Source organism: Micromonospora sp. NPDC093244 (genome assembly GCF_040683695.1).
In the GTDB taxonomy this organism is placed as follows: Bacteria; Actinomycetota; Actinomycetes; order Mycobacteriales; family Micromonosporaceae; genus Micromonospora.
On record NZ_JBFBEO010000001.1, the window covers coordinates 111083 to 318144 of the forward strand.

The following is a 207062-nucleotide window of genomic DNA, read 5'->3' on the forward strand; positions in this document are numbered from 1 at the left end:
GGCCTCATCGACCTGGACGAGGCGCTGCACCGGGTCAACGGCGCGCAGCTGGCGCAGCTGATGTTCCCCCGTTTCCAGCTCGACCACGAGTTCGAGGCTGTCGCGAAGGGCATCGGCGCGTCGCCCGGCGCGGCGTCGGGCAAGGTCGTCTTCACCTCCGCGCGGGCCGTCGAGCTGGCCGCCGAGGGTGAGTCGGTGATCCTGGTCCGCCGCGAGACCAACCCGGACGACCTGAACGGCATGATCGCCGCGAAGGGCATCCTGACGTCGCGGGGCGGTAAGACCAGCCACGCGGCAGTGGTGGCCCGGGGGATGGGCAAGACCTGCGTCTCCGGTGCCGACGAGATCGACGTGAACGTGCCGGCGAAGCGCTTCACCGTGGCCGGGCAGACCGTGAACGAGGGCGACGTCGTGTCCATCGACGGCACCACGGGCAAGGTCTACCTCGGCGAGGTGCCTGTCATGCCGTCGGAGGTCGTGCAGTACTTCGAGGGCAGCCTCGACCCGGAGCACATCGACAACGCGCTGGTCCGGGCCGTACACCGGATCATGACGCACGCCGACGGCAAGCGGCGGCTCGCGGTCCGCACGAACGCCGACACCGGCGCGGACGCGGCCCGGGCGCGGCGCTTCGGCGCCGAGGGCATCGGGTTGTGTCGCACCGAGCACATGTTCCTCGGCGACAGGCGGGAGCTGGTCGAGCGGCTGATCCTGGCCCGCGCCGAGGGTGAGCGGGAGGCGGCGCTGGCGGCGCTGCTGCCGTTGCAGCGGGCCGACTTCGAGGAGATCTTCCGCGAGATGGACGGGCTGCCGGTCACCGTCCGGCTGATCGACCCGCCGCTGCACGAGTTCCTGCCGCCGTTGGAGCAGCTCGCGGTGAACGTGGCTGTCGCTCAGGAGCGGGGCGAGGACGTCGCGAAGGAGGAGGCCCTGCTCGCCGCCGTCCGGCGGATGCACGAGGAGAACCCGATGCTCGGGTTGCGGGGCGTACGCCTCGGCCTGGTCATCCCCGGCCTGTTCGCGATGCAGGTGCGGGCCATCGCCGAGGCGGCCGTCAGCTGCGCCCGAGGCGGTGGGGTGGCCAAGCCGGAGATCATGGTGCCGCTGGTCGGGGCGGTGCAGGAGCTGGAGACGGTCCGCACCGAGGCCGAGAAGATCATCGCGGAGGTGGTCGGGGACAGCGGCGTCGAGGTGCTGATCGGCACCATGATCGAGGTGCCGCGCGCGGCACTGACCGCCGGCCAGATCGCCGAGGCCGCCGAGTTCTTCTCCTTCGGCACCAACGACCTGACCCAGATGGGCTGGGGTTTCTCCCGCGACGACGTCGAGGGCGCGTTCTTCTGGCGCTACCTGGAGCTGGGCATCTTCGGTATCTCGCCGTTCGAGTCGATCGACCGGGACGGCGTCGGCCGGCTGGTGCGGATCGCCGCCGAGGAGGGCCGGGCCGCCCGGCCCGGGCTGAAGCTCGGTGTGTGCGGCGAGCACGGTGGCGACCCCGACTCGGTGCACTTCTTCCACGAGGTCGGCCTGGACTACGTGTCCTGCTCGCCGTTCCGGGTGCCGGTGGCGCGGCTGGAGGCGGGCCGGGCGGTCGTGGAGACCGGCGGGTCGGACAGCCGCTGACGTGGGCCGGCGGCGGACCGGGGCCTCCCGGCCGCCGCCGGGCCCCGACGTTCAGACAGGCGGGCGACGCCAGGTGGGCCGGGACGAGCGGCACAGCCGCCTGGTCACTTTCCGCGCCGGGAACGCTACTGGCGGCCACTGCCACCTCGCGAGCCGGTAACCCTCGGCAATCGGTCGACAACTGCCGGCCAATCGGCGTTTGTGGACCCGACGTCGATGCGTCGTGGGCAGGTCGGGCGGCCGTGGCGGGCGTAATCTTGGCTCCTCGCACACGGCCGATTGCGTACGCCGTCGAGGGGGAAGGGTGACTGCATGACAAGCGTCTGGGAGAGCCTGACCATCGATGCCCGTGATCCGGCCCGACTGGCCCGCTGGTGGGCCGAGGCGCTCGGCTATCAGGTAGTCACCGAGAAGCCCGACGAGGTGGAGATCCGCCAGTCCGCCGACCGCCTGCCCGGCCTGGTCTTCGTGCCGGTGGCCGACGGCAAGGAGCGCAAGAACCGGCTGCACCTCGACCTCCGTCCGGCCGACCAGGAGGCCGAGGTCGAGCGGCTTGTCGACATGGGTGCCCGGCACGTCGACATCGGCCAGGGTGACGTCGAGTGGACGGTGCTGGCCGACCCGGAGGGCAACGAGTTCTGCGTCCTGCGTTCTGCGTGAGCGGCGCTCCGGAGGCTCGCCTGGTCGAGGAGCCGCCCAAGGACACCGGGCATCGCCGGTCGCCGTACGAGCGTGACCGGGCCCGGGTGCTGCACTCGGCGGCGTTTCGCCGGCTGGCCACCAAGACCCAGGTGCACACGGCCGGCACCGACGACTTCCTGCGTACGCGACTGACGCACTCGCTGGAGGTGGCGCAGATCGCCCGGGAGATGGGTGCCCGGCTGGGCTGTGACCCGGACGTGGTGGACGTCGCAGGCCTCGCCCACGATCTCGGTCATCCGCCGTTCGGGCACAACGGCGAGGCCGCGTTGGATCTGCTGGCCACGCCGTGCGGCGGTTTCGAGGGCAACGCGCAGACGCTGCGGGTGCTGACCCGCCTGGAGGCGAAGGTGCTCGCCCCGGACGGCTCGTCCGCCGGGCTGAACCTGACCCGGGCGTCGCTGGACGCGATCGGCAAGTACCCGTGGCCGCGCCGTGCCGGGCAACGCAAGTTCGGGGTGTACGCCGACGACACGGTGGTCTTCGACTGGATCCGGGAGGGTGCCCCCGGGGACCGCCGCTGCCTGGAGGCCCAGGTGATGGACTGGGCGGACGACGTCGCGTACTCGGTGCACGACGTGGAGGACGGCGTGCACGGCGGGTACGTCACGCTGCGGCCGCTGCTCGACGACGCCGACGAGCGGGCCGCGCTCTGCGCGGACGTGGCCGCCACGTACTCGGGGGAGTCGGCCGACGACCTGGCCGGCGTGCTTGTGGAGTTGCTCGCCGATCCGCTGCTCGCCCCGCTCGCCGGGTACGACGGCAGCCATCGCGCCCAGGTCGCCCTCAAGGCCACGACCAGCGGGCTGACGGGCCGGTTCGTGTCCGCGGCGGTCGCCGCCACCGAGGAGCGCTTCGGTCCGGGACCGCATCGTCGGTACGCCGCCGATCTGGTGGTGCCGCGCCTGGTCCGGGCGCACTGCGCCCTGCTCAAGGGCATCGCCCTGCGCTATGTGATGCGCCGTTCGGGCTTTCGGGGTCGTTACGAGCGGCAGCGCACCATGTTGGCGGAGGTCGTGTCCGCGCTGGTCCGGCGGGCGCCGGACGGACTGGATCCGATCTTCGCGCCGCTGTGGCGGGCCGCGCCCGACGACGCGGCGCGGCTGCGGGTGGTGATCGACCAGGTCGCGTCGCTCACCGATCCGGCGGCGGTGACGTGGCACACGCGTCTGGTCGGCGACGGCCCACCAACTACTTAGGATAACCTAACAACATGACGGTCACCTCGGTCCAGGTGCTGCGCACCGAGCGACCCACCCCGCATGTGATCCGGCTCGTCCTCGGTGGGGACGAGCTTGCCGACCTGCCGGTGGGGGAGTTCACCGACCACTACATCAAGCTGGTCTTCCCGCAGCCGGGTGTGGTGTATCCGCAGCCGATGGACATGGCGGTGATCCGTCGGGAGCTGCCCCGGGAGCAGTGGCCCCGGCTGCGCGCGTACACCGTGCGGCGGTGGGATCCGCTGGCCGAGGAGTTGACGGTGGACGTGGTGCACCACGGCGACGAGGGGCTCGCCGGCCCGTGGGCCGCCGCGCTGCGCCCCGGCGACCCGGTGTACTTCGTGGGCCCCGGCGGGGCGTACGCGCCGAGCCCGGACGCGGACTGGCATCTGCTGGTGGGTGACGAGAGCGCGTTGCCGGCGATCGCCGCCGCCCTGGAGCGGCTGCCGCTGGGCGCCCCGGCGCACGTGTTCGTGGAGGTCGCCGAGCCGGCCGAGGAGCAGAAGCTGCTCAGCCCCGGCGCGGTCCAGCTGACCTGGCTCCACCGTGGGACGGCTCCGGTGGGCGCCGCGCTGGTGGCGGCGGTCCGGGAGCTGGAGTTCCCGCCCGGTCAGGTGCACGCCTTCGTGCACGGCGAGGCGACGTTCGTCCGTGAGCTGCGCCGGCTGCTGCGCGCAGAGCGGGGTGTGCCCGCCGACCGGCTCTCCATCTCGGGTTACTGGCGGCGCGGGATGGACGACGAGGGGTGGCGCTCCACCAAGGCCGACTGGAACCGGCAGGTGGCGGCCGAGGAGGCGACTGCCGCCTGAGCGCCCGTCAGCCGTCGGTCTCCTGACTGGCCGCGGTGAGTCGGCGGGTGAGCAGCACGGCGTACACGACGATCACCAGCGCGAGCAGGAACAGCAGGAGTCTCGGTTCGCCTACCGTCGCCGCGACCAGACTGGCCGCGACGATGCCGTAGCCGGTGATCGCCAGCCGACCGGCGGTCGGCCGGCTCCACAGCCAGTACAGCACCAGACCGCAGAGCATCCAGACCAGTACCGAGGCGGCCAGCACGAGCCGCAGTTCCAGCGGCAGCCGTGTCGCGTCGTCGTCGACCAGCCGGACCACCTGCCCGAGTGCCCAGCCGAGCAGCAGCAGCGCACCGTCCAACGGGAGGTGCAGATAGCTGTACGCCTGCCCGCCGCGCAGCCAGGTCTGCAACAGGCGGGTGGTGACGAACGTGGTGTAGACCCACCAGACGGCCGCCGGCACCAGGAACGCCACCCCGGCGGTCGCGATCATGTACGGCCGGGGGTGGTCCGGCACCGCGAAGAGCAGGCTGGCCAGCGCGCTGCCCAGGACGATGATGGTGAACTGCCCGATGCGTTCCGGCAGGTGCCTGTCGTCCACCGGCCACCTGTCGAGCCAGCGCCACCCGACCCAGGGGGTGGCCAGCTCGATGACCATCGCGACGATCCACAGCACCGGGCGTGCCGTGGCGGGGGCGGCCAGCGAGGCCAGCCAGATCAGCCAGCCCGCGCCGAAGCCGGTCAGGTACACCGAGGTCACCGTACGGGCCATCGGGCTGGTGGGTCGGGCCCGCAGGTACAACAGGAGCAGCACGCCCCGCACGATCAGGTATCCGACGGGTAGGAGGACGCTCTCGGGCACCTCGTCGACGCCAAGCGTCATGGCGCCCGCGCCGATCAGCGCGACGAGCACCAGGATGCGGTGCGGCGCGTCGTCCGGGTCGAACCGGGTGTCGTAGTAGACCTGCCCCACCCACGCCCACTGGATCACCACGAACAGGCCGAGCACGGCCAGCACCTCCGTCGGCGCCGGGGTCGGGTCGTTGCCCAGCCGGGCGACCACCGCCGCCAGCGCGTACACGAAGATGAGGTCGAGGAAGAGTTCCAGCCAGGTGGCGTGCCGGTGCCCGTCCTCGTCCGACCGGGGTTCGGCGTCGCGCAGTCCGAGCCGGCCGGCCAGCCGGCCCGGCCAGTGGACGCCGCCGGTGCGTACCCTGCGCATCTGGTCATGCTCCCCGCGCGGGCCCGACCCACGGGCGGAAACCGGCGAGCCGCGGCGGTGGCCGCCACACCGGCGTCCCCCGGCGGGCACGTCGTCGGTCCGGCAGGGCAGGATGTACGGCGAGGGGGTGGCGCATGGCTGGGCGGATCCGGGACGAGGACATCGCACTGGTCCGGGAACGCACCTCGATCGGGGATGTGATCTCCGAGACGGTCACCCTGAAGTCGGCTGGTGGCGGCAACCTCAAGGGCCTGTGCCCGTTCCACGACGAGAAGAGCCCGTCGTTCAACGTCTCCCCGGCCCGCAACGTCTGGTACTGCTTCGGCTGCGGGGCCGGTGGCGACGCCATCAAGTTCCTGATGGACGCGGAGCACCTCAGCTTCGTCGAGTCCGTCGAGCGGCTGGCCGGCCGCGCCGGCATCCAGTTGCGTTACGTGGAGGACGACCGCAGCACCCCGCGCCCGCGCCCGCAGCAGGGCCAGCGTCAGCGCCTCGTCGCCGCGCACGCCGCCGCCGTGGAGTTCTACCAGGCGCAGCTCAGCACCGCGGGTGCCCGGCCGGCCCGCGAGTTCCTGGCCCAGCGGGGTTTCGACAGGGCCGCCGCCCAGCGCTACGGCTGCGGTTTCGCACCGGAGGGCTGGGATCCGCTCACCAAGCACCTGCGCCAGCAGGGCTTCACCCACCAGGAACTGGTGACGGCCGGGTTGTCCCGGGAGTCGCGCTCCGGCACGCTCATCGACCGGTTCCGTCGTCGGCTGCTCTGGCCGATCCGGGACCTCACCGGGGACGTGATCGGCTTCGGGGCGCGCAAGCTCTTCGACGACGACGACGGTCCGAAGTACCTGAACACCCCCGAGACGCCGATCTACAAGAAGTCGCACGTGCTCTACGGCATCGACCAGGCCAAGCGGGAGATCGCCAAGCAGGGGCGGGCGGTGATCGTCGAGGGGTACACCGACGTGATGGCGTGCCACCTGGCCGGGGTGACCACGGCGGTGGCGACCTGCGGCACCGCGTTCGGCGCGGACCACATAGGCGTGCTGCGCCGGCTCCTGCTGGACACCGACTCGGTGGCCGGCGAGATCATCTTCACCTTCGACGGGGACGCCGCCGGGCAGAAGGCCGCGCTGCGCGCCTTCTCCGACGACCAGCGCTTCGTGGGTCGGACGTTCATCGCGGTCAGCCCCGACAACATGGACCCGTGCGAGCTGCGGCTCGCCAAGGGTGACCTGGCGGTGCGGGACCTGGTGGCCAGGCGCGAGCCGCTCGTCGACTTCGCGCTGCGGCACGAGCTGAGCCGCTTCGACCTGGACACGGTCGACGGCCGGGTGGAGGCGATGCGCCGGGCCGCGCCGCTCGTCGCGCAACTGAAGGACCGGGAGAAGCGCCCGGAGTACGTCCGCAAGCTCGCCATGGACCTCGGCATGGAGATCGAGCCGGTGCAGCGGGCGGTGCTCGCCGCCGCCAACACCCCACCGTCCGGCGGCCGGGACGCCGCACCCGCCGCCCGCCCCGCCCCGGCGCGTCCCGAGCCGGCGGTGGACAGCCCACAGTCGATGGTCGAGCGGGAGGCGCTGAAGCTGGCCCTGCAACAGCCGGTGCTGGCCGGGCCGATGTTCGACACGGTCGAGGCGACGGAGTACCGCCATCCGGTGCACGTGGCGGTTCGTACGGCAATCGCGGCGGCCGGCGGGGCCGTGTCGGCGACCGGCGGCGCGGTCTGGATCGAGAAGGTCCGCGACTCCTGCGACGACCTGGCCGCGGCGGCCCTCGTCGGTGAGCTGGCGGTGGAGCCGCTGCGGATCGACGGCGAGGCGGATCCGCGATACGTGTCGATCACGATGGCGCGTGTGCAGTTCGGGTCGGTGACCGCCCGGATCCAGGAGCTCAAGTCCCGGATCCAACGGATCAACCCGGTCAACAACAAGGACGAGTACTTCGCCGCGTTCGGCGAGCTGCTGTCACTGGAGCAGCACGCCCGGGCGCTGCGCGAGCAGGCCGCGGGAGGGTTGTGACATGGGACTGTTCAGCCGCAAGCCGAAACTGCCCCCGGCCGACCGGCCGCCGCTGGCCGCCGACGAGCGGGTGCTCGCGTGGGCCGCGGTGGGCAACGGCGAGGGCGACGGGGTGGTCGTGGCCAGCAACCTCGGGCTGTGGCTGCCCGGCCGGGGCCACCGCCTCGGCTGGCACGACATCCTCAAGGCGGTGTGGTCCGGTCGGGAGTTGACTGTCACGCCCGCCGAGCCGGTCGCCGAGCGCGACGGCTACGCGCTGGTGACCGACGGTCCCGCCGAGACGTACCTGCTGCTCGACCCGGGTGAACTGCCGCACCAGGTGCGGGCCCGGGTGACCCGCTCGGTCGCGTACACCGAACACCAGCGGCTGCCCGGCGGCGCGGCGCGGGTCGCGGCCCGGCGGGTGGCCGGGGTCGACGGCCTGACGTGGACCGTCCGGCTCGACCCCGGCACCCCTGTGGACGACGACACCCTGCTCGCCGAGACCGACCGCCTTGTCGGCGTGGCCCGCGCGGCGACCGCGCCTGTCGACTGACCGGCCGTCAGTTCGCGCCCAGATCCCTCAACGCCTTGTCGGCACCCCGGTGCAGCGGCACCGGGAGGGTCCTGCGGGCCCTTTCCAGCGAGATCCCCTTGGCGGCCGGGTTGGCCTGGGCCAGGACGTCGCGCTTCTCGAACAGCGTCCGGGTGATCGCGCAGGCGACGTTGGCGTCCAGGTCCCTGCGGACCAGCAGCACGTTCGGCACGACGATGGTGGGGGTGTCGGTCGCCGTCCGGTACACGTCCCGCCCGATCGTGCCGGACTGGTAGCCGGGGCTCAGCGCGGCCATCTTCGGCAGCAGGGATGCGAGGTCGACGAACGTCACGGTGTCACCGGCGGTGGTGAACAGGTCGGTCAGGCCGCCGGTGGGCAGGCCCCCGGACCAGAAGAACCCGTCGACACTGCCGTCCTTGATGCCCTCGACCGTCTTGGTCAGGTCGAGCCGCTGCGCCCGTACGTCCTTGGCGGGGTTGAGACCGGCGGCCTCCAGCAGCCGGTTGGCGATCACCTCGGTGCCGGACTTCGGGGAGCCGGTGGAGATCCGCTTGCCGCGCATCCCGGCGACCGAGGTGATCCCGGAATCCTTGCGGACCACCACCTGCGTGTAGTTGTCGTAGATGCGCGCCAGCGCCTCGACCGGCTGTGGCGCGGTGAAGTTGTCCTTGCCCTCGACCGCGTTGACAGCCGTGTCGAACAGCGAGAACGCCACATCGTACTGGCCGCCGACGAGCTGTTCGACGTTCTGCACGGAGGCCCCGGTCTCGGCGGCCGTGCCGGTGAGCTTGCCGCCGGTCGCCCCGGACAACTGCCCGGCCAGGGCGTTGCCGATCGGGTAGTAGACGCCTGTCGCGTTGCCGGTGGCGATGCCGACCCGGGTCGGCTGGCCCACCTCGCAGGTGACCTCGCTTGACGCGTCGTCCTTGGCCGCGCCGCCCTGCTGGCCTCCACAGCCGGCGACGCCGGTCGTGGCGAGGGCGAGCACGCTCAGGCCGGCAGCGAGCCGTACGTCGATTCGTCTCACAGTTTCTCCTCCACGGGACTTGCTGGTGATCCGGCTGGCGGCCGGCGGGCGGAAGCGCGTCGGGCGACGACACCCGCCGCCGCGACGGCGGCCAGCGCGACGCCTACCGTGACGGGGACGGGTTCGAGCCAGAGCAGGGTGACGCCGGCGAGGACGCCGAGCACGCGCTCCGGTGGGCCGGCGGGACCGACACCGGGCAGCCAACCGCCGGCGGCGACGGCGAGCACGGCGACGCTGAGGGCGGTCACCACGGCGGCGACGGCGATCCGTTGGACGCCGCCGATGCCGAGCAGTCCCAGTCCGGCCGGGGTGATGACGAAGGCGATCGGGGTGAGGTACGCCGGCAGCGCGTACCGCAGGGTCTGCCACATGGTCGGCACCAGCCGGCCGCCGGTGACGGCGGCGGCGGCCACCGAGGCGAGCGCGGTCGGTGGGGACACCTCGGACAGCACCGCGAAGTAGAAGACGAACATCGCCACGGCGGGAGCGGTCACCCCGAGGTCGAGAAGGGCCGGGCCGACGATCACCCAGCCGATCACGAACGAGGCGGTGACCGGCACGGCCAGGCCCAGCAGGCTGAGGGCGACGGCCGCGAGCAACGCGGTGAGCACCAGCACCAGGGTCGGGTCCGAGGTGGCGGCCTTCGCCCCGCCGACCAGCAGCGCCGCCGCCTGCGGCCCGAGGCCGGTCTTCGTGGTGGTGGCCGTGATGATGCCGGCGGCGGCGCAGACGGCGGTGACCGCGAGCACCCCGCGTACGCCTGTGACGAGCGCGGTCACCAGCCGGGCCGGGGTGAGCCGGTGGGTACGGTCCAGGAAGGACAGCGCGGCGGCCAGGAGTGTGGCGAAGACGACAGCCCTCGTCGCGGACATGCCCACGGCGAGGAACACGACGATGGCGATCAGCGAGGCGAAGTGGTAGCCGAACCGGGCCACCATGCGCCACGGCGACCGGACGTCGATCATCACGGGCCGTACGCCCGAGCGGCGTGCGTCGATCTCCACGGAGAGCAGGATCCCGAGGTAGTAGAGAACCGTCGGCACGGTGGCCCAGCCCAGCACCTGGAGGTAGGAGACGTTCAGGTACTCGGCGATGATGAACGCCGCCGCGCCCAGGGTGGGCGGCGAGAGGATCGCGCCGACCCCGGCGGCGGCGAGCATGCCTCCGGCGCGCTCCGGGGGGTAGCCGGCGCGGCGCAGCAGCGGCCAGGTGACCGCGCCGATGCTCACGGTCGTCGCCGCGCCTGAGCCGGAGACGGTGCCGAGCAGGAAGCCGGAGGCGACAGCCGTGCGACCGGCGGCGGTACGCGAGCGGCGGAACGCGGCGGCCGACAGCTCGACGAAGAACCGACCGGCCCCGGACAGCTCCAGCACCGCGCCGTAGATGGTGAAAAGCACGATGTACGAGGCGGCCACGTCCAGCGGGGTGCCGTAGAAGCCGCTGTCGGAGTTGTAGAACGCGTCGACAAGTTGACTGAAGTCGAGCCCGGCGTGGGCGACCGGCCAGGACTGCGGCAGCAGGCCACCGTAGTAGCCGTACCCGAGGAACAGCAGGCAGACCGCCGGCAGGATCCAGCCGGTGGTGCGCCGGCACGCTTCGAGCAGCAGGAGCAGCAGGACGGTGCCGAACACCAGATCCGTCGGCGCCAGCAGGCCCTGCCGGTCGAGGAAGGCGTTGTAGCCCCCGCCGCCGTCGCCCAGGGAGATCGGCAGGACGGGGTAGAGGCAGGCGGCCACCGCGAGGGCGACCAGGACCCAGTCCGGCACGGTGGGTCGCGTCGACGCCGGCAGCGCGTCGGAGCGGTCCCCATCGGACCGTCGGGCGCGCAGGCGGGCGGGCAGCCGCAGGTCGGCCGGGTAGGCGAGGAAGACAAGCGGGAGTACGCCGGCCAGGAAGATGATCAGGTAATACTTGCTGCCCTGCGACAGCGGGCGGAACACCTGCCAGAGGGCGAGGGCCCCGACGGCCAGCGTCGCCGCCGTGAGGAGCAGCCCCGCCGGGCCGGACAGCACGCGGCCCGGCTTCTCGTCCTCGAACTGGGCGGCCAGGTCCTGCGTCGCCCGCTCGGCAGCCGAGCGGTGGTCGTCGTCGCGGCGTTCGCTCGGGTCGGCCCCGAGCGGCTCGGGTGTCGCGCGGGGTCGGGGTGGTGCGCCGTCGGCGCCCGCGTCGGGGTCGCCGCTGGGAGAGTTGGCTGGTCGGGCAGGTGAAGACGGGCCATCGGGCGAGCTGATGGGCGGCACAGAGGGACGATACACGTCGATCGGTCGACCGGTGGGGCAGTGATCGGTGTTTCGGCGCCGCGCCTCGCGGCCCGGCGTCGTACCCGCGTATTCGCGTAAAGGGGTGTCGGACCCGGCGGTTAGGGTCGGGCGGTGACTTCGGGGCGACCACTGATTCAGGCGCGGGGGCTGGTGAAGCGGTTCGGCGACTTCACGGCCGTGGACGGCATCGACGTCGAGGTGCACGCCGGTGAGGCCTTCGGTTTCCTCGGGCCCAACGGCGCCGGCAAGTCCTCCACCATGCGGATGGTCGGCTGCATCTCCCCGCCGAGCGGTGGTGAGCTGCGCATCCTGGGCATGGATCCGGTGGCTGACGGGCCGGCGATCCGCGCCCGGCTCGGCGTGTGCCCACAGTTGGACAATCTCGACCCGGAGCTGACCGTCCGGGAAAACCTGACGGTGTACGCCCGCTACTTCGGCATCTCGCGCCGCGCGGCCCGGGAGCGCGCCGACGAGCTGCTCGACTTCGTCCAGCTCAGCGAACGCGCCGACAGCAGGGTCGAGCCGCTCTCCGGCGGAATGAAGCGCCGCCTGACAATCGCCCGGGCGCTGGTCAACGATCCGGAGATCGTGCTGCTCGACGAGCCGACCACAGGCCTGGATCCGCAGGCGAGGCACCTGGTGTGGGAACGGCTGTTCCGGCTCAAGCAGCAGGGCGTCACGCTTGTGCTCACCACGCACTACATGGACGAGGCCGAGCAGCTCTGCGACCGGCTGGTGGTGATGGACGGCGGGCGGATCGCGGCCGAGGGCTCACCCCGGGCGTTGATCGAGCGGCACTCCACCCGCGAGGTGGTCGAGCTGCGCTTCGCCGCCGAGTCGCAGGAGCCGTTCGCCGGCAAGCTCGCCGGGCTGGGGGAGCGGGTGGAGGTGCTGCCCGACCGGGTGCTGCTCTACGTGCCCGACGGCGACGCGGCGGTCGCCGAGGTCTCCGCGTTGGGGCTCAACCCCGCTAACGTGCTGGTGCGGCGCAGCGGCCTGGAGGACGTCTTCCTGCACCTGACCGGCCGCACCCTCGTCGACTGACCGGTTCACCGGGCTCTGTCTTCCGGGCGGCGTCGCCGTTCGTGACTCGAAGGATCCGGCCGGCCCGGTGCTGGTCGTTGATCCACTCCAGATCGCCGATGTGGGCGTGTCCAGGCGGTGGGATGCCGGCACATCGCCGATGTGGCGTTTGCACGGTGCGCGCCCCCGCCGAAACCCGGGCGACGCGTCGACAGGGTCGTCGTAGGGTGGCCGGCGGCCTGTCGTACCCCGGGGGTAGGAAGGTCGGGGACGGGGGTGGTCATGGTGGGTGCGGCGATCCGGGCACGTGTTCCCTGGGTGCCGGCGTACGCGGTGTTCGAGCACTACCTGGTCGGTCTGCGGCGCACCTGGCGGGCGGGGGTGTTCTCCTCGTTCCTGCTGCCGGTGTTGACGGTGCTCGGTTTCGGGCTCGGCGTCGGCGCGTACATCGACCAGGGCGTCGGCGGGGTGCGATATCTGGACTGGCTGGTCCCTGGGCTGATCGCCTCGACCGCGCTCCAGGTGACCGTGGGCGACTCGACCTGGCCGGTGTTCAGCAACTTCCGGTGGGTCAAGACCTACTTCGCGCAGAGCGCGTCGCCGCTGCGGGTCGGTGACATCCTGGCCGGGCACCTGGCCTTCGTGTTGTTCCGGGTGCTCACCACGATCGCGGCGTTCCTGCTTGTCACCGCCCTGTTCGGGGCGTTGCCCTCGCCGTGGGCGGTGGCCACCCTCCCGGTGGTGGCGCTGCTCGGGTTGGCCGTGGCCGCGCCCGCCTTCGCGTACGCGGCGGCGGTGTCCAGCGACAGTTGGCTGGCGATGCTGTTCCGGTTCGCGGTCATCCCGATGACGCTGTTCGCCGGTGTGTTCTTCCCGGTCGAGTCGCTGCCCGAGGCGTTGCGCTGGCTGGCGTACGCGACGCCGCTGTGGCACGCCGTCGACCTGTGCCGTGCTGCCACGCTCGGCGTCGCACCGCAGTGGTCGATCGTCGGGCACCTGCTCTACCTGTCCGCCTGGGCGGTCGCCGGGTGGCTGCTGGCGCTGCGTGCGTTCCGTCGCCGGCTCGTCGTCTAGGGAGGGTTCGTGCTCACGTTGGTCCTGCCCCGGCTGGTCGACGTCTCCGCCGCGTCCCGGCGGTCGGTGTCGGTGGTCGAACGAAACGTCGCGGCGCTGAAGTCGGTCTACTGGCTGCTGCTGCTCTCCGGCTTCGTGGAGCCGCTGCTCTACCTGCTCTCCATCGGGGTGGGTGTCGGGGCGCTGGTCGGTGACCTGCCGCTGCCCGACGGCCGCCTCGTGTCGTACCCGGAGTTCGTGGCTCCGGCGATGCTCGCCTCGTCGGCGATGACCGGGGCGCTCGCGGAGACCACGTTCAACTTCTTCGGCAAGATGAAGTACATGAAGCTGTACGACGGGGTGATCGCCACCCCGGTACGGCCGTTCGAGATCGCGCTCGGCGAGTTGGGGTGGGCGATGCTGCGGGGCAGCGCCTACTCGGCGGCGTTCCTGGCGGTGATGGTCGCGTTCGACCTGACCACCGTGACCCGGGCGTTGACGGCCCTGCCGGCGGCGGTGCTCGTCGGGTTCGCGTTCGGCGCGCTCGGCATGGCGGTGGCCACCCTGATGCGCAGCTGGCAGGATTTCGACCTGCTGGGGTCGGCCCAGTTCACCCTGTTCCTCTTCTCCGGCACGTTCGTGCCGGCACAGGCGTACCCGACGCTTCTGCACTGGCTGGTCGAGGTCACCCCGCTGTACCGGGCGGTGCACCTGATCCGTGGCGTCACCCTCGGTGTCGGAGGGTGGGCGTGGCTGCTCGACGTTCTCTACCTGGTGGCGATGATGGCGGTCGGCCTGCTTGTCGCGTCCCGGAGGATGGGCAGGTTGCTCTACCCGTAGGGGTTACGCGCCGCCGCTGGTGGGGCATGTCGGAGGTGACACACCACCACCGATGACGAGGAGGGGCGATGGCCTCGGACGAGTCTTCCGCCCACCGGGAGCGTGACCGCGCCGACGCGAGCGCGCCGGTCGGGCCCGACGCGGGTCCGGACAGCCCGACCGACCTGCCCGGCAGCGGGTGGAGGGCGGCGCTGCGCCGCACCGTCACCGAGTTCCAGGACGACAGCCTGACCGACTGGGCGGCGGCGCTCACCTACTACGGCGTGCTGTCGATCTTCCCTGGCGTGCTGGTGCTGATCTCCATCCTGGGTCTGCTGGGCGAGAGCGCCACGAACGGCGTCCGGGACACCGTCAACCAGGCGGTGCCCAACGACAGCATCCAGAAGATCATCAACGACGCGATCGGCACGGCACAGGACAACGGCGGCCTGGCCAGCATCGCGGCGATCATCGGTGTGGTGGCCGCGTTCTGGTCCGCCTCCGGCTACATCGGCGCGTTCATGCGTGCCTCGAACACCATCTACGACGTGCCGGAGGGCCGGCCGATCTGGAAGACGCTGCCGATCCGGCTGGGCGTGACCGCGGTGATCGGGGTGCTGTTGCTGGTCAGCGCGGTGATCGTGGTCTTCACCGGCCGTCTCGCCGAGGCCGTGGGGGATGTGGTCGGCCTCGGCTCGACGGCAGTCACGGTGTGGGACATCGCGAAGTGGCCGGTGCTGCTGATCCTGGTCAGCCTGATGTTCGCCATCCTCTACTGGGCCTCGCCGAACGCCCGGCACGGCGGGTTCCGCTGGGTCAGCCCGGGCGGTGTGCTGGCCGTGGTGATCTGGCTGGTGATCTCCGCTCTGTTCGCCTTCTACGTGAGCAACTTCGGCTCGTACAACAAGACGTACGGGGCGCTGGCCGGCGTGATCATCTTCTTGATCTGGCTCTGGTTGAGCAACATCGCGATTCTGCTGGGCGCCGAGTTCGACGCGGAGCTGGAGCGCAGCCGGGCCATCTCGGCCGGCCACTCGGTCGACGACGAGCCGTACGTCGAGCTGCGCGACGACCGCAAGCTCCGCAAGAAGCGCAACGCCGCAGGCAGTCACTGACAGGCACGGAGCGCCCCCGCCACCGGAGAACCGCTGGCGGGGGCGTTTTCGTGTCCGTCGATGGAACTGCACGCGAGCGGGCGCGGGCGCCCCGTGATCCTTTCCTAGATCGACTAGTAGCTTTTGTTCTTTCGGACAAAAGTTGGGAACAGAACGGTTGAAGCTCTGGACAGGCGGTGCGGAACGCTCCTACTGTGTCGGACACAACACATCTGCATGACGTCGATGTGAACGAGTTCGATGATGAGGTGAGTCCCGGTGCGGACCGTCGACCCCCTGCACGTCCGCCTGTTGCGGCTGCTCCGCGACGAAGGGGCCGTGTCCCGGGCCGAACTGGGCGACCGACTCCAGATGCCGCGGCCCCGGCTGCTGGCCGAGCTGGACCGCCTCGTCGCGCTGGGGTACGTCGCCGAGGCCGGCCTCGCCGCCAGCCGGGGCGGACGCCGCTCCACACTCGTCGAACTGAACCCGAACCTGCGCTTCGCCGCCGTAGACCTGGGCGCCAGCTCGATGGACGTCGAGGTGGTGAACGGCCGCCTCGAACCGGTAGCGCACTACGCCGAGCCCGCCGACATCCGCAACGGCCCGAAGGTCACCCTGCAACGGGTGAACGAGTTGCTGCACAAGGCCCGGGTCGACGGAGCGTACGAGCGGTTGGACGCGGTGGGCATCGGCGTACCCGGGCCGGTCAGCTTCCGCGACGGCGTCCCGGTCTCGCCGCCGATCATGCCGGGCTGGGACCGGTTCCCGGTGCGCGAACTGCTCAGCCGGGAGCACGGCTGCCCGGCGGTGGTCGACAACGACGTCAACATCATGGCGATCGGTGAACGCCACGGCGGCGTCGCCCACTCGGTGGACGACTTCCTCTTCGTGAAGATCGGCACCGGCATCGGCTGCGGCATCTACCTCACCGGCGAGGTCTACCGGGGCACCGACGGCTGCGCCGGGGACATCGGCCACATCCAGGTCGACTCGCACGGCCCGATGTGCTCCTGCGGCAACATCGGCTGCCTGGAGGCGCTGTTCAGCGGCGCGGCGCTGGCCAAGGACGCCACCGCCGCCGCGCGCAGCGGCGCGTCGCCGGCGCTGGCCGAGCGGCTGACCCAGCGTGGCGCGGTCACCGCCCTGGACGTCGCCGAGGGCGCCGTCGAGGGCGACGTGACATGCATCCAGCTCATCCGCGACGGCGGACGACGGGTCGGCGGTGTCCTCGCCGGCCTGGTCAGCTTCACCAACCCGTCGATGATCGTGATCGGCGGAGGGCTGGCCCAGCTCGGGCACATCCTGCTCGCCGAGATCCGCAGCGTGGTCTACCGCCGGTCGCTGCCACTTGCCACAGGCAACCTGCCAGTCGTGCTGTCCGAGTTGGGCGGTCGGGCAGGGGTCGCCGGCGCGGCAGTGCTCGCCAGTGACGTCGCCTTCGGGGAGGCCTCCTGATGCTGCCACCGACACACAGACATTCCTGAGCGAGGAGGAGACAGTGGCCCTGCCCGAGGAGACCGCCGCCACCGAGTCGGCCGAGGCCGGCGTCGAGGCGCCGCTTGTCGAAGCTCCCCCCGACACCGTCGCGGGCGAGGTGGTCCTGCGCCTCACCGACCTGGTCAAGACCTTCCCCGGCGTACGCGCCCTGGACGGTGTGCAGCTCGAGGTGCGCGCCGGCGAGGTGCACTGCCTGCTGGGTCAGAACGGCGCCGGCAAGTCCACCCTGATCAAGGTGCTGTCCGGCGTGCACCAGCCGGATTCCGGGCAGGTGGAGTGGCGCGGCGAGCCGGTCACCTTCACCAACCCGCAGGCCGCCATGAAGGCCGGTATCGCCACCATCTACCAGGAGCTCGACCTGGTCGAGGACCTCTCGGTGGCGGAGAACGCCTTCCTCGGTCACGAGCACCGCAGGTTCGGGTTCGTCAGGCGGGGTCGGATGGCCCGACAGACGCGGCAGATCCTGGCCCGTCTCGGCCACGGCGAGATCCCGCCCGGACGGATGGTCCGGTCGCTGCCGGCCGCCGGCAAGCAGATCGTCAGCATGGCCCGGGCGCTGTCGCACGAGGCCCGACTGATCATCATGGACGAGCCGAGCGCGGTGCTGGCGCACGACGAGGTGGGCAACCTGTTCCGGATCATCCGGGAGCTGACCGCGCAGGGCATCGCCGTCATCTACATCTCCCACCGGCTGGAGGAGATCCGCGAGATCGGCGACCGGGTCACCGTACTCAAGGACGGCCGGACCACCGCGGCGAACCTGCCGGCGCGCGACACCCCGACCCGCGACCTGGTCAGCCGGATGACCGGCCGGACCATCGAGTACGTCTTCCCGGACCGCCCCACCGACGACGGTGCCGGTGCCGATCTGCTCGAGGTGCGGGGGTTGACCCGCGCCGGCGAGTTCGCCGACGTGTCGCTCAACGTGCGCGCCGGGGAGATCGTCGGCATCGCCGGCCTGGTCGGCTCCGGCCGGTCCGAGCTGCTGGAGACCATCTACGGTGCCCGCCTCCCGGAGGCCGGCTCGGTGCGGATGGAGGGGCGGGTGCTGCGTCCCGGCGTCGGCGCCGCGGTGCGGGCCGGCATGGGAATGGCCCCTGAGGAACGCAAGAGTCAGGCGTTGCTGCTCGGCGAGCCGATCTACCGCAACGTCACGCTTGCCACCTTCGGCCGATACGCGCGGCTCGGCTTCACCGACGCCGCCAAGGAACGCGCCGAGGCGGACCGGATCGCCGAGAGCCTGGAGCTGCGGCCCCGGGACGTCGACCGGCCGGTGCGCACCCTCTCCGGCGGCAACCAGCAGAAGGTGGTGGTCGGGCGGTGGCTGCTCGGCGGCACCAAGTTGCTGCTGCTCGACGAGCCCACCCGGGGTGTGGACGTGGGAGCCCGGGCTGAGCTGTACCAGGTCATCCGCTCGCTTGCCGCCCAGGGCGTCGGGGTGCTGCTGGTCTCCAGCGAGGTCCCCGAGGTGCTGGGCCTGGCCGACCGGGTGCTGGTGATGCGGGAAGGACGGGTCGTCCGCGAGGCCGCGGCCGGCGAACTCGACGAGAACACCGTGCTCGACCTCGTGATGGCGGGGTCCCTGATGGAAGGCGCACCGGCATGAGCGACGCGACTCCCACTCCCACCGCGACACCGGAGCGCCCGCAGCTTCCGGCGCAGTCGCCGCCTGTGGACCCGGCGGAGACGGCGGTGGCCAGTGACAAGGCGGCGGGCACGGGCCGGCTCTCCTGGTGGCGGGGGGACGGCGGCGACGGCGCCAAGCGCAACCTCGGTCTGATCGGTGTGCTGGCCGCGCTCATCGTGGTCGGCGCGGTCACCAAACCGGACCTCTACGGCGACCCGACCTGGGTGTGGAACAACGTCCTGGCCATCCTGCAACTCGCCTCCGTCGTCGGCGTGGTCACGGTCGGCATGACCTTCGTGATCATCGGCGGTGGCATCGACCTGTCGGTCGGGGCGATCGTCGCGCTGGCCGGCGTCTGGTGCACCACGGTGGCCACGCAGAGCTACGGCGCCGGCGGCATGATCTTCACGGCGCTCGTCGTCGGCATCTGCGTCGGCCTGGTCAACGGCGTGCTCATCTCGTACGGCCGGTTGGTGCCGTTCATCGCGACGCTCGCGATGCTGGTGGCCGCCCGCGGCCTCGCGGCGTCGATCTCCAACAAGCAGACCCAGGTGTCCAGCAGCACCTTCATCAACGACATCGCCGCCCGCAAGGTGATCGGGATTCCGATCCTCGTCTACATCCTCGGCGCGGTGGTGCTGGCCGGCTGGGTCCTGCTCAACCGCACGACGTTCGGCCGGCGGACCATCGCCGTCGGCGGCAACCCGGAGGCCGCGCGGCTGGCCGGCATCAACGTCCGCCGGCACACCATGCTGCTGTACGCGCTCTCGGGTCTCTGCTGCGGCATCGCCGCCATCATGCTCACCTCGCAGGCCACCTCGGCGCAGGCGGCGATGGCCAACCTCTACGAGTTGGACGCGATCGCCGCCGCGATCATCGGCGGGACGCTGCTCAGCGGTGGTCGGGGCACGATCGTCGGCTCGCTGCTCGGCGTCATCATCTTCGCCACGATCACGAACCTCTTCGCCATCAACGGCCTCTCCATCGAGGCGCAGAACATGGTCAAGGGCGGCATCATCGTCGCCGCCGTCCTGGTCCAGCAGTTCCAGTTCAAGTCAGTCACTCGGCTCCTCGCGCGGAACAGGGTCACCACCGCAACCTGACGCACCGCACCGTTCTCCCTGGCGACGTCGAGATCTTCGACAGTGGCCGGGCTCCGCACACCCTCACCCTCAGAAAACCCGCTCCCAGGAGGTCTTTCATGACCCAGCACAGTCGCGACGTGTCGCGCCGCCGGTTGCTCTTCGGTGGAGCCGCAGTCGGCGCCGCCACCCTGCTGACCGCCTGCACCAGCAACGAGACCCCGGCCGCCAGCACCCAGACCAAGGCCGCCGGAAACAGCGAAGGCAACAACGCCCCGGGCAAGAAGGTCGTCATCGGCTTCTCCGCCCCGGCCGCCGACCACGGCTGGATGGGTGCGATCCACGCCAACGCCAAGGCCCAGGCCGCCGCGTACTCCGACGTGGAGTTCAAGGAGGTCGACGGCGGGTCGAACTCCGAGGCCCAGCGCTCCACGCTCGGCACGCTCATCGCCCAGAAGCCGGACATCATCGTCGTGCTCCCGCACGACGGCAAGGAGGTCAACGCCGTTGCCCTCCAGGCCATGCAGGCGGGCATCCCGATCGTGAACCTCGACCGGGCCTTCCCCGACGCGCTTGCCTCGCGGCTGGTCATCAAGGGCGACAACTACGGCATGGGCGTCTCGGCCGGGCACTTCATCGGCAAGCAGCTCAAGGACAAGGGCGTCGCCAACCCGGTGATCGGTGAGATCGCCGGCCTGGAGATCCCGCTGACCGTCGAGCGCAGCGCCGGCTTCGCGGCGGCCCTGGCGACGTACGGGTTCAAGGTGGGCAACAGGCGCTCGGCGGAGTTCACCTCCGACAGCGGCCAGCGCGAGGCGGCCCAGCTGCTCCAGGCGCTGCCGAAGATCGACGCGATCTGGAACCACGACGACGACCAGGGCATCGGCGTGCTCGCCGCCATCAAGCAGGCCAACCGGTCGGAGTTCTTCATGGTCGGCGGCGCGGGCTCCAAGCTCGCGATCGACGCGATCAAGGCCGACAACACGGTGCTCAAGGCGACCGTCACCTACAACCCGTCGATGGCCTCCTCGGCGGTCTCGCTCGCGCGGCTCATCGCGCAGGGCCGGGGCCTGGGCGACCTGACGGAGCTGCAGGTGCCCAAGGAAGTGACCCTGGCCTCCGAGACGATCACCAAGGAGAACGCGAGCAGCTACGACAAGCTCGGGTTCTGACATACCGGGGGGAGACCCACCTTGTCCACGACAGACAGAGAACTGCGGATCGGCATGGTCGGTTACGCGTTCATGGGCGCCGCGCACTCACAGGCGTGGCGCACCGTGAACCGCGTGTTCGACCTGCCGGCGCGGGCCCGAATGGCGCTGATCTGCGGCCGGGACACCGGAAAGGTGGCTGACGCCGCCGACCGGCTCGGCTGGGACGCGTACACGACGGACTGGCGTGACCTGATCAACCGGGACGACATCGACGTGGTCGACGTCTGCACCCCGGGCGACAGTCACGCCGAGATCGCGCTCGCCGCGTTGGCCGCCGGTAAGCACGTCCTGTGCGAGAAGCCGTTGGCCAACTCGGTGGCCGAGGCACGGGCGATGACCGCCGCGGCGGAGACAGCCCGGGCCGCCGGGGTGCGGTCGATGTGCGGGTTCAACTACCGCCGGGTCCCCGCGGTCACGATGATGCGCCAGCTGGTCGCCGACGGACGACTCGGGGTGATTCGACACGTCCGTGCGACGTACCTGCAGGACTGGATCGTGGATCCGCAGTTCCCGCTGGTCTGGCGGTTGCAGAAGGACAGGGCGGGCTCCGGCGCGCTCGGCGACATCGGTGCGCACATCATCGACCTGACCCAGTTCGTCACCGGCCAGCGGATCACCGGGGTCAGCGCCGTCACCGAGACGTTCGTCAAGGAGCGGCCGCTGCCGGCCGAGTCGAGCGGTCTGGCGGCCACTGTGGACGGCGGCTCGGCACCCACCGGGCCGGTGACCGTCGACGACGCCGCGGTCTTCGTGGCCCGGCTGGACGGCGGCGCGCTTGCCACGTACGAGGCGAGCCGTTTCGCGACGGGCCGCAAGAACGCCCTGCGTGTCGAGATCAACGGCTCGCTCGGCAGTGTCGTCTTCGACCTGGAACGCCTCAACGAGCTGGAGTTCTACGACGCCACCCGGCCGGGTGCCGAGCAGGGCTTCAGCCGGATCCTGGTGACCGAGGGTGAACACCCGTACATGTCGGCCTGGTGGCCGCCGGGTCACATCATCGGCTACGAGCACTCCTTCACGCACGAGATGCGTGACTTCATCGAGGCGGTCGCCACAGGTGTCGACCCCGCCCCGTCCTTCGCCGACGCGTTGCAGGTCCAGCTCGTGCTGGACGCGGTGACCCGTTCGGCGGAGATCGGCTCCTCGTGGACCGAGGTGGAGCCGACACTGGCCACGGTGGCCGTCTGACCATCGATCATCCGCGATGGCGGTGTTTTCCGCCGTCATCGCCCGACCGGCTTTCCGGAGCCGACCGGCGAGGGACCGGCCGCGGTTTGCGCCCCGCGGTCGGGACGAGGTCGGTGACGGAGGGCGTGCAGCCGGGCCGTACGGCCCGGTGGCGCACGAGCAGGACGGTCGTCCGGTGCGGCCGGACCGGGATTCCCCGGCCGCATCGGAGGACCGCCACCATTCCCGGCGGGCCGGAGAATCCGACGGTTCCGCCGGCCTGAGACGTCCGGCCCGGGCATGCCAACGCCCTGGCCGGCCGGATGCGGGGGAGGCAGGGTCGAGACGCCGACCGACCCTGCCTGCCAGCCCCGTCTGTCCGTACCCGCACCGGGAACCGGTCCGGCGTCGTCGCCGCCGACGCCGACGTCGGAACCGGGTGCCGTCCTGGTGCGGGCCGGGCGGGCGGGGCCCATCCACCAAGGGCGTATCTTTCCCAACAATATTCTGATATTCCTATATTTAGTTGTACCGACGGTTCCTCTGGATGAGGAGGGTGCACCATGCGAACGGGTGTCTGGTTGGTGGGAGCGCGCGGTTCGGTCGCGACCACCAGCATCGTCGGAGGGCTCGCGCTGCGAGCCGGCCTGGCCGGGCCGACCGGCTGCGTCACGGAACTGCCCGAGCTGCGGGGTCCCGCCCTGCCGTCCTTCGCCGACCTGGTCTTCGGCGGACACGACCTGGCTACCACCCCGCTGTGCAAGCGCGCGGAGGCGCTTGCCGACGCCGGTGTCGTCCCCGGCAGGCTGGTCGCCGCGCTCCCCGACGAGCTGGCCGCCGTCGAGCAGGAGCTGCGCCCCGCGCCGACCGGTGCCACCCAGGCCGACCGGGCCGCTGCCGCCGTCGACGACCTCACCAGCTTCCGGGAACGGCACGCACTGGACCAAGTGGTGGTGGTCAACGTCTCCGCCACCGAACCGGCCCCCCGACCGCACCCGGGGCACGCCGACCCGGACGCGCTGCGCGCCGCGCTCACCGGCCCGGACGAGGTGCTGCCGCCCAGTTCCCTGTACGCGTACGCGGCGCTGCTGGCCGGCTCCCCGTACGTCGACTTCACCCCGTCCACCGGGCTGCGGCTGCCGGCGCTCGCCGCGCTTGCCGAGGAGCTGCGACTGCCGTACGCCGGGCACGACGGCAAGACCGGGGAGACCCTGGTCAAGTCGGTGCTCGCGCCGATGTTCGCGATGCGCAACCTGGCGGTGCGCTCCTGGTCCGGGATGAACCTGCTGGGCGGCGGCGACGGCGCCACCCTCGCCGATCCGGCCGCCAACGCGGCAAAGGTGCAGAGCAAGCAGCGGGTGCTCGGCGAGACGCTGGGCTACGTCCCGCAGGGCGGCACCCGGATCGAGTACGTCGAGGAGCTGGGTGACTTCAAGACCGCCTGGGATCTGATCACGTTCGCCGGCTTCCTCGGCACCGGCATGCGGATGGAGTTCACCTGGCACGGCTGCGACTCCGCGCTGGCGGCACCGCTGGTGCTGGACCTGGCCCGGCTCACCGCCGCCGCGCACGCCGCCGGACGCGTCGGGCCGCTGCCCGAACTGGGCTTCTTCTTCAAGGACCCACTCGGTGCCCCCACCCACTCGCTGGCCGAGCAGTGGACGCGGCTGACCGACTTCACCCGCCAGTTGCACGTCGGCCGGGACGGTGGCCATGACCACGCTGTCTGACGTCGCCGAGCTGGTCCGGGCACCTGCCGCGCTGTCGGTCCCCGGTGACGTGGTCGCCGGCGCGGCGGCGGCCGGCGCGCTGGGCCCGCGTACTCCCGCCCTGGCCGGCGCGTCGGTCCTGCTCTACTGGGCCGGCATGGCCGCCAACGACTGGGCGGACCGCCGCCTGGACGCCGTGGAGCGGCCCGAGCGGCCGATCCCCAGCGGCCGGGTCACCCCTACCGTCGCTGTCGGTCTCGCCGCCGGTCTCACCGCCGCCGGCGTGGGCCTGGCCGCCGCCGTGGGCGGTCGCCGCGCCGCCGCCCTCGCCGTGCCCCTGGCCGCCACCATCTGGGGGTACGACCTGCTGGCCAAGAACACCGCCGCCGGGCCGGCGGTGATGGCCGCCTGCCGGGGGCTGGACGTGCTGCTCGGCGCGTCCGGCGGCCGGCTGACCCGGGCGTTGCCGGCGGCGGCGACGGTCGCCGCGCACACCTGGACGGTCACCGCGCTGTCCCGGCAGGAGGTCACCGGCGCCGACAGGGTCCTGCCGATGCGCACACTCGCCGGCACCGCCCTGGTAGCGGCAAGCGCCGCCGTCGCCGCGCCGGGCACCCGCCGCGCCCCGACCGGGCAGACCGATCGGGCCGGGGTGTCCGGCCGGGCCGATCCGACCCCGCATGCCGAAACGACCGACCGGGCCGGGGCCGTCGACGAGACCCCTGTCCACGGAGCCCGCTCCCGGTCGGCCGGGATCGCGGCCGTGCTGCCCGCCGTGCTGGCCGGTTGGTACGCGGCCCGGTACGGCGCGGCGCAGGCCGAGGTGGTCCGTGACCCGTCGGCCGGGCGGGTCCGTGCCGCCGTCGGCGCGGGGATCACCTGTCTACCCGCCCTCCAGGGGGCGCTCACCGCACGCGGCGGAGCCGGCCTGCTCGGCGTCGCCGTCGCGGCGGCGGCGCCGTTGGGTCGGCGGCTGGCCCGGAAGATGTCCCCGACATGAGCGCCGCCGCGCCCCGACCCGCGCCGCCGTCCGCCGACGCGACGACCCTGCGCCTGGGGTACGGCACCAACGGCTTCGCCAACCACCGGCTCGACGACGCGCTCGCCGTCATCGCCGACCTCGGGTACGACGGGGTGGCGCTCACCCTGGACCACGACCACCTCGACCCGTTCGCGCCCGGCCTCACCCGCCGGGTCACCGCGGTCGGCCGACGACTGAACGAGCTGGGCCTCTCCGTGGTGATCGAGACCGGGGCCCGGTACCTGCTCGACCCGTGGCACAAGCACGCCCCGACGCTGCTGCACGACGACCCGACGCGGCGGATCGAGTTCCTGCGGCGGGCCGTCCGGGTCAGCGCCGACCTCGGCGCGGAGGCGGTCTCGTTCTGGGCCGGCGTACGCCCCGAGGCGGTGTCGCCGCAGTGCGCCTGGGACCGTCTGGTCGCCGGGTGCGCCACAGTCGTCGACGCCGCCGACTCCGCAGGCGTCACCCTCGGCTTCGAACCGGAGCCCGGAATGCTCGTCGAGGACATCGCCGACTGGCGTCGACTGCACACCGCCCTCGGGGCGCCGGCCCGCCTCGGCATCACCCTCGACATCGGACACTGCCGTTGCCTGGAGCCGTGGCCGGTGCCGCAGTGCGTCGCCGAGGTGGCCGACCACCTGGTCAACGTGCAGATCGACGACATGCGCCGGGGTGTGCACGAGCATCTGGAGTTCGGCGTCGGCGAGATCGACTTCCCGCCGGTGCTGGCGGCCCTGGCACAGGCCGGCTACCGGGGCCTGGTCGCGGTGGAGCTGCCCCGCGACTCACACGCCGCACCTGCCGTGGCGGCCCGGTCGATCGAGTTCCTGCGCGCCGCCGCCGCAGCAGCCGCGACACCCACTGCCGCGACATCCGCCGAGGCGACACCCGCTGACGAGGCCTCGGTGCACATATAGGTGCAGAGCAAAGGGGTGGCGGGGCACACCTGGGAGCAGCACGAGGGAGGAGACGGCATGACACCGGATTCACTGCGGGCCGCACTGCGGGGCGTACCCGATCCCGACTGGCTGGACACGGCGGTGCGCCGGGTCGCGACCGAACCCACCGAGATCATCCGGCTCTTCCCCGCCGTGGGCCGGCGCTGCGGACGCGCCGCGCTGCCCGACGCCCCCGGCTGGACCGCCGACGACGCGGCCCGGGTACTGCTGCTCACCGCGCTCCCCGGCGACCACGCCGGGTACGCCGACACCCTCTACCGGCACGGCGACGCGGCCGAGCGGCGGGCCGTGCTGCGCGCCCTGCCGCTGCTGCCGATCGGCGCCGCAGGGGTGCCGCTGCTGCACGACGCGATCCGGACCAACGACACCCGGCTGGTCGCCGCCGCCCTCGGCCCGTACGCCAGGCACCTCGACGCGGCGGCGTGGCGGCAGGCGGTGCTCAAGTGCGTGTTCAGTGGCGTCCCCCTCGCCGCGGTGGCCGACCTGGACGCCCGCGCCGACGGCGAGCTGGCCACCATGCTGGCCGCGCTGGCCGCCGAACGGCACGCCGCCGGCCGGGAACTGCCCGCCGACGCCACCGACCTGCTCGACCGGCTCACCGCCGCACTGCCCCGGGAGGCGTGACATGCGCATCTTCGACCCCCACATCCACATGACCTCACGCACCACCGACGACTACGAACGGATGGCCGCCGCCGGCGTCCGCGCCGTGGTGGAACCGTCGTTCTGGCTGGGTCAGCCGCGTACCAGCGCCGCCTCGTTCACCGACTACTTCGACTCGCTGATCGGCTGGGAGCCGTTCCGGGCCGGGCAGTTCGGGGTGCGGCACTTCGCCACTGTGGCGCTGAACCCCAAGGAGGCCAACGACAGCCGCTGCCGCCCGGTCCTGGACCTGCTGCCCCGCTACCTGGACAAGGACGCGGTGGTGGCGGTCGGCGAGATCGGGTACGACTCGATGACCCCGGAGGAGGACGAGGCGTTCGCCGCCCAGCTCGCGCTGGCCGTGGCGCACGACCTGCCTGCGCTCGTGCACACCCCGCACCGGGACAAGGCCCGGGGCGTCGAGCGCACCCTCGCCGTGGTCGCCGAGTCCGGCATCGAACCGGGACGGGTGGTCGTCGACCACCTCAACGAGGTGACGGTCAAGCTGGTCCGAGACACCGGCTGCTGGCTGGGCTTCTCCATCTACCCGGACACCAAGATGACCCCGTCGCGGATGGTCGAGCTGCTGCGCGAGTACGGCACCGAACGGATGCTCGTCAACTCGGCCGCCGACTGGGGGCGCTCCGACCCGCTGCTGACCCGGGCCACCGGCGAGGCGATGTCACAGGCCGGGTTCAGCGACGACGACATCGACAGGGTGCTGTGGCGCAACCCGGTGGAGTTCTACGGGCAGTCCGGCCGACTCGACCTCAGCGACCTGGAGGACCCGGCGGCCGTGGACCCGCAGACCGGCAACTCGATCCTGCGCGGCGGCAGCTGATGCGGCTACGACATGCCGGCGGCGGCACCGTCCACCTCGGCTACTGCACGAACGTGCACCCCGCCGAGGACCTCGCCGGCATCATCGGTCAACTGGACACCTACGCCCTTCCCGTCCGCGAGGCGCTCGGCAGCGACAGGCTCGGGCTCGGCCTGTGGTTGGCCGCCCCGGTCGCCGCCGAGCTGGCCGCGGACCCGGCGCTGCGCCGCCGGCTGCGCACCGAACTCGACGCGCGAGGCCTCGAGGTGGTCACCCTCAACGGCTTCCCGTACGCGGCCTTCCAGGCCCCGGTGGTCAAGAAGGACGTCTACCACCCCGACTGGACCACCGAGCAGCGGTTGACGTACACGCTGGACCTGGCCCGGGTGCTCGCCGACCTGCTGCCCGACGACGCGGTCCGGGGCTCGATCTCCACCCTGCCGCTGGCCTGGCGGCAGCCCTGGGACACCGACCGGGCCGACGCCTCCCGTCGCCGGCTGGACCAGCTCGCCGCCGGCCTGGCAGCGGTGCAGCGGGACACCGGCCGCGAGGTGCGGGTCGGCTTCGAACCGGAGCCCGGCTGCGTGGTGGAGAGCACCGGTCAGGCCGCCGCCCTGCTGTCCGGCATGGACACCGAGCGGTTGGGCATCTGTCTCGACCTGGCCCACCTGGCGTGCGCCTGGGAAGACCCCGTGGCGGCACTGGACCGGCTCCGGGCGGCCGGGCTGCCGGTGGTGAAGGTGCAGGTCTCCGCCGCCGTCGAGGCCGCCGACCCGGTCGGCGGGGCCGAGGCGCTGCACCGCTGGGTGGAGCCGCGCTTCATGCACCAGACCCGGGGTGCCGGGTGCGCCGGCGGCAGCGACCCCGCCGACGAGGCGTACGCCGCCGACGACCTGGACGAGGCACTGGACCGGGCGCTGCCCGGCCCGTGGCGGGTGCACTACCACGTGCCCCTGCACGCCCCGCCGGAGGAACCGCTCGGCTCGACCCTGCCTGTTCTGCGCGCCGCCCTGAGAGCGCTCTACACCGGTCCGACCGCGGGGTGCGACCACCTCGACGTCGAGACGTACACCTGGGGGGTGTTGCCGGCCGCGCGGAGGCCGGGCACCGACGCGGAGCTGGCCGGCGGCATCGCCGCCGAGCTGGCCTTCGCCCGTGACGAACTGGTCGGCCTCGGGCTGACCCCGGAGAGCACAGTGAACACGGGAGTGACGCGATGAGCCGACGACTGGTGGTCCTCGACGTGGTGGGGCTGACCCCGCGACTGCTGGCGCACATGCCCCGGCTGCGCGGTGTCGCCGACGGCGGCTTCCGGGCCGAGCTGGGCACCGTGCTGCCCGCCGTGACCTGCTCGGTGCAGTCCACCTTCCTCACCGGCGAACCGCCGAGCGGGCACGGCATCGTCGGCAACGGCTGGTACTTCCGGGAACTGGGCGAGGTGCTGCTGTGGCGGCAGCACAACGCGCTCGTCGGCGGGGAGAAGCTCTGGCAGGCGGCCCGCAGGGCCGAGCCCGGCTACACCGTCGCCAACGTCTGCTGGTGGTACGCCATGGGCGCCGACGTCGACTGGACGGTCACCCCGCGCCCGGTGTACTACGCCGACGGGCGCAAGGAGCCGGACTGCTACACCGACCCGCCGGAGCTGCACGCCGCGCTCACCGGCCGGCTGGGCACCTTCCCACTGTTCACGTACTGGGGGCCGACGGCCAGCCTGGCATCGTCGAAGTGGATCTGCCAGGCCGCCGAGCAGATCCTGGCAGATGTGTCGCCCGACCTCACCCTCGTCTACGTCCCGCACCTGGACTACGACCTGCAACGCTTCGGTCCCTCGTCGGCGCAGGCCGCCGCCGCGGCGGCCGAGCTGGACACCGTGCTCGGGCCACTGCTGGACGCCGCACGCGCCCGCGACGCCACAGTGGTGGTGCTGTCCGAGTACGGCATCACCGACGTGTCCCGACCGGTGGACGTCAACCGGCTGCTGCGCTCCGAAGGACTGCTGCGGGTGCACACGCAGGCCGGCATGGAGTACCTCGACCCGTGGACGTCGAAGGCGTTCGCGGTCGCCGACCACCAGATCGCGCACGTCTACGTCAAGGATCCGGCCGACGTGCCGGCGGTGGCGAAGCTCTGCGCCGGCCTGCCCGGGGTGGCCGAGGTCCTCGACGCCGAGGGCAAGGCCGCGCACGGGCTGGACCATCCGCGCGCCGGTGAGCTGGTGCTTGTGGCCGAGCCGGACGCCTGGTTCACCTACTACTACTGGCTCGACGACGCCCGCGCGCCGGACTTCGCCCGGCTGGTCGAGATCCACCGCAAGCCCGGGTACGACCCCGCCGAACTGTTCTTCGACCCGGCCAACCCCGGGGCGGCGAAGCTGCGGGCGGCCGCCGCGCTGGCCCGCAAGAAGGTGGGCATGCGGTACCTGATGAGCGCCGTCGGCCTGGACGCCGGCGCCCGCGCGGTACGCGGCTCGCACGGACGGCTGCCGGACGACCCGGCGGACGCCCCGGTGCTGCTCTGCTCCGACGCGGGCGCGGCCCGGGACCGGGTCGCCGCCACCGAGGTCAAGGGGTTGTTACTGGAGTTGGCCGGGTTAGGCGCCGGCGGCGCGGAGGGGTCGGGGGAGCGGACATGACGGTCACCGTCGCGCCCACCGACACCAGCGGGCTGCGCGCGCGCTTCGACGCGGAGCTGGCCGCGTTCCTCGACCGGCAGGGGCCGGACTGGCCGGACGGCGCGCCGCGCGGGGTGTTCACCGCGCTGCAACGGTTCGTGTTGGCCGGCGGGAAGCGGCTGCGTCCGCTCTTCTGCTACTGGGGTTGGCGCGGGGCGGGCGCCGCCGACGGCACCCCGATCGTGGTGGCGGCGGCGGCCCTGGAGCTGTTCCACGCCTTCGCGCTGATCCACGACGACATCCTCGACGGCAGCGACCGCCGTCGGGGTGAGCCGTCGGTGCACAGGCTCTTCGCCGACCTGCACGCCCGTTCGTCGTGGCGCGGCGACCCGGAGGCGTACGGGCGCAACACCGCGCTGCTCTGCGGCGACCTCTGCGCCGCCTGGTCGGACCAGATGTTCCACGAGTGCGGTCTGGGCACCGAGCAGGTGCACCGCGGCTACGGCGTGTTCGCGTTGATGCGTACCGAGGTGATCGCGGGGGAGTACCTGGACCTGGTCTCCGGGGTGGGCGACGGCTCGGTGGCCAGCGCGCTCACGGTGATAAGAATGAAGGCCGCCCGCTACACGGTGACCCGGCCGTTGCAGATCGGCGCGGCGCTGGCCGGTGCGGGACCGGAGCTGATCGAGGCGCTGGGCGAGTTCGGTGACCCGTTGGGCGACGCGTTCCAGCTGCGCGACGACGTGCTTGGCGTCTTCGGTGACCCGGCGGTCACCGGCAAGTCGGTGCTCGACGACCTGCGCGAGGGCAAGCCGACGGTGATGATGGCGCTGGCCCGCAGCGCCGCCGACCGGACGCAGACCGCGCGGCTGCGGGAGCTGTTCGGCAACCCCACGCTGGACTCCGACGGCGCGGCGGAGCTGCGGACGATCATCGAGGGGACCGGCGCGCGGGAGCGCATCGAGCAGATGATCCGGGTCCGTACCGAGGCGGCGCTGACCGCCCTGGAGAGCGCCCAGGTGGCCGACGAGGCCCGCGCCGCGCTTGTCGCGTTGGCCGCGCAGGCGATCGACCGCCGCGCCTGAATCCCGCCGACTTTCGGCGAGATCGACGAAAGTTGTTGCCGGATCACCGGAAGGTATAGACACATCGACACGCCGCAATTTAGTGTCGTGACCAACACGACAATGTTTCGTCGAGGTGAACCGGCGGCGCGGTAACCCATCGACCCCCACCACCGCTACGGCATCCGGCGCGACGGCGCGCGCCCGGCCTGGCATCCGTCAGGAAGGGACAGCACAGATGTCCATGAAGGACGCACCCAGCCACCGGTCCCGACGATGGTTCTCCGCCGGATCGGCCCTGCTGCTCACGATCGCGGGTGGCACCGTCGCACTCGCACTCGGCTCGACACCCGCGCAGGCGCACACCATCACCGCGAGCGACTTCCAGCAGGTCGAGCTGGCCCGCGGCGTCTCCGACATGGGCGAGCCGATGTCGCTCGCCGTACTGCCGGACCGCTCCGTCCTGCACACCGCCCGCAACGGCACCCTGCGCCGCACCGACGCGGCCGGCACCACCTCGGTGATCGGCACCCTGGCCGTCTACAACCACGACGAGGAGGGGTTGCAGGGCGTCGGGGTCGACCCGAACTTCGCCAGCAACAGGCAGATCTTCCTCTACTACGCCCCGCCGCTGTCCACCCCCGCCGGGGACGCGCCCGCCACCGGCACCGACTTCTCGGCCTGGCAGGGCGTGAACCGCCTCTCCCGGTTCACCCTCAACGCCGACTTCACAGTCAACCAGGCCAGCAAGGTCGACGTGCTCGACGTACCCGCCGACCGGGGCCTGTGCTGCCACGTCGGCGGGGACATCGACTTCGACGCCGCCGGCAACCTCTACCTCTCCACCGGCGACGACACCAACCCGTTCGAGTCCGCCGGCTACTCGCCGCTCGACGAGCGGACCAACCGCAACCCGGCGTACGACGCCCAGCGCAGCGCCGGCAACACCAACGACCTGCGGGGCAAGATCCTGCGGATCAAGGTGAACGCCAACGGGACGTACTCAATCCCGTCGGGCAACCTGTTCGCGCCCGGCACGGCCAGGACCCGCCCGGAGATCTACGCGATGGGCTTCCGCAACCCGTTCCGGATCAGCGTGGACAAGGCCACAGGCGTCGTCTACGTCGGTGACTACGGGCCGGACGCCGGCTCCACCAGCTCCACCCGAGGCCCGTCCGGTCAGGTCGAGTTCAACCGGGTCGCCGCGCCGGGCAACTACGGATGGCCGTACTGCACGGGCACCAACACCACCACCGAGACGTACAACGAGTGGGACTTCGCCACCAACACCGGCGGGGCGAAGTACAACTGCGCGGGCGGGCCGACGAACAACTCGTTCCGCAACACCGGCCTGACCACCCTGCCACCGGCCCAGCCGGCCTGGATCCGGTACGCCGGCGACGCCGGCACCCCCACCGAGTTCGGCGGCGGCTCCGAGTCGCCGATGGGCGGCCCGGTCTACCGGTACAACGCCTCGTCGACCTCCACCACGAAGTTCCCGCAGTCCTTCGACGGGCAGTTCTTCGCCACCGAGTTCGGCAGAGGCTGGATCAAGCCCATCCACGTCAACGCCGACGGCTCCAGGGGCACCATCGACACCTTCCCCTGGGTCGGCAAGCAGGTGATGGACTCGGCGTTCGGCCCGGACGGCGCGTACTACGTGCTCGACTACGGCACCGGCTACTTCAACGGCGACGCCAACTCGGCGCTCTACCGCTTCGACTACGTCGGCGGCGGCAACCGGGCGCCGTCCGCGGTGGCCAGCGCCAACCGGACCTCCGGCGCCGCCCCGCTCGCGGTGACCTTCTCCTCGGCCGGCTCGTCCGACCCCGAGGGCGGTGCGCTCACCTACTCGTGGGCGTTCGGCGACGGCACCACCTCGACGGCCGCCAACCCGACGAAGACGTACACCACGAACGGCACCTACACGGCCACGCTGACGGTGCGGGACCCGCAGGGCGCCACCGGCAGCAGCAGCGTACGGATCAGCGTCGGCAACACCGCGCCGACGGTGACCATCAACAACCCGGGCAACGGGCAGTTGTTCAGCTTCGGTGACACGGTGCCGTTCAGCATCACGGTGACCGACCCGGAGGACGGCACGATCGACTGCACGAAGGTCAAGATGACCTACGTGCTGGGGCACGACCAGCACGGGCACCAGATCACCTCGAAGACCGGCTGCTCCGGTTCGATCACCATCCCGGTCGACGGTGAGCACGACGACGCGGCGAACATCTTCGCGATCTTCGACGCCGAGTACACCGACGCCGGTGGGCTGACCACGCACACCCAGCACACGCTGCCGCCGCGGCACCGGCAGGCCGAGTTCTTCGGCACCTCGTCCGGCATCAACGTGTTCAGCAAGACCCCGGCCGAGGGCGGCAAGACCGTCGGCGACATCAACAACGGCGACTGGATCGCGTTCCAGCCGTACCGGTTGGGCAACGTCACGTCGTTCACCGCCCGGGTCTCCTCGGCGGGTGCCGGTGGCACCCTCCAGGTCCGGGCCGGCTCGGCCACCGGCACGGTGCTCGGCTCGGCCACGGTCCCGGTGACCGGCGGCTGGGAGACGTTCACCACTGTCACAGGCGCGATCAGCAGCCCGCCGACCGGTACGACGACGCTCTACCTGACGTTCGCCGGCTCGGGCACCGGGGCGCTCTTCGACCTGGACGCGTTCACCTTCGTCACCGGTACGCCGCCGGCCGGCGGGACGGGCGCGATCAAGGGTCTGGGCGGCAAGTGCCTGGACGTGCGCAACGCCGCCACCGCGGACGGCACCCAGATCCAGATCTACACCTGCAACGGCAGCGCCGCGCAGACCTGGGCGGTCACGCCGAACTCGACTGTCAAGTCGTTGGGCAAGTGCCTGGACGTCTCGGGTGGCGCCACCGCCGACGGCACCAAGATCCAGCTCTGGACCTGCAACGGCACCGGGGCCCAGAACTGGTCCGCCCAGGCCGACGGCACGCTGCGCAACGTGGCGTCCGGCAAGTGTCTCGACGTCTCGGGCAACAACTCGGCCGACAGCACGGTGGTCCACCTGTGGACCTGCACCGCCGCCGCCAACCAGAAGTGGACCCTGCCATGAGAATCCTGCGACCCGTCCTCGGCGCGGCGATGGCCGCCCTCGCCGTTCTCGCCTGCACCACCCCGGCCACCCCGGCCAGTGCCGCCGACGCCCCGTACGACGTGCTTGTCTTCTCCAAGACCGCAGGCTTCCGGCACGACGCGATCCCGGTCGGTATCCAGACCATCCGTGACCTGGGCGCCGCGAACAACTTCACGGTGACCGCCACCGAGGACGCCGCCGCGTTCACCACAGCCAACCTCGCCCAGTACGAGGCTGTGGTCTTCCTCAACACCACCGGCGACGTGCTCAACGCCAGCCAGCAGACCGCCTTCGAGTCGTACATCGGCTCGGGTCGCGGGTACGTGGGTGTGCACGCCGCCGCCGACACCGAGTACGACTGGCCGTTCTACGGCAACCTGGTCGGCGCGTGGTTCGCCTCGCATCCGGCGATCCAGCAGGCCAACATGAAGGTGGAGGACAGGGGTCACGCGGCGACCGCGCACCTGCCGCAGACCTGGACCCGCACCGACGAGTGGTACAACTACCGGACCAACGCCCGGTCCACCGCGCACGTGCTGGCCACCCTGGACGAGTCGTCGTACTCCGGTGGCGGCATGGGCGCGGACCACCCGCTGAGCTGGTGCAAGGGTTACAGCGGCGGCCGGTCCTTCTACACCGGCGCCGGGCACACCCAGGCGTCGTACGCGGAGCCGGCGTTCCGGGCGCACCTGCTCGGCGGCATCAGGTACGCGGCCGGTCGGAGCAAGGCCGACTGCCGGCCGGAGACCGGCTACACGCCGCTGTTCAACGGGTCGACGGCCGGTTGGTCGCAGGCCGGGCCGGGCAGCTTCACCAACTCGGACGCCACCCTCACCTCGGTGGGCGGCATGGGGCTGTTCTGGTACAGCGCCAAGCAATTCACGAACTACTCGTTGAAGCTGGACTGGAAGCTCGCCGGGGACGACAACTCCGGCATCTTCATCGGGTTCCCGCCGTCGAGTGACCCGTGGTCGGCTGTGGACAACGGTTACGAGATCCAGATCGACGCCACCGACGCGGTGGACCGCACCACCGGAGCGGTCTACACGTTCAAGTCCGCCGACATCGCGGCCCGGGACGCGGCTCTCAACGCGCCGGGGGAGTGGAACACGTACGAGCTGCTGGTCGAGGGTGAGCGGCTGCAGATCTTCCTCAACGGAGTGAAGATCAACGACTTCACCAACACCAACCCGGTACGGTCGCTGGCCGGCCACATCGGCATCCAGAACCACGGCACCGGTGACGACGCCTCGTTCCGCAACATCCGGATCAAGGAGCTGGGCACCACCCCGCCGCCCACCGGCACGATCCAGGCCGAGGCGTTCAGCTCGGCCAACGGGGTCTCCGCGTTCACCAAGGAGGGCGCCAACGGCGGGCAGACCATCGGCTACATCGACCCGGGCGACTGGGCCGCGTACAACGGGGTGGACCTGACCGGGGTCACCTCGTTCACCTCCCGTGTCGTCTCCGGCGGCGCGGGCGGCACCATCCAGGTGCGTACCGGCTCGGCGACCGGCCCGGTGCTCGGCTCGGTAGCGGTACCGAACACCGGCAGTTGGAGCACCTTCGCGAACGTCACCACAGCCCTGTCGGGCGTCCCGTCCGGCGCCCAGAACCTGTACCTCACGTTCACCGGTAGCGGCACGGGGCTCTTCGACGTTGACGACTTCACACTGGTCAAGGGGAGCGGGGGCGGCACCCGGGTCGGCCCGATCAAGGGCCTGGCCGGCAAGTGCCTGGACGTGCGCAACGCCGGCACCGCCGACGGCACCCAGATCCAGATCTACACCTGCAACAGCAGCGCGGCGCAGACCTGGACCGTGACGCCGAACTCGACGATCAAGGCGCTCGGCAAGTGCCTGGACGTGTCCGGCAGCGGCACCGCCGACGGCACCAAGATCCAGCTCTGGACCTGCAACGGCAGCGGCGCGCAGAACTGGGCAGCCCAGTCCGACGGCACCCTGCGCAACCCGTCGTCGGGCAAGTGCCTCGACGTCTCCGGCAACAACTCGGCGGACAGCACCATCGTGCACCTCTGGACCTGCCTCAACGCGGCCAACCAGAAGTGGACCCTGCCCTGACCGACTGAGCGCGACCAGGCCCGGCCGAGCGTGCCCCGCTCGGCCGGGCCTGGCCTGGCCTGGCCCCGTCCCCGCCGATCTTGCACTTTCCGCGGGGATCAGTGCCGCAACACCGACCTTTCGGCAACACAAAGTGCAAGATCGGCGGGGTGAGGGCGCAGCCCGGCTCACAGGTCGCTGCCGTACCGTGCACGTCGTGGGGGCTTTCGCGCAGTGGCGCCGGATGGTGCTGGCGCACGGGCACCGGCTGCTGCACCGCGCCGACGAGCCCGACCCGTTGACCGGGCCGCCGCCCAGCCTGAACCGTCTCGACGCGCTGGTGGAGGGCTTCGCCGCCGGCCAGTCGGTGCGCTGGGCACTGGCCGGTGCGCCCCGGCCGCTGCCGGAGGCGGTCGACGTGGCGGCGTACCGGATCATCGAGGAGTCGCTGACCAACGCGCGCCGGCACGCCCCGGGCGCGCCGGTCGCGGTCCGCCTGCGCTACGACCCCCAGGGCATCACCATCGAGGTACGCGACGACGGCGCCGACGCCGCCGCGCCGGCCGGGGAGCCCCGGGGTGCCGACCGAGGGCTGATGGCCGTACGCAGACGCGCCGAACGCATCGGCGGCACCTTCTCCGCCGGCCCGCGACCCGACGGCGGTTTCACCGTCCAGGCGGTCCTGCCGGCGCCCGAAGAAGCGGCCGAGTGACGATCCGGGGCTTCCCCGATGGGGTGCGGCGCAAATAGGGTGGGACCGGCGACCGTGACGGTGGCCGGTGACCCGGTGGGAGGCGCAACCCGCCGGGCCCAGGTGTGTTCCGCACCCACCGGTGACCGCCCCGACGCCGCGCACCGGTCCGACCGGTCACCCTCGCCCTGGTCCGCACATGGAATCCCCATCACAACAGGGGAGAAGGACAATGGCGCGACCCATCACGCTCTTCACCGGCCAGTGGGCCGACCTTCCGTTCGAGGAGGTCTGCCGGCTCGCCTCCGAGTGGGGCTACGACGGTCTGGAGATCGCCTGCTGGGGCGACCACTTCGAGGTCGACAAGGCGCTCGCCGACGACTCGTACGTCGATCGCAAGCGGGAGACACTCGCGAAGCACAACCTTCAGGTCTTCACGATCTCCAACCACCTGGTCGGTCAGGCGGTCTGTGACCACCCGATCGACGAGCGGCACCAGGACATCCTGCCCGCCCGGATCTGGGGCGACGGGGAGCCCGAGGGGGTCCGTCAGCGGGCCGCCGAGGAGATCAAGGACACCGCGCGGGCGGCGGCGAAGCTCGGCGTGAAGACCGTCGTCGGTTTCACCGGCTCGTCGATCTGGCACACCCTGGCGATGTTCCCGCCGGTGCCGCCGTCGATGATCGAGCGCGGCTACCAGGACTTCGCCGATCGGTGGAACCCGATCCTCGACGTGTTCGACGAGGTGGGGGTGCGGTTCGCGCACGAGGTGCACCCCAGCGAGATCGCGTACGACTACTGGACGACGAAGCGGGCACTGGAGGCCATCGGCAACCGGCCCGCGTTCGGGTTGAACTGGGACCCGTCGCACTTCGTCTGGCAGGAACTGGACCCGGTGAACTTCATCTTCGACTTCGCCGACCGGATCTACCACGTGGACTGCAAGGACGCGAAGGTGCGTACCGGGGACGGCCGCCGTGGCCGGCTCGCCTCGCACCTGCCCTGGGCGGACCTGCGCCGCGGGTGGGACTTCGTCTCCACCGGGCACGGCGACGTGCCCTGGGAGGACTGCTTCCGCGCGTTGAACGCGATCGGCTACACCGGCCCCATCTCGATCGAGTGGGAGGACGCCGGAATGGACCGCCTGCTCGGCGCTCCGGAGGCGTTGCAGTTCGTCAGGAGGCTCGCCTTCGACGCCCCGAGCGCCGCCTTCGACGCGGCGTTCAGCAGCAAGGACTGACCGCACCCGGACATACCACGGGCCGGTCGCCCTCTCGGCGACCGGCCCGTCGACGTGCGATGGGTCTACGTGCGGTGGATCAGAGCGTGCTGGCGTTGGTGCCCGAGCCGGACGGCTTGGTGCGGGGGTTGGTGGCCGACGGCGACCCGGAGGTCGTGCCGACCTGGCTGCTGCCCGTCTTGGCGCCCACGGTGGCGGGCGTGCCGGCGAACGCGTCGTCGGCGGCGGTCAGTTCCTGCTTGCCGGTGCCGCCGTTGCCGGTGCCCAGCTTCTCGCCCAGCTTGCTCTGGCCGAGCTTGTCCTTACCCTCGCTGTAGAGCTTGTTGGCTTGGGCCTGCGCGACCCCGGTCGCCTCCTGGACGGTCGGGTGGTCGAGCACCTTGCGGCCCCGGACCACGAGCTCCTCGTACTTTTCCCGGCCGGCACGGGCGCCCAGGACGAATCCCGCAGCCAGCCCGCCAAGAAACATGATCTTTCCGCGCATGGCGGCTCCTTCCGTACCTGACGCGCCGTCGCCCCGGCGGGTTGCCCCGTCCGAAGGCGACCAATTCGCGCCTGCGTCCTCTGTCCGCAGCTAACTACCCATCCTGCTCTGCGCTCAAGCATGTGTGTGCCGGGATGGCAATTTATCCGGATTGTCTAGCTGCGGACCGGGAGGGAACCCACTGGACCACCACCCGGGTATGTCCTGTACTCTTGTCCCGTCGCACGGCGCCGGTGAGATCCGGTTCCGGGCGGTGCACGATCCCCTGTAGCTCAATTGGCAGAGCAGCCGGCTGTTAACCGGCAGGTTATTGGTTCGAGTCCAATCGGGGGAGCAGAGTTTCACCCCACGCCCGTCGGCCCCGGCCGACGGGCGTTTTCGTGCGCATGGCCCGGTTTCGCCCTCCCGCACAGCACTCGCCCGGCAGGATGGTCGATGTCGACTTAGACTCCCGCTGCGTCGATTGATGCGTCGATTCTAGGGGTGGGTGCGGATGGCCGGACGAGGCGGCAGGGCCACGCTGATCGCGGTGGCGGTCGTGCTGGCCTGGCTGGTGATCGGCGGGGTGGCCGGCCCGTACTCGGGGCGCCTCAGCGAGGTCGCCACCAACGACAACGCCGCGTTCCTGCCCACCGACGCCGAGGCGACCCGCGCCCAGGACCTCGCCGGCGGGTTCGTCGACCGCGAGACCGTTCCGGCGCTTGTCGTCTACGAACGGACCTCAGGCATCACCGACGCGGACAGGCAGCGGGTGGGCGCCGACCTCGCCCGGTTCGCCCAGGTGCCCGGCGTGGTCACCCCGCTGCCCCCACCCATCCCCAGTGCGGACGGCCAGGCCCTCCAGGTGGTCGTCCCGGTGGACGACGCCGAGGGTGAGGAGATCGGCACTGTCGTCGAGCAGCTGCGCGACATCACCGGCGCCGGCCAGAACGGCCTCACCGTGGACGTCGCCGGACCGGCCGGCCTACTCGCCGACCTGATCGAGGTGTTCGCCGCCATCGACGGGCCACTGCTGCTCGTCACCCTCGTCGTAGTGCTGATCATCCTGCTGATCGTCTACCGCAGCCCGGTGCTCTGGATCTTTCCGCTGCTCGCCGCCGGCATGTCGTACGCGCTGGCCTCGGTCTTCGTCTACCTGCTCGCCGACGCCGACGTGATCAAGCTCAACGGGCAGGCCCAGGGCATCCTCACCGTGCTGGTCTTCGGCGCCGGCACCGACTACGCGCTGCTGCTCATCGCCCGCTACCGGGAGGAACTGCACCGACACGACCGACCGTGGGACGCCATGCGCACCGCCTGGAAGGGCGCCGCACCCGCCATCATCGCGTCCGGCGGCACCGTCATCGTCAGCCTGCTCTGCCTGCTGCTGTCCAGCCTCAACTCCAACCGGGCGCTCGGCCCGGTCGCGGCCATCGGCATCGCCGCCACCCTGCTGGTGATGCTCACCTTCCTGCCCGCGCTGCTGGTGCTCGGCGGGCGGTGGGCGTTCTGGCCCCGCCGGCCCCGAGAGGACCAGGCCGACCCGCGCGCCGAACACGGCATCTGGAGCCGCATCGCCGGCTTCGTGGCCCGGCACGCCCGGCCGATCTGGCTGAGCACAGCAGTCGTGCTGGCCCTGCTCACGCTCGGCCTCACCCAGCTCGGCGCCACCACCCTCGGCCAGTCCGACCTGTTCACCCAGCGCACCGACTCGGTCGACGGGCAGGAGGTGATCGCCCGGCACTACCCGGCCGGCACCGGCAGCCCGGCCACCATCTTCACCACCGAACAGACCGCCCGGCAGGTCGCCCAGGTGGCGCAGGGCGTACCCGGTGTCGCCGACGTCCGCCCGCTCACCACCGGTCCGCAGACCGGCCCGCCGGACCCGAACGCCGCACCGAAGGTCGTCGGCGGGCGGGTGCAACTGGAGGCGACCCTGGCCGACCCGCCGGACAGCGACGGCGCCGAACGGGCCATCCGCGAGCTGCGGGTCGCCGTCCACCGGGTGCCCGACGCGGACGCCGTTGTCGGCGGCTTCACCGCGATCAACGTGGACACCTCCGACGCCGCGACACGCGACCAGAACGTCATCATCCCGATCGTGCTGGTGGTCATCGCCGTCATCCTGGCCCTGCTGCTGCGCGCCCTGCTCGCTCCGCTGCTGCTGATCGCCACGGTGCTGCTCAGCTTCGCCGCCACCCTCGGCCTGTGCGCGCTGCTGTTCCGGCACGTCTTCGACTTCCCCGGCGTCGACTCGTCGTTCCCGCTGTTCGCGTTCGTGTTCCTGGTGGCGCTCGGCATCGACTACAACATCTTCCTGATGAGCCGGGTCCGCGAGGAGTCCGTCAAGCGCGGCACCCGCGCCGGTGTGCTCGCCGGCCTCGCCGTCACCGGCGGGGTGATCACGTCCGCCGGCATCGTGCTCGCCGCGACCTTCTCCGCCCTCGCCGTACTGCCCCTGGTGGTACTCGTCGAACTTGGTACCGCCGTCGCCGTCGGGGTACTCATCGACACGATCATCGTCCGGTCGCTGCTGGTGCCGGCACTCGCGTACGACATCGGGCCGAAGGTCTGGTGGCCGGGCCGGTTGTCCCGGGCGAACGGTGAGCGGGAGGCGCGCGATGCTGGCTGAGACCGACGTGGTCATCGTCGGCGGCGGCCTGGCCGGCCTCGCCGCCGCCCGGCGGCTGCACCGCGCCGGCGTGCCCTGGCGGCTGCTGGAGGCCGACGGCCGACTCGGCGGCCGGGTCGCCACCGACGTCGTCGACGGCTACCTGATCGACAGGGGTTTCCAGGTGCTCAACACCGCCTACCCCCGGCTCGGCACGCTGCTCGACACCGCCCGGCTCAACCTCGGCTACTTCACCTCCGGGGTGCTCGTCCGCAAGGGCGAGGACCTGCTGCGGCTGGTCAACCCGCTGCGCGAGCCCACCGGCGGCCCGGGCACCGCCCTCGCCGGCGTCGGGTCCCTGCGCGACCGGCTGCGCTTCGCGGCGCTCGCCGCGGGCTGCGCCACACTGCCCGCCTCCCGACTGCTCACCGCCCCGGAGACCAGCGCCGAGGCGGCGCTGCGCCGCGCCGGCCTCTCCGACGCGATCATCGAGGAGCTGCTGCGCCCGTTCCTGTCAGGTGTGTTCATCGACCGGGAACTGGCCACCTCCAGCCACGTCCTCGCGATGGTGCTGCGGTCCTTCGCCCGCGGCCGCATCGGCGTGCCCGCCGAGGGGATGGCCGCGCTGCCCCGGGCCGTCGCCGACCCGTTGCCGGCCGACCTGCTCGACCTGAACATCCCGGTCGCCGAGGTCGCGCCCGGCCGGGTCCGCACCCAGGCCGGCGACATCCGCTGCCGGGCCGTCGTGGTCGCCGTCGACCCGCCCGCCGCGGCCGCGCTGCTGCCGGCCCTGGCGACGGTACGGATGCACAGCTACACCACCTACTACCACAGCGCGCCCGAACCACCCGTTGCCGAACCGATCCTGCTCGTCGACGGCGACCGGCGGGAGATCGTCGCGAACACTGTGGTGGTCAGCAACGCCGCCAGCACGTACGCCCCCGCCGGACGGCACCTCGTCGCGACCTCGGTGGTCGGCCCGACGGCCCCACCCGAGCCGACCATCCGGGCCGAGTTGACCCGCCTGTACGGTCGATCCACCGCCGACTGGACACACCTCACCACAGTCGCCGTGCCGCAGGCGCTGCCCGCCGCACCACCACCGCAGGGGCGGCTGCGCAAGCCCGTGTCGTTGGGGGAGGGCCTGTTCGTGGCCGGTGACCACCGCGACAGCCCATCTATCCAGGGCGCCCTCGCCAGCGGCTGGCGCGCCGCCGGCGCGGTGCTTGAAGAGCTGCGCGCCGGCTGACCGCCGTACCCGAGCACGCTGTTATATTCCTGTAGCCCTTCGTGCTGGTGCAGGCGTGGGCGCCGGCCGGCGCGGTGCTGGCTGCTGACCGCCGAGCGGGATAAGATCCGGCGCGGTGTTTCGGGGCGGTAGCTCAGCCGGTTAGAGCAGGGGACTCATAATCCCTCGGTCGCGGGTTCGAGTCCCGCCCGCCCCACCAACCGTTTTACCTGGTCAGGCATGCTGCCGACGATCCGGGCGCACCGCGTCGAGGTCCGGACCGACGCCCTCGGTCCGCACCGAGTCCGCAGCAGCACGACCCGCCGCCCGGTCGAGGCGGTCCGCCACCTGGTCCAGGTCGTCCTCGAACAGGTCCGCGTACACGTCCAGCGTCATCGCCGCCGAGGCGTGCCCGAGCATCCGCTGCACCGCCTTGACGTTGGCGTCCTCAGCCACCGCGAGACTGGCCGCCGTGTGCCGCAGCTCGTGCGGGGTCAGGCCGACGAGACCGATCGACCCGCAGCCCTGTCTCCGACGCCGAATACCCGGCCGATCGGACCGAACTCCGGTTCGCCACCCACTCAAGCCCTGGCCCAAGCGAAGGGTCAACGGCGGCAAGCCGCCAGAGCGGCAAGGAGAAAAACCGTGACCACCCCACTGACCACCCAGGACGAGCGCTTTCTCGCCAGGGCCATCGAGATCTCACGGCGAGCGTTGGAAGACGAGGGAAAGACACCGTTCGGTGCCATCGTCGTCATCGGCGGAGAGATCGTCGAGTTGAGTGCGCCAGGCCATCCCACGGCATACTACTGAGCCGTGGGTTTCGAAGAGGACTGGCGGGACTTGACAGCGGGCACCGACCCGACTCTTGACATTGGTGTCGCGGTCGGAGGGGTCGACGGCGATGTTTGGACCGGCGGCCGCGACCTGTTGTTCCCGGCCTGTTCGATCAGTAAGCATGTCGCTGCGTTCGGCGCTCTGCGGCTGGTTGCCGACACGACGATCGACCTCGATACCGATGTCAACACCTACCTCTCATCCTGGCAGCTCCCTGGTACGGGCACAGTGACCGTGCGTCAGGTCCTGGCGCACACTGCCGGACTGACCGAGAACTGGTTCCCGGGGTATGCCGTAGGTGAGCCAGTACCGTCGCTGCTGCAAATCCTGACGGGTGCACCACCGGCCAACACGCCCGCGGTCCGGCGTGAGCTGCTGCCAGGCTCCGAGTTCCGCTATTCAGGAAGCCACTACGCCTTACTTCAACAGCTCTTGACCGATGTGACGGCGACCCCGTTTGACGAGCTCATGGCGGCGCTGGTGCTGGAACCAGTGGGTATGGCAGACAGCAGCTTCGATCAACACTTCCCGCATGAACACCAGGAACGTGCGGCTCGCGGCCATGCCAACGGCGCCGCTGTACCCGGCGGTTGGCACACGCAACCGGAGATGGCCGGGGCCGGACTGTGGAGCACCCCGCTCGACCTGGTCCGGCTCGAGCTGGAAATCACCCGAGCCCACGCCGGCGACTCCGCGCTGCTCCCACGGGATTTAGCCACACAGATGCTGGAGCCTCAGTCGCCAGGCGGATTCGGTCTGGGCACGGAGGTCCGCGACGGTCGCTTCGGCCATACCGGGCAGAACACCGGCTACAGCTGTTTCGCGTTCGCCTGGCCAGCGTCAGGCACCGCGGTCGCCGCCATGACGAACGCCGAGGACTGCCGCGATACGTTGTTCGCCCTCATCGAAATTGCGCAACGCCATTTCGGCTGATCACCTTGCCGCGCGCTCCTCAACAATTGAGACTATGGGTGCCGCCGCCTGCAGTAACACCTCTGCCGATGCCGTCCCAGCCGAAGCCTGATCGTGGATCTGGGATGGGCCGCCGACAGGCCGTAAGTTGGTCGTGTGCCAGAGGAGTTGCAACCGCTCACCGGCCCGGATCGGGTGCTGCGGGGAGAGGCACTGGACAGACTCGTGGACCTCGCGGCCGGCGGCGACGAGCGCGCTGTGCAGGCGCTGCGCGCCGTCGTTGCTGGGTATCGGCAGTTCGACCCGGAGATCTATACCCGCGGGCTCAACAGGCTGTGGCTGTTCGGCGACGCGACGCTTGAGGAACCGCTGCTCGTCGCTTTGGCCGATGAGCAGTACGGCTGTCAGGCGTGGACGGCCAGAGCCTGCGGACAGCTCGGGATCAGAGCAGCCGAGCCGCTGCTGATCGACCTGCTGGAGCATCCGGACGGGCTGACACGGGAGAGCGCATGCCAGGCGTTGGGGAACCTGTCGAGTTCCGCCGCGATCCAGCCGCTGACGCGCCGCCTCGACGACCCGGCGGAGTTCGTCAGGGCCGCCGCGAGTGAGGCGTTGGCCGACATCGGCAGCGACGATGCGCTCACCTCCCTGTGGGCCGCATTCGAGTCCCGGCGATTCTCGCGGGCGGGCTATCTCGCGTCCGCCCTGGCCAGGTTCGGTCCAGCTGTCTTCGAACGACTGGTACAGGCGACCAGCCATCGCGACCCCGAGATGCGGTTCTGGGCTGCCAGGGCTCTTGGCGCGAGCGGTGACGAGCGGGCTGCTGAGGTCCTGACCCGCCTGGCCTCGGACGATCACAGCACCACCGGATCCGGTGCCCGTGTCAGCACCGCGGCGAAGACCGCGCTGAAGACCTTGCGCCGGATCCACGAGCGCGAGCCGCGATAGCCTCACCCGCCCAGACGTGGCGTGACCCGCGAGAGAGCCAGGTCGACCGGCTCACCACGGCGGATGCCGTCCTCATCAGGGCGGCCCGCAGGCGGCCGCACGCGGGCCCGATCGTCAGTGGCAGTCTTCAGATCTCGCCAGGAGAGTGCCTGAGCCACCCCCGGTAACTCGGAGGACGATCTGCTGGGCTGCTTCGGCGGGCGTGAGGTGCGTGGTGTCGACGACCTCGGCCTCGGCATGCAGCCACGTGCGGGCCGCCTCGGCGTAGGGCTCAAGGTATTTGAGGCGGAACGGGGAGGGGACGGGGTGTTCCCCCTCGATACGCCTGCGCAGGGTGTCCTGGTCAGCGTGGAGGACGAAGTGCCTTACCGATATGGCGTGTCGGGCGAGACCCTCGTTGATTTCGCGCCAGTACTGCTCCACCAGGACGGTCATGGGCATCACCAGAGTGCCGCCGGTGTAGTCGAGCACGCGGCGGGCGGTCTCGACGACGAGTTGCCGCCACGGCGGCCAGTGCTGGAAGTTGTCCGTCTCGGGCAGCCCTGGCGTGATGTCCATGAGCGTCTCGCCGACCTTTTCGGCGTCGAATACCCGTGAATCCGGGATCAGCTGTTGCACGAGCGCGCTCGTCGTCGTCTTGCCCGCGCCATGGGTGCCGTTGAGCCATACGATCACGGGGCACATTAACGCGGCTGAGCAATGGCCGGGATCCTGACGGGACGATCACCGTCGGGATTGTTGGCCGTCGACGGCGGGGCGATCGCTGCCGCGCAGCAGAGCTGCGTGCGTGCGGACTTCCGGGGTACGGACCGACCTTCCTCGCCCACCTGTCCCAGTGACTTGTTCGAATAAGTCCCGGATACTCGGTGGCATGATCGACAACGACCCCGGTGTGCCCGGGCTGTCTCGCGTGCCTCATCCCGCCGACAGTTCGACGCTTCCGCTGTACATGGTCTTCTTCTTCCTGCTCGGCCTGGTTGGCTTCGCGATATATGGAATGGCAGACGGTGGAACGGCGCTGGTGCTCGCGATAATCGTCTCCGGGGTCTTCTTCATGTGCTTCCTGATCCTGTTCACGATCTACTGGCTCGGCTACCTCCTGAAGGGGCACGCGATCTGGCAGGCTCGCCAGCAGGCCCGGTCCGAGGGGCCGTCCACGGACGGGTACCCGGAGTGAGACGACCACCCGCGCGACGAGGCAGGTGGGCGGGTCAGGAAGTGTCTTGCGGAGAAACTCCTCGGCCGGGACTGGCGCCTGCTCGGCCCGGACCGGGCACAGTGGAGGGCGAACGGATGGAGACCCATGTCGATCAAGTTCCGCCCCTACCGGGTACGCGTACCGGAAGCCGAGGTGGCCGACCTGCGTGACCGGCTGGCGCGTACGAGGTGGCCGGAGGCGGCGCCCGCCCCCGGGTGGGCACACGGCATACCCCTGCCCGTGATGCGGGACCTGTGCGGGTTCTGGGCCGAGGGGTACGACTGGCGAGCGGCCGAGGCGCGGCTCAACGCGGTCCCGCAGTACCTCGTCGGCGTGGACGGAGTGGACATCCACGTGCTCCACGCCAGATCACCACATCCGGGCGCGATGGCGCTGATCCTCACCCACGGCTGGCCGGGATCGGTACTGGAACTGGTCGACCTGGTCGCCCCACTCACCGACCCGGTGCGCCACGGCGGCACCGCCGGGGACGCCTTCGACGTGGTGATCCCGTCGCTGCCCGGGTACGGCTTCAGCGGCAAGCCCACCCAGCCGGGCTGGGGGATCGGCCGGATCGCCGCCGCCTGGGCACAGATCATGGCCGCACTCGGGTACACCCGTTACGGCGCCGCGGGCAGTGACTGGGGCACCAGCATCTCCAGCATGTTGGCGGCCCGGGACGGCGAGCACGTGGTTGGCATCCACCTCGTCCCGCCCCTCGCCGGGCCGGACCCGTCCGCCGACGGGGACCTCACCGACGCCGAGCGCGAGGCGTTGGAGCGGTTGCGCCATCGCGGGCGGACCAGTTCGGCGTACTCCGAGGTGCACCGCACCGCCCCGCAGACCGCCGGGTACGCCCTCACGGACTCGCCGGTCGGGCTGTGCGCGTGGATGGCCGAGAAGCTGCTCACCTGGGCCGACCCCACGCCCGCCCGACCCGGTGGCCTCACCCGGGACCAGGTCCTCGATCAGGTGACGCTGTACTGGCTGACCGGCACTGCGGCATCCTCGGCGCGCCTCTACGCCGAGAGCATCGAGCAGGTGGCGGCGTGGATCAGCGGCGAGGACACCGCTCAGATCCGCGTACCCGTCGGGGCGTCGATCTTCCCGGCCGAGCTGCCTCGGCCGTCCCGGCGGTGGGCGGCCCGTCGCTACCCGGACATCCGGTACTGGAAGGAGCACGATCGTGGGGGGCATTTCCCGGCGCTCGAAGTGCCGGAGCTGTTGATCGCGGACCTGCGTGCCTTCTTCCGACTGCTGCGATGAGGCTCATACGTCGGCGAGCTGTGTCGGGTCGAGCCGGGCGAGGCGGGCCGCGTCCTGGCCGGGCGGCAGCCCGAACAGTCGGCGGTACTCGCGGCTGAACTGCGACGCGCTCTCGTAGCCGACCGCGAATCCGACGGCCGCCACGTCACCGGGCTCCACGAGCAGCCGAGCCCGAGCCTCCTGGAGCCGGATCAGCTTCTGGAACTGGATAGGCGTCATCGTGGTGATCGCCCGGAAGTGGCGGTGCAGGGACGTCACGCTCATCCCGGCGACGCGCGCCACGTCCTCGACCCGGAACAGGTCGGCGTGATGGTCGCGGATCCAGCGGATCGCCCGCTCGATCTGTACGACGTTGCCGTCGCCCAGCCCGATCTGCCGGACCGTGCCACCCTGCTCGCTGGTCAGCAACCGCCAGACCACTTCGCGCTCCAGGCCGGCCCACAGCACGCGCTGGTCCTCGGGACGGTCGAGCAGTCGCAACAGCCGTACCACCGCGTCGAGCAGGTCGTCGCCGGCGGTGCTGACCGCGATGCCCGCCGCCGGTTCGCCCCGCGCCGGCGGTGCGTCCAGCAGCAGTTCCGCGATCAGCGGCGGGCGCAGCGTGAGGCCCAGCACCAGGTACGGCTCGTCGGGAGTGGCCCGGGTGACGTGGGCGATCACCGGCAGTTCCACCGACGCGACGACGTACTGCCCGGCCGCGTACGCGAAGACGTTCCGGCCCAGGACCGCGCGCTTCGCGCCCTGCGCGACCATGGCGAAGGTCGGCGCGGTCTGAGCCGGCACCGGCTCGGTGGGGGAGTCGCTGCGGTGCAGGGCGAGCCCGGTCGGCGCCGGCCGGCCGGCGTGGCGCCGCAGCAGGTCGCAGATCTCGGGCAACGCGCTCATGGTGCCCATCCTGCCGAGTTTGGCAGGATCAGGCAACGCGCTGGCAGCATCGATCTACCCGCACCAGAGCCTGCGGGTGTGCACTGGACGCATGCCACTTGACAATTTCGTCACTCTGGGCCGCTCCGGCCTGCGCGTCAGCCCGTACACCCTCGGTGCCATGACCTTCGGGGAGGATCATGGGTGGGGCGCCTCGGTCGCCGAGTCGGAGGCGATGATCACCGAGTATCTGGAACGCGGCGGCAATTCCATCGACACCGCCAACATCTACACCAACGGCCACTCCGAGAAGATCATCGGCGATTACCTGGCCGCCCGGCCCGGCCTGCGCGACCGGATCGTCCTCGGCTCCAAGTTCTTCGGCAACCTGTTCCTCGGCGATCCCAACGGCGGTGGCGCCGGACGCAAGGCCGTGGTGGCCCAGGTGGAGGAGTCGTTGCGCCGGCTGCGCACCGACTACCTGGACATCTACTGGCTGCACAACTGGGACCGGGGCGTACCTGTCGAGGAGACGCTGCGTGCCCTCGACGACCTCGTCACGGCCGGCAGGATCCGGTACGTGGGCCTGTCGGATCTGCCCGCGTGGAAGGCGGCCGAGGCGCAGATCGTCGCCCACTTCCGGGGGTGGACGCCGGCGATCGGGTTGCAGCTCGAGTACTCGCTGCTCGAACGGACCGTCGAGGGGGAGTTGATCCCGATGGCGGCCGAGCACGGCCTCGGAGTGCTCCCCTGGAGCCCGCTCAAGAGCGGCTGGCTCTCCGGCAAGTTCGTCCGTGGCAACGACGCCGTGGACACGAAGCGTGGCGCGCTGGTGGGCGGTCCCGCCGAGCGGGACTGGCAGGTCATCGACGTGCTGCACGAGGTGGCGAACGAGGCGGGGGTGACCCCTGCGGCGGCGGCGCTGGCCTGGGTCGGCGCTCGACCCGGCGTGACCTCGGTGCTGATCGGCGCGCGGCGCCTCGACCAGCTCAGGGCCAACCTGGACGCGGTGGACGTGCGGTTGTCGCCGGGGCAGACGGAACGACTCGACGAGGTGTCGACGCCCGCGTTGAACTTCCCCGCCGACAACAACCGGTTCCTCGCGCCGAGGCTCGCCTTCGCGGGAGCCACAGTGGATGGTCAGCGGAGCGGCGCGTCGCCCTGGCTCACTCCCGACGCGGTCAGGTACTGATCACCGGCCGGCCGGGGTAGCGCAGGCTGTACCGGAGGAGGGCAGCAGGGGGGATCGTCCAGGAATCGGACTTCTTGCACCATTGATGGTGTCAAGCGTTACCGATACCGAGGAGTCATCATGGTCAGGACACCTAACGATCCCTCCCGCCGCCGCACCGTGCGGATGGCCGCCGCCGCGGTGGCTGCCGTCACCGTCGGCGCCGCCCTGACCGGCCCCTCGGCGTTCGCCGACACCGGCAGGCGAGACGGTCCGCGCGACGTCGTGCAGCGACAACTGGACGGTCTGGTCAGCGAGAGCGGCTTCCCCGGCGTACTCGCCTCGGTGCGGGGGGCCGACGGGCGGGTCCGGGACTACACGGCAGGGGTCGGTGACCTCCAGAAGCGCCGCCCGGTTCCCCGCGACGGCCAGGTCCGCATCGGCAGCAACACGAAGACCTTCACCGCCGTGGTCGTCCTGCAACTGGTAGGCGAGGGCCGCATCGACCTGGACGCCACAGTCGAGCACTACCTGCCCGGGGTCGTGCGCGGCAACGGCAACGACGGCGGCAGGATCACCGTACGACAGCTGCTGCAACAGACGAGCGGCCTTCCGGACTACGACGACGTGCTGTTCACCAGGCCGCAGGACCTGGTCGACAAGAGTCACTCGTACTACGAGCCGCGCCGGCTGGTGGACGCGGCGCTCACCGGCGCACCGCACTTCGCGCCGGGGGAGAAGTGGGAGTACAGCAACACCAACTACGTCCTCGCCGGGCTCATCGTCGAGCAGGTCACCGAACGCCCGATCGGCGAGGAGATCACCAACCGCATCATCAGGCCGCTCGGTCTGCGCGACACCTACTGGCCGGGCGTCGGTGAACAGCGGCTTCGCGGCACCCACCCGCACGGGTACGTCGCGGTGGCGCCCGGCGCGCCGTGGGTGGACGTCACCGAGATGGACCCGTCTCTGGGCTGGGCCGCCGGTCAACTCGTGTCGACCCCGGACGAGCTGCGGACCTTCTTCGACGCGCTGGTGGGCGGCCGGCTGCTCAAGCCCGCGCAGCAGGCGGCCCTGACGACGACAGTGCCGGCGCCCGGGTTCGAACCGACCGGGGAGTACGCGTACGGGCTGGGTGTCGCGCGCTACGAGCTGCCCTGCGGCGGCTTCGCCTGGGGCCACGGCGGTGACATCCAGGGCTTCGAGACCCGGAACCTGGCCACCAGTGACGGCCGGAGCGCCGTCGTCGCGGTGACCGGCCTGCCGACCGGCGAGGAGATGCTCGGCGCGGTGAACCGGAGCGTCGAGACGGCGCTGTGCGCCACCGACCGCTGAGGCGACTGCCCGGTGGCGGGTGCGCCACCGGGCAGTCGGGCCGACCGGATCAGGAGTACAGGGTGTCGCTGGGGGATCGGCCGTGCGCCTCCCGGTAAGCGGCCGCGAAGCGGCTCGGGCGCAGGTACCCCCAGCGGTGCGCGATCGCGGCCACGGTGTCACCCCGGGCCGGATCGGCGGCGAGTAGGTCCTGGTGTGCGCCGTCGAGTCGCGCCCGCCACAGGTACGCCCGGGGTGTGGTGCCCAGATGCCGGCGGAACGCCGTCCGCAGGGCGCGAGGGGTGACGCGGACCGCCTCGGCGATCTGCATGGGGGTGATCGCTTCCCGGCAGTGCGTCTCGATGAACGACACGGCCCGGCGTACCGGCCCGACGGGCAACTGGCCCACCCGTAGCCGGTGCGTCATCGTCATCGCGGAGTGCGGGAACGCGGCCAGCGCGGCCGACGCGGCCAGGTCGGCGGCGGCGTGGATCACCAGCGGGCTTCGCAGCGGCTCCGCCGGGCCGGTGAGCAGGCGATGCAGATGTGTCGCCGTGTCGTGCCAGAACTGGCCCATCTCGTCCGAGACGGGTGTCATCGCCTCGAACCGGAAGAGGTGCGGTGCGATGCCTGTCTTGTCGACGGCCGCCTCGGTCACGGTGCGCGCGTCCAGGCTGATGTTGTAGAGCTCGGATCGGTCACAGATGTTGGTGAGTGGCCGGCCGGTCCGTTGCAGGAGTACGTCTCCGGGGCCGGCCTGTGCCTCCTCCCGGCCGTCCCGCACCACCGTCCGGCCGTTCACGACCGCGACGAGCAGCAGGTCTCTGAGTGGTTCGAGCTGCAACTCGTAGTCCATGCCGCACCACACGCGACTGGTCAGAACCGGGCCGGCGTCGATAAGTTCCTCCCGGAACGAGAACGGCGTGGCGACGCCCTGCGGTCGTAGCGTGAGGCCCGCGCACCGCTGACGTATCACGTCGTGCGCCTGCGACACCTCGTCTGTGGAAAATTTGTGCTGAATGATCGAGGCTGCGGTATCGGGGTTCTGCTGCACGGTGTCTCCCTCCTGCCCAGACAAGACAGCACCACCAGTGACATCCATCCGGCCACGTGAGCCGGGCGGAAGAGACGTGACGGCGCTGCTTCCTCTCAACGAAGCCGGGGGTCAGCCGACGTGGTTCCTGCGTACCAGGCATTGTCGATATGTGGACCGGTTGTCGCCCGGGTGGGAGTGACGCGGCCGTGGTGACCTGGTCAGGCCTGCGACGGACCGCCCTCGGGGCGGGCGTCGAGGCGTTCGATCATATCGATGTCCTGAAGTTCGGCGAGGAACCTCCGGACGTCGGCGAGGGCGCGAGCGGGCTCCACCGTCCCGCTGTCGGTGAGCACCTTGACCAGGTCCGTCTCGGTGGCTCCGGCCATGAGGTGCGGCCACAGCATGGCGGCGGAACGGTCCAGCGCCAGGTAGACGGACTTGCGGATGTCGAGCAGCACTGTCTGGTCACCGGCCGCACGCCAGGTGACGCGCTCACCTCGGACGCGATACACGGTCGATGGCTCGGAGCTCACTTCGGCACCTCCATGGTGGGGACTTTCGCTGCCGCTCGGCGATCCCGCCCCCGCCCTCTCGGACCTCCGCACGTCTGCCTCCCCGAACGTGGCCGACGGGCAACTGGACCCGCCGAACCAACGGACACGGGACCGGCCGATCGGGTCGCAGCGTCGCGGACCCCGACCGGCCGGCCGTGTGGGCCGTGCCAGGGTGAGTGGCTCGGACAGGCAGAGGTTAGGACCGAGAGGCGGAGCCCGCCCGGCGTGCCATTGTGTCGGGAACCCGACTGCTCCGGCCCGGTGGCAGGTAACCCGGACGACGCAGTCACCGATCCGTCGGCGGGCGGATGGCTCCGAGGTAGCGAGAGAGGCGAGGGCATCGACTGTGATTGTTACGCGGAAATGTCGTGTGTCCGACCCTGCCTTCGCAAAACGGCCAGGCCCGTACGGAAAGTGGATCGGGTCGTCGATCGGCGTGTCGCGTCGACTCGGACTGTCGCAACCCTCAGCACCACGTTCAATCAGGTCGGGGCCGCGACGGTCCACCGGAGGTGACGGCTGATGCCGGCGATGGCAGACCAGGGCGGGCCCGAGGCTGTGACGCGTGAGGTGGTGGAGACCTCTGATCCGGAGAAGGGGCACCATCTGATCGCCCTCAGGTTCCGGGAACACCGGGCCCGGATCTACGGGCCGCGGGCCAGCTTCCGATACCGGCGGGTCACCCTGCGGGTCGACGACCTGGACATCAGCGAGACCCGCTACACGATGCGCAACCGTACCGAGTCCTCGCCCTACCCGGACTTCGCCACGGTGACCCTGACGCACGGCAGGTACGCCGTCCGCACCAGGAACGAGGAACTGCACCTCGGACCGGGCATGACCGGCCGCTACCCGGAGGTGGGGGCGTCACACATGGTGGACGACATCACGTCCGTCGTGGTCCGGCTGCCGATGACGAGGATCGCGGCCGGGGCCGCCGCCCGGACGGGTCTGCCCGCCACCAACTTCCGGTTCACCGCGCTGGCGCCCCTCTCCTTGGAGATGGACCTGCTGTGGCAGTCGGTGACCGCCTTCGCCAGGCAGCAACTCGGTGTCACCGCCGTTCTCGCCAGCCCGCTGGCCCGCTCCGGTCTGGTGGACCTCGTGGCGAACACTGCCGTCGCGGTCTTCCCCAACACGACAATGACCATCCACTACCTTCCCGGCCAGTCGGATGTCGGCCACGGCGTCGTGCGGCGGGCCGCCGAGTTCATCGAGGCGCACGCCGCCGAGCCGTTGACCGTGGGTCAGATCGCCACCGCCTGCGAGATCAGCCAACGCGCTTTGCAGGCCGCGTTCCGGCGGCACCAGGGTCAGTCCCCCATGGCGTTCCTGCGCTCGGTCCGCCTGCGCCAGGCGCACCGGGACCTGCGACATCCCGAACCGGGGCAGACGGTAGCGCAGACAGCCCGACGCTGGGGTTGGACCCACCTCGGCCGGTTCGCGCAGGCGTACCGCGAGGCGTACGGGTGCCACCCCAACGAGACCCTGCGGGCCGCCGGAGCGCCGAGGTCGGCGGAACGGGACGCGTGAGCAGTCCCCGCTCCGTTGTGGATCGAGCGCGCGACTGACCGCGTCCGTCTTGATCACGCTCGACGGGCGTGGCCGCGTATTCCCTCCAGGGCGAGGGCCAGGAGTTGTTCCGCCTTGGCCGCGCCCGCCGGTTGCGCCGCGAGTGAGATGCCGTTGGCGAGCATCATCAGGTCCGCCATCGTGATGTCGGGGCGTACCGAGCCCTCGTCGACGGCTCGACGCAGCAGCGGTTCACCTGCCGCGACGAGCGTCGAACCGCAGGCGTCGGTCTCCTCGGTGGGCTCGTTCAGGAGGGAATCGGCGAGGCCGCGGGTTGTCGTGGCGTACGCGGTGACCTCGTGCAGCCAGGTGGTCAGCGCGTCGAGGGCGTCCGGCGCGGTGAGCAGGTCTCCGGCGCGGGCCGCCAGGTTGCCGACGCAGGTGCGGAAGACGGCCTGGAGCAGCGACCAGCGGGTGGGGAAGTGCCGGTGCAGGGTCGCCGAGCCCACTCCGGCGGACCGGGCGATCTCCTCCAGCGAGGCGTACGCGCCGTCGCGGGCGATCGCCTCGGAGGCCGCTTCGACGATGAGGTCGTAGTTGCGCCGTGCGTCCGCTCTCATGGCCCGCCTTGCCAAAGTGGGGTGGTCCCCCATATCGTAGCCGACGAGAAGTGGGGGGCCACCCCACTTTGTTCTGGGGAGGCATCATGGCTGTTCTCGTCATCGGCGCGACAGGCAAGCAGGGCGGGGCCACGGCCCGCGCGCTGCTGGACCGAGGTGTCGCGGTCCGTGCCCTGGTCCGGGACCCGGGCAGCGACGGCGCCAAGGCTCTGCGGCAGCGGGGCGCCGAACTTGTCACGGGCGACCTGGACGACGCGGAGTCGCTGCTCGCCGCGGCGGACGGGATGGACGGCCTCTTCTCCATCCCGTACCCCGACGTGACGAACATGCCTGGCGACGCCGAGGTGACCCGCGGCCGCAACGTCGTCGAGGCGGCGCGCCGGGCCGGCGTGTCGCACGTGGTGCACAGCAGCGTCTCCGGCGCCGGCGACTTCCACCGCAACCAGCCCGGATGGGCCGAGGGTCGGTGGGACAGGCACTACTGGGAGAGCAAGGCGGCGATCGACGAGATGGTGCGCACCGGTGGCTTCGCGCACTGGACCATCCTCAAGCCCTCGACCTTCATGGAGAACCTCGTCGGCTGGTCCTACCTCTTCGGCGACTGGTCCAGCGGCACGATCATCACCGGCTTCGCGGCGGACACGCGGCTTCCGTGGATCGCCGTCGACGACATCGGCGAGGCCGCGGCGACCGCGTTCACCAGCCCGGGCAAGCTCGACGGCCTGGACGTCGAACTCGCCGGCGACCTGCTCACCATGACCGAGGTCGCCGCCATCCTCGGTGAGGTCACCGGCCGGGCGGTCACCGCGCCCGTGCTCACCCCGCAGCAGGCCGTCGAGCACGGCCTGCTGCCCGCCATGGTCAACGCGGTCGAGCAGATCAACGAGAACGGCAGTCCCGCCCGACCGGAGATGACCCGTGCCCTCGGCCTGCCCACCACCGACTTCCGTACGTGGGCGCGCCGGACGTTCTCCTGACACCTCACGACATCGTCGGGACGGTCTCCGTCCGGGTCGCGACGATGCGGCGGCGGCGCACCGGGTACAGCACCGGGTGGGCGATGCCCCAGGCCGCACCCTTGCAGACGACCTCCTTGTAACGGGCCGCCAGCCTGCCTGCGAGGAAGGACGGCTTGGCCCTGTCGTCGGCTGTCACGTACTGGATGATGCCGTCGCGGCGGCCGAGGCTGATGCACTGGTTGAAGTAGCGCAACGGCGCCTTGGCGTACCTGCGCTGCCCGGTCAGGCGTGCGGCGATGGCGTCGGCGGCCTGCCAGGCCATCGGGACGCCCGAGGCGCAGGACATCCGCAGCGGCCTGCCACCCGGCCCCTGGGCGAGTCCGGCGTCGCCGACGGCGTACACGTCGGGGTGGGAGACCGAGCGCATGGTGTCGTCCACGACGATCTGTCCGGTGTCCGCGACGGTAAGGGTCGTGGCGGCGGCGATCGGGTGGACGGCGAAGCCCGTCGTCCACACCGTCACGTCGGCCGGGATCACCAGGCCGTCGGCGGTGACCGCGCCGGTCCCGTCCACCCGGGCGACGTCGGTGTGCTCGTGGACGGTGATGCCGAGCCGGTCACAGACACCACGCAGGTGCGCCTGCGCCCTGCCGGTGAGCCAGTCACCGAGGCCGCCACGGGCGGCGAGCGCGACGTCGAGGTCGGGCCGGGCCTCGGCGATCTCGGTGACCGCCTCCAGGCCGGTGAGGCCGCCGCCGACGACGAGCACGGTCCCGCCGGCGCCGAGGTGGGCGAGGCGGTCGCGCAGCCGCAGCGCCGACGCCCGGCCCGAGATGTCGTACGCGTGCTCGGCGACGCCCGCCACGCCGTGGTCGGCGGCGGCGCTGCCGAGGGCGTAGACCAGCGTGTCGTACGCCACCTCGTCGGCGCCCTTGTCGTCGACGAGCGCGACGGTCCGGCGGTCGACGTCGACGGCGGTGACCCGGGCCAGGCGGACCCGTACGCCGGTGCCCGCGTACACCCTGCTCAGCTCGTGGGTCTTGAGGTCCTGCCCGGTGGCGAGCTGGTGCATGCGGACCCGCTCGACGAAGTCGGGGTCGGCGTTGACGACGGTGATCTCGGTGTCGTCCGGGTGCAGCCGCCGGGCGAGGCGACCGGCGGCTGTGGCCCCGGCGTATCCGGCCCCGAGGACGACGATGCGGTGCTTCATGGTGGCACTCCTGTCTCGCTTGGTGGTCGCTTCCTGAACCGGGCGGCGACGCGATTGCTGACAGGAGTCGGCTGAGACCTGGGTCACCAGACCGTGAGGAGGGGTTCCCCGTGTTCGGAGGTGGACCAGTGGCGGGTGACCCGTTCGAGCTTGTCGGGGTTGACCTGGCTGCGGATGTCGGCGACGCCCTCAGGTGTCACCTCCAGGGACATGACGCCGACGACCCGGTCGTCGATCACGACCACCACCGCCGGGCCGCCGTTGGCGACCTGGACGTAGAGGGCCGGCCGGCCTCCCACCAGGTCGCGCTTGACGTCGCTGGGCCTGAACAGGCCACGCAGGAACTTCGCCACCGCCAGCGCACCCACGATCGGAGCGGTCCGGGCCGGGATCTTGCCCCCGCCGTCGCCGACGCTCGTCACGTCGTCGGTAAGCAACTCGACAAGGCGCCGGGTCTCGCCGCTGGTGGCGGCGGCGAGGAACTCAGCGACGATCCTGCGGGTGGCCGCCTCGTCGACCTCGACGCGGGAACGACCCGCGGCGACGTGCTGCTTCGCGCGGCGGTAGATCTGCTGGCAGTTCGACTCGGTGACGCCGAGGATGTGGGCGATTTCGGTGTGCGGGTAGCCGAAGGCCTCGCGCAGCACGTACACCGCGCGCTCGTTGGGCGTCAGCCGCTCCATCAGGGTGAGCACGGCCATCGACACCGACTCGCGCTGCTCGACGGTGTCGACCGGGCCGAGCATCCGGTCCCCGGCGAGAACCGGCTCGGGCAGCCAGGTGCCCACATAGGTCTCCCGCCTGGCGCGTGCCGAGGTGAGCTGGTTGAGGCACACGTTGGTGAGCACCTTCGTCAGCCACGCCTCGGGCGTCTCCACGTACTCCCGGTCGGCGGCCTGCCAGCGCAGGAACGTGTCCTGGACCGCGTCCTCGGCGTCGCTCGCCGAGCCCAGCAGGCGGTAGGCGATCGCCTCCAGACGGGCCCTGGAACGCTCGAACAGCTCGACCTCGTCCGTACGCAGCGGCATGGCCTGATAGTTAACCACCCGCGCACGCCCTGCCGAACGCCATCGCGATGTCACGGCTGACCCGGATGACCGGTCGCCGCCGCCAGCCGTGGCGATCTGGATCGCCCGGCGGCGGGCGTTCGGCGCGGTGAAAGATGTGCAATCGCGGAAACATGAGTGGGCTATCGTTAATGCCGCCCGGTTCGTCCCGTACCGACGGGGGTGTCGGGTCGGGGATCGGTCGGGGGTGTTGACCGCGAGGAGTGCCTCTTGGCAGCGACGACGACGATGGCGGACCCTGGCGGGACGGGGTCGCATTGAGTGACGGCAGGTTGCGGGTCCAGGGAATCGGGCCGCTCCGCGCCTACGTCGACGGCGAAGAAATCGAGATCGGCCCGCCCAAGCAGCGTGCCGCGTTCGCCGTGCTCGCCCTCTGCGCGGGCACCACCGTCTCCCGTGGGGAACTCATCGAGCGGGTCTGGGGTGAGGCGGCTCCCGCCACCGCGGCCGGGAGTCTGCACACCTATGTCTCAGGGCTCCGCCGCGCACTCGGGCCGGCGAAGGACGCCCTGGTCAGTGACCGTGCCGGTTACTGCCTGCGCCTCGACCGAACGATGTTCGACGCCATCCGGGCCAAGGATCTGGCCGATCGGGCGCGGGCGGCCCGCAGCACCCCGAACGCTCCCGCCGCGTACGAGCGCGCCCTGGAGACGTGGACCGTGGGCACACTCTGCACCGGGGTGCCGGGCCCCTTCGTGGCGCTGGCCCGCGACCGGTTCGCCGAGCTGCGGCTGCAACTTCTCATCGAGTACGCCGAGATCACCGGTCCTCGTGGGCTCCCGGATGTGATCAGCCGCCTGCTGCTGGAGGTTCCGGCCCATCCATTCGACGAGCGGCTCCGCACTGTCCTCATGAGAGCGCTCCACGGCAGCGGACGGACCGCCGACGCCCTGGCCCAGTACGAGAATCTGCGTAGCGGGCTCGCCGCCGAGCTGGGCATCAGTCCGTCACTTGCCATCCAGGAGGTCTACGCCGAGATCCTGGCCGACGAGCGCCGCAGAGCCGGGGAACCGCCGCCCGGGACACCGCCGCCCGGGGAACCCGTCCGGCCCGCCCAGCTGCCGTCCGACAACGACGCCTTCGTGGGACGGACCGCCGAGCTGCTCACCGTGATGCAGTGCGCCGGCGGGGTGACCGAACCACGGAGACGGATCGTCGGGATCGTGGGCGTCGGCGGCATCGGCAAGACCGCGCTCGCGGTACGCGCCGGGCATCTGCTGCGCGACCAGTACCCGGACGGGCAGATCTACCTCAACCTGCGCGGGTTCGACCCGTCGCACGCCGCCCTCACGCCCGACGCCGCCCTGCACCAGTTGCTCACCTCGGTCGGCGCCCGCCACATCCCGAGCGGACGGGAGGACCGCATCGTGCTGTGGCGCAGCCTCGTCGCCGACAAACGCATGCTGCTGGTCCTCGACAACGCCAAGTCGGACGACCAGATCGAGGACCTGCTGCCCGGCGGCAGCACCTGCTTCGTCATCGTGACGAGCCGCAACCGCCTCTCCAGACTGGTCGTCCGCCATGCCGCGCGCCGCATCCAACTCGGAGCGCTCAACGACCAGGAGTCACTGAGCCTGCTCACCACCGCGATCGGGGAGGACCGGGTACGGGCCGAGCCGGAATCCGCCCACCGGCTCATGGCGCTGTGCGACAGGTCACCGTTCGCCCTGCAGATCGCGGCCGAGCGGGTGGTGTCGACCAGGGGCACCCGCATCGGCGACCTCGTCGGCCAACTGGAGGACGTCCGGCAACGGCTGGACGGGCTGCAACTGGACGACGACCCACTCTGCTCCGTACGCGGCGTGCTGTCCTGGTCGTTCGCCGCGCTCAGCGACGACGCGGCCTGGGCCTTCCGGCTCCTCGGTGTCTTCCCCGGTGCGAGCGTGACCCGGTACATCGCCTCGGCGCTGTTCGGCGTCCCGGTCGAGCGGGCCGAGATCCTGCTCGGCAAGCTCAGCGCGCTCTGCCTCCTGGAGCAGGAGAACGACAGGTTCACGTTGCATGACCTCACCCGGGTGTACGCCGCCGAGTTGTCCGGTGACCTCGAGCCGGGCGAGCGGCGCGAAGCCCTGTCGCGGGTCCTGTCCTGGTACCGCGTGACGCTGTCGGGGTGGAGTGGCAACGGGATGTTCCTGCGCGGCACGCCGGTCGAGCCGCCGCACAGCGACGTCCCGCCTGTCGTGTTCCACGGGCAGCAGGACTGCCTGCGGTGGTGCGAGGCGGAGCGGCCGAACATCGTGGCGCTCGTGCGCGCGGCTCAGCGTGAGGGGCAGCACGGGGCGGCCTGGCACCTGGCCTGCCTGGTGTTCGACTACTTCTACGTGGCCGGCCAGCCGTTGGAGTGGCTGGAACTGCTGCGCGTGGCGATGCGTTCCGCCGAGGCGGCCGGCAACCACGTCGCCCGCGCGATCCTGTTCAACCATCGCGGCGTCGCGTACTCCCGGCTCGGGCAGAACGAGATCGCGGTACGGCAGCTCAACCGCGGCCTGGAACTGCTCGACCACCCGGACGACTGGCGGTACCGGATCAGCCTGCTCGGCAACCTGGCGTCGACGATGCGCGAGGCGAAGGAGTACGAGGCGGCCCGTGGCCCGGCCCGCGAGGCGTTGGTGCTCGCGCGTCGGGAGGGGATCGACTACTACCTGGCGGCCACGCACGACGTCCTCTGTGAACTGAACGCGGAGACGGGCCGGTGGGAGGAGGCGATGCGCGACGGGCTGCCCGGTCTGGAGTACGCCCGCCGGTCACGAAGCCGGATCCTCGAGGCCAACCTGCTCATCAACATCGGACTGGCTCAGCACGGTCTCGGACGGCAGGGGGCGGCCGAGGAGTCGTTCGGCGAGGCACTGCGGATCAGCAGGGACGTGGGGGACCTCTACCACGAGGGCCTCGCGCTGTTCGGGCTCGCCCGGGCGAGCGCACGCGGCGGCGTCGCGGAGCACGGGGCAGGGGCAGAGGTCGTCGCTGACCTCGCCCGCCGGGCCCTCGCCCCGCTCGAGCAGTTGCACGCCGAGGAGGCGGTCGAGGTGCGGGCCTTCCTGGCGGCTCTGGAGGTCTAGCTGGCCACCCGCTCGCGCTGCCAGATCAGCACGGCCTCGATGCGGGTGCGGGCGCCAAGTTTGGTGAAGATGCGGTTCACGTGGTTCTTCACGGTCTTTTCCCGGATCCGCAGCAGCGCGGCGATGTCGGCGTTGCGCATCCCCCTGCTGATCGAGTCCATCACCTCGGCCTCGCGCCGTGACAGTGACGGGTGCCCGTGCGTGCACGACGTACCGCTGGCCGGCGCGCGGTCGCCACCGACCGTGGGGGACGGGCGGCGGACGCGCGGGACCAGCCCCAACCGGTAGCGGGCGGTGGCCGGCTCCCGTTGCCTGGTGTGCGGCCCGGCCAGCTCGTTCAGGGCGCCGGCGAGCGCACCCGTCGCCGGTGTGGCGTCGCCCCTGGGGGTGACGACGACGTCTACCGAGGGCAGGCCGTCGATGTGCGCGTTTAGGCCCTTGCTGGCGAATTCGTGGCGGATGTGGGCAAGGATCTCCGGGCTGGAGATCGCAACCCGCACCCGGGCACCGGCCGCCCCCGGCTGCGCGGGAACCGTGATCATGGCAACCAGTCTGCTGCCGCCGGCTTCACGACGCCTTCACGTTCGCTTCACACGGCCCGCTACGGGCGCAGGCGCACCTGCTCCGCCAGGATGCCGGTGTCGATGGTGCCGTCCATCCCGACCGTGAATCGCCAGGTCGCGCCATCCAGACCGACGGCCACCACGGACCAGCGTCGCACCGGCTCGGCCAGCAGCCGGTCGACCTGGTAGACGTCGCGGCCCGCTGGCGGGTCGGCGAACACCAGGACGCCGCCCTGCGGGTCGTTCAACGCCTGTCCGGCCTCGACCAGCCGCGACACGTCCAGCCCGGTGAAGTCGTGGTCGGGCTCGAATCCGACCCTGATCACCCGCGAACCGGTCGACCACGGGCTGGTGGTGAGCCGCCGGGACCACGACCGGACCAGGCCTCGGGCCAGCCCGAGGTCGCCGCCCACGCTGATGATCCCGTCCGCCTCTGCGAGGTTGAGCAGCAGCCGCCCGCCGTCGGTCACACCGAGCGAGACGAGCAGCGGGAACGGGTCCGCGAGCCGGTCGTTCACCGGTGCCGCGGTCGCCAGCCACCCGAGGGACGCCCGCCAGGTGCGGCCGTGGTCCTCGGTGGTCCAGCCGGGTGGCGGCGCCTCGTCGGGGGTGGTCAGGTGCAACACCACGGCCTCCGGGCCCAGGACCACGGCGCCGACGGCCGGAACGGGGCGCTGCCCGTCGGCGCATCCGGTGGCGAGGGCGCGTACCGCCCGGTCGATGGTCCAGGCGCCGGACCGCTCGTGGGCCCCCGCTTCGGGCGAGCGGAGGTCACCGGGGGAACGTCCCAGCCAGCTCATCGTCCACTCCTTCACTCGGGCCCTGGCATCGTCGGTGGCGCGGTGACGGCTGTCAACGAAAACCCTGGGCCCACGGGCCCAGGGGGCGAACTCCGGTCTGGACCGCGAACGGGCGGCCTTCCTACGTTGATGCGCGATGCCAAGCGGGCCGGGCGTGCTGCGTGGGCTCGCACCATTCGAAGGGACGACCCGATGGCGAATCTCAACATCACCTACACGGAGATGTCGGACAGCGCGACCCGCATGCGCAACAACAAGAACGAGATCGACTCACGGCTGACCGAGTGCAAGTCGATCGTGGACAACCTGACCGCCTCCGGCTTCGTGACCGACCAGGCGTCCACCAAGTTCGACGAGGTGCACACCGAGTTCGTGAGCGCGGCGAACGAGCTGATGCAGAACCTCGACCTGCTCTCCGAGTGGCTGGACAAGGCCGTCGAGGCACTGCGCGACATGGACACCCAGCTCGCCGGTTCGCTGAACAAGTAACAGGGATACGCCGTGCGCATGCTGATCACCCTGGCGTCCCCGCAGGCGTGGTCGGCCGACGTGGTCGTGGACGCCGACCCCGCCACCCCGGTGCGGGACATCGTCAAGAACCTGCTGGACAGTCTCGACCCGTCCTCCATCGCGCACGGTCAACTCCCGGGATCCGGCCGGATCTATCTCGACCACGGGCCACTCGACCTCGACCTTCCGTTGTCCGCCAGCGGCGTGCACGACGGTTCGGTGCTGTGGGTCGGTGGGCCCGGGCCGGCCCCGTACGTCCCGACCGGTGGTCTGGTCACCATCCGGGCGGTGACAGGTGCCGGCGCCGGCCGGGTCTGGGCCCTCGGGCCGGGTGAGCACCGGATCGGCTCGGTCGAGGGCTGCCCGGTGCGCCTGGACGGGGTCCCCCCGGTGGCCGCCGTCGTCCGGGTCACCTTCGACGCCGAGGTGTACGTCCGCGGCGCCGAAGGTGACCTGCTGCTGGATCGGGAGGAACTGCCGGGCGCCGAGGTGCGGTGGCGGGAGACCGCACAGCTGACCGTGGGTGCCACCACACTGGAGGCACATCCGGTCCTCTGCCCGGACGCGGTCGTCGAGCCGTCCCCGGAGAGCGAGTACCTCGACTACAACCGCCCACCGCGGCTGCTCCCGCCGGTCCGGCCGGACAAGTTCAAGATCCCGGCCGAGGTCAAGGCACCGATCCCCAACGCTCTGCCGTGGCTGGCCGCCGCGCTGCCCGCCGCGTTCGGCGCCGTCATGGCCACCGTGCTGCGGAACCCGATCTACCTGATGTTCGCGGCGATGTCGCCGATCATGGTGATGGCCAACTGGTGGACCGGACGCCGCCAGGGCCGGACCAGCCACCGGAGGCAGGTGGCCGAGCACGCGGCGCGTGTCGCCGCCATCGAGGAGGACATCGCCGAGGCGCTCATCCTGGAGCGCCACGATCGCCGCGTTGCCGCACCCGACCCGGCCGAACTGCTGATCGTCGCTACCGGCCCGCGGGCCCGGCTGTGGGAGCGGCGCCGTACCGATCCGGACCATCTGGTGGTCCGGGTCGGCATCGCCGACCTGCCCAGCAAGATCACCGTGGAGGAGTCCGGCCAGGACCGGCAGACCGACAGGCAGTTGTACGACGTACCGGTCTCGTTCTCCGTCGTGCAGGCGGGCGTGGTGGGCGTCGCCGGCCGGGGCGAGTGGCCGCGCCGGCTGGCGCGGTGGATGGTCGGCCAGTTGGCCGTCGCGCAGAGCCCTCGCGACCTTCAGCTCTACGTGCTCACCGACCCGGGCGGCGGCACGTTGTGGGAGTGGGCGGCCTGGCTGCCGCACACCCGTCCCCTGCTGGGGCAGCAGACCCTGACCCTGCTCGGCACGGACACCGAGACAATCGCCCGCCGGATCGCCGAGCTGATCGAGCTGATCGAGGCCCGCCGGCAGGCCCGCCTCGACGTCGGGTCGGGCGCGATGTTCGCCGACCCTGATGTGGTGGTCGTGCTGGACGGCGCCCGGCGGCTGCGCGCCCTGCCCGGCGTCGTCTCCATCCTGCTCGGCGGCCCGGCCGTGGGCGTCTACTTCATCTGCGTCGACAACGACGAGCGCACCCTGCCGGAGGAGTGCACCACAGTGGTGGCCGGCGGTGACGGCCTGCCCACGACGCTGCGCCGGCAACGAGCCGCGCAGGTCGATGGCATCCGGGTCGACGAGGTGATCGACGACTGGTTCCCGGCCACCGCGCGGCGGCTGGCGCCGATCCGCGACGTCAGCGACAGCCACGGCGACGCGGCGCTACCGTCCTCCGCGCGTCTGCTCGAGATCATGGGGATGGAGGACCCGTCGGTCGCCGCGATCGCCGCCCGGTGGAACGCCTCGCCGCGCAGCACCCGGGCGACCGTCGGCTACAGCCTCGACGGGCCGTTCGCGCTCGACCTGGTCCAGCACGGTCCGCACGCGCTGGTCGCGGGCACCACCGGTTCCGGCAAGTCGGAGTTCCTGCAGACGGTGGTGGCCTCGCTCGCCGTGGCGAACCGGCCGGACGCGATGAACTTCGTACTCGTCGACTACAAGGGCGGGGCCGCGTTCAAGGACTGCGTCGACCTTCCACACACCGTGGGCATGGTCACCGACCTCGACACCCATCTGGTCGAGCGCGCCCTCACCTCGCTCGGGGCGGAGTTGACCCACCGGGAGCACCTGCTCGCCGCGGTCGGCGCCAAGGACCTTGAGGACTACGTCGACTACGCGACCAGGCGGCCCGTGCCGGAGCCGATCCCGCGACTGCTGATCGTCATCGACGAGTTCGCCTCGATGGCGCGTGAGCTGCCGGACTTCGTCACCGGCCTGGTCAACATCGCCCAGCGTGGCCGGTCGCTCGGCATCCACCTGATCCTCGCCACCCAGCGCCCCAACGGCGTGGTCTCCGCCGAGATCCGGGCCAACACCAATCTGCGGGTCGCGTTGCGGGTCACCGATGCGGGGGAGAGCGCCGACGTGATCGACGCCCGGGAGGCGGCGAGCATCTCCGCGGCGCACCCCGGCCGCGCGTACGCCCGGCTCGGCCACAGCTCGCTCATCCCGTTCCAGACGGGCCGGATCGGTGGCCGTCGCCCACGGCAGAACGCGACGGAGGCCGTGGCCGCGCCGTTCCTGCACCAGGTGGGCTGGTTCGACCTGGGACGACCCGCGCCGCAGCGGCCACGTGCCGCCGCCGAGGTCGACGAGGCCACCGACCTGTCGGTGCTGGTGTCGACGATCCGGCAGACCAACGACATGCTGGGCGTGCCGGCGCAGCGCCGTCCCTGGCTGCCGGCACTGCCGACGGTCTCCGTGGTGGACCTGCCCGACGAGCCGCCGCGCGACGAGCGCGGTGAGCCGTCGTTCGCCTGGGCCGTGCAGGACCTGCCGCGCAGTCAGCAGCAGGCGCCGATGACGATCGACCTGTCGACCTTCGGTCATCTGCACATCGTCGGGGCTCCCCGGTCGGGGCGGTCGCAGGCACTGCGGACCATCGCCAGTGCCGCGGCCAGCGCCGCGAGCGTCGGTGACCTGCACCTGTACGGGTTGGACTGCGGTAACGGGGCCCTTCTGCCGATCACCCGGTTCCCGCACTGCGGAGCGGTCGCGCAGCGTACGGATGTGGAACGGGCCGACCGCCTGCTGCGCCGCCTGCACGAGGAGGTGCAGCGCCGGCAGAGGATCCTCGGTCAGGGCGGCTTCGCCGACCTGACCGAGCAACGGGCGGCCGCCCCGGTCGCCGAGCGCCTGCCGCACATCCTGCTGTTGCTCGACCGCTGGGAGGGGTTCATGGGAACCCTCAGCGAGCACGACAGCGGTGCGCTGACCGACCTCGTGTACATCCTGATGCGCGAAGGCGCGAGCGTCGGCGTGCACCTGATCGTGACAGGCGACCACAGTCTGCTGAGCGGCCGGATGGCCGGGCTGTGCGAGGAGAAGGTGGTGCTGCGGCTCTCCGACCGCAGTGACGCCACACTTGCCGGGCTGAATCCGCGCAAGATGCCGGAGAACCTGCCGGCAGGCCGCGGCTATCGGGCGCACACCGCGATCGAGGTGCAGGTCTGCCTGCTGGCGAACGACCCGAGTGGTCCGGCGCAGGTTGCCACGATGCACAGGCTGGCGACCCGGCTGACCGAGCGCGAGGCGTACGTGCCCCGCGAGCGGCGTCCGGCGACGATCGCCGTCATGCCCACCCAGCTCACCTTCGAGCAGGCCTGGGAGTCCGTCGGCACCGCGAGGCAGGGCTGGGCGTTGGTCGGTGTCGGCGGCGACGAGTTGGCGCCGGTCGGCACGAACCTGCTCGACGAGGCACCGACGTTCCTGATCGCCGGGCCGTCCCGGTCCGGTCGCAGCACCGCGCTCCGGGTGATGGCCGAGTCGCTGCTGCGCTCGGGCGTTCAACTCGTCATCGGCGCCCCCATGCGGACGCCGCTGCTCGATCTCGTCGGCCGTCCCGGAGTTCGCGGCGTCGTGACCGGGGAGAGCCCTGCCGAGGAGGAGTTCTCCGCGCTGCTCGACAGCGGTGACGACGCGGTCGCGCTTCTCGTGGACGACGCCGAGGCGTGGCGTGACGTCCCGTGCCGGGACTACCTGCGCCAACTGGTCCGCACCGCTTCCGGCAGGCGCCGGGCCGTCGTGATCGCCGGCGAGATCTCCTCGGTGGCGATGGGCTTCTCCGGCTGGCAGGTGGAGGTCAAGAAGAACCGGCGGGGCGCGCTGCTCTCCCCGCCCACCCTGGGTGCAGGTGACCTGGTGGGTGTCCGGCTGACCCGGGCCGCACTGGCCGACAAGGTGGTGCCCGGGGTCGCCCGGGTGCACCTGGGCGACGGGACACTCCAGACCGTCCAGATTCCTCTCCTGGAGCCGGCGGCCGGGGCCGGCGTGTGAACACGACGACTGTGGAAGCGGTGGTGTGATGGCCGACATCGTGGTGAAGGGACTGGCCGATCTGGCTCGGGACCTCAGCGAGCTGATCAGCCAGTTCGAGGGCGCGCTGGACTTCCAGGACGAGCAGAAGGGCCGGTGGGGGCAGCACAACGCGAACCTGTCGATGGGTGACTTCGCCGACAACTGGACCGGCAGCCGCGACAAGATGGTCGAGGCGATGAAGAAGTTCCGTGAGCGGATCGAGGGCGCCGACCAGGCGTGGACCGACGCGGATCTGCAGATGCTGAAGAGCCTCGAGGAGGGCGGCAAGTGAGCGACGGCCGCCTCGAGACTCTTCGCAGGGCTGATCCGGCCGAGATCGAGGCCGCGCAGAAGCGTTACCAGCTCATCTCCGACACGATCGACGACACGGTCAGCAAGCTGCAGAAGATCGTCGACGCCGGGGAGGAGGCCCTGCGGGGCAAGTGGGTCGACGAGGTCAAGGACGACGCCAAGTCCCTCACGGAGAGTCTCACCAAGGCCGGGGTGCGCTACCGCGACGTCGCCACCGAGATCAAGAAGTACGAGCCGGACCTCGATCGCGCGATCACCGAGGTGAACGCGGCCGAGCGGGACGAGGGTGACGCGACCGCCTCGTTGAGCCGGGCGAACGCGATGCCCGACCCGCAGAAGGGTGCCGACGGCACTGTCCCGCCGGAGGAGCAGCAGAAGGGCGAGGACAAGCGGCGCGCGCAGGACGACGCGAACGCGCAGATCAGCGCCGCGAAGAACCGGCTGACCGGCGCCCTCGACGCGCTGGGGGTGGCCGGCAAGCGACTGGGTGACGCGGTGAACTGCAAGAACTACGACGACGGTCTCACCGACAAGATCAACTGGCGGGTCATGAACATCTTCAAGATGATCAGCAAGATCTTCGGGATCATCGCCATGGTCCTGACGGCGCTGGCCATCCTGATCCCGGGGGTGGGAGCCTTCGCGCTCGCCGGCGTGGTCGCCGGGGCGGTCACACTGATAGCCGACAGCGTGCTGCTGGGCGGCGGCGACGGCAGTGTGCTGTCCGTCGTGCTCGGCGCCCTCGGGCTCGGGTTCGCCGGGCTGGGAGCCGCCGTCGGCGCCTTCGGCAAGCAGATCGAATCGGTGAGCAAGTTCATCAAGTCGATGTCGAACATCAGGATCAATGCGAACTGGAGGCCCGGCGGTCAGATCATCGAACTGTTCGACTTCGCCAAGCCCCTCGCCATCGCCACCGGCAAGCCCGGATTCTTCAACTTCGTCGGCAGCACCATCAACAAGGTGTTCGGCAACGGGTTCGCCGGCATGATGAAGACGTGGTGGAACGCCTTCATGGGGATCAACCCCATCAAGGATCTGAGCTTCTTGAAAAGCCTGCCCTTCTTCGGCGGCGCCTTCAGCAAGTACGGCACCGGTCTGCAGTCGATATTCGCGACCTGGGGCGGCATCAACCAGGCGTTCGCCCTGGCCGCCGGTCTGTTCGTCGCGGGACTCCAGGCGACCGAGCACCACTTGGTCGAGGGTGCCTGATGACATCGGCGGCCATGCCCATCGAAGTCTCCTGGGCCTGGGGCTTCGTGCCCTCCGACGAGGCGGACCGGGGCCCCTGGACCGAATTCATGGCCGGACTGCTCGACGGATGGGTGAGCGAGCAGGTGGAGGCAGCCCGTGCGGCCTGGCCCGCCGATGCCGCCGAGGAGTTCCCGTTCAGCCCCGGAGCGGTGGGCTCGGCGGTGGCCCGAGACCTGCTGGAGCGCGCTGACGGCCTGCCCGCCAACTGCCGCCTCATCTGGGGCGCCGGCTTCGTCGACGACCGGGTGCGCTGGCTTCCGCTGCTCGTCCTGGCCGAGTTCCGGGAGGCGGGACCCGGCGACCCCGCATATCTGATGTCCATGGTCGGCGCCGAGGGCCTGCCCGACGACGTACGGCCACCGAACGTCGAGTACGTGTCCACGGATCACGGCGATGGCATCCGGGTGCTGGCGCTTGCCCGCAACGAGGCCGAGGGGCTGCACGGTCGGGTCAACGCCGCCCTGCGTCTCGAAGGGTCGGACCGGGAGATCGACGTACTGCTCACGACCCGGGTCAGCGACCTTGAGCAGGTGGCGGTGATCGGCGCCGGCGTGGAAGCGGTGATGCACCTGATCGCCACCCAGTTCGGTGCACAGCCCCAGGACGCCGTGGCACCGTTGCGGTTCGTGCCGGCCGGCGGCCTCGCGTGATCGACTTCGAGCTCATCGTCCCGGACGGCTGGGCGCACATCCCCACCACGCCCGAGTTCAGCCGCGTCCGGGACCGCGTCATCAACGAGATCGTCAAGCAGGCACTGCCCGACACGCTGCCCCGGGACAAGGCCGGGCCGTGGCGGCGGATGCTGCGCAAGGATCTCACCGAGGCCACCGACGAGGCCCAGCGGCAGGGTGCCCGGGCGGTGGTGCTGCCCGTGCGGGAGATGCGCGGCATGCGGCTGCCCGGCACGCTTCTGCTGTCGGTCATCGACGACGGCGAGGACCAGCAGGATCCGGCGCCTGTGCTGAACTCGATTCTCGCCGACGCCGGCCCCGACGGGACGGCCCTGGAGATCGACGGTTGCCCGGCCGTCAGGATCCGCCAGATCATCGACAGTGAGGCACTCAACCGCAAGGCCCCATCGGTCCGGGTCAGCTACTTCGTGGCGGCCCCCGACGCGCCCGGCGTCTGGGGCATGCTGACCTTCACCGTGCTGACCGACGGTGACGTCGAGGCCGAAGCGGTGCAGGCAATCGTCCTGCTGTTCGACATGGTCGTCGGCACCCTGCGCTGGAACGACGAGGTCGCCGTCCCCACCGAGGACGAGCTGCTCGCCGCCCTGCCGGCCGACTGACACCCCGATCCCCACGGAGAGAGAGCGTTACTGATGTTCCGGATGCCGAAGCTGAGCCGTCCGGTGTTCCTGGGTTCGGCCCTGGCGCTGATCGTCCTGCTCGGGGTTGGCGCCTTCGTGGCACGACAGGCGGCCAACGCCGCCGAGCCGCTTGAGGGCAACCGGGTCACCGCGTCGGACGTGCGGATCCTCGTACGCGCGGCGTCCTCCTGCCCGGCGCTCACCCCGGCCCGGCTGGCCGGGCAGATCATGGTCGCCTCGAACTTCCGCGACGAGCCGGTGGACGACATGCGGGCCGGGGGTGCGACAGGAGTCGCCGCGCTGACCCCCGAGCAGTGGCGGAAGTACGCGCCGTGGCCCGGTGCCGAACCGTCCGACCGCGAGGCCGCCATCACCGCCCTCGCGCACGCCATGTGCCAGTTGGTCGGCCAGGCCCGGGCCCTGAAGATCGACCAGGACCCGTGGCGGGTCGCGCTGGCCGCGCACCGGCTCGGCATGGACCAGGTGGTCGCGGCAGGTGACATCCCCGCCGGCGCTCGTGACTATGTGGACACCGTCGACAGGTACGCCAGCTGGTATGCCCTGCAGCCCGCCTTCGGCGGCGGCCCGGCGTCACCGGCCCCGACGGCCGGAACGACGGCCGCCGGTGGCTCGGTGGTCCCGGTGCCCGAGGCGTACGTGAAGGCTGTCGCCGCCGCCGGAAGGGTCTGCCCCGAGATGCCGCCCGCGCTGATCGCGGCGCAGATCTCGGCGACGTCCGGCTTCGACCCGAACAAGCTGGGCCCCGCCGGTGAACAGGGCATCGCGCAGTTCCTCCCGGGGGTCTGGACGACCACCGTGAGGTCGGCCGCGAAACGGACCCCGTGGGATCCGTCGGTGGCGATCCCCGCGCTCGGCCAGACGATGTGCAGGCTCGTCGAGCAGTCCGGCGGCCAGTACCCGGCGGCCCTGGCCGCCTTCACCGGCGGCCGCGAGCGAGCCACCGCGTTCGCCGAGGTCGTGACCAAGGCGCAGGCGGAGTACGCAAAGGACACGCGCCTGCAGTCGCCGAGGACTCCCGCCAGTTCCACGCCGTCGCCGTCGGCCACCACGAAGCCGAAGAGTCCGACGGGCACGAAGGCCCCCGCGCGGGACAACCAACCTCCGGTCAAGGCGGCCGACGGCGTCGGGGCGGGAGGCAGCTTCGGGCCGTACTTCATCGTCAACCTCCGCCGCAAGACCTGCGTTGACCTGCCCAACTTCGGGGCGGGCACGCGCGACGGCCCGGTGGGCCAGTTCACGTGCGCGAAGACCGGCGACGACAACCAGGAGTGGACGTTCGAGCTGCGGGGCACCGACCGGGACGGTTACCAGCTCTACTGGGTCCGTAACAAGGACGACGGCTTCTGCCTCGACCCGCCGGGCATCGGGAAGGTCGAGTCGAACACCCCGGTCCACGAGACCGCCTGCTACGACAACGACAACCAGTACTTCCGGCTGGAGCCGAAGGTCACCTCCGGCGGTTGGCAGTACTACTGGCTGCGCAACACGGCCTCCAAGCTGTGCCTCGACGTCCCCAGCGAGGGCAACGCCGACCCCACGGCCCCGCTGACGCTCTTCGCCTGCAGCTCGAACAACGACCACGAGTGGGCGCTCGTCGAGAAGTCCGAGTGGTGAGGTGTCCACGATGATGCTCCGTCGAGCCGTGTTGACGGCCCTGCTGTCGACCGCGCTGACCGGCCTGACCACTGTCGGAGCCGCTGCGGCCCCGCCGCCGGGCACCGCCGCGAACCAGTCCTACTACACGGTTGCCGCCTCCCACCAGGGTGCGCCGGAGAACCTCTGGGAGATCTCTGCCCGCTTCCTGGGCGACCCGGGCCGGGCCGGCGAGATCCTCGCCCTCAACGCGGGCCGTGTCCAGCCGGACGGCCGCCGGGTCGTGGACCCGAGCCGCCTGAGCGCCGGCTGGCACCTGATCCTGCCGTGGGACGCGGTGGGTGCCGAGTTGCAGTACGGCGTACCCCCGGCGGGCGGCAGTGCCGCCCCGGCCTGCGGCCGTGAGGCAGCCGTCCCGGCCGCGGCCGGGTGGGGGCAGGCGTTGCTGACGCCGAGTCGGGCGTGGCCCGAGGCGGACGGCTCGGGAGTCACTGTCGCGGTGATCGCCTCCGGTGTGGACGGTACTGCCCCCGAGCTGGCCAACCGGGTATCAACAGGCGCTGACATCGCCACCGGCACCGGTCGCGGTGACACCGGCTGCGCGGGCATCGGCACCGCCCTGGCGGGAATCGTCGCCGGCGACGACGGCGCCGAGGGCAAGACCTTCGGGGTGGCGCCGAAGGCGCGGATCGTGCCTGTCAAAGCGGGGGTCTCGGCACGTACCGTGGCCACCGCCATCGACGTCGCCGCCGCGTCCGGCGCCCAGGTGGTCCTGATCGGTGCCGGCGTCGACGCCGCCGACCCGGCGATCCGCGCCGCGGTCAGCGAGGCGATCGGGCGGGACGTGGTGGTGGTGGTGCCGGCGGCGAGCCCGCCGGCCGGGACCACAGCAATGGACGGCCTGCTCCGGGTCGGCGGCGTCGGAGCCGACGGGCAACCGGTCGAGGCCTATCCCGGCGACTCGGTGGACCTGCTGGCCCCCGGCATCGACGTGGCGACCATCGGTCGCTCCGGCAGCGGAGCCGAGTACGCCGCGGCGTTCGTGGCCGGCACCGTCGCCCTCGTTCGCTCGGCCCACCCCAAGCTGCACGCCCCCGACGTGGCCAGGCAGGTGCGGGACACGACCGCCGAGGGCCTGGTCAGCCCGGTCGCCGCGGTCACGACGCCGCTCCCCGACGGCGTGGGGGTGCAGGCCGCGACCACCACACCCACCAGCGGTATGGAGACGCTGAGCCGGGTGTTGTCCCTGGTCGGGGCCGCCCTCGCCGTCCTGTTGATCCTGGCGTACCTGCTGCCGCGTCCGGTCCGCGCGCTGGCCGGAGCCGTGGCGCGGGGCAGGGCACGCCGGCAGACCCTGGCGGCCCGCGCCCGGATGACCGTCGACGGCGACGACCCGTTCTGGGAGCCTCCGTCCGCCGGTCAGGCCAGCCATGACGGGGTGAACGGGCGGTAGCTCCGGCCGGGTGCCGGGGCCTGCCGGTCTCGGCACCCGGCCGGAGACGCACGGGACCGGCAGGTACTCAGCCCTTGTTGTTCCCGTGGCCCGGCGCTGCCTGCTCCGCCAGCCAGCGCCAGTCGTTCCAGGTGGCGAGCCGGTCCCGGTACAACGTCTCAGCGAGACGGTACGGGTACGGCCCGAGGAACAGGCGCAGCGGCGGCTCCTCGGCGTCGACAAGTTGCAGGATGACTCCGGCGGTCAATGCGGGATCGTCGGGTGTGCGGGCGGTCGCCCCGGCCCGGCGTGCCTGCCGTACGGGCTCGTAGGCCGCGATCGGCTCGGTGTGCACCGCCGAGTCACCGGACCAGTCGGTGCCGTACGGTCCCGGCTCAACGATCGTCACCTTCGGGCCGAGTGGGGCGAGCTCGGCGGACAGCGCCTCGCTGAGCCCCTCCAGTGCCCACTTCGACGCGTTGTACAGCCCGAGGGTGGGGAAGGCGCCGACCCCTCCGATGCTGGAAACCTGGAGGATGTGACCGGCGCCCTGCGCGCGCAGCACCGGCAGGACGGCCTGGGTCACCCAGAGGGCGCCGAAGAAGTTCGTCTCCAACTGCGCGCGGGCCTGCTCCTCGGTTGTCTCCTCGACCATGCCGAACAGTCCGAAGCCCGCGTTGTTGACGACGACGTCCAGGCGGCCGAGCGTCTCCGCCGCCCGGGTCACCGCGTCGAACACGGCCGGGCGGTCGGTCACGTCGAGAGTCAGCGGCAGAACGTGGTCTCCGTACGCCTCGGTCAGATCCTGTAGCGCTCTCCCGTCGCGTGCGGTCGCGGCGACCTTGTCTCCGCGGGCGAGCGCGGCCTCGGCCCAGACGCGGCCGAAGCCGCGGGATGCGCCGGTGATGAACCATGTCTTCATGACTCGACCATGCGTCGGCGGACGCAGGGCTACCAGCACCCTGACGGGGTTAGGCTGGCCGGAATGAAGGGCGAGAACGCGCTCGGCGACTTCCTCAAGGCACGCCGCGGGCGGGTCCGGCCGGACGAGTCCGGGGTGCCCTCGTTCGGGCGTCGACGCGTACCGGGACTGCGCCGTGACGAACTGGCCCGCCTGGCGGGTGTGAGCCAGCACTATCTGACCCGCCTGGAGCAGGGCAAGGACCGCAACCCCTCACCGCAGGTGCTCAACGCCCTGGCGAACGCGTTACGGCTGGATCGTGACGAGAGGGCGCATCTCGCCGCGCTCGCCGCTGCCCCGCCGCCCGGGGTCGAGCACCCGGCGGTCTCCGACACCGTGCGGCAGCTCATCGACTCGTGGAGTCAGACACCCGCGTACGTCCGCGACCGCCGCTTCGACGTGCTGGCGGCCAACAAGCTCGCCATGGCGCTGTCCCCGCTCTACACGCCCGGTCGGAACCTGATCCGCGGTATCTTCCTCGATCCCGAGGCACGGACGCTGTTTCCCGACTGGAAGGAGATCGCCGCGCAGAGCGCCGCCGCACTCCGCGCCGAAGCCGACCCGCGTGATCCCGCGACTGCCGAACTCATCACCTCGCTGTCGACCGACAGCCTCTTCCGCGAGGTCTGGGCGGGGTACGACGTACGGCCGACGCGGGACGAGGTCAAGCGCTTCAACCACGAAATCGTCGGGCCGCTCACGCTGCGACGGGAAACGCTCGCCATCGCCGGCGCCGAGGGACAGGTGATCATCGCGTACCAGGCGGCACCGGAAACCCCCGCCGCGCAGGCCCTGGCCAGACTCCTCTGAGGGGTGGCAGCGGCACAGCCTAGCCCTCGCGACCAATCGGGACGGCCCGCTGACCGGTCGGACCCGCCAGCCGGCGATCCCGGATTCCGTCGTGCCACGGGGACGAGGCGACCACGGCCGTCAGGCAGATCACGACGGCGGTGATGAGCGTCGGGCGGGCGCCGAGGTGGACGGCCGCCGAGCCGAGTGGAATCGCTACGACAAGCGGCCCGAACATCGCGGTGTTGGCCGTCGCGGCGACCCGCCCCAGCAGTGGTGTCGGCGTGTGCGTCTGCACGGCGGTCACTGCCGCGACCAGGGTCCAGGGCAGGCCGACGCCGGCGAGGACCGCCCCGCCGACAGTGACCTGCCACCACGGCAGGCAGCGCGCCAGGCAACCGAGGGCGAACAGCGCCGTACCGGCCACGCCGACGCCGACCGGCCCGCAGCGCCTGATGAGCCGCCCGACTACCAGGCCACCGGCGATGGAACCCGCGCCCTGCGCACTGGCCAGCACCCCGAGGAACGTCGTCGGCAGGCGCAGCTCCGAGACGACTATCGCGTAGATCGCCGCGGTCGAGAAGCCGGACATGGCGATCGACACGGCGGCGAGCGCCACAGGTACCCGGGTCGCCCGCTGCCGGGCCAGGACGGAGATCCCGGCCCGGAGGCCCCGGTCCGAGCGGTTCGGCCGGTCGGGCGGCGTCCGGCGCAGGCGGACCGCCGCGTACAGGAGGGCAACCAGGATCGGCGTCGCGGCGCTGAGCACGACGACTGCGTGACCGCCGCGCCACGCGTAGAGACCCGCGCCGGCAAGCGGAGCGACCAGCTTCATGCCCTCCTGCGCGCTGGACCGCCAGCCGTTGACGTCGCCGAGTTCCGACGGTGACAGCGCGGACGGCAGCAGCGCGGTCTCGCCGGCGTCGATGAGAACGTAGCTGACGCCGTAGGCGCACGACACGGCGAAGATCAGCCAGGTCTGCCCCGGTCCGCGAACCGCGAAGAGTGCCGGCAGGATGGCCGCCAGCGCGAGGTTGACGCCTATGACAAGTGGTCGCCTGGGCACCCGGTCCACCACGGCCCCCAGCCACGGACCGGCGAATACCGGGGCGTACACGCAGAGGCCGGCGAGCGCGGCCAGGCTCGTCGAACCGGTCAGGTCCAGGATCCAGATGCCGGCGACAAGCGACATGGCGCTGCTCCCGAAGCCGGACAGGAGTGAGATCGCCACGAACAACCACGCGTTACGGCGCACGAGCCCTCCAGGTTGAGTCGGGATGACTCACACCCTGGTTCTTGAGTCGGGCGGCGGCAATACCGCTACGGTCCTGTCAACGAGTGGTTGACAGCACGGCGGAGAGCTTCGCCTCCACGGCCTGCACCGGCGGCGGCAGCCACTCGTGCGCCCCGGACAGGTCGGCGACGAGGTGCAGCGCCAACGCGTACAGCGAACCCGGGGCGGCATCCAGGGAGGCGTCCACCGTCCGGCGGACGAGTGCGGCCCGACGGAACCGGCCGTCCCACCGACGGTCCGTGGCGATCCACCGATCGAGGTCGGCCACGGCCGTGCGCAGCGCCACGATCTGCGACGGGAGGCCGAGGTCGAGGCGCTGCCGTCGCGACCTGCGCGCGGCCACCAGGCGTTGGCGGCGCTGCTCGGCGGCCTGCCGGCTGCCCAGCCCCAACGCCGTGGCGACCTGCGCCCACGTGGCGCCCCCGTGCCGGGCCCGGTCGATGAGGTCCAACTCCCGCTCGTCAAGGCCCACGCGGGTGGCCTGAACGTCGGCCAGCTGGGCCAGCTCCGCCATCACGTGTCAACGTTACATTGACACCGGCTCGCGGAATATGCCTCGGCGGGGATTCCGCAGTACTGGGTGGTGGACCGGGATGGCGCGCAGACGGTGACCCTGCACCGACTGGGCGGGAACGGCAGTTACGAGGAGCGGGCGCGCATGCCGTTGGCGTGGCTGCTCCAGACGGCGCCCACCGACCATCTCGACAAGCGTGAGCGCCGTGCGGTCCGCGCCGCCGGTGGGCGGGCGGTCACTGGTCGACGAGCGCCGACACGGCGGCGCGCTGCGGCCACGTCTCGTCGGTCATGCATTCGGCGAGGCAGGCCAGGCTGAACGCCAACGGCCAGGAAGCGGTGTGCCGCTTCTCGGCGGGTAGCAGCGCCAACGGCGTGTCCGCGTCCCATTCGCCGGTGGGCGGCATGTGGACGGCCAGCACTTCGCCCACGTACGGCCGCTCGGTCCATCGGACGCTGCGCCGCAACACCTGCTCGGCAGTGACCTTGAGCAGTGTGACGGTGCAGAACTCGGGAGTGCCGCCGCGGCTCATCCACCGCCCGAAACCAAGGACGACGCTCTCGGCGATCTCGTTCGGTTCGAGGTGGCACTCTTCGCGCAGCTCCCGCAGCGCACCGCCGACGATGACCTCCTGAAGGCTCGGCGCCGTGGACGTCCCCGTCGCGTCCTGCGGTTCCAGCGAGCCCGAGCCGGACGGGGCGAGAAGCCCGGGGCTGCCCACGTTGTCGCGGGTCTGCGCCACCAGTAGCAGGCGACCGTCGATGGTGAACGCGAGTGTGGACACCCCCACGACGTTCGCCAGCCGGCTGTCGGCGAACCGGCGCAGACGGCCACGATGGTCGAGGATCAGGTCCCGGCCGCGCAGCGCCAACGTGTCCCGTCCGGCCTCGTACACGTCGTAGGGCGCGAGGAGATTGCTGCAGAAGAAGTCGAAGTACTGCGCCCGTCGCAGCCTGACCACGGGGTCGTCGGAACCACTCGGCAGGTCGTCGGCGAGGCCCAGGACCGACGCGTTGTGCATGGCGGCGGTGCGGGCGTGCCGGGCCAGGAAGTCGAACGACCAGCGCCGCAGGTCACGGCCGAGCACGTAGCTCGTGGGGGCGACCGCGCAGCGGATTCGCTGCCCCCGCAGACGGGAGTTCACCGCCGGGTGCAGGACCCCGGTGCTGTGGGCATTCGCCAGCACCCGCGTGGGGCCGGGGAGCTGCTCGGCGATGTCCCGGTAGTCGTCGCCGTCGCGGGGATGGAAGCGGAACTGTCGGGCCCGCCGGCGATTCGCGAGGATCTCCAGCGACGACACCACAGCGCCGGCTGTGGCTGCCGCGACGCTGAGCGCCAGTGGTGGGCTCTGCACGGCGGTGGCCACGCTGAGAGCGGCCAGGCCGACGCCGGCGGTGGTCAGGCGATACCGCCACAGGCCCTGCCGCCAGATGCTCATCGTCGTGGTGACTCTTCTCGCCGTCCTGAGCACTCGGCACCTTTTCCGGTCGCGCCTGACGGAGACGACCGCATGGTATCCGCAGCGGAAAGCGCCACAATCCTGCCGAGTTGCCGTCCAAGTCTACGAATGTGTCCGCTGGCGGGCCGTCGCGCCGCGCCAGAGCCCCGCCCTTAATCGGCAAGTCGGCACCACTGTCGCAAACAGGACAAGACGGTAAAGCCCCTGGTAGAGCACTGTTGAGGCCAGGGGGAAGAGGCGGACGGGTGTCGGGCCACATCCCATTCCTCGGGCACGGCGCGGACAGCATCGTCCACCCGGCCCAGCCCATCCCCGCCGCTGCGGGCGCCCGCAGCGATGCCATCCGCCCGCCCGGACAAGGACGTCATCACTCCGGCAGTCAGGCTCCACCGCCTACGCGGTCATGCCCTCGCATCCGCGCCTGCCGGCCTTTCGCCACCGTGGACTCCGCGTGGGCTCGGCGTCGCTCATCCGTACGCCCGACCCACGGCCGACCCAAGCAGAGAGGGTCCGACATGGCCAATCCCACAGTCACCGCAGCCCTGAACGCATCCGTGTACGCACCGGGGGACCAGATGCTGCTGACCGTCACCTACTCCGACGCCGACACCAAACCGTTGACCGTCACCATCGTGGTGACCGACGCGCAGGGCAACAGCAGCGCGCCGATCAAGGTCGCCGCCGTCATCGACCCGCTGACCGTGACAGTCACCGACGACTCGGGGCGTACCTGGACCCGGGTCTCCGACAGCGGCTCGGTGGCCGAGTACCGGGCGGTGGCGTGATGCCGCGCGTCACAGTCCAGGTCCGTGACTCCGCCGGACACACAGCGAACGCCGCCGCCGACTACGCCCTGAGCCAGCCGGTGCTCGGCGGCTACTACCTCTCCGGGGGCGCCGACCCGACCGCCGACATGGCAGGCGGTAACTTCCGTTCGCTCACCCAGTACCGCAGTTTCGCCGACGGGTACGTCTTCCCCGGATACAACCGGCCCTGGCTGATCGACCTCGGAAAGGCCGGGGTGCAGATGAACATGGTGCTGGAGTTGAAGCACTACGGTGCCCCGAACGCCGGGCCGCAGAGCTTCCGGGTGGACGTCACCGACTACACGGTGCCGGCGCCGTCGATGACCATCCAGCAGCGTCCCGGCACCACCTGGCCCAAGGCGTACGGGTACGGCCAGGTGCTCAAAGGCCAGTGTGACGGGTTGCTGCACCGGGCCCTGGCGCAGTACCGGTTCCTCGGCTTCGGGGTGAACATCCAGCTCGCCTCGGAGTTGGACACCGATCACGAGTTCGGCACCACCGAGGACGGCAAGGCGTACACCTGGGCCGAGTCGGACGCACGGGCAGTGCAGGCGATGAACTACATCCTCACCTGGTTCAAGGCACGGACGCTGCCGCCCAGAACCACCTTCTCGGTCGGGGTCGCCGGCTTCGACAGGGCCTGCTTCCAGCGCACCCACCCGGAGTCGCTGATGTCGCGGTTGGACTTCCTGCAGTGGAACGCCTACGCCACGGCGGCCGGGCAGACCGCGTTGTCCCGGTTCCGTCGCACCAAGGACTGGGCGGTGGCGGACCTCGGGCCGGTGGCGCTGTCCCGACCAGCGATCATCGCCGAGTGGGGGGTGCGGTCCGCCGAGATCCCCGACCAGCCGGCCTGGATCGCCACGGTCCCGGCGGCCATCGCCCAGCTCAACGCCGAGCGTGGGCCGCGGATCGTCCGGACCAACTACTTCAACTCCGGGTGGGGCACCCTCTCCCCGAAGGCGGCCGGGTTGGCCGCGCTGCGCACCGCGTACGCCACCCGGCCGTACGTCTGAGTGGTCCCGGCGGCTCCGGTTCGCCTGGGGCCGCCCGGTCAGGCCTCGCCGAGCCGTTCGGCGTACGTGTCGCGCAGCTCGGGCCAGCCGAAGTCCTTGGCTTCGGCGCCACGGATCGGGCCGACCGGGTCGCCGTCGAGCAGCCGGTCGGCCACGTCGAGGCAGAGGTGCCAACCCGCGGCGACCATCGGCAGCATGCCCCGGTCGGTGACCGTGTGCCGCAGGGTGAGCCGGGTGCCGGTGCCCAGCGCGCTCAGCTCCCAGCGCAGCAGGTCGTCGCCCCAGGTGTACTCCAGCAGATGTGGCGGCTCGGCCCGGCGTACCGTCGCCGGGTCCTGCTGGGTCGTCTCGCCGTCGACGAGTGTGAGCACGGCGGCGCCGGGGCTGCCGAGGTCACGGTCGGCGAGGAACGGCGCCCACTGCGCGAGCTGCGCCGGGTCGGTGAGCGCCTGCCACACGGTGGTCGGCGGGTGCCGGAGGTCGCGGACGAAGACAAGTGTGGCGCCGTCGGCGCGCGCGTCGGCGGGTGGGCTCGGGCGGAACGCGTCGCGGTCCATGTCACTGCTCCTGACTGTCGAGGTGCCGTTCGAGGGCGTCCAGGTGCCGGGTCCAGAGCCGGCGGTACGGGTCGAGCCAGCCGTCGACGGCCCGCAGCGGGCCCACGTCGAGGCGGTAGATCCGTTGCCTGGCTGCCGTGCGGCAGGTGACGAAGCCTGCCTCGCGGAGCACCCGTAGGTGCTTGGAGACGGCCGGCTGGCTGACTCCGAGCCCGTCGACCAGCTCGCCGACGCTGCGCTCGGCGTCGCGGAGCTGGTCGAGGATCCGGCGCCGGGTGGGCTCGGCGAGGACTGTGAAGGCGTCGGTGGACACGCACCCAATATGCCTCGTGATTCATATGACCGTCAAGGTATATGAAGCGTTGCCTCCCGTCCGGGAGCGGCACTGCCGGTCGGCTACCTATGCTCGGGATCATGGAACTGCGGATCTTCACCGAACCCCAGCAGGGCGCGAGCTACGACCAGTTGCTCGCCGTGGCCCGCTGCGCGGAGGACGCCGGCTACGGGGCGTTCTTCCGATCCGACCACTACCTGAAGATGGGCGACGTCAGCGGCGACCCCGGCCCGACCGACGCCTGGACCACCCTGGCCGGGCTGGCCCGGGACACCAGCCGGATCCGGCTCGGCACGCTGATGACGGCTGCCACCTTCCGGCTGCCCGGCCCGCTGGCGATCACCGTGGCGCAGGTCGACCAAATGAGCGGCGGCCGGGTGGAGCTGGGCATCGGCACCGGCTGGTACGCCGAGGAGCACACCGCGTACGGCATCCCGTTCCCGGCGCTGGGGGAGCGGTTCGACCGCCTGGAGGAGCAACTCGCCGTCATCACCGGGCTCTGGGACACGCCGGCGGGGGAGCGGTTCCGGTACGACGGCCGGTACTACCCGATCGTCGACTCACCAGCCCTGCCCAAGCCGGTCCAGCAGCCCCGCCCGCCGATCCTGCTGGGCGGGATGGGGCCGAAGCGCACCCCCCGGCTGGCCGCCCGCTACGCCGACGAGTTCAACCTGCCGTTCGCGTCCGTGCCGGACACGGTTGCCCAGTTCGACAGGGTCCGGGCGGCGTGCGCCGAGATCGGGCGTGACCCGGCCCAGATGATCTGGTCCAACGCGCTTGTGCTCTGCTGCGGGCGGGACGACGCCGAGGTGGCCCGCCGGGCCGCCGCCATCGGCCGCGAGCCGGACGAGCTACGCGCCAACGGCGTCGCCGGTACGCCCGCCGAGGTCATCGACACCATCGGCCGGTACGCGGAGGCCGGCAGCCAGCGCATCTACTTCCAGGTGCTGGACCTCTCCGACCTGGCGCACCTCGAACTGGTGGCCAGCGAGGTGATGGCGAAGCTCTGAGCCGAGCCGTCGGTCAGTAGCCCCGGTGGGCGCCGACCGCCCCCGGGTCGCGCAGCACGGTGTCCAGCCGGCCGTCGTGGTCACTGTCCACGTAGGTGATGTCCGGAACACCGTCGCCGTCCACGTCGATCTGGACGATGTCGGCGACACCGTCGCCGTCGAGGTCGGTGACCACCTCCACCGACCCGTCCAGGTGACGGGTCACGATGGACTGCGACCCGGGAGCGCGCGGCGGCGGCCCGGGCGACGGCACAGGCGTCGGGGCCGGCGCGGGCGCAGGTGTGGGTCGCGGCCCGGGCGTGGGCGCCGGATGACCCGGCATGCCGTCGACCGGCGGGGCGCTGGCCTGCTCGACCTCGCTGCCGGTCGGGTCCAGCTCCTCCTCGGAGGGGAAGACGTCGCCCCGTGGGGCCGGATCACGGTAGCTGCTCATGGGCGTAGGGTTCCCCGACGATGGCGAGAACAACCGTGCCCGATCGTCCGGTGTCCGTGGCGCCCGGTCTGTCGGAGGATGCTGGGACCGACGCCACGGTCATGAACGGGGGTCCGAGCGTGGAACTGCGCCGGAGTCGGGGCGCCCGCGTGCTCGCCCTGGTCTGCGTACTCGGTGGGGTGGTCCTGCTGGCCCTGCCTAGCGACGGGGCACTGCTCCGGACGATCGTCGCGATCGGTGCCATCGCACTCGGCGGCGTCGTGCTGGTCAGCGCGCTGCGGCCGTTCCGGTTCGGAATCGGCGCGGACGGGCTCACCATCCGACGGCCGGGCCTGCGACTGTCGCTGCCGTGGGCCGAGGTCGACGCGCTTGTCCTCGACGAGCCGCCCCGGCGTGACGGCCGGCCGGAGCCGCCGCGCCTGCTGCTGGTGCCCGCGCCGGGCGTGACGGTCGGACAGGCGACCGCCCGGCACCCGCTCGACGGCCGGCCCGCCATCGAACTGCTCGTCCTCGACCAGGTCCGCGAACAGCCCGAACAGATCTCCGCCGCGCTCACCCGCCACGCCGGCGACCGTTTCGTGGACCTGCAGGCGTTGCGCCGCGCCGCGTTCGCCGACCCGGAGCTCCCCACCGGCCTTCGGGGCTACCGGATGGACCAGGTGGACCGGTTGATCCGGCGCGGCCAGGACGCCCTGGTGTCCGCCGACGCGTCGGCCTGCCGGGCGGCCCGCACCGAGATCGAACGCGTCCGCGCCGCCGGCCTGCCGATCGCCCAGCGGGGGTACGGCACCTATCCGACCGACGCCGCCCTGGACGCCCTCGCCGCCGCGCTGGCCGACCACCAGTCCACCGACCGGGAGACCGCCACATGACCGTGCAGGGACAGGACGCCACGGCGGCCGACGTGCCGCGCCGCAACTGGGCCGGAAACGTGCGCTACAGCGCCCGGGCGTTCCACAGGCCCACGTCCACCGACGACCTGCGCCGGCTCGTCGCCTTCAGCGACCGGATCCGGGCGGTCGGCACCGGGCACTCCTTCAACCGCCTCGGCGACACCGACGGCGACCTGGTCACCCTCGCCGGTCTGCCGCCGGAGATCGACGTGGACCCGGAGCGCCGACGGGTCACCGTCGCCGCCGCGCTGCGCTACGGCGACGTCGCCCGACACCTGAACACCCAGGGGTACGCGCTGGCGAACCTCGCCTCGCTGCCGCACATCTCGGTGGCCGGCGCGGTGGCCACCGCCACCCACGGCTCCGGGCGGGCAAACGGCAACCTGGCCACCTCCGTCGCCGCCCTGGAACTGGTCACCGCCGACGGCGACCTGCTGCACGTGGACCGCGACACCGACGGGGACACGTTCAACGGCATGGTGGTCGGGCTCGGCGCGCTCGGCCTGGTCACCCGGGTCACCCTGGACCTGGTGCCGGCCTTCGAACTGCGCCAGTACGTACGCCTCGACCTGGCCCGGGAGGCGCTGGACGAGGCGCTCAGCTCGGCGTACAGCGTGAGCGTCTTCACCGACTGGCGTACGCCAGGGCTGCGGGAGGTGTGGCGCAAGCAGGCGGTGGACCAGACGCCACCGGAGGCGGACTGGCTCGGCACCACCGCCGCCGCCGAGCCCCGACACCCGGTGCTCGGGATGCCCGCGGAGAACTGCACACCGCAGCTCGGTGCGCCCGGCCCCTGGCACGAGCGGCTGCCGCACTTCAAGCTCGGCTTCACACCCAGCAGCGGCGACGAACTCCAGTCCGAGTACCACCTGCCCCGCTCGGCGGCCACCGAGGCGATGGCCGCGCTGGACGAGGTGGCGCACCTGATCGCCCCGGTGCTCCAGGTGTGCGAGTTGCGGACGGTCGCGGCGGACGAGTTGTGGCTCAGCCCGAACCACAGGCGGGACAGCTTCGTCGTGCACTTCACCTGGATCGACGACGCCACCCGGGTGCTCCCGGTCCTGGCCGCCGTGGAGGAGCGGTTGGCGCCGTTCGCGCCCCGCCCGCACTGGGGCAAGGTCTTCGTCACCGACCCGGCGGAGCTGGCCGCCCGCTACCCGAGGTACGACGACTTCACCGCCCTGCTGACGCGGATGGACCCGACCGGAACGTTCCGGACCGACCTGCTGGACCGCTACGTACCCCGCTGACCGGCCGGGGTGCGCAGGGTGCCCCGCTGGACGGCGCGGCTGATGTCGCTGGGGGAGACGATGCCGGCCAGGCGGCCGTCGTCGTCCACCACCAGGGCGCGGCCGTCGGCGCACTCACTGAGCCGGGGCAGCAGGTCGTTGAGCTGTTCACCGGGCTGGGCGAGGACCAGTTGGTCGGCCCGGCAGGCCACCTCGGCCAGCGTGGTCGACGCCCGGCGGTCGGCAGGTACGCCCCGCACCCGGTCCAGGGTGACCAGACCGGTCGGCCGGCCCTCCTCGGTCAACGGCAACGCCGAATGCCGGTACGCGAACAGGTAGTGGTCGACGAAGTCGGCGACGGTCATGTCCGCCGAGGCGGTCTGCGGCTGCGGGGTCATCACCTCGCCGACCCGGATCCCGCGCAGCGCGCTGCCGGTGCGGGCCTGCCGCTCCTCCATGCCGGCCGCCCCGATCAGGAACCAGCCGATCAGCGCCAGCCACAGGCCACCGAACCCGACCCCGGACAGGAACTGCCACAGCCCCAGACCGATCAGCAGCACGCCAAGCACCCAGCCGGCCCGGGCCGCGACGACTGACGCCCTGGTCCGGTCGCCGGTGGCCTTCCACACGGCGGCGCGCAGCAGCCGACCGCCGTCCAGCGGCGCGGCCGGCAGCACGTTGAAGACCGCGAGCAGCACGTTGATGCCGGCCAGCCACGCCACCGCCCCGAAGAGCAGCCCACCCTGCCCGGCCAGCGCCAGCAGCAACGCGATGGCACCGAAGAACGCCCCGAGCAGCAGGCTGACCAGCGGTCCCACCCCGGAGATCCGCAGCTCCGCGCCCGGGTCGCGCGGCTCGCCCCGCAGCTCGGCCACCCCACCGAACAACCAGAGCGTGATGCCGTCCACCTCCAGCCCGTTGCGCTTCGCCACCACCGCGTGCGACACCTCGTGGGCCAGCAGGCCGACGAAGAAGACCACCGCCGCGGCCAGGCCCGCGAGGGCGTACGCCACAGGCGAGCGATCGGGGTACGAGCGGGGGAACTGGTTGGCGGCAAGGCCCCACGCGATCAGCGCGAAGATGACAAGCACGCTCCAGTTGACGCCGACCGGCACCCCCGCGACCCGACCGATCCGGAAACTCGCCCTCATCCCGGCCCCATACCCCTACTTAGCCTGCCCATGCCAGTCGACGAGGTGGCGGCTCGGTTGGTGTGATCGGTCGGCCGTGCCGAGCGAACATCTGTACGAGTTCCGTCCGGCCGCGCTCCACCACCCTTAGCAGCGGACTGGGGTTGACGGTGTCCGGCAGCGGCGTGTCGGTCGTCAGGTCTCGAACGGAGATAGGGCGGCACAGCCACCGGTGCAGCGCCCGTCGATCGACGGCAGCCTTCTCCCGGTCGCCCAACATCCAGACATCCATCTTGTACGGGGTGCTATCGGTTCCAAGTGCGGCAAGGAGACCGGAATGGCGTACCAGACAGGGGTAACAGGTCCCGCAGTGGTAGTGCTCGGCACCCGGCCGGTCCCGAGGTGGGCGCCCACAGCTGATGGTGGCATGGGTGAGGGTCGCCGGAGCCAGACCGGCGTTCAGGGCCTGCCGGCAGACCTCGCCCTTGGTGAGGTGCAGATACGGGTTGACGACTGTCACCTGGCCGCCGAGAGCGTCAATCAACGAGTTGAGCAGGTGCAGTGTCCCGGGATGTACAGATTTCGTGGAGCAGGCGGCTACCCGGGCCGGTGTGAGCGGGGGATTGACGGCGAGCTGCCCGTTCTCCGGTACGACCACCTGTGGCACCCCGTGGGCGGCAGCGAGGTAGATGGCGGTGGCGAGGTAGAGCAGCCCGCGGGTACGCGCAGATTTTTCCAGCTTCCTGGTGAGACGGACTTGCTGCGACGCCTTGAGCTGCTCGATGTCGCGACGGGCCGAGCTCTCTATCGCGCTCAGAGTCTGGTCCTGCTGGCTGCCCCACTGAGGTTCGAAATAGGAGACAAGCAGGAGAGGGCCGGCCTCGACCTTGGCACGCTCTGCCGCCCATGCGGTGGAATCGAGGCCTCCGGAGAACAGGGCCACCTCTCCCACATCGGCGTAGGTGGTCCGTCCCTGCTGGGGCCACCGCTGCCCGCCGACCCGGACGTTGATCGTCCATTGATCCGCGCTTAACGTCTCCGCGAGGTGAGACAGCAGCCTCAGCGTCGGTGGGTTCCAGACGGAGGGGTCGACCATCTCCACGGACAGGTCGATCCTTCGGGTCCATCCGTCGACTGCGCGCTCGCGCAGCGACAGCTTGTCGGCCAGGTACACGGCTCGGGCGATCTGCAGCAGGTCCTGGGCCCAGTCCGGGCGGTCCTGGGGTACCTCGGCCAATTTCTGCAACCGCTCGTCGGCGTGCTCCAGCAGCGGCCACCCGATGGTCTCCCGCTTCCTATCGGTGGACACGCCGCCCCGGGCTGCGTAGTGATACGCGAAGCTGGCCCGGCTCACGCCGCCAACTCCAATCCGCTGTCGCCGAGCCCGAGGGCCTGAGTCACCGTGGTCGTCAGCAGGTCCTTGGCGACGTCGGCGAGCCGTGGCGGCTCCGGCCCACGTATGACCGCCTCGGCGCAGGGGTTGGGCAGCACCTTGACGACCTGATCAGCAACGAAGCCGGCCACCACATCGGTCGGATCGAGGAAGGCCAGTGCCGGCACGGCGATCTTGATGTTCTCCGCGATGAGGATGTGTACGAATCCGCCGACCACCTCACCGAAGAACGCCCGATACAACGCGCAGAAAAGCTCGCCGGTGACCGGTCTTGGACGGCCAGGATCGGCGAGCGGTCCTTCCTGCGTCACCAGGTGTTCCGCGACTCGTCGGGCGGCCCGGCGGACGGCAGCGTCCACGATGAGTTGGCCATTGCCGGCGACCTGCCCGACGAACCGCCGGACGAACTCGTCGACGTCATCCTGCGCGGCCAAGTCCCCCACCAGCGGAAGATCCGCTCGCCCGAGGCCATCGAGCAGCTCGATCAGCCGTCCGCCGGCCTGCTCCGCTGCCGCACGGATGCCGAACGCCTCCGGATCTGCGTTCAGGGCGTCTCGCAACGCTCGCTGGTACTGGGCCGCGATCGCCTCGGCGCGCTGTTGGTCATGCTCGAGTAGTTGATCGAGTCGGCTGGTGGCGTCCGGCGTCCAGTTGCCCAGCTGGCCTTTGGCAGCGGTCCAGCTGCCGTTCTTCGGACCTGGTAGACGGGTCGAGGTGCCCATGCCGACCTCCCGAAGGGATGGGAAGGACGTCGAACAAAGTCTATTGATACCCACGGTGTTTGACCAGATGCAGTGCGTACGCGAGCGAGGGTCTCCGCTGATCAAGCGTCGAAACGGTAAAGTGCGCAGCCTGAGCCGGAACATGACGGCCGGGGGCGGAAGGGTCGGCGCATGCGGGAGGATTCACCGCGCTGGGAGCAGATCAACTCCAGCTCGTACATCTGGGAGCAGGACGGTCTGCGCGAGCTGGCCGGCTATCTACCCGACGCCGACCCGTACCACGTCTGGACGAACGTCGAGTTCGTCGGTGCCGATGGCTCGATCAACGAGGTCGACGCCCTGGTGTTGACCCCGAGCGGGCTCTACGTGCTCGAGTTGAAGCACTGGCAGGGCGAGATCCGCGGTGATGGCACCCAGTGGCTTCGCCGAGCGCCGAACTCTCGATTGATCCCCGAGGACAACCCGTACATCCTGGCCAACCGGAAGGCGAAGCGGCTGGCCAGCCTGATCCGCTACTACGCCAAGCAGCACGGGCGGCAGCGTGAGACGCCCTACGTCGGGGCCGCCGTGTTTCTCCACGCGAGAGCGATGCGGGCCGACCTCGACGCGATCGGCAGCCAGCACATCTACGGGCTGGAGGGGCACGACTCCGGTCTGCCAGGTCTGAAGAAGCTGCTGCTCGCCCTGCCGCGGAACCCGGATCATCTGGTGGACGAGGTGCGCGGCCGGGAGATCGTCGAGCTGGTGCGCGGCGCGAAGATCCGCCCGTCGGTGGCGGACCGCAAGGTCGGTCAACTGCTGCTGCACCCGAAGCCGTTCGCCGAGGGTCTCGGCTGGCAGGACTTCCTCGCCGGGCACGCGCTGGACACCTCGCTGGTGCGTCGGGTGCGGTTCTACCTGACCAGCCGGGCCGCCGAGCATGAAATCCCGGCGATCCGCAGGGCGGCGGAGCGGGAGTTCCGCCTGCTGCAGGGCATTCACCATCCCGGGGTAGCGCGGGCGCACGACCTGGTCGAGCACTCGTGGGGCCCGGCGGTCATCTTCGACCACCAGGAGGAGTGGGTACGCCTCGACCAGTGGCTGCTGCGACGCGGCGATGCGTTGACCCTGGCCCAACGATTGCAGCTGGTGCAGGATCTCGCCGAGATCATCGACTACGCGCACTCCCGCAGGCTGGCCCACCGGGCGCTCTCGCCTCGGGCGATCTACGTCGGTAACCCGGACGGGCCGCGCCCGACGCTGGTGGTAACCGACTGGCAGACCGGCGGCCGGTTGGCCGGCACGACCCAGCTCACCCGGCTCGGCCCGTCGAGCGACCCGGCCAGCCTGGAGCTGTTTTTCGACGACGAGGTTCGCCGCTACCAGGCGCCGGAGGCTGAGAACGCCACCCGGTTGCCGGGCCACCAGCTCGACGTGTTCTCCCTCGGCGCGCTGGCGTACCGGATCTTCGCCGGTGCGGTGCCGGCCGCCACGCCGGAGGAACTCGTCAACGCGGTACGCGACAGCGGCCTGCACCTCGATGCTGCGGTCGACGGCATGCCGCACACGCTGGTCACCCTGGTCTACGACGCGACCCGGGGCGATCCGGCGCAACGGCTGCCCAGCGTCTCCCGGTTTCACAATGACCTGGAGAAGGTCTGGGAGGAGCTGACCGCGCCGGAGCCGGAGCCGGTCGCCGACCCGCTCTCCGCCCACCGGGGTGACGTGCTCGACGGCGGCCTGGAGGTGAAGGACCGGCTCGGTTCCGGTGCCACCGCCGTCGCCTTCCTGGTCACTCGCGACGGGGAGTCGCGTGACCTGGTGCTGAAAGTCGCCCGCGACGAGCAGCACGAGGAACGGCTGACGGCGGAGGCGCGTACCCTCGCGCGGTTGAAGCACCCACAGGTGGCCGCGCTGGTCGACGGCCCGGTGCGGGTCGGCGGCCGGACCGCGCTGCTGATGGAGAGCGCCGGATCGCGGACCCTCGCCGAGGAACTGCGCGGCGGCCGGCTGGCGCTGGACCTGCTGGAGCGGTACGGCCGGGACCTGCTCGACATCGTCAACTACCTCGACGGCCAGGGCGTCTGGCACCGTGACCTGAAGCCGGCGAACCTGGCGGCCCGACCGAGGCCGAAGGACAAGCAGCCGCACCTGTGCGTCTTCGACTTTTCGCTCTCCTCGGCTCCCGCCGACCAACTCGGCGCGGGCACCGTCGGCTACCTCGATCCGTTCCTCGGTCCGCCGCGCCGGCTGCGCTACGACGCGGCGGCCGAGCGGTTCGCGGCGGCCGTCGTGCTCTACGAGATGGCGACGGGCGTATTGCCCCGTTGGGGCGACAACGCCAATCCGGCCGTGGTCAGCGACGAGGTGGCCCTCGACCCGGCGGTGTTCGACCCGGCGGTTGCGGACCGGTTGGTGGAGTTCTTCGGCCGGGCGCTGGCGAGGGAGGCGGCGGCCCGGTTCGACACGGTCGACGAGATGACCGACGCCTGGCGGGCCATTTTCCAGCAGGTTCCGCAGCCGGCGGTGACTCCGGTCGGCCCGGTGCCGGCGGCGGTGGGGCTGACTCGCGAGTCGCCGCTGGAGGTCACCGAGCTGACCGCTCGGGCCCGCTCGGCGCTGGAACGGCTTGGCCTGCACACCGTCGGCGAGCTGCTGGACGCGGAACCGTCGGCGCTGACCCGAGCCAAGGGAGTGCCGGACGCCACCCGCAAGGAAATCCTCGCCCAGGCGCGGGCGCTGCGCGCCGTACTGCCCGGCAGCAGCGAGTCGACCGCCGTCGAGGAGCAGCCGCTGGCGCAGGGCGTGGAGGCACTTTGCGCGACCCTGCTTCCCGCCTCGACGTCCCGCAACCACCGGACACTGGCCGTACTGCTCGGGCAGACGCCCACCGACGACGGTGAGTTCCTGTGCTGGCCGGCGCAGAGTGAGGCGGCCCGTGCCGTCGGCCGGAGTCAGCCGCAGATCTCCAAGCTGCTCGCTGCCCAGGCCAAGAACTGGCTGGGCGAGCCGGCGCTGGAGGCGGTGCGCAACGAGATCGTGGCACTGCTCGACGCCCGCGGCGCGGTGATGTCCGCCGAGGAGTTGGCCCAGGCACTGATTGCCGCCCGTGGCTCGTACACTCCCGCGCCGAAGCGGCTGCCACAGGCGATCGGGCTGGTGCGCGCCGCCGTCGAGGCCGAGCTGAGCACCGGCGGGGACGCCCGAGTGGCCATCCACCGGTTCCGCACCTCCGGCACCGTCCTGGTCGGTCGGGAACCGGACGACCCGGCGTCTGACGTCACAGCCGCCGACTTCCTGGGGTACGTGGTGGAGTTGGGCGGCCGGGCCGTCGAGCTGGCCAGCGCCGATCCGTTGCCGACCCGGCAACGTGCCGTCGAGGAACTGCGTCGGCTGCCCGTGCCGGCCGGGATGCCGGCCGTTGCCGACCTGCGGCTGTTGCAGCTCGCAGTGGCCGCCCGCACCGATCGGGTCGACGTCAACGCGCAGGGGCAGCTCTACCCGGTGGGAATGCCAGCGGAGCGGGCGCTGCGCTTGTCGGTGGGCAGCCTGATCGGGCAGCGGCTCAGCGAGGAGCAGATCCGCGACCGGGTGCAGAGCCGCTTCCCCCGCGCCGAGCGGCTACCGAAGCGGCCCGTGCTGAACGACCTGCTCGCAGCCGCCGAGGTACCGCTGACCTGGCACCCGCACGACCGGGCGTACGGGCCGGCGACCACGACGGCGTCGGTGACCGGTACCCGACTGGCCACAACCCACGCGCCCCTGCTCGGGCTCACCGCCGCCGACGAGGTGGGGGACAAGCTCGCCTCGGCCATCGACCGGCGGGCCTTCCTCGCGGTGCTGGCGCCACTGCGCCGGCTCGGCCCGGCCCGGCGGGCGCTGCTGGCCCGGCTGCCGCTGACCGAAGTGGACGTCACGGCGATCCTGCTGGACCGGCTGCGTGCGCTGGGCTTTCCGTGGGAGGCGATCGTGGCGGCCGACAACGGCTCCGCGCTGGACGCGGATTTCCGCAGCCTGGTGGACCTGGTCCGGCACCAGGTGGTGCCGGCGGTCAGCGCGGCGATCGCCGCCGCCGAGGGGCCGGTGCTGCTCACCGAGGCGGCACCACTGGCCCGGTACGGGCAGCTCGGGCTGCTTCAGGAGCTGGCGGACCCGACCCGGCCCCGACCGGCGGCCCGGCTGCTCCTGGTGCCGGCACGGCGACCCGAGCCGGCGGTGCTGGACGGGGTGCAATTGCCGCTGACCTCACCGGCCAGCCAGTCGTTGTGGCTCGCCAACGACTGGATCGAGCCTGCCCCGATCACACCGACGAGGACCGTCAACTCCGCTTAGACCGCTGCCCTGCAGGAACCGCCATGTCCCCCCAGGTAGTTGACCAAAGCCGGCCATGACGGCTGATGTCATCCAGAGTCGACCGAGGGCACTGGTTGGTCCAGTCCCGAGCGGATCAACGACGGCTCCCAACCCTCTTCAGCGAAGTCGAAGGCAGGTCGTCGCGGTGTGCCGAGGTGAGGCGGTCGGACACGGGAAGCCGAGCGATGCCTGCGAGGGGCGGCGGCGTGTAGCAGCGCCATAAGCCGGTCGCCATGCTCGACGACTCGGCGGGCGGTGAGATGGGCGCTGGCCAGGTCATCCAGGTTCAGCATCCGCAGTTCAGGTTCACCGTCCGCAATCCACTTCGTCCACTCGTCCACTGCAGGCTCGGTGGCTGAGGTTGAGCCCTCGGTCGTGAGGCCATCCTCATCGAGAGGCGCCGGTAGTTCGAACACATTGTCCTGCACGAGCAAATCGTCGGCGAGGTTGTTCAGGTCACCGATCGCGTCGACGAGTTGCCAGCCGGTGGTGATCAAGTCGGGGTTGTCGGTGGACAGGCGCGGGACGAGGACCCGGGTGAGCTTGCGATGTAGCATTTCCCAATCGCGGTGAAGGCCGGCAGGCCACATGAGCATCCACAGCAGCGCGACCCGCTCGATCGCCTCGCTAGCACCATCGGGAAGTTGCCAAGCAGGCCGGTCGGCCCATGGGTCTGCATCGGCGCGAGCGGTTTCCTGTCGGTGAAGGTGTTGCCATGCCTCGTGCGCGGCCCGGATTCGGCTGAGCGGTCCGGTGATCTCGTTGATGGCGTACTGGTAAACGAGAAGGTCACGTATCCGAGCCCAGGTGCCGCCCATGGCCTCGGTGAATTCTGCAGCGGCTACCTGCCACTGCCGACGCCGGCGAAGGTTCTGCAAACCCGCCAGAAGTACACCAGCGATGTAGAGCTCCAGCGGTACCAGCATCGCTCCGGCGACGATGTTGGCCGTTACGGGCGCTTGATCGGCGAGTTGTGGCCAGCGTCCGTCCACGAATGGGCCCCCTCCGACGACGAGAGCCAGGGACAGGACCCCGACGAGCGTCCACCACATTTTGATCAGCCGGGACACGACGGTACGATAGCCGACCTCTCAGGATTCAAGCCTTCAGAGCGAACAGCGCTCAGCCCCCAGTCTGCTCCGCAGCTGCGACAGCCCACCGGTGCCAGGTAACCAACCCTCCGGCGAACCGGGGGAACCTCAGAATGACCTCTAGCTCGACCGCTCCGCAGACGGCGAGCAGTCTTTGGTCGGAGAGTGGAGCACAGGGGACACGAGTGGCTTCGGCCAGCGGGCGAGGGCGACTTGTCCAGCAGGTAGTGCTCGTGATCACCCTGCGTCCGGCTTGGCAGCCTCGACGGGACCCGTCAGGTCGGGCAGCCCTCCGCTTTTGAGCCAGTCGGCGAACTGCCGCCGCTTCTCGCGGTCCACGACAGCCTTGAGGGCGGCGTCGACAGTGGCCTTCTTCGTCGTGGTGCCAAGGATCTTGCCGGCCTCGGCGATTAGCTCGTCATCGACATCCAGGATCGTCCGGCTCACGGGTGCCTCCTCTGATGGGCGTTACTTGCCTTTGACATCAATCTGGCACGTTCTGATGTCAGACCGGCTGAGTCGCCATGCTGACAGCCGACATGGATGCGGGTCGCTTGTCGGGATAGTTGCGAAGGTGTTGAGGCTGACCGACGAGGGCGATGATCCGTACGTCTGGCTGGAAGATCTTGATGGCGCGGACGCCGCCGGGTGGGTGCGGGACCGCAACGCGGAGAGCCTGGCCACGCTGACCGGAGGCGAGGCGTTCCCCAGGCTGCGGGCCGAGATCCTGCAGGTGCTCGATGCCGAGGACCGCATTCCCTATCCGGGGTGGCGCGGGGACGGGCACTACTACAACTTTTGGCGAGACGCGGCGCACCCGCGTGGGGTCTGGCGGCGGACGACGCTCGATGAGTACCGCCGGGCTGAGCCGGAGTGGGACGTGCTGCTCGACCTCGACGCGTTGGCGGCGGAGGAGGGCGAGAGCTGGGTCTGGCAGAAGGTGACAGTGCTGCGACCCGGCTACGAGCGCTGCCTGATCAGCCTGTCCCGGGGCGGCGCCGACGCCGTCGTGGTGCGCGAGTTCGACCTGCTCCGGCGGGCTTTCGTCGAGGACGGATTCACGCTGCCGGAGGCTAAGAGCCGCGTCTGCTGGATCGATGCGGACCACATCTACGTCGGCACCGACTTCGGGCCGGGGTCGCTGACATCCTCCGGGTACCCACGTGTCGCGAAACGCTGGCGGCGAGGCACGCCGCTGGCGGCGGCCGACACGGTGCACGAGGGGCGGCCGGAGGACGTCGGGGTGTTCGCCTCGCACGATCCGACCCCCGGCTTCGAGCGCGACTTCGTCGGTCGCAGCCTGGACTTCTATCGCACCGAGAGCTACCTGCTGACCGGGGTGGGCGAGCTGACCCGGGTCGAGGTGCCGGAGGACGCCTGGTGGGACGTACACCGGGAGTGGCTTGTGATCCGGCTGCGCTCGCCGTGGCTGGTCGGTGGGGTGACCCATCCCGCCGGCGTTCTGCTGGCGACCCGATTCGAGGCGTTCCTCGCTGGTCGGCGGGAGCTGACGGCGGTCTTCCGGCCCGACGCTCGGACGGCGCTGAGCGGCTACTTCTGGACCCGGAACCATCTGATCCTGGCCACCCTCGTCGACGTGCGGAGCCGGCTGGAGGTGCTGACGCCCGGCGACACGGGTTGGCGGGGGGAGCCGCTCGCGGGGGTGCCGGAGTTCGACCACAGCCGGATCGTGGAGACCGACCCGGACCACGACGACGCCTACCTGCTCGCCGCCGAAGGGTTCCTGCGACCGGCGACGCTGCGGCTCGGCCAGGTCGGCGGCGCGATCGAGACGCTGAAGCGGGCGCCGGCGTTCTTCGACGCGGACGGCCTGGCGGTCCGCCAGTTCTTCGCCACCTCGGCGGATGGCACCCGGGTGCCGTACTTCGTGGTGGGCGACCCGGATGTGCCCGACGGGCCGACGCTGCTCACCGGCTACGGCGGCTACGAGGTCTCCCTGACCCCGCACTACAGCGGGGTCATCGGGCGGGGCTGGCTGGCCCGGGGTGGCAGCTACGTGGTGGCGAACATCCGCGGCGGCGGGGAGTACGGCCCCGAGTGGCATCGCGCCGCGCTGCGGGAGAATCGGCCTCGGGCGTTCGAGGATTTCGCGGCGGTGGCGGCCGACCTGGTGACGCGTGGGATCACTACGCCGGCACAGCTCGGCATCGAGGGCGGCAGCAATGGTGGGTTGCTGATGGGGGTGATGCTGACCCGCTACCCGGAGCTGTTCGGGGCGGTCGTCGCGCAGGTGCCGGTGTTGGACATGCGGCGCTACCACCGGCTGCTGGCCGGGGCCTCGTGGATGGCCGAGTACGGCGACCCGGACCGGGAGGCCGACTGGGCGTACCTGCGGGAGTACTCGCCGTACCACAACGTCCGCGGCGACCGGCCGTACCCGCCGGTCCTGTTCATCACCTCGACCCGGGACGACCGGGTGCATCCGGGGCACGCCCGCAAGATGGCGGCCCGGCTGCGCGAGCACGGCCACGAGGTGGCGTACTACGAGAACGTCGAAGGTGGGCACGGCGCGGCGGCGAACAACGAGCAGCGGGCCTTCGTGTGGGCGCTGACGCTGGAGTTCCTGTGGCGGAAGCTAAGTTTGTCGCAACCTGGGCCTGCGGTGCCGCCGCGCCAGATTCCCGTACCAGCGAGCCGTTGACCGAAGGAGGCTGACCGGCTATTTGTCCAGGATGGCCATTCGGAGGGCACCTGAGTCGTCACGCGCTGTGGTAAGAATCTAGGAATGCCGCTGCGCAAGATCGTGTTGGAGAACTACCGCTGCTTCCGGGATCGGCAGGAGGTGGAGCTGGCGCCGGTCACGGTGGTCCTCGGCAAAAACAACTCCGGCAAGAGCGTGCTGACCCGCGCGCCGCTGGTGATCGCCACCGGGTTCAACACCACCAGCACCGCCCCGCTCGACCTGGACCGTCTGCAACCGCAGCCGGTGGATGGCTTCGCGGATCTCGTCTTCGAACAGAGTCCACACGGCAAATTCTTCCTTGGATTCGAGGTGGACGGACCAGCTCCCTTCTCGATGCACGCGACGGTTCAACTCGTGGACGAGGAGCGGACGGCCTTCGTCTCTGACCTTCGTGTTGGTCTTGAGGACCAGGAGTTCGTCCTCTCATGGCAGCCGACCATGACCGACGGCTACGAGGGTTTCTCGTACAAGATTCAGGCGTCAGGGCGGTCACCGGTCGTGCGGCCCGTTCCCTTTGCCGGGCTACGGCCGAGTCCGGCGAACGGCATCCCGGAGCTACGCCCCCTGGGGGAACGGCGTGACGGCCTGACTCTCGGCCCCATCCGATTTCTCAGCGCGTATCGCGATCGGCCTGAGCGGCAACATCGGCTTCCGTTGGGAGTGCCTCGCGGTATCGGCGAGCAGGGCCAGGGCACTCTCGGAATACTGGCCCACGACCAGGCGCGCAACGGCGGCGAAATACTCGCGCGGGTGAACAAGCGGCTGGCGGTAATCGTTCCGGGCTGGCGAATAGAGGAAATCGAGGCAGGGCCGTTGTGGTCGACGGTGTTGACCCGTAACGGCAGCCGGGTGCGGGTGAACCTGGCCGACGCGGGCACCGGCCTGTCGCAGGTCCTGCCGATCCTCGTGCAGTGCGCGCTCGACGAGCAGCGCGGCGTGGATGCACCGCAGGCCCTACAGATCATCGAGGAGCCGGAGATGCACCTGCACCCCGGTGCGCACGCCGCGTTGGCTGATCTCTACCTGAACACCGCGCGGGCGACCGGCACCCGCTTCCTCATCGAGACGCACAGCGAGACCCTGCTGCTACGACTGCGTCGGCACATTGCCGAGGGGTGTCCACCCGAGATGGTGGCGGTGTATGTGGTCGAGCAGCACGGCGGCGTGTCGGAGGTGCGACAGGTTGGCATCGACCGTCTGGGCAACCTTGACGATGAGTGGCCCGAGGGTTACTTCTCCCAGGACTACCACGAGGTGCGGGCACTCGCGGCAGCTCAACTGAGGCAGGGTGGCTATGCGTCTTGACATCGAACCCGAGGTCTTCACGTCCGGCGACCGGCTGTCGACGATCCAGCTGCTGGCACTTGCCGTCGAAGGGCGGCACGAGTGGCGGCCGAGCCTGCCGGTCGCCCTCAGCGCTGAACGGTTCGTCAGCGAGGAAGTCCCAGTGCTGTCCGAGTTCGTGCAGAAGACGCTGGTAGAGGCAGCAAGCCCAGCTCCTGCCGCACCGGCCGTTGCCCAGGTCACCGCCGCGAAGCTCAAGGACTTCGTAGCGGACCTGCGCCGACCTGCCACGCTGATAGTGGAAAACCGGATTGCTGACGGCGGTTTCGTCCGTGCGGTCGCGCTGGCCTTCGGGGACCATCGAGTGGTGGAGGCGCTGGCCCCGGAGAGGCAATGGCTGTGCTTCAGCAACGGCGGGGGCAGTGGCGACATTCCCGAGTTGGCGGCCGACGAACGGGCCAGCTTCACGGTGCTGGTGCGGGTGGCGGTGCTCTTCGACAGCGATCGTGAACACGCGGGACACCAGGGACGTAACCAGGACAAGGCTGAGAAGTGTGTGCAGCACGGGGTCAGCGAGGTCCATCTGCTGGCCTGGCGAATGATGGAAAACTACGCGCCGTTCCGGATCTGGGAACACCACTTTGTCTACAAGTCTGACCATGTCGAGGATCTGCGGGCCATCGCGCCCGAGCAACGGGGCTACCTCCACCTCAAGGAGTGGTTCAAGGCACGCCGGTGCCATGTGCCCAAGCGGGTCTTTCCTGCCGAGGTGGCTCTCGCCGAGGAAGACTTCGCGGAGTTGGGGCCGGACGTCGTTAGCGAGCTACGGGAGTTGCTCGCGATGATTAACCGGATTCTGTAGGAGACTAGGTTCCATGCGCACCGATCAGGCCGAGATCCGGCCCGACCCGACCATCGCGCTCGTCGATGATCTCTTGGGTGGCATCGGTCGAGGCGAGATTCGGGTACCCGCGTTCCAACGCCCCTTCGTCTGGCGGCCCAATCAGATGCTGGAACTGTTTGACAGCATCGAGCGTGGCTACCCGATCGGCAGCCTGCTGCTCTGGCAGACCGACGAACGGGTCCCATCACTGGATCGCATCGGCGGGCTGGAGGTGCCTCCACCGCAGGCCGGACGGCAGGTCTCCTACCTACTGGACGGTCACCAGCGGGTGTCCACTCTCTTCGGCGTACTGAACCGTCCCCTGCGGGACGGCCCGGTCGAGGAGGAGCAGGACTGGATCTGGCAGATATACCGGGACCTGCGGCCTGATCCTCTCGGCTCGGACCGCTACCGCCACCACCGATCCGGCAAATACTCCCCGCACCTGCTTCCGCTGGCCGCAGTGATGCGGACCCGGGATTTCCTCCGGCACTTTCACCGGGTAGAGCTGTCAGTCAAGGACAGCAACCAGGCGGACGCACTGACCCGCGAGGCGGAGGCGGTCACACAGCGCATCAAGGGATACAAGCTGACGCTCGTTCGGCTTCAAGGCGCCAGCATCGACCAGGCGGTCAACGTCTATGCCCGGCTCAATCGCACCGGCACCCGGATGGACCCAGACCAGATGGTCTCAGCGCTCACCTACCGGCGAGAACAGCCGTCGCTGGCGAGCCGGATCGACGACATCGTCACCTCGATCGCCGACACCGGCTTCGGGGAGCTTCCGCGGCTCGCGGTGTTCCGCTCACTGCTGGCGATCGCCGGCGAGTCGGACATCATGTCGCCGCGCTGGAGTCTGGTCGCCGACTACGTGCAGAACCGGTTGCACGACGACCTGCCCCACACCGGCCGGGCGGTGCGATTGGCGGCGGAGTTCCTGCGCAACGGCATCGGGATGCCGCACTCCCGGTTCCTGCCGTACTCACATCAGCTCGTCCTGCTGGCGATGTTCTTTCATACCTGCCGGGAGCCGAGCGGCAAGCAGTATGACGGACTGCGTCGCTGGTTCTGGGTGACCTCCTGGTCGGGCGCGTTCGCCGGGGCGACCTCGACCATGCTGCGCCGGGCGCTGGCAGAGATGCGACGATTCGCCAACGGTGATGCAGATCTGCCGCTGGACGTGTCGGATGTGCAGCCGATGCCGGAGTCGTTCAACCTCAACGGCGCGCGGACGAAGGCGTACGTGATCTGGGAGGCGTTGGAGTTTCCCCGGCGCTTCGACATGCTCGGCCAACCCTTCGAGGTGGCGAACGTGCTCTCGACGGCGGACAACCAGATCTTCCGGCACGTGGTGCCGCGGGACCCTCGCCCAGCTAACCGGCTGATCTTCCCCACTACGCCAAACACCAGCGTCCTCATGGCGCTCAAAGGGCTTGACCTGCCCGTGGGGCCGGGTCTCTTTGACGGCAACCCCGAACTACGTCGGCTGGTGGGCCCGTCGAAGACCGAGCAGATCCTGGAGAGCCACGGCATCCCACTCAAGGCGTGGCGGCGGCTCTGCGACGGGGGCAACGGCGGTCAGATTTTCGTCGACGACCGCACCGAGCTGCTGGAGCGGCGGCTCCGCGCCTTCGCCGAGCACCTGGACGTGCGGGTAGGTGGCCAGCTAGCTGGCGCCGCCGATGACGATTCGGAGTAGTGGCAGTCGGGGCGACAGACCTTAGGATCTAGCGGTGATCGAGCTGAAGGCGCTGCAAGCGCAGGTCAAGACCCTGGTGGAGGATCTGCGCCGGCAGGTCGCGGAGGCTCCGGGCCTGCGGGCGGAACTGCGCCAGGAGTACGCCCAGGCGAAGGCCGCCGAGCGGGTGGGCGGCAGCTTCGAGACCTGGCTGGAGGACGTGCTCGACCAGGCGGCGGTGGCCTGGGTGCTGGGTTGCGTGTTCGTCCGGTTCTGCGAGGACAACGAGCTGGTCGACGGGCTGTGGATCGGTGGCGCCGATCCGGCCGCGCCAGCCGAGCGGGCCGTGCAGCACCGGCAGGCGTACCTGATCGCCAACCCTCGGAACAACGACCGGCACTGGCTGCGGGAGGCGTTCGGCTACCTGCGCGGTCTCAAGGCCACCGGCAAGATTTTCGACCAGCACAACCCGGCGTGGCGGTTCGACATCTCCGGCCCGGCCGCGGAGGAGCTGAGCGACTTCTTCCGGCGGGGCGCCGGCCAGGAGTCGCTGCGTCGCGATGACCTGAACACCCGCTTCCTGGGCGACCTCTACCAGGACCTGTCGACGCACGCGAAGAAGACGTACGCGCTGTTGCAGACGCCGGAGTTCGTGGAGGAGTTCATCCTCGACCGCACCTTCGAGCCGGCGGTCAAGGAGTTCGGCCTCGCCGCGACCAGCGTCATCGACCCGACCTGCGGTTCGGGCCACTTCCTGCTCGGCGCGTTCCACCGGCTGGTGTGTAAGTGGCGGGACCGGGAACCGGGGACTGATGTGCGGGTCCTCGCGGAGCGGGCGCTCGGTCAGGTGACCGGTGTCGACATCAATCCATTCGCGGTGGCGATTGCCCGGTTCCGGCTGCTGATCGCCGCGATGAAGGTGTGCGGGCTGACCAAGCTGGAGCGGACGCCGGCCTTCCCGGCCCGCGTGGCGACCGGCGACTCGCTGCTGCCGTGGGACGGGTACCGCTCCCGCGCCCAAGGCGATCTGTTCGCCGAGGCGGAGGGTCGGTCGGTCTTTGCGTACGAGAGCGAGGACGCCGACCTGCTCAAGGACTACCTGGCTGAGAACCAGTACACGGTGGTGGTCGGCAACCCGCCCTACATCACCGTCTCCGACTCGGCTCGAAACCAGCTCTACCGCAGCATCTACCCGACGGTCTGCCACCGGCAGTACGCGCTGACTGTGCCTTTTGCCAAGCGCCTTTTCGATCTGGCCAAGTGGTCCGACGAGCATGGGGAGGGTGCCGGCCACGTCGGCCAGATTACCGGAAACGCCTTCATGAAGCGCGAGTTCGGCAAGAAACTCATCAATGACTACTTCGCGCACGAGGTTGACCTGGAAGAGGTCATCGACACCTCTGGCGCCTACATTCCGGGCCACGGCACGCCGACCGTGATCCTTGTCGGACGGGCGAACAAGCGCCGCCGCTCAACGGTTGTGCGAACCGTCCTTGGCGCAAAGGGCGAACCGTCTGCCCCGGAGAGAGCTGAGGAAGGTCTGGTATGGGGAGCGATCGTCAACCAAGTCGACAACCCCGGCTCCGAGTCCGACTGGGTCAGCGTCATTGACCTGCCTCGTGCCCAACTCGCCGCGCACCCTTGGAGCCTGTCGGGCGGTGGTTCGGTAGACCTGATGAAGAGCCTGACGACAGGCCAAGTGTCTGAGCTAGCTGAATTTATCGATGTCGTGGGTCGCACGACGCATACCGGACTCGATGACGCCTTCTATGCTCCGGACGTCGCGCTCAGGACGAGGGGGCTCGTAGCTGCCGGGGTGCCAGTTGTGCCGGGGGAAAATGTTCGTGACTTCGCGCTCTCAGCGGGAACCTGGACGCTTTTCCCTTATGACCAGGCTGGCCGGCCCCGTGAGTTGACGCAGAGTGAGCAGTCCTTCTATTGGCCCAACCGGACGGCTTTGCGACGTCGGGTCGACTTCGAGCAGACCCCGGAGCAGCGTGGGCTTCGTTGGTTCGATCACAGCATGTTCTTCCCGAAGCGGTATCGGGTGCCGCTGTCGATTGCGTTTCCCTTTGTGGCGACGCATAACCATTTTGTGCTTGACCGGGGCGGGAAGGTATTCAACCGTACTGCTCCAGCAATCAAGTTGCCGGAGGGGGCGACGGAGGACGATCACCTCCGGCTGCTTGGAGTGTTGAACAGCTCAACCGCCTGCTTCTGGCTGAAACAGGTCAGCCAGGCTAAAGGCGGTGATCCACTGGGTGGAGATGGTGCCCGCGTTAGCGCTGAACAGTGGTCTGATAGATACGAGTTCACCGGCACCAAGCTTCAGGAGTTCCCGTTGCCGGGGGCCTATCCGTTAGAGCGGGCGCGGGAGTTGGATGGGCTGGCGCAGCGGCTGTCGAGCTTGACCCCGGCGGCGGTTGCCGCTTCGGGGGTGCCGAGCCGGCAGCGGCTCGCGGAGGCTGAGGCGGAGTACCACTCGGTGCGGGCGCGGATGATCGCGTTGCAGGAGGAGTTGGACTGGGAGGTCTACCGGCTCTACGGGCTGATCGACGAGGATTTGACCTGCGCCAACCCGCCGGAGTTGGCGCTGGGTGAGCGGGCCTTCGAGATCGTGCTGCACACCAGCGGGGCGCAGACCGAGTGGTTCAACCGGCACGGGTCCAAGCCGATCGACCGGCCACAGCCGCACTGGCCGGCGGAGTACCGGTCGCTGGTCGAGCGGCGGATTGCCGCCATCGCCGCCAACCGGCACATCGGGCTGATCGAGCGGCCGGAATGCAAGCGGCGCTGGTCCACCGAAGGCTGGGAGAAGATGCAGTCGGCCGCGTTGCGGGACTGGCTGCTCGACCGGTTGGAGGCGCCGGAGCTGTGGGGCGGGCAGCCGACGCCACTGTCGGTGGCGCAGCTCGCCGACCGCGTCGGCAGCGACCAGGACTTCCGGGCGGTGCTGGACCTTTGGGTCGGGCACGACAACTACGACCTGACGAAGACGCTCGGCCTGCTGATCGCCGACGAGCATGTGCCGTACCTGCCGGCGCAGCGCTACAAGCCGTCCGGGCTGCGCAAGCGGGCGCAGTGGGAGCGGACCTGGGCGTTGCAGCGCCGGGAGGACGCGGGGGAGAAGGTCGAGATCGAGGTGCCACCGAAGTACGCCTCGGCGGATTTCGTCCGGCCGTCGTACTGGCGGGCGCGCGGCAAGCTCGATGTGCCGAAGGAGCGTTTCATCTCGTACCCGCGGGCGGGGCGGGACAGCGACGGCAGCGAACTGCTCGGTTGGGCCGGATGGGACCACTTGAAGCAGGCGCAGGCGCTCGCCACCGTCTACCTTGACCGGAAGACGCAGGAGGCGTGGCCGGCGCACCGGCTGCTGCCGCTGCTCGCTGGGCTGGTCGAGATTGAGCCGTGGCTGCATCAGTGGCACTCGGGTGAGGAGCCTGGCTTCCCCGGGTCGCCCGCCGAGTTCTTCACCGACTTCATCAACGCCGAACTGTCCCAGCTCAGCTCCGACCGCTCGGCGCTGACGTTGCTGCGGGGCGTACCGGAGCTGCCGTGAGCATCAGGAATCCGGCAGATCCGACGGTCGGCAAGTAGGGCGTAGAGGTAGCTGGGCCCGCGGACGACGTTGTTCAGTGCGCCGGGCCCAGCCACCGGCCACAGGCCCAGCGCGGCATTCAGCTGACTGCGGTGGATCCAATGGTGGGTGCGGTCGGTCAGCAGCCGGTCTCCGTCAACCATGTAGTGAAACTTCAGCCCGGTGGCCGTCCGAAACGTCTGACCGGCGTGCTCGGTGATGGCGGCCCAGACTTCATCGATGTCGTACATGGATGGCTCCCGCTCTACCCGCCGAAGGCGGACCAGTCGTTCTCCCACCGTGCGACGTCCTGCGGCTCGATCTTGGTGTGGCGGCTCTCCTTGTTGCGTGGCCTGACGCCCACCCGGGCCATGAACTGCTGGTGGCGCTGCCGCACGTCATGACGCAGTTCGTCGCCAGGTGCGATGAAGAACCGGGGATGTTCCCCCGAGACGTCGACCAGCACGTACGTCCCGACAGTGCTGTCGGTGAACGTGTCGATATCCGCGATCATCCAGGCACCCTTGCCGGCGACCATCACGGCGGCGCGGCAGCCATCGACGTCGACGAAGGTCTGCGCACCGGAGAGGCTCGCACGGTGGCCACGTAGCAGGGCCTGACCGACGACCAGATGACGGCCGGCCTGATGGGTCTGCTGATGAGTTGGCATCTTGTCCTCCCGGGGTCCTTTCAGTTGTTGCTGCCGCGGCGCTTCCAACCTCGGCCAGAGCGCGGATCGCCATCGTCTCGGGTGATTGCGCACTTCCAAACGGTTGGTGGACTCTCCCTTGCTCCCGGCTCAGTCCAGCATCGAGACCGAAAGCATGCAGCCGTCCGCTGACGTGACAACCGTCAGCGCTTCCCGAGGGCGGGTCCGCGAGCGGCCTTGCCTCAACACATATGGGGTTCTACCCGGTCGGCTCTCCAAGTAGAGGGCGCGGCGCTGCTCGAAGTCGCCCTGGGTGTCGCCGGCAACGGAGAGGAAATCTTCCGCTACGCCTGTCCGGACGCTTAGGTAACGACCGCCAAGGTTGATCAGGGAATTCTCGCAGCGGAACGAGGTCCCATCGACATCCACGACATCAACGACGTCGGACTCAACGGAATCCTGGGGGTTAGCAGCTTGACGGTCTGTTTGCAGTAGGGGCCCTGGTGGTTCTGGGGCCAAGCCTGCGAACGTGAAGAGACGGGCTCGGTCAAGATCCGTAACCTCACGTACCACCTCATCGCTATTGACGGGAGTCGCGAGAGCCTCCGCCGAGATCCAGCTCGAATCCTCGTGGTCTCCGAAGCGTGGCCTTTCCCCTGCCTCCTCCATGGCGAACGCTGTCGCGATGTCGCCACGAGTCTCTTCATCGGGCTCGCCGACTTCCAAAGCAAATCCTTTGATCCTGCGGCCAGCCACACACGCGCCAATCACGATGCGACGCATGTTTGCGCCGGTCACGGGTTTCGGTACGAGGACCTGTTGCACGCCACGGGCGAGTTGCAGGATGGTCGTCCGCCGCCCTGAGCTGTTGCCCTTGGCTTCAAGCACCACGACATCGGTCAAGTTTCCGCGGCGCATGTTGTACCAGAAGTAGTCGGGCTTGTGAGATCCCAAACCGCCTACTGCAGGACCGAGGACTGCGTCGTAACTCACTGCGTCTGCGTCAACCACTTGAGCGGGCTCGGTGAGAATCAGTTGTTCCACCAGATCCGTGGCCACGGCGATCCCGAAGTGTTCCGAGAAGAGAGAGCGCTGATGGTTCCGTACCTGACTCGTCAGTGACGAAAGTCGAAGGTCGGGACGCGCCTCCGCGAAGGCCCAGAGATATCGAATGATGGCCCAGCGACTGGCGGTGCGGAGAGCCGTGAGTCCAGGTAGCCCACCAGCACCTGCTTGATGGAGACCCGGTAGGGCGCTCGTCGTCTTGCCAAGACCGAGCAGCAGATCCAGGGGACGGACGCTGCGAGTAGTTACTTCACGCTCTAGTTCCGGCAGCGGACGGATGTCCACCCTGCGTCCGGTCTTCTGCAGGACCGCATTGCTGACGACGTCAGCCAGCTTCCAGGTCGACTCGACCTCGTATGTGCCGGATGTTGACAGAGCCGGCGGCTGGCCGCCCAGAAGGGGTGAGAACGCCATCCACAGATGCTGTCACCGAAGCGGGCCGAGGCACAGATCAGACTAGGTCAGTTCGGAGGACGTTCGTACCGCGTGGGGCCCCACCATCAGTCCGTGCGCCGCTCGGTAAAGCGGGCCGGTGCCGAGGGACCTTGGCTATTGCGGGCTGACTCTGCCTTGCTTGGCGGCGTGCAGAAAGGCGGTCCAGGTCTTCAGGGTGAAGGTCAGCACCGGGCCGCTCGGGTCCTTGCTGTCGCGCAATGCGACCATGTCCGACAGGTTGTCGGCGACCTCGACGCAGTCGCCGGAGCCGTTGCTGCGGGTGCTCTTGCGCCAGGTCACCGCTGCCTGGTTGACCTCTTCCACCCGCGCCGCCCTCTCATAGTTCGTCGATCGCCCCCTGGATCAGGTCGCGCGACTTGCGAGCGCTGGTCGCCGTGGCGACCAGATGCTCGAAGACCCGGCTGTACTCCCTGACCTGTTGGCCTTCGAGGTAGAGGCTACCCGCGCGGGTTTCGACATAGACGACCCCCGGATCGGCCGGCTCGGGAAAGGTCAGCACGCTGAAGGCGCTGCCCATCGACCCGTATTCGCCTGCGCCGAAGGTCAGGATCTGGATGATGCGGCCCGGCCGATCCGCCTCCTCGACCAGCCGTCGCAACTGCGCCTGGAACGCCTCGGCACCGCCGACCGGCCGACGCAGGGCTGCCTCGTCCAGCACCACCCAGAGCTTCGGGGGAGTGTCCGTGTTCTGCCGGCGCATTCGCAACTCGACTCTCCGATCCACCTCGTCGCCGGGGGCGTCCGGGTGCTCGGCACGGATGACCGCGCGGGCGTAGTCGGCTGTCTGAAGCAGCCCGGGGATCAATTGCGGCTGGAAGGCGCGGATCTCCGCCGCCTCGGCCTCCAGTCCGACGTAGACCTCGAACCAGTCCGGCAGCACGTCGTCATACGCCTGCCACCAGCCGCGCTTGCGGGCGTCGCGGGCCACCTGAACAAGTGCGTCGACCTCGTCACCCTCGACGCCGTACAGCTCAAGGAGGCCGCGGGCGACCGGCGGCATGACAGAGACCTGGGCGTTCTCGATCCGGCTGATCGCCGACTTCGAGATGCCCACCTCCTTGGCGGCCTGGTCGGCGGTCATGCCGGTCTGCTCGCGGAGGCGACGAAGCGCGGCAGCCAGGCGTCGACGTCGGACGGTCGGACTTCCAGTCATAGTCGTCAGTTTGGCGTACCCGGACTCGCTTCGCAACGATACACTCCCGAATCGGGAGTTGCATAAAACGTCCGCAGCACTGCACGATGAGTGAGGCCGCAGATCACGTGAGTGACGAAAGGTGCTCACCTTCCTGGCTGCTCGATGTGCCCTGCTGTCGTACTGCTGATTGAAGGCTGCGGTGGCAGGTGCCGGGGTGGGTCCGCCGGTGCGGGGCGGGCCGGTGGGCCTGCCCTTCCACAGCTCAATCTCGACGGTGAGAGGCAGGTCCAGTCATGCGCGTCTTCTTCCGGCGTGCCCGGAGTCGCCAACGGTCGGTCAGCGGTCCGACCTGCTATCGCTCAGCGGCCTACCACCCGCTGCACCCCTGGCAGGTGCGTGAGCGAGGCTTCCGGCCTACCCCGCTCGGGCGGCGTGGGCTCGACCCGCAGGAGGTGCGGGAGTTCCTCGACCGGGTCGCCGGTGACCTGGCCATCGTCTACGACGCGCTCGCGCAGAGCCGCCGGGAGACCGACCGGGTCAAGGACGCGCTGCGCCGCTGGCAGTCCCAGCAGGCCCGTGCCCGCAACGAGCGGGGGTCCGGCCGGTGACCGAGCGTTGGGTCATCCACCTGCCGGTGGTCGTGAACGACCTGGTCTCCGCCCAGCGTCTGGCCCGGGTGGTGGCGCATTGGACGCACGTCCTGCCGCAAACCGAGCCGGGCGGCATGACCGTGTCGGCCGAAGACGACCAGAACGTACGCCACTGGGTCTTTTGCGACCGGCTCATGTCGGCCGGCCGGCGGTGTCTGCTCCGGCCCGACCACGACGGTGAGTGCTCCCGGCGGTTCCGGCGGCGGTGAGCGCGGCCGGACGCATCTCCTGATCGCGGGCCGGCGGGCTGGGACCTGCGGCGATGACACCTTAGGATCGGCGGGTCGCCGGTGACGCCGGCGTCACGGGGAGCTGGTGGGGGGCGAGGAGCGGCGATGACCCTGTTACGGGACTTGATCGAGATTCCGACCTCGGTCGGTGACGGCGACTTCGTCGTCCGCGCCGCCGAGGGCGCCGACCTGCGCCGCTACGTGGTCACCGACCAGCTCCGGGACAACTTCGCCGAGGCGCTGCGCCGCATCGGCCACGCCGTCACCACCGGGCGCTCCCAGGCGATGTTCCTGCACGGCTCGTTCGGCTCCGGCAAGTCGCACTTCATGGCGGTGCTGCGGGAAATCCTCCAGCACAACCCCGCCGCCCGCGAGGTGCGCGGCCTGGCCGAGCCGGTCCTCGCCGCCGACCCCTGGCTGCGCGACCGCAAGCTGCTCACCCTCACCTTCCACATGCTCGACGCGCGCTCCGTCGAGCAGGCCGTCCTGGAGGGCTACCTCAACCAGATCACCGTGCTGCACCCGGAGGCGCCCGTCCCCGCCGTACACCGGTCGGACGCGATGCTCGACGACGCCGCACGGCTACGCGAACGGATGGGCGACGACGCCTTCTTCGCGGCGCTGCGCGACGGTGGCGGCGCACCCGCGGCCGGCGGCGGCCTCTCACTCGCCGCGCTGCGCGCCCAGGCCGACGGCTGGACCCCGCAGAGCTACGCCGCCGCTGCGGCGGCGGTACCCGGCACTGAGCAGCGGGACCGGTTGGTCAGCGCGCTGACCAGCACGTTCTTCACGGGCGCGGTCCGCAGCGGGGAGTACCTCGACCTGGACACCGGCCTCGCAGTGATCACCCGGCACGCCAAGGCTCTCGGGTACGACGCGCTGGTGCTCTTCCTCGACGAGCTGATCCTCTGGCTTTCCACCAAGATCAGCGATCACACCTTCGTCAACACCGAGGGCGCGAAGCTCAACAAGCTCGTCGAGTCTGCCGACGCCACCCGGCCGCTGCCGCTGATCTCGTTCGTCGCCCGGCAGCGCAACCTGGAGGACTTCCTCGGCCCTCAGGTCGGCGGCACCGAGCGTGAAGCCCTCGCGCACGTCATGCGCAGCGTCCAGGGCCGCTTCGGTGAGATCGTCCTCGCCGACACCAACCTGCCCGAGATCACCGAGAAGCGGCTACTCAAGCCGCTCACCGACGAGGGCCGGGCGGTCATCGACAATGCCTTCGCCGCCGTGAAGGGCAACCGGGAGGTCTGGGACGCCCTGCTGCTCGGCGCCCAGTACGGCGACGCCGGCATCGGCTCCGACGCCGCCGCCTTCCGCAAGCTCTACCCGTTCTCGCCCGCGCTGGTCGCCACCCTGGTCGCGCTCTCCCAGGCATTGCAGCGCGAACGCACCGCGCTGAAGGTGATGACCGAGCTGCTCGTCGACCGCCGAGGCACCCTGCGAGTCAACGACCTGATCGGGGTGGCCGCCCTCTTCGACCCCCTGGTGCTGCATGGCGAGCTGCCCGACCGGCCCAAGCTCAAGCAGCTCTTCCAGGCCGCCCGCACCCTCTACACCCAGAAGCTGCGTCCCATCCTGCTCAGCCTCAACGGCATCACCGAGGAGCAGGCTGCTGGCCACCAGCAGTTCCAGCTCGACGACAAGCTGGTCAAGACGGTGCTGCTCGGCGCGCTGGTCCCCGAGGTGCCGGCCCTGCACAACCTCACCGCCGCCAAGCTGCACGCGCTGAACTTCGGCTCGATCACCTCGCCAATCCCCGGCTACGAGCGGCAGATCGTGCTCAACCGGCTCAACCGGGTCGCCGACGGCGCCGGCGAGCTGCACCTCACCAAGACCCCCGACCCGGTGGTGTCGCTCAAGCTGCACACCGTCGACTACGACAAGCTGCTCGACCTGGTTCCCGAGGACGAGGCCACTACCACCGGCGTCCGGCAACAGCTCATCCGGGAGCTGGTCACCGCGGAGATGGGCATCGCCGGCGCCGAGGGGCAGCTCGGTGAGCTGCTGCACTCCCGCGACTGGCGCGGCCGGCGGCACACCGTCCAGGTCAAGTTCGGCAACGTCCGCGACCCCGACACCATGCCGGTCTCCGCGCTGATCGCCACCGGCGAGGCGTGGCGCATCGTCATCGACTATCCGTTCGACCCGCAGGGCTACGAACGCAGCGCCGACCGCGCCCGGATCGAGCGCCTGGAACGGGGCTCCCGGACCGTCTTCTGGCTTCCCTACTTCCTGACGGACGAGCTGATGGGCAAGGTCGGCCAGCTCGCCAGGATCAACTACCTGCTGGGCAACGGCACCGGCGACCGGCTCAACTCGCTGGCCGCCGACTGGCCCCTCGCTGACCGGCAGCAGGGCCGGGTCTACCTCCAGCAGCGCCAGACCCAACTGCGCGGCACGCTGATCAGCGCCATGATGCAGGCGTACGGGTCGGCCACGTCGCGCGGCTCCGACGTGCAGGACGACACCATCGGGGTGTTCCACACCCTCGCCGAGGGCCTGCACGTCGGCGACCCCCGAGGCGGCACCCTCGCCGAGGCGTTCCACAACCTGACCGGGGAACTCCTGGCCTGGTCCTACCCGGGTCGGCCCGCCATGCCCGACGACGAGAAGCCCGTCACCCGCGGCGAGATGACCAAGATCCTGGAGTACGCCCGGCTGGCCGCCGCCGACCCCGCTCGCGGCGTCAGCGTGCCCAACCCGGTCGACCAGCGCATCCTCCGACGCGTCTGCAACAACCTGCGCCTCGGTGAGCTGATCGACGGTCGCTACGTGCTCAACACGAGCACCTGCCGGTGGAGTCAACACTTGCTCCAGGCCGCCGCCAACGAGACCTACACCGACCACTTCCCGGTGCACGTGCTGCGTCGGCTCATCGACGAGCCCGCCGCGTTCGGCTTCGATCGTGAGCTGCAAAACCTGATCATCGTCGTCTTCGGGCTGGAGCAGCAGCTCGCCTGGTACCAACACGGCGGCAAGGTCGACGTGGGCAACCTCGCCCTCGTGCGCGACGAGCTGGAGCTGCGCCACCCACCGATGCCCGACGAGCAGAGCTGGGCGGACGCGGTCCGCCGGGGCGCGGCGATCTTCGGGGGTGTGCTGCCCGTCTGGCGGACGCCGGCCAACCTCGGTGAACTCGCCGGAACGCTGCGCACGGCGGCGAGCACGCGCACGAAAGCCGCGCGCGACCTCGTCGAAGCGCTGGAAGCCCACGCCGACGTGCTGGGCCTGGACACGTCAGCGCCGACCGGCCGACTCGCCACCGCACGCCGCGCGGCCCGACTCGTGACCGAGCTTGCCACCGAGCGCGACGACGTGGTGCTGGTCGAGACGATTGCCCGTGCCGATCTGGGCGACGTCGACGATCAGGCTGTCGGAGAGCTGCTCAGCCAGGCGGGCATCATCCTCACCGCCATGGCCCGAGGCCACCAGTGGTCACTGCTCCAGGCGATCTCGGCCCGGGCCGCCCACGACGAGCAGGCGCAGGCGATCATCGGGCAGCTCCGGGAGGTCGCCCGGCACCAGCAGCACGGGCAGGACCTGGTGGACGCCCTCCAGACGGCAGTCGACGCCTCGGCGGCGCTGCTCGCCACCAACCCGCCGCAGGGCCGCACAGACAACAACCCCGGCGGTACGCCGAACGGCGGGGGGACGCTCCCCACCGTCACGGTCCCGGGGCAGCAGCCCCGCGAGTCCGACCCTGTCGAGGTGCCCGCGAATGGTGGCAGTGGCGGGCCCGGCCGTGCGGCTGAGATCGACGGGACTGGTGGGGCCGGGCCGGTCGCGCTGCCCGGTGGCGCCGGGCCGATCGTGGTCTCCCATCAGCGTCGCGAGGTCGCCGATGCGGCCACCTGGGAGAAGGTCGCTGCCGAGATCGCGGCCGAGGTCACCGCCGGGCGGCGGGTCACGGTCACCTGGGAGATCCGGTGACGGGCTCGGCGGTCGGCTGCCTCGCCCATTCGCAAGCCGGCGCGGCGGGATCCGCGGCCTGTCGTGCAGAGGTGGCATCGTGAGCGTGCCGGTCGGCGTGGCCCCGCCCGACGCGATCCGCCGCAAGGTCGAGGCGTGGCTGGCCGAGGACGACCCGGCGGACGCCATCGCGCTGACCGCCCGCCCCGACGGGCCGGCCGAAACGGTGCTCAGCATCAACGGCTGTCGGGTCCGGGTCGTCGCGTGTCCCACTCCGCTGGCCGCCCGCGCCGCCCTGCACGATCGGGCCGACGGCGAACGGCTGGTGCTGTTGACCGAGCTGACCGACACCGAACTGGGCGATGGGGTCCTCGCTCACCTCAGCAAGCAGACCGTCCGCAAAATCGATCCGTGGGACCTGGTCCGGCAGATGTTCGGCGGGGTGGCCGCCCTCGACCCGACCCTGGTCCGGGTCGGACGCTGGGTCGCCAACGCGCTCACCGACCACGCCCCGGCCGACGGCTGGCCGGCCCCGCCCGGCGCGATCCTCACCCGCGACCACGCGCTGCGCAGCCTCACCTCCGAACTGCTCGACCTGCCACCCGCCGAACTCGACGACAGCGGCCTGGTGCAGTGGAGCACCGACGCACGGCGGCAGTTGCGCTTCACCCAGCTGCCGGAGGCCGTCGCCGACGGCATCACCGCGTACCTGACCGGGACCGCCGGCCATGCCGCCGTCCCGATGATGGCCGCCGTACGCGCCGGACACGGCGTCGACGTCATCCCGCTGGGGCTGCTGGCCGGGCTGCTCTGGCCCACCGGCACCGGTGGCTCCGTCCAGGTGGAGGCAGTCGTCGGTCGTACCCGACTGGAGCCCCGGTTCGGTGGGCTCAGGCTCAGCCCGCAGCAGGCCGATCTGCTGCACCAGGCGGCCGAGGCGTGGGTCTACCGGACGCTCGAGTCGGGCGACAACGGCCGGGACGAGGCGATGCGGATGCTGCGGCGGGCCGAGGCGATCGCCGCCGAGGTCGAGATCACCGCACTGCTCGGCGCCTCGACAGTCCTGCCCAGCGGATTCGTCCAGCGACTGCGGGCCTTCGCCGACGCCGTACGGCTCGCCGTGCCGGCCGGCGGGTCGGCGCTCTCGGCGGCGGTGGCACGGGCACAGTCGGCCCTCGCCACGGTGGAGGAGCACCGGGCCGCCGAGCCGCGCCGGGTCGAGACCGCCCGGATGGCTGTCCGCCTGCTGCGCTGGCAGCACACCACCGACGGCCCGCCACCGGCCACCCTGCTCGACGCGTTGCACCGGCAGGTCCGGCAGGACGGTTGGGTCGACAGGGCCCGGCTCGACGTCTTCGCCGGGGACCCCGACCCACAGGTCGCCGAGGCGTACCGACTGCTGCACCGGGCTGTCGACGCCCGCCGCTCTCGGCACGACCAGCAGTTCGCCGCGCTGCTCGCCGCCGCCACCAGCGCCGAAGCGGAGCCCGGCGCGCTACTGCGCGTCGAAGACGTGCTCGACCGGGTGGTCCAGCCGGTCCTTGACACCGGTCGCCGGGTGCTGCTGCTCGTCATGGACGGCATGGGTGTCGCCGCCGCGACCGAGCTGGCCGAGTCCGTCACCCGCAGCGGCGCCTGGGTGGAACTCACCCCCGACGGTGGCCCACGCACGGGTGTGCTGGCGGCCCTGCCCACCGTCACCGAGGCCAGCCGATGCAGCCTGCTGAGCGGGCGCATCGCCGCCGGCGGTCAGCAGGCCGAACGGAAGGCATTCGAGCAACGGTTCGCCGCCGGGCGGCTGTTGCACAAGTCGGCGTTGCGGGCCGGAGCTGGAGCAGCCCTGGACCCGGACGTGCTCGCTGCCCTCGACGACCCGTCGATCCCCCTGGTCACCGCCGTAATCAACACGATCGACGACGCTCTAGACCGCAGCGACCCGGGTACCACCGTCTGGGGCGACGACACCGTCACCGCCGTCGGCGACCTGCTGGCCTCCGCAGCCGACCGGGTGGTGATCGTCGTTTCCGACCACGGCCACGTCGTGGACCGTGGCCCTGAGTCGGTCACCCTGCCCAGCGCTAGCGGTGAGAACCGGTGGCGACCTCGCACCGACCCGCCCGGCGACACCGAAGTGGCCGTCGCCGGCAGCCGGGTGGTGCTCGGCGGCGGATCCGTCGTCCTGCCCTGGCGGGAAGAGGTGCGGTACGGTCCGCGCAAGGCGGGCTACCACGGCGGCGCTGCGCCGGCGGAAGCCGTCATCCCACTGCTCGTGCTGACCGCTGGTGACGACCTCGCCGTGCCCGGCTGGGCCGGCGCGCCGGTGGCCAGCCCAGACTGGTGGCGGGAACCGTTGACGGAGAGCACGCCCCCGCCGGCCGACCCGGCCCCGGCACCCCGACGTCGCCCGCGCAAATCCGTCGAGCAGCAGACCGACGGTCTCTTCGACCTGGCACCGGCCGTCGCCGCGCCCGCTGCCGCACCGCGGCCTGTCCCCACCCCACCCGACCTGGTGACGGCCCTGCTCTCCAGCGAGCGCTACGCCCAACGGCGTGACCCCCGCCTGCCCCTGGCCGACGAACGAGTCGCCGCGCTGCTGAACACGCTGATCGCCGGCGGTGACCGGGCAACCCTAGACACCCTCGCCGCCCGGTCCGGCGTACCTGCACACAGGATCAACGGCAGCGTCACCGTGTTGCGTCGGCTCCTCCAGGTCGAGGGCTATCCCGTGATCACCGTCGACGCCGACGGTCGCACCGTCCACCTCGACCGGAAACTGCTGATTGAGCAGTTCGGGCTGGAGCAGCGGTGACCGGAGAGATCTCGGCTCGACGGCGCCGGGACATCATCGACGCGCTGCGCCGGGGTGTCGTCCCGAGCAATGGACTCGATGCGCTCGCGGTGGGGCTCGACAGGTTCACTGCCGCGCTCGACGACGACCTCGAACGGGTCGCCGGCGGTGGCAGCGTCTTCAAGGCCGTCCGGGGCGAGTACGGCGCTGGTAAGACCTTCTTCACCCGCTGGCTGGCCGAGCGCGCCAAGCGCTGCGGCTTCGCTGCTGCGGAGGTGCAGATCTCCGAGCTGGAAACACCCCTGCACCGGATGGAGACCGTCTACCGGCGGTTGGTGGAGCACCTCAGCACGGAGCAGTTTGCCCCGAGCGCGTTCCGACCCGTGCTCGACGGTTGGATCTTCGCATTGGAGGAGGACGTGCTCGCCAGCGGCGCGGTCGCCGAGGACGATGCCGAGGCGCTCGATCGAGCCGTCGGCGAGCTGCTGGAACGCCGGTTGGGCGACATCTCGCGGAGCACGCCGGGCTTCGCCGCCGCCCTGCGCGGTTACCGGGCTGCCAGCGCCAGCGGTGACCACCTCAACGCCGACGGACTGGCCGCCTGGCTCGGCGGTCAGCCACACGTCGCGGCATCCGCCCGGCGGGCGGCTGGAGTGAAGGGCGACCTCGACCACTACGGTGCGTTGAGCTTTCTCCAGGGTTTGCTCACTGTTCTGCGTGACAGCGGCCATCAAGGCCTGCTGCTTGTGCTCGACGAGGTCGAGACTCTGCAACGGGTGCGCTCTGACGCCCGGGACAAGGCACTGAACGCTCTCCGGCAGCTCATCGACGAGGTTCACGCGGACCGGTTTCCGGGACTCATGCTCGTAATCACCGGGACGCCCGCGTTCTTCGACGGCCCGCAGGGCGTCCAGCGGCTCGCGCCGCTCGCGCAACGACTCGCCACCGACCTCGGTCCCGACCCGCGTTGGGACAACCCCCGCGCCACCCAACTGCGACTGCCGGGGTTCACCGTCGACGCCTTGGTGGCACTCGGCAGCAGGGTCCGGGACATCTTCGCCAGTGAGCAGGTCGACGCACGGGTGGACGACGACTACCTGGCGACACTGGCCCGGGCCGTCACCGGCGCGCTGGGCGGTCAGGTCGGGGTGGCACCGCGCGTCTACCTCAAGAAGCTCGTCGCGGACGTCTTCGACCGGGTGGACCAGTTCGCCGAATGGGACCCGCGGCGGCACTACGCACTGACCCTGCGGGCCGACGAGCTGACCGACGTGGAACGCAACGCCGCCGCCCGCGCCGACGACATCGAACTGACGATCTGACGTGTTGCCGGACCTCGACCCGGTCGTAGTGCACCACGTGGTCAACACTCTGGGTTGGCGAGACCTGCGCCCATTGCAGCGTGCTGCGATCGCCCCGGTGCAGGGCGGCCTGGATGCCCTCCTGCTCGCCCCGACGGCGGGCGGCAAGACGGAGGCCGCACTGTTTCCGCTGCTGTCCCGGATGGCCACGCACCAGTGGACCGGCACATCGGTGCTCTACCTTGCCCCGCTCAAGGCGCTGCTCAACAACCTGGAGCCCCGGCTGGAGCAGTACGCCGGCTGGCTCGGTCGGCGGGTGGCTCTCTGGCACGGAGATGTCGGCGCGTCCCGGCGGCGTGCGGTGCTCTACGAACGGCCGGATATCCTGCTGACCACCCCCGAGTCACTGGAAGCGATGCTGGTCAGCGCCAACGTCGACCACCGCCAGTTCTTCACCAACCTTCAAGCGGTGATCGTCGACGAGGTGCACGCCTTCGCCGGCGACGATCGGGGTTGGCACCTGCTCGCCGTCTTGGAACGTCTGACCCGGGTGGCTGGTCGGCCGCTGCAGCGCATCGGCCTCTCCGCCACCGTCGGGAACCCCGACCATCTGCTCACGTGGCTCCAGGGCTCCGGCGCGGGTAGCCGCCCGGCCCAGGTCGTCGCACCCGAGGTGGTGCAGGTCGCGGGTGGTGCACCCGCAGGCGAGATCGAGCTGGACTACGTCGGCTCGCTCACCAACGCCGCAGCCGTGATCGCAGCCCTGCATCCGGGCGAAAAACGGCTGGTCTTCTGCGAATCCCGTCAGACGGTCGAGGAGCTCGGACAACTGCTACGGGGACAGGGCGTCACCACCTTCCTGTCGCATGCGTCGCTGTCCGTGGACGAGCGGCGCCGCGCGGAACAGGCGTTTGGTGAGTCACGGGACTGCGTCATCGTTTCGACCAGCACACTCGAACTCGGCATCGACGTGGGCGATCTGGACCGGGTGATCCAGATCGACGCGCCAGCTACCGTAGCGTCCTTCCTGCAGCGGCTCGGGCGCACCGGTCGCCGTCCGGGAAGCAGCCGGAACTGCCTGTTCCTGACGCTCGGTGGCCAGCCGCTCGTGGAGGCGGCCGCGCTGCTCCTGCTCTGGTCACGAGGTTGGGTGGAGCCGGTCACCGCACCGCCGGAACCTCGGCATATCGTCGCCCAACAGGTGCTCGCTCTCTGCCTTCAGGAGCATCGGATCGGTGCGGAGACCTGGATCCAGGCCTGGAACGAGCTGCCGCCCTTTGAGAAGAACGCCCGGCCGATCGTTCGACACCTCGTCGAGCACGGCTATCTGGAGCAGGACGAGGGCATGCTCTTCATCGGTCCCACCGCCGAGGAGCGGTTCGGCCGTCGCCACTTCATGGAGATGACGGCGGTATTCACCGGGCCGCCCGAGTTCACCGTCCTGCTGGGCCGTAGCGAACTGGGGCGGATCGATCCCAGCCTGCTCACCGAGGAGGTCCGGGGCGAACGCCGCCTGCTGTTGAGCGGGCGAAGTTGGCGCGTTACCTACATCGACTGGCGCCGTCGGCGGTGTTTCGTCGAGCCTGCCGACGGCGGCGGACGTGCCCGTTGGACGGGCACCGGGTGGGCGTACCGCGGTCACGAGATCACCCGGGCGACGCGCGAGGTGCTGCTGGGAGCGGACCCTCCGGTCGCCCTCACCCGTCGTGCGCTGACTCGCCTGGCGCGGGAGCGGGAGGAGAAACTGCACCTGGTGCATCCCGGTGGCACTGTCATTGTCCGCGAGAGCGGCGGTGACCTGCGCTGGTGGACCTGGGCAGGTTTCCGGACGAACGCCACATTGACCGCCACGCTGAGCGAAGTCGTCGATCCGGTGGAGCGGTTCGACGGCAACAGCATCCGACTACGGGAAGACGTCACCCCTGCAAGCTGGCGGGCACTCACCGCGGACGCCGCCACCCGACTGTGCCTGCCAGAGGTGAACGACAAGGCCCTGGACGGCCTCAAGTTCGGCGCCGCCCTGCCGGAACGGTTGGCTGCGGCGACGCTGGCTGCGCGCCTAGCCGACCTGGAGGGCGCTGCCGTAGTGCTGGACGAACCCGTACGGTTCGTCATCGTCTCGTAGCGAGTGCACGCTTCCTCAGTGAGTATCGGCGATGGCCGGTTCAGCGGCGGGGGCTCTCGCTGGCGATTGTCGCCTCCCGGGGCAGGGCCGCCGCCCGCAGCGCCCAGTCGAGCGCGTAGTCGGCAATCTCCTCCCAGCCGTCCTGCCCGACCGTGAAGTGCGACCGCCCCGGGAACTCCTCGTACGCGGTGAGGGCCCGCGACTTCTGGTAGAGCCCCGCGTTGGAGCGGACCACCGACGCCGGCACCACGTGGTCGAGTCCGCCGGCCATCAGCAGCAGCGGGGCCCGGTCGTTGCGCCCGACGTCGACCCGGGCTGGTGAGCGCGGGTCGAGGTTGGCGAACGCGCCCTCGAAGTAGACCCGTCCGGCGCCCGGGACGGCGTAGCGCTCCCAGGCCCGGTCGGAGTCCTCCCGGCTCATCGTGTTGCCGAAGGTGTAGGCGAAGTCGTCTGGGGTGAAGGGGACGGCCTTGTTGCGGTTGGCGGGGCTGCGCAGGATCGGGAAGCCGGAGCGCAGTTGGCTCAGCGGCACCTTGAGCACGCCCTTCACCTGCGCGGGGTGCACGCCTACCGCCGCCGCGCCGAGGCCCCGGTCGACGAGGACCTGCGTGATGAGGCCGCCGAACGAGTGCCCCATGATGATCGGCGGGCGGGGCAGCTTCCTGATGATCCGGTCGTAGTGCGCCACGATCGTGGCGATGCTCTGCTCGGCGATCGGGGTGGGATCGTCGCGCAACTGCTCCACGGACCGGTCCATGCCCGGCCAGGCGGGGGCGATCACGTGCATGCCGCGCGCGGTGAACCGCTCGATCCACCCCTCCCAGCTGCGCGGTGTCATCCAGAGTCCGTGGATGAGCACGACCGTGTCGACCCGGCCCTGCGGCGTGGCACCCATCGCGTCCCCCCTGTGTCGCGTGTCCGGCCCGGCGGTTACCCACTGCGGGGCCGGGAAACCCCGGCAAACGCCCCTGACAAATGTCACGGTCGGGACGTGACGGCCGCTCCGGGCACGGGGGTACGCACCGCAGGAGCATCAGTGGCATGACCAGTACGCATCCGGCCGTCGAGCTGGCTGGCCTCACCAAGACCTTCGGTACGGTCACCGCTGTCGACGGGCTGAGCCTGCGGGTGCAGCCTGGCGAGGTGGTGGCGTTCCTCGGCCCGAACGGCGCGGGCAAGACCACCACCATCGACATGCTGCTCGGGCTGGCCCGCCCGGACGCGGGCACCGTCCGCGTCCTCGGCGGTGCGCCTGACGAGGCGGTGGCCCGGGGCCGGGTCGCCGCCGTACTCCAGACCGGCGGGCTGCTCAAGGACCTGACCGTGGGCGAGACGGTCGAGATGACCTCCCACTTCTACAGGCACACCCGTCCGGCGGCGGAGGTGCTGGAGCGGGCCGGCATCGCCGACATCGCCGGGCGGGTGGTCGGGCGCTGCTCGGGCGGTCAGCAGCAGCGGCTGCGGTTCGCGCTGGCCCTGCTGCCGGACCCGGACCTCATGGTGCTCGACGAGCCGACCACCGGCATGGACGTCGAGGGCCGGCGGGACTTCTGGCAGGCCCTGCGCCGGGACGCGCGGGCCGGACGGACGGTCATCTTCGCCACCCACTACCTGGACGAGGCGGACGCGTACGCCGACCGGATCGTGCTGGTCCGGCAGGGACGCGTGGTGGCCGACGGCACCACGGCCGAGATCAAGAACCTGGCCGCCGGCCGTACGGTGCGCGCCACGCTTCCCGGCGCCGACCAGGCCGCGCTCGCGGCGCTGCCGGGCGTGGACGCCGTGGAGGTACGCGGCGACAGCGTGCTGGTGCGCACCGGCGACTCGGACGCGATCGCCAGGCACCTGCTCACCCGCACCGACGCCCGGGACGTGGAGATCACCTCCCGCAACCTCGAGGACGCCTTCCTCGCCCTGACCACCGCCCAGCAGACCGGAGCCTGAGATGACGACAGTGCCGGCCACCCCCACCCGTACCGTCGAGCCGGACCGGCGGCTGCCCGCGCTGGGCGGGTTCGCCCCGGCCGTGCTCGGCATCGAGCTGCGCCGCGTGCTGCGCAACCGCCGCACCCTCGCCTTCACGCTGATCATGCCGGGCGTCTTCTTCCTCATCTTCGGCCTGCCGCAGGGTGGGCAGAACCTGGACAACGGCCGCCCGGTGACCGCGTACGTCATGATCAGCCTGGCCGTGTACGCGGCAATGGTGGCGACGACGAGCGCGGGGGGCGCGGTGGCCACCGAACGCGCCCTGGGCTGGAGCCGGCAGTTGCGGCTCACCCCGCTGCGCCCGAGTGCGTACGTGGCCACGAAGCTGCTCACCGCGATGACCCTCGGCCTGCTCGCGGTCGTCGTGGAGTTCGCGGTGGGTGCGGTGGCCGGGGTCCGTATCCCGGCGTACGTCTGGCTGCTGTCCGGTCTGGCGGCCTGGCTCGGTTCGCTTGTGTTCGCCGCGTTCGGGCTGTTCATCGGTTATCTGGTGCCGGCCGAGAACGTCATGCAGTTCCTCGGACCGATCCTGGCCGTGCTCGCCATGTTCGGCGGGCTCTTCGTCCCGGTCGATGTGCTGCCGCACGTGCTCCAGCAGGTCGCGACGTTCACCCCGGTGTACGGCGTGGGCGTGCTGGCCCGCGCCCCGCTGACCGGTGACGGGGTGAGCATGGCAGGGGTGGCGAACATGGTCTTCTGGGCGCTGGCCTTCGGCATCGGCGCGGCCCGGCTGTTCCGCCGCGACACCGCGCGGGTCTGACGGCCGGCGACCGTTAGCGTGGACCCGATGGACCTCTCGACGGGGCAGTCCCCGCCGGTGAGCCGCCACTGGCGGTTCACCGGCTGGCTGCTCGCCGCCGTGTGGCTGTTCTTCCTCAACGTGCCGCTCTCCACCGCGCTGCACCAGCCGGAGCCGTGGAGGCGGATCCTCGGCGTGTCCGCCCTGGTCGCCTTCGGCGTCGGCTACGTGCTGCTGTTCCAGTGGGCCCGGAGGCTGCGCCAGTCACTGCTGCCGATCCCGGTGGGCCGGGCGCGGGCCGGGCTGGTGCTGCTGCTCGCGGTGGGTCTGGCCAGCATGCCGGGCACCGGTGGGGACTGGCTGGCCACACTGGTCTACGTGGCCGCCGCGGCGGTGTTCCTGCTGCCGGCGTGGGAGGCGCTGGCGGCCGTGGTGGTCTGCGCGGTCACCCCCGCGCTTGCCTCCTGGCTGGTGCCGGGATGGGGGACCGAGACCGGCATCGTCTGGGCGGTGCTGCTCGCCTCGTTCGCCATGTTCGGGGTGTCCCGGCTGGCCCAGCGCAACAGCGAACTCCAGGCCGCCCAGCGGGAGATCGGCCGGCTCGCGGTCGCCGAGGAGCGGGCCCGCGCCGCCCGCGACCTGCACGACATCCTCGGGCATTCGTTGACCGTGGTGGCGATCAAGGCCGAGCTGGCCGGGCGACTGATCGAGGTGGACACCGGCCGTGCCGCCGCCGAGATCGCCGAGGTGGAGAGGCTGGCCCGGGCCGCGTTGGCCGACGTGCGGCAGACCGTCGGGGCGTACCGCGAGGTGACCCTGGCCGCTGAGCTGACCGGCGCCCGTTCCGCGCTTGCCGCGGCGGGCATCGCGGCGGACCTGCCGGCCGACGTGCCGCCGCTGCCGGCGGAGTGGGACCGGTTGTTCGGCTGGGCGGTGCGGGAAGGGGTGACGAACGTGGTCCGGCACAGTGGGGCGCGGTGTTGCACGGTCCGGGTGGACCGCAACGGGGTCGAGGTGAGCGACGACGGACGCGGTCCGTCCACTCCCGACGTCACCGGCCACGGGTTGGTGGGCCTGCGCGAGCGGGCGCGGCGGCTGGACGCAGTGGTGACCGTCGGTCGACGGCCGGCCGGCGGCTTCCTGCTGCGGGTGCACGCGCCGGGGGAGGCCCGGTGAGCGGGCCGATCCGGCTGCTGCTCGCCGACGACCAGGCGCTGGTCCGTGGCGCGCTGGCCGCCCTGTTGTCGCTGGAGCCGGACCTGACGGTGGTGGCCGAGGTCGGTCGGGGCGACGAGGTGGTGACCGAGGCCCTACGGCACACGCCCGACGTGGCGCTGCTGGACGTCGAGATGCCCGGCCTGGACGGGATCGCCGCGACTGCCGCGCTGCGGGCCGCGCTGCCGACCTGCCGGGTGCTTGTGGTGACCACCTTCGGGCGGCCCGGCTACCTGCGCCGGGCCATGGAGGCCGGCGCGAACGGCTTCGTGGTCAAGGACACCCCGGCCCGGCAACTCGCCGACGCGGTCCGCCGGGTGCACGCCGGCCTGCGGGTGGTCGATCCGACGCTTGCCGCGGAGACCCTGGCCACCGGCGCGAGTCCGCTCACCGAGCGGGAGACCGAGGTGCTGCGCGCGGCGCGGGGCGGGGGTACGGTCGCCGACCTGGCGGCGGCGCTGCACCTGTCCGAGGGGACGGTGCGCAACCACCTCTCGGCGGCGATCGGCAAGACAGGTGGCCGCAACCGGGCGGACGCCGTCCGTGTCGCCGAGCGCAACGGCTGGCTGCTCGGCGAGTGAACGACGCCGCTCAGGCGGTCGGCGGCGGCGTGGGCAGTTGGTCGACCACCACCAGGCTGCTGCCGGGACGCACCTCGGCGAGCAGTTCCCGCTGGCCGCTGCGGGTCACCCGGATGCAGCCGTTAGTGCTGTTCTCGCCCAGCTCGTCGTCGTTGTACCAGGTGTGCAGGCCGATGTGCGCGCCGCGCAGCCCGGTCGGCACCGCCTCGGGGTCGTCCGGCACCGAGCCGAGGGCGTAGATGTCCACGCCGCCGTAGACCTGCTCCGGCGGCGGGGTGCGGCCCAGGATGAACGTGCGGCCGAGCGGGGTTTCCTGCCCCTCCTGGCCGAGGCTCGTCTTCCAGGAGCGCACCGCCTTGCCGGCGCGGTACCAGGTGAGCCGGTGCACCTTGCGTTCCACCACGATCTGGTCGCGCAGCGCCACAGTGGCGAACCCGCCCGGCGGCAGCCAGGCCAGGCGCCGGTTGGCCGAGGGCAGCAGGACTGCCGTCCAGCCGGCCCGCTTCTCGGCGACCGGCACGGTCAGCTCGACACCGGCGAGCGTCGGTTCGAGGAAGGCCAGCGGACGTCCGCCGGGCGCGTCGTACGCGGCGACGCGCCGGGTCGGGTGCACGCCCTCGGTCAGCGGCGTGGTGTCCATGGTGGCCCGGTCGGCGGGGAAGCCCTTGGGCGCGGGGTCGTAGTCGACGACCGGCAGCCCGTCCGGGGCGGGCGCGGCCGGCGGGACCGACTCCTCAGGGCTCTGCTCGACGCTGCTCGGCGTCGGGTCGGCGGCCACCACGCGGCTGTCGTCGGGGGCCGTCGAGCGTGGGGTGAGGGCCTTGCCGACCAGCAGCGCGGCGACCAGCAGCGCGGGTACGGCGATGGCGGCGGCGATCCAGCCGGCGCGGCGGCGGTACGGAGTAATCCGGTCAAACGACACGAAACAACTGTATCGGACGCAGGGATGCAAGGAAGGGCCCCTTCTTATACAAAAACCGATAAGAAGGGGCCCTTCCTTGCGCGGGGTTAGACGCGGGCGCCGATGTGGACGGCTATCGCGTCGTGCGCTGGCACGTTGGCGGCGAACCAGCCGCTACCGTCCACGGTGATCACCGGGCCGCTGCACGTGCCGCCGGCGTACGTGCCGTGGATGACGTCGCAGTACCTGCCGGCGGGCAGGCCCGTGTAGTAGGAGCGGCCGTTCACCGCGGAGTCCTCGTCGTTGACGGTGATGAAGCCCTTTCCGGTACGGCTGAACGCGATGTGGTTGTTGCCGTTGTCGTACCAGTTGGCGACGCCGGCGCCCTCGGTGGCGTTGCGGAACCCGACCATGTTGGCGATCACCGGCCAGCGGTGCTCGCACTCCCAGCCGGAGTAGCAGGTGGTGTTGAGGGTCTTGTTGGCGCCGTCCGACGGCGGGCCGGCGTCCCGGTTGCTGAAGGTGTAGCTGGACATGACCGTCGGCGAGCCGTACGGCCAGGCCAGCATGAACGCGTTCGCCAGGGAGTAGATGCCTCGGTCCTTGTAGGTCAGCACCCCACCCGAGTCGCGCTGGGTGTCGTGGTTGTCGACGAACACCGAGGCCTTGCCGGTGGCCAGGTGCCCCCAGCCCTCGCCGAAGTTCTTCAGGTACGCCAACCGCTCGGAGCGGAACACGCGGGCCAGGTCCTTGCCGTAGCGGAACTCGTGCACGTCACCGTTGCCGGTGTACTCGGTCGGCTGGACCGGCTCGCCCGCACCGTAGATGACCTCCTGCACGATGTACGCCGAGCGGGACAGCTTGCCCCTGATCGCGGCGATGTCGGCGGCCGGCATGTGCTTGCTGGCGTCCATCCGGAAGCCGTCCACGCCGAGGGAGAGCAGGTCGTTGAGGTACGAGGCGATCTTCGTACGGACGTAGTCCGACTCGGTCTTCAGGTCCGAGAGGTTGACCAGCTCGCAGTTCTGCACCTCGTACCTGTCGTTGTAGTTGGCGATGTCGTCGCCGCCGTTGCGCCCGCAGTGGTGGAAGTCCTGGGTCTGGTAGATGCCCGGGTAGTCGTAGTGCGAGTAGGACGACCCGGCCCAGCCGGTGCCGCCGTTATCCTGACCGGACATGTGGTTGATCACCGCGTCGACGATCACCTTGACCCCGGCCGCGTGGCAGGTGTTCACCATCGACTGGAACTGGGCGCGGGTGCCCTTGCGGGACTCGATCCGGTAGCTGACCGGCTGGTACGCCAGCCACCACTGGTTGCCCCGCACGTGCTCCTGCGGGGGTGACACCTGGACGTAGCCGTAGCCCTTCGGGCCGAGCGTGCTCTGGCACTCGCTGGCCACCGAGGGCCAGTTCCACTCGAAGAGCTGGACGATGACCTTCTTGGCGCCGGACGGGGCGGCGACGGCCGGGGGTGCCGTCACGGCAGTGGGGACGAGCAGGCTGGCGATCAGGCCGAGGGCGAGGATCGCTGAGCCGCGTCGACGTCGGTGCATCGGGACTCCTGACGGGAGCGGGGGCGGGGGTGGTGGCGCTGCGGGGGAGAGCCTGACGTTGCCGCAATCTTGCAACCCAGACTGAAATTTGCCGAAAGATTACAAGCGTGTTGCAACCACTGTCAACGCATGGACGTTTGTCGCTGTCCGATCCGGACCCGTGCGCGGGGGCGCAACGCACGCCGGCGTCACCTGGTTCGATCGCGGCCCAGAATTTTCACAACCGGGTGATCCGCCGACCCCGCTCGTCCGTACTGGATGGGGGAGCAGGGGTCGGCCGGTGGTACGCCGCCGCGAGACGATCGAGGAGCAGATGGCCCGGGCACAGCAGAACCAGAAGGCGGCTACCGTCCGGACCAGCGAGAGCAGCCGGGGGGTACGCACCCGGTCGCGGGGCGCGACCACCGCGCTCATCGCGTCGGCGCTCGCCGCGCTCTGGGCGGCGACAATGCTGACCGGCGCCGGTCAGACGGCGTACGCGTACGGCTTCTTCTTCACCGAGTTCTTCGCCGGGGTGGTCGCCCTGGTGTCGTTGAGCCTCACCGTGATGCTCGGCCTGCTCGCCACCGACCGGCTGGTGCTGGGCATCTCGCACCGGGTGCTGATGCAGTCGGCGCACCGCGCCACAGGTGTGCTCGGCGTTGCCGGGCTGGGCTTCCACGTCCTCACCAAGATCGGCACGGGGCGGGCGGCGGCGACCGACGCGCTGGTGCCGTTCGTCGGCGGCGGGGGCCTCTACGTCGGGCTCGGCACCGTCGCCGCGCTGCTGATGGTCAGCGTGATCTGGACCGGCATCATCCGGGCCCGCTTCGCGGGCGTCGGTCCGAAGTGGCTGTGGCGCGCGCTGCACTCCACCGCCTACCTGGCCTGGCCCTTTGCCATCGCGCACGGCCTCAACGCCGGTCGGGCCGCCGCGCCCTGGGTGATGCTCAGCTACCTGGGCTGCGTCCTGCTGGTGGTGCTGGCACTGCTGGTGCGGTTCTCGGTCACCATCGGTCGGCGCAGCCGGGAGCAGCACCAGGCAGCGGTGCGCAACGCGGTGATGGTCGGCCGGGCCGAGGAGGCGAAGACCGCCCGATCGCTGCTGGCCGGGTTGGGTCGGCGCCCGAAGGCCACCGACAAGCGTCCCGCCTGGGCGGACACCGCCACCGCCACCTGGACCGCCCCACCGGCGGCCCGGCGGGGCGACCCCGAGCGGTTCACCGTCCCCGTGGTGCCCGAGCCCGGCTCTCTCGCCGAGCCCGCGCGGCCCAGCCGCCGCCGCGACGAGGAACCGGCGCCCGCCCGCCGTCGACGCGACGAGGCGGAGGTGACAGGTCGTCGCTCGACCCGCCGTGGCGCCCAGGACACCGGCACCCGTGGACGCGACGAGGAGGAGTTGGAGCCGGTGACCCGGCGACGCACGTCGCGTACCCGCGACCGGGACGATGAGACGGCCCCGCCCCGGCGGCGACGCGCCGAGGAGCCGGCCGCCGAGCGGACCAGCCGCCGATCCCGCTCCGAGGACGACGACAGCCGCTACTCGGTGCCGCCGCAGCGGACGCTTGACGAGGCCGAGGAACCGTGGGACAGCCCGCGCCGGTGGCAGGCCGCCGAGCCGATCTCGGCCGGCCCCGTCTCCGCCGAGCCGATCTCCGCCGGCCCGATCTCGGCGGCGCCGCACAGCGGCAGCGGTCGGCACAGCGTCGAGGACGACCTGCCGGAGGAGCCGGACTACTGGCGTCCGCCGGCCCGGTACGTGCCGGACGAGGTGCCGCCCGTCGACGACACCCCGACCCTTGTCGACCTGGCGTCCCGCCGCGCCAAGCGGGCCGCTGGCGAGGGCCGGTCCAAGCGTCGCAAGGCCAGCGCCGACGCGGTGGACGGGGCGTACTGGGCCGGGCTGCGGGGTGAGGCGAAGTGATGCGCACCGCCGTGCCACCGGTCGCCTGTGTGGGTGAGCCCCGGCTCACCGCCGGCTTCGCCGAGTTCGGTCGACTCGACCTGGCCGCGCACGAGGAGGTGCACGGACCGATCGGCCCGATCGAGCCGGCGCAGCTGCTCCGGCTCGCCGAGGGCATGCAACTCAAGGGCAAGGGCGGGGCAGGGTTCCCGTTCGCCCGCAAACTCCGCGCGGTGCTGGAGTCCTGCGAGCGGCAGGAGCTCGCCGCCGTCGTGGTGGTCAATGCCACCGAGGGGGAGCCGGCCAGCTGGAAGGACAAGGTGCTGCTGACCCGCGCCCCGCACCTGATCCTGGACGGCGCGGCGCTTGCCGCGTACGCGCTGGACGCCGACGAGATCGTGATCGGCGTGGCCGACGACGGGGTCGGACGGGACTCGCTGATGGACGCCCTCGACGAGCGCCGGATGCCGGTGCAGACAACGATCGTCACCGTGCCGCACCGGTTCATCTCCGGCGAGGGCGGCGCACTCGTCAACGGGATCAACGGGTTGCCGCACATCCCGCCGGGCACCAAGAAGCGCTCCAGCGACTCCGGCGTCAGCGGCCTGCCCACCCTGCTGTCCAACGCCGAGACGTACGCCCAGCTCGCTATCGGCGCCCGACTGGGCCCGTACGAGTACGCGGCGCTCGGCACCGACGACGAGCCGGGCACGGTGCTGCTCACCGTGACCGGGGCGGCCGGTCGACCGGCCGTGGTGGAGTGCACCGCCGGGATGCCGCTGCGCGACGTCCTCGACCTGTGCGAGGTGCCTGACGTGCAGGGCATCCTGATGGGCGGCTACCACGGCAAGTGGATCACCCCGGAGGCGGCGGAGAAGGCCGAGGTGTCTCGCAAGGGTCTGGCGGCGGTCGGCGGCACGCTCGGCGCGGGCATCATCGTCCCGCTCGGGCTCGACACCTGCCCGCTCGGTGAGGCAGCCCAGGTGGTGCGCTACCTGGCCGGCGAGTCCGCCGGGCAGTGCGGACCGTGCAAGATGGGCCTGCCGGACCTGGCCCGCGCCGTGGACCTGGCCGTCGCCGGCAGCCAACCGGCCGACGTGGTCCGCGCCGCCGCCGGCGAGGTGAAGGGCCGGGGCGCGTGCAGCCACCCGGACGGCACCGCCCGGTTCGCGCTCTCCGCCATCGAGGTCTTCGCCGAGGACCTGCGGCTGCACAGCACCGGCGACGGCTGCGGCAGGCGGGTCAAGGGCGTGATGGGGCTGCCCGGCGCACCCGACGCGAACCCGCAGAAGCTCACCCTGGACTGGTCGCGCTGTGACGGGCACGGGCTCTGCGCCCACGTGGTGCCGGACTTCATCCGCCTCGACGCGAACGGATATCCGGCCTTCCCGACCACCCCCGTGCCGACCTGGCTGCGGGAGGGGGCGCTGAAGGCGGTAAAGGTCTGCCCCGAGTTGGCGCTCCGACTCGCCAAGGCCGAGTAGGTAAGCCTCAGGTCCAGCAAGGGTCCCTTCCGGACCGGAGACGGAGAAGCGGATGCGGATCAGCAGGACGTGGACAGCGGCCGGACCGGTACGCCGTGGCGCCACCGCTGGGGCGCTCGTGGTGGCCCTGCTCGGCGTCGCCGCCTGCACCGGCACCGCGCCGGGCGGACCCACCGCCGCCGGATCGGCCTCGACCGTTGCCGCGCCGACCGCGACACCGCCCTCGCCGACCGACTCGCCCACCGGCGGACCGCCGGCCGCTCCGGCGCAGGTCCCGGACGTGCTGCGCTTCACCGGGACCACTCTCACCGGCACCGCGTTCGACGCCGCGCGGCTCGCCGGCAGGCCGGTGGTGCTGTGGTTCTGGGCGCCGTGGTGCGCCACCTGCGCCAGCCAGGCGTGGACGGTTGCCGAGATCGCGCCGAAGTACCGGGACACCGTCCCGATCGTCGGCGTCGCCGGGCTGGGCGAGCAGAAGGCGATGAAGGAGTTCGTCACCGAGTTCGACCTCGCCGGGACGCCGCAGATCGATGACGAGGCAGGTGCGATCTGGCGCCGGTTCAGGGTGACCGAGCAGAGCATCTTCGTGATCATCGACCGGGACGGCACGGTCGTGCACCAGGGCTTCCTGGACGGTGAGGGGCTCACCGCCCGGGTCGCCGCACTGGCCGGGGCGTGACCGCCGCCCTGCTGCTCGCGCTGACCGCCGGCATGCTCGGTGCGGTCAACCCGTGCGGCTTCGCGTTGCTGCCCGCGTACCTCTCGCTGTTGGTCGCCGGGGCGTCGGACACCCGCGGCGCGGTCGGCCGCGCGCTCACCGCGGCGGCCGGGCTCACCCTGGGGTACGTGCTGGTCTTCGGCGCCTTCGGCCTGGCCCTCGCGCCGCTGGCCGGCTGGCTGCGGCCCCGGCTGCCGTGGCTCACGGTGACCCTCGGCGTGCTGCTGCTGGTGGCCGGCTGCTGGCTGCTCGCCGGCAGGCGACTGCCCGCCCCCGGCTGGTCCGCCCGAGCGCCCCGGCTGACCCGGTCCTGGCCGTCGATGGCGCTGTTCGGGGCGGCGTACGCGCTGGCGTCGCTGGGCTGCGCCATCGCGCCGTTCCTGGCCATCGTGGTGACCAGCCTCCAGGCCGGCTCGACCGGGCGGGGGCTGGCTCTGTTCGGGGCGTACGCCCTCGGGATGGGTCTGGTGGTCGCGGTCGCCGCGCTCGGCGTGGCCCTGCTGCGCGACGGGCTGGTGGCCCGGTTACGCGGCGCCGGCGCCCTGGTGCCCCGCCTCAGTGGCCTGGTGCTGCTGCTCGCCGGCGGTTACGTCGCCTGGTACGGCTGGTACGAGGTGCGGCTGGCCGCCGGCCGCCGGGACGCCCTGGCGGACCCGGTGATCCAGGCAGCCGCCCGGCTCCAACGCACCCTGGCCGAAACCCTCGACGCGCTGGGCCCCGCGCTGCTGGCGGCAGCCCTGACGGCCCTCCTTCTCACCGCGCCCCTGCTGAAACGCCCGCACCCCCGACCCACCCCTATTGATCATGAAGCTGTTGCCACGACACGCCGGAGCGACGCGCAATAACTTCATGATCGGCGGGGCGTCGGCCGGGGCCGGCCGGGGTGGGGGTGGGGGTCAGCGGGGGGTCAGGCGGTCTGTTCCTAGACGGTCCTGGAGGACCTTGGGGATCAGGACACTGCCGTCGGCCTGCTGGTACTGCTCCAGGATGGCCGGGAAGAGCCGGCTCGTCGCCAGGGCGGAGCCGTTGAGCGTGTGCACGAAGCGGGTCTGCTTGCCGCCCGGCTCGCGGTAGCGGATGGCCGCCCGGCGGGCCTGGTAGTCGCCGCCCCAGGAGACGGACGACACCTCCTTGTACTTGCCCATGCTCGGCATCCACACCTCGATGTCGAGGGTCTTGCGCATCGACGCGCTGGCGTCGCCGGCCGACAGCAGGCTGCGCTGGTAGTGCAGCCCCAGCTTCTCCACCAGGCTCTCGGCGTGGGTGACCATCTCCTCCAGCGCCGCGTCCGCCTGCTCGGGCAGCGTGAACTGGAAGATCTCCACCTTGTTGAACTGGTGGCCCCGTACGGTGCCGCGCTCGTCCGAGTGCGAGCCGGCGGCCTCCCGGCGGTAGCACGGCGTGTACGCGAAACGCTTCAGCGGCAGCTTCGACGTCTCCAGGATCTCGTCCTGGTAGGCGCCGAGGATCGCCGTCTCCGAGGTGGGCAGCAGGAACTGTCCACGCGGGGCGGACTCACGGTCCAGGTGGTAGACGTCGTCGTAGAACTTCGGGAACTGCCCGGCGGCGAAGCCTGCCGTGTCGAGAAGCAGGTGCGGCGGCAGCAGAAACTCGTAGCCGGCCTTGACGTTCTCGTCGATGAGGAAGTTGAGCAGCGCCCACTCCAGCCGGGCACCCATCCCCGTGTACATCCAGAAGCCGGAGCCACCGAGCTTCACGCCGCGCTCGTGGTCGACCAGACCGAGCATCCGGGACAGCTCCACGTGATCGCGGATCTTGTCGATCACCGGCGGCTCACCGAAGGTCTTGACGACCCGGTTGGCCTCCTTGCCGCCGGGAAGGACATCGTCGGCGGGCAGGTTGGGCAGCTCGCTCATCGCGGTGCGCAGCCGCCCCTGCACCTCGTCCAGCTCGGACTCCAGCTCGGAGAGCTGCCTGCGACCGGCCTCGGGCGCAGCGACGTCCGGCTCGCGGCCGGCGCGTTTCGCCTCCGCGTACGCCCGCGCCTCCGCCTTGCGGCGCTGCCGATCGGCGTCGATCTCCGTGATGAGGGCGCGTCGCTCCTGGTCGAGCCGCTGGATCTCGTCCAGGGCCCGGGTGACCTCGGCGGGATCCAGACGCTTCGCCAGCGCGGTCGCCACCGCCTCGCGATCCTTCCGGATCAACTCCATGTCGAGCATGCTGCTCCGTACGCCTCCGTCCGGGGTCAGGTGGACCACCAGATGCTACCGTCGCGCCCGTTTCGACAGGCGACGGGGAGTGACGGACCCGGTTCTACAGCCGGATCGGCATCAGCACGGAGAAGGTGTCCGCGTCGTCCGGCCGCCGCACGGCAAGCGGGGCGACCGGCCCGTCCAACTCCAGCACCAGCTGGGCGGCGCCCGCCGCGTCCAACGCGTCAAGCAGGTAGCCGCCGTTGACGCCCACGTGTACCGCCTCGGTGCCGGCCTCGTCGGCGGGGAGCAGGCGCAGACCGCCGTGGTCGTCGAGACCGAGCACGGTGACGGCCAGCCGCTCGCCGTCGTACTCGCGGGCCACCGTGGGGGCCGCCGGGTCCGCCAGCGCGGCGCGCAGCGCCGCCACGTCCACCGGGATCCGGTACGCGGCCGGCCGCTCGCCGACGGCCTTGCGCAGCAGTCGACGGTAGTCGGGGAAGTCGTCGTGCAGCGCGGTACCGGTAAGGGTCCGGCCGGCCACCACCACCCGCACGTCGGTGCCGGTCACGGTCAGCCGCACCGGAGCGGTGTCGGCGGCGTCGAGCAGCGCCCGCACCCGGTCGACGAGATTCACAGGTACGAACACCCGCACCTGCGGGCCGTCGACGTGCGCACCGGCCCGGGCCTGCGCGAGCCGGTACCGGTCGGTGGCGACGAGCCGGACGCCGTCGGACTCCACGTCGAGCAGCACACCGGAGAGCATCGGCAGCTCCGGGTCGACGCCGACGGCGAAGCGCACCGCGTCGACCGCGGCGGCCAGCTCGGCGGCGGAGAGCAGCAGCGTGGTGGTGACCGGCCGGGCCGGGTCGACGAGGGCCCGCAGCCGGGTCACCTCACGACGGGCGTCGGCCAACCCGTCGACCAGCCGGCGCAGGTGCGTGTCGAGCAGCAGGTGCACGGCGGCCGGCTCGGCGCGTACCGCCGCGGCGATCTCCGGCACCGGCATGCCGATCCGGCGCAACCCGGCCACCAGCCGGGCCGGCGCGATCTGCTCGTCGGTGTACCAGCGGTAGCCGGTCACCGGGTCGACCAGGGCCGGCTCCAGCACCCCCGCCGCGTCGTAGAAGCGCAGCGCGCTGACGGTCAGGCCGCTGGCCCGGGCCAGCTCACCGATGCTGTGCAGGTCGTTCACGCGGGCATCCTGCCCCCTCGACCCGGTCGAGGGTCAAGCCGGGCGCTCCACCGGGGTGTCCTCCAGCACCCGGAAGGTGAGCCCGGCCCGGACCAGCCGGTCCAGCAACGCGTCGCCCATCGCGGCGACCGGGGTCACCTGCCCGGCGGTCGGTGGCAGCTCGTCGAGGGCCAGGCAGAGCGCCGACTCGGCGAGCATCTTCGCCGTCTCGTCGTAGCCCGGGTCGCCGCCGGCGACCTCGGTGAGCACCCGCCGACCGCCGCCGGTGCCCACGAACCGGACCCGGAACCAGGCCGCCGCACGCTGCTGCGGGGTCGGCCCCTGCCCGGAGGCGAGCCGACCGAGCAGCCAGCGCCGCGTCGGCGGCAGTTTGACCAGGCCGACCAGCGCGCCGAGGCCGACCCCGCCGGCCAGTACGGTCGGCAACCGCTTCACGGCGGCGAAGTGCCGGTAGCGGAAGTCCGGGCCGTACTCCGCGCGGGCCGCCGCCGAGCGGCGCACCACCTGCGGGTCGATGGTGGGCAGCGGCACGGTCCAGATGCCCAGCTCCGCCGAGCGGGCCAGCCGGCCCGGCACCGCCCGGACCCGACGGTCGGCGGGGCGCGGCTCGACCGCCCGGCGGTCGCGGGCCGCGCGGCTGGCCGGGCCGGTACGGGAGAACGCGGTGAGCGCGGAATGGTACGTGCCTGCGGAGAACCGACCCGAGGCCCGGACGTAGCCGTCCACGGTGATCGGCACGTCGGCGGGCAGCTGCTTGACGGTGAACCAGACGCCCAGGTCGTGCGGGATGGAGTCGAACCCGCAGGCGTGCACCAGCCGCGCGCCGGTGCGGGCGGCCTCGGCGTGGTGGCGGACGTACATCAGGTCGACGAACTCCGGCTCGCCAGTGATGTCCAGGTAGTCGGTGCCGGCGGCGGCGCAGGCGGCGACCAGCGGCTCGCCGTGCCTCACGTACGGGCCGACGGTGCTGGCGACCACCCGGGCGTCGCGGGCCACCGCCCGCAGCGAGTCGGCGTCGGTGACGTCGGCGGCCAGCAGCGGCAGGTCGGCCAGCTTCGGGTCGATCGCGGTGAGCCGGTCCCGTACGGCCGCGAGCCGGTCCGGGTTACGCCCCGCGAGCGCCCACCGCAGCCCCGGCGGGGCGTTTTGGGCCAGGTATTCGGCAGTGAGCCCCCCGGTGAACCCGGTCGCCCCAAACAGGACCACGTCGTACGTTCGCTCCCCAGCCATCCTGCGAGTCTGCCATCAGCCGGAGCCGATGGCTCATCGGTCACGGGCTGAAGACCGCGCGGACGCAGCCGTCGGCCCGGTCGCGGAACAGCTCGTAGCCGCGCGGGGCCTCCTCGAGCGGCAGCCGGTGGGTGGCCAGGTGTTCGGTCCGCAACTCGTCGCGGGCCATCCGGTCCAGCAGCATCGGCACGTCCCGCAGGTCGGGCCGCCGGGCCCCGTGCACCGCGAGCCGCTTGTCGGTCACCGCGCCCAGCGGGAACGCGTCGACGAACCCGTCCGTCCCGCCGAGCACCACCACCGTGCCGCCCTTGCGGCAGGCGTACACCGCCTCGCGCAGGGCGTCCGGGCGGTCGCCGAAGCGGTCGACCACCGACCGGGCCGGCGGCTCGCCGACCGCCACCACGCACACGTCCGGGCCACGCCCACCGCTGCGGTCCCGCAACTCGGCCGACACGTCGGTGTGGCGGTAGTTCAGCGGCTCCGCGCCCGCGTGCCGTTCGGCCATCCGCAACCGCTCCTCGTGCCGGTCCACGACCACCACCCGGGCGCAGCCGCGCAGCGTGGCCGCCCGGGCGGCCAGGTGGCCCACCGCGCCGGCGCCCCAGACCGCCACCACGTCACCCGGCCGCACCGCGCCCAGCTCGGCCGCCAGCCAGCCGGCCGGCGCCGCGTCGGCGGCGAACAGCGCCCGGTCGTCGCCGACCGCGTCCGGCACCCGGACGGCTGTCACGTCCGCGTACGGCACCCGCACGTACTCGGCGTGGCCGCCGGCGAAGCCCCCCGCCGCGCGGGGCCGCCCGAAGCAGCCCGCGTCCGACCGTCCCCAACCCTCGTCCACGCTCGCCGGTTCCGTGCTGCAGTTGTCGCAGCAGGCGTGCAGGCCCGCACGGCAGTACCAGCAGCCGCCACAGGCGACGCCCGCTGCCACCACCACCCGGTCGCCCCCGCGGTGCCGGCGTACCTCCGGACCGGCCTCGACCACGTCGCCGAGGAACTCCGCCCCGAGCACGTCACCGCTGCGCAGCAGCGGATCCCTCCCGGCCAGCAACGGCAGGTCGGCGCCGCAGGTGGCGCTTCGACGGACCCGGACGATGATGTCCCGTTCGTTGCGCAGCTCCGGGTCCGGCACCTCACGCACCGCCAGCTGGTCCGCGCCCACCCAGCACAGCGCCCTCACCCGCCGGCCTCCGGTCGGTCCAGCGCGGAGCGGTCCGCGCGCAGCACCTCGCCGGTCTCGACGCCCTGCTTGACCTGGCGCAACGTCCGGCGGACCAGGTGCCGTGGGTCGTCGCCGACCAGGTGCGCGGCGAGCCCGACGGTCGGGGTGGCACCGGTCAGCGGGCGGGCCGCCAGCTCGGTGCCCCGATGGCCCGGTGCCTGGCGCACCCGCACCTCGACGGCGCCGTCCAGGAGGCGCAGCGGCTCAGGCCACCGACCGCCGGGCAGCACCTCGTCCGGCGGCCGGTCCACCGTCACGACCTCCCACCGGGCCGCCGCGACGGGGTCGCCGTCCGCGCCCGACCGGCCACGCCGCAGGGGTACGCGCAGCACGCGCGCCACCCCGGCCAGCGCCGAGCCGCCGAGGGCGGTTCCCACACGCGTCAGCCGTCGCATCGGTCCCACCCGTCCTCCCGGTCCACGTTCTCCGATCGTCGGTCGCGAGCGGGTGAAGCGGGCTCGCCCGGAAGGGGTGAACCCGTCCCGGTCGGGTAACCGCTCGCCGACCGGGGGGTGGGACGCGTCGTGGGGGTGGAGCCGGGTGCCGGAACAGCAGGATCACGCGTCAGTGGGTACGGCACCGGGGCGTTCGGGGGACCTGCCGTTGCTGGCGTCCCGGTTGACGCCCGCCGCGCCACCGGAGGCGGTGGTGGCCCGCCCTCGCCTGCTGCGCCGGCTCGACGAGGGCAGCGCGGGACCTGTCACCCTGGTCGCCGCGCCGGCGGGCTGGGGCAAGACGACACTGCTCGCCTCGTGGGTGCGGCTGACCGGCGGCATCCAGGAGACCGGGCCAGGAGCGGTGGTGCCCGACGCCGGGGCCGCGCCGACGGTGGCCGGGCTTGAGCCGGCGTGGGTGTCGGTGGAGACCGGCGACGACGGCGAACGGCTGTGGGCGTACCTCGCGGCGGCGCTGCGGGCCGCGACCGGGCCGGCCGACGACGGTCCGGTGCCCGACCGGCCGCCCCGCCCCGACCAGCTCGAAGCCCTCGCCGCCGCCCTCGCCAGCGCGGACCGGCCGGTCCTGCTGGTCCTGGACGACCTGCACCGGATCACCGACCCGGCGGCCCTGACCGGCCTGGAGTTCCTGTTGCGGCACGCCGAGCAGCGGCTGCGTCTGGTGGTCGGCGCGCGGGCCGGGCTGCCGTTGGCCCTGCACCGGCTCCGCCTCGCCGGTGAGCTGACCGAGATCGGCCCCGACGAGCTGGCCTTCACCGACGACGAGGTGGCCGACCTGCTCACCGCGCACGGCGCGGCACTGCCGGCGAGCGCGGTGCACCGGCTGCGCGAACGCACCGGCGGGTGGCCGGCCGCGCTGCGGATCGCCGCCCTTGCCGTACGCGGGCAGGCCGACCCGGAACGCTGGGTGGGGCACTTCGGCGGCGACCAGCCGGAGATCGCCGGTTACCTCCAGGAGGAGGTGCTCGGCACGATCGACCCGGCCGACCGGGACCTACTGCGCCGCACCGCCGTGGCCGACACGGTCTGCGCCGACCTGGCCGAGGCGTTGACCGGCCGTACGGACGCCGCCCAGGCCCTTGCCGACCTGGCCGGGGCGGGAGGTGTGCTGCACCGGGAGGACGGCCGCCCACCCTGGTACCGCTGCGAACCGCTGCTGGCCGACCTGCTCCGGGCCGAGCTGGCCCGGCTGCCCGCCGACGAGCTGCGCGAGCTGCACGTACGGGCCGCCGAGTGGTACGCCCACGGCGGCCGCCCGGCCGACGGTCTGCGGCACGCGTTGGTCGCCGGTCGGTGGGACCTGGCCGGCGACCTGTTCGTCGCGCACTGGCCGGAGCTGACCCGCTACGACCGGTCCACGGCGGCCGGTCCACGGCCCTCGTCCCCACCGCCGGACGTGCTGCGCACCCAGCCGGAAGTTGCCCTGGCCTGCGCCGCCGAGCGGGCGTACGCCTGTGACCTCCCGGCGGCCACCGACCACCTGCGCACCGCCGCCGCGTACGCCGGTGGTCTGCCGGTGCCCCGCCGGGACCGGTTCCTGCGGTTGGCCACCGCGCTGGAGCTGACCGTGGCCCGGCTCGCCGACGATCCGGTGGAGGTGCGGGCCGCCGCCGCTCGATTGCTGCGTACCCGTCCACCCGGGGCCGGCCCGACCGGTATGCCGGACGCCGCGCCGACCGGCGGTGGAGGTGACGCGGCCGGGGACGCGGACGTGCGGGCCTTCACCGGCGCCGCGTTGGGGCTGGTGGAGCTGGCCGCCGGCGTCTTGCCCCAGGCGCGGTTCGTCCGGGCCCGGGCGGCGGCCCGCGAGGCCGGTCGGGCCCGCACCGAGCTGGTCGCCGCCAGCCGCTCCGCCCTGCTGCTCGCGGTGCGTGGCGACCTGCGCGCGGCCGAGCGGGCGGCCCGCGACGCGCTGGGCATGCCGCCCTGCCGGGGCTGGTCCTGCCGCCTCGACTGCGGCTACGCGTACCTGGCGTTGGCGGTGGTGGCGCTGCACCGCGACCAGCCCGACGAGGCCGCCGCGAACCTCGCGGTGGCCACCCCGGCGACCGGCGCGGACGGCTCGCAGCCGGAGAGCGGCGAGCCGGTGGCGGCGGCCGTGGCCGCCCTGTGCCGGGCACGGCTGCACGGCGACGCGGGCGACCCGGCCGCCGGCCAGCGGCTGCTCGTGCGGGTCCGGGAGGCACTGGTCGACCTTCCGGACGCCGCCGAACTGGCGGGCCTGCTGCGGGCCGCCGAGGCGGAGCTGCGGGCCGAGCGGGGTGACCTGGACGGTGCCCGCGAGCTGCTTGCCGGCGGCCACGCCGAGCCGGCGCTCGCGGTGGGCCTGTCGCGCCTGGAGCTGCGGTCCGGCGACGCCGGTGCCGCAGGCCGGGCGCTGCCGGACTGGCAGGCGCCGGGGGCGCGGGCGTGGCCCCTGCCGGTACGCCTCGACGCCGGCCTGCTGGACGCGGTCCTCGCCGAGCGGGGCGGAGACGGACGACGCGCCGGTCGGATCCTGGAACAGGTGCTCGACCTGGCCGGCCCGCACGGCTGCCGAAGGGTATTCACCCGTGCCGAAGGGCCGGTCCGGGATCTGCTGGCCGCCCACCTGGACGCGGGCACCGCCCACTTCGCACTCGTCAGCGACCTGGTGCGGGACGCCGGCCAGGCGCCGACCCGACAGCCCACCGAACCGGCGGGAACGCTCGACGAGCCGCTCACCGAGCGGGAACTGACGATCCTGCGGTACCTGCAGAGCATCCTGTCCAACGTGGAGATCGCCAGCGAACTGTCCCTGTCGGTCAACACGGTGAAGACGCACGTACGCAACATCTACCGCAAGCTCGACGCGACCCGCCGGCGTGAAGCGGTCCGGCGGGCGCGCGAGCTGCGGCTCCTCTGAGCCGTAGGGCGGTCAGGTGTTCGCGGCGGCGTCCACCGCGGCCAACAGGTCGGGCAGGTCGTACCCGCCCTCGTGCCGGACCTCGTTGACGAAGAGCGTCGGGGTGCCGTTCACACCGCTGCGGATGCCGCCCGCGAAGTCGCGGCGTACCCGGTCGGCGTGCGCCCGGCTCTGCACCTCCGCGTCCAGCTCGTCAGGCGGCAGCCCCACCTGTTCGACGCCGAGCGACAGGTGCACCGGATCCAACTGGTCCTGGTGCTCGTAGAGCCAGTCGTGCATCTCCCAGAACCTTCCCCGGGCCGCGGCGGCCTCGGCGGTCTCGGCGGCACGTTCGGCGTACGGGTGCACGTTGGCGATCGGGAAGTAGCGGTAGACCAGGCGTACGGTGTCGGCCCGCTGCCGCAGCATCTCGTGCAGGTTCGGGTACGCCGCGCCGCAGAACGGGCACTGGAAGTCGCCGTACTCGACGACTGTCACGGGGGCGTCGACAGGCCCCCGGGCGTGGTCCTCGGTGGTCACCGGATCCCGGAGTCGGGCGGTGACCTGAAGTGGCGTGCTCATCGTGCCATCACCCCCTGCTCGGCGAGCCGGTCCAGTGCGTCGAAGATGCCGTCCGCGCCCGGATTGACGTCCGGCGGGGACAGGTAGCTCCACGTCACAGTCCCGTTCTGGTCCAGCACCACAAGGGCCCGCTGGGCCTCGCCCCACGGGGCGTACGCGCCGTAGCGGCGGGCCACCTCACCCTTGGGCTCGAAGTCGGCCAGGAGCGGGAACTCGATGCCCCGGGCCTGCGCGAACGCCCGGTGCGACCAGATGCTGTCCACCGAGATGCCCAGCACCGCGGCGCGGTACTGGTCGAACACCGGCGCCGCCGCCTGGTAGAGCGCCATCTGGTCACCGCAGACGGGGCTCCAGTCGGCGGGATAGAAGGCGAGCACGACCGGCCGGCCGCGGAACTGCTCCGGCCCCATCTGCTGCCCGTCGGGTGTGGCCGCGAGGGTGAAGCCGGGCGCGGGGTTCCCAGGTTGGATCAGCCCGTTCGGATCACTCATGCCCCCAGCCTGCGTCCGGGGCGGGTGAGGCCGGCTCACCCGCCCCGGGTGGTTCCGCGTACGCGGTCAGTGCAGCACCGGGGCGACGGCGATGTGGTTCTGCACCTCCCGGATGCCCGGCGCCGACCAGACCACCTGCTCCACCTCGGCCCGCTCGGGCATCGAGTGCACCAGCCCGGCGAGCACTGCCGTGTCGCCGTGCACCCGCACGGTGATCCGTTCCGCCTCGGTGGCTCCGGCGCGGGCGAGGGCGTCGACGATCCGGTCGGCGAGGTTCTGGCCGTCCGGTGGTGCGGCCGGGCGCACGGTGATCCCGTTGCTCACCCCGCGTACCCCGGTGAGCCGACCCACCGAACGCTCGGCGGCGCGCCGCTGGTACTCCCACTCGACCTCGCCGTGCAGTGTCACCCAGCCGGCCGAGACGGTCACCTGGAGCTTCTCGACGGGTACGAACGCGTCCCATTCCAGGGCGTGGCCGGCCGCGGCGGCCAGGTCGGGGTCGGCGCGTTCGGAGCTGCCGGGCAGTTGGACTGTCACGTCGTTGGCGACCGCCCGGACCCCGACGACCCGGTGCGTGGCCCGTTCGGCGGCCCACTTCTTCGCGTAGCTGTCCACCCGCCCGGTGAGCGTGACGACGCCCTCGTCGACGGTCACCCCGATCTCGTGCGGCTGCACGCGCGGTTCCCAGGTCAGTTCGTCGAGTACGGCGGACTGGATGTCCTGGTCGGTGCGGCTGATCGTCGCGATGGCCATCTGTCCCTCCTCCGGTACGTCGGTACGGCGGACCGGCCGACGACAGTGGCCGCAGGCCCGCCGGGGTCCGATCGTGCCGGGTAAAGGGGTGAGCCGTCCTCGCCCGGTGCGGGTGACGGAGGTGCCCGGGGCTTGTGGTGGGACGCTTGCGTCGGTCATGAACGTCGATGATGGGAGCGCTTCCAAAGTCGTTGACTATCGGTTACGGTGAAGAAGTTCCTCGACAGCGGGAGTCGTCGCGTCGGGTGGTGGGAGCCAGGGCAGCCCCGCGCCTTCACCGTCGTCGCCCCCGCCGCCGTGCTCGTCCCCCGGGCCCGGCGCCACCACCGGAGTTCGGCCCCGTCCCCCGGCGTCCACTCCGAAGAAACCGCAGCTGCGCAAGCGGTCCCGCCGTGTGCCCAGCACCGGGACCGACCCAGATCACCGGTTCGCCGGGCTGCCTGAGGGGTCCGGCAACCCGGCGGACCGGCCCACCAAGACCGCCCCCGCGTCGCGTTCCCCTCCGCCCGCGACTCGGGAAGGCGCGGCGGAGCGGGGCACGAATGAGCCCCGCTCCGACCGTGGTCGGGCGGGGCTCACGCGTGTCGTCTCAGGCGGATTGGTCCAGGCGCCTCGGCTCGGACGGTCCGGTTCAGACGGCGGGGGAGTTGGGGCGGTCCACGTCGACGAACTCCACGTCCTCGACCGCGCGGTCGTCGCGGCTGCCGGCGGCCCGGGCGGCCGAGCCGACGGCCCAGCCGACAGCCGCTCCGACGAGCGCGGCGCCGATCAGCAGCGTCCAGGGCAGGGCCGGCTGACGCCCGGCGAGCGCGTCGAAGGCCAGCGACGCCCGTCGCCGCGCCTCCTCGGCGGCGGAGCCGACCAGGTCACCGGCGCCGTCGGCGAGGTCGCCGCTGCTGCGGCGGGCCGAACGGGCGGTGTCTCGGACGCTGTCCCCCGCGGAGCTGACGGCGGAGACCAGGTGCTCCCACGCCTGGTCCGCGATCCGCTCCGGCTTGCTGCGGCGGTCCAGCAGGTTGGTTCCGAACATCGTGGTTACCTCCTCGGGTGCCGAATCCGCCGGCCACATCGGACGTCGGCGTCTGTTCAGCGCGTCACGGTTCGCCTCACTGGCAGTGCCCCGCTGCGGCCCGGCGCAAACCCGGCCCGCTGCCCGCCCGGCGCCGGTTCAGCGAACCGTCACCACCGCCGGGCGAGCTGCGAAGTCGTCATCGTCGTCATCGTCGTCGCCACCACCACCGAAACCGCAGGCCAGTACGAGGGCGAGCAGGACGCCGACGCCGGCCAGGCCGGCCAGTCTCTTGATCATTGAAGGTCCTCTCCGTCACCGTGGGTGTCCCGGGCCGATGCTAGGTGGCGTCGGCAACCCACGCCGGCGGCGGCGGGTCGTCGGGCGGTTCGGACCGGGACCGCTACCCTGGTTCGGCGGCGCGCCGGCTCCGACCGGCCGCCGAGTGATCGAATAACAAAAATTTCGGAACTGGGAGCCCTGTTGTGCCCAGATCCGCGAATTGCTCATCCCGAGGGGTGGCGACCGAGGCCGTCGGAGGAATACTCTCGGTCGCGGCCCGCGTACTGATGAGGCGCCCGGGGGACGGGCGGGTGGAGGTGCTCGCGTGAGCCTGTCGATCGTGAAGTCGGTTCTGTCCGGTGGTGTGGTGGAGATCGCCCCGCGAGGTGAGATCGACGTCGACACCGCGTACGAGGTACGCGAGGCGATCGCGGAGGTGTTGGCCAAGGGCCGCCCCCTGCGCATCGAACTGAACATGAGGCTTGTCACCTTCATCGACTCCGTCGGCATCAGCGCCATGGTGGCCGGCTTCCAGACCGCCGAGGTCAGTGGCGTCAAGCTGGTGGTCACCGAGCCGAGCCGGTTCGTGCACCGGCAGCTCTGGGTGACCGGCCTGCTCGGCCTCTTCGGCGCTCCGGAGCCCTACTTCGCAGGCGCCGCCACCCCCGAGGTGCTTCCCGGCGCCTGAGCGTCGCGTCAGCGCTGCTCGTCCAGGTCGGTCAGGTCCACGTCGGTCAGTTCGGTCACCGACCGGATGGCCGTCACCGACGCGTACCCCGCTGCCAGCAACGCCACGTCCGTGCCGGGCTGCGCGGCCTGACCCGGCTCCTCCAGTGCGGTACGCACGAAGCCGTGCCCGGACTCGGCGACCGTCATCTGCACCTGACCGAAACTCGCAAGCGTCCCGCGACGCACTCCGCGCAGACGCTCGTACGGCAGGTCCGGGGCGTTCACGTTGAGCACACTCTCCATCGGCGCGGAGGTCAGTCGGGGGAGCAGGTCGAGGGCGACCCGGGCGGCGGTGCTCCAGTGCCGTTCGGCGTCGCGTACCCGGGCGGCGGCGTCCACCGCGGCGCCACCGCTGGCGGCGGTGGCCTCACCGGCGGACAGGACGTCCAGGGAGACGGCCATCGCCCGGCAGCCGTTCGTGGCGGCGGTGAACGCGGCGCCCACAGTGCCGGAGTGCAGCACCGCGCGACCGGCGTTGGCGCCCCGGTTGATGCCGGACAGCACCACCGACGGCGGCGGGCCGAATGCCCCGTGCAGCGCGATGAGCGTGATGAAACCGGGAGTGCCGCCAACTCCGTACGCCGGCACACCGTCCAGATCGGGCAGGGGATGGTCGTGCACGACCACCCGCCCGTCGCGCTCCGTCGCGCTCATCGCGGCGCTGGTGCCGCTGGCCTCCTCAAGCGGTGCGGCGACCACCACGTCCAGCCCTCGCCGCGTCGCCGCCCAGGCCAGCGCCTGGATGCCCGGAGCGGCGATCCCGTCGTCGTTGGTGACGAGGACCCGCAGTGTCATCGTTCGACCACCCGATCGGCCAACTCGTCCGGGGTGGTGCGCTCCTGCGGGCGGCTGTCGGCAGGTACCAGCCGCACCCGCTCCACCAGACCCGTGATCGAGTCCAGGCGACCGGTGCCCAGGCCGTGCCGTGTCACATTGAGCGCTCCGGCGGCGGCGCCGGTACGGATGGCGGTCCGGATGTCCCCGCCGCCGGCCACCACTGCGGCCACCCCGGCGGTCATCGAGTCGCCCGCTCCGCGCGGGTCGGCGGCCTCCAGCCGGGGCATCTCCACGTCGAACAGCTCCCCGTCGATGAGCGCCAACGCCGGCTGGTCGGCCCGGCTCACCACCACCGTCTCGGCGCCCGCGGCGTGCAGGTCGTACATGGCCCGGGTCAGCTCCGGCATCTCGTCGCTGCGGGCACGGCCGTCACGGATCAGCTCCTCGTGGCTCACCTTGAGGAAGAAGACCCCGCTGTCCAGCACCGCCCCGAGGTGGTCGCCGGAGAGGTCGACGACGACCTGACCACCGTTGGCCCCGAGGTCGGCGGCGAAGCGCCGGTACAGGTCAGGCGGGACGAGCCACGGCTCGTTGGGTCCACTGAGGATGCTCACGGGGGCTCGCAGACCCTCACCCAGGGCCAGGTTGTAGAGCTCGTCGAGCTCGTGGCGGCTCAACGGCTGCCCTGGCACGTCGACGACCTCCTGCCTCGACCCGCCCCGCCGGTCGTGCACGTACCCGCCGCTGCCGGAGTCGCGGACCACCACCTTGAGGTCCACCCCCTCGCTGACCAGCAGCGGTTCCAGCACCTGGCCGATCTCGCCACCGAGAGCGGCGCAGAGCACCACGTCGACCCCCAGCGACAGCACCATCCGGGCCTGCCACACGCCCTGCCCACCGGGGTGCAGGTGCAGTTCGGTGTGGTCGTTGGGCTGGTCCACGGTCACGGTCAGTTGCGGAGTGGGCGCGAAGACCATCACGTGCCCGCTCACCTGTCGCCACCGTTCATGAATCCGCCCTCCGTCACGGTCAGTAATTCCGTACTAACCGATCTTAATGGGACAGTTGGCGGCCGACGTGGCATCGGCCGCTGTCCGACGGGCGTTGCCAGCCCGATCGGTGTACGGCACGATCGGGCGACAAGCGACGGCGGGAGACGGTGTGCTCAGGCGCGATACCTTCAGTTACACCGTCCAGGCCCGGTGCTCAGCCGCTGACGCCGCCGCACTGCTCAGCGACCTGACCCGGCAGGGCGAACTGCACCCACTGATCGTGGACGTCCGACAACTGCCGCCCCGCCCCGGCGCCCTGGCGAGCTACGCCATCAGCGACCGGCTGGTGGCCGGCCCGCTGCGCTTCCGGACCACCTACCAGGCGGACGTGCTCACCAGCGACGACGACGAGATCGTGATGGTGGCCCGCCAGTGGCCCGCTACCACGGTGCACAACCACACCCGCCTACGCCCCGAATCGGACGGCCTGCTCCGGGTGGACGTCGAGATCACCCTCAGCGCTCCCGCCCCGCTGTTCCGGTACGCGTTCCGCCAGGCCCGGGCCGCCCACCTCGCCCTCGCCAGCCGCCTCGGCCCGGCCCTCGAACTCGCCAGCAACCCCCCACCCCCCGCCTGACCCACCTCCACGCCCCCGCCGCGCCCCGCCCCGCCGCGCCTCCGCGCCCTCGCTGGGCTCCGCGCCCCTCCGCCCGCCGCCCTCCGCCTCCACGCCCCGCCCGCCGCGCCGCCGCCCGCGCCCCCGCCGCCCCGCCCGCCGTGCCCCCGCCGCGCCGCCGCCCGCGCCGCCGCCGCGCCGCCGCATCGCGCCCCGCCCCGCCGCGCCGCGCCCGCCCTGCGGCCGTGCCGCCAAGATCCGCGCAGCTTCCCTGATGTTGCTGCCTCCGGCGCGCTGGAGGCAGCAACATCCCTGAACTTGCGCGGATCTTGCTCGGGCGGGCGGGTGCGCTCCCGCAAGATCGCGCTCGATCCAGGATGTAGTGGCGTCCCACGACGCCGAGGCCACTACTTCCTGGATCGAGCGCGATCATGGCCGGCGGCTCCGGCGGCTCCGGCGGCTCCGGCAGGGGCGGCAGGGCCGGCGGGTCTGGCCGGTCCGGCAAGGGCGGCGGGGGTGGCAGGGCGTGCGCGGTCGGCGCGATCACGACCGGTGCGACCGGCGCGGGCGGTTTGGGCTGCGCTGGTGGGGCGGGCTGGGCGGATGGGGCGGCGGCCCCAGGGCTTGTAGGTGGAGAGCACCGTCGCGATGATCATCAGGCTGGTCGAGACGGCGGGGGCGATCACCAGGTCGGCGCGGTCCCGGGCGGGCAGTGCGGCCCCCAGGGCTCCGGCGTGGCGCAGGTTCGGGGTGAGCAGGAACAGGACCAGCCCGACCATCACCGTGGTGAGCACGAGTTTGACGAGCACCCAGCGGTAGCGCAGCAGTCCCCAGGGGGTGAGGAGTGCGCTGGCCACGCCGATCAGCCAGACCAGCACGCTCAGCGGCGCGAACAGCACGGTGCCGAGCAGCGCGGTGACCGGGTAGACCGTGTCCGGGTCGGCGCCGCGCTGGACCGCCACGCCGAGGGTGAGCAGCACCAGGTCGGTGCCGAGCCAGCCGAGGGAGGTGACCAGGTGCAGGGTGAGCAGTGCCTTGCGGGCCGTGGGCGGAAGTCGCATGGGAACGATGCTGCCGCCGGGCCGCCGCCGGGTCGTCCGACCGTCGGCGACATCAGGGGTACGCCCGCTGACGTACCCGTGGCCGGCACCCCCGGTTCGGGGCGCCGGCCACGGGTGGGGTCAGTACACCGACAGGTGCACGTGGTTGGTGTGGTCGCTGGACGGGTCGCCACCCGCCCCGCTGTACGACTTCCACCCGCTGCTGGGCAGCCAGATCTGCCGGTACCAGATCACGTACAGCACGGCGAGCCGGTCGGCGTTGCGGATGAAGTAGGCGGCCAGGTTGTTGCCGTACGTCTTGTCGCCGCCTGTGGCGTCACCGCCGAAGCCGTTCTTCTGCGCGGCGAAGTCGCAGGCCCGACCCTTCGGGTGTTCGCCTGAGCCGCCGGAGCGGTGGCAGGAGACGTAGCGGGTGAAGCCGGCGGCCTTTGCCTGGTTGAGCGCGTGCAGGGTCCGCGGGGTGATGCAGCCGCTGGCCGGGGTGGGGTCGTCGACGCTGCACGACTCCGAGGGCCAGGAGCCGTCGGAGTTGCGCGTCGCGGCCGTGGCGTTCGCGCTGGACGTCCCCCGGTTGGAGCCGCCGTCGGAGGTGGTCTGCGGCTTGGGTGTGGTGGCCACGGTCAGGGCCCGTTCGGCCTGTTCCTTGCGCTTGGCCATCACGGCGACCTGCTTGCGCTGCTCGCGGATCTCGCCGTCCAGGGCGACCCGGGTGCGGGTGGCCTCGTCCTTGGTGGCGATCAGGTCGCGTAGCACCCGGTCCTCGTTGGCGGCGACCGCGTCCAGCGCGGCGGCCCGGTCCATGAAGCCTTCCGGGGTGTTGCTGTTGAGCAGCGCCGACATCGCGCCGAGGCGGCCGGTGCGGTAGGCGACGCCGGCGATCTCGCCGACCTTGCCGCTGCGGGCCTCCAGTTCGGCCTCGGTGGTCTTGAGCTGGGTGGTGAGCTGCTGCTGCCGCTGCACGGAGGTGTCCAGGGCGCGCTTGGCGTCCAGGTAGCCCTTGCTGGCGGCTTCCAGTTGGGCGCGGAGCGCGGGGGTGCCGCCCTCTTCGTCGCTGTCGGGTGCCGCGGCGGCCCGCTGGGTGGTCGGGGGAGCGGCCGCCGCCCCGGCCGGGAGTGCGACGCCGAGGGCGAGCATCGCGACGATCAGGGCCGCCAGGCGGGCGGCGGGTGGTCGTGCTGGTGCCACTACGCATGTCCTTCCGTCAGCCGCCGACCGGGTTAGCTGACGGGTTCGGGACGGAAGATCCCTACCGCTGACGCGGATGCACCCCAGGAACATGGTTCCCCGGTTCGCCCGCTCGGGCGATTAGGCGGCGGCCGCCACCGGCGCCGGGAGGGCGCCGCCTGGTGGAGGCCGGGACCGAGCCTACCGGGGCAGGTGGGGCGCTTGCAGCCGATGTGACGGACGGTGCGTGCGTCATGACCAAAAACTCGGGCAAATGCGAACGTACTTCTCGAAACGCAGTCACCATTCGACCGAGCCGCAGGCGCCGGGCGCGGCGCCGGGCTCGATCTGGAGCGTCGCGTGTTCGATCCGGAAGTCGTCGTGCAGGGCGGTACGCGCCGCGCTGAGCACCGTGCCGACCTCCGCGCCGGGCGCCATGGTCAGGTGCGCGGAGGCCACCTCCATGCCCGAGGTGAGCGTCCAGACGTGCAGGTCGTGGACCTCGACCACGCCGGGCACTGCGGCGAGCCGGTCGTGTACGGCGGTGACCTGGAGGTGTTCCGGGGCAGCCTGCACGAGGATGCGGACGGCGGCCCGGCCGAGTCGCCACGTGCGCGGCAGGATGAACACGCCGATGGCGACCGCGACCAGCGGGTCGGCCCACCACCAGTCGGTGACCGTGATGAGCAGCGCCGCGCCGATCACGCCGACTGAGCCGAGGAGGTCGCCGAGCACCTCCAGGTACGCCCCCTGGAGGTTGATGCTCTCCCGCGCGCCGGCACGCAGCAGCGCGAAGGCGACCACGTTCGCGAGCAGGCCGAGTACGGCGACCGCGAGCATCGGGCCGGCCAGCACCTCGTGCGGGTCGCCGAACCGGCGGATCGCCTCGATCACCACGTAGACCGCCACGCCGGAGAGCAGGACGGCGTTGGCGAGCGCGGCGAGCACCTCGAGGCGGTAGAGGCCGAAGGTGCGCTGCGGGTCGCCTGTCGACCGGCGGGTGGCGGTGATCGCGGCGAGTGCCATGCCGATGCCGAGCACGTCGGTGAACATGTGCCCGGCGTCGGAGAGCAGAGCCAGCGAGCCGGTGCGGAAGGCCGCCACCGCCTCGACCACCATCAGGGCGGCGAGCAGCCCGAACGCTGCCCAGAGCCGTCCCCGGTGCTGGTGTGCGGCATTGGCGACCGACGCGTGGTGGTGGTCATGACCTGCGCCCACGAAACCCACCCTCCGCCGCCAGTCGGACCCGGTCAAATGTATGCGCACATCGCTATGTGTGCAACTATACGGCGGCACCCGCCCCGACGGTGCTCGTCGGGGCCTGATCAGCCGGTCGGGTCGACGGTGGTGAGCCGCTGCGTGGCCCGGGAGAGCGCCACGTAGAGCGTGCGTACCCCGGCACCCGGATCCGCCCGGATCTCGCTCGGGGCGACCAGCACCACCCCGTCGTACTCCATGCCCTTTGCCTCCAGGCTGGTCACCACCTGCAGGCGCGGTGCGCCAAGCGTGCCCAGCCAGCCGGCGACCTCGTCGCGGCGGGGGACCGGCGTGATCACGCCGACCGTGCCGTCCACCTCCGCCAGCAGACCGGCGGCCGCCTCCACGACGGCCGTCTCCAACCCGGCGGCGGGCACGATCAGCTCGACCGGGTCGACCCCCGTGGAACGCACGGCCGTCGGCAGCGACAGGTCCGGGTAGAGCCGGCGGATCTCCGCCGCCGCCACCGCGAAGATCTCCGACGAGTTGCGGTAGTTGGTGGTGAGCGTGAAATCGTGCCGCTTGCGCCGGCCCAGCGCCTGGTCCCGCGCGCGGGTCAGCTCCTCCGGGTCACCGGTCCACGCCGTCTGCGCCGGATCGCCCACCACCGTCCAGGACGCCAACCGGCCGCGCCTACCGATCATGCGCCACTGCATAGGCGAGACGTCCTGCGCCTCGTCGACCACCACGTGCGCGTACTCCCGGTAGTCCGCCGGCCGTTCCCGGGCCGCCGCCCGCGCGGCGCGCTGCCGGTCGCCGAAGGTGCTCAGCTCCCGGACCCCGCCCGCGAGCTGGAACGGGTCGCGCCGCGCCCGCGCCGGCTGCGCCGGCTTGCCGAGCAGTGCGTCCAACTCGTCGAGCAGCGCCACGTCCGCGATGGTCAACCCGGCGGAGTCCAGTTCCCGGTACGCCGCGCCCAGCAACCGGATCTCCGCGCCGGAGAGGATCCCGCCCGCGTAGCGGCGCAGGCGGTCCGGCCGGGCCAGCCAGCCGAGCACGTGCCGGGGGTGCAGTCGCGGCCACCAGCCCTTGAGGAACTCCCGGAACTCCGTGCGCTCGGCGATCTCGTCCTCGAAGGCCCGCTGCTCCGGCAACCGGCCCACGTTCAGCCGGCGGGCCTGTGCCCAGAGCGCGGCGAACACCCCGTCGAAGCCCGCCCGCCGCACCTCGTTGCGCCGGGCGCCCCGGTGCAGCGCGCGGTCCCGGATCGCGTCCAGCTCGGCCCGGTCCAGCCGCAGCAACGCACCCCGGTAGAGCAGCCGCAGCTCGCCGGGCCCGCCCGGCACGGCGTCGCGGACCGCCCGCTCCAACACCCGGCGCATCCGCAGCGAGCCCTTCACCGCCGCCACCTCGGGCGGGTCGGTACGGGTCGCGGTCATGCCCGGGAAGAGGGTGCCCAACGAGTGCAGGGTCGCGGTGTCCTCACCGAGCGACGGCAGCACCGAGGCGATGTACTCGACGAAGACCGACGACGGGCCGACCACCAGGATGCCGCCGCCGGCGTACCGGCTGCGGTCGGAGTACAGCAGGAAGGCGGCCCGGTGCAGGGCGACAGCCGTCTTGCCGGTCCCCGGACCACCGGCGACGATCGTCACACCGGAACCGGGCGAGCGGATCGCCTCGTCCTGCTCCCGCTGGATCGTCGCCACGATGTCGCGCATGCCCCGGCCGGTGGCCCGCGACAGGGTGGCCAGCAGCGCGCCGTCCCCGACCACAGTCATCCCCTCCGGGGCGGCGGACGGGTCCAGCAGGTCGTCCTCGACACGGGTGACCCGTTCACCACGGGACTGGATGGTGCGGCGGCGCACCACGCCCAGCGGCTGGTTCGGGGTGGCCTGGTAGAAGGCGGCGGCGGCCGGCGCCCGCCAGTCGACGACGAGCGTGCTGGCGTCCTCGTCGCGGATGCCGAGCCGCCCGACGTGCAGCGTCTGCCGGTCCCGCAGGTCCAGCCGGCCGAAGACCAGCCCCTCGTGCTCGGCGTCGAGGGTGTGCCGCCGCTGTGCGGCGTGGAAGACCATCGCGTCGCGTTCGACGAGCGCGCCGAACGTGCCCACCCGCGCCATCCGGTAGCCGTCCCGCTCGGCGCGTACCGCCGACCGGCGCAGCTCGGCCAGTCGGGCGTACACCCGGTCGAGGTGCCGTTGCTCGACGGCTATCTCCTGCTCCAGGGCGGTCTGGTCGGTCAACGCACGCTCCTTCGATGTCGCCGGCAGACGGCGCGAACCGCGCGGGCCAACCGCAGAAGGGTACGGCCCCGGGCCGGGCCCGCCGCGCCCGAGGTGCGCGAACGTGCGCTCAGGCGCCCGCGCCGGCGGGAGTCGCGCCGCCCATCGGCGCCCCGGCGAGTACGCGACGCAGAACCCCTGTCAACGCGGAGTTCACCTCGTCCGGGCGTTCCATCATCAGCATGTGCCCGGCGCCGGGGCACACGGTCAGCTCGGTGGCCGGCAGCGCCGCGGCGATCGACTCGGCACACGGGGGAGGGGTCAGCCGGTCGCGGTCGCCGACGAGCGCGGCGGCCGGCAGGTGGGCAAGCGCGGCGAGGGTGTCCAGCCGGTGCTGGGCGCCGATGGAGGCCCGGAAACCGCCTATCGAGCGCAGCGAGGCGCGGGCCACCGCCGAGGTGACCAGCCGGATGTCGGCAGGTTCGCACCTGTCGCCGAAGAGCATCCACCTGATGCTCGGTTGCAGCGCCCGCAGCAGTGCCCGGGGCGCCCGCCAGGACCCGCACCGGGCCAGCACCCCGGCGCCTGTGGTCTCGGCGAGCCGGATCAGCCGGGCGATGCGGGGCGAGAGGCCGTACACCGTGTGCGTGTGCCCCTCGGCGGTGGTCGAGACGAAGACCAGTCCGGCCGTACGGGCGGCGAAGTGCGCGGGGTGGCGGTGCGCGTACTCCATGATCGTCATGCCGCCCAACGAGTGCCCGACCAGGACGACCCGCCCGGTCGGCGCCACCGTGTCGAGCACCGCCGCCAGGTCGTCGCCGAGCTGTTCCAGGGTCGCGGTCGGCAGCGCCATGCAGCTGGACCGCCCGTGCCCCCGCGCGTCGTAGGTGACCACCCGCACGGCCTCGCCGCCGGGTGCCGCCGTGAGCGCCTCGACCTGCCGGTGCCAGGCCCGCCCGTCCAGTGTCCAGCCGTGCAGCAGGACGGCAGTGACCTCGGCGTCTGCCGGCCCCGTCACCTCGACGTGCAGCCGCACGCCGTCGGGTACACCGACCTCGAAACGCTCCGGCATCGCCACCTCCCCAGGGCCGCCCGGCACCATCAGCACCGGGATACCCGGCGGTAACACCGGCTACCCGCCATCAGACCACGTCAATCGCGCCGTGGCGAACATTCCCGACCCCGCCCGCGAACCGCGCACGGCGGGCCAAGCTGAACGGCATGGGGTCGTCGGGGGCGCCGATGGGCGCGACGCCGGAGCCGGGGCGGCTGGCCGGCGGCACGCCCCGCGCCGCGCTGGCCGACCTGCTCAGCGGAAACAGGCGGTTCGTCAGCGGCCAACCGGTCCACGGGCACGACGTGACGGCAGCCGCGGCGACCGCCTCCGGCGATCAGCAGCCGTACGCCGTGGTGCTCGGCTGCATCGACTCGCGGGTTCCGCTGGAGGCGATCTTCGACCAGACCTTCGGCGCGATCTGCGTGATCCGCACCGGCGGGCACGTCCTCGATCGCGCGGTGTGCGGCTCCATCGAGTACGTGGTCGGACAGCTCGGCGTACCTCTGGTGATGGTGCTCGGCCACGAGCGGTGCGGCGCGGTGGGCGCCACGGTGGACGCGTTGCGCGGCGGTGAGCGCCCCGGAGGTTCGCTGGGCCACCTGGTCGACGAGATCGCCCCGGCGGTGCTGGAGGTGGGGTTGGACGACCCGGAGGTGCTCGCGCTGGCGATCCGCCGGCACGTCCGCCGCACGGTGGACGCGCTGCGGGTCGATGATCTGCTGGCCGGGCCGGTAGGCGCGGGGCGGGTGGCCGTGGTCGGTGGCCTCTACGACCTGGCCACCGGCGAGGTGGCCCTGGTCGACCCGGCCTGACCGCTGCCGGCCTGAACCGCTGCCGGTCGCTGGTGCGGACGCGAAACCGCCCGCCGGGACATCCCGGCGGGCGGTTCGGCGGTGCTGTGGTGGGGGAGAGGTCAGCCCTCGAAGACGCCGGCCGCGACCAGGCGCTTCTCGGTGGCCTCCCAGCCGTCGTTCGGGTAGGTGGTGGCCAGGTTGTTGATCTCCGCCCGGATCTTGGCGGCGTGGCCGGCGGCGGCCAGCACCCGGATCTCCTCGACGAAGGCGTCGGAGTCGGTACGCAGGTGCGCGGTCTTGCCGTTGGTCAGGTTCCGCACGTAGGCGTGCTTGCCGCCGTTGAGCGGGATGAGGTACTTGAACTCGCCCAGCACGCTGAGGGCGCCACCCTGGCCAGCCTGGCCGGCCCGGACGGACGCGCGCGCGGTCTTAGAGGTGTTGCTCGCCACGGAGGTACTCCTTGCAAGACGTACGGGAGGACTGGACGTCCGGGGGCTGTGTGCGGACCACACTGACTCGGCCCGCGAGGGTGTAACGCGGCATAAGCCGCCGGTGGAACTGTACATGACCACGACATCAGGCTGGTCGTCGCGGTGTCCTGAGAGGCAACGGAGACCACCCGTCCGGCTATTCCACCCGGCGTTTTTTCCGATTCCCTGGCGCATCATCAGTCACACGAGTCATCATGTGTTGCAGCAACCACTCGGGTGGACGAGGTCGTAGGGGAAGACGCACCTCGCTCTCCGGGAGGTCACCGTGCCAACGCGTGGCGTCGTATACGTCCACTCGACCCCGCTCGCCGTGTGCTCGCACGTCGAGTGGGCGATCGCGCGCGTCCTAGCCGCGCCGGTCAACCTGCAGTGGACGGCTCAGCCCGTCGATCCCGGCGCCCGCCGGGCCGAATGCGGGTGGACCGGTCGTCCGGGGACGGGCGCCGAGCTGGCTGCTGCCCTACGGCAGTGGCCCATGATCCGTTTCGAGGTCACCGAGGAGCCGAGTCCCGGCGCCGACGGTGAACGATTCATGTACGTGCCGGCCCGTGGTCTGTTCCGGGCCACCGTCGGCGCGGCAGGTGACATCCAGCTCGGCGAGGACCGGTTGCGGGCCCTGATGGCGGGCTCCCGTGCCCCGGAGGCGCTGGCGCACGCTCTGGACAAGGCGCTCGGCACCGCGTGGGACACCGACCTGGAGCCCTACCGGTACGCCGGGGACGGCGCACCGGTGACCTTGCTCACCAGGGTCGGCTGACCAGGCCGTCACCCTGGCGCTCACCGGGAGGCCACGACGCCGACCGGTAAGGTCAAGTTGCCCCGATAAGGGGGAACTGGTGGGATGGTCGGCGTGCCGATTCGCCCGCTACGCGCCAGCGTCGCCGTCGCCGCCCTGACCGCCCTGCTCGTCTCCGGCTGCTCGGGTACCCCGAAGGGCCCCGAGCCGACGCCCGGCCCGACCGGCACGCCCGCCGGGCCCAGCGCTCCCGCCACGACGCCGCCCGCCGACCCCGCCGCCCGTGCCGCCGCTCTGGTCGCCACCCTCTCCGACGAGGACCTGGTCGGCCAGGTGCTGATGCCGTACGCGTACGGCGACTCGGCGACGAAGGTCTCAGCCGGCTCGGCGGCCGGCAACCAGGCCCTCGCCGGTGTCGACACCCCCGCCCAGATGATCGCCAAGTACCGGCTGGGTGGGCTGATCCTGGTCGGGTTCAGCGCGGACGACCCGACCAAGGGCAACCAGGAGACCACGAACGTCGACAACCCGAAGCAGGTGCACGAGCTGACCACGGGGCTGCGCGCCGCCGCCGGCCGGCTCGCCACCGGGCCGGCGCCCTTCCTGATCGGCACCGACCAGGAGTTCGGCGTGGTCACCCGCATCAGCGACGGCGTCACCGTGCTGCCCAGCGCCCTCGCGGCAGGCGCGGCAGGCGACCCGAAGCTCACCGAGGCCGCCTGGCGGGCCGCCGGCACCGAACTCGCCGCCATGGGGATCAACGTCGACTTCGCCCCGGTCGCCGACGTGCTTGCCACCCGCAGCACAGTGATCGGCTCCCGGTCGTACGGGGCGGACCCGAAGCGTGCCGCGGCCCAGGTCGGCGGCGCCGTCCGGGGCCTCCAGGCCGGTGGCGTCGCGGCCACCCTCAAGCACTTCCCGGGCCACGGCCACAGCGCCGACGACTCGCACCAGGACCTGCCGGTGCTCACCCAGTCCGCGGCGGCGCTGAAGAGCGGCGCGTGGCCGCCGTTCACCGCAGGCATGGACGCCGGAGCGATGGCCGTCATGTCCGGGCACCTGGACGCGCGGGCCATCGACCCGGGCACCCCGGCGACCTTCTCGCACAAGCTGCTCACCGACGTGCTGCGCGGCCAGCTCGGATTCCAGGGCGTGGTGATCACCGACGGGATGAACATGGCTCCCGCGAAGCGCTGGGCGCCCGGCGAGGCCGCCGTGCGCGCGATGAACGCCGGCAACGACCTCATCCTGATGACCCCCAACGTCGGCCAGGCGTACGACGGGCTGCTCGCCGCGCTGCGCGGCGGGTCGCTGCCCCGGGCCCGGCTCGTCGAGGCGGTCACCCGGGTGCTCACCATGAAGTTCCGGCTCGCGGAGGTGCCGACCGCGCCGATGTCCACGCTCAACGCGCCGGCGCACCGGTCGGCCGCGCAGGCGCTGGCGGCAGGCGCCGTCACCGTGCTGCGCGGCGCCTGCGGTGGCCCGGTACGCGGACCGGTGACAGTCACCTCGTCGGACGGCCGGGACGGCACCCGGGCGGCCCTCACCTCCGCGCTGACCGCGGCAGGCGTGGCGGTCAAGCCCAGCGGCGGCACGGTGGTCCACCTGGTGGGCTACGGCGACGGTGACGGTGACCTGCGCGCCGACGCCGCCGTCACGGTCGCCATGGACACCCCGTACGTCCTGGCTAAGGCGAAGTCGCCGACGCTGCTGGCCACGTACTCCTCCACCCGGGCGTCGATGACCGCACTGGCGGCGGTGCTGGCCGGCAAGGCCCGGCCGGGCGGCCGCTCTCCGGTCGCCGTGCCCGGCCTGCCCGCCACCACCTGCGTCAGCGACTGACCCGGCCCGCCCCGGACGGTCTCACGTCGTGGTCGCGAGGCCCCGCACCGCGAGCCGGTACGCCGGCAGGACGTCGTCCCGTCCGGTCACGAGGCCCTCGTTGACCGTGAAGACCAGGGTCTGCCCCGCTGACCGGACGGCCAGCGCCCAGGCTCGTGAGGTCTCCCCGGTCAACTCGCTGGTGGTCAGCCAGCTGGTCTCGGTGGCGTCGAAGGCGTCGGCCCGGACGTCGCGGAACGGCTCGCCGGTGGCCTGCGGCCGGCTGCCCGCTGGTCCGCCCGGCGGGAGCGCCGGCCTCCTCGCCGCAACCGACCAGCAGGCAGAGGGTGAGGTTGCCCAGCGCGGCGACGCGGGTACGAGTGTCCATGGTGGCGAGTCCCGGTAAGTCGATCTTCAGTGGGCCCATCAAAGCCGCACGGGACGGCGACGTCAATCGGGTACGCGGCCCGCGCCGGAGCCGAAATCGGCTCGCGCCGCCCCCGGTCGGTCTGACAGCCTTCGCGGATGGGCGTGGCAGAGGGATTCGGGTTCGTACACCGGGCGGACGGTGCGGTGGTGATCACCCATCACGGGCGGGTGGCCAGCACGCTGCGCGGCGCCCGGGCGGCGCAGTTCCTCGCCGAGGTCGACGACGACCCGCAGCTGGTGATGGCCCGCTGGACGGGCAACTACCGCCGGGGCAACGAGCGCGTCGCGCGGCAACACCCCCGCAACCGGGCGTGAAAACGCGCGACGGGCCCCCTCCGGCGCGGAGGAGGCCCGTCACGGGGCAGGCTCAGGGACGCGTGAACACGAGAGCCACGTTGTGCCCGCCGAAGCCGAACGCGTTGTTCAGCGCGGCGGGGATCTCCATGTGCCGGGCCTTGTGCGCGGCCACCTCGAGGGTGAGGCCGGGCTCCGGGTCATCCAGGTTGATCGTCGGAGGAACGACGCCGTCCCGGATGGCCAGGATGGTGGCGATCGACTCCAGCGCGCCGGCCGCACCGAGCAGGTGACCGGTCATCGACTTGGTGGCGGCGAGCACCGGGTGATCGCCGAGCGCCTTGTGCAGCGCGCCGATCTCCAGCATGTCACCGACCGGGGTCGAGGTCGCGTGCGCGTTGACGTGCACGATGTCCCGCTTGGCCACGTCCGCGTCCGCGATCGCCTTGGCGATGGCCCGGATGGCGCCCTCACCCTCGGCGTGCGGCTGCACGATGTCGTACGCGTCGGACGTGATGCCGGCGCCGGCCAGACGCGCGTACACCCGGGCGCCCCGGGCGGCGGCGTGGTCGGCCCGCTCCAGCACCACGACGCCCGCGCCCTCGCCGAGGACGAAGCCGTCGCGGCCGGTGTCCCACGGGCGGGAGGCGCGCTCAGGCTCGTCGTTGCGGGTCGACATGGCCCGCATCGAGCTGAACCCGGCGATCGGCAGCGGGTGGATGACCGCCTCGGTGCCGCCGGCCACCACCACGTCGGCGCGGCCGGCGCGGATGATGTCCAGACCCAGTGCGATCGCCTCGGCACCTGTGGCGCAGGCGCTGGCCACCGTGTGCACGCCGGCCTTGGCGCCCAGCTCCAGCCCGACCCACGCGGCCGGACCGTTGGGCATGAGCATCGGGATGGTGTGCGGGGAGACCCGCCGCGGCCCGGACGCCTCCAGGATGTCGTCCTGGGCGAGCAGGGTGGTGGCACCGCCGATACCGGAGCCGACGCTCACCGCGAGGCGCTCCCCGTCGATGCCGGAGTCGGTCAGGCCGGCATCCGCCCAGGCCTGCTGGGCCGCGATGAGCGCGATCGCCTCGGAACGGTCCAGCCGGCGCAGCCGGACCCGGTCCAGCACCTCGGACGGCTCCACGGCCAACTGGGCGGCGATCCGGACCGGCAGTTGCTCGGCCCACTCCTGGGTGAGCGCACTCACCCCGGAGCGGCCGGCGAGCATGGCGTCCCAGGTCGACGCGACGTCCCCGCCAAGCGGGGTCGTCGCGCCGAGCCCGGTGACGACGACGTCAGGACGACTCATGATCAGGACTGCGCCTCGATGTAGCTGACGGCGTCCCCGACGGTCTTCAGGTTCTGCACCTCGTTGTCCGGGATCTTGACGCCGAACTTCTCCTCGGCGGCCACGACGACCTCGACCATGGACAGCGAGTCGACATCGAGGTCGTCGGTGAAGGACTTCCCCTCGGCCACGTCGTCCGGGTTCACCCCGGCAACCTCTTCGAGGATCTCGGCGAGGCCGGTGGTGATCTCGTCACGGGTCATTGCGGTTGGTTCCTTTCATCGGGGGTTGTCCGACGGTCGGCGTCGCCGGCCGCCACTCCTGGGCGCGCGTTACGCGCCCGAGGGGATCTCAGGGACAGCGGACGACCTGACCGGCGTAGGTCAGACCGCCGCCGAAGCCGAACAGCAGCACCGGTGCGCCCGAGGGCACCTCCCGCCGCTCGACCAGCTTGGACAGGGCCAGCGGGACGCTCGCCGCCGAGGTGTTGCCCGACTCGACGATGTCCTTGGCGATGATCGCGTCGGGGATGTTGAGCCGCTTGGCGATGCCGTCGATGATCCGGGAGTTGGCCTGGTGCGGCACGAACGCGGCGAGCTCCGACGGGGCCACCCCGGCGCGCTCGCACGCCTGCAGGGCCAGCGGCGCCAGCGCCGTGGTGGCCCACCGGAACACCGACTGCCCCTCCTGCTGGATGTACGGGCGCCAGCCCTCGATGCGGACCGCGTCGCTCTTCTCCGGCACCGAACCCCAGACCACCGGGCCGATGCCGGCCGGCTCGTCCTCGGCGCTCGCGGTCACCACCGCGGCACCGGCGCCGTCGGCGAAGATGATGCAGGTGGAGCGGTCGGTCCAGTCGGTGAAGTCGGAGAGCTTTTCCGCGCCGATGACTATCGCGTTGCGCGACGCGCCGGCCCGGACGGCGTGGTCGACGATGCCCAGCGCGTACGCGAAGCCCGAGCAGGCGGTGTTGACGTCGAACGCGCCAGGCGCGGTGATGCCCAGCTTCGCGGCGACCCGGCAGGCCACGTTGGGGCTGCGGTCGATCGAGGAGCAGGTGGCGACCACTACCAGGTCGATGTCGGCGGGGCTCAGGCCCGAGTTGGCGAGCGCCTTGCCGGCGGCGGCGGTGGCCATGTCGGCGACCGTCTCGCTGTCGGCGATCCGCCGGCTGACGATGCCGACCCGGTCCCGGATCCACTCGTCGTTGGTGTCGACGAGCTGGGCGATGTCGTCGTTGGTCACCACCCGCGAGGGCTGGTAGTGCCCCATCGAGACGATGCGACTGCCAGTCATGAGAGACCTCCGGTGAGGGCGGGCGATTGGCCGGGCGTGCCGTGTCGGGCGATCAGGTCGCGGGCGGCGGGCAGGTCGTCCGGGGTGTTCAGGGTGACGATCTCCGGGGCTCCGTTGCCCTTCAGCTCGCGCTTGACCAGCCCGGCGAGCGTGCCCGCCGGGGGAAGCTCGATCACCCCGGTCACCCCGGGGTCGGCCAGCGCGCGCATGCACAGGTCCCACCGGACCGGGGCGGTGACCTGGCGGACCAGGCGCCGCACCATCTCCTGGCCGTCCTCGACGGCGGTGCCGTCGAGGTTGGACAGCAGGATCCGTTCCGGGTCGGCGGGCGTGATCCCGGCGGCGACAGCGGCAAGCGCGGTCTCGGCCGGCGCCATGTACGGGGTGTGGAACGCGCCGGCGACCTGGAGCCGGATGACCCGGGCCTTCGCCGGCGGTTCGGCGGCGAGCTTGTCCAGCCCGTCGACCGAGCCGGCGGCGACGATCTGACCGGCCCCGTTGCGGTTGGCGGCGTGCAGTCCGTGCGCCGCGATGGCGGCGAGCACCTCGTCGGGGTCACCGCCGAGCACGGCCGCCATCCCGGTCGGCTCCAGCGCGCACGCCGCGGCCATCTCCCGGCCGCGTACGCCGGCGAGGGTGATCGCGGCGTCGGCGGTCAGCACTCCGGCCAGCGCCGCCGCGCCCAGCTCGCCGACGCTGTGGCCGGCGGTGAGCGTCACGTCGTGCAGCGGCAGGTGCTCGGCGGCGAGCAGCGCGGCGGCGACGAGCAGCGGCTGGGTGCGTGCGGTGTCCTTGATCTCGTCCGCGTCGGCGGTGGTGCCCAGGTGCGTCAGGTCGACCCCGGCCAGCGCGGACCACGAGCGCAGTCGCGCCTTGGTGCCGGTCAGGTCGAGCCAGGGGGTCAGGAAGCCGGGTTTCTGGGAACCCTGGCCGGGACTAAGTACGGCGAGCACGACTATGACTCTCCCGGATAAGCGCTGCCGACGCGGTGCCGGCCTCGACCAAACCACACTAGGACCGTTGGAGGTTTCCTACAAAGATCGTCGGGGGTCATCATCGGTTTGGGCGGTTTTCCGGTTGGTCGGGGTCATTGTCTGAGTCGGGACGGGCGGGGTCACCGGGGCCGGATCCAGGCGGCCGACGGTCAGCGCCACCTGGAGCGCGAACGCGTCCCGGGGCGACAGCGGCGAGAAGCCCGTCACCTCGGCGATCCGGCGCAGCCGGTACCGCACCGTGTTCGGGTGCACGAACAGCGCCCGCGCGGCGCTCTCCAGCGTGCCACCGGCCGCCAGGAACGCGTCAAGGGTGCCCAGCAATTCGCCTCCGGCGCGCACCAGCGTCGCGTACACGTCGTGCCGCAGCCGGCGGCGGGCCTCCGCGTCGCCGGCGAGGGCCCGCTCGGGCAGCAGGTCGGCGGCCGGCACCGGTCGGGGGGCGGTCGGCCATGCCGGAGCCGCCCGGAAACCGGACAGCGCGGCCCGCGCCGACTCCGTCGCCTCGTCCAGGCTCGGTACGGCCGGACCGACAACCACCGGACCGTCCCCGAACGCCTCTAGCAGGTTGGCCGTCGCCGCCAACGGGTCCGGTGCGCCGCCCAGCACGATCACCAGCCGGTCGCCGTGCACCCCGCCGATCACCTCCACGCCGATCCGGCGGGCCTGGCGGTAGACCACGTGCAGCACGGCGGAGACCTCTCCGCCGGGGGAACGACCTACCGCCACGGCGACCGGTGGCGCGTCCGCCCAGCCCAGCGCGGCGGCCCGGCTGGCCAGCACATCCGGCGAGTCGCCCCGCAGCAGCGCGTCGACGAGCAGGGCCTGCAACCGGGCGTCCCACGCGCCGCGCGACTCGGCGGCCCGCGCGTACACCCGGGCGGCGGCGAACGCGATCTCCCGGGAGAAACGCAGCACCGCCTCGCGCAGTTGCTGCTCCTCGCCCTCGGCGGCCAGGTGTGACACCTGCTCCTCGACCACGTCGATGGTCACCTTGATCAACGCCACGGTCTGCTGGAGGGTGATGGACCGGGCCAGGGCCTGCGGGGCGGCGGCGAAGACCTCGTCGGAGACCTCCTGGGTGCTGTCCGCCGTGCCGCCGCCGTCCTGCAGCCACTGCACGAGCGACCGGGCGCCCGCCTGAGCCACGAGCATCACCCAGGACCGCTGGTCGGCCGGCAGGGCGCGGAACCAGGGCAGGGTTTCGTCCATCCTGGCCACGCTCGCGGTGGCGAGGGCCCCCGCCGCGCGCTCGATCCGGCGCAGCGTGGCCGTCAGCTCTCCACCGCCGGACGTACCCACGGCCCTAGCCTGACACGCGCTGACCTGGATCTTCCGGTCGGGCCGGGGTGGGCGCGGTCACGGCGGCGCGAGCAGGCCCACCTCCTGGGCCAGGATCGCGGCCTGCACCCGGCTGCGCAGGTCCAACTTCGCCAGGATCCGGCTCACGTGTGTCTTGGTGGTGCTCTCCGCCATCGTCAGCCGCTCGGCGATCTGCTGGTTGGACAATCCCAGCCCCAGGCAGGCCAGGACGTCCCGTTCCCGTGGGGTGAGCGTGCCGAGCGCGGCGTGGGTGGCCGTCGAGGCGCCAGGCGCGGTCGACGCGAAGGCAGCGATCAACCGGCGGGTCACGGCGGGCGCGATGAATCCGTCCCCGCGCGCCACGGTCCGCACCGCCTCGACCAGTCCGGCGGCGTCGGTGTGCTTGAGCAGGAAACCTGCCGCTCCGGCGCGCAGCGCGCCGAAGACGTACTCGTCCAGGTCGAAGGTGGTGAGCACCAGCACGTCGGCGAGGCCTTCGGCGACGATGGCGCGGGTCGCGGAGATCCCGTCCCGGCGCGGCATCCGGATGTCGAGCACCGCCACGTCCGGGCGCAGCTCCCGGCACAGCACGACCGCCTCGTCGCCGTCGGCGGCCTCGCCGACCACCTCGACGCCGGGAGCGGCGGCCAGGATGAGCGTCAGCCCGGCGCGGACCGCCGGCTGGTCGTCCGCCAGCAGCACTCGCACCGCCGTCTCGACGTCGGCCGGCCCGCTCATTCGCCGGCCCCGGTGGGCAGCGACGCGCGCACCTGCCAGTGGCCGTCCTGTGGCCCGGCGCTGAACCGCCCGGCGAGCAGCGTGGCGCGTTCCCGCATCCCGATCAGCCCGGCTCCGGCGCCGGGCAGTCCCGCCCCGCCTCGGCGCACCGGATTCTCCACAGTCACCACCACCTCCGCAGGCCGGTACGCGATGACCAGCTCCGCGTCGCCGGCGCCGTGCTTGAGCGCGTTGGTCAGCGACTCCTGCACGATCCGGTACGCGGCCAGGTCCACCCCCACCGGCAGCGGGCCCGGCGTGCCGTCGGTACGGACCCGCACCGCCAGGCCGGCGGCCCGGATCCCCTCCACCAGCCGGTCCGTCTCGGCGAGCCGCGCGGTGACCGTCTCGCCCAGCGCGTCGTCCGGTGGCGTGCCGCCGGTTCCCGGATCCCGCAGCACCTCGATCATCTGCCGCATCTCCGCCAGGCCCTGCACGCTGCTCTCCCGGATCACCCGCAAGGCCGACTCGACCTGGCCGCGATCCAACCCGCGCACCGACAACGCGGCGGTCGCGTGGATGGCCACCGCGCTCAGGTGGTTGGCCACCACGTCGTGCAGCTCCCGCGCCATCCGGGCCCGTTCGGCGCTCACCGCCTGCCGGCGGTCCAGCTCGACCAGCCGCGCGGTCTGCTCGGCCCGGGCCCGCTCGGCGGCCGCCTGGTCGCGGTACTGCCGCACGCTGATCCCGGTCAGCACCGGCAGCAGTCCCGCGAGCACCACCGGAACCCCGACAGCCGCACCGCGCCACTGGCCGAACCCGAGCACGCCGGCCGCGACCCCGATGAGGCTCAGCGCCACGGTGATCCGCAGCAGCCACCGCCACAGCCGGGGTGGGCCGTACACGCAGGCGTCGTAGATCACCTGCGTGTAGACCACGACGGTGCCCAGCGAGTTGCCGAGCGCCGTGTCCACCACGAGCGCCGCCGTACCCACAGCCAGGCTGGTGCGTGGTGCGACCCGACGGAGGCCGACTGCTACGCACACCGCCAGCAGGGGCGCCAGGAAGACGGCGGGCGGCACGTCCGGGTGCGGCTTGATCTGCGGTTGCATGCCCAGGCCGTACAGCAGCAGGCCACCGCCGAGTGACGCGCCGGCCAACGCGAGGTCCCGGCCGGGTGTGCCGGAGCCGAGCCACGATGGCAGTCGCATGCTCCGATCCCACCACAGCCGTCGGCCCGCGGGCTCCGACCGGGGGAGGACCTTGCCGGCCCCGGCATGCGCCGAAAGGGGTACCCGCATCCCGCGCCGGCCGCCGCACCCGACCGGCGGGTCCGTCGAAGGGTGGATCCGGATCTCCTCTCCCACGCCGAGGCCGACGCCTTCCTGGTCGGCGACGCTTGTGGTGAGACGGGGGAGGTCGACGTGCTGGTCGCTGTGATCATCGGCTGCGAGATCGCGTTCTGGGTGGTGCTCGCCGCCGGGCTGGTGGCCCGCTATCCGCTGCGGCGGCCCCGGCTCGGGGCGGCGCTGCTGGTCTGCGTACCGCTTGTGGACCTCGCCCTGCTCGCCGCGTCGGCGCTCGACCTGCGCCGAGGCGCGACCGCCGGTGTCAGCCACGGTCTCGCCGCCGCCTACCTCGGTTTCTCGGTGGCCTTCGGGCACTCGATGGTGCGCTGGGCCGACCAGCGCTTCGCCCACCGGTTCGCCGGTGGACCACCGCCGGTCCGGCCGCCCCGCCACGGCTGGGCGCGTACCCGTCACGAGTGGCGGGAGTGGGCCAAGGCGCTGCTCGGCTGGGCCGTCGCGTGTGCCCTGCTCGGCGCCGCGATCCTCTGGGTCAACGACGCGGACCGCACCCGCGAGCTGGTGGGCTGGATCCACAAGCTGACCGTCGCCATCGTCATCTGGCTTGTCGCGTTCCCGGTCTGGGAGACGATCTTCCCGCGCCGCCCGAAGCACTGACCGCGGGGTACGCCGTGCAGGCCCGTCGGCCCCGGCCAGTACGGTGGCAGGGCACGGGGGAGCACCCGCGGGTGAGTGTGAGCGTGAGGAGACCGGGATGGCGCACGGGGAGGCCGAACACGGCTGCGCCCAGGGCGAGCCCTGCCGGCCGGGGCACCATGACCCTCAGTCGGCCGCCAAGCACCGCCGGCCCGTGGGCGGTACGCCGTCGCACCCCGTCGAGCCGCTCGCCGGCCGCCCCGACGACGAGGCCATGCTCCCGCGTCAGCGCTCCGCCGAGCCCGCGCCCCTCGCCGAGTCGGAGTCGGACGTCCCGCCTGGTTGCCTCAGTGAACGTCCCGGGTGGGCCGGGGCCCACCGGCACGGTCCGGTGCGGCCCCGTCAGCGGGCCACCCGCCGGGAGCGCCCGCCGCGCCGCTGGTGCTGACCCGGGGCCGCCCGGCGGCTGGCGTGCTCCGACCCGCCGGGCGGTTCACCTCAGCGGGTGCGCCGGCGGATCAGCAGCGCGATCCCGGCGAGGCCGACCGTGATGGTCAGCATCACCGCGACGTTGAGCAGCAGCAGATGCTGCAACTCGCCGAGTGCCTCGTCGAGGTCCTTGGCCGGATCGAGAGTGTCCTCCGGAAGGACCCGCTCGCCGCCGCCCACACCACCGCTGACGGTGTCGAACTGCCGCTCCAGTGGCACCCCGGCGGCGCGCAGCGTCTCGGACATGCTGAGCCGGCCGAGGAACCAGCCGGCGCTGGTCTTGTGCCCGTCCGGCTGCTTCGCGGGCCGGAAGATCCGGGGACCGCCGGCCGCATCGGGGTAGAGGTCGTACGTCTGCTTCGGGGTGTCCCCGACGAGCACCACTACCGTGTACTTCGGACCGAGGTCGGCCGCCTTCGGCCCGGTCGGAGCGCCGGTGCGGCCGAGGAAGTTGACCTGGTCGATGACCGCGACCACGAGGTCGGGTTGCGTGTCCGCGCGCAGCCGCAGCGGCTCGGGCAGATCCGTGCCGGCGATGTCCACCCCGGCGGGCGCCGGAGCCGGTGCCGCGGCGGCCGGACCGGCGGTGCCGAGCGACAGCAACGCCGCCGCCAACGTGCCCGCCAGCACGGTGGCCCACCGCCTCATCTGTCGGACCATCCCGCCTCCTCGCCCCGTTCGATGGATGGCTTTCGTCGCGACGCCCGGATCGGTCGGCCGGTGACGGCACCGACCGGTTGGCCGGGCACACCCTCACAGACTTGCAGAACGTCGATGACGTGCAGCTTGTGGAACAAGTAATTGGAACTATTTGCGATCTCTGCTCGACTAATGAGGAGCGGTTTGATCAGCGGGCGGATCGTACCCTTACGGAGGGGTTCATGGGGGGCAGGGTTACACGTTTGGGACGGGTCGTGCCAGTGGTCTTCGGCGTGGCGTTCGGTGTGTCGTTGTTGGCCCCGGCCACGCCTGCCGCCGCCCACAACGAGCTGACCGGCAGCGACCCGCGCGACGGCGCTCGGGTGGCGACGGCACCCGCCCGGATCGAGCTGCGGTTCCTGGCCAGGCCGTCGCCGACTACGACGAAGATCACAGTAACCGGCCCGGACAATGTGGTCGCTGGCGGGCAGCCGACGTTCGACGGCAGCCGGGTACGGGTGCCGTTCAAGCCGGCCGCCGCGGGGCTCTACACCGTCGGCTACCAGCTCGCCTCCGCCGACGGGCACCCGGTCCGGGGCGAGGTGCGGTTCACCCTCACCACCGGCACCGCCGCCGACCCGTCCGCGACGCCGTCGGCCGCCGGCCAGCCGAGCCCTGCCGGATCACCCCCGGCGGCGAACCCCTCCGCCGGGCCGGCCTCGGCCGCACCCGCCAGCCCGACGTTATCCACGACCCCGGTAGCCGGGGAGCAGCCCGACTCGGGCGCACGCCCGTGGCTCTGGGCGCTGGGCGGCCTCGTGGTGCTCGCCGCACTGACGGCAGCCCTGATCCTCCGCCGCCGCCAACCCCGCTGAGCCCGCCCCGCCCGCCCCCCGTCGCGCCGGGCCGGGCCGGGTCAGACCAGGCGGAGGCGGGCGGCGCGGATCCGGGTCAGGGTGCGCTCGCGGCCGAGCACCTCCAGCGACTCGAACAGCGGGAGGCCCACGGTACGGCCGGTGACCGCGACCCGGACCGGCGCCTGCGTCTTGCCGAGCTTGAGGCCACGAGCGGTGCCGACCGCCTCCAGCGTCGACTTCAGCGACTCGGCGTCCCAGGACTCCAGCGCCTCGAAGGCAGCGACTGCCTCGTCCAGCAGCTCCGCCGAGCCGTCCTTCATCGTCTTGGTCCAGGCCGCCTCGTCGATCAGCGGCGAGGCCAGGAAGAGGAAGTCGACGTTCGGCACGATCTCGCTGAGCACCGCGATCCGGGTCTGGGCCAGCGGCGCGACGGCGGCGAACGCGTCGGCGTCGTACTCATCGGGCTGCCACGGCGGCGGCGCGATGGTGCCGGTGCCGGTCAGCCACGGCTGGCATGCGTCGATGAACTCGGGCACCGGCAGCGCGCGGATGTACTCGCCGTTGAACGCGCGCAGCTTCTTCTCGTCGAAGAACGCCGGGGAGGGGTTGACGTCCTCCAGCCGAAACTCCTCCTCGATGACCGACCAGGGGACGATCTCCCGGTCGCCGGAGGGCGCCCAGCCGAGCAGCATGAGGTAGTTGCGCATCGCGCCGGAGAGGTAGCCCTCCTCCCGGTACGCCTCCAGGGCCACCTTGTCGCGGCGCTTGGAGAGCTTCTGCCGCTTCTCGTTGACCACCACCGGCACGTGCGCCCAGACCGGCGGCTTGACTCCGAGGGCGTCCCAGAGCAGCTGCTGCTTGGGAGTGTTGGGCAGGTGCTCCTCGGCCCGGATCACGTGCGTGATCCCCATGGTCATGTCGTCGACGACGTTCGCCAGCAGGAAGACCGGCGAGCCGTCGCCCCGGGCGATGACGAAGTCCTCGATGAGCTTGTTCTCGAAGGTGGGCTCGCCGCGGATCAGGTCCACAACGACGGTCAGGCCCTCGTCGGGCGTACGGAAGCGCAGCGCGCGACCCTCGCCCGGGCCGAGGCCGAGATCGCGGTGGTAGCCGTCGTAGCCCTGGTACTGCGAGCCGGTGCGGGCCTGGACGTCCTCGCGGGTGCAGTCGCAGTAGTAGGCGCGGCCGGACTCGTAGAGCCGGGCGGCGGCGGCGCGGTGCTCGCCGGCGTTCTCCGACTGGAAGTGCGGGCCCTCGTAGCTGCCCCGGGAGATGCCGATCCAGTCCAGCGCGGAGAGGATGCCCTCGGTCCACTCGGGCTTGTTGCGCGCCGCGTCGGTGTCCTCGATGCGCAGCACGAACACGCCGCCCTGCTGCTTGGCGTAGATCCAGTTCTGCAGCGCCGAGCGGGCGCCGCCGACGTGGAACATACCGGTCGGGGAGGGGGCGAAGCGCACACGTACTGTCACGTCCCCCAGCCTACGGCGACGGACAACCGAGTAAGGAAGGGCCCCTTCTTATCGTCTGGTGTTGTACAGGGGGCCCTTCCTTACAGCTCAGGGGACCGACCGGATCTTGACGACCAGCGCGCTGCCGAGCAGGGTGACCACGGCGGTGACGGCGTAGAGCGTCGGGTAGCCGCCCAGGTGGACGACGAGCGGCGCGGAGAGCGCGGGGCCGAGCACCTGCGGCGCCGAGTTGGCGATGTTGATCACGCCGAGGTCCTTGGCCCGGTCGGTGGCCCGGGGGAGCACCTGGGTGATCAGCGCGGCGTCGACCGAGAGGTAGACGCCGTAGCCGGCGCCGAGCAGCAGCGCGGCGACGATCGCCATCGGCCAGACCGGCGCGATCGCGAGCAGCAGCGCCGCCACCGCCATGATCAGCCCGGAGGTGATCACATAGACCTTGCGTCGCCCGGAGCGGTCGGAGAGCCGGCCGGCGACCACGGCGGTCAGCATCATGCCGAGCGTGTAGAGCAGGATCAGCACCAGCAGGCCACCCTCGGGGTCGGGGTAACGGACCCCGTCGGTGAGGAAGTACAGCAGGTAGAGGGTGCCCAGGGCGTTGCCGAGCTGGACCAGGAACCGGGTGATCCACGCCCAGGCGAAGTCCGGGTGCCGGCGCGGGCTGATCCACATCGAGGTCAGCAGCACCCGGACGCGCAGCGCCGGCCGGTGCGTACGCGGCAGCGGCTCGTCGGGTGTGAACAGCGCGAACGGCAGTGACAGCAGCAGGATGGCCACCGCGATGGCCAGGTAGCCTGCCGCGTTGCCGGTGACCACAGCGGTGACCAGCACCGCGCCGAGCACCAGCCCGAGCGCCTGCGGGATGCCCACCCAGCCGGAGACCCCGCCACGCTGCGTCACCGGTACCCGGTCCGGGATGGCGGCGGTGAGGCTGGCAAGCATCGCGTTGAAGCACACCTGGGCGGCGACCCAGCCCAGGGCGACCCCGAGGATGGTGTGCTGCTGGGCCAGCAGCACGAGCGCCGCCGCGCCGATCACCGCCCCGCCCGCCGTCCAGACGTGCCGCCTGCCGAACTCCCGGCCGCCGATCCGCAGGCAGGTCCGGTCGGACAGCGCACCCGCCAGGGGGTTGGCGAGCACCGCTGCCAGCGCGCCCAGGCCGGTGACCACGGCCAGCATGTTCTCCTTGTCGCCGGGCGCGATCTGCTCGATCTGCTGTGGCAGCAGCACCTGGATGGGCGTGAAGAACGCCATCCAGACGCCCAGGTTCGCCGCGAAGATCAGGCCGATCCAGCCGCGCCGCACCGGCACCGTCGGCTCGGCGAGGGCCGCCGGCAGCGCCGCCGGCGTCGGGTCGACAGTGGTCACCGCGCCGACCCCGGCCGGCTGGCCGCGATCACGTCCCGCAGCCAGGTGTACGACGACTTGGGCGTACGCCTCTGGGTGGCGTAGTCGACGTGCACCAGACCGAAGCGCTTGGTGAACCCCTCTGCCCACTCCCAGTTGTCCAGCAGCGACCAGACGAAGTACCCGCGCACGTCCACCCCGTCGTCGATGGCGGCGCGGACGGCGCGCAGGTGCCCGTCGAGGTACGCGATCCGCTCCGGGTCCGCCACCCGGCCGTCGGCGTCCGGCACGTCGTCGTACGCGCAGCCGCTCTCGGTGATCTCGATGGGCGGCAGTGCGTCGCCGTACGTGTCCCGGAGCCAGCCGAGCAGCTCGCGCAGCCCGTCGGGGGCCACCGGCCAGTCGAAGGCGGTACGCGGGTAGCCGTCCAGCGGCACCAGGTCGAACGGGAGCGGTGAGCCCTCCTCGGCGGCCCGTACACCTGTGGGGTTGTAGTAGTTGACCCCCAGCACGTCGATCGGCGCGGCGATGGTGTCGAGGTCGCCGGGGTGGACGAGGTCAGGGTCGAAGCCGGGCAGGTCCGGGTAGCCCCGCCCGAGCAGCGGGTCGGTGAAGAGCCGGTTGTGCAGAGCCTCGTACGCGGTCCCGGCGGCGCGGTCGGCGTCGCTGTCGCCGAGCACCCGCACCGGCGAGTAGTTGTTGGCGATCGCCACCGGGCTGGTGGTGCGGGCGCGCAGCGCGGCTACCGCGAGCCCGTGCCCGAGCAGTTGGTGGTGTGCGACGCCGAACGCGTCGAAGAGCAGCATCCGGCCGGGGGCGTGCACGCCCATGCCGTACCCCATGCTCATATGGACGAAGGGTTCGTTCAGGGTGATCCAGAGTCGCACCCGGTCGCCGAGCCGGCCGGCGGCCAGGTCGGCGTACTCGGCGAAACGGGCGGCGGTGTCGCGGTTCAGCCAGCCGCCTGCGTCCTCCAGGGGCTGGGGCAGGTCCCAGTGGTAGAGCGTCGCCACCGGGTCGACGCCGGAGGCCAGCAGTTCGTCGACGAGCCGGTCGTAGAAGTCCAGACCTGCGGCGTTGACCGGGCCGGAGCCGGTGGGTTGCACCCGGGGCCAGGCGATGGAGAACCGGTACGCGGAGACGCCGAGCCCGGCCATCAGCGCGACGTCCTCGGCATACCTGTGGTAGTGGTCGCAGGCGTCGGCGCCGCTGCTGCCGTCGCCGATCCGCCCGGGGGAGTGCGCGAAGGTGTCCCAGATGGACGGTAGGCGTCCGTCGGCCGTGGCGGCGCCCTCGATCTGGTGGGCGGACGTGGAGACGCCCCAGCGGAAGCCGGCGGGGAACTCGGGCATCGGTGCGGTCGACATGCGCCCTCCCGGTCAATGTGAAACGTGCTCGGGACTCTAGGACGCTGTCGATGAATGCGCCATAGGCCGGGCTGCCGCATTCCGCAATGGTTGATCGGCGTGTCTTTTTCCAAACCCGTCCAGGTAAGTCCGATTTAGCGCATAGAGTGCCGATATCGTGGGATGTCCTCACTGGAGGAAAGACGGAAATGATCCTCGTGGAACGCAGTGCGCACGTGGCGGCGCCGATGGAAGTGGTCTGGGACGTCGTCCAGCGGGCCGAGCAGTTGCCGGCCTGGCTGGCGGGAGTCCGCGCGGCCGAAGTGCTCTCCGGAGAGGGCTTCGGGCGGCGGCAGTTGGTCCAGGCGGGGCGCGGTTCGGCGCATGAGGCCGAGGTGATCGCCTATCAGGAGCCGACCCTGATCGGCTGGCGGGAACGGGCGAAGGGGGCCGGTGCCCGTGCGGAGGCGCGCACCGAGATCTACGTCCAGCTCACTCCCGACGAGGAGGAGGGCGGGACCATCGTGCGGCTCATCGTCGTCCGCTGGCCGGCCGGCCCGGTCAAGGCGGCCCTGCTGCGCCTCGGCCTGCGCCGGGTGGGCGCCGACCTGGAAGACTCGCTGGCCCGCCTGACCGACCTGGCCGCCGTCGGCTGACGTCCGCCCCCGGCGGTGCTTGCTGACGCCCTTCCCGGGCGGTGCCGGCCGGGTCGTACCCGAAAAGGGCCCGGCGCGGGTGCGCCGGGCCCTTCCTCTCGTCGTGCGGGGACGTCAGCTGTCGCCGCCGGTCTCCCCGACCGGCGCGGCGTTGACGTCGTCGATCGCGTACTTCTTGGCGGCCTCGGCCGGCACGGTGGCCGGCACCGCGCCGCTGCGGGCGAGCTGCCGCAGCGTGGCCACCACGATCGACTCGGCGTCGACGTGGAAGTGCCGACGCAGCGCGTGCCGGGTGTCCGACATGCCGAACCCGTCGGTGCCGAGCGACGTGTAGTCGCCAGGTATCCAGCGGGAGATCAGGTCCGGTACCGCGCGCATCCAGTCGCTGACCGCGACCTTCGGCCCGTCGGCGTCGGCGAGCTTCTGCGTGATGTACGGAACCTTCGCGTCGGCGCCCGGGTTGAGCAGGTTGTACTCCTCGGCCTGCACCGCGTCGCGGCGCAGCTCGGTCCAGGAGGTCACCGACCACACGTCGGCGGGCACCCCCCAGTCCTGGGCGAGCAGCTGCTGGGCCTTGAGCGCCCACTGCATACCGGTGCCGGAGGCGAGCACGTTCGCCTTCGGGCCGTCGACCTGCGGCGCCGGCGAGTAGCGGTAGATGCCCTTGAGCAGGCCCTCCACGTCCACCCCGTCCGGCTCGGCCGGCTGGAGGATCGGCTCGTTGTAGACCGTCAGGTAGTAGAAGACGTTCTCCTGCGCGTCTCCGTACATCCGGTGCAGGCCGTTCTCCATGATGTGCGCGATCTCGAAGGAGAACGCCGGGTCGTACGCGACCACCGCCGGGTTGGTGGCGGCGATCAGCAGCGAGTGGCCGTCCTCGTGCTGGAGGCCCTCACCGTTGAGCGTCGTACGCCCCGCGGTCGCGCCGAGCAGGAAGCCCCGCGCCATCTGGTCGGCAGCGGCCCACAGCCCGTCGGCGGTCCGCTGGAACCCGAACATCGAGTAGAAGATGTACATCGGGATCATCGGCTCGTCGTGGGTGGCGTACGCCGAGCCCGCGGCGGTGAACGAGGCGACCGAACCGGCCTCGTTGATGCCCTCGTGCAGGATCTGCCCGGTCGTCGACTCCTTGTACGACAGGAACAGCTCCCGGTCGACCGAGGTGTAGCGCTGCCCGTGCGGCGAGTAGATCTTCGCGGTCGGGAAGATCGAGTCGAGGCCGAAGGTACGGGCCTCGTCCGGGATGATCGGCACCCAGCGCTTGCCGAACTCCTTGTCCTTCATGATGTCCTTGAGCAGGCGGACGAAGGCCATGGTGGTGGCCACCTTCTGCTTGCCCGAGCCGCGCTTGACGTCGGCGAACCGCTCCGGACCGGGGATGCTCAGCCGCTTGGTGCTGGTCCGTCGCGACGGCAGGTACCCGCCGAGCTGCTCGCGCCGCTCCTTCAGGTACTGGATCTCCTCGGACTTCTCACCCGGGTTGTAGTACGGCGGCAGGTAGGGGTTGTCCTCCAGCGCCGAGTCCGGGATGTCCAGGTAGAGCCGGTCGCGGAAGGTCTTCAGGTCCTCAAGCGTCAGCTTCTTCATCTGGTGGGTCGCGTTGCGGCCCTCGAAGTGCGAGCCGAGGGTCCAGCCCTTGATCGTCTTCGCAAGGATGACAGTGGGCTGACCGGTGTGCTCGGTGGCCGCCTTGTAGGCCGCGTAGAGCTTGCGGTAGTCGTGCCCACCCCGCTTGAGGTTCCAGATCTCGTCGTCGCTCAGCGGGTCGACCATCTTGCGGGTACGCGGGTCACGGCCGAAGAAGTGCTCCCGGACGTACGCGCCGGACTCCGCCTTGTACGTCTGGTAGTCACCGTCGGTCGTGGTGTTCATGAGGTTGACGAGCGCACCGTCGGTGTCGGCGGCCAGCAGCGGGTCCCACTCGCGGCCCCAGACCACCTTGATGACGTTCCAGCCGGCGCCCCGGAAGAACGCCTCCAGCTCCTGCATGACCTTGCCGTTGCCTCGGACCGGACCGTCCAACCGCTGGAGGTTGCAGTTGATCACGAAGGTGAGGTTGTCCAGTTCCTCGCGGGCGGCCACGCCGATCGCGCCGAGCGTCTCCGGCTCGTCCATCTCGCCGTCGCCGAGGAACGCCCACACGTGCTGCTGCGAGGTGTCCTTGATGCCGCGGTGCTGCAGGTACCTGTTGAACCGGGCCTGGTAGATCGCGTTCAGGCCGCCGAGACCCATCGAGACGGTGGGGAACTCCCAGAAGTCCGGCATGAGCCGCGGGTGCGGGTACGACGGCAGTCCGCCGCCCGGGTGGGACAGCTCCTGGCGGAACCCGTCGAGCTGGTGCTCGCTGAGCCGGCCCTCGAGGAAAGCCCGCGCGTACATGCCGGGGGAGGCGTGGCCCTGGTAGAAAATCTGGTCGCCGCCGCCCGGGTGGTTCTTGCCCCGGAAGAAGTGGTTGAAGCCCACCTCGTACAGCGACGCCGAGCTGGCGAAGGTGGAGATGTGCCCACCCACGCCGATCTCCGGGCGCTGCGCCCGGTGCACCAGCATTGCCGCGTTCCAGCGCACGTACGCCCGGATCCGCCGCTCGACGTGCTCGTCGCCCGGGAACCACGGCTCGCGCTCCGGCGTGATGGTGTTGATGTAATCGGTGGTGGTCAGGGGCGGCACCCCGACCTGGCGTTCGCGGGCCCGCTCCAGCAGGCGCAGCATGACGTAGCGGGCGCGTTTGGCGCCCCGCTCGTCGATGACACCATCAAGCGACTCGACCCATTCGCTTGTCTCGTCAGGGTCGATGTCCGGAAGCTGGCTCGGTAGGCCGTCGCTGATCACCGGGCGCTTGCGTTCCGTAGCCACAGGCGTTCCCTCGGTTGTGTGTGGGATAGGTCTCTAGCGCCATCCTGCCCCCTGGTGGCACCCGTCGTCACGTCTAGGTCCCCCCGACGCGATGAGCGACACAGGTACCCGTCGGTAACTTAGCGCGACGGTCGGCCGCGCCCCGCCCGCCGCCGGCCCCGCCCCGTGCGGGCGATGTCATGGTCCACCAGACCTCCTCCGGCGACCCGGGCGTGCGGGGGTGGCTGGCGGCTCCGGCCACGGTGGCGGTGGCTCGCGGGTCGCGCTGCGGCAGAATGCGACGTATGCGCAGTGACGTGATCACCGTCCAGACCGGGTCCCGGCCGACCGTCCGGGACATCACCGCCGAGGCCCAGGGGTTCGTCTCCGGCCAGGGCGACGGCCTGCTGCACGTCTTCGTGCCGCACGCCACCGCCGGCCTGGCCATCATCGAGACCGGGTCGGGCTCCGACGACGACCTGCTCACCGCCATCGACGCGCTGCTGCCCACCGACAACCGCTGGCGGCACCGGCACGGCTCACCCGGCCACGGCCGCGACCACGTGCTGCCCGCGTTCGTCCCGCCGTACGCCACGCTGCCCGTGCTCGACGGGCGACTGGCACTGGGCACCTGGCAGTCCATCTGCCTTGTCGACACCAACGGCGACAACCCGACCCGCCAGGTCCGCTTCTCGTTCCTCCCCGCCTGACACCCGGCCGCCCGGCCCGGCTCGGCCGAGGCGGCCCGATCCCGCCAAGATCGTGCACGATCCTGGATCTGGTGGTGTCGTGGGCGGCGGGAGGCCACTACTTCCGTGTTCCAGCGCGATCATGGCCGCGGGCGGACGGGCGGCGCAAGCCACCGTCCCGGTCCACGATCCGCGCAACTAACCCGAAACTGCTGCCTCCGGGCGTGCGGAGGCAGCAGTTTCACCGATGTTGCGCGGCGCGGCCGGAGCCGAGCGTCGATCCGGGCGGTCGGCGCGGCGCGGCGCGTACGATGTGGCGGTGGCACCGGAGGGGGGTTCCGCGGCGGGTCGACCGGTGGACCGGGCCGGCCTCGCGGCCGATGTGGTGCGCCGGATGGCACACCTGACCGCCTCCCTGCGTCACCGGCAGGGCACCGCGTTCGCCGAGTTGGGGCTCACCCCGGCCACGGCCCGGGCGCTGCACGAGCTGGACCCGGACCGTCCACTGCCGGCGCGCGACCTCGCCGATCGGCTGGGCTGTGACCGGTCCAACGTGACGGCGCTTGTCGACCGGCTGGAGCAGGCCGGCCTGGTCGAGCGCCGTACCGATCCGGCCGACCGCAGGCAGAAGACGCTGGTGGTGACCGGTGACGGCCGGGGTGTTCGGGGCCGGGTGATCGAGGTGATGTCCGACTCCCGACTCCTGGCCGGGTTGAGTGACCAGGAGCTGTCCACCCTGCGTGACCTGGTGTGGAAGGTGTCCGACGGCGGCTGTCCGGAGCCGTGCGATCCGGCGTGAGTGGAGAGGCGCCGGCCGTGTCCCACTGGGCGAGCATGGCCCGCGTCGGTAATGCTGTCGGACGTGACCACCCCGCAAGATCTCGACGACCGGTTCCGGGAGACGCTGGCGGCGCTGCCCGCCGCGCAGCGCAGGCGTGACCCCGCCGACCCGGTCACCGATGACGCCCCGCTGACCGGCGAGCGCCTGCTGGAGTTGTTCGACGCGCAGGTGACCAGCCGCCAGCTCGACCTCGCCGGTCGTTGGCTGCGTAGTTTCGGGGAGGGTTTCTACACCATCGGCTCGGCCGGGCACGAGGGCAACGCGGCGGTCGCCGCCGCGCTGCGCCCCACCGATCCGGCGTTGCTGCACTACCGCTCCGGGGCGTTCTACTGCGTGCGGGCGGCCCAGGCCGCCGCCGACGCCGCGCCGACCGGCACCCCCCACGCCGAACCGGCCGCCGACCGTGAGCAGGCCGCCGACGGGAAGCAGGCTGCCGACCGACAGCAGGCCACCGACGAGCAGCAGGCCGCCGACGGGCAGCCGACCGCTGACCGTGAGCAGGCCGCCGACCGTGAGCAGGCCGTCGACGGGCAGCAGGCCACCGACCCGGACCCCGCCACCGAGCCTGAGCCGGCCGGGTCCGCGCCGTCCGCCGGCGGGTTCGCGCCGTACGCCGAGGCAGCCCGCGATGTGCTGCGCGGCATGGTCGCGTCCAGTCAGGAGCCGATCGCCGGCGGCCGGCACAAGGTGTTCGGTCGTGCCGACCTGAACGTCGTACCGACCACCTCCACCATCGCCTCGCACCTGCCCCGCGCGGTCGGGATGGGACTGGCCGTGGAGCGACTGCGCCGCCTCGACAGCGCCGGACGGCGCACCGGCACCGAGGCGCGGGTGGGCAGCGGCGCCGGTGCCGCGCACGCCCCGTGGCCGTCGGACGCCATCGTGGTCTGCTCCTTCGGCGACGCCTCGGTCAACCACGCGAGCGCCACCGCCGCGTTCAACACCGCCGGCTGGTACGACCACGCCGGGCTGCGCATTCCGGTGCTCTTCGTCTGCGAGGACAACGGGCTGGGCATCAGCGTCCGTTCCCCGCAGGGCTGGGTGGAGGCGACGCTGCGGGCCAGGCCGGGCATCCGCTACTTCAGCGCAGACGGGGCCGACCCGGTGCAGACGTACGCGGTGGCGACCGAGGCGGCGGCCTGGGTGCGCCGGCATCGGCGGCCGGCCGTGCTGCACCTGCGCACCGTCCGGCTGATGGGGCACGCCGGCGCCGACGCGGAGTCGGCGTACCGCAGCCCGGCCGAACTTGCCGAGGACCTGGCCCGGGATCCGGTGGTCGCCACCGCGCGGCTGCTCGCCGAGGCTGGCGTGGCAAGCGGGGAGGAACTGCTGGGCCGGTACGACGAGACCGGCTGGCAGGTACGCCGGCTGGCCGAGGAGGTGTTGGGCGAGCCGAAGCTGGCGTCCGCGGCCGACGTGGTGGCCGCGCTGGCGCCCCGGCGTCCGGTGCGGGTGGCGCGGGCGGTGGCCGACGCGGCGGCCCGGGCCAGCGGGCCGGGCGCCGCGGCGCGGGAGGAGGCGTTCGGCGGTAAGCCGCCGGAACTGGCCGGCCCGTTGACCCTCGCGCAGAGCATCAACGCGGCGCTCGCCGACGGGATGCTCGACCATCCGCAGATGGCCGTCTTCGGCGAGGACGTGGCCGCCAAGGGCGGCGTGTACGGGGTGACCAAGGGGTTGCGCGACCGGTTCGGCGCGGCCCGGGTCTTCGACACCCTGCTCGACGAGACGTCGGTGCTGGGGCTCGGGTTGGGCGCGGGGCTGGCCGGGATGCTGCCGGTGCCGGAGATCCAGTACCTGGCGTACCTGCACAACGCCGAGGACCAGCTGCGCGGCGAGGCGGCCACCATGCAGTTCTTCTCGCGGGGCGCGTTCCGCAACCCGATGGTGGTGCGGGTGGCCGGGTTGGCGTACCAGGAGGGGTTCGGCGGGCACTTCCACAACGACAACTCGGTGGCCGTACTCCGGGATGTGCCGGGTCTGGTGGTCGCGGTGCCGGCGCGGCCGGACGACGCCGCGCCCATGCTGCGGACCTGCCTGGCGAGCGCGGCGGTGGACGGCAGCGTCTGCGTGTTCCTGGAGCCGATCGCGCTCTACCACACACGTGACCTGTACGCCGACGGTGACGGTGAGTGGTTGGCGGGCTATGCGGAGCCGGGGGCGTGGGTGGCCGGGCACGTGCCGGTCGGCCGCGCGCGGGTCTACCAGGTGGGCTCGGCCGACGACCTGACCATCATCACCTTCGGTAACGGGGTGCGGATGTCGCTGCGGGCGGCGGCCGTCCTCGCCGAGGAGGGGGTGGGCACCCGCGTGGTGGACCTGCGCTGGTTGGCGCCGCTGCCGGTGGCGGACATCATCCGGGAGTCCTCGGCGACGGGCCGGGTGCTGGTGGTGGACGAGACGCGCCGATCCGGTGGGGTGGGCGAGGGGGTCATCGCCGCGCTTGTCGACGCCGGATATGTCGGCGCCGCGCGTCGAGTCGCCGGAGTTGACTCGTTTGTACCATTAGGTCCGGCAGCACGTCAGGTTCTGGTCTCCGCGGAAGCCATTACCGACGGTGCCCGTACGCTGCTGGCACGGTAAATTCCGTTCCACCCGGTGCGCCACTTGCGCGCAGAGGCACAAGTGTGTGGACTTTGCCTGACGGCGTCGGTCCGACGCCGCGAGCAGGGACGAGATGAGGAGGCACGCGACAGTGAGCGCGACCGCTGGTCAGGCCGCCGACGGGGTACGCAGCCTGGCGGACCGGTTCGGAATCGAACCGGGGATGGTCGTCATGGAGATGGGGTACGACGACGACGTCGACCAGGATCTCCGCGACGCCCTGACCGACCGCTGTGGAGAGCTTGTCGACGAGGACACCGACGAGGTGGTCGACGCGGTGCTGGTGTGGTATCGCGACGGCGACGGTGATCTCTTCGAGCTTCTCGTCGACGCCCTCGGCCCGCTGGCCGACAACGGGGTCGTGTGGCTCCTCACGCCGAAGGCGGGGCGTGACGGGCACGTCGAGCCGAGCGAGGTCGCGGAGTCCGCGCCCACCGCCGGCCTTCAGCAGACCTCGACCGTCAACGCCGGCCGGGACTGGAGCGGCGCCCGCCTGGTGCTGCGCCGCGGGGCCAAGGCCAAGAAGTAGCCTCCAGCCGCCCACACGCCCGGCGGTCGGTACCGCCGGGTGTGGCAGGTTGGTGCCGTCCCTGACCCGACCGAGGGAGGTCGCATGCCCATCGAGGTGGGTGCCGAGGCACCGGATTTCGTGTTGAAGGACCAGAACAACCAGCAGGTCCGGCTCTCCGACTTCCGTGGCCGGCGTACGGTGCTGCTGATCTTCTACCCGCTCGCCTTCACCGGCACCTGCCAGGGTGAGCTGTCCGAGGTGCGGGACAACCTCGACCAGTACGTGAACGACGACGTCCAGGTCCTGACCGTCAGCGTCGACTCGGTGTACAGCCACAAGGTCTGGGCCGAGCGGGAGGGCTACCAGTTCCCCCTGCTGGCCGACTTCTGGCCGCACGGAGGCGTCGCCCAGGCGTACGGGGTCTTCAACGACGTCGCCGGCATCGCCAACCGGGGCACCTTCGTCATCGACCGCGGCGGCGTGGTGCGCTTCGCCGAGATGAACGGCCCGGGCGAGGCCCGCGACCAGCAGGCCTGGCGCAAGGCCATCGCCGAGACGGCCATCTGACCGGGGTACGCCGTGCGTCCGGGCCGGCGGCAAGCGGGTAAGCTTGCCAGCCACCGGCCCGCCACACGGGGCGTTCCGGGCGCGTAGCTCAGTGGGAGAGCACCCGCCTTACAAGCGGGGGGTCGCAGGTTCGAAACCTGCCGCGCCCACCATCATCAGCGGGACCGCTAGCCTCGGACCCCATGACGTACGCGGACGAGAACGCTCAATCCGAGCCGCCGATCGCGGGCGACGAGACAGCCACCCTGCTGGGCTCCCTGGACCGTCAGCGGGCCACCCTGGCGTGGAAGACCGGCGGGCTGGACGCCGCCGGCCTGCGGGCGACGCTCGGCCCGTCGTCGATCACCCTCGGCGGGCTGCTCAAGCACCTGGCCTTCGTGGAGGACTTCTCCTTCTCGTACAAGCTGTGCGGGCGTTCACCGGGGCAGCCGTGGGAGTCCGTCGACTGGGACGCGAATCCGGGTTGGGACTGGCGCTCAGCGGCCGAGGACACTCCGGAGCAGGTGTACGCGCTGTGGCGGGACGCGGTGGCCCGCTCCCGGGCGACGGTGGCCGAGGCGCTCGCCGACGCGGGGCCGGAGCAGTTGGCCCGGGGCGACTGGCCCGAGGGTCGGGTGCCGAGCCTGCGGCGGATCCTCGTGGACCTGATCGAGGAGTACGCCCGGCACGTCGGGCACGCCGATCTGATCCGGGAGTCGGTGGACGGGCTCACCGGTGAGGACCCGCCGCGCTGAACAGTGCTACCTGGTGACGAGGTTGCGCAGCGCCGCGATGGCCGCCCGGTCGCTGACCTCGGCGTAGATCTTCTTGTCGGCGCCGACCATGACGACGTACGGGCACTTCTGGTCGTCGCCGGGCATCGTCTTCTCCAGCAGCTTGCGGCCTGTCGCTGCCTCGTACACGCGCAGACGCCAGCTCGTCCGCATCAGCGTCAGGGTCTGCGGTTTCGGGTCGTCGAACTTGCAGGTGCGGATCGTGGAGCCGGCGCTGACCCGATCGAGGCAGGCGACCATCTGCACCGAGCGGGGGTCCTCCGACGCCCACGTCTGTTCGACCTTCTTGGACAGACCCAGGTCGTAGTAGTAGCCGTCGTCCTTGTAGCGCAGCCCAGGGGTGTCCGACAGGAGCAGGACGACCGGGTGTGGCGCCTTGCCGGCCCGTTTGGGCAGCTCAGGGTAGTAGATGTCCTCGTCGCACACCCGGTTCAGGTCCTCGATCTTCTCCGCCGGGTACGCGCTGGCCTGCGGGCCCTGCACGACTGGTTCCTCGGTCGGGGCGGCGCTGGCGGTCGGGGCGGCGCTGGCGGTCGGGCCACCGCCGCCGCCGCTGCGGGGTCGCACCGGCGCGGTGGTCTCCGGACCGGACGCGGTGGTGTCGTCGCCGCGCAGCAGGAAGATGCCGCCGACCAGACCGAGGCATGCCACGAGCAGGAGGACCACTGCGCCTCCGACCACGGCGGCGACGATGGTCGTCTGGTTCGAGCCGGTGGGCGACGGCGGGGCGGCCCAGCCGGGGGTCGCGGGGGCCACGGCGGCCTCGGTCGGCGCGGCCTCGGCGGCCGTCGGAGTCTCCGCGGCGGGCGACGGGTCCGGTGTCGGAGTCGGATCCGCGGCCGGGGTGGGGTCCGGCGACGGACTTTCGGCAGGTTCGGCACCCGTCATGGCGACGTCCTTTGTTGATCAAGGGGAGCCGTGACTGTATCAAGGCCGCGTACGGAACGTGACCCCGTTTCGATAGGCCCCCTGCCCGCGCCGACAGCGTGGACGCGATGATGGGCGCGTGCAGGACACCGTCGCCGTCGCGCTGATCACCGCACTGTCCACATTGGCCGCCGCCGCCCTCACCGGGCTGATCGGCGCGTTCAGCACCCGCCGGCAACTGGCCCACCAGCTCGCCGTTGCCCGGCTGGAAAGCGCCGAGGCGCGGGCGGCGCGTCGGGACGAGCTGCGCCGCGACGCGTACGTCGGGTTCCTGAGCGCCTGTGACCGGGCGTACCGGCAGTTGGACCGGCGATGGCTACAGGCCGGCGCGGACGAGCCGGGATCCGGCTACGACGAGGTGTACTCGGCGACGCGCGGCGTGGACGAGGCGTACAACCTGGTGTTGCTGGAGGGGCCGGCGGACGTCGCGGCGGCGGCCCGGTCGGTGCTGGCCAGCATCACGACCGAGTACGCCGACCAGCGCCGGTTCGGGGACGAGCGGGACGGCTCCGCGACGCCGCTGCGCGACAGGCACCGGGACCTGTGGCTCGCCGCGATCGAGCAACGGACCACTCGCCGGATCTCGTTCGTCGACGCCGTCCGGCCGGTGCTGGGCCGCGACGGGTGACCCCGCCGAGCGGTCGGTTCGCGCCGTGATCCGCTCGGCCTATGCTCGAGGATCAGCGCAGGTGGGGAGGATGATCGTGGACCTGTCCGGTATCGAGGCCGTCCTGTTCGACATGGATGGCACCCTCGTCGACTCCGACGCCGCAGTCGAGCGGGCCTGGGAGCGGTGGGCAGTCGAGTACGGCACCGACCCGAGGGCCGCGCTGGCCATCGCGCACGGCAGTCCCGCCGACCGGACCGTCCGCCGCCTGCTGCCCGGGCTCGACGACGCGGCGGTCGCCGCCGCGTCGGCACGCCAGCTCGCGTTGCAGTACGACGACCTGTCCGACGTGACGGCCACCCCCGGCGCCCACGAGCTGCTGCTGACGCTGGCCCGGCTGGGGATGCCCTGGGCGGTGGTGACGAGCGCCGACGCCCGGCTGGCCAGGGTCCGTCTCGGTGCCGCGGGCATCGAGCCCGCGGTGCTGGTCACTGTCGAGGACGTCAGCGTCGGCAAGCCGGCGCCGGAGGGGTACCTGCGGGCCGCCGCGCTGCTCGACGTGTCGCCGGCGCGTTGCCTGGTCGTCGAGGACGCCGAGGTGGGGCTGGAGGCCGGCCGGGCCGCCGGCGCGATGACGGCCGCGCTGAAAGGGCTCGACGGCGACGTACGCCTGGACGACCTGGGGCAGTTGGCGTACCAGCTGGAGTCGGCGCCGGCCGCGCCCTGAGCCCGCGCGGTAGGCCCCGGCCCGACCGGCCGGCCGGCCGGCGTGACGGTGCGGGACGGCGACTGGAAAGGTTGATCGGGTGACGCTGACGTTGACGCCCATGACCGAGCAGGACCTCGCCCGGTTGCGCGGGCCGCTGGAGCAGGCGTACGCCGAGGACCTGGCGACGCACCGGGGGTTCACCCCGCAGGCCGCCCTGGAGCACTCCGTACGCCAGCTGAGAGAGCTGCTGCCCGCGGGCGCGGCCACCGAGGGGACCCTGCTGCGGGTGGCCCGGGTCGGCGACACCGAGGTCGGCTGGATCTGGGTGACCCTGCCCGGGGCAGCCGGCGCGACCGACACCCGCCGGGCCTGGATCCACAACATCGAGGTGGATCCGGCGCACCAGGGACGCGGCCACGCACGCCGGATGATCCAGCTCATGGAGGACGAACTGGCCCGACTCGGCGTTACCGAGCTGGGGCTGAACGTCTTCGGGACGAACACCGTGGCGATCGGGCTGTACCGCAGCCTGGGCTTCGAGGTCACCGCCCAGCAGATGGCCAAGCGGATCGACCCGGCGGGCTGAGCCCGTCGGTCTCCCCGGAAGGACTGTTCACCTGCCCAGCGGGAAACCCGCGCGGACCGCACCTGGGGAGGAGCGACGGATGACGCATGGCGCCGGACTGACCATCGGTGTGCTCGGCTCGTACGGAGGCCGGAATCTCGGCGACGAGGCGATCCTCACCGGTCTGCTGACCGATCTGCGGATGCAGGAGCCGAATGCCCGGATCATCGTCTTCTCCCGTAACCCGGAGCACACCCGGGCCGCCCACCCGGACGTCGAGGCGGTGCCGTGGGAGGGCGTCAGCCGTACCGACTCCGCACTGGTGCTGGCCCAGCTCGACCTGCTCATCCTGGGCGGCGGCGGGATCCTGTACGACCGGGAGGCCCGCCGCTACCTGCGGGTCGTCCGGGTCGCCCAGGAACGTGGCCTGCCCCTGATCACGTACGCGGTGGGGGTCGGGCCGCTGAGCGACACCGTGGACACCGGCATGGTCCGGGAGACACTCGCCAGCGCCACCCAGGTGACCGTCCGTGACCAGGAGTCCCGGATGGTGCTGGAGGAGGCCGGACTGCTCAACCCGATCACGGTCACCGCCGACCCGGCCTTCCTCCTCCAGCCGGCCGACTTCCCGGCCCACCTGCTGAGCGAGGAGGGTGTGCCGGCCGGCAAGCGGCTGGTCGGCATCAGCGTGCGGGAGCCGGGACGGGCGGCCGAGCGCCTCGACGTGGACGGCTACCACCGGCTGCTGGCCCAGATCGGTGACTTCCTCGTGCACCGGATCGACGCGTACGTGTTGTTCGTGCCCATGGAACGCGACGACATCAGGCACTCCCACGGGGTGCTGTCGCACATGGTCGCCGCCGAACGGGGGCGGATCCTGCACGGCACGTACTCGCCGCAGCAGGTGCTCGGGTTGATGCGCCACTTCGACCTGGCCGTCGGCATGCGCCTGCACTTCCTGATCTTCGCGGCGATGGTGGGCACACCGTTCCTGCCGCTGCCGTACGCGGGCAAGGTCTTCGACCTGGCCCAGCGTCTCGGCGTGCCGGCCCTGCGCGGCGTGGAACGGGAGGTCGAGGGGCCGCTGCTGGCCGAGGTCGACAGGCTGTGGGACGAGCGGGAGCAGCGCGCCGATGCCACCGCCCGGCGGGTCGCGGAGGTCTGCGAGCAGGCCCGCGGCACCTCGGACGTCACCCGTGGCGTGCTGGACAGCCTGCGCAGTCAGACCCTGACCCGGGTCTGATCCGGCCGGTCACATGGCCGGGCCGGTCCACCTGTAGCGCCAATCGCGGGACTCCTCCCGCGCGTTCTCCAGCTCGTAGATCTCGGCGTGGGCCAGGCCACCGGACCCGATGTGGTGGTGGGTCAGCGGCGGGCGGCCATTGGTGTCCAACTCGACGGTGACGGTCTGCCCGTCCGCCGTTCCGCCGACGAGCAGGATCTGCACGGATGAAGCCATGCGCCCATCCTGCCTGTCGTGCGGCCCGCCCGCAGCGGATAGCGGGGCAGCGCGGGCGCGCGGAGCGGCCTAGGGTCGGTGGATGGAGCAGACGATCGATCCGACGCTCGGCCCGGTGCTGGCCCGCACCGGCGACGAACGTGCCGTGCTCGACTCCTTCCTCGACTTCCACCGTGGCGTGGTGCTGCGCAAGGTGCGCGGTCTCTCCGACGCCGACGCCCGCCGCCGGCTGGTGCCCTCGGCGACCACGCTCGCCGGTCTGGTCAAGCACCTGACCATGGTCGAGCGGAACTGGTTCCCCACCCTGCTGGCCCCCGAGGCCGGCGACGTCTACCTGACCGCGACCGAGGACGAGGTGGCGCACTTCACGATCGGCGAAGAGGACACCGTCGCCGCGCTCGTCGAGGCGTACGAGCGGGCCTGCGACAGGTCCCGGGAGGTCGTCGCGCGCTTCGACCTGGACCACGTGGTGCCGCACCCGCAGCTCGGCGAGGTGTCGGTGCGCTGGATCCTGGTGCACATGATCGAGGAGACGGCCCGGCACGCCGGCCACGCCGACATCCTGCGCGAGCTGACCGACGGGTCGACGGGCGCGCTCTGAGTCGGGCCGGCGGTCAACCGGTGGGCAGCAGGCCCGCCGGGTACTCCATCCCGTCGTGGGTGCAGGCTGCGGCGGCCACCCGCGCCGCGTAGCGGGCCGCCTCGGCCAGCGGCCGGTCCCGCAGCCGGCCGGCGACCAGCCCGGCCACGAACGCGTCGCCGGCCCCGTTGCTGTCCACCACCGGTCCCGGCGGCGCGGCCGGCGGCACCGGCACCGACGAGCCGTCGCCCGGGTACAGGTCGGCGCTGTCCGCGCCCCGGGTCACCACCACCGTCCGGGGCGCCAACGTCCCGGCGACAGCCGGGGCCCGCCCGTCCAGCCGTACCCCGCTCACCAGGATCAGGTCGGCGACCTCGGCGAACGGCAGGTGGTAGGGGTTCTCGCCGTCCCAGTCGTGCAGGTCGGTGGTGAGCGTCACGCCCGCCGGCAGCGCGGCCCGCACGGCGGGCAGCAGCGGCACCACCCAGTCCATTATCGAAACGTGGACGTGCTGGGCGTCGCGGACCAGATCGCCCACCTGCGCGGCGGAGAAAGGCGGATCACCCCGCCACGGGCGCGGGTCGTACAGCGAGGTGCGCCGCCCACCCGGGTCCACCAGGTTCACCGACCGGCGGGTGCCGCCCGGGTTCTCGGCCAGCAACGCCGGCACCCCGGCCCGGGTCAGCGCCGCCCGGACCACGTCACCCGCCGGGTCCGTGCCGAGGGTGTCGACAACAAGCACCCGCAGGCCGAGCGCCCGGGCGGCCAGCGCCACCCCGGCGCCGGTGTTGCCGATCCGCAGCTCGATCGGCTCGACGGTGTGCGAATCGGCGGCCGGCAGCGGCAGCGCGGGCACCCGTACCCGCACATCCACACCGAGCCCGCCGATGACCAGCAGATCGACCATGGCATCGACGCTAGCCTCCCGCGCGGTGTCGCGCGGGCCGGTGGGTGCCGGCGCCGGGTCACCGGGGCCGCCTATCCTGGGCGTGGGCGGCGACGAGGGGGAGTACGTGCTGGTCATCCACGGGCTGTGGTTGCCCAGCGACGGTTCGACAGGCGGTCTCGCGCTCTGGGGCGAGGACAGCGCCGCGCCGCCCCCTGCGGCCCGCTCCGGCCGGCCGCCCCGGGAACGCCCGCACCCCTTCGCCGCCGGGCACACCGACCTGGCCGCCGCCCTCGCCGAGGCCGCCGCGCCGGCAGGCCCGGACACCGCGCTCGTCACCCTGCCCACCCGGGCGGGCGTGCCGACCGACTCACCCGACCTGATCCGGACCGCCGTCGCACCCCCGGCCCGCGGCCGGCTCGCCCTGGCCGCGTGGCGGGTCCCCGTCCTGGTGTACGCCCCGGACGACGCGCTGCCGCTGTTACGCGCCCTGGATGAGCTTCCCGTGGTGTGCGGGGCCACCCTGCGCCACCTCGCCGAGCTTGCCGACTTCGCCGCCGACCTGGTGACCCGTGGTCGGGTCCTGCCGGGAGTCGGCACGCCGGCCGCCCCCGATACCGCGCCGCCGCCGGTCGGGGAGGCCGGCCAGGTCACCGCGTGTGCGGTGTGGCGCCCGCTGCTGACCGGCACGGACGCCTCGTGGGCGCGGTCACTGGCGCTCGCCCTGCCGCCGGCGGCCCGAGCGGCCACCGGACCCGACGACACCGAGCCGACCGCCGGGGCGCTCGTCGCGGACGCCCTCGACGCGTTCACCGACGCCGCCGCGCGGGCCGCCCTCGCGACCACCACCCTGGCGCGGGGGCTGCGCCCGGGTGGCCCGGCGCCGGCCTGGCTGGCCGCGCTCGCCGGCCCGCACCGCGACTTCACGGTCGAGCCGACGGCGCTGGACACGCTGCGTGCCGAGCTGGACGCCTGGCAGCGCGACGCCGCGGGCGGCCCGGTGCGGGCGAGCTTCCGGCTGGTCGAGCCGGCGCCCGAGGAGGTCACCGAGCCGATCCTGGCCACCCGACCGGCCGGCGACTCGCCGCCGCCTGTGGACTCCGCCGCCGGCGGGCGGTGGCGGCTGGAGTTCGGGCTGCAGCCGGCCGACGAACCGGGCCTGCACGTCGACGCCGGGCAGGTCTGGCGGGCGCCGCAGACCCTCGGCACCCTGGCCGGCCGCACGAACAGCCCGCAGGAGACGCTGCTCGCCGAGCTGGGCCGGGCCAGCCGGCTCTGGCCCGACCTGGACTCCGCGCTGCGGACCGCCGCCCCCGAGGCGATGGAGCTGGACGTCGACGGCGCGCACCGCTTCCTCAGCGAGGGCGCCCCGGTGCTGCACGCCGCCGGTTTCGGGGTGCTCCTGCCCTCCTGGTGGCAGCGCCGGTCGGCGCGGCTCGGCGCCCGGCTGCGCGCCCGCAGCCGTACCGCGCCCGGCACGGTGGCCAGTGTCGACGCCGGTGTCGGCCTGGACGCCCTCGTCGACTACCGCTGGGAGGTGGCGCTCGGGGACCAGCCGTTGACCGCCGACGAGCTGGCGGCGCTTGCCGAGATGAAGACCCCGCTGGTGCGGTTGCGCGGCCGGTGGGTCGAACTGGACCCGGGTCGCCTCGCGGCGGGCCTGCGTCTGCTCCGCTCGGCGGGCGAGCTGACAGTCGCCGACTTGCTCCGCCTCGGGCTGACCGACGGCGAGGACAGCGGGGCGTTGCCGGTGCTGGAGGTGACCGCCGACGGTGCGCTCGGCGACCTGCTCGCCGGTGCGGTCGAGCGTCGGCTCACCCCGCTGGACCCGCCGCCGGGCTTCGTGGGCACGTTGCGGCCGTACCAGCGGCGCGGGCTGGCCTGGCTGGCCTTCCTGCGCTCGCTCGGGCTGGGCGGTGTCCTCGCCGACGACATGGGACTGGGCAAGACAGTCCAACTGCTGGCGCTGCTCGCCGGTGACCCGCCGGACGCCGGGCCGACGCTGCTTGTCTGTCCGATGTCGCTCGTCGGCAACTGGCAGCGCGAGGCGGCACGGTTCACGCCGACGCTGCGTGTGCACGTACACCATGGGGCGGAGCGGGCGCGGGGGGCGGAGTTCACCGCGGCCGCGCACGGCGCGGACCTGGTCCTCACCACCTACTCGGTGGCCGCCCGCGACGCCGTCGACCTGGCCGGCATCGACTGGCACCGGGTGGTGGTGGACGAGGCGCAGGCCATCAAGAACGCCTCCACCCGGCAGGCCGAGGCGGTCCGTGCGCTGCCCGCGCGGCAGCGGGTGGCGGTGACAGGTACGCCTGTGGAGAACCGGCTCGCCGACCTCTGGTCGATCATGCAGTTCGCCAACCCGGGCCTGCTCGGGCCGGCCGCGACGTTCCGCAAACGGTTCGCCGAGCCGATCGAGCGCAACGGTGACGCCGAGGCCGCCGAGCGGCTGCGCCGGATCACCGGCCCGTTCGTGCTGCGCCGGCTCAAGACCGACTCGTCGATCATCTCCGACCTGCCGGAGAAGCTGGAGATGGAGGTGCTCTGCAACCTCACCGCCGAGCAGGCCGCCCTGTACCGGGTGGTGGTCGACGACATGCTCAACCGGATCGAGACCAGCGACGGCATCGAACGACGTGGGCTGGTGCTGGCCACCATGACCCGGCTCAAGCAGGTCTGCAACCACCCGGCCCAACTGCTGCGCGACGGCTCGGCGCTGGAGGGCCGCTCCGGCAAGCTGGCCCGGCTCACCGAGATCCTGGAGGAGGTCCTCGCGGCGGGGGAGCGGGCGCTGCTGTTCACCCAGTACGCCGAGTTCGGCGCGATGCTGCGCGGTCACCTGTCGGCGCGGTTCGGCCGGGAGGTGCTGTTCCTGCACGGCGGGCTCGGCAAGGCCGAACGGGACGCCCTCGTGCAGCGCTTCCAGTCGGCGGACGGTCCGCCGTTGTTCGTCCTGTCGCTCAAGGCCGGCGGCACCGGGCTCACCCTGACCGCCGCCAACCACGTGGTGCACGTGGACCGGTGGTGGAATCCGGCGGTGGAGGACCAGGCCACCGACCGGGCGTTCCGGATCGGGCAGCGTCGGCGGGTGCAGGTCCGCAAGTTCGTCTGCGCCGGCACGGTGGAGGAGAAGGTGGCCGCGCTGATCGCCGACAAGCGCAGTCTCGCCGAACGGGTGGTCGGCACGGGCGAGCAGTGGATCACCGAGCTGTCCACCGGGCAGCTGCGGGAGCTGTTCGCCCTGGAGGCCGGCGCGGTGGTCGAGTGATGAGCACGGACCGGTTCGCCGACTACGGCCGTCCCCGCCGGGTGGACGGAGGGCTGCGGGCGCGCAGCGCCCGGGGCGCCATCGGCAGGTCCTGGTGGTCGCGGCGCTTCCTGGAGGTGCTGGAGTCGTTCGCGCTCGGCACCCGGCTGACCCGGGGCCGGTCGTACGCGCGGGCCGGTCAGGTGCTGCGCCTCGACGTCGCGCCGGGGCGGGTCAGCGCCGAGGTGCAGGGCTCCCGGCCGCAGCCGTACCAGGTGTCGATCGCGCTGACGCCGTTCCCGGCCGCGCTCTGGTCCCGGATCGAGACGGAGCTGGCCGGGCAGGCGTTCTTCAGCGCGCGGCTGCTCGCCGGGGACCTCCCCGACGAGCTGGAGGAGCTGTTCGTCGCCGCCGGGGCGCCGCTCTTCCCGACCGGCGTGGACGAGCTGACCCAGCGGTGCAACTGCCCCGACTTCGCGGTGCCGTGCAAGCACCTCGCGGCCACGTTCTATCTCCTGGCCGAGGCGTTCGACGCGGACCCGTTCGAGCTGCTGCACTGGCGCGGCCGGTCCCGGGCGGACCTGCTCGACCAGCTGCGCGCCCGTCGCGCCGAGGCCACCGGCACACCGCCACCGCCCGAACCGGACGGTCCGTCCACGCAGGACGACCTGGCGTCCGCTGTGGACGTACCGGCGTCGCCGGCCGGCGCGGCCCGTGCGCTCGCCGGCCTGTCCGCGACCCCGGTGGCCGAGGCGCCGGACCGGTTCTGGTCGCCGCCCGTGCCGCTGCCCGACCGGCCGCCCCGACTGGCGACCGGCCCCGATCTGCTGCTGCGTCAGCTCGGCCCACCGGCGCCGAGCATCGGCGGGCCGGGACTGCTCGAACGGCTGCGCCGCGCCTACCGGGCGTTCGGCCCGGCCGACAGGTGAGCCGTCACGTCCACCGGCGACGGAACCGCCACATGATCGCGGCGTTCGCCACCAGCACCACCGCGCAGATCGCCCCGGCGAGCCGGCCGGCGAACACGGTCATCGCCGGCAGCGACGCCCACAGCACGATCGTCAACAACATCAGGTAACGGCCCCTCCGGGCCCGGACCCGGTGGTCCAGCCGGGCGAAGAATGCCGGGTCGCTCTCCCGGAGCTGACGGGTGATCTGGTCGAACCTGCGCTGATCCTCTTTGCTGAGCATGGCGCTGCCTTCCCCTCACGCGTTCAGCGGTTCGGCGGCATACCCGTTGCGGCGGCGGCTCACGCTCACCCTCTGCTGCTACTTTTGCCTCGCACGAAGGCGTCTCACGTCTGGCTTATCCGAACCTTAAGTTTGCCTGTGGTGGTGAACGGCGCGGAAAGTGCCGGGTACGCCCCCACGGTCCGATCCGTGCCCGGCTGCCGCGCGTACGCCCTGCTGAGAAGGTGCGCGGTCCACCCCGGCCGGCCGTGCGCGGCGACCACGGTGGTGAGGGCTGTCTTAAGTGCCCCCACGAGGGCGTTCGGGCTGCCTTGAAGGCACCTGGGGCCTTGGTTACCTTGCCGTAGCAACCCCCTCAGGCAACAGTCGCCGCACCTGCCGCACCTGTCCGGTCGCAGCTTTCCGGCGCTCATCAGAAATCGGGATTGGTACATGGCCGACCAGAATGTGCCACCACGTCGACCGCGGGACGACCGCGGTTGGGACGGACGCCAGCACCACACCGCGGACGGGTACGCCGAGCACACCTCGTCCGCGCCGTACGGGTACGACTCGCCCCACCCCCACCAGGGCGGATACCCGGCGCAGGGTGACCCGCGCGAGCAGTACGCCGACGGTTACGCGCAGCCCGCTCCCGCCCCGCGTGGGCCGCAGTGGGTCGGCCCGGAGGGCCTCGGCCGCCCGGCCCCCGCCCGTACCGTGGGCGCCGGACTGCCCACCCTGGACGATGACGACGAGCCGGGTCGCAAGGTCGGCCGGCGCAAGGCCATGGTCGCGCTCGGCGGTACCGCCGCCGTCGTGGCCGGTGGCGCGGCGCTCGCCATGACCCCGCAGATCCGCAGCCTCTTCGGCGACGACGCGGCCGGCGACGCGACCGGCAGTACGGTCACCGACGGCACCGCGGCGCGGCCCAGCGGCCAGCAGCCCAGCACGGTGCGCACCTACACCGAGCAGAACGAGAGCTACATGGGCTCGCGCGCCGGTGAGGCGCTGAAGAAGAACGCGCCCACCGGTGGCCGGGCCTTCTCCGGCCCCGCCGCCGCGGCGGCGGAGACCAAGGTGACGGTCAAGACGGTGCTGGCGAAGGACCCGATCCTGCACCTGGCACGGCGGGCCACCTTCGGCGCCACGCCCGCCGTGGTCTCCGACATCAAGAAGCTCGGCATCGACGGTTGGATCCGCTCCCAGATGGAGCCGGACAAGCTCGAGCCGAGCAAGGCCGAGCTGAAGCTCGCCGAGCTGCCCACCCAGAAGCTCGACGTGCAGCAGTTGCGCACCCAGCGGGACCAGCTCAACGACCAGGGCGCCCAGCCGGAGCGGGAGATGGTCGACGCGACCATCGCCCGGCAGATCTGGTCCAAGCGCCAGCTGTTCGAGGTGATGGTCGACTTCTGGAACGACTTCCTGCACGTCGCCGCCGACTTCGACGGCGGTGAGGTGTACCGGAACTCCTTCGACAAGGACGTGGTGCGCAAGCACGCCCTGGGCAGCTACCCGGAGATGCTCGTCGCCGCGAACAGGCACCCGGCGCTGCTGATCTACCTGAACCAGAAGGACTCCCGCAAGGACGCCATCAACGAGAACCTCGCCCGGGAGAACCTGGAGCTGTACTCGGTGGGCGTCGACGGCGGCTACAAGGAGCCGGACGTCCGGCAGGCCGCCATGCTCCAGACCGGCCGTGGCGTCCAGGACGGCAAGTACGTCTTCCGGCCCGAGCAGCACTACGTCGGCAAGGTGAAGATCCTCGGCTTCACCCACGCCAACAACTCGTCGGACCCGAAGAAGGCCGAAGCGGCCATCGACGCGTACATCACCTACATCGCGCTGCACCCGTCGACCGCGAAGTACGTGGCGCAGAGCCTGGCCACCCGGTTCGTCTCGGACACCCCGCCGAAGTCCCTTGTGGACCGGCTCGCCAAGACGTACACCACCAACAACGGCATGATCAAGCCGGTGCTGATGACGCTGTTCAGCTCCTCGGAGTTCTGGGCGGCCGTGGGTCAGAAGGTGCGCCGGCCGATGGAGTACCTGGTCGCCACGTACCGCACCCTGGGCGTGTCGCCGGAGGCGTCGCCGAAGCACAACAACGGCGACAACAAGCGCACCCCGTTCGCCAGGGGCCTGCGGCAGATCCACGACAAGATGCGCGAGCTGGGCCACTACCCGATGGGCCAGCCCACCCCGGACGGCTACCCGGACGTCTACGTCGCGTGGACGTCGGCCGGCACCATGCTCAACGGCTGGAACGAGGCAGGTGAGCTGCTCGCCGGCTACCGCACCGTGTTCACGTACACAGCGCCGGAGAAGCTGATCGCCAAGCCGCCGGCGACGGCCGGTGCGTACGTGGACGCGCTGTCCCTGCGCCTGGTGGGCCAGAAGCTGAGCACCAGGGAGAAGAACCTGATCCTCGGCGTGGCCGGTGTGGCGGCGACCGCCAAGGTCGACGCCACGTTCAACGGGGCCATCACCGCCGTCGCGCGGGCGATCCTCGCTTCCCCCCAGCACCACCTCCGGTGAGGCACCCGATGGAGAAGACTGTGTACAACTCTTTCCCCCTGCACCCCGAATGCCCGGACCTGCGCCGGTTGGCCGACAACCCGACCGAGGCGCTGCTGCGTGCCGAGGCGGACATCGTCGCCGCCGAGAACGCCGCCGAGGCCGACAGGTACCGCACCCTGGAGGACCTGGAGGAGGCCCAGCAGGACGGTCGCGGCGTGACCCGGCGGACCTTCGTCGCCGGTGCCGCCGCCACCGCCACCGCCCTGGCCACCGCCCAGTTCGTCACCACCTCGGCGTCGTTCGCGGCGACCAAGACCGGCACCCTGATCCACGTCTTCCTCTACGGCGGGCTGGACGGGCTGAGCCTGGTGGCTCCGGACAACGACCCGGTGCTCGCCAAGGCCCGCCCCGACCTGCTGCTCGGCAGTGACTCGCTCGCCCTGAGCCGGGGCTTCAAGCTGACCAGTGCCTTCAAGCCGCTGGAGCAGTGGCTCAAGGCCGGCCAGTTGGGCTTCATCCCGGCCGTCTCCGACGAGCGGTTGTCGCGCAGCCACTTCCAGGCCGCGGACGCCTGCAACCTGGGTGGGCTGCCCAACGAGACAGGCGGCCGGGGTTGGCTCGACGGCCTGGTCGACAACCTCGGCAAGGGCACCGCGTTCCGCAGCGTCGGCATCGGCAGCACGCTGCCGCGCTCGCTCGTCGGCAACAACGGCGCGATCTCGCTGAACAACGTCGGCTCGTTGCGGCTCAACGGTGACGACCGGTTCCGGGCCGCCACCGAGAAGGCCATCAAGGGGCTCTTCACCGGGATCAACCACCCCGTCGAGGAGGCAGTGCAGGAGGGCATGGGCGCCCTGGCCACCGCGCAGAAGCTCGCCGCCAAGCCGTACCAGCCCGCCGAGGGCGTCACGTACGAGGGCGTCGGCCGTGCCTTCCAGCAGCTTGCCCAGCTCATCAAGGGCGGCGCCAACGTCCGGGTCGCGACCGTCGGCATGGGCGGCTACGACACCCACGAGAACCAGGGCACCCAGAACGGTGGCCAGCTGCACCGCCGGCTGAACGAGTTGGCCAGCGCGATGGCGGCGTTCTTCACCGACCTCGGCCCGCAGGCCGCCGACGTGACGGTCATGGTGTCCAGCGAGTTCGGCCGGCGGGTCGGCTCCAACGGCGGCGGCACCGACCACGGCCACGGCGGCGTGATCACCGTCCTGTCCGGCAAGAAGCTCGCCGGTTCGTTGCTGGGCACCTGGAACGGCCTGAGCAAGCTCGACTCCGGCGACGTGCCGGAATACAACAACATGTTCAACGTGTACGGCTCCCTGGCACAGGGCCGGTTCGGGCTCACCAACGCGGAGGTGCAGAAGGTGTTCCCCCGCATGAAGTACGCCCCGATGAAGCTGTACGCGTGACGTACCCGCACACCCACGCCGCCGGCCGCCGCACCGGGACCTCGTCCCGGCACGGCGGCCGGTCGGCTGCGCCACTACCCCCGCAGGTCCCGGACCGACGTGGACCCGGCGGCCGGCGGCTGCTGGCCGCTCTGCTCCTGGTCGGCCTGCTCGCCAGCGTGCTGCCGTGGTGGCTGGGCACGCCCGCCGGGTCGCTGCGCAGCAGCGCGGCGACCCTCACCGCGGCGGGCCGGATCACCGGCCTGGTCGCCGGCTACCTGCTGCTCGTGCAGGTGCTCATGATGAGCCGGTTGCCGGTGCTGGAGCGGTGGATCGGCGGCGAGCAGATGGCCCGCTGGCACCGCGACATCGGCGCCACCCTGCTGGTCGCGATGCTGGCGCACATGTCGCTGATCCTCGTCGGCTACGCCGACCTGCGGAACCAGTCGATCCTCGCCGAGGTGGGCCTGCTGCTCGGCGAGTACGAGGACATGCTGTCCGCGTTCGTCGCCGCCGCCATCATGCTGGCTGTCGGGTTCAGCAGCATCCGGGCCATCCGGCGGGCACTGCCCTACGAGGCGTGGCACCTGCTGCACCGCTCCAGCTACCTGATCCTGCTGCTCGGGTACGGGCACCAGTTCACCCACGGCGCGCAGCTCTACCGGCCCGGCCCGGTACGCACCGGCTGGATCGCCCTCTACCTGCTCGTGGTCGCCGCCCTGCTTTGGGGTCGGGTGATCGCGCCGCTGGCGTTCAACATGCGCTACAAGCTGCGGGTCGCCGACGTGGTCGCGGAGAGCCCCGACACCATCTCCATCTACCTGACCGGCGAGCGACTGGGCCGGCTGGCGATGCTCGGCGGCCAGTACTTCCGCTGGCGGTTCCTCACCCGGGGCTGCTGGTGGCAGTCGCACCCGTTCTCCGTCTCGGCCGCCGCGAACGGGCGCTGGCTGCGGCTCACCGTCAAGGTGGTCGGTACGCACACCGCGGACCTGCGTGACCTGGAACCGGGCACCCGGGTCTGGGCGTCCGGTCCGTCCGGCACGTTCACGGCCGCGCACCGGACCAGGGAACGGGCGCTGCTGATCGCCGGCGGTAGCGGCATCACACCGATCCGGGCCATGCTGGAGGAACTGCCGCCGGGCGCCGCCCTCATCTACCGGGCCCGCACCCCTGCCGACGTGCTGCTCAGCCGCGAGCTGGACTGGCTGGCCCAGGAGCGCGACACGTCCCTCTGGTACGTCATCGGCTCCCGCGACGACCCCGGCCCCCGCCAACTGATGAGCCCGGACGGGCTGCGCCAACTGGTGCCCGACGTGGCCCGGCGGGACGTCTACCTGTGCGGGCCGCCCGGGCTGGTGGAGCAGTCGGTGCGCGCCCTGCGCCGCGCCGGCGTGCCCCGCCGGCAGATCCACCTGGCCACCTTCGAGCTGTAGGGAAGGCATCGCATGCGTCGCGCGTTCCTCGCGATCACCGGTCTCGCCGCCAGCACCACCGCGCTTGTGGTGCTCAAGGGCTCACCGGACGCCACCCAGGTCGCCCAGAACCTGCCGACCGCCCAACCGGTCAACCCCTCCGGGGCGGGCACCGACCCGAGCCTCGTCCCGGACGCCCCGGGAGTCGACCCGGCGGCCGCGGCACCGAAGCTGTCGGGAAGCGCCGACCCTTCCACGTCGCCCAAGCCGGGCAAGACCACCGCCCGGCCCTCGGGCACCAGAACCACCGCGAAGGCCCCCTCCGCGCCGAAGACCACCACCAAGGCGCCGCAGCCGACCACCCGCCGGGTCACCGGGCCGCCTGTCGACACCTCCGGACGGTACGGGGCCGTCCAGGTCCAGATCGTCATCTCCGGCACCCGCATCGTGGATGCCGTCGCGCTCTCCCTGCCCAGCGGGGACGAGTCGGACATCCACAGCGCCGACGTCCGGAGCAGCTACGACGGCAGCGGTGGCGAGGTCGTCAAGAAGCAGAGCGCCAACCTCAACACCGTCTCCGGTGCCACCTCGACCAGCAACGCCTACAAGCAGTCCCTGCGGGCCGCTATCGAGCAGGCGTTCTGACATGCCGACCGCGCTGACCCGACCGGGCCTGTGCCGGGTCGAGCAGATCATGGGTACGGCGATCACCCTCGACCTCGCCGACAACCTGCCGCCCGGGCGCCTGCACGAGCTGGCCGACGAGGTCTTCGCCTGGATGCGCGAGGTGGACGCCCGGTTCAGCACGTACCGGGCGGACAGCGAGGTGAGCCGCTTCGACAGGGGTGAGGTGCTGCTCTCCGAGGCGTCGGCGGACCTGCGGTTCGTGCTGGAGGCGTGCGCCGACCTGTGGGGCGACACCGACGGGTTCTTCGACGCGTACGCCACCGGCCGGCTCGACCCGTCCGGCTTCGTGAAGGGCTGGGCGGCGCAGGTCGCCTCCGACCGGCTGCTCGCCGCCGGGGCGGGCAACCACTGCGTGAACGCCGGCGGTGACGTGCGGGTGCGGGGTCTGTCCCCGGCCGGGGAGCCGTGGCGGATCGGCATCCGGCACCCGTGGGACGCGATGGCGGCCTGCCTGGTGCTCACCGGGACCGACCTGGCCGTGGCCACCTCCGGCGTCTACGAGCGGGGACGGCACGTGCTGGATCCGCGCCGGGGCACACCGGCCGGCGGGCTGCGGTCGGTGACAGTGGTCGGCACCGATCTGGGGCTCGCCGACGCGTACGCCACCGCCGCCCTGGCCATGGGGGTCACCGGCATCGGTTGGCTGGACCGCCTCGACGACCACACCCATGCCGTCATCACCGACGACGCCCGGCAGTACCACTCCGCCGGCCTGCCCGTGACCGACTAGCGCAGCGGGCGGTGGGTGCCAGCGGGTCGGGAGCCGGTGGGGCGCGGACGGCCCGGCCGCGAGCCGGACGGACGGGTGCCGGCCCAGCGGTGTCGCGGGTTGCCGCGCCGGGGCGGTTCCGTCCCGCCGGGATGCGACGCTCTGTCGTTGGTGGACATCGTTCCCCCGTTCGTGGCGCTCGTTCGCGCCGTCCCCCTGTCAACGAGGACCGGCGCCCCGGCGACGCTGTCGGCCACCGGATGGATCGGTGGCTCGGCCGGTGTCACATGCCGCGCCGGGGCAGCGGCAGGTGACCGGGGAACAGGTCGGGTGCGAGCGTCACGCCGCTGGCCCGCAACGCCTCGATGAGTGTGTTCTGCACGAGGTACGAGTCGGGGAGCTGCCAGCGGGCCTGCTCCGGGGCGACCGCCCAGCGGACCGTCCCCTCCGGCAGCCGGGTGGGTGGGGCGGGAATCCACGAGCCAGGCCCGTGCCGGACCACGTGGAAGCAGTGCTCCAGCTCCGGGCGCAGCGGGTCGCCGGGGCGGACCAGGAACATCCACCGCCCGGTGGGGGTGACAAGCACCGGACCGCGGACGCCGGTGCCGGCCGGATGGATCTGCACCGCGTCGAGCACGTGCCGGCCGAGGTTGGCGGGCACCTCCAGCACGTCGAAGGCGCGACCGGTGGGCAGCAGTACGCCGTGCGGGCGGTTACGCCACCAGGTCGCCACCCGGGCCGGGTCGGCGCTGGCGGCCAGCTCCCAGTTCTCCAGGGCGGGATGGCAACCCACCGTGGGACAGCCGGCCCGGCCGCAGACGAAGCGGCTGCGGGCCAGACAGGCGCCGGGCGTGACCTCCCACCCGTGTACGGCGTACCGGATGGCGACCCGGCGCAGCCGTACGCGTTCCAACGGCGACAGTTCGGCGACGCGCGGTCCGACGTTCCCCCACATGTGTGCCATCTCCCCTCGTCGGGCCCGGCGAACGCCAGGTCGCAGTTCGAGCACCGTCACTGCCGTAACCCACGATCGTTGAGGTTGACGAACGGCTCATGCAACTTGCACGAAAAGTACGAGGACTGGCTGTACGGCTGACGCACACTCTGTGCGACCAGCGAAAACCTGAAGACGCACGACGGATCGCCGCACCCGCGGACATCGTCCCGGCCCCCTGGGTCGGTGGCGGCAGGGGAGGGATGGGGAGATGGACGAGCTACCCATAGGGCGACGAGTGGCCTACTGGCGGGGTCGGCGCAAGATGTCGCAGCAGGTCTTCGCCGATCGGCTGGGCAAGTCGAAGAGCTGGGTGGACAAGGTCGAGCGGGGCGTCCGCCGGCTGGACAAGTTCTCCGTCCTCTACGAGATCGCCGACATCCTCCAGATGGACGTCCAACTGCTCCTGGGTAAGGATCCGGAGCGCCGGGCCGACGCGCTGAACTGCATCGACCAGGTCGAGGTGCAGGAGATCCGGGCGGCGTTGGAACGGTACGACTCGATGAGTGCGTACTTCGACGCGGCGCCGTACCCGCCGCCGCTCGACGACATGCGCAAGGCCGTCAACCACGCCTGGCTCACCTACCAGTACGGCCGCTACGGGATGCTCACCCGGGCGCTGCCGAAGCTGCTGCGCGACGCCCAGGCGGCCGATGCCGCGTACGGCGGCGAACACGCGGCGGAGGCGGCCCACCTGCTCGGGCAGGTCTACCAGATCGCGTCGTCGGTGCTGCGCAAGCTCGGCGAGTGCGAGCTGGCCTGGCTGGCCGCCGACAGGTCGATGGCCGTTGCCCAGCGGGCCGACGACCCGCTGCTGGCCGGCATCGCCACCACCCGGGTCTGCAACGCGCTCGTCGCGATGGGTCGGGCCCGGCCGGCGCTGGAGCTGAACGTCCAGATCGCCAACCGGCTGGCGCCCACCGGCAGCGCCATGGTGTCCCCGGCCCAGCTCTCCGTCTACGGGATGCTGCTTCTCCAGGGCGCGATGGCGGCCTCGCGCATCGGTGACTCGGCGAGCGTCGACGACCTGATCAACGGTGCCGCGGAGGCTGCCGCCCGGCTCGGCGGCGACCACAACCACTACTGGACCTCGTTCGGTCCGACGAACGTGGAACTGCATCGGGCTGCCGCCGCCGTGGAGCTGGGCGACGGGGGTCGGGCGGTGGAGGTGCACCAGCTGCGCATCCCGGAGCCCGCCTTCAACGCGTTGCTCCCCGAACGCCGCGCGCACCACCTGCTCGACATCGCCCGCGGGTACGCCCAGATCGGCGACGTGGCGAACGCGGGCGAGGCGCTGCTGCGCGGTGACCGGCTCGCCGCGTCGGAGATCCGCTGCCGGCCCATCGCGCACGAGGTGATGTCGGACATCCTTCGTCGCACACGTGGTGCGCCGCCTTCTCCGATTGCGGAGTTGGCTGAGCACATGGGAGTAGGGGTATGAGCGCGGAGCCGGTCTGATGGCCGGTTCACCGCACACCAGCGGGCACCGCGAGGTGCTCTACGTCATCGCCTGCGGTTCACCGCTGGCCAGCAAGGTGGGGCACCTGGTCGACCTGGCCCAGCAGGACGGCTGGGACGTCTGTGTGGTCGTCACACCGGACGGGGCCAAGTTCGTCGACCAGGCCGCCCTGGTCCGGCAGACCGGCCACCCGGTGCGGACGCACTACAAGAATCCCGGAGACCCGGACGTCCTGCCGCCCGCCGACGCCATGATCGTCTGCCCGGCCACGGTCAACACCGTCAACAAGTGGGTGGCCGGGATCGCCGACACACTCGCCCTCGGGTTGCTTGTCGAGGCGCAGGGCAAGGGCATCCCCATCATCGCGGTGCCGTACACCAACGCCGCGATGGCCGCCCATCCGGCGTTCCGGGCCGGCGTGGCCCGGCTGGCCGACTGGGGTGTCACGGTGCTCTTCGGTGACCACGTCGTCGCCCTGCACCCGCCGGGGACGGGCGAGCAGCACCTGCACGCGTTCCCGTGGCAGTTGCCGTTGACCGCGCTGCGCAGCGTCTCCTGCCGCGTCGCCTGACCACCCGACGGCGTGCCCCGCGCGTCGCCCACCCGGCGCGGCCGGGCCGGGCGTCGCCGCCCGGTGGCCCGTACGCCGGTAAGCTGGCCCGCCGTGAGCACAATCGGAACCACCCCCACGGTGGCCGACGTGGTGGCCGAGCTGGAACGGCGCTACCCGCCGGCCTGGGCGGAGGACTGGGACCGCGTGGGCCTGGTGCTCGGCGAGCCGGCCGCCCCGGTGCGCCGGGTGCTCTGCGTGGTCGACGTGGTGCCCGAGACGGTAGCCGAGGCCCTGGCCGCCGGCGCCGACCTGATCGTCGCGCACCACCCGCTGCTGCTGCGCGGGGTCTCCTCGGTGGCGCCGACGACGTTCAAGGGGCGCATCGTCCACCAGTTGATCCGCGCCGGGGTGGCGCTGCACGTGGCGCACACCAACGCCGACGTGGCCTGCCCGGGTGTCTCCGACGCCCTCGCCGCCCGGTTCGGCCTGACCGGGCTCCGCCCGCTGCAACGGCCGGCGCCCGGCTCGCCCGCGGCCGGCGACGACCGGGGCTTCGGCCGGATCGGTGAGCTGCCCCGCCCGATGACCCTCGCCGAGCTGACCCGGCACGCCGCAGCCGTGCTCCCCGTCACGTCCTGGGGAGTTCGCGCCGCGGGGGATCCCGGGCGTATGGTTCGTACCCTCGCCGTCAGCGGCGGGTCGGGGGACAGCTTCCTCGGCGCCGCGACCGCCGCCGGGGTGGACGCGTTCCTCACCGCCGACCTGCGGCACCATCCGGCCGGCGAGCACCTCGCCGCCGATGGTCCCGCCCTGATCGACGCCGCCCACTGGGCGACCGAACGACCGTGGCTGGACGACCTGGCCGCTCTCCTGCGGGAAGCGCTGGACGTCGAGACGCTGGTGTCCGACCTGGACACCGACCCGTGGACCGTGCACGCCGCCGCACCCGTTGTGGACGACAAGGAGCCCGACCGTGAAGGCTGACCCCCAGGTGCAGCGCCGCCTGCTCGACCTCCAGGCGATCGACACCAATCTCGCCCAGCTCGCCCACCGCCGGCGTTCGCTGCCGGAGCGGGCCGAGCTGGAGGCGCTGGCCCGGGAGTTGTCGTCGCTGGAGGACGACCGGGTCCGCGCCCAGGTGGCGGTCGACGACCTGGACCGGGACATCGCCCGGTTGGAGAAGGACGTCGAGCAGGTACGTGCCCGCAAGGAGAAGGACCAGAACCGGCTGGCCGCCGGCACCGGGCCGGCCCGGGAGCTGGAGGCGCTCCAGCACGAGCTGGTCTCGCTGAACCGGCGCCAGGGCGACCTGGAGGACGCCGAGCTGGAGCTGATGGAGCAGCGGGAAACCGCCCAGGGCGTACTGGACGGCGTGGAGCAGCGACTGGCCGACACCCGGGACAAGCGAGCCGCCACCGAGCAGCGCCGCGACGACGCGCTGGCCGAGATCGCCAAGGAGGAGGAGTTCAAGCGGGGCGCCCGTCAGCCGCTCGCCGCCGACCTCCCGGCCGACCTGGTCGCCCTCTACGACAAGATCCGCGAGGACACCGGGCTGGGTGCCGCGCTGCTCACCGCGGGCCGCTGCGGCGGCTGCCGGTTGGAGCTGTCCGGCGCCGACCTGGCCCGGATCCGCAAGGCCGCCCCCGACGACGTGGTCCGCTGCGAGGACTGCCGACGGATCATGGTCCGCACCAACGAGTCGGGTCTGTAGGTCGTGGCGCCGCGCGTGGTCGTGGTGGAGGCCGACGGCGGGTCCCGGGGCAATCCGGGGCCGGCCGGCTACGGCGCGGTGGTGCGCGACCCGGAGACCGGCGAGGTGCTCGCCGAGCGCTCCGAGTCGCTCGGCACCGCGACGAACAACGTGGCCGAGTACCAGGGCCTGATCGCCGGCTTGAGCGCCGCAGCCGAGCTGGGTGCCGCCGAGGTGGACGTCCGGATGGACTCCAAGCTGGTGGTCGAGCAGATGTGCGGCAGGTGGCAGATCAAGCACCCAGGTCTGCGTCCGCTCGCCGCCCAGGCGGCCGGGCTGGTGGGTCGGTTCACGGCGGTGCGGTTCGCGTGGATTCCCCGCGAGCAGAACCGGCACGCCGACGCGCTCGCGAACGCCGCGATGGACGCCGCCGCCGGCCGGCCCACGCGTACCCCGACGACTGGCCAACCTCCGGCGACGCCGGCCACCGGCAGCGACCCGGCGACCGCGCCGGCGTCGTGGGAGCCGCGACCGAGCTTCACGGCAACCCGCCTGATCCTGGTCCGGCACGGCGAGACCGAGTACACCGAGCAGCGGCGGTACTCCGGCCGCGGCGACGTGCCGCTCTCCGAGCGCGGCCGGGCCCAGGTCGCGGCCACCGCCACCCGGGTGGCCGCGCTGGCCCCGTCCGTCGCGGCGGTGCTCAGCTCGCCGCTGTCCCGGTGTACGGCCACCGCCGCGGCGATCGCCGAAGCGCTCGGCGACGTGCCGGTGCGGACGGAGGACGACCTGATCGAGTGCGACTTCGGTGAGTGGGAGGGGCGCACCTTCGCCGAGGTACGCGAACGGTGGGCGGGGGAGATGGACGCCTGGCTCGCCTCTCCCCGGGTCGCCCCGCCTGGGGGTGAGTCGTTCACCCAGGTCGCCGAACGCGCGCACCGCGTGATCGCCGGGCTCGTCACGTCGTACCCCGGGGAGACCGTGGTGGTCGTCTCGCACGTGTCGCCGATCAAGCTGGTGCTGCGCGACGCCCTCGCGGCCGGCGACGGCTTCCTGCACCGGCTCTTCCTGGACGCGGCAGGCATCTCACTTGTCGACATGTGGCCCGACGGTGGCGTCGCGGTGCGCACGGTCAACGACACCGCCCACCTCCCGGCCGGCTGAGCCCGCCCACCTCCCCTCCACCCGGCCGGTCGGTCGCGCCGTTCGGCGCAGCCGGCCGGCCGCTCGGCGCAGCACCCTCCGAGCGGGAGCAGTGACCGCCATCACAGAGTCGTAGCCTCCGGCCGTTACATCGAGAGCCTCGACTCCCCGGAGGTGTGTCAGATGGCTGCACCGGAACCGGAGGCGCCCACCACGGCGCCGACCAGGGCTAAGGATCACAGCCCCTGGAACTGGTTGCTCTTCATCCCCATCGTGGTGCCGCTGATCCCGGTCTTCTTCAATGGCGACTCGCCCCGGGTGTTCGGCTTCCCGCGCTTCTACTGGCTGCAACTGGCGTTCATCCTGCTCGGCGTCAGCACCACGACCCTGGTGTACCAGATGACCAAGAAGCGGGGTGATTCCTGATGTGGCGCGACCATCTCACCGAGATCATCGTCTTCTCGTTCCTGTTCCTGCTGGTCAGCGTGATGGGTTTCGTGGCCGCCCGCTGGCGGGCGCCGAAGGACATGGCCCACCTGGACGAGTGGGGTCTGGGCGGGCGCAGCTTCGGCGGCTGGATCACCTGGTTCCTGGTCGGCGGTGACCTCTACACGGCGTACACCTTCGTGGCGGTGCCGGCGCTGATGTTCGGCGCGGGCGCGGCTGGGTTCTTCGCCGTGCCGTACACGATCGTCATCTACCCGCTGGTCTTCCTGGTGCTGGTCCGGCTCTGGTCGGTGTCGCACCGGCACGGGTTCGTGACGCCCGCCGACTTCGTCCGCAACCGGTTCGACTCGCCGGTGCTGGCGCTGCTGATCGCGATCACCGGCATCGTCGCCACCATGCCGTACATCGCGTTGCAGTTGGTCGGCATCGAGGCGGTGCTCAAGACGATGGGCGTGACCGGCGACAACGCGCTGGCCCGGCACCTGCCGATCATCATCGCGTTCGCGATCCTGGCCGCGTACACCTACCAGTCGGGGCTGCGCGCCCCGGCGCTGATCGCGTTCGTCAAGGACAGCCTGATCTACATCGTCATCCTGGTGGCGGTCATCTACCTGCCGTACAAGCTGGGCGGCTGGGGAGACATCTTCGCCGCCGCGGACGCGAAGTTCGACGCGTCACCCAACCCGAACGACGGCATCCTGCTCAACGGCAACAACCAGCTCCAGTACGTGACGCTGGCGCTCGGCTCGGCGTTGGCGCTCTTCCTCTACCCGCACAGCATCACGGGTGTGCTGGCCAGCAGGAACCGCGACGTGATCAAGCGCAACATGTCGGCGCTGCCCGCGTACAGCCTGCTGCTCGGGCTCATCGCGCTGCTCGGCTACATGGCCATCGCGGCCGGGGTCAAGCCGCTGCCCGGCAACTCGGCCGGGTCGGCGGACAACAACACGATCGTCCCGCTGCTGTTCGACCAGCAGTTCCCGAACTGGTTCGCCGGTGTGGCGTACGCGGCCATCGGCATCGGCGCGCTGGTGCCGGCGGCGATCATGTCGATCGCGGCGGCGAACCTGTTCACCCGCAACATCTACAAGGAGTACCTGAAGCGGGACGCCTCCCCGGCCCAGGAGGCCAACGTCTCGAAGATCACCTCGCTGGTGGTGAAGGTCGGCGCGGTGGCCTGCATCGTCTTCCTCGACCCGCAGTTCTCCATCGACCTCCAGTTGATCGGCGGCGTGATCATCCTTCAGACGCTGCCGGCGGTGGCGCTGGGCCTCTACACCCGCTGGTTCCACCGCACCGGGCTGATCGTCGGCTGGGCGGTCGGCATGGGGCTGGGCATGTGGATGCTCTACCAGGTGGCCAGCCCGACGAAGAAGCACTTCGGTGGCTCGGCGTTCCCGCTGTCGGAGTTCGGCTTCGACACCACCAGGACGATCTACGTCGGCATCGTGGCGGTGTTGGTGAACCTGGCCGTCGCGGCGCTTGTCACCCTGGCGCTGCGGGCCGCGAAGGTCGACGAGGGCGTCGACGGCACCGAGCCGGACGACTACTTCGCCGACGAGGGCGACCCCCGCGTCACCCCGGGCACCGACCGCGACGCCGAGTCGGCCCGCGAACCGGTCGCCTGAGATCGGGTACGCGCCCGGGCGCCGACGTGGGTCGGTGCCCGGGCGCTGCCTGTCCCGCGCCCCTCCTGGGGCGGGGTCAGCGGGGGCGGTTGCGGTTTATCAGGGCCTGGTTGAGGCGGCCCAGGAGGGTCGCCAGGGCGGCCCGGTCCTCGGCGTTCCAGTCGGCCAGCATGTCGCCGTAGAGCCGGGTGCGGGCGGCCTGCACGGCGGCCATCCGTTGCAGGCCGGCCGGGGTGGGGGAGATGACCGTGCCGCGGCCGTCCGTCGGGTCGGGGGCGCGGACGATGAGGCCGTCGCGTTGCAGGGCGGAGACCTGCCGGGTCACCGTCGACCCGTCCAGGTTGAGCCGGGCGGCGAGCGCGGAGACGTTCTGCGGGCCGGCGTCGGCCAGGTGGCGCAGGATGACGTACGCCGCGCGGTCGAGCACCCGGTGCTCGGCGGTGCCGGTGGCCCGCCGGGTGGCCTCGCCGAAGCGCATCAGCAGGGCCACCTCGGTCTCGATCCGGCCGAGGGTGGTCTCGTCGTCGTCAGCACTCATAGCTGTATGATACAGGATAAGTACCTGTAACATACAGCTAATTGAGGAGTCGGAGTGGATCGGCGTTCCGAACCGAACCGCAGTGCCATCTACGCCACCACACTGGTGGCCTTCCTCGCCATCGCCGGCATCGCCGTCGTCGACCCGATCCTGCCGGCCATCGGCGAGGCGATCGGGGTCACCGCCTGGCAGGTCGAGCTGCTGTTCACCGCGTACATCGCGGTCATGGCCCTCGGCATGATCCCGGCGACGCTCGCCAGCGGACGGTTCGGCTTCAAGCCGGTGCTCGTCACCGGCGTCTCCGTGGTCGGCCTGGCCGCGATCCTCGCCTCGTTCAGCGACAACATCGTCCAACTGTCGGTGCTGCGGGGCGTCTGGGGCCTGGGCAACGCGATGTTCTTCGCCACCGCCATGGTGGTGCTCGTCAACCTCGCCCTGGACCGGGAATGGGTGGTCGGCCTCTTCGAGACCGCCCTCGGACTCGGCTTCGCCGTCGGCCCGCTCATCGGCGGCCTGCTCGGCGAGATCAGCTGGCGGCTGCCGTTCTTCGTCTGCGGCGTCTTCATGGTCCTCGCCCTCGGTGTGGCCGCCAGCAAGCTCCGTGAACCCACAAACAGGCAGGCCCCGGTACGCGTCGGCCAGATCTTCGCCACCTACCGCCGACCGGCGTTCATCGCGCTCTGCGCGGTCACCGCCGCGTACAACTTCGTGTTCTTCGTGGTGCTCGGCTACACGCCCCTCTTCCTCGGCCTCGACGTCATCCCACTCGGGCTGGCGTTCACCGGGTGGGGCCTCGGCCTGGCCGCCGGCATCCTGGTGATCGGTCACCGCCTGGCCCACCGGATCGGCGCCGTGCAGACCGTCGGCGTGGCCATCGCCGGCCTGCTGGTCTGCATGGTCCTCTTCGCCACCTCCACCAGCACCGCCGAGGCGCTCGTCGTGCTGGTGCTCTCCGGGCTCTGCATGGGCCTCGCCAACGCCAACCTCACCGACCTGGCGCTCGGCCTCGGCTCCAGCGACCGCAGGCTCGCCACCGGCGCGTTCAACCTGGTCCGCTGGGGTGCCGCCGCGCCGGCGCCGATCATCTCCGGCAAACTCGCCGAGCAGTCGCTGGCCCTGCCGTACTGGGTCGGCTTCGGGGTGCTCGCCGTCGGCGTGCTCGTCTACCTGGCCTTCGCGCACGTGATGGCCGCCGGCTACGGCGAACGGGTCCTCTGGTCCCGCTGGAACCGCGCCGCCGCCACAACCGAACACGCCCCGGAAGAGCCGGTAGGCGAGGCCTACTGACCGCCGCCCTTGGCGGCACCGCTCAAGATCCGCACACTTTCGGGGAAACTGCTGCCTCCGTCGCCGCTGAGGCAGCAGTTTCTCTGAAGTTGCGCAGATCTTGAGCGGCGGCGTCGCGGGCGAGGGCGTCGTGGCGGCGTCAGTTCAGGGCGCGCCACAGCAGGTAGAGCCCGATCGTCGTGCCGAACACCACGATCATGGTCTTGAGCACCACCGGCGGCAGCCGGCGGACCAGCCGGGCACCCGCGTACCCCCCGATCAGGGTGGCCGGCGCGACCACCGCGACGGCCGCCCAGTTCACCGGGCCGAACAGGGCGAACACCACGAGCGTGGTCAACCCCACAAGCGCGGAGAGCAGATTCTTGATCGCGCTCACCCGCACCAGCGTCGCGTCCAGCACCAGGGCCAGCCCGGCGACCAGCATCACCCCGAGGGCCGCGCCGAAGTACCCGCCGTACACCGCACCCAGCCCGACCATCGTCTGCACGGCGACCGTCCGCTGCCGTGGCGACAGATCCCGGGGATGCCCGACCAGCCGACGCAGCGGATCCTGGAAGGCCAGCACCGCTGTCGCCCCGAGCACCAGAAACGGTACGACCAGCTCGAACGCGCGAGCCGGAGTCGCCAGCAGCAGCAACGCCCCGAGGATCGTGCCGACGATCGTGGTCGGCACCAGCGTGGCCAGAGCCCGGGGGCGCGGCAGATCCATCCGGCTGCCCGCCACGCTTGCCACGTACCCGGGGAACACGGCTACCGAGTTGCTGACGTTCGCCGGCACCGGCGGCAGACCAGCCGCGATCATCGCCGGAAAGGTGATCAGTGAACCGCCGCCGGCCGCCGCGTTGACCGTGCCAGCGGCGAGACCGGCGGCGAGCAGCAGCGCGGCGTGGGAGAGATCCATAGCCCCACGAGGCTAGCCGCCGCCATCTGAGCTGGCTTCGCCGGATCGCCCACGAGCTGCGCGATCTTGCCCAGGCGGGGCGGCAATACCTGCGGCACGCACGTCGTTAGGATGGGAGCGCGACGGACGAGTCGACCGGGCGGTCGCGTCGGCGGGTTCCGACCCGCCGCCGAGGAACGTCCGGACTCCACAGGGCAGGGTGGTTGTTAACGGCAACCCGGGGCGACCCGCGGGACAGTGCCACAGAAAACAGACCGCCGACCCCAACGGGGACGGTAAGGGTGAAACGGTGGGGTAAGAGCCCACCAGCACCCCGGGTGACCGGGGTGGCTCGGTAAACCCCACCCGGAGCAAGGCCAAGCAAGGGCCGTCACCGCAAGATGACGACCCGGCGCAGACGCTTGAGGGCTGCCCGCCCGATGTCTGCGGGTAGGCCGCTGGAGCCTGCCGGCAACGGCAGGCCGAGATGGATGGCCGCCGCCGGCGCACACCCCTCGGGTACGCGCCGCGCACAGAATCCGGCGTACAGGTCGACTCGTCCGTCGCCCACCAGCTCAGAGACCTGATGAAGGCTCTGAACTGGTCGTTTGTTGGGTGCCCTTGGTTGACCTTGGTCATCGTGGGTGGGGTTTGACGGCCTGGCCACGGCCTGGGACGGCCCTGGAGACGGCCTGGCTCGTGGCGGTTCCCGCCGCTGTCCTACATCGCTGGCAGTCTGTACGGCGTGCGGATGACCGATGACGACGGGCGCGTGCTCAACGCGGAATTTGCCTCGAGCTGGACGCCCGGGCTTTGCGGTGGTTTTGGAAAGTGCCGGCGGGGCGAGCTCGACCGGCCCTTCGCGTAACTCCGACTACATCCCGGCTCTTGAGCTGATCCTCGCCCGACTCCGAACGCTGGGTGCCGTGCTGGTTTCGGGTGCGGTCGACTCTCGTGAGACCGAGCACCTGCCCGAGTCCGAACGCACGGTTCTCGACGGACCGCTTTGAGGCGTAGCCTCGTGCCCCGGCATCCCGTGGGTACGCCGCCGCTCCTTCATCTCCGCCCCGTGTCCCGACTGCTCTAGCAGCTCGAAAACGCGGTTAAGCATGAGGTGCGCGCCGCTGACGAGCCCAGACCAGCACAGATCGATCGCTGCTGCCGGAGACAATGCGGTATTGGTTGCCCTGGCAAGGCAGCACCGCAACCGCAGACACCCAGCTGGTGTGGCCGGTTAGTCGTGCCAGTTCGATGCCAGTGTCGGGGTCCCATACCCGTACGGTTTCGTCGCCGGTGGAGACGAGGCGGTGTCGCCCGTCCGGGTTGGGGAGCACCGCAACCGCAGACACCCAGCTGGTGTGGCCGGTTAGTCGTGCCAGTTCGATGCCAGTGTCGGGGTCCCATACCCGTACGGTTTCGTCGCCGG

The 207062-nt window shown here is 71.7% G+C and carries 177 protein-coding genes, 3 tRNA genes, 1 other RNA gene, 7 pseudogenes and 1 riboswitch (1 of these 189 cut by a window edge); of the genes and pseudogenes, 116 read left to right on the forward strand and 72 right to left on the reverse strand.

The features are described 5' to 3' along the window. The 4 genes from ppdK to AB0N27_RS00585 form a co-directional block, all read left to right on the forward strand. Positions 1-1623, forward strand: the 3' portion of a protein-coding gene (gene ppdK, locus AB0N27_RS00570) for a pyruvate, phosphate dikinase (RefSeq protein WP_364362311.1). It extends 1113 nt beyond the left edge of the window; only the last 1623 of its 2736 coding nucleotides appear in the window; the start codon falls outside the window, past its left edge; the stop codon is at positions 1621-1623. A gap of 312 nt (positions 1624-1935) precedes the next feature. Next, positions 1936-2283: a VOC family protein gene (locus tag AB0N27_RS00575; RefSeq protein WP_364362312.1), complete on the forward strand. Its 348-nt coding sequence runs from the start codon at positions 1936-1938 to the stop codon at positions 2281-2283. Next, on the forward strand, positions 2280-3521 hold the full coding sequence (locus AB0N27_RS00580) for a deoxyguanosinetriphosphate triphosphohydrolase (protein WP_364362313.1): 1242 nt from the start codon (positions 2280-2282) through the stop codon (positions 3519-3521). Before AB0N27_RS00575 ends, AB0N27_RS00580 begins: the two co-directional genes overlap by 4 nt. Before the next feature lie 14 nt (positions 3522-3535). After that, complete coding sequence (locus tag AB0N27_RS00585) at positions 3536-4351, forward strand: siderophore-interacting protein (protein WP_364362314.1); 816 nt, start codon at positions 3536-3538, stop codon at positions 4349-4351. Between the two features lie 7 nt (positions 4352-4358). Here the strand turns inward: AB0N27_RS00585 and AB0N27_RS00590 are convergent, their stop codons facing one another. Next, complete coding sequence (locus AB0N27_RS00590; RefSeq protein ID WP_364362315.1) at positions 4359-5555, reverse strand: low temperature requirement protein A; 1197 nt, start codon at positions 5553-5555, stop codon at positions 4359-4361. Between the two features lie 112 nt (positions 5556-5667). On the opposite strand from AB0N27_RS00590, the pseudogene dnaG reads away from it, so the two are divergent. After that, a pseudogene (gene dnaG / locus AB0N27_RS00595) lies at positions 5668-7570 on the forward strand (DNA primase). Position 7571: 1 nt separating this feature from the next. Beyond that, positions 7572-8105 carry a hypothetical protein gene (locus AB0N27_RS00600; RefSeq protein WP_364362316.1) on the forward strand — a complete coding sequence of 178 codons (534 nt, stop codon included), beginning with the start codon at positions 7572-7574 and terminating at the stop codon, positions 8103-8105. Between the two features lie 7 nt (positions 8106-8112). Here the strand turns inward: AB0N27_RS00600 and AB0N27_RS00605 are convergent, their stop codons facing one another. After that, complete coding sequence (locus AB0N27_RS00605) at positions 8113-9132, reverse strand: TAXI family TRAP transporter solute-binding subunit (protein ID WP_364362317.1); 1020 nt, start codon at positions 9130-9132, stop codon at positions 8113-8115. Then, entirely contained in the window at positions 9129-11372 is a 2244-nt protein-coding gene (locus tag AB0N27_RS00610; protein ID WP_364362318.1) for a TRAP transporter fused permease subunit, read from the reverse strand. The genes AB0N27_RS00605 and AB0N27_RS00610 overlap by 4 nt, the downstream gene beginning before the upstream one ends. A 132-nt stretch (positions 11373-11504) precedes the next feature. Here AB0N27_RS00610 and AB0N27_RS00615 point away from each other — a divergent pair, with 132 nt between their 5' ends. The 22 genes and pseudogenes from AB0N27_RS00615 to AB0N27_RS00720 all read left to right on the forward strand — a co-directional run bounded on the left by AB0N27_RS00615 (position 11505) and on the right by AB0N27_RS00720 (position 37907). Beyond that, on the forward strand, positions 11505-12437 hold the full coding sequence (locus AB0N27_RS00615; RefSeq protein WP_364362319.1) for an ABC transporter ATP-binding protein: 933 nt from the start codon (positions 11505-11507) through the stop codon (positions 12435-12437). Between the two features lie 31 nt (positions 12438-12468). Next, positions 12469-12642, forward strand: a pseudogene (locus AB0N27_RS00620) (DUF397 domain-containing protein); the annotation flags it as partial. A 56-nt stretch (positions 12643-12698) separates the two neighbouring features. Next, positions 12699-13490 carry an ABC transporter permease gene (locus tag AB0N27_RS00625; protein WP_364362320.1) on the forward strand — a complete coding sequence of 264 codons (792 nt, stop codon included), beginning with the start codon at positions 12699-12701 and terminating at the stop codon, positions 13488-13490. 9 nt (positions 13491-13499) lie between these two features. After that, the gene (locus tag AB0N27_RS00630; protein WP_364362321.1) at positions 13500-14309 is read left to right on the forward strand and encodes an ABC transporter permease; all 810 of its coding nucleotides are present in this window, start codon (positions 13500-13502) and stop codon (positions 14307-14309) included. Positions 14310-14377: 68 nt separating this feature from the next. Further along, the gene (locus AB0N27_RS00635; protein WP_364362322.1) at positions 14378-15403 is read left to right on the forward strand and encodes a YihY/virulence factor BrkB family protein; all 1026 of its coding nucleotides are present in this window, start codon (positions 14378-14380) and stop codon (positions 15401-15403) included. A gap of 258 nt (positions 15404-15661) precedes the next feature. Next, complete coding sequence (locus AB0N27_RS00640) at positions 15662-16840, forward strand: ROK family protein (RefSeq protein ID WP_357985901.1); 1179 nt, start codon at positions 15662-15664, stop codon at positions 16838-16840. 139 nt (positions 16841-16979) lie between these two features. Then, positions 16980-18488, forward strand: a complete 1509-nt coding sequence (locus AB0N27_RS00645) for a sugar ABC transporter ATP-binding protein (RefSeq protein ID WP_364365913.1) — start codon at positions 16980-16982, stop codon at positions 18486-18488. Further along, positions 18485-19612, forward strand: a complete 1128-nt coding sequence (locus tag AB0N27_RS00650; protein WP_364362323.1) for an ABC transporter permease — start codon at positions 18485-18487, stop codon at positions 19610-19612. Before AB0N27_RS00645 ends, AB0N27_RS00650 begins: the two co-directional genes overlap by 4 nt. A 98-nt stretch (positions 19613-19710) precedes the next feature. Continuing rightward, positions 19711-20763 carry a substrate-binding domain-containing protein gene (locus AB0N27_RS00655; protein ID WP_364362324.1) on the forward strand — a complete coding sequence of 351 codons (1053 nt, stop codon included), beginning with the start codon at positions 19711-19713 and terminating at the stop codon, positions 20761-20763. A 21-nt stretch (positions 20764-20784) separates the two neighbouring features. After that, entirely contained in the window at positions 20785-21993 is a 1209-nt protein-coding gene (locus AB0N27_RS00660) for a Gfo/Idh/MocA family oxidoreductase (protein WP_364362325.1), read from the forward strand. 542 nt (positions 21994-22535) lie between these two features. After that, positions 22536-23702: an inositol-3-phosphate synthase gene (locus AB0N27_RS00665; protein WP_364362326.1), complete on the forward strand. Its 1167-nt coding sequence runs from the start codon at positions 22536-22538 to the stop codon at positions 23700-23702. Beyond that, the gene (locus tag AB0N27_RS00670) at positions 23686-24681 is read left to right on the forward strand and encodes an SCO3242 family prenyltransferase (protein WP_364362327.1); all 996 of its coding nucleotides are present in this window, start codon (positions 23686-23688) and stop codon (positions 24679-24681) included. Before AB0N27_RS00665 ends, AB0N27_RS00670 begins: the two co-directional genes overlap by 17 nt. Further along, entirely contained in the window at positions 24678-25622 is a 945-nt protein-coding gene (locus AB0N27_RS00675; protein WP_364362328.1) for a sugar phosphate isomerase/epimerase family protein, read from the forward strand. Before AB0N27_RS00670 ends, AB0N27_RS00675 begins: the two co-directional genes overlap by 4 nt. A gap of 57 nt (positions 25623-25679) precedes the next feature. Beyond that, complete coding sequence (locus AB0N27_RS00680) at positions 25680-26288, forward strand: EboA domain-containing protein (RefSeq protein ID WP_364362329.1); 609 nt, start codon at positions 25680-25682, stop codon at positions 26286-26288. Between the two features lies 1 nt (position 26289). Beyond that, positions 26290-27147 carry a TatD family hydrolase gene (locus AB0N27_RS00685; protein WP_364362330.1) on the forward strand — a complete coding sequence of 286 codons (858 nt, stop codon included), beginning with the start codon at positions 26290-26292 and terminating at the stop codon, positions 27145-27147. Continuing rightward, positions 27147-28346: a metabolite traffic protein EboE gene (gene eboE / locus AB0N27_RS00690; protein WP_364362331.1), complete on the forward strand. Its 1200-nt coding sequence runs from the start codon at positions 27147-27149 to the stop codon at positions 28344-28346. Before AB0N27_RS00685 ends, eboE begins: the two co-directional genes overlap by 1 nt. After that, complete coding sequence (locus tag AB0N27_RS00695; protein ID WP_364362332.1) at positions 28343-29758, forward strand: nucleotide pyrophosphatase/phosphodiesterase family protein; 1416 nt, start codon at positions 28343-28345, stop codon at positions 29756-29758. The genes eboE and AB0N27_RS00695 overlap by 4 nt, the downstream gene beginning before the upstream one ends. Continuing rightward, positions 29755-30822 (forward strand): polyprenyl synthetase family protein, encoded by a 1068-nt coding sequence (locus AB0N27_RS00700; protein ID WP_364362333.1) that lies wholly within the window; start codon positions 29755-29757, stop codon positions 30820-30822. The genes AB0N27_RS00695 and AB0N27_RS00700 overlap by 4 nt, the downstream gene beginning before the upstream one ends. A 217-nt stretch (positions 30823-31039) precedes the next feature. Continuing rightward, positions 31040-33895 (forward strand): PQQ-dependent sugar dehydrogenase, encoded by a 2856-nt coding sequence (locus AB0N27_RS00705; RefSeq protein ID WP_364362334.1) that lies wholly within the window; start codon positions 31040-31042, stop codon positions 33893-33895. Continuing rightward, positions 33892-35997, forward strand: coding sequence for a ThuA domain-containing protein (locus AB0N27_RS00710; RefSeq protein WP_364362335.1), 2106 nt, complete (start codon positions 33892-33894; stop codon positions 35995-35997). The genes AB0N27_RS00705 and AB0N27_RS00710 overlap by 4 nt, the downstream gene beginning before the upstream one ends. 196 nt (positions 35998-36193) lie before the next feature. After that, positions 36194-36688 carry an ATP-binding protein gene (locus tag AB0N27_RS00715; RefSeq protein ID WP_364362336.1) on the forward strand — a complete coding sequence of 165 codons (495 nt, stop codon included), beginning with the start codon at positions 36194-36196 and terminating at the stop codon, positions 36686-36688. A gap of 211 nt (positions 36689-36899) precedes the next feature. Then, a complete protein-coding gene (locus AB0N27_RS00720) occupies positions 36900-37907 on the forward strand; it encodes a sugar phosphate isomerase/epimerase family protein (RefSeq protein WP_354824957.1) in 1008 nt (335 codons plus the stop codon). Positions 37908-37986: 79 nt separating this feature from the next. Here AB0N27_RS00720 and AB0N27_RS00725 read toward each other — a convergent pair whose 3' ends face one another. Continuing rightward, entirely contained in the window at positions 37987-38391 is a 405-nt protein-coding gene (locus tag AB0N27_RS00725; protein WP_364362337.1) for a hypothetical protein, read from the reverse strand. Positions 38392-38652: 261 nt separating this feature from the next. Here AB0N27_RS00725 and AB0N27_RS00730 point away from each other — a divergent pair. The 4 genes from AB0N27_RS00730 (at position 38653) to AB0N27_RS00745 (ending at position 42429) form a co-directional block, all read left to right on the forward strand. Then, a tRNA-Asn gene (locus tag AB0N27_RS00730) sits at positions 38653-38725 on the forward strand. 159 nt (positions 38726-38884) lie between these two features. Further along, entirely contained in the window at positions 38885-41002 is a 2118-nt protein-coding gene (locus AB0N27_RS00735; protein ID WP_364362338.1) for an MMPL family transporter, read from the forward strand. Then, positions 40992-42230, forward strand: a complete 1239-nt coding sequence (locus AB0N27_RS00740) for an FAD-dependent oxidoreductase (RefSeq protein ID WP_364362339.1) — start codon at positions 40992-40994, stop codon at positions 42228-42230. Before AB0N27_RS00735 ends, AB0N27_RS00740 begins: the two co-directional genes overlap by 11 nt. Positions 42231-42352: 122 nt before the next feature. After that, positions 42353-42429, forward strand: a tRNA-Ile gene (locus AB0N27_RS00745). 14 nt (positions 42430-42443) lie between these two features. Here the strand turns inward: AB0N27_RS00745 and AB0N27_RS00750 are convergent. Continuing rightward, positions 42444-42827, reverse strand: coding sequence for a tyrosine-type recombinase/integrase (locus AB0N27_RS00750; protein ID WP_364362340.1), 384 nt, complete (start codon positions 42825-42827; stop codon positions 42444-42446). A 27-nt stretch (positions 42828-42854) separates the two neighbouring features. Here AB0N27_RS00750 and AB0N27_RS00755 point away from each other — a divergent pair, with 27 nt between their 5' ends. The 3 genes from AB0N27_RS00755 (at position 42855) to AB0N27_RS00765 (ending at position 44906) form a co-directional block, all read left to right on the forward strand. Further along, a complete protein-coding gene (locus tag AB0N27_RS00755; RefSeq protein WP_364362341.1) occupies positions 42855-43022 on the forward strand; it encodes a hypothetical protein in 168 nt (55 codons plus the stop codon). 3 nt (positions 43023-43025) lie between these two features. After that, positions 43026-43979: a serine hydrolase domain-containing protein gene (locus AB0N27_RS00760; protein WP_364362342.1), complete on the forward strand. Its 954-nt coding sequence runs from the start codon at positions 43026-43028 to the stop codon at positions 43977-43979. A 135-nt stretch (positions 43980-44114) separates the two neighbouring features. Continuing rightward, positions 44115-44906, forward strand: a complete 792-nt coding sequence (locus AB0N27_RS00765) for a HEAT repeat domain-containing protein (RefSeq protein WP_364362343.1) — start codon at positions 44115-44117, stop codon at positions 44904-44906. 114 nt (positions 44907-45020) lie between these two features. Here AB0N27_RS00765 and AB0N27_RS00770 read toward each other — a convergent pair whose 3' ends face one another. Further along, on the reverse strand, positions 45021-45581 hold the full coding sequence (locus AB0N27_RS00770; protein ID WP_364362344.1) for an AAA family ATPase: 561 nt from the start codon (positions 45579-45581) through the stop codon (positions 45021-45023). Positions 45582-45777: 196 nt separating this feature from the next. On the opposite strand from AB0N27_RS00770, the gene AB0N27_RS00775 reads away from it, so the two are divergent. Both AB0N27_RS00775 and AB0N27_RS00780 read left to right on the forward strand, forming a co-directional pair. Next, the gene (locus tag AB0N27_RS00775; RefSeq protein ID WP_364362345.1) at positions 45778-46083 is read left to right on the forward strand and encodes a hypothetical protein; all 306 of its coding nucleotides are present in this window, start codon (positions 45778-45780) and stop codon (positions 46081-46083) included. Between the two features lie 126 nt (positions 46084-46209). Beyond that, positions 46210-47370, forward strand: a complete 1161-nt coding sequence (locus AB0N27_RS00780) for an epoxide hydrolase family protein (RefSeq protein WP_364362346.1) — start codon at positions 46210-46212, stop codon at positions 47368-47370. 3 nt (positions 47371-47373) lie between these two features. Here the strand turns inward: AB0N27_RS00780 and AB0N27_RS00785 are convergent, their stop codons facing one another. Continuing rightward, positions 47374-48255, reverse strand: coding sequence for an AraC family transcriptional regulator (locus AB0N27_RS00785; protein WP_364362347.1), 882 nt, complete (start codon positions 48253-48255; stop codon positions 47374-47376). A 91-nt stretch (positions 48256-48346) separates the two neighbouring features. Between AB0N27_RS00785 and AB0N27_RS00790 the strand changes: the two genes are divergently transcribed. Continuing rightward, on the forward strand, positions 48347-49426 hold the full coding sequence (locus tag AB0N27_RS00790) for an aldo/keto reductase (protein ID WP_364362348.1): 1080 nt from the start codon (positions 48347-48349) through the stop codon (positions 49424-49426). 120 nt (positions 49427-49546) lie between these two features. Continuing rightward, entirely contained in the window at positions 49547-50740 is a 1194-nt protein-coding gene (locus AB0N27_RS00795) for a serine hydrolase domain-containing protein (RefSeq protein ID WP_364362349.1), read from the forward strand. 49 nt (positions 50741-50789) lie between these two features. Here the strand turns inward: AB0N27_RS00795 and AB0N27_RS00800 are convergent, their stop codons facing one another. Then, the gene (locus AB0N27_RS00800; RefSeq protein ID WP_364362350.1) at positions 50790-51773 is read right to left on the reverse strand and encodes an AraC family transcriptional regulator; all 984 of its coding nucleotides are present in this window, start codon (positions 51771-51773) and stop codon (positions 50790-50792) included. A gap of 200 nt (positions 51774-51973) precedes the next feature. Next, entirely contained in the window at positions 51974-52288 is a 315-nt protein-coding gene (locus tag AB0N27_RS00805; RefSeq protein WP_364362351.1) for a PqqD family protein, read from the reverse strand. A gap of 543 nt (positions 52289-52831) precedes the next feature. On the opposite strand from AB0N27_RS00805, the gene AB0N27_RS00810 reads away from it, so the two are divergent. Then, the gene (locus AB0N27_RS00810; protein ID WP_364362352.1) at positions 52832-53842 is read left to right on the forward strand and encodes a helix-turn-helix transcriptional regulator; all 1011 of its coding nucleotides are present in this window, start codon (positions 52832-52834) and stop codon (positions 53840-53842) included. Positions 53843-53895: 53 nt separating this feature from the next. On the opposite strand, the gene AB0N27_RS00815 is transcribed toward AB0N27_RS00810, so the two are convergent. Further along, on the reverse strand, positions 53896-54441 hold the full coding sequence (locus AB0N27_RS00815) for a helix-turn-helix domain-containing protein (protein ID WP_364362353.1): 546 nt from the start codon (positions 54439-54441) through the stop codon (positions 53896-53898). 86 nt (positions 54442-54527) lie between these two features. Here AB0N27_RS00815 and AB0N27_RS00820 point away from each other — a divergent pair, with 86 nt between their 5' ends. Further along, a complete protein-coding gene (locus AB0N27_RS00820; RefSeq protein WP_364362354.1) occupies positions 54528-55418 on the forward strand; it encodes an NmrA/HSCARG family protein in 891 nt (296 codons plus the stop codon). A gap of 4 nt (positions 55419-55422) precedes the next feature. Here the strand turns inward: AB0N27_RS00820 and AB0N27_RS00825 are convergent, their stop codons facing one another. After that, a complete protein-coding gene (locus AB0N27_RS00825) occupies positions 55423-56610 on the reverse strand; it encodes an FAD-dependent oxidoreductase (protein ID WP_364362355.1) in 1188 nt (395 codons plus the stop codon). An 83-nt stretch (positions 56611-56693) separates the two neighbouring features. Next, a complete protein-coding gene (locus tag AB0N27_RS00830) occupies positions 56694-57638 on the reverse strand; it encodes an RNA polymerase sigma-70 factor (RefSeq protein ID WP_364362356.1) in 945 nt (314 codons plus the stop codon). A 296-nt stretch (positions 57639-57934) separates the two neighbouring features. Between AB0N27_RS00830 and AB0N27_RS00835 the strand changes: the two genes are divergently transcribed. Next, the gene (locus AB0N27_RS00835; protein WP_364362357.1) at positions 57935-60736 is read left to right on the forward strand and encodes a BTAD domain-containing putative transcriptional regulator; all 2802 of its coding nucleotides are present in this window, start codon (positions 57935-57937) and stop codon (positions 60734-60736) included. Here the strand turns inward: AB0N27_RS00835 and AB0N27_RS00840 are convergent. Then, the gene (locus AB0N27_RS00840; RefSeq protein WP_364362358.1) at positions 60733-61278 is read right to left on the reverse strand and encodes a helix-turn-helix transcriptional regulator; all 546 of its coding nucleotides are present in this window, start codon (positions 61276-61278) and stop codon (positions 60733-60735) included. The genes AB0N27_RS00835 and AB0N27_RS00840 overlap by 4 nt on opposite strands. 59 nt (positions 61279-61337) lie before the next feature. After that, positions 61338-62099 (reverse strand): hypothetical protein, encoded by a 762-nt coding sequence (locus tag AB0N27_RS00845; protein ID WP_364362359.1) that lies wholly within the window; start codon positions 62097-62099, stop codon positions 61338-61340. A gap of 192 nt (positions 62100-62291) precedes the next feature. On the opposite strand from AB0N27_RS00845, the gene AB0N27_RS00850 reads away from it, so the two are divergent. Genes AB0N27_RS00850 through AB0N27_RS00885 form a run of 8 tightly spaced genes read left to right on the forward strand, consistent with a single transcriptional unit; the run spans position 62292 to position 72949 of the window. Further along, positions 62292-62588, forward strand: a complete 297-nt coding sequence (locus AB0N27_RS00850; protein ID WP_364362360.1) for a WXG100 family type VII secretion target — start codon at positions 62292-62294, stop codon at positions 62586-62588. A gap of 18 nt (positions 62589-62606) precedes the next feature. Next, positions 62607-66986, forward strand: coding sequence for an FtsK/SpoIIIE domain-containing protein (locus tag AB0N27_RS00855; RefSeq protein ID WP_364365916.1), 4380 nt, complete (start codon positions 62607-62609; stop codon positions 66984-66986). A gap of 28 nt (positions 66987-67014) precedes the next feature. Then, complete coding sequence (locus tag AB0N27_RS00860; protein ID WP_364362361.1) at positions 67015-67299, forward strand: hypothetical protein; 285 nt, start codon at positions 67015-67017, stop codon at positions 67297-67299. Continuing rightward, on the forward strand, positions 67296-68528 hold the full coding sequence (locus AB0N27_RS00865) for a hypothetical protein (protein WP_364362362.1): 1233 nt from the start codon (positions 67296-67298) through the stop codon (positions 68526-68528). The genes AB0N27_RS00860 and AB0N27_RS00865 overlap by 4 nt, the downstream gene beginning before the upstream one ends. 14 nt (positions 68529-68542) lie before the next feature. Further along, positions 68543-69220, forward strand: a complete 678-nt coding sequence (locus tag AB0N27_RS00870) for a hypothetical protein (protein WP_364362363.1) — start codon at positions 68543-68545, stop codon at positions 69218-69220. Beyond that, positions 69217-69861: a hypothetical protein gene (locus tag AB0N27_RS00875; protein WP_364362364.1), complete on the forward strand. Its 645-nt coding sequence runs from the start codon at positions 69217-69219 to the stop codon at positions 69859-69861. The genes AB0N27_RS00870 and AB0N27_RS00875 overlap by 4 nt, the downstream gene beginning before the upstream one ends. Before the next feature lie 33 nt (positions 69862-69894). Then, positions 69895-71517: an RICIN domain-containing protein gene (locus AB0N27_RS00880; protein WP_364362365.1), complete on the forward strand. Its 1623-nt coding sequence runs from the start codon at positions 69895-69897 to the stop codon at positions 71515-71517. A gap of 10 nt (positions 71518-71527) precedes the next feature. Then, complete coding sequence (locus AB0N27_RS00885; protein WP_364362366.1) at positions 71528-72949, forward strand: S8 family serine peptidase; 1422 nt, start codon at positions 71528-71530, stop codon at positions 72947-72949. 67 nt (positions 72950-73016) lie between these two features. Here the strand turns inward: AB0N27_RS00885 and AB0N27_RS00890 are convergent, their stop codons facing one another. After that, entirely contained in the window at positions 73017-73850 is an 834-nt protein-coding gene (locus AB0N27_RS00890; RefSeq protein ID WP_364362367.1) for an SDR family NAD(P)-dependent oxidoreductase, read from the reverse strand. Between the two features lie 63 nt (positions 73851-73913). Between AB0N27_RS00890 and AB0N27_RS00895 the strand changes: the two genes are divergently transcribed. Then, positions 73914-74699 carry a helix-turn-helix transcriptional regulator gene (locus AB0N27_RS00895; protein ID WP_364362368.1) on the forward strand — a complete coding sequence of 262 codons (786 nt, stop codon included), beginning with the start codon at positions 73914-73916 and terminating at the stop codon, positions 74697-74699. 19 nt (positions 74700-74718) lie between these two features. On the opposite strand, the gene AB0N27_RS00900 is transcribed toward AB0N27_RS00895, so the two are convergent. Beyond that, a complete protein-coding gene (locus AB0N27_RS00900) occupies positions 74719-75933 on the reverse strand; it encodes an MFS transporter (protein ID WP_364362369.1) in 1215 nt (404 codons plus the stop codon). Between the two features lie 76 nt (positions 75934-76009). Beyond that, on the reverse strand, positions 76010-76489 hold the full coding sequence (locus tag AB0N27_RS00905; protein ID WP_364362370.1) for a hypothetical protein: 480 nt from the start codon (positions 76487-76489) through the stop codon (positions 76010-76012). A gap of 36 nt (positions 76490-76525) precedes the next feature. Between AB0N27_RS00905 and AB0N27_RS00910 the strand changes: the two are divergent. Continuing rightward, a pseudogene (locus AB0N27_RS00910) lies at positions 76526-76804 on the forward strand (Uma2 family endonuclease); the annotation flags it as partial. Here AB0N27_RS00910 and AB0N27_RS00915 read toward each other — a convergent pair. Then, positions 76722-77924, reverse strand: a complete 1203-nt coding sequence (locus AB0N27_RS00915; protein ID WP_364362371.1) for a hypothetical protein — start codon at positions 77922-77924, stop codon at positions 76722-76724. The pseudogene AB0N27_RS00910 and the gene AB0N27_RS00915 sit on opposite strands and share 83 nt — an antisense overlap. Before the next feature lie 536 nt (positions 77925-78460). Between AB0N27_RS00915 and AB0N27_RS00920 the strand changes: the two genes are divergently transcribed. Further along, positions 78461-78730, forward strand: coding sequence for a hypothetical protein (locus AB0N27_RS00920; RefSeq protein WP_364362372.1), 270 nt, complete (start codon positions 78461-78463; stop codon positions 78728-78730). Next, positions 78730-79767: a hypothetical protein gene (locus AB0N27_RS00925; protein WP_364362373.1), complete on the forward strand. Its 1038-nt coding sequence runs from the start codon at positions 78730-78732 to the stop codon at positions 79765-79767. The genes AB0N27_RS00920 and AB0N27_RS00925 overlap by 1 nt, the downstream gene beginning before the upstream one ends. Positions 79768-79805: 38 nt before the next feature. Here the strand turns inward: AB0N27_RS00925 and AB0N27_RS00930 are convergent, their stop codons facing one another. Both AB0N27_RS00930 and AB0N27_RS00935 read right to left on the reverse strand, forming a co-directional pair. Continuing rightward, on the reverse strand, positions 79806-80324 hold the full coding sequence (locus AB0N27_RS00930; RefSeq protein ID WP_364362374.1) for an SRPBCC family protein: 519 nt from the start codon (positions 80322-80324) through the stop codon (positions 79806-79808). A gap of 1 nt (position 80325) precedes the next feature. Continuing rightward, positions 80326-80637 carry a metalloregulator ArsR/SmtB family transcription factor gene (locus tag AB0N27_RS00935; protein ID WP_364362375.1) on the reverse strand — a complete coding sequence of 104 codons (312 nt, stop codon included), beginning with the start codon at positions 80635-80637 and terminating at the stop codon, positions 80326-80328. 101 nt (positions 80638-80738) lie between these two features. On the opposite strand from AB0N27_RS00935, the gene AB0N27_RS00940 reads away from it, so the two are divergent. Next, positions 80739-81668 carry an LLM class F420-dependent oxidoreductase gene (locus AB0N27_RS00940; RefSeq protein ID WP_364362376.1) on the forward strand — a complete coding sequence of 310 codons (930 nt, stop codon included), beginning with the start codon at positions 80739-80741 and terminating at the stop codon, positions 81666-81668. A 13-nt stretch (positions 81669-81681) separates the two neighbouring features. Here AB0N27_RS00940 and AB0N27_RS00945 read toward each other — a convergent pair whose 3' ends face one another. Beyond that, the gene (locus AB0N27_RS00945) at positions 81682-82101 is read right to left on the reverse strand and encodes a hypothetical protein (protein ID WP_364362377.1); all 420 of its coding nucleotides are present in this window, start codon (positions 82099-82101) and stop codon (positions 81682-81684) included. Positions 82102-82220: 119 nt separating this feature from the next. Between AB0N27_RS00945 and AB0N27_RS00950 the strand changes: the two genes are divergently transcribed. Both AB0N27_RS00950 and AB0N27_RS00955 read left to right on the forward strand, forming a co-directional pair. Then, a complete protein-coding gene (locus AB0N27_RS00950) occupies positions 82221-82973 on the forward strand; it encodes a hypothetical protein (RefSeq protein ID WP_364362378.1) in 753 nt (250 codons plus the stop codon). Further along, a complete protein-coding gene (locus AB0N27_RS00955) occupies positions 82970-84244 on the forward strand; it encodes an FAD-binding protein (protein WP_364362379.1) in 1275 nt (424 codons plus the stop codon). Before AB0N27_RS00950 ends, AB0N27_RS00955 begins: the two co-directional genes overlap by 4 nt. Here AB0N27_RS00955 and AB0N27_RS00960 read toward each other — a convergent pair. The 3 genes from AB0N27_RS00960 to AB0N27_RS00970 are packed head-to-tail and all read right to left on the reverse strand — an operon-like array spanning position 84229 to position 87468. Next, positions 84229-85374 carry a site-2 protease family protein gene (locus tag AB0N27_RS00960; protein ID WP_364362380.1) on the reverse strand — a complete coding sequence of 382 codons (1146 nt, stop codon included), beginning with the start codon at positions 85372-85374 and terminating at the stop codon, positions 84229-84231. The two genes, AB0N27_RS00955 and AB0N27_RS00960, sit on opposite strands and share 16 nt — an antisense overlap. 19 nt (positions 85375-85393) lie before the next feature. Then, on the reverse strand, positions 85394-86707 hold the full coding sequence (locus AB0N27_RS00965; RefSeq protein WP_364362381.1) for a 7-cyano-7-deazaguanine synthase: 1314 nt from the start codon (positions 86705-86707) through the stop codon (positions 85394-85396). After that, positions 86704-87468, reverse strand: a complete 765-nt coding sequence (locus AB0N27_RS00970) for a hypothetical protein (RefSeq protein ID WP_364362382.1) — start codon at positions 87466-87468, stop codon at positions 86704-86706. The genes AB0N27_RS00965 and AB0N27_RS00970 overlap by 4 nt, the downstream gene beginning before the upstream one ends. 171 nt (positions 87469-87639) lie before the next feature. Between AB0N27_RS00970 and pglW the strand changes: the two genes are divergently transcribed. Beyond that, entirely contained in the window at positions 87640-91779 is a 4140-nt protein-coding gene (gene pglW / locus AB0N27_RS00975; protein WP_364362383.1) for a BREX system serine/threonine kinase PglW, read from the forward strand. 68 nt (positions 91780-91847) lie between these two features. On the opposite strand, the gene AB0N27_RS00980 is transcribed toward pglW, so the two are convergent. Together AB0N27_RS00980 and AB0N27_RS00985 are read right to left on the reverse strand one after the other, a co-directional pair. Then, on the reverse strand, positions 91848-92870 hold the full coding sequence (locus tag AB0N27_RS00980) for a hypothetical protein (protein ID WP_364362384.1): 1023 nt from the start codon (positions 92868-92870) through the stop codon (positions 91848-91850). 258 nt (positions 92871-93128) lie between these two features. Continuing rightward, complete coding sequence (locus AB0N27_RS00985) at positions 93129-93338, reverse strand: type II toxin-antitoxin system VapB family antitoxin (RefSeq protein WP_364362385.1); 210 nt, start codon at positions 93336-93338, stop codon at positions 93129-93131. Positions 93339-93465: 127 nt separating this feature from the next. Between AB0N27_RS00985 and AB0N27_RS00990 the strand changes: the two genes are divergently transcribed. The 5 genes from AB0N27_RS00990 (at position 93466) to pglX (ending at position 102999) form a co-directional block, all read left to right on the forward strand. After that, entirely contained in the window at positions 93466-95553 is a 2088-nt protein-coding gene (locus AB0N27_RS00990; protein WP_364362386.1) for a prolyl oligopeptidase family serine peptidase, read from the forward strand. Between the two features lie 84 nt (positions 95554-95637). After that, positions 95638-96900: a DUF3696 domain-containing protein gene (locus tag AB0N27_RS00995; protein WP_364362387.1), complete on the forward strand. Its 1263-nt coding sequence runs from the start codon at positions 95638-95640 to the stop codon at positions 96898-96900. Beyond that, positions 96890-97741 carry a hypothetical protein gene (locus AB0N27_RS01000; protein WP_364362388.1) on the forward strand — a complete coding sequence of 284 codons (852 nt, stop codon included), beginning with the start codon at positions 96890-96892 and terminating at the stop codon, positions 97739-97741. The genes AB0N27_RS00995 and AB0N27_RS01000 overlap by 11 nt, the downstream gene beginning before the upstream one ends. A gap of 13 nt (positions 97742-97754) precedes the next feature. After that, positions 97755-99461, forward strand: coding sequence for a DUF262 domain-containing protein (locus AB0N27_RS01005; protein WP_364362389.1), 1707 nt, complete (start codon positions 97755-97757; stop codon positions 99459-99461). Positions 99462-99495: 34 nt separating this feature from the next. Beyond that, positions 99496-102999 (forward strand): BREX-2 system adenine-specific DNA-methyltransferase PglX, encoded by a 3504-nt coding sequence (gene pglX, locus AB0N27_RS01010; protein ID WP_364362390.1) that lies wholly within the window; start codon positions 99496-99498, stop codon positions 102997-102999. 283 nt (positions 103000-103282) lie between these two features. Here pglX and AB0N27_RS01015 read toward each other — a convergent pair whose 3' ends face one another. From AB0N27_RS01015 to AB0N27_RS01030, 4 genes are all read right to left on the reverse strand, one after another. After that, positions 103283-103687, reverse strand: coding sequence for a hypothetical protein (locus AB0N27_RS01015; protein ID WP_364362391.1), 405 nt, complete (start codon positions 103685-103687; stop codon positions 103283-103285). A 129-nt stretch (positions 103688-103816) separates the two neighbouring features. Continuing rightward, a complete protein-coding gene (locus AB0N27_RS01020; RefSeq protein WP_364362392.1) occupies positions 103817-105145 on the reverse strand; it encodes a hypothetical protein in 1329 nt (442 codons plus the stop codon). Between the two features lie 135 nt (positions 105146-105280). Continuing rightward, the gene (locus AB0N27_RS01025; RefSeq protein ID WP_364362393.1) at positions 105281-105490 is read right to left on the reverse strand and encodes a DUF397 domain-containing protein; all 210 of its coding nucleotides are present in this window, start codon (positions 105488-105490) and stop codon (positions 105281-105283) included. 13 nt (positions 105491-105503) lie between these two features. Then, positions 105504-106340, reverse strand: coding sequence for a helix-turn-helix transcriptional regulator (locus tag AB0N27_RS01030; protein WP_364362394.1), 837 nt, complete (start codon positions 106338-106340; stop codon positions 105504-105506). 275 nt (positions 106341-106615) lie between these two features. Here AB0N27_RS01030 and AB0N27_RS01035 point away from each other — a divergent pair, with 275 nt between their 5' ends. The 6 genes from AB0N27_RS01035 to AB0N27_RS01060 all read left to right on the forward strand — a co-directional run bounded on the left by AB0N27_RS01035 (position 106616) and on the right by AB0N27_RS01060 (position 117328). Next, positions 106616-106930, forward strand: a complete 315-nt coding sequence (locus AB0N27_RS01035; protein WP_364362395.1) for a DivIVA domain-containing protein — start codon at positions 106616-106618, stop codon at positions 106928-106930. Continuing rightward, positions 106927-107181, forward strand: a complete 255-nt coding sequence (locus tag AB0N27_RS01040) for a hypothetical protein (RefSeq protein WP_364362396.1) — start codon at positions 106927-106929, stop codon at positions 107179-107181. Before AB0N27_RS01035 ends, AB0N27_RS01040 begins: the two co-directional genes overlap by 4 nt. Before the next feature lie 126 nt (positions 107182-107307). After that, positions 107308-111135, forward strand: coding sequence for a phage resistance protein (locus tag AB0N27_RS01045; RefSeq protein WP_364362397.1), 3828 nt, complete (start codon positions 107308-107310; stop codon positions 111133-111135). Positions 111136-111214: 79 nt separating this feature from the next. Then, on the forward strand, positions 111215-113923 hold the full coding sequence (gene pglZ, locus AB0N27_RS01050) for a BREX-2 system phosphatase PglZ (protein WP_364362398.1): 2709 nt from the start codon (positions 111215-111217) through the stop codon (positions 113921-113923). Beyond that, positions 113920-115224 carry a BREX system ATP-binding protein BrxD gene (gene brxD, locus AB0N27_RS01055; RefSeq protein WP_364362399.1) on the forward strand — a complete coding sequence of 435 codons (1305 nt, stop codon included), beginning with the start codon at positions 113920-113922 and terminating at the stop codon, positions 115222-115224. The genes pglZ and brxD overlap by 4 nt, the downstream gene beginning before the upstream one ends. 1 nt (position 115225) lies before the next feature. Next, complete coding sequence (locus AB0N27_RS01060; protein ID WP_364362400.1) at positions 115226-117328, forward strand: DEAD/DEAH box helicase; 2103 nt, start codon at positions 115226-115228, stop codon at positions 117326-117328. 40 nt (positions 117329-117368) lie between these two features. On the opposite strand, the gene AB0N27_RS01065 is transcribed toward AB0N27_RS01060, so the two are convergent. Further along, a complete protein-coding gene (locus AB0N27_RS01065; protein WP_364362401.1) occupies positions 117369-118223 on the reverse strand; it encodes an alpha/beta fold hydrolase in 855 nt (284 codons plus the stop codon). A 146-nt stretch (positions 118224-118369) separates the two neighbouring features. Here AB0N27_RS01065 and AB0N27_RS01070 point away from each other — a divergent pair, with 146 nt between their 5' ends. The 4 genes from AB0N27_RS01070 to AB0N27_RS01085 are packed head-to-tail and all read left to right on the forward strand — an operon-like array spanning position 118370 to position 121849. Beyond that, the gene (locus AB0N27_RS01070; RefSeq protein WP_364362402.1) at positions 118370-119272 is read left to right on the forward strand and encodes an ABC transporter ATP-binding protein; all 903 of its coding nucleotides are present in this window, start codon (positions 118370-118372) and stop codon (positions 119270-119272) included. A 1-nt stretch (position 119273) separates the two neighbouring features. Beyond that, entirely contained in the window at positions 119274-120074 is an 801-nt protein-coding gene (locus AB0N27_RS01075) for an ABC transporter permease (RefSeq protein WP_364362403.1), read from the forward strand. Positions 120075-120101: 27 nt separating this feature from the next. Then, a complete protein-coding gene (locus tag AB0N27_RS01080; RefSeq protein ID WP_364362404.1) occupies positions 120102-121229 on the forward strand; it encodes a histidine kinase in 1128 nt (375 codons plus the stop codon). Further along, complete coding sequence (locus tag AB0N27_RS01085) at positions 121226-121849, forward strand: response regulator transcription factor (RefSeq protein WP_139583833.1); 624 nt, start codon at positions 121226-121228, stop codon at positions 121847-121849. The genes AB0N27_RS01080 and AB0N27_RS01085 overlap by 4 nt, the downstream gene beginning before the upstream one ends. Before the next feature lie 10 nt (positions 121850-121859). Here the strand turns inward: AB0N27_RS01085 and AB0N27_RS01090 are convergent, their stop codons facing one another. Together AB0N27_RS01090 and AB0N27_RS01095 are read right to left on the reverse strand one after the other, a co-directional pair. Next, a complete protein-coding gene (locus AB0N27_RS01090) occupies positions 121860-122771 on the reverse strand; it encodes a L,D-transpeptidase family protein (protein WP_364362405.1) in 912 nt (303 codons plus the stop codon). A gap of 86 nt (positions 122772-122857) precedes the next feature. Then, positions 122858-124303 (reverse strand): alpha-amylase family glycosyl hydrolase, encoded by a 1446-nt coding sequence (locus AB0N27_RS01095; protein ID WP_364362406.1) that lies wholly within the window; start codon positions 124301-124303, stop codon positions 122858-122860. Between the two features lie 280 nt (positions 124304-124583). Here AB0N27_RS01095 and AB0N27_RS01100 point away from each other — a divergent pair, with 280 nt between their 5' ends. Genes AB0N27_RS01100 through AB0N27_RS01115 form a run of 4 tightly spaced genes read left to right on the forward strand, consistent with a single transcriptional unit; the run spans position 124584 to position 129232 of the window. Next, positions 124584-126206, forward strand: coding sequence for a hypothetical protein (locus AB0N27_RS01100; RefSeq protein ID WP_364362407.1), 1623 nt, complete (start codon positions 124584-124586; stop codon positions 126204-126206). Continuing rightward, entirely contained in the window at positions 126206-127669 is a 1464-nt protein-coding gene (locus AB0N27_RS01105; RefSeq protein ID WP_364362408.1) for an NADH-ubiquinone oxidoreductase-F iron-sulfur binding region domain-containing protein, read from the forward strand. The genes AB0N27_RS01100 and AB0N27_RS01105 overlap by 1 nt, the downstream gene beginning before the upstream one ends. Before the next feature lie 52 nt (positions 127670-127721). Further along, positions 127722-128348, forward strand: coding sequence for a redoxin domain-containing protein (locus tag AB0N27_RS01110; protein ID WP_364362409.1), 627 nt, complete (start codon positions 127722-127724; stop codon positions 128346-128348). Continuing rightward, the gene (locus tag AB0N27_RS01115) at positions 128345-129232 is read left to right on the forward strand and encodes a cytochrome c biogenesis protein CcdA (RefSeq protein ID WP_364362410.1); all 888 of its coding nucleotides are present in this window, start codon (positions 128345-128347) and stop codon (positions 129230-129232) included. The genes AB0N27_RS01110 and AB0N27_RS01115 overlap by 4 nt, the downstream gene beginning before the upstream one ends. A gap of 51 nt (positions 129233-129283) precedes the next feature. Here AB0N27_RS01115 and serS read toward each other — a convergent pair whose 3' ends face one another. The 5 genes from serS to AB0N27_RS01140 form a co-directional block, all read right to left on the reverse strand. After that, the gene (gene serS / locus AB0N27_RS01120; protein ID WP_364365919.1) at positions 129284-130567 is read right to left on the reverse strand and encodes a serine--tRNA ligase; all 1284 of its coding nucleotides are present in this window, start codon (positions 130565-130567) and stop codon (positions 129284-129286) included. Between the two features lie 94 nt (positions 130568-130661). Next, positions 130662-131726: a MerR family transcriptional regulator gene (locus tag AB0N27_RS01125; RefSeq protein WP_364365922.1), complete on the reverse strand. Its 1065-nt coding sequence runs from the start codon at positions 131724-131726 to the stop codon at positions 130662-130664. Positions 131727-131768: 42 nt separating this feature from the next. Beyond that, positions 131769-132965, reverse strand: coding sequence for a saccharopine dehydrogenase NADP-binding domain-containing protein (locus AB0N27_RS01130; RefSeq protein WP_364362411.1), 1197 nt, complete (start codon positions 132963-132965; stop codon positions 131769-131771). 40 nt (positions 132966-133005) lie between these two features. Beyond that, positions 133006-134142 carry an alcohol dehydrogenase catalytic domain-containing protein gene (locus tag AB0N27_RS01135; RefSeq protein WP_364362412.1) on the reverse strand — a complete coding sequence of 379 codons (1137 nt, stop codon included), beginning with the start codon at positions 134140-134142 and terminating at the stop codon, positions 133006-133008. Continuing rightward, the gene (locus AB0N27_RS01140; protein WP_364362413.1) at positions 134139-134579 is read right to left on the reverse strand and encodes a hypothetical protein; all 441 of its coding nucleotides are present in this window, start codon (positions 134577-134579) and stop codon (positions 134139-134141) included. The genes AB0N27_RS01135 and AB0N27_RS01140 overlap by 4 nt, the downstream gene beginning before the upstream one ends. A gap of 145 nt (positions 134580-134724) precedes the next feature. Between AB0N27_RS01140 and AB0N27_RS01145 the strand changes: the two genes are divergently transcribed. Continuing rightward, entirely contained in the window at positions 134725-137523 is a 2799-nt protein-coding gene (locus AB0N27_RS01145) for a LuxR C-terminal-related transcriptional regulator (protein WP_364362414.1), read from the forward strand. Positions 137524-137535: 12 nt separating this feature from the next. Here the strand turns inward: AB0N27_RS01145 and AB0N27_RS01150 are convergent, their stop codons facing one another. The 5 genes from AB0N27_RS01150 to AB0N27_RS01170 all read right to left on the reverse strand — a co-directional run bounded on the left by AB0N27_RS01150 (position 137536) and on the right by AB0N27_RS01170 (position 140637). Further along, complete coding sequence (locus AB0N27_RS01150; protein ID WP_364362415.1) at positions 137536-138084, reverse strand: DsbA family protein; 549 nt, start codon at positions 138082-138084, stop codon at positions 137536-137538. Further along, positions 138081-138575, reverse strand: coding sequence for a redoxin domain-containing protein (locus tag AB0N27_RS01155; RefSeq protein WP_364362416.1), 495 nt, complete (start codon positions 138573-138575; stop codon positions 138081-138083). The genes AB0N27_RS01150 and AB0N27_RS01155 overlap by 4 nt, the downstream gene beginning before the upstream one ends. Positions 138576-138641: 66 nt before the next feature. Further along, positions 138642-139328 (reverse strand): BON domain-containing protein, encoded by a 687-nt coding sequence (locus AB0N27_RS01160; RefSeq protein WP_364362417.1) that lies wholly within the window; start codon positions 139326-139328, stop codon positions 138642-138644. A 631-nt stretch (positions 139329-139959) separates the two neighbouring features. Next, a complete protein-coding gene (locus tag AB0N27_RS01165) occupies positions 139960-140358 on the reverse strand; it encodes a hypothetical protein (protein WP_139581881.1) in 399 nt (132 codons plus the stop codon). Between the two features lie 138 nt (positions 140359-140496). Further along, on the reverse strand, positions 140497-140637 hold the full coding sequence (locus AB0N27_RS01170) for a hypothetical protein (protein ID WP_364362418.1): 141 nt from the start codon (positions 140635-140637) through the stop codon (positions 140497-140499). A 307-nt stretch (positions 140638-140944) separates the two neighbouring features. Here AB0N27_RS01170 and AB0N27_RS01175 point away from each other — a divergent pair, with 307 nt between their 5' ends. Then, positions 140945-141307: an STAS domain-containing protein gene (locus tag AB0N27_RS01175; protein WP_130403378.1), complete on the forward strand. Its 363-nt coding sequence runs from the start codon at positions 140945-140947 to the stop codon at positions 141305-141307. 8 nt (positions 141308-141315) lie between these two features. Here the strand turns inward: AB0N27_RS01175 and AB0N27_RS01180 are convergent, their stop codons facing one another. After that, positions 141316-142143 carry a 5'/3'-nucleotidase SurE gene (locus tag AB0N27_RS01180; protein WP_364362419.1) on the reverse strand — a complete coding sequence of 276 codons (828 nt, stop codon included), beginning with the start codon at positions 142141-142143 and terminating at the stop codon, positions 141316-141318. Continuing rightward, a complete protein-coding gene (locus AB0N27_RS01185; protein ID WP_364362420.1) occupies positions 142140-143117 on the reverse strand; it encodes a PfkB family carbohydrate kinase in 978 nt (325 codons plus the stop codon). The genes AB0N27_RS01180 and AB0N27_RS01185 overlap by 4 nt, the downstream gene beginning before the upstream one ends. A 169-nt stretch (positions 143118-143286) precedes the next feature. Here AB0N27_RS01185 and AB0N27_RS01190 point away from each other — a divergent pair, with 169 nt between their 5' ends. Next, entirely contained in the window at positions 143287-143754 is a 468-nt protein-coding gene (locus tag AB0N27_RS01190; RefSeq protein WP_364362421.1) for an SRPBCC family protein, read from the forward strand. A 386-nt stretch (positions 143755-144140) separates the two neighbouring features. Here the strand turns inward: AB0N27_RS01190 and AB0N27_RS01195 are convergent, their stop codons facing one another. The 5 genes from AB0N27_RS01195 to AB0N27_RS01215 all read right to left on the reverse strand — a co-directional run bounded on the left by AB0N27_RS01195 (position 144141) and on the right by AB0N27_RS01215 (position 150452). Then, positions 144141-144794 carry a hypothetical protein gene (locus AB0N27_RS01195; RefSeq protein ID WP_364362422.1) on the reverse strand — a complete coding sequence of 218 codons (654 nt, stop codon included), beginning with the start codon at positions 144792-144794 and terminating at the stop codon, positions 144141-144143. Between the two features lie 120 nt (positions 144795-144914). After that, positions 144915-145928: a hypothetical protein gene (locus AB0N27_RS01200; RefSeq protein ID WP_364365925.1), complete on the reverse strand. Its 1014-nt coding sequence runs from the start codon at positions 145926-145928 to the stop codon at positions 144915-144917. Positions 145929-145984: 56 nt separating this feature from the next. After that, positions 145985-146116, reverse strand: a riboswitch (cyclic di-AMP (ydaO/yuaA leader). Positions 146117-146258: 142 nt separating this feature from the next. Then, positions 146259-147176 carry a cation diffusion facilitator family transporter gene (locus AB0N27_RS01205; protein WP_364362423.1) on the reverse strand — a complete coding sequence of 306 codons (918 nt, stop codon included), beginning with the start codon at positions 147174-147176 and terminating at the stop codon, positions 146259-146261. A 107-nt stretch (positions 147177-147283) separates the two neighbouring features. Beyond that, a complete protein-coding gene (locus AB0N27_RS01210; protein WP_364362424.1) occupies positions 147284-149401 on the reverse strand; it encodes an AAA family ATPase in 2118 nt (705 codons plus the stop codon). Positions 149402-149510: 109 nt separating this feature from the next. After that, the gene (locus AB0N27_RS01215) at positions 149511-150452 is read right to left on the reverse strand and encodes an alpha/beta hydrolase (protein ID WP_364362425.1); all 942 of its coding nucleotides are present in this window, start codon (positions 150450-150452) and stop codon (positions 149511-149513) included. Positions 150453-150601: 149 nt separating this feature from the next. Here AB0N27_RS01215 and AB0N27_RS01220 point away from each other — a divergent pair, with 149 nt between their 5' ends. After that, entirely contained in the window at positions 150602-151249 is a 648-nt protein-coding gene (locus AB0N27_RS01220; RefSeq protein WP_364362426.1) for a carbonic anhydrase, read from the forward strand. A 101-nt stretch (positions 151250-151350) separates the two neighbouring features. On the opposite strand, the gene AB0N27_RS01225 is transcribed toward AB0N27_RS01220, so the two are convergent. Next, positions 151351-151680 carry a hypothetical protein gene (locus AB0N27_RS01225; protein ID WP_139585908.1) on the reverse strand — a complete coding sequence of 110 codons (330 nt, stop codon included), beginning with the start codon at positions 151678-151680 and terminating at the stop codon, positions 151351-151353. Positions 151681-151987: 307 nt separating this feature from the next. Between AB0N27_RS01225 and AB0N27_RS01230 the strand changes: the two genes are divergently transcribed. After that, positions 151988-152479 (forward strand): DUF3145 domain-containing protein, encoded by a 492-nt coding sequence (locus AB0N27_RS01230; protein ID WP_357990294.1) that lies wholly within the window; start codon positions 151988-151990, stop codon positions 152477-152479. An 84-nt stretch (positions 152480-152563) separates the two neighbouring features. After that, positions 152564-154300 carry a glycoside hydrolase family 3 N-terminal domain-containing protein gene (locus AB0N27_RS01235; protein ID WP_364362427.1) on the forward strand — a complete coding sequence of 579 codons (1737 nt, stop codon included), beginning with the start codon at positions 152564-152566 and terminating at the stop codon, positions 154298-154300. A gap of 21 nt (positions 154301-154321) precedes the next feature. Here the strand turns inward: AB0N27_RS01235 and AB0N27_RS01240 are convergent. Next, positions 154322-154543, reverse strand: a pseudogene (locus AB0N27_RS01240) (lipoprotein); the annotation flags it as partial. Between the two features lie 261 nt (positions 154544-154804). Here AB0N27_RS01240 and AB0N27_RS01245 point away from each other — a divergent pair. Next, positions 154805-155023 (forward strand): hypothetical protein, encoded by a 219-nt coding sequence (locus AB0N27_RS01245; protein ID WP_364362428.1) that lies wholly within the window; start codon positions 154805-154807, stop codon positions 155021-155023. 52 nt (positions 155024-155075) lie between these two features. Here AB0N27_RS01245 and fabF read toward each other — a convergent pair whose 3' ends face one another. The 7 genes and pseudogenes from fabF to AB0N27_RS01280 all read right to left on the reverse strand — a co-directional run bounded on the left by fabF (position 155076) and on the right by AB0N27_RS01280 (position 161799). Next, positions 155076-156302, reverse strand: a complete 1227-nt coding sequence (fabF, locus tag AB0N27_RS01250; RefSeq protein WP_357990302.1) for a beta-ketoacyl-ACP synthase II — start codon at positions 156300-156302, stop codon at positions 155076-155078. A 2-nt stretch (positions 156303-156304) separates the two neighbouring features. Next, complete coding sequence (locus tag AB0N27_RS01255) at positions 156305-156544, reverse strand: acyl carrier protein (protein WP_053653162.1); 240 nt, start codon at positions 156542-156544, stop codon at positions 156305-156307. 88 nt (positions 156545-156632) lie between these two features. Continuing rightward, positions 156633-157577 carry a beta-ketoacyl-ACP synthase III gene (locus AB0N27_RS01260; protein ID WP_364362429.1) on the reverse strand — a complete coding sequence of 315 codons (945 nt, stop codon included), beginning with the start codon at positions 157575-157577 and terminating at the stop codon, positions 156633-156635. 41 nt (positions 157578-157618) lie between these two features. Beyond that, positions 157619-158530, reverse strand: a pseudogene (locus AB0N27_RS01265) (ACP S-malonyltransferase); the annotation flags it as partial. 78 nt (positions 158531-158608) lie between these two features. Further along, positions 158609-159898 (reverse strand): annotated as a pseudogene (locus AB0N27_RS01270) (helix-turn-helix domain-containing protein); the annotation flags it as partial. A 30-nt stretch (positions 159899-159928) separates the two neighbouring features. Beyond that, positions 159929-160609: a response regulator transcription factor gene (locus AB0N27_RS01275; RefSeq protein WP_364362430.1), complete on the reverse strand. Its 681-nt coding sequence runs from the start codon at positions 160607-160609 to the stop codon at positions 159929-159931. Continuing rightward, positions 160606-161799: a histidine kinase gene (locus tag AB0N27_RS01280; RefSeq protein WP_364362431.1), complete on the reverse strand. Its 1194-nt coding sequence runs from the start codon at positions 161797-161799 to the stop codon at positions 160606-160608. Before AB0N27_RS01280 ends, AB0N27_RS01275 begins: the two co-directional genes overlap by 4 nt. Before the next feature lie 213 nt (positions 161800-162012). On the opposite strand from AB0N27_RS01280, the gene AB0N27_RS01285 reads away from it, so the two are divergent. Both AB0N27_RS01285 and AB0N27_RS01290 read left to right on the forward strand, forming a co-directional pair. After that, positions 162013-162552 carry a hypothetical protein gene (locus AB0N27_RS01285; protein ID WP_364365927.1) on the forward strand — a complete coding sequence of 180 codons (540 nt, stop codon included), beginning with the start codon at positions 162013-162015 and terminating at the stop codon, positions 162550-162552. Positions 162553-162649: 97 nt separating this feature from the next. Next, positions 162650-162979 (forward strand): hypothetical protein, encoded by a 330-nt coding sequence (locus AB0N27_RS01290; protein ID WP_357990314.1) that lies wholly within the window; start codon positions 162650-162652, stop codon positions 162977-162979. Positions 162980-163029: 50 nt separating this feature from the next. On the opposite strand, the gene AB0N27_RS01295 is transcribed toward AB0N27_RS01290, so the two are convergent. Next, positions 163030-163680, reverse strand: coding sequence for a hypothetical protein (locus tag AB0N27_RS01295; RefSeq protein WP_364362432.1), 651 nt, complete (start codon positions 163678-163680; stop codon positions 163030-163032). 254 nt (positions 163681-163934) lie between these two features. On the opposite strand from AB0N27_RS01295, the gene AB0N27_RS01300 reads away from it, so the two are divergent. Beyond that, the gene (locus tag AB0N27_RS01300) at positions 163935-164534 is read left to right on the forward strand and encodes a copper resistance CopC family protein (protein ID WP_364362433.1); all 600 of its coding nucleotides are present in this window, start codon (positions 163935-163937) and stop codon (positions 164532-164534) included. 41 nt (positions 164535-164575) lie between these two features. Here the strand turns inward: AB0N27_RS01300 and gltX are convergent, their stop codons facing one another. The 3 genes from gltX to AB0N27_RS01315 all read right to left on the reverse strand — a co-directional run bounded on the left by gltX (position 164576) and on the right by AB0N27_RS01315 (position 168696). After that, positions 164576-165985, reverse strand: a complete 1410-nt coding sequence (gltX, locus tag AB0N27_RS01305) for a glutamate--tRNA ligase (protein ID WP_364362434.1) — start codon at positions 165983-165985, stop codon at positions 164576-164578. Positions 165986-166072: 87 nt separating this feature from the next. Next, the gene (locus AB0N27_RS01310; protein WP_364362435.1) at positions 166073-167350 is read right to left on the reverse strand and encodes an MFS transporter; all 1278 of its coding nucleotides are present in this window, start codon (positions 167348-167350) and stop codon (positions 166073-166075) included. After that, complete coding sequence (locus AB0N27_RS01315; protein ID WP_364362436.1) at positions 167347-168696, reverse strand: GH1 family beta-glucosidase; 1350 nt, start codon at positions 168694-168696, stop codon at positions 167347-167349. The genes AB0N27_RS01310 and AB0N27_RS01315 overlap by 4 nt, the downstream gene beginning before the upstream one ends. Before the next feature lie 188 nt (positions 168697-168884). Between AB0N27_RS01315 and AB0N27_RS01320 the strand changes: the two genes are divergently transcribed. Next, positions 168885-169331: an SRPBCC family protein gene (locus tag AB0N27_RS01320; protein WP_139585931.1), complete on the forward strand. Its 447-nt coding sequence runs from the start codon at positions 168885-168887 to the stop codon at positions 169329-169331. Between the two features lie 114 nt (positions 169332-169445). Here the strand turns inward: AB0N27_RS01320 and aceE are convergent, their stop codons facing one another. Then, complete coding sequence (gene aceE / locus AB0N27_RS01325; protein WP_364362437.1) at positions 169446-172184, reverse strand: pyruvate dehydrogenase (acetyl-transferring), homodimeric type; 2739 nt, start codon at positions 172182-172184, stop codon at positions 169446-169448. 284 nt (positions 172185-172468) lie between these two features. On the opposite strand from aceE, the gene AB0N27_RS01330 reads away from it, so the two are divergent. The 7 genes from AB0N27_RS01330 to AB0N27_RS01360 all read left to right on the forward strand — a co-directional run bounded on the left by AB0N27_RS01330 (position 172469) and on the right by AB0N27_RS01360 (position 178106). Next, positions 172469-172873 carry a YjbQ family protein gene (locus tag AB0N27_RS01330; protein ID WP_364362438.1) on the forward strand — a complete coding sequence of 135 codons (405 nt, stop codon included), beginning with the start codon at positions 172469-172471 and terminating at the stop codon, positions 172871-172873. A 373-nt stretch (positions 172874-173246) separates the two neighbouring features. Then, entirely contained in the window at positions 173247-173651 is a 405-nt protein-coding gene (locus tag AB0N27_RS01335) for a MarR family winged helix-turn-helix transcriptional regulator (protein WP_364365930.1), read from the forward strand. A gap of 51 nt (positions 173652-173702) precedes the next feature. Further along, complete coding sequence (locus AB0N27_RS01340) at positions 173703-176273, forward strand: thiamine pyrophosphate-dependent enzyme (RefSeq protein ID WP_364362439.1); 2571 nt, start codon at positions 173703-173705, stop codon at positions 176271-176273. Positions 176274-176385: 112 nt separating this feature from the next. Continuing rightward, the gene (locus AB0N27_RS01345) at positions 176386-176823 is read left to right on the forward strand and encodes a DUF3052 domain-containing protein (RefSeq protein WP_110565654.1); all 438 of its coding nucleotides are present in this window, start codon (positions 176386-176388) and stop codon (positions 176821-176823) included. Between the two features lie 84 nt (positions 176824-176907). After that, positions 176908-177372 (forward strand): peroxiredoxin, encoded by a 465-nt coding sequence (locus tag AB0N27_RS01350; RefSeq protein WP_364362440.1) that lies wholly within the window; start codon positions 176908-176910, stop codon positions 177370-177372. Between the two features lie 77 nt (positions 177373-177449). Beyond that, positions 177450-177524 (forward strand) — tRNA-Val (locus tag AB0N27_RS01355). A 30-nt stretch (positions 177525-177554) separates the two neighbouring features. Further along, on the forward strand, positions 177555-178106 hold the full coding sequence (locus AB0N27_RS01360; protein ID WP_364362441.1) for a DinB family protein: 552 nt from the start codon (positions 177555-177557) through the stop codon (positions 178104-178106). Between the two features lie 6 nt (positions 178107-178112). Here the strand turns inward: AB0N27_RS01360 and AB0N27_RS01365 are convergent, their stop codons facing one another. After that, positions 178113-179033: a hypothetical protein gene (locus AB0N27_RS01365; RefSeq protein ID WP_364362442.1), complete on the reverse strand. Its 921-nt coding sequence runs from the start codon at positions 179031-179033 to the stop codon at positions 178113-178115. A gap of 118 nt (positions 179034-179151) precedes the next feature. Between AB0N27_RS01365 and AB0N27_RS01370 the strand changes: the two genes are divergently transcribed. The 4 genes from AB0N27_RS01370 (at position 179152) to AB0N27_RS01385 (ending at position 182196) form a co-directional block, all read left to right on the forward strand. Next, entirely contained in the window at positions 179152-179700 is a 549-nt protein-coding gene (locus AB0N27_RS01370; protein ID WP_364362443.1) for a hypothetical protein, read from the forward strand. A 70-nt stretch (positions 179701-179770) separates the two neighbouring features. After that, positions 179771-180406: an HAD-IA family hydrolase gene (locus tag AB0N27_RS01375; protein WP_364362444.1), complete on the forward strand. Its 636-nt coding sequence runs from the start codon at positions 179771-179773 to the stop codon at positions 180404-180406. A 79-nt stretch (positions 180407-180485) separates the two neighbouring features. After that, positions 180486-180974: a GNAT family N-acetyltransferase gene (locus tag AB0N27_RS01380; protein ID WP_364362445.1), complete on the forward strand. Its 489-nt coding sequence runs from the start codon at positions 180486-180488 to the stop codon at positions 180972-180974. Positions 180975-181053: 79 nt separating this feature from the next. Further along, positions 181054-182196 (forward strand): polysaccharide pyruvyl transferase family protein, encoded by a 1143-nt coding sequence (locus AB0N27_RS01385; RefSeq protein ID WP_364362446.1) that lies wholly within the window; start codon positions 181054-181056, stop codon positions 182194-182196. A gap of 9 nt (positions 182197-182205) precedes the next feature. Here the strand turns inward: AB0N27_RS01385 and AB0N27_RS01390 are convergent, their stop codons facing one another. After that, positions 182206-182412, reverse strand: coding sequence for a hypothetical protein (locus tag AB0N27_RS01390; protein ID WP_364362447.1), 207 nt, complete (start codon positions 182410-182412; stop codon positions 182206-182208). Positions 182413-182494: 82 nt separating this feature from the next. Between AB0N27_RS01390 and AB0N27_RS01395 the strand changes: the two genes are divergently transcribed. Next, entirely contained in the window at positions 182495-183013 is a 519-nt protein-coding gene (locus AB0N27_RS01395) for a DinB family protein (protein WP_364362448.1), read from the forward strand. A gap of 13 nt (positions 183014-183026) precedes the next feature. On the opposite strand, the gene AB0N27_RS01400 is transcribed toward AB0N27_RS01395, so the two are convergent. After that, positions 183027-183899, reverse strand: coding sequence for a carbohydrate kinase family protein (locus tag AB0N27_RS01400; RefSeq protein WP_364362449.1), 873 nt, complete (start codon positions 183897-183899; stop codon positions 183027-183029). 106 nt (positions 183900-184005) lie between these two features. On the opposite strand from AB0N27_RS01400, the gene AB0N27_RS01405 reads away from it, so the two are divergent. Both AB0N27_RS01405 and AB0N27_RS01410 read left to right on the forward strand, forming a co-directional pair. Beyond that, entirely contained in the window at positions 184006-187149 is a 3144-nt protein-coding gene (locus AB0N27_RS01405) for a DEAD/DEAH box helicase (RefSeq protein ID WP_364365933.1), read from the forward strand. Continuing rightward, entirely contained in the window at positions 187149-188057 is a 909-nt protein-coding gene (locus tag AB0N27_RS01410) for an SWIM zinc finger family protein (protein WP_364362450.1), read from the forward strand. Before AB0N27_RS01405 ends, AB0N27_RS01410 begins: the two co-directional genes overlap by 1 nt. A 4-nt stretch (positions 188058-188061) precedes the next feature. On the opposite strand, the gene AB0N27_RS01415 is transcribed toward AB0N27_RS01410, so the two are convergent. Beyond that, positions 188062-188319, reverse strand: a complete 258-nt coding sequence (locus AB0N27_RS01415; RefSeq protein ID WP_139586530.1) for a DUF3040 domain-containing protein — start codon at positions 188317-188319, stop codon at positions 188062-188064. A gap of 432 nt (positions 188320-188751) precedes the next feature. Here AB0N27_RS01415 and AB0N27_RS01420 point away from each other — a divergent pair, with 432 nt between their 5' ends. From AB0N27_RS01420 to AB0N27_RS01440, 5 genes are read left to right on the forward strand one after another with little or no spacing between them, the layout of a single operon-like run. Further along, positions 188752-190836, forward strand: coding sequence for a DUF1800 domain-containing protein (locus AB0N27_RS01420; RefSeq protein WP_364362451.1), 2085 nt, complete (start codon positions 188752-188754; stop codon positions 190834-190836). Between the two features lie 8 nt (positions 190837-190844). Beyond that, entirely contained in the window at positions 190845-192227 is a 1383-nt protein-coding gene (locus tag AB0N27_RS01425; RefSeq protein WP_364362452.1) for a DUF1501 domain-containing protein, read from the forward strand. Next, complete coding sequence (locus tag AB0N27_RS01430) at positions 192224-193642, forward strand: ferredoxin reductase family protein (RefSeq protein WP_364362453.1); 1419 nt, start codon at positions 192224-192226, stop codon at positions 193640-193642. The genes AB0N27_RS01425 and AB0N27_RS01430 overlap by 4 nt, the downstream gene beginning before the upstream one ends. A gap of 12 nt (positions 193643-193654) precedes the next feature. Next, entirely contained in the window at positions 193655-194266 is a 612-nt protein-coding gene (locus AB0N27_RS01435; RefSeq protein WP_364362454.1) for an FMN-binding protein, read from the forward strand. 49 nt (positions 194267-194315) lie between these two features. Then, complete coding sequence (locus tag AB0N27_RS01440) at positions 194316-195038, forward strand: FAD:protein FMN transferase (protein ID WP_364365936.1); 723 nt, start codon at positions 194316-194318, stop codon at positions 195036-195038. 262 nt (positions 195039-195300) lie between these two features. Here the strand turns inward: AB0N27_RS01440 and AB0N27_RS01445 are convergent, their stop codons facing one another. Next, on the reverse strand, positions 195301-195972 hold the full coding sequence (locus tag AB0N27_RS01445; RefSeq protein WP_357991213.1) for a bifunctional DNA primase/polymerase: 672 nt from the start codon (positions 195970-195972) through the stop codon (positions 195301-195303). 250 nt (positions 195973-196222) lie between these two features. On the opposite strand from AB0N27_RS01445, the gene AB0N27_RS01450 reads away from it, so the two are divergent. The 7 genes from AB0N27_RS01450 to mctP all read left to right on the forward strand — a co-directional run bounded on the left by AB0N27_RS01450 (position 196223) and on the right by mctP (position 202931). Continuing rightward, positions 196223-197452, forward strand: coding sequence for a helix-turn-helix domain-containing protein (locus AB0N27_RS01450; RefSeq protein WP_364362455.1), 1230 nt, complete (start codon positions 196223-196225; stop codon positions 197450-197452). Positions 197453-197468: 16 nt separating this feature from the next. Beyond that, complete coding sequence (locus tag AB0N27_RS01455; protein WP_364362456.1) at positions 197469-198041, forward strand: flavoprotein; 573 nt, start codon at positions 197469-197471, stop codon at positions 198039-198041. 93 nt (positions 198042-198134) lie between these two features. Next, positions 198135-199007: a Nif3-like dinuclear metal center hexameric protein gene (locus AB0N27_RS01460; RefSeq protein WP_364362457.1), complete on the forward strand. Its 873-nt coding sequence runs from the start codon at positions 198135-198137 to the stop codon at positions 199005-199007. Then, positions 198997-199734: a C4-type zinc ribbon domain-containing protein gene (locus AB0N27_RS01465; protein ID WP_139587745.1), complete on the forward strand. Its 738-nt coding sequence runs from the start codon at positions 198997-198999 to the stop codon at positions 199732-199734. The genes AB0N27_RS01460 and AB0N27_RS01465 overlap by 11 nt, the downstream gene beginning before the upstream one ends. 3 nt (positions 199735-199737) lie before the next feature. Further along, on the forward strand, positions 199738-200877 hold the full coding sequence (locus AB0N27_RS01470) for a bifunctional RNase H/acid phosphatase (RefSeq protein ID WP_364362458.1): 1140 nt from the start codon (positions 199738-199740) through the stop codon (positions 200875-200877). A gap of 162 nt (positions 200878-201039) precedes the next feature. Continuing rightward, complete coding sequence (locus tag AB0N27_RS01475) at positions 201040-201282, forward strand: DUF3311 domain-containing protein (protein ID WP_357857149.1); 243 nt, start codon at positions 201040-201042, stop codon at positions 201280-201282. Further along, positions 201282-202931, forward strand: a complete 1650-nt coding sequence (gene mctP, locus AB0N27_RS01480) for a monocarboxylate uptake permease MctP (RefSeq protein ID WP_364362459.1) — start codon at positions 201282-201284, stop codon at positions 202929-202931. Before AB0N27_RS01475 ends, mctP begins: the two co-directional genes overlap by 1 nt. 76 nt (positions 202932-203007) lie before the next feature. Here mctP and AB0N27_RS01485 read toward each other — a convergent pair whose 3' ends face one another. Next, positions 203008-203469, reverse strand: a complete 462-nt coding sequence (locus AB0N27_RS01485) for a MarR family transcriptional regulator (protein WP_364362460.1) — start codon at positions 203467-203469, stop codon at positions 203008-203010. Positions 203470-203523: 54 nt separating this feature from the next. On the opposite strand from AB0N27_RS01485, the gene AB0N27_RS01490 reads away from it, so the two are divergent. Then, on the forward strand, positions 203524-204756 hold the full coding sequence (locus AB0N27_RS01490) for an MFS transporter (RefSeq protein ID WP_364362461.1): 1233 nt from the start codon (positions 203524-203526) through the stop codon (positions 204754-204756). 139 nt (positions 204757-204895) lie between these two features. Here AB0N27_RS01490 and AB0N27_RS01495 read toward each other — a convergent pair whose 3' ends face one another. Next, positions 204896-205657: a sulfite exporter TauE/SafE family protein gene (locus AB0N27_RS01495; RefSeq protein WP_364362462.1), complete on the reverse strand. Its 762-nt coding sequence runs from the start codon at positions 205655-205657 to the stop codon at positions 204896-204898. 127 nt (positions 205658-205784) lie between these two features. Here AB0N27_RS01495 and rnpB point away from each other — a divergent pair. Further along, positions 205785-206199: RNase P RNA component class A (gene rnpB / locus AB0N27_RS01500), an RNA gene on the forward strand. Positions 206200-206739: 540 nt separating this feature from the next. Here rnpB and AB0N27_RS01505 read toward each other — a convergent pair. Next, positions 206740-207062 (reverse strand): annotated as a pseudogene (locus AB0N27_RS01505) (hypothetical protein); the annotation flags it as partial.

Bases quoted from the DNA above. Each gene is read 5' to 3' on its own strand.
- AB0N27_RS00700 (WP_364362333.1), top strand. From the start codon at position 29,755: ATGACGGTCACCGTCGCGCCCACCGACACCAGCGGGCTGCGCGCGCGC.
- AB0N27_RS01410 (WP_364362450.1), top strand. From the start codon at position 187,149: ATGAGCACGGACCGGTTCGCCGACTACGGCCGTCCCCGCCGGGTGGAC.
- AB0N27_RS00955 (WP_364362379.1), top strand. From the start codon at position 82,970: ATGACCGTGCAGGGACAGGACGCCACGGCGGCCGACGTGCCGCGCCGC.
- AB0N27_RS01235 (WP_364362427.1), top strand. From the start codon at position 152,564: ATGGTCGGCGTGCCGATTCGCCCGCTACGCGCCAGCGTCGCCGTCGCC.
- AB0N27_RS00850 (WP_364362360.1), top strand. From the start codon at position 62,292: ATGGCGAATCTCAACATCACCTACACGGAGATGTCGGACAGCGCGACC.
- AB0N27_RS00775 (WP_364362345.1), top strand. From the start codon at position 45,778: ATGATCGACAACGACCCCGGTGTGCCCGGGCTGTCTCGCGTGCCTCAT.
- AB0N27_RS00810 (WP_364362352.1), top strand. From the start codon at position 52,832: ATGCCGGCGATGGCAGACCAGGGCGGGCCCGAGGCTGTGACGCGTGAG.
- AB0N27_RS00885 (WP_364362366.1), top strand. From the start codon at position 71,528: ATGATGCTCCGTCGAGCCGTGTTGACGGCCCTGCTGTCGACCGCGCTG.
- AB0N27_RS01030 (WP_364362394.1), bottom strand. From the start codon at position 106,340: ATGACTGGAAGTCCGACCGTCCGACGTCGACGCCTGGCTGCCGCGCTT.
- AB0N27_RS01425 (WP_364362452.1), top strand. From the start codon at position 190,845: ATGGAGAAGACTGTGTACAACTCTTTCCCCCTGCACCCCGAATGCCCG.
- AB0N27_RS01440 (WP_364365936.1), top strand. From the start codon at position 194,316: ATGGGTACGGCGATCACCCTCGACCTCGCCGACAACCTGCCGCCCGGG.
- AB0N27_RS00650 (WP_364362323.1), top strand. From the start codon at position 18,485: ATGAGCGACGCGACTCCCACTCCCACCGCGACACCGGAGCGCCCGCAG.
- AB0N27_RS01280 (WP_364362431.1), bottom strand. From the start codon at position 161,799: ATGCGACTGCCATCGTGGCTCGGCTCCGGCACACCCGGCCGGGACCTC.
- AB0N27_RS00870 (WP_364362363.1), top strand. From the start codon at position 68,543: ATGCCCATCGAAGTCTCCTGGGCCTGGGGCTTCGTGCCCTCCGACGAG.
- AB0N27_RS00710 (WP_364362335.1), top strand. From the start codon at position 33,892: ATGAGAATCCTGCGACCCGTCCTCGGCGCGGCGATGGCCGCCCTCGCC.
- AB0N27_RS01015 (WP_364362391.1), bottom strand. From the start codon at position 103,687: ATGCCAACTCATCAGCAGACCCATCAGGCCGGCCGTCATCTGGTCGTC.
- mctP (WP_364362459.1), top strand. From the start codon at position 201,282: ATGTGGCGCGACCATCTCACCGAGATCATCGTCTTCTCGTTCCTGTTC.
- AB0N27_RS01290 (WP_357990314.1), top strand. From the start codon at position 162,650: ATGGCGCACGGGGAGGCCGAACACGGCTGCGCCCAGGGCGAGCCCTGC.
- AB0N27_RS01365 (WP_364362442.1), bottom strand. From the start codon at position 179,033: ATGACGGGTGCCGAACCTGCCGAAAGTCCGTCGCCGGACCCCACCCCG.
- serS (WP_364365919.1), bottom strand. From the start codon at position 130,567: ATGCTCGACATGGAGTTGATCCGGAAGGATCGCGAGGCGGTGGCGACC.
- AB0N27_RS01130 (WP_364362411.1), bottom strand. From the start codon at position 132,965: ATGGCTGGGGAGCGAACGTACGACGTGGTCCTGTTTGGGGCGACCGGG.
- eboE (WP_364362331.1), top strand. From the start codon at position 27,147: ATGCGGCTACGACATGCCGGCGGCGGCACCGTCCACCTCGGCTACTGC.
- AB0N27_RS01435 (WP_364362454.1), top strand. From the start codon at position 193,655: ATGCGTCGCGCGTTCCTCGCGATCACCGGTCTCGCCGCCAGCACCACC.
- AB0N27_RS00890 (WP_364362367.1), bottom strand. From the start codon at position 73,850: ATGAAGACATGGTTCATCACCGGCGCATCCCGCGGCTTCGGCCGCGTC.
- AB0N27_RS01375 (WP_364362444.1), top strand. From the start codon at position 179,771: ATGATCGTGGACCTGTCCGGTATCGAGGCCGTCCTGTTCGACATGGAT.
- fabF (WP_357990302.1), bottom strand. From the start codon at position 156,302: ATGAGTCGTCCTGACGTCGTCGTCACCGGGCTCGGCGCGACGACCCCG.
- AB0N27_RS00785 (WP_364362347.1), bottom strand. From the start codon at position 48,255: ATGAGCGCGTTGCCCGAGATCTGCGACCTGCTGCGGCGCCACGCCGGC.
- AB0N27_RS00915 (WP_364362371.1), bottom strand. From the start codon at position 77,924: ATGAGCATCTGGCGGCAGGGCCTGTGGCGGTATCGCCTGACCACCGCC.
- AB0N27_RS00895 (WP_364362368.1), top strand. From the start codon at position 73,914: ATGAAGGGCGAGAACGCGCTCGGCGACTTCCTCAAGGCACGCCGCGGG.
- AB0N27_RS01105 (WP_364362408.1), top strand. From the start codon at position 126,206: ATGCGCACCGCCGTGCCACCGGTCGCCTGTGTGGGTGAGCCCCGGCTC.
- AB0N27_RS00880 (WP_364362365.1), top strand. From the start codon at position 69,895: ATGTTCCGGATGCCGAAGCTGAGCCGTCCGGTGTTCCTGGGTTCGGCC.
- AB0N27_RS00970 (WP_364362382.1), bottom strand. From the start codon at position 87,468: ATGGGCACCTCGACCCGTCTACCAGGTCCGAAGAACGGCAGCTGGACC.
- AB0N27_RS01110 (WP_364362409.1), top strand. From the start codon at position 127,722: ATGCGGATCAGCAGGACGTGGACAGCGGCCGGACCGGTACGCCGTGGC.
- AB0N27_RS00675 (WP_364362328.1), top strand. From the start codon at position 24,678: ATGAGCGCCGCCGCGCCCCGACCCGCGCCGCCGTCCGCCGACGCGACG.
- AB0N27_RS00925 (WP_364362373.1), top strand. From the start codon at position 78,730: ATGCCGCGCGTCACAGTCCAGGTCCGTGACTCCGCCGGACACACAGCG.
- AB0N27_RS00590 (WP_364362315.1), bottom strand. From the start codon at position 5,555: ATGCGCAGGGTACGCACCGGCGGCGTCCACTGGCCGGGCCGGCTGGCC.
- AB0N27_RS00825 (WP_364362355.1), bottom strand. From the start codon at position 56,610: ATGAAGCACCGCATCGTCGTCCTCGGGGCCGGATACGCCGGGGCCACA.
- AB0N27_RS01245 (WP_364362428.1), top strand. From the start codon at position 154,805: ATGGGCGTGGCAGAGGGATTCGGGTTCGTACACCGGGCGGACGGTGCG.
- AB0N27_RS00815 (WP_364362353.1), bottom strand. From the start codon at position 54,441: ATGAGAGCGGACGCACGGCGCAACTACGACCTCATCGTCGAAGCGGCC.
- AB0N27_RS01080 (WP_364362404.1), top strand. From the start codon at position 120,102: ATGGACCTCTCGACGGGGCAGTCCCCGCCGGTGAGCCGCCACTGGCGG.
- AB0N27_RS01220 (WP_364362426.1), top strand. From the start codon at position 150,602: ATGGGGTCGTCGGGGGCGCCGATGGGCGCGACGCCGGAGCCGGGGCGG.
- AB0N27_RS01360 (WP_364362441.1), top strand. From the start codon at position 177,555: ATGACGTACGCGGACGAGAACGCTCAATCCGAGCCGCCGATCGCGGGC.
- AB0N27_RS00840 (WP_364362358.1), bottom strand. From the start codon at position 61,278: ATGATCACGGTTCCCGCGCAGCCGGGGGCGGCCGGTGCCCGGGTGCGG.
- AB0N27_RS00585 (WP_364362314.1), top strand. From the start codon at position 3,536: ATGACGGTCACCTCGGTCCAGGTGCTGCGCACCGAGCGACCCACCCCG.
- AB0N27_RS00680 (WP_364362329.1), top strand. From the start codon at position 25,680: ATGACACCGGATTCACTGCGGGCCGCACTGCGGGGCGTACCCGATCCC.
- AB0N27_RS01260 (WP_364362429.1), bottom strand. From the start codon at position 157,577: ATGACTGGCAGTCGCATCGTCTCGATGGGGCACTACCAGCCCTCGCGG.
- AB0N27_RS01455 (WP_364362456.1), top strand. From the start codon at position 197,469: ATGGCCGGTTCACCGCACACCAGCGGGCACCGCGAGGTGCTCTACGTC.
- AB0N27_RS01415 (WP_139586530.1), bottom strand. From the start codon at position 188,319: ATGCTCAGCAAAGAGGATCAGCGCAGGTTCGACCAGATCACCCGTCAG.
- AB0N27_RS00855 (WP_364365916.1), top strand. From the start codon at position 62,607: ATGCTGATCACCCTGGCGTCCCCGCAGGCGTGGTCGGCCGACGTGGTC.
- AB0N27_RS01320 (WP_139585931.1), top strand. From the start codon at position 168,885: ATGATCCTCGTGGAACGCAGTGCGCACGTGGCGGCGCCGATGGAAGTG.
- AB0N27_RS01200 (WP_364365925.1), bottom strand. From the start codon at position 145,928: ATGCTCGCCCTCGGCGTCGCACTCCCGGCCGGGGCGGCGGCCGCTCCC.
- AB0N27_RS01140 (WP_364362413.1), bottom strand. From the start codon at position 134,579: ATGCGACGGCTGACGCGTGTGGGAACCGCCCTCGGCGGCTCGGCGCTG.
- AB0N27_RS01170 (WP_364362418.1), bottom strand. From the start codon at position 140,637: ATGATCAAGAGACTGGCCGGCCTGGCCGGCGTCGGCGTCCTGCTCGCC.
- AB0N27_RS01150 (WP_364362415.1), bottom strand. From the start codon at position 138,084: ATGAGCACGCCACTTCAGGTCACCGCCCGACTCCGGGATCCGGTGACC.
- AB0N27_RS00920 (WP_364362372.1), top strand. From the start codon at position 78,461: ATGGCCAATCCCACAGTCACCGCAGCCCTGAACGCATCCGTGTACGCA.
- AB0N27_RS00940 (WP_364362376.1), top strand. From the start codon at position 80,739: ATGGAACTGCGGATCTTCACCGAACCCCAGCAGGGCGCGAGCTACGAC.
- AB0N27_RS00735 (WP_364362338.1), top strand. From the start codon at position 38,885: ATGGCCGGACGAGGCGGCAGGGCCACGCTGATCGCGGTGGCGGTCGTG.
- AB0N27_RS01420 (WP_364362451.1), top strand. From the start codon at position 188,752: ATGGCCGACCAGAATGTGCCACCACGTCGACCGCGGGACGACCGCGGT.
- AB0N27_RS01020 (WP_364362392.1), bottom strand. From the start codon at position 105,145: ATGGCGTTCTCACCCCTTCTGGGCGGCCAGCCGCCGGCTCTGTCAACA.
- AB0N27_RS01045 (WP_364362397.1), top strand. From the start codon at position 107,308: ATGACCCTGTTACGGGACTTGATCGAGATTCCGACCTCGGTCGGTGAC.
- AB0N27_RS01075 (WP_364362403.1), top strand. From the start codon at position 119,274: ATGACGACAGTGCCGGCCACCCCCACCCGTACCGTCGAGCCGGACCGG.
- AB0N27_RS01340 (WP_364362439.1), top strand. From the start codon at position 173,703: ATGCTGTCGGACGTGACCACCCCGCAAGATCTCGACGACCGGTTCCGG.
- AB0N27_RS00790 (WP_364362348.1), top strand. From the start codon at position 48,347: ATGCCACTTGACAATTTCGTCACTCTGGGCCGCTCCGGCCTGCGCGTC.
- AB0N27_RS01400 (WP_364362449.1), bottom strand. From the start codon at position 183,899: ATGGTCGATCTGCTGGTCATCGGCGGGCTCGGTGTGGATGTGCGGGTA.
- AB0N27_RS01335 (WP_364365930.1), top strand. From the start codon at position 173,247: ATGGCACACCTGACCGCCTCCCTGCGTCACCGGCAGGGCACCGCGTTC.
- AB0N27_RS00930 (WP_364362374.1), bottom strand. From the start codon at position 80,324: ATGGACCGCGACGCGTTCCGCCCGAGCCCACCCGCCGACGCGCGCGCC.
- AB0N27_RS01295 (WP_364362432.1), bottom strand. From the start codon at position 163,680: ATGGTCCGACAGATGAGGCGGTGGGCCACCGTGCTGGCGGGCACGTTG.
- AB0N27_RS01315 (WP_364362436.1), bottom strand. From the start codon at position 168,696: ATGTCGACCGCACCGATGCCCGAGTTCCCCGCCGGCTTCCGCTGGGGC.
- AB0N27_RS01035 (WP_364362395.1), top strand. From the start codon at position 106,616: ATGCGCGTCTTCTTCCGGCGTGCCCGGAGTCGCCAACGGTCGGTCAGC.
- AB0N27_RS00665 (WP_364362326.1), top strand. From the start codon at position 22,536: ATGCGAACGGGTGTCTGGTTGGTGGGAGCGCGCGGTTCGGTCGCGACC.
- AB0N27_RS00575 (WP_364362312.1), top strand. From the start codon at position 1,936: ATGACAAGCGTCTGGGAGAGCCTGACCATCGATGCCCGTGATCCGGCC.
- AB0N27_RS00695 (WP_364362332.1), top strand. From the start codon at position 28,343: ATGAGCCGACGACTGGTGGTCCTCGACGTGGTGGGGCTGACCCCGCGA.
- AB0N27_RS01350 (WP_364362440.1), top strand. From the start codon at position 176,908: ATGCCCATCGAGGTGGGTGCCGAGGCACCGGATTTCGTGTTGAAGGAC.
- AB0N27_RS00740 (WP_364362339.1), top strand. From the start codon at position 40,992: ATGCTGGCTGAGACCGACGTGGTCATCGTCGGCGGCGGCCTGGCCGGC.
- AB0N27_RS01475 (WP_357857149.1), top strand. From the start codon at position 201,040: ATGGCTGCACCGGAACCGGAGGCGCCCACCACGGCGCCGACCAGGGCT.
- AB0N27_RS00625 (WP_364362320.1), top strand. From the start codon at position 12,699: ATGGTGGGTGCGGCGATCCGGGCACGTGTTCCCTGGGTGCCGGCGTAC.
- AB0N27_RS01495 (WP_364362462.1), bottom strand. From the start codon at position 205,657: ATGGATCTCTCCCACGCCGCGCTGCTGCTCGCCGCCGGTCTCGCCGCT.
- AB0N27_RS00635 (WP_364362322.1), top strand. From the start codon at position 14,378: ATGGCCTCGGACGAGTCTTCCGCCCACCGGGAGCGTGACCGCGCCGAC.
- AB0N27_RS01255 (WP_053653162.1), bottom strand. From the start codon at position 156,544: ATGACCCGTGACGAGATCACCACCGGCCTCGCCGAGATCCTCGAAGAG.
- AB0N27_RS00720 (WP_354824957.1), top strand. From the start codon at position 36,900: ATGGCGCGACCCATCACGCTCTTCACCGGCCAGTGGGCCGACCTTCCG.
- AB0N27_RS00670 (WP_364362327.1), top strand. From the start codon at position 23,686: ATGACCACGCTGTCTGACGTCGCCGAGCTGGTCCGGGCACCTGCCGCG.
- AB0N27_RS00845 (WP_364362359.1), bottom strand. From the start codon at position 62,099: ATGAGCTGGCTGGGACGTTCCCCCGGTGACCTCCGCTCGCCCGAAGCG.
- AB0N27_RS01450 (WP_364362455.1), top strand. From the start codon at position 196,223: ATGGACGAGCTACCCATAGGGCGACGAGTGGCCTACTGGCGGGGTCGG.
- AB0N27_RS01095 (WP_364362406.1), bottom strand. From the start codon at position 124,303: ATGCACCGACGTCGACGCGGCTCAGCGATCCTCGCCCTCGGCCTGATC.
- AB0N27_RS01485 (WP_364362460.1), bottom strand. From the start codon at position 203,469: ATGAGTGCTGACGACGACGAGACCACCCTCGGCCGGATCGAGACCGAG.
- AB0N27_RS01070 (WP_364362402.1), top strand. From the start codon at position 118,370: ATGACCAGTACGCATCCGGCCGTCGAGCTGGCTGGCCTCACCAAGACC.
- AB0N27_RS01000 (WP_364362388.1), top strand. From the start codon at position 96,890: ATGCGTCTTGACATCGAACCCGAGGTCTTCACGTCCGGCGACCGGCTG.
- AB0N27_RS01160 (WP_364362417.1), bottom strand. From the start codon at position 139,328: ATGGCCATCGCGACGATCAGCCGCACCGACCAGGACATCCAGTCCGCC.
- AB0N27_RS01215 (WP_364362425.1), bottom strand. From the start codon at position 150,452: ATGCCGGAGCGTTTCGAGGTCGGTGTACCCGACGGCGTGCGGCTGCAC.
- AB0N27_RS00830 (WP_364362356.1), bottom strand. From the start codon at position 57,638: ATGCCGCTGCGTACGGACGAGGTCGAGCTGTTCGAGCGTTCCAGGGCC.
- AB0N27_RS00995 (WP_364362387.1), top strand. From the start codon at position 95,638: ATGCCGCTGCGCAAGATCGTGTTGGAGAACTACCGCTGCTTCCGGGAT.
- AB0N27_RS01330 (WP_364362438.1), top strand. From the start codon at position 172,469: ATGCGCAGTGACGTGATCACCGTCCAGACCGGGTCCCGGCCGACCGTC.
- AB0N27_RS00705 (WP_364362334.1), top strand. From the start codon at position 31,040: ATGTCCATGAAGGACGCACCCAGCCACCGGTCCCGACGATGGTTCTCC.
- AB0N27_RS01395 (WP_364362448.1), top strand. From the start codon at position 182,495: ATGGAGCAGACGATCGATCCGACGCTCGGCCCGGTGCTGGCCCGCACC.
- AB0N27_RS00725 (WP_364362337.1), bottom strand. From the start codon at position 38,391: ATGCGCGGAAAGATCATGTTTCTTGGCGGGCTGGCTGCGGGATTCGTC.
- AB0N27_RS00685 (WP_364362330.1), top strand. From the start codon at position 26,290: ATGCGCATCTTCGACCCCCACATCCACATGACCTCACGCACCACCGAC.
- AB0N27_RS01275 (WP_364362430.1), bottom strand. From the start codon at position 160,609: ATGAGCGGGCCGGCCGACGTCGAGACGGCGGTGCGAGTGCTGCTGGCG.
- AB0N27_RS01155 (WP_364362416.1), bottom strand. From the start codon at position 138,575: ATGAGTGATCCGAACGGGCTGATCCAACCTGGGAACCCCGCGCCCGGC.
- AB0N27_RS01390 (WP_364362447.1), bottom strand. From the start codon at position 182,412: ATGGCTTCATCCGTGCAGATCCTGCTCGTCGGCGGAACGGCGGACGGG.
- AB0N27_RS01385 (WP_364362446.1), top strand. From the start codon at position 181,054: ATGACGCATGGCGCCGGACTGACCATCGGTGTGCTCGGCTCGTACGGA.
- AB0N27_RS00795 (WP_364362349.1), top strand. From the start codon at position 49,547: ATGGTCAGGACACCTAACGATCCCTCCCGCCGCCGCACCGTGCGGATG.
- AB0N27_RS00945 (WP_364362377.1), bottom strand. From the start codon at position 82,101: ATGAGCAGCTACCGTGATCCGGCCCCACGGGGCGACGTCTTCCCCTCC.
- AB0N27_RS01180 (WP_364362419.1), bottom strand. From the start codon at position 142,143: ATGACACTGCGGGTCCTCGTCACCAACGACGACGGGATCGCCGCTCCG.
- AB0N27_RS00820 (WP_364362354.1), top strand. From the start codon at position 54,528: ATGGCTGTTCTCGTCATCGGCGCGACAGGCAAGCAGGGCGGGGCCACG.
- AB0N27_RS00655 (WP_364362324.1), top strand. From the start codon at position 19,711: ATGACCCAGCACAGTCGCGACGTGTCGCGCCGCCGGTTGCTCTTCGGT.
- pglW (WP_364362383.1), top strand. From the start codon at position 87,640: ATGCGGGAGGATTCACCGCGCTGGGAGCAGATCAACTCCAGCTCGTAC.
- AB0N27_RS01195 (WP_364362422.1), bottom strand. From the start codon at position 144,794: ATGCGACTTCCGCCCACGGCCCGCAAGGCACTGCTCACCCTGCACCTG.
- AB0N27_RS01165 (WP_139581881.1), bottom strand. From the start codon at position 140,358: ATGTTCGGAACCAACCTGCTGGACCGCCGCAGCAAGCCGGAGCGGATC.
- AB0N27_RS00960 (WP_364362380.1), bottom strand. From the start codon at position 85,374: ATGAGGGCGAGTTTCCGGATCGGTCGGGTCGCGGGGGTGCCGGTCGGC.
- AB0N27_RS00600 (WP_364362316.1), top strand. From the start codon at position 7,572: ATGGGACTGTTCAGCCGCAAGCCGAAACTGCCCCCGGCCGACCGGCCG.
- AB0N27_RS00860 (WP_364362361.1), top strand. From the start codon at position 67,015: ATGGCCGACATCGTGGTGAAGGGACTGGCCGATCTGGCTCGGGACCTC.
- AB0N27_RS01445 (WP_357991213.1), bottom strand. From the start codon at position 195,972: ATGTGGGGGAACGTCGGACCGCGCGTCGCCGAACTGTCGCCGTTGGAA.
- AB0N27_RS01005 (WP_364362389.1), top strand. From the start codon at position 97,755: ATGCGCACCGATCAGGCCGAGATCCGGCCCGACCCGACCATCGCGCTC.
- AB0N27_RS00780 (WP_364362346.1), top strand. From the start codon at position 46,210: ATGTCGATCAAGTTCCGCCCCTACCGGGTACGCGTACCGGAAGCCGAG.
- AB0N27_RS01065 (WP_364362401.1), bottom strand. From the start codon at position 118,223: ATGGGTGCCACGCCGCAGGGCCGGGTCGACACGGTCGTGCTCATCCAC.